At 61.7% G+C, this 225,905-nt stretch carries 212 protein-coding genes, 1 tRNA gene, 3 pseudogenes and 1 riboswitch (2 of these 217 cut by a window edge); of the genes and pseudogenes, 97 read left to right on the top strand and 119 right to left on the bottom strand.

Features of this window, described 5'->3' with window-relative positions; all coding sequences use genetic code 11:
• The 5 genes from PVV74_RS08355 to pdxR form a co-directional block, all read right to left on the bottom strand.
• A protein-coding gene (locus PVV74_RS08355; protein WP_274592870.1) for a molybdopterin oxidoreductase family protein crosses the window boundary here: on the bottom strand, window positions 1–851 show its 5' end (the start). Its footprint begins 1,975 nt before the window's first position; only the first 851 of its 2,826 coding nucleotides appear in the window; its start codon is at window positions 849–851; the stop codon falls past the left edge of the window.
• Between the two features lie 120 nt (window positions 852–971).
• A complete protein-coding gene (locus PVV74_RS08350; RefSeq protein ID WP_274592869.1) occupies window positions 972–2,030 on the bottom strand; it encodes an acetate/propionate family kinase in 1,059 nt (352 codons plus the stop codon).
• The gene (locus PVV74_RS08345) at window positions 2,027–2,959 is read right to left on the bottom strand and encodes a phosphate acyltransferase (RefSeq protein ID WP_274592868.1); all 933 of its coding nucleotides are present in this window, start codon (window positions 2,957–2,959) and stop codon (window positions 2,027–2,029) included. The genes PVV74_RS08350 and PVV74_RS08345 overlap by 4 nt, the downstream gene beginning before the upstream one ends.
• Before the next feature lie 82 nt (window positions 2,960–3,041).
• The gene (gene xsc / locus PVV74_RS08340) at window positions 3,042–4,820 is read right to left on the bottom strand and encodes a sulfoacetaldehyde acetyltransferase (protein WP_103762767.1); all 1,779 of its coding nucleotides are present in this window, start codon (window positions 4,818–4,820) and stop codon (window positions 3,042–3,044) included.
• 245 nt (window positions 4,821–5,065) lie between these two features.
• Window positions 5,066–6,523, bottom strand: coding sequence for a MocR-like pyridoxine biosynthesis transcription factor PdxR (pdxR, locus tag PVV74_RS08335; RefSeq protein ID WP_103762766.1), 1,458 nt, complete (start codon window positions 6,521–6,523; stop codon window positions 5,066–5,068).
• Window positions 6,524–6,685: 162 nt separating this feature from the next.
• On the opposite strand from pdxR, the gene panB reads away from it, so the two are divergent.
• Complete coding sequence (gene panB, locus PVV74_RS08330) at window positions 6,686–7,549, top strand: 3-methyl-2-oxobutanoate hydroxymethyltransferase (protein ID WP_274592867.1); 864 nt, start codon at window positions 6,686–6,688, stop codon at window positions 7,547–7,549.
• Between the two features lie 84 nt (window positions 7,550–7,633).
• Here the strand turns inward: panB and PVV74_RS08325 are convergent, their stop codons facing one another.
• On the bottom strand, window positions 7,634–8,329 hold the full coding sequence (locus PVV74_RS08325; protein ID WP_274592866.1) for an ArsR/SmtB family transcription factor: 696 nt from the start codon (window positions 8,327–8,329) through the stop codon (window positions 7,634–7,636).
• 72 nt (window positions 8,330–8,401) lie between these two features.
• Between PVV74_RS08325 and PVV74_RS08320 the strand changes: the two genes are divergently transcribed.
• Together PVV74_RS08320 and PVV74_RS08315 are read left to right on the top strand one after the other, a co-directional pair.
• The gene (locus PVV74_RS08320; RefSeq protein ID WP_274592865.1) at window positions 8,402–8,728 is read left to right on the top strand and encodes an NIPSNAP family protein; all 327 of its coding nucleotides are present in this window, start codon (window positions 8,402–8,404) and stop codon (window positions 8,726–8,728) included.
• Window positions 8,725–9,072, top strand: coding sequence for an antibiotic biosynthesis monooxygenase family protein (locus tag PVV74_RS08315; RefSeq protein ID WP_274592864.1), 348 nt, complete (start codon window positions 8,725–8,727; stop codon window positions 9,070–9,072). Before PVV74_RS08320 ends, PVV74_RS08315 begins: the two co-directional genes overlap by 4 nt.
• Before the next feature lie 103 nt (window positions 9,073–9,175).
• Here PVV74_RS08315 and PVV74_RS08310 read toward each other — a convergent pair whose 3' ends face one another.
• From PVV74_RS08310 to thiD, 6 genes are all read right to left on the bottom strand, one after another.
• Window positions 9,176–10,267 (bottom strand): CaiB/BaiF CoA transferase family protein, encoded by a 1,092-nt coding sequence (locus tag PVV74_RS08310; protein WP_274592863.1) that lies wholly within the window; start codon window positions 10,265–10,267, stop codon window positions 9,176–9,178.
• The gene (locus PVV74_RS08305; protein WP_274592862.1) at window positions 10,246–10,989 is read right to left on the bottom strand and encodes a polysaccharide deacetylase family protein; all 744 of its coding nucleotides are present in this window, start codon (window positions 10,987–10,989) and stop codon (window positions 10,246–10,248) included. The genes PVV74_RS08310 and PVV74_RS08305 overlap by 22 nt, the downstream gene beginning before the upstream one ends.
• Window positions 10,986–12,278 carry a nicotinate phosphoribosyltransferase gene (gene pncB / locus PVV74_RS08300; protein WP_103762759.1) on the bottom strand — a complete coding sequence of 431 codons (1,293 nt, stop codon included), beginning with the start codon at window positions 12,276–12,278 and terminating at the stop codon, window positions 10,986–10,988. Before pncB ends, PVV74_RS08305 begins: the two co-directional genes overlap by 4 nt.
• Before the next feature lie 45 nt (window positions 12,279–12,323).
• Window positions 12,324–13,523, bottom strand: a complete 1,200-nt coding sequence (locus tag PVV74_RS08295) for an aminotransferase-like domain-containing protein (protein ID WP_274592861.1) — start codon at window positions 13,521–13,523, stop codon at window positions 12,324–12,326.
• Window positions 13,524–13,604: 81 nt separating this feature from the next.
• Window positions 13,605–14,768 carry a WD40/YVTN/BNR-like repeat-containing protein gene (locus PVV74_RS08290; RefSeq protein WP_274592860.1) on the bottom strand — a complete coding sequence of 388 codons (1,164 nt, stop codon included), beginning with the start codon at window positions 14,766–14,768 and terminating at the stop codon, window positions 13,605–13,607.
• A gap of 157 nt (window positions 14,769–14,925) precedes the next feature.
• Window positions 14,926–15,750, bottom strand: coding sequence for a bifunctional hydroxymethylpyrimidine kinase/phosphomethylpyrimidine kinase (gene thiD, locus PVV74_RS08285; protein ID WP_274592859.1), 825 nt, complete (start codon window positions 15,748–15,750; stop codon window positions 14,926–14,928).
• Window positions 15,751–15,786: 36 nt separating this feature from the next.
• Window positions 15,787–15,875, bottom strand: a riboswitch (TPP riboswitch).
• Window positions 15,876–16,117: 242 nt separating this feature from the next.
• On the opposite strand from thiD, the gene smpB reads away from it, so the two are divergent.
• From smpB to PVV74_RS08265, 4 genes are all read left to right on the top strand, one after another.
• Window positions 16,118–16,594 carry an SsrA-binding protein SmpB gene (gene smpB, locus PVV74_RS08280; RefSeq protein ID WP_057791393.1) on the top strand — a complete coding sequence of 159 codons (477 nt, stop codon included), beginning with the start codon at window positions 16,118–16,120 and terminating at the stop codon, window positions 16,592–16,594.
• 96 nt (window positions 16,595–16,690) lie between these two features.
• On the top strand, window positions 16,691–16,981 hold the full coding sequence (locus tag PVV74_RS08275; protein ID WP_274592858.1) for a hypothetical protein: 291 nt from the start codon (window positions 16,691–16,693) through the stop codon (window positions 16,979–16,981).
• Between the two features lie 81 nt (window positions 16,982–17,062).
• Window positions 17,063–17,920, top strand: a complete 858-nt coding sequence (gene sseA, locus PVV74_RS08270) for a 3-mercaptopyruvate sulfurtransferase (protein WP_103762754.1) — start codon at window positions 17,063–17,065, stop codon at window positions 17,918–17,920.
• Window positions 17,920–19,104: an amino acid aminotransferase gene (locus PVV74_RS08265; protein WP_103762753.1), complete on the top strand. Its 1,185-nt coding sequence runs from the start codon at window positions 17,920–17,922 to the stop codon at window positions 19,102–19,104. Before sseA ends, PVV74_RS08265 begins: the two co-directional genes overlap by 1 nt.
• 82 nt (window positions 19,105–19,186) lie before the next feature.
• Here the strand turns inward: PVV74_RS08265 and PVV74_RS08260 are convergent, their stop codons facing one another.
• Both PVV74_RS08260 and PVV74_RS08255 read right to left on the bottom strand, forming a co-directional pair.
• A complete protein-coding gene (locus PVV74_RS08260; RefSeq protein WP_103762752.1) occupies window positions 19,187–19,804 on the bottom strand; it encodes a TetR/AcrR family transcriptional regulator in 618 nt (205 codons plus the stop codon).
• A gap of 123 nt (window positions 19,805–19,927) precedes the next feature.
• Complete coding sequence (locus PVV74_RS08255) at window positions 19,928–20,089, bottom strand: hypothetical protein (RefSeq protein WP_274592857.1); 162 nt, start codon at window positions 20,087–20,089, stop codon at window positions 19,928–19,930.
• Window positions 20,090–20,286: 197 nt separating this feature from the next.
• Here PVV74_RS08255 and mbfA point away from each other — a divergent pair, with 197 nt between their 5' ends.
• From mbfA to PVV74_RS08215, 8 genes are all read left to right on the top strand, one after another.
• The gene (gene mbfA, locus PVV74_RS08250; RefSeq protein WP_103762751.1) at window positions 20,287–21,264 is read left to right on the top strand and encodes an iron exporter MbfA; all 978 of its coding nucleotides are present in this window, start codon (window positions 20,287–20,289) and stop codon (window positions 21,262–21,264) included.
• A gap of 45 nt (window positions 21,265–21,309) precedes the next feature.
• Window positions 21,310–22,245 (top strand): AEC family transporter, encoded by a 936-nt coding sequence (locus PVV74_RS08245; RefSeq protein WP_274592856.1) that lies wholly within the window; start codon window positions 21,310–21,312, stop codon window positions 22,243–22,245.
• 171 nt (window positions 22,246–22,416) lie between these two features.
• On the top strand, window positions 22,417–23,250 hold the full coding sequence (fghA, locus tag PVV74_RS08240; RefSeq protein WP_103762749.1) for an S-formylglutathione hydrolase: 834 nt from the start codon (window positions 22,417–22,419) through the stop codon (window positions 23,248–23,250).
• 3 nt (window positions 23,251–23,253) lie between these two features.
• Window positions 23,254–24,684, top strand: coding sequence for a Si-specific NAD(P)(+) transhydrogenase (gene sthA, locus PVV74_RS08235; RefSeq protein ID WP_274592855.1), 1,431 nt, complete (start codon window positions 23,254–23,256; stop codon window positions 24,682–24,684).
• Window positions 24,685–24,688: 4 nt separating this feature from the next.
• Window positions 24,689–25,138, top strand: a complete 450-nt coding sequence (locus PVV74_RS08230) for a YaiI/YqxD family protein (protein WP_274592854.1) — start codon at window positions 24,689–24,691, stop codon at window positions 25,136–25,138.
• Window positions 25,135–26,088: a DMT family transporter gene (locus PVV74_RS08225; protein ID WP_274592853.1), complete on the top strand. Its 954-nt coding sequence runs from the start codon at window positions 25,135–25,137 to the stop codon at window positions 26,086–26,088. Before PVV74_RS08230 ends, PVV74_RS08225 begins: the two co-directional genes overlap by 4 nt.
• Before the next feature lie 70 nt (window positions 26,089–26,158).
• Complete coding sequence (locus PVV74_RS08220; RefSeq protein ID WP_274592852.1) at window positions 26,159–27,076, top strand: ornithine cyclodeaminase family protein; 918 nt, start codon at window positions 26,159–26,161, stop codon at window positions 27,074–27,076.
• Window positions 27,073–28,011: an alpha/beta fold hydrolase gene (locus tag PVV74_RS08215; RefSeq protein ID WP_274592851.1), complete on the top strand. Its 939-nt coding sequence runs from the start codon at window positions 27,073–27,075 to the stop codon at window positions 28,009–28,011. Before PVV74_RS08220 ends, PVV74_RS08215 begins: the two co-directional genes overlap by 4 nt.
• Here PVV74_RS08215 and PVV74_RS08210 read toward each other — a convergent pair.
• Together PVV74_RS08210 and PVV74_RS08205 are read right to left on the bottom strand one after the other, a co-directional pair.
• Window positions 28,008–28,406, bottom strand: coding sequence for a hypothetical protein (locus PVV74_RS08210; RefSeq protein WP_274592850.1), 399 nt, complete (start codon window positions 28,404–28,406; stop codon window positions 28,008–28,010). The two genes, PVV74_RS08215 and PVV74_RS08210, sit on opposite strands and share 4 nt — an antisense overlap.
• 221 nt (window positions 28,407–28,627) lie before the next feature.
• A complete protein-coding gene (locus PVV74_RS08205; RefSeq protein WP_274592849.1) occupies window positions 28,628–29,869 on the bottom strand; it encodes an MFS transporter in 1,242 nt (413 codons plus the stop codon).
• 135 nt (window positions 29,870–30,004) lie between these two features.
• On the opposite strand from PVV74_RS08205, the gene zapE reads away from it, so the two are divergent.
• Window positions 30,005–31,066: a cell division protein ZapE gene (gene zapE, locus PVV74_RS08200; protein ID WP_103762742.1), complete on the top strand. Its 1,062-nt coding sequence runs from the start codon at window positions 30,005–30,007 to the stop codon at window positions 31,064–31,066.
• Window positions 31,067–31,118: 52 nt separating this feature from the next.
• Window positions 31,119–31,541 carry a GMC oxidoreductase gene (locus tag PVV74_RS08195; protein ID WP_274592848.1) on the top strand — a complete coding sequence of 141 codons (423 nt, stop codon included), beginning with the start codon at window positions 31,119–31,121 and terminating at the stop codon, window positions 31,539–31,541.
• Here PVV74_RS08195 and PVV74_RS08190 read toward each other — a convergent pair.
• Window positions 31,538–32,146, bottom strand: coding sequence for a type 1 glutamine amidotransferase (locus PVV74_RS08190; RefSeq protein ID WP_274592847.1), 609 nt, complete (start codon window positions 32,144–32,146; stop codon window positions 31,538–31,540). The genes PVV74_RS08195 and PVV74_RS08190 overlap by 4 nt on opposite strands.
• Window positions 32,147–32,353: 207 nt before the next feature.
• Window positions 32,354–33,244: a GlxA family transcriptional regulator gene (locus tag PVV74_RS08185; protein WP_274592846.1), complete on the bottom strand. Its 891-nt coding sequence runs from the start codon at window positions 33,242–33,244 to the stop codon at window positions 32,354–32,356.
• Between the two features lie 153 nt (window positions 33,245–33,397).
• Here PVV74_RS08185 and PVV74_RS08180 point away from each other — a divergent pair, with 153 nt between their 5' ends.
• From PVV74_RS08180 to PVV74_RS08160, 5 genes are all read left to right on the top strand, one after another.
• Window positions 33,398–34,648 carry a sarcosine oxidase subunit beta family protein gene (locus PVV74_RS08180; protein ID WP_103762738.1) on the top strand — a complete coding sequence of 417 codons (1,251 nt, stop codon included), beginning with the start codon at window positions 33,398–33,400 and terminating at the stop codon, window positions 34,646–34,648.
• A gap of 13 nt (window positions 34,649–34,661) precedes the next feature.
• Window positions 34,662–34,949: a sarcosine oxidase subunit delta gene (locus PVV74_RS08175; RefSeq protein ID WP_103762737.1), complete on the top strand. Its 288-nt coding sequence runs from the start codon at window positions 34,662–34,664 to the stop codon at window positions 34,947–34,949.
• Entirely contained in the window at window positions 34,946–37,894 is a 2,949-nt protein-coding gene (locus PVV74_RS08170) for a sarcosine oxidase subunit alpha family protein (protein WP_274592845.1), read from the top strand. The genes PVV74_RS08175 and PVV74_RS08170 overlap by 4 nt, the downstream gene beginning before the upstream one ends.
• The gene (locus tag PVV74_RS08165) at window positions 37,887–38,453 is read left to right on the top strand and encodes a sarcosine oxidase subunit gamma (protein WP_274592844.1); all 567 of its coding nucleotides are present in this window, start codon (window positions 37,887–37,889) and stop codon (window positions 38,451–38,453) included. Before PVV74_RS08170 ends, PVV74_RS08165 begins: the two co-directional genes overlap by 8 nt.
• A 61-nt stretch (window positions 38,454–38,514) precedes the next feature.
• A complete protein-coding gene (locus PVV74_RS08160) occupies window positions 38,515–39,507 on the top strand; it encodes a helix-turn-helix domain-containing protein (protein WP_103762734.1) in 993 nt (330 codons plus the stop codon).
• Between the two features lie 55 nt (window positions 39,508–39,562).
• On the opposite strand, the gene PVV74_RS08155 is transcribed toward PVV74_RS08160, so the two are convergent.
• Window positions 39,563–42,532 (bottom strand): hypothetical protein, encoded by a 2,970-nt coding sequence (locus tag PVV74_RS08155; RefSeq protein WP_274592843.1) that lies wholly within the window; start codon window positions 42,530–42,532, stop codon window positions 39,563–39,565.
• A gap of 148 nt (window positions 42,533–42,680) precedes the next feature.
• Between PVV74_RS08155 and PVV74_RS08150 the strand changes: the two genes are divergently transcribed.
• The gene (locus PVV74_RS08150) at window positions 42,681–43,358 is read left to right on the top strand and encodes a thiamine diphosphokinase (RefSeq protein ID WP_103762732.1); all 678 of its coding nucleotides are present in this window, start codon (window positions 42,681–42,683) and stop codon (window positions 43,356–43,358) included.
• Window positions 43,359–43,490: 132 nt separating this feature from the next.
• On the opposite strand, the gene PVV74_RS08145 is transcribed toward PVV74_RS08150, so the two are convergent.
• Window positions 43,491–44,864, bottom strand: coding sequence for an L-serine ammonia-lyase (locus tag PVV74_RS08145; protein WP_274592842.1), 1,374 nt, complete (start codon window positions 44,862–44,864; stop codon window positions 43,491–43,493).
• 199 nt (window positions 44,865–45,063) lie between these two features.
• Here PVV74_RS08145 and PVV74_RS08140 point away from each other — a divergent pair, with 199 nt between their 5' ends.
• From PVV74_RS08140 to PVV74_RS08110, 7 genes are all read left to right on the top strand, one after another.
• Window positions 45,064–45,192: a hypothetical protein gene (locus PVV74_RS08140; RefSeq protein WP_274592841.1), complete on the top strand. Its 129-nt coding sequence runs from the start codon at window positions 45,064–45,066 to the stop codon at window positions 45,190–45,192.
• 96 nt (window positions 45,193–45,288) lie between these two features.
• Window positions 45,289–46,077 carry a ribose-5-phosphate isomerase RpiA gene (rpiA, locus tag PVV74_RS08135; RefSeq protein ID WP_274592840.1) on the top strand — a complete coding sequence of 263 codons (789 nt, stop codon included), beginning with the start codon at window positions 45,289–45,291 and terminating at the stop codon, window positions 46,075–46,077.
• A 13-nt stretch (window positions 46,078–46,090) separates the two neighbouring features.
• Window positions 46,091–47,545, top strand: a complete 1,455-nt coding sequence (locus PVV74_RS08130; protein ID WP_274592839.1) for an FAD-dependent oxidoreductase — start codon at window positions 46,091–46,093, stop codon at window positions 47,543–47,545.
• 72 nt (window positions 47,546–47,617) lie between these two features.
• A complete protein-coding gene (hflK, locus tag PVV74_RS08125) occupies window positions 47,618–48,796 on the top strand; it encodes an FtsH protease activity modulator HflK (protein ID WP_274592838.1) in 1,179 nt (392 codons plus the stop codon).
• A complete protein-coding gene (hflC, locus tag PVV74_RS08120; RefSeq protein ID WP_103762727.1) occupies window positions 48,796–49,896 on the top strand; it encodes a protease modulator HflC in 1,101 nt (366 codons plus the stop codon). Before hflK ends, hflC begins: the two co-directional genes overlap by 1 nt.
• Complete coding sequence (locus PVV74_RS08115; RefSeq protein ID WP_274592965.1) at window positions 49,896–50,090, top strand: DUF2065 domain-containing protein; 195 nt, start codon at window positions 49,896–49,898, stop codon at window positions 50,088–50,090. Before hflC ends, PVV74_RS08115 begins: the two co-directional genes overlap by 1 nt.
• Window positions 50,091–50,282: 192 nt before the next feature.
• The gene (locus tag PVV74_RS08110) at window positions 50,283–51,737 is read left to right on the top strand and encodes a DegQ family serine endoprotease (RefSeq protein WP_274592964.1); all 1,455 of its coding nucleotides are present in this window, start codon (window positions 50,283–50,285) and stop codon (window positions 51,735–51,737) included.
• 73 nt (window positions 51,738–51,810) lie between these two features.
• Here the strand turns inward: PVV74_RS08110 and PVV74_RS08105 are convergent, their stop codons facing one another.
• From PVV74_RS08105 to rbfA, 4 genes are all read right to left on the bottom strand, one after another.
• Window positions 51,811–52,368: a DUF1643 domain-containing protein gene (locus PVV74_RS08105; protein WP_103762725.1), complete on the bottom strand. Its 558-nt coding sequence runs from the start codon at window positions 52,366–52,368 to the stop codon at window positions 51,811–51,813.
• Window positions 52,365–53,285: a tRNA pseudouridine(55) synthase TruB gene (gene truB, locus PVV74_RS08100; protein ID WP_274592837.1), complete on the bottom strand. Its 921-nt coding sequence runs from the start codon at window positions 53,283–53,285 to the stop codon at window positions 52,365–52,367. The genes PVV74_RS08105 and truB overlap by 4 nt, the downstream gene beginning before the upstream one ends.
• A gap of 76 nt (window positions 53,286–53,361) precedes the next feature.
• Window positions 53,362–54,093, bottom strand: a complete 732-nt coding sequence (locus tag PVV74_RS08095; RefSeq protein ID WP_274592963.1) for a phosphodiester glycosidase family protein — start codon at window positions 54,091–54,093, stop codon at window positions 53,362–53,364.
• Between the two features lie 4 nt (window positions 54,094–54,097).
• Complete coding sequence (gene rbfA / locus PVV74_RS08090) at window positions 54,098–54,493, bottom strand: 30S ribosome-binding factor RbfA (RefSeq protein ID WP_103762722.1); 396 nt, start codon at window positions 54,491–54,493, stop codon at window positions 54,098–54,100.
• Between the two features lie 84 nt (window positions 54,494–54,577).
• Here rbfA and dapB point away from each other — a divergent pair, with 84 nt between their 5' ends.
• The gene (gene dapB / locus PVV74_RS08085; protein WP_274592836.1) at window positions 54,578–55,396 is read left to right on the top strand and encodes a 4-hydroxy-tetrahydrodipicolinate reductase; all 819 of its coding nucleotides are present in this window, start codon (window positions 54,578–54,580) and stop codon (window positions 55,394–55,396) included.
• 53 nt (window positions 55,397–55,449) lie between these two features.
• A complete protein-coding gene (locus tag PVV74_RS08080) occupies window positions 55,450–55,803 on the top strand; it encodes a dihydrodipicolinate reductase (RefSeq protein ID WP_103762720.1) in 354 nt (117 codons plus the stop codon).
• Window positions 55,804–55,823: 20 nt separating this feature from the next.
• Here the strand turns inward: PVV74_RS08080 and PVV74_RS08075 are convergent, their stop codons facing one another.
• A complete protein-coding gene (locus PVV74_RS08075) occupies window positions 55,824–56,000 on the bottom strand; it encodes a DUF1674 domain-containing protein (RefSeq protein WP_103762719.1) in 177 nt (58 codons plus the stop codon).
• Window positions 56,001–56,067: 67 nt separating this feature from the next.
• Between PVV74_RS08075 and PVV74_RS08070 the strand changes: the two genes are divergently transcribed.
• The 7 genes from PVV74_RS08070 to PVV74_RS08040 all read left to right on the top strand — a co-directional run bounded on the left by PVV74_RS08070 (window position 56,068) and on the right by PVV74_RS08040 (window position 64,648).
• Window positions 56,068–57,333 carry an RsmB/NOP family class I SAM-dependent RNA methyltransferase gene (locus tag PVV74_RS08070; RefSeq protein ID WP_274592835.1) on the top strand — a complete coding sequence of 422 codons (1,266 nt, stop codon included), beginning with the start codon at window positions 56,068–56,070 and terminating at the stop codon, window positions 57,331–57,333.
• A 92-nt stretch (window positions 57,334–57,425) separates the two neighbouring features.
• On the top strand, window positions 57,426–59,168 hold the full coding sequence (locus PVV74_RS08065) for a heparinase II/III family protein (RefSeq protein ID WP_274592834.1): 1,743 nt from the start codon (window positions 57,426–57,428) through the stop codon (window positions 59,166–59,168).
• A 37-nt stretch (window positions 59,169–59,205) separates the two neighbouring features.
• Entirely contained in the window at window positions 59,206–60,795 is a 1,590-nt protein-coding gene (purH, locus tag PVV74_RS08060; protein WP_274592833.1) for a bifunctional phosphoribosylaminoimidazolecarboxamide formyltransferase/IMP cyclohydrolase, read from the top strand.
• Window positions 60,796–60,849: 54 nt separating this feature from the next.
• Window positions 60,850–61,314: a signal peptidase II gene (gene lspA / locus PVV74_RS08055; protein ID WP_274592832.1), complete on the top strand. Its 465-nt coding sequence runs from the start codon at window positions 60,850–60,852 to the stop codon at window positions 61,312–61,314.
• A 50-nt stretch (window positions 61,315–61,364) separates the two neighbouring features.
• Window positions 61,365–61,895 carry a DUF3035 domain-containing protein gene (locus tag PVV74_RS08050; protein WP_103762714.1) on the top strand — a complete coding sequence of 177 codons (531 nt, stop codon included), beginning with the start codon at window positions 61,365–61,367 and terminating at the stop codon, window positions 61,893–61,895.
• A gap of 99 nt (window positions 61,896–61,994) precedes the next feature.
• Window positions 61,995–63,329, top strand: a complete 1,335-nt coding sequence (locus PVV74_RS08045) for a M16 family metallopeptidase (protein ID WP_103762713.1) — start codon at window positions 61,995–61,997, stop codon at window positions 63,327–63,329.
• A complete protein-coding gene (locus PVV74_RS08040; RefSeq protein WP_274592831.1) occupies window positions 63,326–64,648 on the top strand; it encodes a M16 family metallopeptidase in 1,323 nt (440 codons plus the stop codon). Before PVV74_RS08045 ends, PVV74_RS08040 begins: the two co-directional genes overlap by 4 nt.
• 350 nt (window positions 64,649–64,998) lie before the next feature.
• Here PVV74_RS08040 and PVV74_RS08035 read toward each other — a convergent pair whose 3' ends face one another.
• The 12 genes from PVV74_RS08035 to PVV74_RS07980 all read right to left on the bottom strand — a co-directional run bounded on the left by PVV74_RS08035 (window position 64,999) and on the right by PVV74_RS07980 (window position 79,891).
• Entirely contained in the window at window positions 64,999–66,429 is a 1,431-nt protein-coding gene (locus PVV74_RS08035) for an MmgE/PrpD family protein (protein ID WP_274592830.1), read from the bottom strand.
• A gap of 226 nt (window positions 66,430–66,655) precedes the next feature.
• Window positions 66,656–68,965 carry a hypothetical protein gene (locus PVV74_RS08030; protein ID WP_274592829.1) on the bottom strand — a complete coding sequence of 770 codons (2,310 nt, stop codon included), beginning with the start codon at window positions 68,963–68,965 and terminating at the stop codon, window positions 66,656–66,658.
• 48 nt (window positions 68,966–69,013) lie between these two features.
• Window positions 69,014–70,288 carry a TRAP transporter large permease gene (locus tag PVV74_RS08025; RefSeq protein WP_274592828.1) on the bottom strand — a complete coding sequence of 425 codons (1,275 nt, stop codon included), beginning with the start codon at window positions 70,286–70,288 and terminating at the stop codon, window positions 69,014–69,016.
• Between the two features lie 37 nt (window positions 70,289–70,325).
• Complete coding sequence (locus PVV74_RS08020; protein WP_103762708.1) at window positions 70,326–70,826, bottom strand: TRAP transporter small permease; 501 nt, start codon at window positions 70,824–70,826, stop codon at window positions 70,326–70,328.
• 39 nt (window positions 70,827–70,865) lie between these two features.
• The gene (locus PVV74_RS08015) at window positions 70,866–71,933 is read right to left on the bottom strand and encodes a TRAP transporter substrate-binding protein (RefSeq protein ID WP_274592827.1); all 1,068 of its coding nucleotides are present in this window, start codon (window positions 71,931–71,933) and stop codon (window positions 70,866–70,868) included.
• A gap of 37 nt (window positions 71,934–71,970) precedes the next feature.
• The gene (locus PVV74_RS08010) at window positions 71,971–72,732 is read right to left on the bottom strand and encodes a GntR family transcriptional regulator (RefSeq protein WP_274592826.1); all 762 of its coding nucleotides are present in this window, start codon (window positions 72,730–72,732) and stop codon (window positions 71,971–71,973) included.
• Window positions 72,733–73,394: 662 nt separating this feature from the next.
• On the bottom strand, window positions 73,395–75,143 hold the full coding sequence (locus PVV74_RS08005) for a SulP family inorganic anion transporter (protein WP_103762705.1): 1,749 nt from the start codon (window positions 75,141–75,143) through the stop codon (window positions 73,395–73,397).
• 209 nt (window positions 75,144–75,352) lie between these two features.
• Window positions 75,353–75,766 carry an aconitase X swivel domain-containing protein gene (locus PVV74_RS08000; protein WP_103762704.1) on the bottom strand — a complete coding sequence of 138 codons (414 nt, stop codon included), beginning with the start codon at window positions 75,764–75,766 and terminating at the stop codon, window positions 75,353–75,355.
• A complete protein-coding gene (locus PVV74_RS07995; protein WP_103762703.1) occupies window positions 75,766–76,992 on the bottom strand; it encodes an aconitase X in 1,227 nt (408 codons plus the stop codon). The genes PVV74_RS08000 and PVV74_RS07995 overlap by 1 nt, the downstream gene beginning before the upstream one ends.
• Window positions 76,993–77,017: 25 nt before the next feature.
• Window positions 77,018–78,313, bottom strand: a complete 1,296-nt coding sequence (locus tag PVV74_RS07990) for a TRAP transporter large permease (protein WP_103762702.1) — start codon at window positions 78,311–78,313, stop codon at window positions 77,018–77,020.
• Between the two features lie 3 nt (window positions 78,314–78,316).
• On the bottom strand, window positions 78,317–78,805 hold the full coding sequence (locus PVV74_RS07985; protein WP_103762701.1) for a TRAP transporter small permease: 489 nt from the start codon (window positions 78,803–78,805) through the stop codon (window positions 78,317–78,319).
• 84 nt (window positions 78,806–78,889) lie between these two features.
• Window positions 78,890–79,891, bottom strand: a complete 1,002-nt coding sequence (locus PVV74_RS07980; protein ID WP_274592825.1) for a TRAP transporter substrate-binding protein — start codon at window positions 79,889–79,891, stop codon at window positions 78,890–78,892.
• A gap of 145 nt (window positions 79,892–80,036) precedes the next feature.
• Here PVV74_RS07980 and PVV74_RS07975 point away from each other — a divergent pair, with 145 nt between their 5' ends.
• A complete protein-coding gene (locus PVV74_RS07975) occupies window positions 80,037–80,825 on the top strand; it encodes a GntR family transcriptional regulator (RefSeq protein ID WP_274592824.1) in 789 nt (262 codons plus the stop codon).
• Between the two features lie 278 nt (window positions 80,826–81,103).
• Window positions 81,104–81,241 (top strand): annotated as a pseudogene (locus PVV74_RS07970) (IS6 family transposase); the annotation flags it as partial.
• Between the two features lie 177 nt (window positions 81,242–81,418).
• Here PVV74_RS07970 and PVV74_RS07965 read toward each other — a convergent pair.
• From PVV74_RS07965 to PVV74_RS07955, 3 genes are all read right to left on the bottom strand, one after another.
• Complete coding sequence (locus PVV74_RS07965; RefSeq protein ID WP_274592823.1) at window positions 81,419–82,594, bottom strand: patatin-like phospholipase family protein; 1,176 nt, start codon at window positions 82,592–82,594, stop codon at window positions 81,419–81,421.
• A gap of 78 nt (window positions 82,595–82,672) precedes the next feature.
• Entirely contained in the window at window positions 82,673–84,190 is a 1,518-nt protein-coding gene (locus PVV74_RS07960; RefSeq protein ID WP_274592822.1) for a hypothetical protein, read from the bottom strand.
• Window positions 84,191–84,224: 34 nt separating this feature from the next.
• Window positions 84,225–84,911 carry a hypothetical protein gene (locus PVV74_RS07955; protein ID WP_274592821.1) on the bottom strand — a complete coding sequence of 229 codons (687 nt, stop codon included), beginning with the start codon at window positions 84,909–84,911 and terminating at the stop codon, window positions 84,225–84,227.
• Between the two features lie 81 nt (window positions 84,912–84,992).
• Between PVV74_RS07955 and PVV74_RS07950 the strand changes: the two genes are divergently transcribed.
• On the top strand, window positions 84,993–86,690 hold the full coding sequence (locus PVV74_RS07950) for an RHS repeat domain-containing protein (protein ID WP_274592820.1): 1,698 nt from the start codon (window positions 84,993–84,995) through the stop codon (window positions 86,688–86,690).
• Between the two features lie 16 nt (window positions 86,691–86,706).
• Complete coding sequence (locus PVV74_RS07945; RefSeq protein WP_274592819.1) at window positions 86,707–92,952, top strand: nSTAND1 domain-containing NTPase; 6,246 nt, start codon at window positions 86,707–86,709, stop codon at window positions 92,950–92,952.
• Between the two features lie 191 nt (window positions 92,953–93,143).
• On the opposite strand, the gene PVV74_RS07940 is transcribed toward PVV74_RS07945, so the two are convergent.
• Complete coding sequence (locus tag PVV74_RS07940; RefSeq protein ID WP_103762693.1) at window positions 93,144–93,458, bottom strand: helix-turn-helix domain-containing protein; 315 nt, start codon at window positions 93,456–93,458, stop codon at window positions 93,144–93,146.
• A 282-nt stretch (window positions 93,459–93,740) separates the two neighbouring features.
• Window positions 93,741–94,430, bottom strand: coding sequence for a winged helix-turn-helix transcriptional regulator (locus tag PVV74_RS07935; protein ID WP_274592818.1), 690 nt, complete (start codon window positions 94,428–94,430; stop codon window positions 93,741–93,743).
• A gap of 67 nt (window positions 94,431–94,497) precedes the next feature.
• On the opposite strand from PVV74_RS07935, the gene PVV74_RS07930 reads away from it, so the two are divergent.
• The 5 genes from PVV74_RS07930 to PVV74_RS07910 all read left to right on the top strand — a co-directional run bounded on the left by PVV74_RS07930 (window position 94,498) and on the right by PVV74_RS07910 (window position 96,979).
• Window positions 94,498–94,932 carry a VOC family protein gene (locus PVV74_RS07930; protein ID WP_103762691.1) on the top strand — a complete coding sequence of 145 codons (435 nt, stop codon included), beginning with the start codon at window positions 94,498–94,500 and terminating at the stop codon, window positions 94,930–94,932.
• Complete coding sequence (locus PVV74_RS07925) at window positions 94,922–95,641, top strand: glutathione S-transferase family protein (RefSeq protein WP_274592817.1); 720 nt, start codon at window positions 94,922–94,924, stop codon at window positions 95,639–95,641. Before PVV74_RS07930 ends, PVV74_RS07925 begins: the two co-directional genes overlap by 11 nt.
• The gene (locus tag PVV74_RS07920) at window positions 95,638–95,991 is read left to right on the top strand and encodes a DUF1428 domain-containing protein (protein ID WP_103762689.1); all 354 of its coding nucleotides are present in this window, start codon (window positions 95,638–95,640) and stop codon (window positions 95,989–95,991) included. The genes PVV74_RS07925 and PVV74_RS07920 overlap by 4 nt, the downstream gene beginning before the upstream one ends.
• Before the next feature lie 128 nt (window positions 95,992–96,119).
• Window positions 96,120–96,608 (top strand): VOC family protein, encoded by a 489-nt coding sequence (locus tag PVV74_RS07915; RefSeq protein WP_274592816.1) that lies wholly within the window; start codon window positions 96,120–96,122, stop codon window positions 96,606–96,608.
• Between the two features lie 14 nt (window positions 96,609–96,622).
• Window positions 96,623–96,979 carry a hypothetical protein gene (locus PVV74_RS07910; protein WP_103762687.1) on the top strand — a complete coding sequence of 119 codons (357 nt, stop codon included), beginning with the start codon at window positions 96,623–96,625 and terminating at the stop codon, window positions 96,977–96,979.
• A gap of 263 nt (window positions 96,980–97,242) precedes the next feature.
• On the opposite strand, the gene hisN is transcribed toward PVV74_RS07910, so the two are convergent.
• Entirely contained in the window at window positions 97,243–98,049 is an 807-nt protein-coding gene (gene hisN, locus PVV74_RS07905) for a histidinol-phosphatase (protein WP_274592815.1), read from the bottom strand.
• 206 nt (window positions 98,050–98,255) lie between these two features.
• Between hisN and PVV74_RS07900 the strand changes: the two genes are divergently transcribed.
• From PVV74_RS07900 to PVV74_RS07885, 4 genes are all read left to right on the top strand, one after another.
• Window positions 98,256–99,263, top strand: a complete 1,008-nt coding sequence (locus tag PVV74_RS07900) for an ABC transporter substrate-binding protein (protein WP_274592814.1) — start codon at window positions 98,256–98,258, stop codon at window positions 99,261–99,263.
• An 85-nt stretch (window positions 99,264–99,348) separates the two neighbouring features.
• Window positions 99,349–100,383, top strand: a complete 1,035-nt coding sequence (locus PVV74_RS07895) for an ABC transporter ATP-binding protein (protein WP_274592813.1) — start codon at window positions 99,349–99,351, stop codon at window positions 100,381–100,383.
• Window positions 100,380–102,065, top strand: a complete 1,686-nt coding sequence (locus PVV74_RS07890; protein WP_103762683.1) for an ABC transporter permease subunit — start codon at window positions 100,380–100,382, stop codon at window positions 102,063–102,065. Before PVV74_RS07895 ends, PVV74_RS07890 begins: the two co-directional genes overlap by 4 nt.
• A complete protein-coding gene (locus PVV74_RS07885; RefSeq protein WP_103762682.1) occupies window positions 102,065–102,814 on the top strand; it encodes a DeoR/GlpR family DNA-binding transcription regulator in 750 nt (249 codons plus the stop codon). Before PVV74_RS07890 ends, PVV74_RS07885 begins: the two co-directional genes overlap by 1 nt.
• Window positions 102,815–102,878: 64 nt before the next feature.
• On the opposite strand, the pseudogene PVV74_RS07880 reads toward PVV74_RS07885, so the two are convergent.
• Window positions 102,879–103,004: pseudogene (locus tag PVV74_RS07880) on the bottom strand (IS6 family transposase); the annotation flags it as partial.
• Window positions 103,005–103,140: 136 nt separating this feature from the next.
• Between PVV74_RS07880 and PVV74_RS07875 the strand changes: the two are divergent.
• Together PVV74_RS07875 and PVV74_RS07870 are read left to right on the top strand one after the other, a co-directional pair.
• A complete protein-coding gene (locus PVV74_RS07875) occupies window positions 103,141–103,743 on the top strand; it encodes a hypothetical protein (protein WP_274592812.1) in 603 nt (200 codons plus the stop codon).
• A gap of 304 nt (window positions 103,744–104,047) precedes the next feature.
• The gene (locus PVV74_RS07870) at window positions 104,048–104,314 is read left to right on the top strand and encodes a hypothetical protein (RefSeq protein WP_274592811.1); all 267 of its coding nucleotides are present in this window, start codon (window positions 104,048–104,050) and stop codon (window positions 104,312–104,314) included.
• On the opposite strand, the gene gyrB is transcribed toward PVV74_RS07870, so the two are convergent.
• The 6 genes from gyrB to PVV74_RS07840 form a co-directional block, all read right to left on the bottom strand.
• A complete protein-coding gene (gene gyrB, locus PVV74_RS07865; protein ID WP_103762680.1) occupies window positions 104,303–106,720 on the bottom strand; it encodes a DNA topoisomerase (ATP-hydrolyzing) subunit B in 2,418 nt (805 codons plus the stop codon). The two genes, PVV74_RS07870 and gyrB, sit on opposite strands and share 12 nt — an antisense overlap.
• 154 nt (window positions 106,721–106,874) lie before the next feature.
• Window positions 106,875–107,978 carry a DNA replication/repair protein RecF gene (recF, locus tag PVV74_RS07860; protein ID WP_103762679.1) on the bottom strand — a complete coding sequence of 368 codons (1,104 nt, stop codon included), beginning with the start codon at window positions 107,976–107,978 and terminating at the stop codon, window positions 106,875–106,877.
• A 53-nt stretch (window positions 107,979–108,031) separates the two neighbouring features.
• Window positions 108,032–109,150: a DNA polymerase III subunit beta gene (gene dnaN / locus PVV74_RS07855; protein WP_103762678.1), complete on the bottom strand. Its 1,119-nt coding sequence runs from the start codon at window positions 109,148–109,150 to the stop codon at window positions 108,032–108,034.
• Between the two features lie 89 nt (window positions 109,151–109,239).
• The gene (dnaA, locus tag PVV74_RS07850) at window positions 109,240–110,619 is read right to left on the bottom strand and encodes a chromosomal replication initiator protein DnaA (RefSeq protein WP_274592810.1); all 1,380 of its coding nucleotides are present in this window, start codon (window positions 110,617–110,619) and stop codon (window positions 109,240–109,242) included.
• A gap of 487 nt (window positions 110,620–111,106) precedes the next feature.
• On the bottom strand, window positions 111,107–111,370 hold the full coding sequence (rpsT, locus tag PVV74_RS07845) for a 30S ribosomal protein S20 (protein ID WP_103762677.1): 264 nt from the start codon (window positions 111,368–111,370) through the stop codon (window positions 111,107–111,109).
• Window positions 111,371–111,565: 195 nt separating this feature from the next.
• Window positions 111,566–112,432: a LysR family transcriptional regulator gene (locus PVV74_RS07840; RefSeq protein ID WP_274592809.1), complete on the bottom strand. Its 867-nt coding sequence runs from the start codon at window positions 112,430–112,432 to the stop codon at window positions 111,566–111,568.
• A gap of 103 nt (window positions 112,433–112,535) precedes the next feature.
• Between PVV74_RS07840 and glyA the strand changes: the two genes are divergently transcribed.
• Window positions 112,536–113,849, top strand: a complete 1,314-nt coding sequence (gene glyA, locus PVV74_RS07835) for a serine hydroxymethyltransferase (RefSeq protein ID WP_274592808.1) — start codon at window positions 112,536–112,538, stop codon at window positions 113,847–113,849.
• A gap of 31 nt (window positions 113,850–113,880) precedes the next feature.
• Here glyA and PVV74_RS07830 read toward each other — a convergent pair whose 3' ends face one another.
• Window positions 113,881–114,657 carry an enoyl-CoA hydratase gene (locus PVV74_RS07830; RefSeq protein ID WP_103762674.1) on the bottom strand — a complete coding sequence of 259 codons (777 nt, stop codon included), beginning with the start codon at window positions 114,655–114,657 and terminating at the stop codon, window positions 113,881–113,883.
• Window positions 114,658–114,722: 65 nt separating this feature from the next.
• On the bottom strand, window positions 114,723–115,574 hold the full coding sequence (gene mutM, locus PVV74_RS07825; RefSeq protein WP_274592807.1) for a bifunctional DNA-formamidopyrimidine glycosylase/DNA-(apurinic or apyrimidinic site) lyase: 852 nt from the start codon (window positions 115,572–115,574) through the stop codon (window positions 114,723–114,725).
• Between the two features lie 95 nt (window positions 115,575–115,669).
• Between mutM and ubiE the strand changes: the two genes are divergently transcribed.
• On the top strand, window positions 115,670–116,413 hold the full coding sequence (gene ubiE / locus PVV74_RS07820) for a bifunctional demethylmenaquinone methyltransferase/2-methoxy-6-polyprenyl-1,4-benzoquinol methylase UbiE (protein ID WP_274592806.1): 744 nt from the start codon (window positions 115,670–115,672) through the stop codon (window positions 116,411–116,413).
• 3 nt (window positions 116,414–116,416) lie between these two features.
• Entirely contained in the window at window positions 116,417–117,949 is a 1,533-nt protein-coding gene (gene ubiB / locus PVV74_RS07815; protein WP_274592805.1) for a 2-polyprenylphenol 6-hydroxylase, read from the top strand.
• A gap of 96 nt (window positions 117,950–118,045) precedes the next feature.
• Here the strand turns inward: ubiB and PVV74_RS07810 are convergent, their stop codons facing one another.
• Both PVV74_RS07810 and PVV74_RS07805 read right to left on the bottom strand, forming a co-directional pair.
• The gene (locus PVV74_RS07810) at window positions 118,046–118,717 is read right to left on the bottom strand and encodes a flagellar hook capping FlgD N-terminal domain-containing protein (protein WP_274592804.1); all 672 of its coding nucleotides are present in this window, start codon (window positions 118,715–118,717) and stop codon (window positions 118,046–118,048) included.
• Window positions 118,718–118,738: 21 nt separating this feature from the next.
• Window positions 118,739–120,559 (bottom strand): flagellar hook-length control protein FliK, encoded by a 1,821-nt coding sequence (locus PVV74_RS07805; RefSeq protein ID WP_274592803.1) that lies wholly within the window; start codon window positions 120,557–120,559, stop codon window positions 118,739–118,741.
• 114 nt (window positions 120,560–120,673) lie between these two features.
• Here PVV74_RS07805 and PVV74_RS07800 point away from each other — a divergent pair, with 114 nt between their 5' ends.
• The gene (locus tag PVV74_RS07800; protein WP_245890455.1) at window positions 120,674–120,973 is read left to right on the top strand and encodes a rod-binding protein; all 300 of its coding nucleotides are present in this window, start codon (window positions 120,674–120,676) and stop codon (window positions 120,971–120,973) included.
• Window positions 120,966–121,325: a flagellar protein FlgN gene (locus PVV74_RS07795; RefSeq protein WP_274592802.1), complete on the top strand. Its 360-nt coding sequence runs from the start codon at window positions 120,966–120,968 to the stop codon at window positions 121,323–121,325. Before PVV74_RS07800 ends, PVV74_RS07795 begins: the two co-directional genes overlap by 8 nt.
• A gap of 231 nt (window positions 121,326–121,556) precedes the next feature.
• On the opposite strand, the pseudogene PVV74_RS07790 reads toward PVV74_RS07795, so the two are convergent.
• The 5 genes and pseudogenes from PVV74_RS07790 to tsaD form a co-directional block, all read right to left on the bottom strand.
• Window positions 121,557–121,652 (bottom strand): annotated as a pseudogene (locus PVV74_RS07790) (chemotaxis protein MotB); the annotation flags it as partial.
• A gap of 323 nt (window positions 121,653–121,975) precedes the next feature.
• On the bottom strand, window positions 121,976–122,395 hold the full coding sequence (locus PVV74_RS07785) for an EVE domain-containing protein (protein WP_103762664.1): 420 nt from the start codon (window positions 122,393–122,395) through the stop codon (window positions 121,976–121,978).
• A gap of 3 nt (window positions 122,396–122,398) precedes the next feature.
• Window positions 122,399–122,668, bottom strand: coding sequence for a YciI family protein (locus tag PVV74_RS07780; protein ID WP_274592801.1), 270 nt, complete (start codon window positions 122,666–122,668; stop codon window positions 122,399–122,401).
• Window positions 122,668–123,627: an NAD(P)H-dependent glycerol-3-phosphate dehydrogenase gene (locus PVV74_RS07775; protein WP_103762663.1), complete on the bottom strand. Its 960-nt coding sequence runs from the start codon at window positions 123,625–123,627 to the stop codon at window positions 122,668–122,670. The genes PVV74_RS07780 and PVV74_RS07775 overlap by 1 nt, the downstream gene beginning before the upstream one ends.
• Window positions 123,624–124,718: a tRNA (adenosine(37)-N6)-threonylcarbamoyltransferase complex transferase subunit TsaD gene (gene tsaD, locus PVV74_RS07770; protein ID WP_274592800.1), complete on the bottom strand. Its 1,095-nt coding sequence runs from the start codon at window positions 124,716–124,718 to the stop codon at window positions 123,624–123,626. Before tsaD ends, PVV74_RS07775 begins: the two co-directional genes overlap by 4 nt.
• Window positions 124,719–124,789: 71 nt before the next feature.
• Here tsaD and PVV74_RS07765 point away from each other — a divergent pair, with 71 nt between their 5' ends.
• From PVV74_RS07765 to PVV74_RS07750, 4 genes are all read left to right on the top strand, one after another.
• Window positions 124,790–125,521 carry a uroporphyrinogen-III synthase gene (locus tag PVV74_RS07765; RefSeq protein ID WP_274592799.1) on the top strand — a complete coding sequence of 244 codons (732 nt, stop codon included), beginning with the start codon at window positions 124,790–124,792 and terminating at the stop codon, window positions 125,519–125,521.
• Window positions 125,522–125,568: 47 nt separating this feature from the next.
• A complete protein-coding gene (locus PVV74_RS07760; RefSeq protein WP_274592798.1) occupies window positions 125,569–126,879 on the top strand; it encodes a hypothetical protein in 1,311 nt (436 codons plus the stop codon).
• A 19-nt stretch (window positions 126,880–126,898) separates the two neighbouring features.
• On the top strand, window positions 126,899–128,392 hold the full coding sequence (locus tag PVV74_RS07755) for a heme biosynthesis protein HemY (protein WP_103762659.1): 1,494 nt from the start codon (window positions 126,899–126,901) through the stop codon (window positions 128,390–128,392).
• A 45-nt stretch (window positions 128,393–128,437) separates the two neighbouring features.
• Window positions 128,438–128,513, top strand: a tRNA-Thr gene (locus PVV74_RS07750).
• 278 nt (window positions 128,514–128,791) lie between these two features.
• Here the strand turns inward: PVV74_RS07750 and PVV74_RS07745 are convergent.
• The 4 genes from PVV74_RS07745 to PVV74_RS07730 form a co-directional block, all read right to left on the bottom strand.
• On the bottom strand, window positions 128,792–129,232 hold the full coding sequence (locus PVV74_RS07745) for a universal stress protein (RefSeq protein ID WP_103762658.1): 441 nt from the start codon (window positions 129,230–129,232) through the stop codon (window positions 128,792–128,794).
• Between the two features lie 13 nt (window positions 129,233–129,245).
• Window positions 129,246–130,532 (bottom strand): TRAP transporter large permease, encoded by a 1,287-nt coding sequence (locus tag PVV74_RS07740; protein ID WP_103762657.1) that lies wholly within the window; start codon window positions 130,530–130,532, stop codon window positions 129,246–129,248.
• A 3-nt stretch (window positions 130,533–130,535) separates the two neighbouring features.
• Window positions 130,536–131,111 (bottom strand): TRAP transporter small permease, encoded by a 576-nt coding sequence (locus tag PVV74_RS07735; protein WP_421998540.1) that lies wholly within the window; start codon window positions 131,109–131,111, stop codon window positions 130,536–130,538.
• A 123-nt stretch (window positions 131,112–131,234) separates the two neighbouring features.
• A complete protein-coding gene (locus PVV74_RS07730) occupies window positions 131,235–132,248 on the bottom strand; it encodes a TRAP transporter substrate-binding protein (protein WP_274592797.1) in 1,014 nt (337 codons plus the stop codon).
• A gap of 416 nt (window positions 132,249–132,664) precedes the next feature.
• Between PVV74_RS07730 and PVV74_RS07725 the strand changes: the two genes are divergently transcribed.
• From PVV74_RS07725 to PVV74_RS07700, 6 genes are all read left to right on the top strand, one after another.
• Window positions 132,665–133,276: a ribonuclease D gene (locus tag PVV74_RS07725; protein ID WP_103762654.1), complete on the top strand. Its 612-nt coding sequence runs from the start codon at window positions 132,665–132,667 to the stop codon at window positions 133,274–133,276.
• 2 nt (window positions 133,277–133,278) lie between these two features.
• Window positions 133,279–133,902 carry an LPS export ABC transporter periplasmic protein LptC gene (gene lptC, locus PVV74_RS07720; RefSeq protein WP_103762653.1) on the top strand — a complete coding sequence of 208 codons (624 nt, stop codon included), beginning with the start codon at window positions 133,279–133,281 and terminating at the stop codon, window positions 133,900–133,902.
• Entirely contained in the window at window positions 133,899–134,396 is a 498-nt protein-coding gene (lptA, locus tag PVV74_RS07715; protein WP_103762652.1) for a lipopolysaccharide transport periplasmic protein LptA, read from the top strand. The genes lptC and lptA overlap by 4 nt, the downstream gene beginning before the upstream one ends.
• Complete coding sequence (lptB, locus tag PVV74_RS07710) at window positions 134,397–135,155, top strand: LPS export ABC transporter ATP-binding protein (protein ID WP_103762651.1); 759 nt, start codon at window positions 134,397–134,399, stop codon at window positions 135,153–135,155.
• Window positions 135,156–135,383: 228 nt separating this feature from the next.
• Entirely contained in the window at window positions 135,384–135,947 is a 564-nt protein-coding gene (gene hpf, locus PVV74_RS07705) for a ribosome hibernation-promoting factor, HPF/YfiA family (protein WP_103762650.1), read from the top strand.
• 48 nt (window positions 135,948–135,995) lie between these two features.
• Window positions 135,996–136,460, top strand: coding sequence for a PTS sugar transporter subunit IIA (locus PVV74_RS07700; protein ID WP_103762649.1), 465 nt, complete (start codon window positions 135,996–135,998; stop codon window positions 136,458–136,460).
• Here PVV74_RS07700 and PVV74_RS07695 read toward each other — a convergent pair.
• The 8 genes from PVV74_RS07695 to cysQ all read right to left on the bottom strand — a co-directional run bounded on the left by PVV74_RS07695 (window position 136,448) and on the right by cysQ (window position 145,442).
• Window positions 136,448–137,878: a sulfotransferase family 2 domain-containing protein gene (locus PVV74_RS07695; RefSeq protein WP_103762648.1), complete on the bottom strand. Its 1,431-nt coding sequence runs from the start codon at window positions 137,876–137,878 to the stop codon at window positions 136,448–136,450. The two genes, PVV74_RS07700 and PVV74_RS07695, sit on opposite strands and share 13 nt — an antisense overlap.
• Window positions 137,879–139,579, bottom strand: a complete 1,701-nt coding sequence (locus PVV74_RS07690) for a DUF5927 domain-containing protein (RefSeq protein ID WP_103762647.1) — start codon at window positions 139,577–139,579, stop codon at window positions 137,879–137,881.
• Window positions 139,580–139,592: 13 nt separating this feature from the next.
• A complete protein-coding gene (locus tag PVV74_RS07685) occupies window positions 139,593–140,579 on the bottom strand; it encodes a glycosyltransferase family 2 protein (RefSeq protein ID WP_274592962.1) in 987 nt (328 codons plus the stop codon).
• A 182-nt stretch (window positions 140,580–140,761) separates the two neighbouring features.
• Window positions 140,762–141,784: a glycosyltransferase family 2 protein gene (locus PVV74_RS07680; protein WP_103762645.1), complete on the bottom strand. Its 1,023-nt coding sequence runs from the start codon at window positions 141,782–141,784 to the stop codon at window positions 140,762–140,764.
• 39 nt (window positions 141,785–141,823) lie between these two features.
• Window positions 141,824–142,807, bottom strand: coding sequence for a UDP-glucose 4-epimerase GalE (gene galE / locus PVV74_RS07675; protein ID WP_103762644.1), 984 nt, complete (start codon window positions 142,805–142,807; stop codon window positions 141,824–141,826).
• 19 nt (window positions 142,808–142,826) lie between these two features.
• Window positions 142,827–143,726 (bottom strand): UTP--glucose-1-phosphate uridylyltransferase, encoded by a 900-nt coding sequence (locus PVV74_RS07670; protein WP_274592796.1) that lies wholly within the window; start codon window positions 143,724–143,726, stop codon window positions 142,827–142,829.
• 118 nt (window positions 143,727–143,844) lie between these two features.
• The gene (locus PVV74_RS07665) at window positions 143,845–144,645 is read right to left on the bottom strand and encodes a 3-deoxy-manno-octulosonate cytidylyltransferase (protein WP_103762642.1); all 801 of its coding nucleotides are present in this window, start codon (window positions 144,643–144,645) and stop codon (window positions 143,845–143,847) included.
• Window positions 144,645–145,442 (bottom strand): 3'(2'),5'-bisphosphate nucleotidase CysQ, encoded by a 798-nt coding sequence (cysQ, locus tag PVV74_RS07660; protein WP_274592795.1) that lies wholly within the window; start codon window positions 145,440–145,442, stop codon window positions 144,645–144,647. The genes PVV74_RS07665 and cysQ overlap by 1 nt, the downstream gene beginning before the upstream one ends.
• Before the next feature lie 139 nt (window positions 145,443–145,581).
• Here cysQ and PVV74_RS07655 point away from each other — a divergent pair, with 139 nt between their 5' ends.
• Together PVV74_RS07655 and PVV74_RS07650 are read left to right on the top strand one after the other, a co-directional pair.
• Window positions 145,582–146,403 (top strand): ABC transporter permease, encoded by an 822-nt coding sequence (locus PVV74_RS07655; RefSeq protein ID WP_103762641.1) that lies wholly within the window; start codon window positions 145,582–145,584, stop codon window positions 146,401–146,403.
• Window positions 146,400–147,011 (top strand): SH3 domain-containing protein, encoded by a 612-nt coding sequence (locus PVV74_RS07650; RefSeq protein WP_274592794.1) that lies wholly within the window; start codon window positions 146,400–146,402, stop codon window positions 147,009–147,011. The genes PVV74_RS07655 and PVV74_RS07650 overlap by 4 nt, the downstream gene beginning before the upstream one ends.
• A 13-nt stretch (window positions 147,012–147,024) precedes the next feature.
• Here the strand turns inward: PVV74_RS07650 and PVV74_RS07645 are convergent, their stop codons facing one another.
• A complete protein-coding gene (locus PVV74_RS07645) occupies window positions 147,025–147,633 on the bottom strand; it encodes an alpha-ketoglutarate-dependent dioxygenase AlkB family protein (protein WP_103762639.1) in 609 nt (202 codons plus the stop codon).
• Between the two features lie 210 nt (window positions 147,634–147,843).
• On the opposite strand from PVV74_RS07645, the gene dnaK reads away from it, so the two are divergent.
• The 3 genes from dnaK to radC all read left to right on the top strand — a co-directional run bounded on the left by dnaK (window position 147,844) and on the right by radC (window position 151,927).
• Window positions 147,844–149,760, top strand: a complete 1,917-nt coding sequence (gene dnaK, locus PVV74_RS07640; protein ID WP_103762638.1) for a molecular chaperone DnaK — start codon at window positions 147,844–147,846, stop codon at window positions 149,758–149,760.
• 65 nt (window positions 149,761–149,825) lie between these two features.
• Entirely contained in the window at window positions 149,826–150,998 is a 1,173-nt protein-coding gene (gene dnaJ, locus PVV74_RS07635; protein ID WP_103762637.1) for a molecular chaperone DnaJ, read from the top strand.
• A 167-nt stretch (window positions 150,999–151,165) separates the two neighbouring features.
• A complete protein-coding gene (gene radC, locus PVV74_RS07630) occupies window positions 151,166–151,927 on the top strand; it encodes a RadC family protein (RefSeq protein WP_274592793.1) in 762 nt (253 codons plus the stop codon).
• Between the two features lie 4 nt (window positions 151,928–151,931).
• Here radC and PVV74_RS07625 read toward each other — a convergent pair whose 3' ends face one another.
• From PVV74_RS07625 to secA, 3 genes are all read right to left on the bottom strand, one after another.
• A complete protein-coding gene (locus PVV74_RS07625) occupies window positions 151,932–153,491 on the bottom strand; it encodes a phosphate ABC transporter substrate-binding/OmpA family protein (protein ID WP_274592792.1) in 1,560 nt (519 codons plus the stop codon).
• Window positions 153,492–153,512: 21 nt separating this feature from the next.
• Window positions 153,513–154,715 carry a hypothetical protein gene (locus PVV74_RS07620; RefSeq protein WP_274592791.1) on the bottom strand — a complete coding sequence of 401 codons (1,203 nt, stop codon included), beginning with the start codon at window positions 154,713–154,715 and terminating at the stop codon, window positions 153,513–153,515.
• A 105-nt stretch (window positions 154,716–154,820) separates the two neighbouring features.
• Complete coding sequence (secA, locus tag PVV74_RS07615; RefSeq protein ID WP_274592790.1) at window positions 154,821–157,541, bottom strand: preprotein translocase subunit SecA; 2,721 nt, start codon at window positions 157,539–157,541, stop codon at window positions 154,821–154,823.
• 186 nt (window positions 157,542–157,727) lie between these two features.
• Between secA and PVV74_RS07610 the strand changes: the two genes are divergently transcribed.
• Genes PVV74_RS07610 through PVV74_RS07600 form a run of 3 tightly spaced genes read left to right on the top strand, consistent with a single transcriptional unit; the run spans window position 157,728 to window position 160,298 of the window.
• Window positions 157,728–158,612, top strand: a complete 885-nt coding sequence (locus PVV74_RS07610; protein ID WP_274592789.1) for a peptidylprolyl isomerase — start codon at window positions 157,728–157,730, stop codon at window positions 158,610–158,612.
• Window positions 158,613–158,614: 2 nt separating this feature from the next.
• Window positions 158,615–159,844 carry a bifunctional glutamate N-acetyltransferase/amino-acid acetyltransferase ArgJ gene (argJ, locus tag PVV74_RS07605; RefSeq protein WP_274592788.1) on the top strand — a complete coding sequence of 410 codons (1,230 nt, stop codon included), beginning with the start codon at window positions 158,615–158,617 and terminating at the stop codon, window positions 159,842–159,844.
• 55 nt (window positions 159,845–159,899) lie between these two features.
• Complete coding sequence (locus tag PVV74_RS07600) at window positions 159,900–160,298, top strand: (deoxy)nucleoside triphosphate pyrophosphohydrolase (RefSeq protein ID WP_103762630.1); 399 nt, start codon at window positions 159,900–159,902, stop codon at window positions 160,296–160,298.
• 117 nt (window positions 160,299–160,415) lie between these two features.
• On the opposite strand, the gene infB is transcribed toward PVV74_RS07600, so the two are convergent.
• The 5 genes from infB to pip all read right to left on the bottom strand — a co-directional run bounded on the left by infB (window position 160,416) and on the right by pip (window position 167,009).
• Entirely contained in the window at window positions 160,416–162,920 is a 2,505-nt protein-coding gene (gene infB / locus PVV74_RS07595; RefSeq protein ID WP_103762629.1) for a translation initiation factor IF-2, read from the bottom strand.
• Window positions 162,921–162,925: 5 nt separating this feature from the next.
• On the bottom strand, window positions 162,926–163,549 hold the full coding sequence (locus PVV74_RS07590) for an RNA-binding protein (RefSeq protein ID WP_274592787.1): 624 nt from the start codon (window positions 163,547–163,549) through the stop codon (window positions 162,926–162,928).
• Between the two features lie 25 nt (window positions 163,550–163,574).
• Window positions 163,575–165,206: a transcription termination factor NusA gene (nusA, locus tag PVV74_RS07585; protein ID WP_103762627.1), complete on the bottom strand. Its 1,632-nt coding sequence runs from the start codon at window positions 165,204–165,206 to the stop codon at window positions 163,575–163,577.
• 4 nt (window positions 165,207–165,210) lie between these two features.
• On the bottom strand, window positions 165,211–165,783 hold the full coding sequence (gene rimP, locus PVV74_RS07580) for a ribosome maturation factor RimP (protein WP_274592786.1): 573 nt from the start codon (window positions 165,781–165,783) through the stop codon (window positions 165,211–165,213).
• Between the two features lie 251 nt (window positions 165,784–166,034).
• Window positions 166,035–167,009 carry a prolyl aminopeptidase gene (gene pip / locus PVV74_RS07575; protein ID WP_274592785.1) on the bottom strand — a complete coding sequence of 325 codons (975 nt, stop codon included), beginning with the start codon at window positions 167,007–167,009 and terminating at the stop codon, window positions 166,035–166,037.
• Window positions 167,010–167,057: 48 nt separating this feature from the next.
• Between pip and ubiG the strand changes: the two genes are divergently transcribed.
• A complete protein-coding gene (gene ubiG / locus PVV74_RS07570) occupies window positions 167,058–167,801 on the top strand; it encodes a bifunctional 2-polyprenyl-6-hydroxyphenol methylase/3-demethylubiquinol 3-O-methyltransferase UbiG (protein ID WP_274592784.1) in 744 nt (247 codons plus the stop codon).
• An 8-nt stretch (window positions 167,802–167,809) separates the two neighbouring features.
• Here the strand turns inward: ubiG and PVV74_RS07565 are convergent, their stop codons facing one another.
• The 4 genes from PVV74_RS07565 to PVV74_RS07550 are packed head-to-tail and all read right to left on the bottom strand — an operon-like array spanning window position 167,810 to window position 170,074.
• Entirely contained in the window at window positions 167,810–168,265 is a 456-nt protein-coding gene (locus PVV74_RS07565) for a MarR family winged helix-turn-helix transcriptional regulator (RefSeq protein WP_245890454.1), read from the bottom strand.
• Window positions 168,256–169,086 (bottom strand): carbon-nitrogen hydrolase family protein, encoded by an 831-nt coding sequence (locus PVV74_RS07560; RefSeq protein ID WP_274592783.1) that lies wholly within the window; start codon window positions 169,084–169,086, stop codon window positions 168,256–168,258. Before PVV74_RS07560 ends, PVV74_RS07565 begins: the two co-directional genes overlap by 10 nt.
• Window positions 169,083–169,340 (bottom strand): glutaredoxin 3, encoded by a 258-nt coding sequence (gene grxC / locus PVV74_RS07555; protein ID WP_103762624.1) that lies wholly within the window; start codon window positions 169,338–169,340, stop codon window positions 169,083–169,085. Before grxC ends, PVV74_RS07560 begins: the two co-directional genes overlap by 4 nt.
• 35 nt (window positions 169,341–169,375) lie before the next feature.
• Window positions 169,376–170,074, bottom strand: a complete 699-nt coding sequence (locus PVV74_RS07550; RefSeq protein ID WP_103762989.1) for a double zinc ribbon domain-containing protein — start codon at window positions 170,072–170,074, stop codon at window positions 169,376–169,378.
• 47 nt (window positions 170,075–170,121) lie between these two features.
• Between PVV74_RS07550 and PVV74_RS07545 the strand changes: the two genes are divergently transcribed.
• Both PVV74_RS07545 and hemH read left to right on the top strand, forming a co-directional pair.
• Window positions 170,122–170,937 carry a methyltransferase domain-containing protein gene (locus PVV74_RS07545; RefSeq protein ID WP_274592782.1) on the top strand — a complete coding sequence of 272 codons (816 nt, stop codon included), beginning with the start codon at window positions 170,122–170,124 and terminating at the stop codon, window positions 170,935–170,937.
• A 60-nt stretch (window positions 170,938–170,997) separates the two neighbouring features.
• On the top strand, window positions 170,998–172,059 hold the full coding sequence (gene hemH, locus PVV74_RS07540; protein ID WP_274592781.1) for a ferrochelatase: 1,062 nt from the start codon (window positions 170,998–171,000) through the stop codon (window positions 172,057–172,059).
• A 248-nt stretch (window positions 172,060–172,307) separates the two neighbouring features.
• Here the strand turns inward: hemH and PVV74_RS07535 are convergent, their stop codons facing one another.
• The gene (locus PVV74_RS07535; protein WP_103762621.1) at window positions 172,308–172,898 is read right to left on the bottom strand and encodes a L,D-transpeptidase; all 591 of its coding nucleotides are present in this window, start codon (window positions 172,896–172,898) and stop codon (window positions 172,308–172,310) included.
• A 169-nt stretch (window positions 172,899–173,067) separates the two neighbouring features.
• On the opposite strand from PVV74_RS07535, the gene PVV74_RS07530 reads away from it, so the two are divergent.
• Window positions 173,068–173,583, top strand: coding sequence for a CAP domain-containing protein (locus tag PVV74_RS07530; RefSeq protein ID WP_103762620.1), 516 nt, complete (start codon window positions 173,068–173,070; stop codon window positions 173,581–173,583).
• A gap of 10 nt (window positions 173,584–173,593) precedes the next feature.
• Here PVV74_RS07530 and PVV74_RS07525 read toward each other — a convergent pair whose 3' ends face one another.
• The 6 genes from PVV74_RS07525 to hslO form a co-directional block, all read right to left on the bottom strand.
• Window positions 173,594–174,103 (bottom strand): L,D-transpeptidase family protein, encoded by a 510-nt coding sequence (locus PVV74_RS07525; RefSeq protein ID WP_274592780.1) that lies wholly within the window; start codon window positions 174,101–174,103, stop codon window positions 173,594–173,596.
• A 63-nt stretch (window positions 174,104–174,166) separates the two neighbouring features.
• On the bottom strand, window positions 174,167–175,405 hold the full coding sequence (locus tag PVV74_RS07520; RefSeq protein WP_274592779.1) for a class I SAM-dependent RNA methyltransferase: 1,239 nt from the start codon (window positions 175,403–175,405) through the stop codon (window positions 174,167–174,169).
• 3 nt (window positions 175,406–175,408) lie between these two features.
• Window positions 175,409–177,250 (bottom strand): ABC transporter ATP-binding protein, encoded by a 1,842-nt coding sequence (locus PVV74_RS07515; RefSeq protein ID WP_274592778.1) that lies wholly within the window; start codon window positions 177,248–177,250, stop codon window positions 175,409–175,411.
• Window positions 177,251–177,420: 170 nt separating this feature from the next.
• Entirely contained in the window at window positions 177,421–178,578 is a 1,158-nt protein-coding gene (locus PVV74_RS07510; protein ID WP_274592777.1) for a CCA tRNA nucleotidyltransferase, read from the bottom strand.
• The gene (locus PVV74_RS07505) at window positions 178,562–179,179 is read right to left on the bottom strand and encodes a CoA pyrophosphatase (protein ID WP_274592776.1); all 618 of its coding nucleotides are present in this window, start codon (window positions 179,177–179,179) and stop codon (window positions 178,562–178,564) included. The genes PVV74_RS07510 and PVV74_RS07505 overlap by 17 nt, the downstream gene beginning before the upstream one ends.
• Window positions 179,169–180,164: an Hsp33 family molecular chaperone HslO gene (hslO, locus tag PVV74_RS07500; RefSeq protein WP_103762614.1), complete on the bottom strand. Its 996-nt coding sequence runs from the start codon at window positions 180,162–180,164 to the stop codon at window positions 179,169–179,171. Before hslO ends, PVV74_RS07505 begins: the two co-directional genes overlap by 11 nt.
• A gap of 92 nt (window positions 180,165–180,256) precedes the next feature.
• Between hslO and PVV74_RS07495 the strand changes: the two genes are divergently transcribed.
• Window positions 180,257–180,697, top strand: coding sequence for an NUDIX hydrolase (locus tag PVV74_RS07495; protein ID WP_103762613.1), 441 nt, complete (start codon window positions 180,257–180,259; stop codon window positions 180,695–180,697).
• Here PVV74_RS07495 and PVV74_RS07490 read toward each other — a convergent pair.
• On the bottom strand, window positions 180,672–181,901 hold the full coding sequence (locus PVV74_RS07490; protein ID WP_274592961.1) for a PP2C family protein-serine/threonine phosphatase: 1,230 nt from the start codon (window positions 181,899–181,901) through the stop codon (window positions 180,672–180,674). The genes PVV74_RS07495 and PVV74_RS07490 overlap by 26 nt on opposite strands.
• A 186-nt stretch (window positions 181,902–182,087) precedes the next feature.
• Between PVV74_RS07490 and PVV74_RS07485 the strand changes: the two genes are divergently transcribed.
• Window positions 182,088–182,420, top strand: coding sequence for an Hpt domain-containing protein (locus tag PVV74_RS07485; RefSeq protein WP_274592775.1), 333 nt, complete (start codon window positions 182,088–182,090; stop codon window positions 182,418–182,420).
• On the opposite strand, the gene ilvA is transcribed toward PVV74_RS07485, so the two are convergent.
• Window positions 182,412–183,647 carry a threonine ammonia-lyase IlvA gene (gene ilvA, locus PVV74_RS07480; RefSeq protein WP_274592774.1) on the bottom strand — a complete coding sequence of 412 codons (1,236 nt, stop codon included), beginning with the start codon at window positions 183,645–183,647 and terminating at the stop codon, window positions 182,412–182,414. The two genes, PVV74_RS07485 and ilvA, sit on opposite strands and share 9 nt — an antisense overlap.
• A 107-nt stretch (window positions 183,648–183,754) precedes the next feature.
• Here ilvA and PVV74_RS07475 point away from each other — a divergent pair, with 107 nt between their 5' ends.
• Window positions 183,755–184,981: an argininosuccinate synthase gene (locus PVV74_RS07475; RefSeq protein ID WP_103762611.1), complete on the top strand. Its 1,227-nt coding sequence runs from the start codon at window positions 183,755–183,757 to the stop codon at window positions 184,979–184,981.
• A gap of 131 nt (window positions 184,982–185,112) precedes the next feature.
• On the opposite strand, the gene PVV74_RS07470 is transcribed toward PVV74_RS07475, so the two are convergent.
• Window positions 185,113–185,844, bottom strand: a complete 732-nt coding sequence (locus PVV74_RS07470; protein WP_274592773.1) for an HAD family hydrolase — start codon at window positions 185,842–185,844, stop codon at window positions 185,113–185,115.
• Window positions 185,844–186,752, bottom strand: coding sequence for a D-amino acid aminotransferase (locus PVV74_RS07465; RefSeq protein WP_274592772.1), 909 nt, complete (start codon window positions 186,750–186,752; stop codon window positions 185,844–185,846). Before PVV74_RS07465 ends, PVV74_RS07470 begins: the two co-directional genes overlap by 1 nt.
• A 181-nt stretch (window positions 186,753–186,933) precedes the next feature.
• On the opposite strand from PVV74_RS07465, the gene msrA reads away from it, so the two are divergent.
• Window positions 186,934–187,596 carry a peptide-methionine (S)-S-oxide reductase MsrA gene (msrA, locus tag PVV74_RS07460; RefSeq protein WP_274592771.1) on the top strand — a complete coding sequence of 221 codons (663 nt, stop codon included), beginning with the start codon at window positions 186,934–186,936 and terminating at the stop codon, window positions 187,594–187,596.
• Here msrA and PVV74_RS07455 read toward each other — a convergent pair.
• Window positions 187,593–188,465, bottom strand: coding sequence for a ribokinase (locus PVV74_RS07455; RefSeq protein ID WP_274592770.1), 873 nt, complete (start codon window positions 188,463–188,465; stop codon window positions 187,593–187,595). The two genes, msrA and PVV74_RS07455, sit on opposite strands and share 4 nt — an antisense overlap.
• 154 nt (window positions 188,466–188,619) lie before the next feature.
• On the opposite strand from PVV74_RS07455, the gene mutS reads away from it, so the two are divergent.
• Window positions 188,620–191,238, top strand: a complete 2,619-nt coding sequence (mutS, locus tag PVV74_RS07450) for a DNA mismatch repair protein MutS (protein ID WP_274592960.1) — start codon at window positions 188,620–188,622, stop codon at window positions 191,236–191,238.
• Window positions 191,239–191,243: 5 nt separating this feature from the next.
• On the opposite strand, the gene PVV74_RS07445 is transcribed toward mutS, so the two are convergent.
• The gene (locus PVV74_RS07445; RefSeq protein ID WP_103762985.1) at window positions 191,244–191,810 is read right to left on the bottom strand and encodes a nucleotide exchange factor GrpE; all 567 of its coding nucleotides are present in this window, start codon (window positions 191,808–191,810) and stop codon (window positions 191,244–191,246) included.
• Window positions 191,811–191,819: 9 nt separating this feature from the next.
• Window positions 191,820–192,884 carry a heat-inducible transcriptional repressor HrcA gene (gene hrcA / locus PVV74_RS07440; RefSeq protein ID WP_274592959.1) on the bottom strand — a complete coding sequence of 355 codons (1,065 nt, stop codon included), beginning with the start codon at window positions 192,882–192,884 and terminating at the stop codon, window positions 191,820–191,822.
• Between the two features lie 117 nt (window positions 192,885–193,001).
• On the opposite strand from hrcA, the gene rph reads away from it, so the two are divergent.
• The 3 genes from rph to hemW are packed head-to-tail and all read left to right on the top strand — an operon-like array spanning window position 193,002 to window position 195,469.
• Window positions 193,002–193,718, top strand: coding sequence for a ribonuclease PH (gene rph / locus PVV74_RS07435; protein ID WP_274592769.1), 717 nt, complete (start codon window positions 193,002–193,004; stop codon window positions 193,716–193,718).
• Entirely contained in the window at window positions 193,711–194,319 is a 609-nt protein-coding gene (gene rdgB, locus PVV74_RS07430) for an RdgB/HAM1 family non-canonical purine NTP pyrophosphatase (protein WP_274592768.1), read from the top strand. The genes rph and rdgB overlap by 8 nt, the downstream gene beginning before the upstream one ends.
• A complete protein-coding gene (gene hemW, locus PVV74_RS07425; RefSeq protein WP_103762604.1) occupies window positions 194,312–195,469 on the top strand; it encodes a radical SAM family heme chaperone HemW in 1,158 nt (385 codons plus the stop codon). The genes rdgB and hemW overlap by 8 nt, the downstream gene beginning before the upstream one ends.
• On the opposite strand, the gene PVV74_RS07420 is transcribed toward hemW, so the two are convergent.
• From PVV74_RS07420 to hemJ, 7 genes are all read right to left on the bottom strand, one after another.
• The gene (locus PVV74_RS07420) at window positions 195,466–196,365 is read right to left on the bottom strand and encodes a ParB/RepB/Spo0J family partition protein (protein ID WP_103762603.1); all 900 of its coding nucleotides are present in this window, start codon (window positions 196,363–196,365) and stop codon (window positions 195,466–195,468) included. The two genes, hemW and PVV74_RS07420, sit on opposite strands and share 4 nt — an antisense overlap.
• Window positions 196,366–196,375: 10 nt before the next feature.
• Complete coding sequence (locus PVV74_RS07415) at window positions 196,376–197,185, bottom strand: ParA family protein (RefSeq protein WP_274592767.1); 810 nt, start codon at window positions 197,183–197,185, stop codon at window positions 196,376–196,378.
• Window positions 197,178–197,789 (bottom strand): 16S rRNA (guanine(527)-N(7))-methyltransferase RsmG, encoded by a 612-nt coding sequence (rsmG, locus tag PVV74_RS07410; RefSeq protein ID WP_274592766.1) that lies wholly within the window; start codon window positions 197,787–197,789, stop codon window positions 197,178–197,180. Before rsmG ends, PVV74_RS07415 begins: the two co-directional genes overlap by 8 nt.
• A complete protein-coding gene (gene mnmG, locus PVV74_RS07405; RefSeq protein ID WP_274592765.1) occupies window positions 197,786–199,648 on the bottom strand; it encodes a tRNA uridine-5-carboxymethylaminomethyl(34) synthesis enzyme MnmG in 1,863 nt (620 codons plus the stop codon). The genes rsmG and mnmG overlap by 4 nt, the downstream gene beginning before the upstream one ends.
• Window positions 199,649–199,661: 13 nt before the next feature.
• Window positions 199,662–200,948 carry a tRNA uridine-5-carboxymethylaminomethyl(34) synthesis GTPase MnmE gene (mnmE, locus tag PVV74_RS07400; protein ID WP_274592764.1) on the bottom strand — a complete coding sequence of 429 codons (1,287 nt, stop codon included), beginning with the start codon at window positions 200,946–200,948 and terminating at the stop codon, window positions 199,662–199,664.
• 23 nt (window positions 200,949–200,971) lie between these two features.
• Window positions 200,972–202,243, bottom strand: a complete 1,272-nt coding sequence (rho, locus tag PVV74_RS07395; protein WP_103762599.1) for a transcription termination factor Rho — start codon at window positions 202,241–202,243, stop codon at window positions 200,972–200,974.
• A 124-nt stretch (window positions 202,244–202,367) separates the two neighbouring features.
• Window positions 202,368–202,817, bottom strand: a complete 450-nt coding sequence (gene hemJ / locus PVV74_RS07390) for a protoporphyrinogen oxidase HemJ (protein ID WP_274592763.1) — start codon at window positions 202,815–202,817, stop codon at window positions 202,368–202,370.
• Window positions 202,818–203,233: 416 nt separating this feature from the next.
• Between hemJ and PVV74_RS07385 the strand changes: the two genes are divergently transcribed.
• The 4 genes from PVV74_RS07385 to dnaQ are packed head-to-tail and all read left to right on the top strand — an operon-like array spanning window position 203,234 to window position 205,941.
• Window positions 203,234–203,833: a Maf family protein gene (locus tag PVV74_RS07385; protein WP_274592958.1), complete on the top strand. Its 600-nt coding sequence runs from the start codon at window positions 203,234–203,236 to the stop codon at window positions 203,831–203,833.
• Window positions 203,830–204,663, top strand: a complete 834-nt coding sequence (locus PVV74_RS07380; RefSeq protein ID WP_103762597.1) for a shikimate dehydrogenase — start codon at window positions 203,830–203,832, stop codon at window positions 204,661–204,663. The genes PVV74_RS07385 and PVV74_RS07380 overlap by 4 nt, the downstream gene beginning before the upstream one ends.
• Complete coding sequence (gene coaE, locus PVV74_RS07375) at window positions 204,660–205,253, top strand: dephospho-CoA kinase (RefSeq protein ID WP_274592762.1); 594 nt, start codon at window positions 204,660–204,662, stop codon at window positions 205,251–205,253. Before PVV74_RS07380 ends, coaE begins: the two co-directional genes overlap by 4 nt.
• Entirely contained in the window at window positions 205,246–205,941 is a 696-nt protein-coding gene (gene dnaQ / locus PVV74_RS07370; RefSeq protein ID WP_103762595.1) for a DNA polymerase III subunit epsilon, read from the top strand. Before coaE ends, dnaQ begins: the two co-directional genes overlap by 8 nt.
• On the opposite strand, the gene secB is transcribed toward dnaQ, so the two are convergent.
• Entirely contained in the window at window positions 205,938–206,453 is a 516-nt protein-coding gene (gene secB, locus PVV74_RS07365; RefSeq protein WP_103762981.1) for a protein-export chaperone SecB, read from the bottom strand. The two genes, dnaQ and secB, sit on opposite strands and share 4 nt — an antisense overlap.
• A 75-nt stretch (window positions 206,454–206,528) precedes the next feature.
• Window positions 206,529–207,026, bottom strand: coding sequence for an FxsA family protein (locus PVV74_RS07360; RefSeq protein WP_103762594.1), 498 nt, complete (start codon window positions 207,024–207,026; stop codon window positions 206,529–206,531).
• A 113-nt stretch (window positions 207,027–207,139) separates the two neighbouring features.
• On the opposite strand from PVV74_RS07360, the gene PVV74_RS07355 reads away from it, so the two are divergent.
• From PVV74_RS07355 to PVV74_RS07345, 3 genes are read left to right on the top strand one after another with little or no spacing between them, the layout of a single operon-like run.
• Window positions 207,140–207,802 carry a Tim44/TimA family putative adaptor protein gene (locus PVV74_RS07355; RefSeq protein WP_103762593.1) on the top strand — a complete coding sequence of 221 codons (663 nt, stop codon included), beginning with the start codon at window positions 207,140–207,142 and terminating at the stop codon, window positions 207,800–207,802.
• 29 nt (window positions 207,803–207,831) lie between these two features.
• Window positions 207,832–208,836 carry a murein transglycosylase A gene (gene mltA / locus PVV74_RS07350; protein WP_245890453.1) on the top strand — a complete coding sequence of 335 codons (1,005 nt, stop codon included), beginning with the start codon at window positions 207,832–207,834 and terminating at the stop codon, window positions 208,834–208,836.
• The gene (locus PVV74_RS07345) at window positions 208,833–209,423 is read left to right on the top strand and encodes a Smr/MutS family protein (RefSeq protein WP_103762591.1); all 591 of its coding nucleotides are present in this window, start codon (window positions 208,833–208,835) and stop codon (window positions 209,421–209,423) included. The genes mltA and PVV74_RS07345 overlap by 4 nt, the downstream gene beginning before the upstream one ends.
• Here PVV74_RS07345 and PVV74_RS07340 read toward each other — a convergent pair.
• The gene (locus PVV74_RS07340; RefSeq protein ID WP_274592761.1) at window positions 209,406–210,629 is read right to left on the bottom strand and encodes an MFS transporter; all 1,224 of its coding nucleotides are present in this window, start codon (window positions 210,627–210,629) and stop codon (window positions 209,406–209,408) included. The genes PVV74_RS07345 and PVV74_RS07340 overlap by 18 nt on opposite strands.
• A 314-nt stretch (window positions 210,630–210,943) precedes the next feature.
• On the opposite strand from PVV74_RS07340, the gene PVV74_RS07335 reads away from it, so the two are divergent.
• On the top strand, window positions 210,944–212,500 hold the full coding sequence (locus PVV74_RS07335; RefSeq protein WP_274592760.1) for an RNA-directed DNA polymerase: 1,557 nt from the start codon (window positions 210,944–210,946) through the stop codon (window positions 212,498–212,500).
• Between the two features lie 52 nt (window positions 212,501–212,552).
• Here the strand turns inward: PVV74_RS07335 and hslU are convergent, their stop codons facing one another.
• The 11 genes from hslU to PVV74_RS07280 form a co-directional block, all read right to left on the bottom strand.
• On the bottom strand, window positions 212,553–213,863 hold the full coding sequence (hslU, locus tag PVV74_RS07330; protein WP_152476488.1) for an ATP-dependent protease ATPase subunit HslU: 1,311 nt from the start codon (window positions 213,861–213,863) through the stop codon (window positions 212,553–212,555).
• Between the two features lie 63 nt (window positions 213,864–213,926).
• Window positions 213,927–215,006 carry a hypothetical protein gene (locus tag PVV74_RS07325; RefSeq protein ID WP_274592759.1) on the bottom strand — a complete coding sequence of 360 codons (1,080 nt, stop codon included), beginning with the start codon at window positions 215,004–215,006 and terminating at the stop codon, window positions 213,927–213,929.
• Between the two features lie 94 nt (window positions 215,007–215,100).
• Entirely contained in the window at window positions 215,101–215,901 is an 801-nt protein-coding gene (locus PVV74_RS07320) for an alpha/beta fold hydrolase (protein WP_274592758.1), read from the bottom strand.
• A gap of 70 nt (window positions 215,902–215,971) precedes the next feature.
• Window positions 215,972–216,523, bottom strand: coding sequence for an ATP-dependent protease subunit HslV (hslV, locus tag PVV74_RS07315; protein ID WP_057795335.1), 552 nt, complete (start codon window positions 216,521–216,523; stop codon window positions 215,972–215,974).
• Between the two features lie 335 nt (window positions 216,524–216,858).
• A complete protein-coding gene (gene trxA, locus PVV74_RS07310) occupies window positions 216,859–217,179 on the bottom strand; it encodes a thioredoxin (RefSeq protein WP_057795333.1) in 321 nt (106 codons plus the stop codon).
• A 58-nt stretch (window positions 217,180–217,237) separates the two neighbouring features.
• Window positions 217,238–220,597 carry a double-strand break repair helicase AddA gene (gene addA, locus PVV74_RS07305; RefSeq protein WP_274592757.1) on the bottom strand — a complete coding sequence of 1,120 codons (3,360 nt, stop codon included), beginning with the start codon at window positions 220,595–220,597 and terminating at the stop codon, window positions 217,238–217,240.
• Window positions 220,591–223,539, bottom strand: a complete 2,949-nt coding sequence (addB, locus tag PVV74_RS07300) for a double-strand break repair protein AddB (protein WP_274592957.1) — start codon at window positions 223,537–223,539, stop codon at window positions 220,591–220,593. The genes addA and addB overlap by 7 nt, the downstream gene beginning before the upstream one ends.
• The gene (locus tag PVV74_RS07295; RefSeq protein WP_274592756.1) at window positions 223,532–224,224 is read right to left on the bottom strand and encodes a nucleotidyltransferase family protein; all 693 of its coding nucleotides are present in this window, start codon (window positions 224,222–224,224) and stop codon (window positions 223,532–223,534) included. The genes addB and PVV74_RS07295 overlap by 8 nt, the downstream gene beginning before the upstream one ends.
• Window positions 224,200–225,228 (bottom strand): aminoglycoside phosphotransferase family protein, encoded by a 1,029-nt coding sequence (locus PVV74_RS07290; protein WP_274592755.1) that lies wholly within the window; start codon window positions 225,226–225,228, stop codon window positions 224,200–224,202. Before PVV74_RS07290 ends, PVV74_RS07295 begins: the two co-directional genes overlap by 25 nt.
• Complete coding sequence (gene tsaE, locus PVV74_RS07285) at window positions 225,225–225,698, bottom strand: tRNA (adenosine(37)-N6)-threonylcarbamoyltransferase complex ATPase subunit type 1 TsaE (RefSeq protein WP_274592754.1); 474 nt, start codon at window positions 225,696–225,698, stop codon at window positions 225,225–225,227. The genes PVV74_RS07290 and tsaE overlap by 4 nt, the downstream gene beginning before the upstream one ends.
• A 47-nt stretch (window positions 225,699–225,745) precedes the next feature.
• Window positions 225,746–225,905, bottom strand: partial view of a PAS-domain containing protein gene (locus tag PVV74_RS07280; RefSeq protein WP_274592753.1) — the 3' end only. Its footprint extends 1,301 nt past the window's final position; only the last 160 of its 1,461 coding nucleotides appear in the window; its start codon lies off the right edge, out of view; the stop codon is at window positions 225,746–225,748.

Here is a 225,905-nt window from a genome sequence, read left to right as displayed (position 1 = left end):
ACCAGCAGCTTGCCATCCGCATCCCGCATCAGCAGCCCGTGGTCCGGCGAACTGGTATCGCAATTCACCAACACCGGCGCGTTGGTATACTCTGCCAGGTACCGCAGATCGATCTTCCCGGCCCGCAGCAGTTCATGCACCAGCGCCAGGACAAAAAGCCCATCGGTCCCCGGCGTGATCCCGACCCACTCGTCGGCCACGGCGTTGTATCCCGACCGGATCGGATTCACCCCGATCACCTTGGCGCCGCGCTCCTTCAGCCGTCCGATGCCCATCTTGATCGGGTTGCTGTCATGGTCCTCGGCCACGCCGAAGATCATGAACAGCTTCGTGTTCTCCCAGTCCGGTTGCCCAAATTCCCAGAACGCGCCGCCCATCGTGTAGATGCCCGCCGCCGCCATGTTGACGCTGCAAAAACCGCCATGCGCGGCATAGTTCGGTGTCCCGAAATTCTGCGCCCAGAAACTGGTGAAGCTCTGGCTCTGGTCGCGCCCGGTGAAAAAGGCCAGCTTTTCCGGCGCCTCCTGCCGCAGCGGCTCCAGCCAGCCGGTGGCGATTTCCAGCGCCTCGTCCCAGCTGATCTCCTCGAACTCGCCCGACCCGCGCGGCCCGACCCGTTTCAACGGTGCGCACAGCCGCGACGGCGCGTTATGCTGCATGATCCCCGCGCTGCCCTTGGCGCACAGAACGCCCTTGTTGACCGGATGGTCCCGGTTGCCCTCGATATAGGCAACCTTGCCCTCCTTCATATGCACGTTGATCCCGCAACGGCAGGCGCACATATAGCAGGTGGTCTTGCGCACCTCGTCTGATACCTTGGGCGAGGTATCCAGTTTGGGCTGATCCAGCATGTCGTCGCCTCCCTTGTCTCTTCCCGGTCACGCCAGGCCAGTTCACACCGCCCCGCGGCCGCTTGTCTTGGTTCGTTCGCTTTCCCAAAGCACTCTGCCGGGAAAGCGGAAATTCTTCGCTCAGCCGGGCAACAGCCCGACGACATCCCGCGCGATCTGCCGCTCCTCGTCGGCTGGCACCACGTGCACCGGGATATCCCCCAGCCAGGTCAGATGCTCCATGATACGGTCGCGTATGGTCTCGGCATTCTCGCCGATCCCCCCTGTAAAGGCCACGGCATCCACGCCATGCATGGCGGCAATCGCCGATCCGGCCTGCCGCGCCGCCCAGTAACAGAAATGCTCCACCGCGAACCGCGCGTCCTCGTCGTCGCGGCTCAGAAGCGTGGCCATGTCGTTCGTCCCCGCCAGCCCCTTCAGCCCGCTTTCCTTGTTCAGAATCGTGCCCGCCTTGTCGATCCCGTGATCCTCGGCCAGCCGCAACACCGCCATCCCGTCGATGCATCCCGTCCGGGTGCCCATCACAAGGCCATCCAGCGGCGAATATCCCATCGAGTTCGCCACTGACTTGCCCTCGACCATCGCGCACAGGCTCGCGCCATTCCCAAGATGCAGTCCCAGCAGACGCCGGGGCAGGTCATCACCGAACTGCGCCACCATCCCGGCATAGGACAGCCCGTGAAACCCATAGCGTCGGATGCCCTTGTCGCGCTCCGCCTGCGGCAATGCATAGGTCACGGCGACCGGCGCGTTGGTCGCGTGAAACGCCGTGTCGAAACTGGCGAATTGCGGCAGGTCCGGCGCCAGCGCCGCCAGCGCCCGCACGCCGGAAAGGTTATGCGGATTGTGCAGCGGCGCCAGCGGCACCACTGCCTCGATCTTGGCGATCACTTCGTCGGTCAGCCGCTCCGGCGCTGTCAAATGCGCCCCGCCATGCACCACACGGTGCCCCGCCGCAATCAGCGACGACACTGGATGCCCCGCGGCCTCCAACTTCTCGAAGACAAGACCCAATGCCGCCGTATGGTCGGCAACCGAAACATCCTGCTTCTCACCCCCAAGGCTCAGCCGCCCCTGCCCGCCGATCTCGGTCACCGATCCCGACAGAACCGACTCCAGCGCAGGCGTGAACAGCTCCACCTTGATCGAGGACGACCCGGCATTCACGACCAGTATCATGCCGCCCCCCCAATCACACCCAACGCCGCCGAAGCGATACGCTCTTCCGCGCCCTGGGCCCGGCTGGTCAGCAGTATCGGCACCTTCGCCCCAAGCACCACGCCGGCACAGCAACAGCCCATGCCGAACGACATCAGCTTGAACAGCGCGTTGCCCGTGGTGATGTTCGGCGTCAGCATGATATCGGCATCGCCCGACACCTCGGATTCGTAGTTCTTCGCCTCTGCCGCCGCTTTCGACAGGATCAGGTCCATCGCCATCGGCCCCTGCACCACCGCACCCGGCAGCGCGCCCTTGGCCCACTCGGCGATCTCGACCGCCTCCATCGTGTTCGGCACTGTCGGGATCGGGTCCTCTGTCGGGGCGAGGATGCCCGCCTTGGGCCGCTCGATCCCCAGTTTGTAGGCCAGCATCACCGCATGGCTCAGGCAGGCCTGCCGCGTCTCCACGTCCGGGTCCACGTTCAGCGCCGCATCGGTCAGCAAGAGTGGCCGCTCCGACTCCGGCATCGTGATGTGAAACACGTGCCCGCAGCGCGTGCCCTTCTCCCGCAGCCCCGCCGCCGACGGCAGCAAGCCTTTCAGGAAGGTCGACGTATGAATCTGCCCCTTCATGATCGCGCCAACCTCGCCGGTCCGCGCCATCTCGGCGGCCACCGGCGCGGCGGTCTCCTTCGGTGCGTGGATGAGCGGCAAGCCCGCGATATCCCACCCGATCTCCGCCGCCGTGGCCTTGATCTTGTCGCTGTCCCCGATCAGCACCGGATCGGCCAGACCGGCCTCAGCTGCCTCCCGGATCCCCTGCAACGGGTTCGGCGCCCCGGCATTCACCAGCGCCACGCGCGGCCGTGGCAAACCTTGCGCCCGCTTCAACAACGAAGGCGGGCACTTGGGCTCACTCGCCGCAAGAAAGGGATATCGGTCTGTCATGTCTTGTCCTGTCACTCTGTCCAGGGCCCTGTTCGGCCCCGCGTGGCACACTATGCCCGCGGGGCCACAGGATTGCGACGTCTCAGACCCGTTGCTCGACCATATCGTCGGCGCTGATCCCGGCCACTTCCACCGGCTTCTTCATGGCGTCCCGGCGGAACGGCTCGCCCAGTTCCTGGTTGATCATCGCCTCGATCAGCGTGGTCGTGCCGTTCTCCATCTGCTCCTTGATCGCGGTGTTCAGCGCATCGGTCAGCTCGTCCATCGTCCGCGCCACGACACCTTTCAATCCACAGGCATTGGCGATCCCGGCATAGCTGACATCGTCATCCAGCTCGGTGCCCACGAAGTTGTCGTCGAACCACAACGTCGAGTTCCGCTTTTCCGCGCCCCACTGGTAGTTGCGGAACACGATCTGCGTGATCCCCGGCCACTCACTCCGGCCAATGGCCGTCAGCTCGTTGACCGCGATGCCGAACGCGCCGTCACCGGCAAAGCCCACCACGGGCACATCCGGACAGCCGATCTTGGCGCCGACAATTGCGGGCAGGCCGTACCCACACGGGCCAAACAGCCCCGGCGCCAGATATTTCCGACCCTCGTCGAAGTCGGGATAGGCGTTGCCAATGGCACAGTTGTTGCCGATATCGCTAGAAATGATCGCATTCCGCGGCAGCGCACCCTGAATGGCCCGCCACGCCATGCGGGGGCTCATCCAGTCCGGCTTGTCCTTGCGCGCGCGCTCGTTCCAGGTGGTGCCGGGATCGTCATCTTCGTGGTCCATGCTGGCCAGTTGCTGCGCCCATTTGCTCTTGGTCTCGGCGATCTTCGCCTTGCGCTCCTCGCGGCCTTCATCGCCCGCGGTCTCGCCCAGGTTCTTCAGGATGCCCTGCGCCACCTTGGCCGCATCACCGACGATCCCCACGCTGACCTTCTTGGTCAGGCCGATCCGGTTGGGGTTGATATCCACCTGGATGATCTTGGCGTTGGCAGGCCAGTATTCCATGCCATAGCCCGGCAGGGTCGAGAACGGGTTCAGCCGCGTCCCAAGGCAAAGCACCACGTCTGCGTCCTTGATCAGCTCCATCCCCGCCTTGCTGCCGTTATAGCCCAGCGGCCCGGCGAACAGCGGGTGCGAGCCGGGGAAGGCGTCGTTGTGCTGATAGCCCACGCAGACCGGCGCGGTCAGCCGCTCGGCCAGTTCCATCGACGCCGCGATCCCGCCCTTCGACAGCACCACGCCCGCACCGTTCAGGATCACCGGGTTCTTGGCCTCGCTCAGCAGCGCGGCCGCTTCAGCCACCGAATTGCTGCCGCCCGGGCTCACCTCGAACTCGATCGCGCTGGGAATCTCGATATCCACCACCTGCGTCCAGAAATCGCGCGGGATGTTGATCTGCGCCGGCCCGCACAGGCGCTTGGCCTGGCTGATCACCCGTGCCAGCACCTCGGCCACACGCGTGGGGTCGCGCACTTCTTCCTGGTAGGCCACCATGTCCTCGAACAGCTTCATCTGCTCGACTTCCTGGAACCCGCCTTGACCGATCGTCTTGTTCGCCGCCTGCGGCGTCACCAGCAGCAGCGGCGTGTGGTTCCAATAGGCGGTCTTCACGGCGGTCACGAAGTTGGTGATGCCCGGCCCGTTCTGCGCGATCATCATGCTCATCTTGCCCGTCGCGCGAGTATAGCCATCGGCCATCATCCCCGCGCTGCCCTCGTGCGCACAGTCCCAGAACGTGATCCCGGCCTTCGGGAACAAGTCCGAGATCGGCATCATCGCCGACCCGATGATCCCGAACGCGTGCTGGATCCCGTGACGTTGCAGCGTTTTTACAAAGGCTTCTTCGGTGGTCATCTTCATGACAGTGCTCCTGAACATTGAAAAAGGGCCGGTCCTCCCCCGGCGCGGTTTGGGGGAAAGCTACCCTTGCAGCCACCCCCATTCTAGGGCCAGTTTCCCGCGCAGACTATAGCCAGAGAATATTTTTATTGAGACTTTTGGTCTCAAAAATGAGAAATCCGGAAACGTGACGCACCCGGAAGAACGTTATTTTCGCCTTTTGAACAAGGCGTTCGATCGATTCCGCACCATGGCCCCAACTGGCCTTACGAGCCCAGCTCATTTGCCAGTATCTCGATACCGTCCGCGATCCGTTCCGAGGGAATCGAGGAATAAGCCAATCGATAGAAGTTGCGCGGTGCCCGCGCGGTCTCGAAGAACGGCCGCCCCGGCTCGATCAGAACGCCCCGGGCCTGCAACCGGCGCGCAAGATCCTCGGTATCCACCCCCTCCGGCGCCCGCATCCAGATCGAGCTTCCGCCGAATACGCCGCGACCTTCCACGCCGAGGCCCTGATCTTCCAGCGCGGTCTCCATCACCTGCCGCCGCTGTGCATAGGCTTTGCCGATCCGCCGGATCAGGCTGTCGTAGTGCCCCAGGCTCAGGAAATAGGCCGTGGTCCGCTGCACATGCCCCGGCGGATGCCGCAGCACGCTCGCCCGCAACGCCCGCGCCTCCCGGATGAACGCCTGCGGGCCGACAAGATACCCCAGCCGCAGACCCGGAAAGATCGACTTGGAAAAGCTCCCCACGTAAATCACCCGCCCATCCGTATCGAGCGATTTCAGCGACGGCAGCGGCGCGCGCAGAAAGCTGATCTCGAATTCGTAATCATCCTCGACGATCAGCGCCTCCATCTCCCGCGCGCGGGCCAACAACGCCTGCCGCCGGTCCAGCGGCATGGTCGCGTTGGTCGGCGCCTGGTGACTGGGCGTGGTGAAAATCACGTCCGCCCGCTCCGGCAAATCCTGTGGCCGCAGCCCGTCGCGGTCCACCGGCACCGGCGCCATGTGACAGCGCGACTGGGTCAGGATATCGCGCAGCGCGTGGTAACACGGCTCCTCCACCGCCGCCGTCCGCCGCTGTGTCAACAGTACCTGTGCCGTCAGCCACAGCGCGTTCTGCGCTCCCATCGTCAGCAGGATCTCCCCCGGCTCCGCCAAAATCCCCCGCCGCGGCAGGGTGTGCCGCGCGATGAACTCGATCAGCTTGGGGTCATCCTGGTCATAGGCATCCGCCGCCAGCGCCTGGAACTCCTTCTGCCCCAGCGCCCGCAGCGCGCAATGGCGCCAGCTTGCGTGATCGAACAGGCTCGGATCGGTCTGCCCGAAGATGAACGGATAAGGATAGCTCGACCAGTCCCGCGGCTTTTCCGGCGTCGCTCCGCCGGTATATCGCCGCCCGATCGCCCGCCCCCAGTCGATCATGTCACCCTTCGCCGCACTGGGCGTAAACGCGGGCGGCTCCGGCGCGTTCTGCGACACGAAATACCCCGAACGGTCCCGGCTCTCCAGATAGTCGTTGGCCTGCAACTCGGTATAGGCCAGCGTCACCGTGATCCGGCTCACGCCCAGGTGCTCGGCCATCTTGCGCGAACTCGGCAGCTTCTCGCCCTTCCGGAATCGCCCCGACAGGATGCCCTGCGCGATCATCTGCTGGATCTGCGCCTGCAACGTCCCTTCCGCCTCGGGCGACAGGAAAAAGCTTTCCACCGATATGGCCATGCGCGTCAGCCTACACTGGCTCCATTGCCGCGGCAATCTGGACCGATCACGATCTCGACAAATTCAACCGTTGCCATTAAATATCCTAATGATATATCAATTGACGACAATTCAGCGCCGCCTGCGACGTGGCGCGTCGATGGCTCAAGGGAGGACGGCCACATGACCGAACGGAAGAAACGGACAATCACCCAGATCAGGGCCTCGAAACATGATGGAACGCGCATGGTCTACACCTCCGTGCCCGATTACACCTCGGCACAATGGGCCGAGGCGGCGGGCGTCGACGTGGTCGTGGTCGGCGACAGCCTTGCCATGATCGCCCACGGCCACGCTTCGACCGTTCCGGCGACGATGGACATGATGGTGATGCACGCCCAGGCCATCCGCCGCGGCGCGCCCAACACCTTCTCGCTCGGCTGCATGCCCTACCAAAGCTATCACACCGTGGACCGCGCCCTGACCAACGCGACCCGCTTCATGCAGGACGGCGGCTGCGACGCCGTGAAACCCCAGGGCGGCCGCAGCCAGGCCGACATTCTCAAGGCACTGGTGGCCGCGGGCATCCCCACGGCCAGCCACATCGGGATGGCCCCACACCGCGTCGCGATGTATGGCGGTTTCCGCGTACAGGGCAAGACACCCAAGGACGCGATGGACATCCTGCAGGACGCGCTGGCCATTCAGGACGCTGGCTGTTTCATGCTCGAATTCGAGGCGGTGCCAGCCGCGATCGCCCGCATCATCTCCGCCGAGCTCGAGATTCCCACAATCGGCATCGGTGCCGGCGCGGGCACCGACGGGCAGATCCTGCTCAGCTATGATCTTCTGGGTGTCTTCACCGACTTCAAACCGAAGTTCACCAAGCGCTACGCGAACCTGACCGAGGTCGCGGTAAAGGGCCTGTCCGACTATGCCGCCGATGTGCGCTCCGGCGCCTTTCCCGATGACGACCACAGCTATCACGTGGATGACAGCGTCACCGACGCGTTCCGTGACATGGTCGAAAAGCGCCGCCAGATCTGACCGGCACATGCCGCGCCCGCACTCCGCCACCGAGGGCGCGGCACCACACAAACCGCGTAGGGTGGGTGAAAACCCACGCGCCCCTCACCCCTGGCGCAGGCCCCCGCCGAACGCCTCCGCAAACGCCGCCGCCCCGTCCGTCGAGAATCGCACCACCCGCGTCCCCTTGACCCGGGTCGCCCAGCCCAACGCCTCCATCCGGCTGAACATCGCCCGCCCAAGTTGCCCCGCCAGGTGCGACCGCCGCTCCGACCAGTCCAGGCACTCACGGCAAAGCGGCGCCCGCGACTTCGGCAAACCGTCCAGGTCAATCCCGAACCCTGTCACGAAACTTCGTCCCGCGTCCGTCAGTTCAAGCGCCTCGCCTTTCTGCCGCAAAGCACCCCGCGCCAGCAACGCGTCATACATCTGCGTGCCCATGTCCCCGGCCAGATGATTGTAACAGACCCGCGCATGCCGCATCTCCGGGTCTCGCGGCCCGGGCCGCGTCCGCAACGCGCCGGTCCCCGCGGCCAGCCCCATCAGCGCCTCCAGCACATGCGCCACCTCGTCACTGGCCAATCGGAAATACTTGTGCCGCCCTTCGCGCCGCAGCGTGATCAGCCCGCCCGCCTCCAGCTTCGACAGGTGCGCCGAGGCTGTCTGCAACGTCACCCCCGCCTCAGCCGCCAGCTCGCTCGCGGTCAACGCCATCCCGCTGATCAGCGCGGTCAGCATATTGGCCCGCGCCGGATCTCCGATCAGCGCGGCCACGCGGGATATGTCCGGGCCATCCTTCATAGTTCGACGCTAACCGAACCATTGCGCCCCGTCCATCCGCTACAAGAGGGGCGACCCCGAAGGAGACCCGTCATGCTCACCTGCATCATCCGCTACCACGTCGACCCCACGAAACACGCCCAGTTCGCGCACTACGCCCGCAACTGGGGCACCGCCATCCCGCGCTGCGGCGCCGACCTCATCGGCTATTTCGCCCCGCACGAAGGCTCCTCGACCCTGTCCTACGGAATCTACAACATCCCCAGCCTGGCCGAATACGAAGCCTATCGCGCCCGCCTCGCCGCCGATCCGCTGGGGCGCGAAAATTACGCCTTCGCGCAATCCGAAAACTTCCTCTTGCGCGAGGACCGCACCTTCCTGAAATGTGTCTCCACACCGCAGCAAGGAGAAACCAAATGATCGCCGTCATCTTCGAGGTCATGCCGCACCCTGACCAGAAAGACGCCTATCTCGACATGGCCGCCAAGATGAAACCGCTTGCGGAAGGCATAGACGGCTTCATCTCGGTCGAACGCTTTCAAAGTCTGGTGAACCCGGAAAAGCTGCTCTCCCTCAGCTTCTGGCGCGACAAGGCCGCTCTGGACGAATGGCGCCGGCTTGAGGCCCACCGCGGCGCCCAGCGCGCAGGCCGCGAGATCATGTTCGACGATTACCGCCTGCGCGTCGTGTCGGTCATACGCGACTACGGCATGTTCGAGCGCGACGAGGCGCCAGACGACAGCAAGCAAGTCCACGGCGGCTGAAACCGCGCTCCCCGTCCCGGGCCTGACCCGGGACCTCCCGCGGCAGGAAATCCCGGATCAAGTTCGGAACATCGCACCATACGAAAACGTATGTCCAACGCCGTCAGATCAGCCCGCGCGCCTTCAGATCCTTCAGCAGCGCCTCGGTATCCTGCCCCCGCGCGGGCACCGGGTTCGGCGCTTGCGCCTTCCCGTCGAACCGGGGCGCCGGGGCCGGTTGGAACCCGCCTTCTGTATTGTGCCAGATCGCGCGCGCGGCGATATGCGGATCCTCCGCCGCCTCCCACGGGCTCAGCACAGGCGCGACACAGGCGTCCGACCCCTCGAACAGGTCGGCCCAATGACCAACCGGCTGCGTCGCGAAAACCGCCGTCAACCGCGCCGTCTGCTCGCGCCACTGCGCCCGATCATACTGCGCCACAAATAGCGGGTCGTCATCCAGCCCGAGAAGGTCCAGAAACATCGCATAGAACTGCGGCTCAAGGCATTGCACCGACAGGTACCGCCCGTCGGCACAAACATATGTCCGCCCCCAGGGCGGCGCGTCCAGCAGGCTCTGCCCCCGCTCCTGCGACAAGTTCCCAGCCCCCGCCATCGCCATGAAAAGCGCCATCATATGCGCCGACCCGTCGGTAATGGCTGCATCCACCACCGTGCCCCGGCCCGTCCGCTGCGCGTTCAACAGACCGCTCAGCACACCGGCCACAAGGTACAGCGCCCCGCCCCCGATATCCCCCACGATCGTCGGCGGCGTCAGCGGCGCATCGCCCGGGGTCGAAGCATAGTAGAGCGCCCCCGCCGTGGCGATATAGTTATAGTCATGCCCCGCCAGATGCGCCCGCGGCCCGCCTTGCCCCCAGCCCGTCATCCGTCCATAAACCAGCGTCGGATTGCTCTCCGCAAACACCTCCGGCCCCAGCCCAAGCCGCTCCATCACCCCCGGCCGCAGCCCTTCGATCAGCGCATCGGCCTCGTTCACCATCGCCTTCGCAACAGCCATGTCGCCGGGATCCTTGAGATCCAGCACCACGGCCCGCTTGCCGCGGTCGAGCATGTTGCGCTCGCCCATCGTCGGATTGGCAGGTCCCGGCCTCTGAACAACCGTCACCTCCGCGCCCAGATCCGCCAGCATCATGGCGGCGAAGGGTGCGGGGCCTAGGCCCTCGAACTCTACTACCTTGATGCCGGCAAGCATTGCGGCGCCTCCTGATCGGCCTGGGCGGCACGGGCGAACCCGCTGAGCGTATGAAAGGCCAGTCCACGGTCGGTGATTGCGTGCAGCAGACGGTCGATTTGCCGGTGCGCGCTGTAGCGGCCCGGACCCGCCTTGCGCGGGCGGATGTCATGACCGTTGAAGATGCCGACGCCGCGATGCGCGACCAGCATGTCGAGCGCGGCGCCGATCTCCCGCCAGCTCCGGCTGCCGGGATTCTGAAAGTCGATCAAGCCGATGCTGCTCACCGCCCCGTCGGGATCGGGCCGCTGGTAGATCCGCTTCGGCACATCTTCGACCGACAGATCGCGCCCGCTGCCGGCGCGGGTGATCTGAAAATAGGGCGCTGTGGCCGCGCGGGTTTGCCGGTTGGAGCCATAGAAAGGGCTGGCATAGCTGGTGGTCGGGAAGCCGAGCGCGCGATGCTCTGCCACGCCACGGGCGATCTCGTTTTCCAGCCAGTGGTCGAGGCCATGCTGGCGCAGGTAGGGCTGCAATTTCTCGTGGTTGCGGCCGTGATAGGCGATTTCGTGACCGTCCTCCTGCAACTGGTGCAGGCCATCGATCTGCGCAGGCGTGGCGGCATGCATCCAGCAGACGCAGAAGGTGGCTCGGGCGTCATGCGCCTGAAAGATCGGTCCCGCGGCGAGCCAATTCTCGACATAGAGGTCGTCGAAAGTGAGGCAGACACCGGGCGTGATCACACCACCACCTCGATCTCCTCCTGGTCCCCCACCCCGAACACCCGCTTGTAGCGGTCGATCTGGCCCTCCGGCCCCATGGCCTTGCGGGGGTTGTCCGACAGCTTGACGGTCGGGCGGCCGTTGGCGGCCACCGCCTTGCAGACGAGCGAGAAGGGGGCGAGGGCGTCGCCGGGGGTAAGGCCGCGAAAGTCGTTGGTCAGCAGCGTGCCCCAGCCGAAGGAGACGCGGGCGCGGCCCGCAAATTGCTTGTGCAGCGACAGGATCTTCTCCTCGTCCAGCCCGTCGGAAAAGATGATCAGCTTCTGCGTCGGGTCCTCGCCACGGTCCTTCCACCACTGGATGGCGGTCTCTGCGCCGCGGGCGGGGTCGCCGCTGTCAACGCGGATGCCCGTCCACCCCGCCAGCCAGTCGGGCGCCTTGGCCAGAAACCCTTCGGTACCGTATGTATCGGGCAGGATAATCCGCAGGTTGCCGTCGTGTTCGTCGTGCCAGTCGGACAGGACCTCGTAGGGGGCGCGGGCCAATTCCTCGTCATTCTCGGCCAGCGCGGCATAAACCATCGGCATTTCGTGCGCGTTGGTGCCGATCGCCTCGAGGTCGCGGTTCTTGGCGATCAGGCAGTTGGAGGTGCCGACGAAATTGTCCCCCAGCCGTTCGGTCATCGCCTGCACGCACCAATCCTGCCATAGGAAAGAATGCCGCCGCCGCGTGCCGAAATCGGCGATACGCAGGCCGGGCGTGTCGCGCAGCACTTCGGTCTTTTCCCACAGGCGGGTCATGGCGCGGGCGTAAAGCACCTGAAGCTCGAACCGGGCCATGTCGTGCAGCACCGCGCGCGACCGCAGTTCCATCAGCACCGCCAGCGCCGGGATTTCCCACAGCATGACCTGCGGCCAGGTACCCTCGAACGTAAGTTCGTACTGCCCATCGCGTTTTTCCAGGTGATAGGGCGGCAGACGCAGCTTCTCGAACCAGTCCATGAATTCGGGCGTGAACATCTGCCGCTTGCCATAGAACGTGTTGCCGCGCATCCACGTCGACTCCCCCCGCGACAGCGACAGCGAGCGGATGTGGTCCAGTTGCTCGCGCAGCTCGCCCTCGTCCACCAGTTCAGCCAGCCGGATATCCTTGCTGCGGTTGATCAACGAGAAGGTAACGGAGGTGTGCGGACGGTTGCGGAACACCGACTGGCACATCAGCAGCTTGTAGAAATCGGTGTCGATCAGCGAACGGACGATCGGATCGATCTTCCATTTATGGTTCCAGACACGGGTTGCAATGTCGACCATGGCGGCCTCCGGGTAGTCAATTTGCCGCCCGTTAGAGCAAAAGGGTCAGGTTTCCGCAAGCGCGGCGCGGGTCGCCGTGGCCAGCCGCTCGATCCCGGTCACCAGCTTGTCCTCGGTATTGTAGGTAAAGTTGATGCGGATCGAACTGTGGTCACGTCCTTCGGGATCGAACACCGACGAGGGCGAGATGCACACCCCATGGTCCAGCCCCATCTCCATCAGCCGGTTGGTATCCAGCGCGGGGTCTTTCGCCGTGGCCCACACGAACATGCCCCCCGTGGGCTGTTCCCACGTGAACAGCTCGGGCAGGTGTTCGTCCATCGCAGCACACAGCGCATCACGCCGCTTGCGGTAAAGGTCGAGGATATTGGGCAGCATGTCATCGGCCAGCCCGGTGGCGAAGGCGTCATGGGTGATCTGCTGGCACAGGCCGCTTGTGCACATGTCGGCGCTCTGTTTGGCGGCCTTCAGCACCTCGATCATCTCGGGCGCCGCGATGATCCAGCCGATCCGCAGCCCCGGCGCCAGCTCCTTGGATACCGTGCCAAGATAAATCACCGGCCCGTCATAAGGCGCCCCGGCCCGCTCGGCAGACAGCGTCAGCATCCGCGGCATCGGCGCGTCGTCATAATAAAGCGTGCCGTAAGGGTCGTCCTCGATCAGCCAGGTGCCGGTCTCGTGCGCGGCATCCACCAGCCGCCGGCGCGTCGCCGCATTCACCAGCTTGCCCGTAGGGTTCGAGAAATTCGGCACGGTATAGGCAAACTGCGCACCGGTCATGGCCGCCACCGGGTCAAGGTCATTCGCCTCCAGCCGCATCGGGCGATAGACCGGCTGGCGCGGCCGCCAGTTGTCCAGCGCCCCGAGGTAGGCGGGCGTCTGCGAGGCGACGGTGCTGCCCTCCTCCAGCAACACCGTACCCAGCAGGTTCAGGGCCTGCGCCCCGCCCGCGGTGATCAGCACGTTGTCGCGCGTCAGCGTCAGGTCCCCTTCCGAATACCGCGCCGCAATCAGGTCGCGCAGCTTGGGCAGTCCCGCGACCGGGGCATAGGCCAGCGTTTCGTCCGCATGATCGGCCACGGCGGACGTCGCCAGCTTCGTCATGTCCTCGACCGGCCAGATCTCGGTGCCCGGCAGACCACCGCCAAGGTTGACCAGCCCCGGGATGCGCCCGGCGGCCAGGAAAGTGGCGGTCACGTCGTTGGTGTCGTCAAGCCATTTGGCAAAGGCGGGGCGCTGGGGCATCGGCTGTCTCCCGAAGTCGTGCAAGGGGTCGGGGCGTGCATAAAGGAAAATGAACGTCTGTTCAATTCCCGTCCTGCGCGCTCAGTCGGCAGGCGCAAACGCCTCGACCGACAGGATGGTGGGCATGTGCCGCGCAATCTCGCGCCAGCTGTCGCCCTCGTCAAGGCTGGCAAAGACAGACCCCGAATTGGTCCCGAAATACAGCCCCGGGGCATCCAGCGTGTCCCCCGCCATGGCCTGCCGCAGCACGGTGAAGAAACAGTTCTCCTGCGGCAACCCCTCGCGCAGCGCCGCCCACGTCTCGCCCCCGTCGCGCGACCGCCAGACCGCGCAGGCCGCATCGGGCGGATACCGTCCCGCCATGTCGCCATTCAGCGGCAGCGTCCAGATCGTGCGCGGGTCGCGCGGATGCACCCGGATCGGAAAGCCGAAGGTCGAGGGCAGGCCCGGCGTGATATCGTCCCACGACCGCCCGCCATCAGACGACCGCCAGACGCCGTGATGGTTCTGCTGATAGAGCAGGTCCGCATCGCCCGGCGCGCGCATGATGTTATGCACGCAATGCCCGGTCTCTCCGCCGCTCGGGGCGGCGGGATGGTCATGCGCGCCGCAGGCCTCGGCATTGGACAGCCGGTTGCGCCGCTCCCAACTCGCCCCGCCATCCTCGCTGGCAAAGACCCCGGCGGCGGAAATCCCGATCCACTGCTTTTGAGGCGCGCCGGGGTCGAACACGATCGTGTGCAGGACAAGCCCCGCGGCCCCGGGGTTCCAGTCCTTCGCCGATGGATGCTCGGTCAGTGCATCGACCCGGCACCATGTCCGACCGTGATCCGCGCTCTTCAGCAGGGTCGCGGGCTTCGTCCCGGCATAGAGCACCCCGTGCGCGAACCCCAGCGACCAGACCTGTTCAAAGGCGTCATCGAACGGCAGCGGCGCGTCGGTCCAGCCGATCATCTCGGCAAAGCCCGGATCGTTCGCCGCCCAGTCGTCCATCTGCCCCCGCGTCAGACGCTCCAGCGTCCAGGACCGGCCCCGATCCTCGGACCGCCACACGCCCGCCCCGTAAAACGCACCGCCACCCCCGGCCCAGATCGTGCCGGTGTCGGCATCGCCCGCCATGTGGTTGATGCACCAGCCGTCGCAATGCGGGCCGGTGACGTCCCAACTGTCGCGGCCCGCGTCTGCGGACAGGATAAAGGCACCCTTTGTGGTGCCGACAAGAAGGCTGACACTGGGGGAAGACATGGCACGGGGCTCCGCTTGGTTTGGCAGAGCCTACCACGTCCCGCCGCGATTCCCGAGAGCGGGAACCGGCCGATCCCGATCCGTCAAAGACGGTCTTGTTCCCATCGGGCAAGAGGCCCCGGATCAGGTCCGGGGCAGGAAGCGGCCGATACGAAGGTCACGCCCATAACCCGGCGAAATGATGCGTCGGTCCATGCCCGGACCCGACATCCAGCGCCCCGGCCCCGGCAATCGCCCGCGCGACATAGGCCTTGGCCTCGGCCACCGCCTCGGGCAGAGGTTCTGCCCTCCCGATCCGGGCCGCCAGCGCAGCCGACAGGGTGCATCCCGTACCGTGGGTGTTCCGCGTCGCCACCCGCGCGCCCTCGAACCAATGCACACCGTCCGCATCGGCCAACACGTCCGGGCTGTCCTCGCCCACCAGGTGCCCACCCTTCAGCAGCACCGCGCCACAGCCCAGCGCCCGCAGCGCCTGCACCTGTTCTGCCATCGCTTCCCGCGTCGCCGCCTCGGCGCAGCCCAGCAACGCCGCCGCCTCCGGCAGGTTCGGCGTGATCACCGCCGCCTTCGGCACCAGCGCCTCGCGCAGCGCCACCACCGCGTCCTCGGCCAGGAGCGATGCGCCTCCCTTCGCCACCATCACCGGGTCCAGCACCACCGGCACGTCCGGCAAGGCGTCCGCCACCGCCCGGGCGATCTCTGCCGTGGCGATCATCCCGATCTTCACCGCGTCGATCCGCACGTCCTCGGCTACCACCCGGATCTGGTCGGCCACGAAGTCCGGCGGCACCAGATGCACGCCCTGCACGCCTTGGGTGTTCTGCGCCGTCAACGCCGTCAGCGCGGCCATGCCATAGGCCCCGTTCGCCGAGATCGCCTTGAGATCGGCCTGCACGCCCGCACCGCCCGACGGGTCCGAGCCCGCGACCGACAGGATGTTGGCGATCCGGCCCTTGGCTGTGTTCCTTGTGTCGGGGGTCATCCGGCTCCTTTCGCGGCGTCGAAAGGCTGGGTCCGACCGGCTCCGGTCGCGCCTTCCTCCGCCAGCATGATCTGGGTCAGGTTCAAAGGGTGCATCTCAGCCCGAAGGCGCCCCTGGCTTGTGCCGAACGATAGGCGCAGTGGCCCGCCTGTCAACCGCAACCGCGCCGGCGCAACGCACGCTCCGTTGATCCGGCCACCTGCAAAAAACCGCACCGTCGCAATACCACTTGAATACCGACGTGATACCGACGTTCGGATTCGCCTTCTCGGGTCCCGTTAACCTTTCGATTCGCTTCAGGGGGTTGGAAGCCTTCGCCACAGGGGCTATCTTGCTCTCTTGCACCGCCCGGAAGGCAGAACTCGACATGGTCAAGCCCAAGATCAATCCAAACTACAAGGTCGTCGCCGAGAACCGCAAGGCGCGGCACGACTATGCCATCGAGGACGATCTGGAATGCGGCATGGTGCTCGCAGGATCCGAGGTCAAATCCCTGCGCCAGAAGACCTCCAACATCGCTGAAAGCTATGCCGCGGTCGAGGATGGCGAGCTGTGGCTGGTCAACAGCTACATCGCCCCCTACGAACAGGCCGTGCCTTTCGGTCACGAGGACCGTCGCCGCCGCAAACTCTTGGTTTCGCGCAAGGAAATGGCGCGTTTGTGGAACGAGACCCAGCGCAAGGGCATGACCCTCGTGCCGTTGGTGATGTACTTCAACGACCGCGGCATCGCCAAGATCAAGATCGGCATCGCCAAGGGCAAGAAGAACACCGACAAGCGCCAGACCGAGGCCAAGCGCGACTGGAACCGCCAGAAGCAGCGGCTTTTGCGCCACGGTATGTAAGCGCGTCGGATTGCACCCTCTGCGGGTGCTGCGGCTTTTGCTATCCTCCCCCAGTTCCAAACGCGACACGCGGGATAGCACGGGGAACCGGGAAGCATGGACTTACTGATCAGCCTCATTGCCGGCGCCATCGGCGGCAACATTGCCGGCGGCCTTTCTCCCCGCCTGAACCTGGGCGTTCTGATCAATTCTGGTGCCGGTGTTCTCGGCGGAGCCCTGGGCGGCCATGCCCTTGGCTTGCTGGGCTTTGGCGGCCTTGCGCAGACCGCGCCCGACAGCGCGACGCTCGACCCCACGGCACTGACGACGCAACTGGCCGCGGGCGGTCTGGGCGGCGGCGCCTGCCTTCTGGCAGCTGGTCTGCTGCGCAATCTGCTGGGCCGCTAAAACGGGAAACAGCACACCCCGTCCGCTTGCACTGTCCGGCGTCCCGCGCTACGTCATTGGCAACGGTTTCAGGGGGCTGTCATGGCAAACGACGATCCGAAAACACTGGTATCCACCGATTGGCTGGCGGCGCATCTCAATGATCCTGACCTGCGAGTCCTTGACGCCACCTACTTCCTGCCGGGCATCGACCGCGATGCAAAGGCGGAATACGATCAGGCGCACATCCCCGGCGCCCGGTTCTTCGATATCGACGATATTTCCGACCATCGTTCCGACCTGCCGCACATGGCGCCTCCAGTGGAAAAGTTCATGTCGCGCATGCGCCAGATGGGCGTGGGCGACGGTCACCAGGTGGTGGTCTACGACACCCATGGCCTCTTCTCGGCGGCCCGCGTGTGGTGGCTATTCCGCCTGATGGGACAATACGACGTGGCCGTCCTGGATGGTGGCCTGCCCAAGTGGCTGGCCGAGGGCCGCCCGACCGAGGACCTGCCCCCGATGATCCGGGACCGGCACATGACCGTCCGGCGCGAAGCGCACCGGGTCAAGGATGTCACACAGGTCGCTTCCGCCTCCAAGCTGGGCGACTACACCATCCTCGACGCCCGTGCGCCCGGCCGGTTCCGGGGTGACGAGCCTGAGCCGCGCGAAGGGCTGCGGGCCGGGCACATCCCCAACTCCCGCAACGTCCCCTACAGCACTTTGCTCAACGACGACGGCACGATGAAATCCCCCGACGACCTGCGCACCATCTTCGATGCCGCCGGCGCGGATCTCACGAAACCCGTCATCACAAGCTGCGGCTCCGGCGTGACCGCCGCGGTGATCAATCTTGCGCTGGAACGGATCGGCAAGACCGACCACGCGCTCTACGACGGATCATGGACCGAATGGGGCGCCTTTCCTACCGTCTCCGTCGCAACCGGAGAAGCCTGATGTTTGAACACCTAAAAGAGCAACCTGCCGACAAGATCCTAGCCCTCATGCAGGCCTACAAGGACGATCCGCGCGACACCAAGATCGACCTCGGCGTCGGTGTCTACAAGGATGCCGAAGGCCGCACGCCGATCATGCGCGCCGTCAAGGCCGCCGAGAAGGAATGGTGGAAAGAGGAAGAGACCAAGGCCTATGTCGGCCTCGCGGGCGACCCGGCCTTTTCCGATGCGATGATCAAGCTGATCCTCGACGATGCCGCCCCGCGCGACGCGGTGGCGGCGGTGGCCACGCCCGGCGGCACCGGCGCGGTGAGGCAGGCGTTCGACCTGGTGAAAATGGCCAACCCGGATGCGCGCGTCTTCGTGTCGGACCCGACCTGGCCAAACCACCTCAGCATCCTGAAACACATGGGGATCGAACACGTCCCCTACCGCTATTTCGACAATGAAACCGGCGGCGTCGATTTCGACGGCATGATGCAGGATCTGGATGGGGTTCAGGCAGGCGACGTGATCCTGCTGCACGGCTGCTGCCACAACCCGACCGGCGCCAACCTGACGATGCAGCAATGGGGCGAAGTGACCGATCTCGCGAACGCCAAGGGCGCTATCCCGATGATCGACATCGCCTACCAAGGCTTCGGCGACGGCCTCGATGCTGATGCGGCCGGCACGCGCCACGTTGTGTCCTCCTGCCCCGAAGTCCTGATCGCAGCAAGCTGCTCCAAGAACTTCGGGATTTATCGCGAGCGGACAGGTCTTCTGATGGCCGTCTGCCAGGACAGCGCCCGCCGCCCGACAACGCAGGCGAACCTGGCCTATCTCAACCGCCAGAACTATTCCTTCCCGCCCGACCATGGCGCACGGCTGGTTTCGCTGGTGCTGAACGACGACGCCCTGCGCGCCGACTGGCAAGCAGAACTCGAAGAGGTCCGCCGCGGCATGCTCGGCCTGCGCGAGCAACTCGCCCAGGAACTGCGCACGCTCTCGGGCTCGGACCGCTTCGGCTTCATCGCGCAGCATCGTGGCATGTTCTCGCGTCTCGGCCTCGCGCCCGACAAGGTCGAGGCGCTGCGCAAGGACCACGCGATCTACATGGTGGGCGACAGCCGGATCAACATCGCCGGGCTCAACTCAAGGACGGTGCCGCTGCTGGCGCAGGCGATCATTGACGTGGGCGCCTGAGCGCACCGTTAACGATTGTTGAAATTTTCGGGGTAATCTTCGGGCGGTGATATCTTGCACCGCCCGCTCTCTTTTGCCCGCCTCAGGTCCCGTAACGCGCCAAGAAGGTTTCGACCGCGCCCTGAACCACGCGCTCGATCCCCGCCTCGGACGTGTCACAGTCCACACCGCACAGGCAGCGGACGAACAGATCGCACTTGCACAACTCCCCGAACTGCTTCGTCGCAAGGTCCATGTCGTCGATCTTCAGCTCCCCGCGATCCACATAGGGGGTCAGCAGCCGTCCCATGCGTTCGCTGAACAAGCCGGGACCGGACGCATAGAACCTCTGGCCCAGTTCGGGAAAGCGATAGGATTCGGCGACGCAGATGCGGAACATCTGCAGCCCGAAATCCGACAGGAAAAAACGCACCGCGCGATTGGCCGCCTCCAGCAGAACCTCTCGCGCCGTGGCGCCCGGGTTGATTTGCTGCAACGCCTCTTCGGCCTGCCGATTGCATTCGACCCGCGCGACCTCGGAAAACAGCAAGCGCTTGTCCGGGAAGTAACTGTAAAGCGTCGCCTTGGACACGCTCGCGGCGCGCGCGATGTCATCCACGCTGGCACCTTCGAACCCGTCTCGCATGAAAATCTGCCGTGCACCCTCAAGCACTTGGTCGAATTTTCGACCTTTCTTGATCTCGGCGTCCATGGCCGTCATGCAAGTCCTCCTGCCTGTTCCTGTCAGCTTACAGGTCGTGGGCGTCGAACTGCAAGCCTGTCTGCGGGCGGGCGCGGAAGGAGAGGACGAAGGAACACCCACCCACAGACAGTGCGCGCCGGGTTACTGTGCATCGATGCCGACGTCACCCTGCGTCACGGGCTCGGGCGCGGGCTGGGGAAATGTCAGAACCGGCGTCAGGCTCGACATGTCAACATTCATTGCCATGGAGGGGGATGCCAGCGCCGAGGCGGCAAGGGTCAGTGTCAAAAGAAGAGGTTTCATATCGCGTTTCCTTATCTGAACCATTCAGTTCACAATCGCCAATCTAAACAGATCAGTTCAGCTTGCAAGGGCTAAAGTAAACTATTCGGTTCAGATTTTTGCATACCTGCTATTCAAGAATGATCGGACGCCCCGGGCTTGACCTATTCAGCCTCTCAGGTACATTAGAATTATTCTAAACTACTGGAGGTCACCCGATGATTCCCGGTGTCACGTCCCGCCGTCGTTTCTCGGACCTGTCCGAGCAGGAAATCCTCGCACTCGCCATCTCCTCTGAAGAGGACGACGCCCGCATCTACCGCAGCTACGCCGAGATGCTGCGGGCTGAATATCCCGATACCGCGAAGATCTTCGATGGCATGGCAACCGAGGAAAACGAGCACCGCCGCCGCCTGATCGACCTCCACCAAGAGCGTTTCGGCGACGTGATCCCGCTTATTCGGCGCGAGCACGTGGCCGGCTATTACGCCCGCCGGCCCGTCTGGCTGATGGAAAACCTCGGGATCGAGCGCATCCGCGCCGAGGCCGAGGCAATGGAAAGCGATGCCGAACGCTTTTACCTCAACGCGGCCAAGGCCACGACGGATGCCGCCACCCGCGCCCTGCTGGGAGATCTGGCCGCCGCCGAGGCCGGACACCAGGGCCGCGCCGGAGAGCTCGAGGAGCAACATCTCGACGCCGACGCCCGAGACAGCGAGGAGCGCACCGCCAAGCGTCAGTTTCTTCTGACCTGGGTGCAGCCGGGTTTGGCCGGACTCATGGACGGGTCGGTCTCGACCCTCGCCCCGATCTTCGCCACCGCCTTCGCCACGCAGGATACCTGGACGACGTTCCTCGTCGGCCTCGCCGCCTCCGTCGGCGCCGGCATCTCCATGGGCTTCACCGAAGCGGCCAGCGATGACGGCGAACTGTCTGGCCGTGGCAGTCCCATCAAACGCGGCTTCGCCTCGGGCATCATGACCACCGTCGGCGGGCTGGGCCACGCCCTACCGTATCTCATCCCCGATTTCTGGACCGCCACGATCATCGCCGTCATCGTGGTCTTCGTCGAGCTTTGGGCCATCGCGTGGATCCAGAACCGCTACATGGAAACCCCGTTCTTTCGCGCCGCCTTCCAGGTGGTGCTGGGCGGGGCACTGGTCTTCGCCGCGGGGGTACTGATCGGCAGCGGCTGACATCATCGCGATTGACGCCCCCCGCCAGCATGCTACCACCGCGTCATGCTGGATATCTTCATGCAAACCCTGCCCTTCTTCCTGCTGATCGGGCTTGGCTACTGGGCAGGGCGCACCGGGTTCTTCAGCGAAGAGGCCACGGCCTACCTCACGAAATTCGTCTTTTACTTCGCCCTGTCGGCGATGCTGTTCCGGTTCTCCGCGAACCTGACGATGAGCGAGATCTTCGACTGGCGGTTCGTGATGGCCTACCTCTGGGGCACGGCCTTCGTTTACGGGCTGGTGACGCTGGTCGCCTTCTTCCGCAAGCTCAAGGCCGAAGAAGCGGCGTTCGAGGCTCAATGCGGCGTGATCGGCAACGTGGGCTTTCTCGGCGTGCCGATGCTGACCCTGCTGCTGGGGCCGGATGCCATCGGACCCGTGATGCTGGTGCTGGCCGTCGACCTCATAGTGTTCGGTTCGCTCATCGTGATCGTCGTCACCGGCACCCGTGACGGACGCATGAGCTTGGGGATCTTTCGCACCGTCGGCATCGGCCTCGTGAAAAACCCGATGATCGTGTCCATCACGCTCGGGCTCGCGTGGTCCGCCTTCGACCTCCCGATCCACCCGGTCATGAACGATTTCCTGTCTCTGCTGGGCGGCGCGGCGACCCCGGGCGCGCTCTTTGCCATCGGCGCGTCGCTTGCCACCAAATCCGCCGAACGCCCCTTCGTCGCGGGCTGGCTCAGCTTCAACAAGCTGATCCTGCATCCGCTCTTCGTCGCCTTTTCCGCGCTCTACCTTTTCCCGGTCGATCCCTACCCGGCCGCCGTGATGATCACCGCCGCCGCCCTGCCCGTCGCCGGCAACGTCTACATCCTGGCCGAGCACTACCGCGTCGCGCCGCAGCGGGTCTCGGCCTCGATCCTGGTCTCTACCGCCGTTGCCGTCTTTACCGTGTCGATCGTCATTGGCTGGGTCACCGGCCTATACCAGTAATCGGCCTGCCCCGCTGCCCGGCATTTGCAAAACTGAAACCTGTTGGCGCTATGCCGATGCCGACAAAATTCGCGGTTGGCCGCAGGGCTGGGCATGATACGGTCCGCGCGACAGCCGCCGGGTGACGACAATCCGGTGTCTCACCGCTCAAAGGACAGAAGGAAGATCGTGATGGAAACCGTTTCGGAAAATGCCTGCTTCGGCGGCACGCAAGGTGTCTACACCCACACATCCAAGGCGTGCGACTGTGACATGACATTCGGCCTGTTCATGCCGCAGGAGGCGAAATGGGGCACCGTGCCCGTGCTGTGGTATCTCTCAGGCCTCACCTGCACCCATGAAAACGCCATGACCAAGGCCGGCGCACAACAATGGGCCGCCGAACAGGGCATCGCGCTGGTCTTCCCCGACACCTCGCCGCGGGGCGAGGGCGTGGCAAATGACGACGCTTTCGACCTCGGGCAGGGCGCGGGCTTTTATGTCAACGCCACCCAGGACCCCTGGGCGCCGCATTTCCGCATGTGGGACTACGTGACCGAGGAGCTGCCCGTTCTGATCGCCTCGAACTTCGCCATCGACAGCGCCCGTCAGGCCATCACCGGCCACTCCATGGGCGGGCACGGCGCGCTGACCATCGCGATGAACATGCCCGACCGCTTCGCCTCGGTCTCGGCCTTCTCGCCCATCGTGAACCCCACGCAAAGCAGCTGGGGCCGCAAGCAGTTCGGCGCTTACCTGGGCTCTGACGAAAGCCAGTGGGCCAAGCATGACGCCACGCTTCTGATGAACGAGAAGGGCTTCGATGGTCCGATTTTGTGCGATACCGGAACCTCGGACCAGTTTCTGGACCTTCTGATGCCCGAAAGCTTTGCCAAGGCTTGCGCCACCCGCCGCCAGCAATCCATCCTGCGCATGCAGCCCGGTTACGACCACAGCTATTTCTTCGTCTCCTCCTTCATGGAGGAACACGTCGCCTTCCACGCCGAAGCGCTCTACGCAGGGTAAGACATGAGCCATTACGACCTCATCATCATCGGCTCCGGCCCCGCCGGACGCTCTGCCGCGATCCAGGCGGGCAAGCTGAAACGCCGGGTGCTGGTCGTGGACCGCAAGGAGCGCCTGGGCGGCGTGTCGGTGCATACCGGCACGATCCCGTCCAAGACCTTGCGGGAAACCGTGCTCAACCTCTCGGGCTACCGCGAGCGCAGCTTTTATGGCCGCTCTTACCGGGTAAAGGACGATATCGGCGCGCAGGATCTCAAGATGCGCCTGCACAAAACCCTCGATTACGAGGTCGACGTGCTGGAACACCAGTTCAACCGCAACCACGTCGATACCCTGCACGGGCTGGCCAGTTTCACCGGGCCCAATGCCCTCGACGTGGCGACCGAGGCGGGCGAGACCATGTCGCTCACCGCCGATCGGTTCCTGATCTCCACGGGCACCAAGACGTACCGTCCCGATTACGTGCCTTTCAACGGCAAGACGGTCGTGGATAGTGACGAGTTTCTCGAACTGGGCCAGATCCCGCGCAGCCTTGTCGTTGTGGGCGCGGGCGTGATCGGCGTCGAATACGCCACCATGTTCTCGGCCCTCGACGTGCGCGTCACCCTGATCGAGCCCCGCGACAGCTTCCTAGACTTCATCGACAAGACCCTGATCGACGATTTCACCCACCAGATCCGCGAGAATGGCGTCGACCTGCGCCTCGGCTCGGCCATCGAGACGATCGAGGACGCGGGTGAGCATATCGAGACCACGCTCGCCAACGGGCGGCACGTCCGCTCCGAGATGCTGCTCTTCGCCGCCGGGCGCATGGGCGCCACGGATCGGCTGGGCCTCGACAAGGCGGGGCTGAAGACCGACCACCGCGGCCGGTTGGAGGTGGATCGCAAAACCTACCAGACGAGCGTGCCGCATATCTATGCTGCGGGCGACGTGATCGGGCATCCCTCGCTCGCCTCGACCTCCCTGCAACAGGGCCGCATCGCCGCCTGTCACGCGCTCGACACGCCCACCCTGCCCGAAAGCCCCTGGTTCCCTTACGGCATTTATTCCGTCCCAGAGATTTCCACCTGCGGCATGTCAGAGGAGGAAATGCAGGAGCGTGGCATCGCTTACGAGGTCGGCATCGCCCGCTTCCGCGAGACATCGCGCGGAAACATCATGGGGCTGGAACACGGGATGCTGAAAATGCTCGTTTCCCTTAAAACCCGCCGGGTGCTGGGCGTCCAGATCGTCGGCGAAGGCGCGACCGAGCTCATTCACATCGCGCAGGCCGTGCTGAACCTGAAGGGCACCGTAGACTATTTCGTGCAGAACACATTCAACTATCCAACGCTGGCCGAGGCCTACAAGATCGCCGGTCTGGACGCCTTCAACCGCATGCCCATCCCGGAGGAATACAAGGTCGCGCGCGGCGCCAAGGCGGCGGAATAGGCCCATGTCCCTTTACGTCGACGCCGATGCCTGTCCGGTCAAGGACGAGGTCGAGCGGGTGGGCACCCGTCACAAGCAGAAGATCTTCATCGTTTCCAACGGCGGCCTCCGCCCGTCGCGCAATCCGCTGGTGGAAACCATCATCGTGCCCGACGGCCCCGATGTGGCCGACATTTGGATCGCCGAGCGTGCCGGGCCGGGCGATGTCGTCATAACCGGCGACATCCCCCTCGCCGCCAAATGCGTCGAGGCAGGCGCGCTGGTGTTGAAACACAATGGCGAGGCGATGACCCAAGCCAATATCGGCAACGCGCTCGCCACCCGCGACCTGATGAGCGACCTGCGCGCCGCCGACCCGTTTAGGCAAGGCGGCGGCAAGGGGTTTACCAAGGCCGACCGCTCGCGCTTTCTCGATGCGCTGGAACGCATGGTCCGCAAGGCAGCGCAAGGATGAGCGTGTCGCGCACAAACCTTGCCGGCGCGGGCTGCGCCCTGCTGGCTGTCATGTGCTTTTCGCTGAACGACGTGGGCATCAAATTCCTGTCTAACGACTATGCCCTGCACCAGATCGTGTTTTTCCGGTCGGCCATCGGCTTGCTGACCTTCGCGGTGATTTTCCTGCCTTTCTACGGCCTGCGGGTGCTGCGCACGCGGCGCCCCGGCGCGCACCTGTTGCGCGGGATCTGCGTGGTCGGCGCCAACTCTTGCCTCTTCCTCGGACTGGCGGCGATGCCCATCGCCGACGCGGTGGCGGTGTTCTTCATTTCGCCGCTGGTCATCACCGTCTTCTCGGTGATCTTCCTGCGCGAAACCGTGGGCGCCCGGCGCTGGGCGGCCATCGCCGTGGGCTTCGTGGGCGTTCTGGTGATCGTCAAGCCCGGCACCTCAGCCTTTCAGGCTGCCGCCCTCCTGCCCATGGCCGCGGCGGTGCTTTACGCCGTGATTCACATGGTCGCCCGCAAGGTCGGCGGCACGGAGTCGGCGGCGACCATGGCGGTCTATATCCAAATCACCTTCATCCTCTCCTGCTGCATCATCGGTCTTTCGATCGGCGATGGAAAGTTCGCCCAGCAGGATCACGCCTCGCTGGCCTTCCTGTTCCGTGCGTGGGGTACGATCGCGGCGCATGACTGGTGGATTCTGGTCATGCTGGGCGTCAGCAGCGTGCTGGGCGGGTTCTTCATCAGCCAAGCCTACCGCATTTCCGAGGCCGCGTTCGCCGCGCCCTTCGAATACGTCGCCATGCCCATGGCCATTATGTGGGGCGTCACCGTGTTTGGCACGTGGCCCGACCGCACAGCGTGGATCGGGATCGCCCTGATCCTGGGTTCCGGCCTCTACCTGATCTGGCGCGAGTCCCGGAAGGATCAGATCGTAGCCAGTGACGAACCCCGCCACCTGTGACGCGCGCGGCGTTTGACGCCAACCGCGCCAGCACGCATACCTTCCGATACCAAAAGCAAGGAGCGCGCCCATGAGCATATCCATCATCCCCTTCGACGAAGGCGAGACGCTGCTCGACTGGCTGGCGCTCTGCGACACGTTCGAGGCCGGTCATAAGCGCCCCAAGGCCGAGATCGGCGATACCTTCCTCTACCGCGACCCTGACACGCTGCTCAGCCGGTCGGCTTGGATCGACGGGATGGGGCTGGCGGTCAAATCCGCCACGATCTTCCCCGGCAACCCCTACAAGGGCGAACCGATGATCAACGGTTCGGTCAGCGTCTTTTCCGACAGCAATGGCAGCTTGGAGGCCGTCATCGACTTCCACCTCGTGACCAAGTGGAAGACCGCCGGAGACAGCCTTTTCGCCGCTCGCCGGCTCGCAAGGCCCGACAGCCGCAACATCCTGATCGTCGGCGCGGGCACCGTGGGCCGGTCGCTCTTCCAGGCCTACAGCGCGGGCTTTCCCGACGCACAATTCACCGTCTGGAACCGCACTCGCGCCAATGCCGTGGCGATGGTGGATGATTGCGCCGGCCTGACCGTGGCCGACGATCTGGAAAACGCCGTGCGCGCCGCCGACATCGTCACCTCTGCCACCATGTCCAACGAACCCGTGCTCAAGGGCGACTGGTTCCAGCCCGGCCAGCATATCGACCTTGTCGGCGCCTACCGCCCCGACATGCGAGAGGCCGACGACACCGCCCTGCAACGCGCCCGCGTCTTTGTCGACAGCTACGACACGACGGTGGGTCATATCGGCGAGATCAAGATCCCGCTCGAGTCCGGCACGATCACCCGCGATCACCTCGTGGCCGACTATTACGAGCCGGAACACTTCACCCGCGGCAGCGACGAAGACATCACCCTATTCAAGAACGGCGGCGGCGCGCATCTGGACCTGATGACCAGCCGTTACATCCTCGACGCTTGGCAGGCGTCGCGGTGATCGGCTGGGCGTTTCTCTCCGCCGGCACTGCCCTTGTCGCCGCCCCCTTAATCGCCGAGGCCTTCCGCCCCCGCGTCACAAACAAGCAACGCGCAGCGGCCACGGGCCAGGTGGCCGATCTGCCGAACGGCCCGACATGGTTCCAGTGGCGCGGGCCCGAAGGTGGCCCTGTCGCGGTCTGCGTCCACGGCCTGACCACGCCCAGCTTTGTCTGGGGTCCGCTCGCCGACCACCTCTCCGGGATGGGCTTTCGCGTCCTGACCTATGACCTTTATGGTCGCGGCCTCTCGGCCCGCCCCAAAGGCGAACAGGTCAGCACATTCTTCACAGCCCAGCTTGCCGCGCTGCTGGATCACCAGGGGATCGAGGGCGACTTCACCCTGCTCGGCTATTCCATGGGCGGTGCCATCGCGACGGGATTTGCCGCTGCACATCCCGACCGGGTGTGCCAGCTTTGCCTGATCGCGCCCGCCGGTCTGGGTCACGACCTCGGGCCGGTGGCCCAGATGGCCATCAACCACCCCAATATCGGCAAGTGGATGATGCTGGGCTTTTATCCCCGGAGCCTGCGCCGTGGCCTGAACTCCGAACGTAGCCTGCCGTCGGCCATCCCCGACATGGTCGATCTGCAAATTGCCGAAAGCCGCAAACACGGGTTCGCACCTGCCGTCTTGTCTTCGCTCAGGGGCATCATGGACGAAGACCTCGCCCCCGCCCACCGCGCCATCTGCGACGCCGGTATTCCGACCTTGGCGATCTGGGGCGAGACCGACGACGTGATCCCCCTTGCGGGCCGCGACCGGCTGGCAGCACTGAACCCAGCTGCGCGCAACGTTGTCATCCCCGGCGCAGGGCACACGCTGGCCTACACCCATGTGGCCGAGGTCTCCGAAGTCATGGACACGCTTCACGTCGCAAAGGGCGTGGCGCCCTAATCCAGTTGGGACCGCGCTGCTTCGCAGGCGCTGCCATCGGCGTCGACATCGCAAACGCGCTGCCACGCGTCCCGCGCCTTGGCAGTGTCACCCGCCTGCGCCCATTCCGCGCCCAACATGTAACAGCCCCAAGGTGCCTGCGCCGTGCAGGCCGTCTCGTAGGTGCGAACTTGGCACTCCCGCGCCTCGGCGACGGCGGGTCGCGTTCCCGCGATCCAGCTGCCGCGCGTCGCCGTGGCGCCGGCATTCGTGCACGCATTGGCGTCCCCAGCCGCGCATGCGGCCATGAAGAAAGGAAACTTCACCGTGGCCTGGCCCTCGACGTCCAGCTCGATTTCCACCGCGCGCGCCAGTCCGAAACAGGCCCGCGCCTGCCCCGTCCGGCACAACGCCAAGCACCATCCCGGTCGATCCGTACAATCCCGCGAACCGCCCGGCTTGCGGCCGAGGTCGCGAAAAACATCCGCCGGGCACATCTCGCGAAAGGCCGAAAATGTCGGATCTTCCTGTCCCGCGCGCAACGTCTGATGATACCGTTCGGGCGTGGCGGCGATCCAATCGTCGACGTCCTCCGCAACGGCCGGGCCCAGCGCCAGAAGAAACAGCGACGCGAGCGTCAGGCCAAGGCACCGCGCGGCAGCGCCCGTTCTTTTACCGGAAGATGCACGATTGCTGAAAATGCGCCCACTCCCACGCCGATCCACCAGACCATCGAATAGTTTCCGTAGATATCATACAACTGCCCCCCCAGCCAAACACCCAGGAAACTACCCAGCTGGTGACTGAAGAAAACGATCCCGTAAAGCGTACCCATGTATCTCAGCCCATAGATATGCGCGATCAGCCCGCTGGTCAGTGGCACGGTCGCCAGCCACAGTGACCCCATCGCCGCCGAGAACAGCAGCACACTGGTCGGCGTGATCGGAAACAGGATGAAAGCGGCCGCGACAAGGGTCCGCCCGGTATAGATCCCGGCCAGCAACAGCTTCTTGGAGTGGCGTTTTCCCAACCATCCAGCCGTCAGCGTCCCCGCGATATTGGCCAGCCCGATCAGCGCGATGGCCACCGCCCCCAGCGCCGAGGTCGTGGTCACCCCCATGTTGTGCAACACGCTGCCCGCCACGATCGGCCCGCAATACTCCGTCACGAAGGCCGGGAAATGTGCGGTGATAAAGCCTAGCTGGTAGCCGCAGGAGAAAAAGCCGAGAAAGATCAGCGTATAGCTCGGGTCGCGGAACGCCTTGACCAGGATCTGGCCCATGGTCTCTTCCAACTCCGTCGTGCTGACAGGCTCCGGCGCGCGCATCAGCGGCAGGCAGGCCAGCACAGCCAGGATCGCCGCCGCGAAGATCAGGAAAACCGACTGCCAGCCCATCATCGACAGCAGGTACTCTGCAATAGGTGGACCGAATACCTGCCCCGCCGATCCTGCGGCGGTCGCGATGGCCAGGCTCATCGAGCGGTTCTCGTCGCTGCTGGCGCGCCCCACCACGGCGAGGATCACTCCAAACCCTGTGCCCGCAATCCCGAATCCCACAAGCACTTCGTACAGCTGATGCGCCAGCGGCGTCGTGGCAAAGGAAGATAGCACCAGTCCGGCGGCATACATCAACGCACCAAGGATGATGGCCTTGCGGTCGCCCACTTTCTCGGCAATCGCGCCGAATATCGGTTGGCCGATCCCCCAGGCCAGGTTCTGCACCGCGATGGCCAGGCTGAACTCCACCCGCAGCCAGTTGAATTCCTCGGCAATCGGGATCTGGAACACACCGAACGCCGCCCGGATAGAGAACGACACCAGCATGATCAAGCAGCCCGCCACCAGCACAGGTGTGAAGATCGACGCGGATTTCTGCATGGGACCCTCCGAAGAATGCCGCGACAGTACCCGCCCCCGCCGAAGCGTCAATTCAGCGATTGTGATGCATACAATTCGGTTTCGCGAACCGCTTCCTGCTTTCCACGCCGTCGCAGCTTCGGTATCCACAAGGGCATGGAGACGGTCCCCGACAAATACGAACGCCTGGTCGACGAGGGCGTTCTGAAACGCGACGATGCGCAGGTCGCGGTCGTCGAGGAGCTGGAGCGTCTGCGCGCCGATCTGGCTCAACCCCAGAAAAAGGGGTTCTTTCGCAGGCAGGTCGAGGCGCCCAAAGGTCTTTACCTCTGGGGCGGTGTCGGGCGCGGCAAGTCGATGCTGATGGATATGTTCGTGGAAACGCTGTCGGTGCCCAAGCGCCGCGTGCATTTCCATGCCTTCATGCAGGAGATCCATGCCGGGATGCACAAGGCCCGCGCCGCCGGAAAAGAAGACGCGCTGGCCCCCGTCGCCAAGGAGGTGTCGGATTCGGTGCGGTGCCTGGCCTTCGACGAGATGCAGATCACCGACATCACTGACGCCATGATCGTGGGCCGGCTCTTCGAGTCGCTATTCGCTTCGGGTGTTGCGGTGGTGACAACCTCCAACCGCGAGCCCGACGAACTTTACAAGGACGGTCTCAACCGCCAGCTGTTCCTGCCCTTCATCGAGCTTCTGAAAGAACGGATGGTCATCCACGAGATGGTCAGCCCCACCGACCATCGTCAGGGTCGGCTGGCAGGCAGTCCAACGTATTTCACACCAAATACCCCAGAGGCCCGCGCCAAGATCAAGGAAGTGTGGCGCGACCTGACCGAGGGCAAGGGCGCGCCACTAACCCTTGTCGTCAATAAACGCGAGGTTGAGATTCCCGCTTTTCACAACGGCGTGGCGCGGGCCAGTTTCTATGACCTCTGCGGGCGCTCGCTTGGTCCCGCTGATTATCTTGCCCTCGCTCAGGCAGCCCGGGTTCTGGTGCTGGAAAACATACCACAACTCAGCCGGTCGAACTTCAATGAGGCCAAGCGATTTGTGACCCTGATCGACGCGCTTTACGAGGCAAAGGTCCGACTCGTCTGCTCTGCTGCCGCAGAACCCGAGTATCTATACGTCGAAGGTGAGGGCAGCTTTGAATTCGAACGCACCGCGAGCCGCCTTCGAGAGATGCAATCCGAAGGCTGGGGCCAAGACGCGTGAGCCATCCGTCCCGCGAATTTGACTATATCATCATCGGCGCAGGAACTGCCGGATGTACGCTCGCCAACGGTTTGGGACGCGACAGGTCGAAGAAAATCCTGGTTCTCGAGGCCGGGCCGATGTGCAAAAGCCGCGTGAGCTTTCCGATACATTTCGCGACGTCGAGGTCGACCCAGGACCGGACGTAAAGACCGATGCAGAAATCCGCGCATGGATCCGTGCGAACGTGACAACGGATTTCCATCCATGCGGGACATGCCGGATGCGGCTGGGACAGAACTCCGTGGTAGATGAAAGATTTCGCGTTCACGGTATAGAGGGGCTGCGCGTTGTGGATGCCGCGGTGATGCCCCGCGTGATCAGCGCGAATCTCAACGCGCCGGCCCAGATGCTAGCGGCCCGTGCGGCGGATTTCATCGCCGGGCATGCGCAGCTTGCACCGCAGAACCCGCCCTTCGCTTCCGAAAGCGCCTAGGTCCGCGCCGTCGCCTGAAGCCAGTTGATGTAGATACGCTCGGCCATCTCGTTGAACCTGTCCATGCGTTTGGCGCAATCTTCCTGAAAAGAGCCAAGGGCTCCTTTGCCCAGCGCCTTTTCCAGGGCGTCAGCATATTCCGGGATCTCTCCCCACGCCTCGACCGTGTCATGTTCAATCTCGATGTGAAACTGCATGGAGTAAGCGCGCGTTCCCCATTTCATCGCCTGCACGGGACAGGCAGGAGACGTCGCGAGGACCTGCGCCCCTTCCGGCAGCTCGGTCACCTCGGCAGAATGCCACTGAAGGCATTGGAATACTTCCGGCAAGCCATCGAAAAACACCCCGCTTGCCCCGGCTTCGGTCAACTGTACGTCCAACACGCCGATTTCGGGAGTCTTCGATGGGCCGACCGCACCGCCCAATGCCTCTGCAAGCAACTGATGTCCCAGGCAAAGCCCGAGAAACGGAATACCCTGCCCCTCGACCGCATCGCGGATGAACACCTTTTCGTCCTTCAGCCACGGATGCAGATCCTCCTGCCAGGTGTCCATCGGACCGCCCAGTACCCAAAGTGCATCGTAACCATCCATGCTTTCGGGCAACGCCTCTCCTTCGTCCAGCTCGATCGCGTCCCACGTATGTCCGTCCTCGCGAAGGAACTTGCGAAAAACTGCAGGATGCTCGACGCGTTCGTGTTGCAGTACCAAGATGTGCATAAGTAACCTCGCCGTAGATGTTTTCCGAACCCTAACGCGCCCAATGGCCGTGGCAAGCCGCGCGGCGCAAACCGCAGCCCGATTGACGCAAACCTATCTGTAGGCCGAGGGCGGCTGACCGAAACGTTTGCTGTAGGTACGCGAGAAGTGGGCGGAACTTGCAAAGCCGGTGGCGAGCGCGATTTCGGTCAGGCTGAGCGGGGAATTTCGCAAAAGACTCTGCGCCTTTTCAAGTCGTAACTCACGATAGTAACGCATTACCGGCCGACCCAGCTTGTCGCGGAACACGCGGTTGAGTTGGCGCGACGAAAGGCCTGCAACCGAAGACAGGCGCGACAGGTCCAACGGTTCGGCGACATTCGCCTCCATAGCCTCCACCGCATCGAGAATGGCGGGAACGGTCGTACCCACCCGCTCCACCAGACCGGAGCGTTGCGGACCGGCCGAAGGGCGAATTTCCGTATGCATGAACCAGTCGCTGACCAACCGCGCGAAATGCGCCCCGTGATGCTGCGTGATCAGCGCGTGCATCAGGTCCATCGGCGCGGTGCCGCCCGCACAGGTCACCCGGTCCCTGTCGATCACGTAAAGCGAGCGTTCCAGAACCAGGCTCGGGGAAATCTCGGCCAGCGCCCCGGCGTGTTCCCAGTGGACTGTCATGCGCCGCCCTTGCATCAGCCCCGCCCGGGCCAGGATGATCGGCCCGCCCGACACCCCGCCCAGCGGCACGCCCGCCCGGGCCACCCGCGCCAGCCAGTTCAGCACCGCACGGTCGTTGTAAAGCGTGGGGTCCCCGCCCGCCACGACAAAGAGGTAATCGAACGCGTCCGTCTCACCCACTTCGATCTCGGGCACCACCATGCCCGCCCCGGAACTCGGCACTGGATCCATGTCAGATCCGACGGTCACCACCTCGTAAAGCTGCCGCCGCGCCAGCAGGTTCGCAGCCCGCATCGGTTCAGTCAGCGCGGCAAAGGACATCATTGCGAAGCCCGGGACCGGTAAGATCCCGATTCTGCGCGAGGCATCCAGATTTGAACCAATATTGTCCATAATCAGAAATTATCCGTCCGTTTTGGAAAAGTCCATTCGCCAAGAATGCCGCACACTGATGTCAGCAATCGTGGGAATCATCTTATGCGCTACAGTGGATTCAAGGTCCTCTGGGAAGGCCTGACCGGCAACAAGGGTTGGACACGCGCCTGGCGCGAACCCGAGCCCAAGGCGGAATATGACATCGTCATCATTGGCGGCGGTGGGCATGGCCTGTCGACCGCCTACTACCTCGCCAAGGAATTCGGCCTGACCAACGTCGCCGTTCTTGAAAAAGGCTGGCTCGGCTCGGGCAATATCGGTCGCAACACCACCATCATCCGCTCCAACTACCTGCTGCCCGGCAACGAGCCGTTCTACGAATTCTCGATGAAGCTGTGGGAAAACCTCGAGCAGGACACGAATTACAACTCGATGGTCTCGCAGCGCTCGATCCTCAACCTCATCCACACCGACGGCCAGCGCGATGCCTTCGTGCGGCGCGCGAACTCGATGTTCCTCGCTGGCGCCGATGCCGAACTGGTCGATGCCGCCCAGCTGAAAAAGGAACTGCCGTTCCTCGATTACGACAACGCCCGCTTTCCCATCAAGGGCGGCCTCTTTCAACGCCGCGGCGGTACCGCGCGGCACGACGCCGTCGCCTGGGGCTATGCCCGCGGCGCCGACAGCCGCGGCGTTGATATCATCCAGAATTGCGAGGTCACTGGCTTTCAGATCGAGAATGGCAGCTGCCTCGGGGTCGAAACCTCGCGCGGCCCCATCCGCGCCAAGAAAGTGGCAATGTGCGTTGCCGGGTCCTCCGGCCGCGTCGCCGCGATGGCTGGCATGCGCTTACCCATTGAATCGCACGTGTTGCAAGCGTTCGTCTCTGAAGGTCTCAAACCGACTCTTCCCGGCGTGATCACCTTCGGCGCCGGCCATTTCTACGTCAGCCAGTCCGACAAGGGCGGGCTGGTCTTCGGCGGCGACATCGACGGCTACAACACTTACGCCCAGCGCGGCAACCTTCCGGTCGTCGAGGACGTCTGCGAGGGCGGCATGGCGATCATGCCGATGATCGGCCGCGCCCGCCTGCTGCGGTCCTGGGGTGGCGTCATGGACATGTCGATGGACGGCTCGCCCTTCATCGACAAGACACATATCGACGGGCTCTATTTCAACGGCGGCTGGTGCTATGGCGGGTTCAAGGCCACGCCCGCCTCCGGCTTCTGCTATGCCCACCTGCTGGCCAAGGACGAGCCGCACCCCACCGCGACGGAAATGCGGCTGGACCGGTTCATGACCGGCAACCTGATCGACGAAAAAGGCATGGGCAACCAGCCCAACCTGCACTGAGGGGCGCACAGACATGATTATCGACCATCCCCTTCTGGGCCCGCGAGACGCCGCCGAATTCGTCTATCTCGGCGATGCCGCCCTCATCGACCGGCCCGACTGGCAGGCCGCCGACGCGATGGAACAGTTCCACAGCTACGGCTATCTGCGCGACAACCCCGCAGGCCAGCACCAGGAGCTTTGGTACCACGAACAAGGCGACCGCTCCTGGCTGGTGGTCACGCGCAACACCCTGACCCACGAGATCACGGCGGTCGAACTGGCCCGTGACGTGGCACGCAAACGGGGGCGCGGCAAATGACCCAGAAAAACCGTATCAAGGGCGGCCTGATCGACCGCTCGAAAGAGATCAAGTTCCGCTTTAACGACAAGTGGTTCCGCGGCCATCCCGGCGACACGCTCGCCTCGGCGCTTCTCGCCAATGGCCAGCTTCTGATGGGCCGCTCCTTCAAGTATCACCGCCCGCGCGGCGTGTTTACCGACGGCTCCGAGGAACCCAACGCGCTGGTCCACCTGCGCGAAGGCGCCTATCAGGAGCCGAACACACGCGCCACAATGGTCGAGCTCTTCGACGGGCTGAACGCCACCTCGCAGAACCATCGCGGCACGCTGGAATACGACCTGCTAGCGGTCAACGATTTCTTCTCGCCCTTCCTGTCGGCGGGTTTTTACTACAAGACCTTTATGTGGCCCAAGGCGTTCTGGGAAAAGCTCTACGAGCCAGTGATCCGCTCCGCCGCCGGACTTGGGCGCCTGTCGATGAAGGACGATCCCGACACGTACGACAAGGGCTTCCTGCATTGCGACCTGCTGGTCATCGGCGCGGGTCCCTCGGGCCTGATGGCGGCACTGACCGCCGCGCGCTCAGGTGCCAGAGTGATCCTCGCGGATGAGGATTCCCGCCCCGGCGGTCGCCTCAACTGCGAGACGCTGGAGCTGGGCGGCATGTCCGGCACCGACTGGGCGGCGCAAACCGCGGACGAATTGGCGTCGATGGATAACGTCCGTCTTATGCCCCGCACCACCGTCTACGGCGCTTACGATCACGGCATCTACGGCGCGCTCGAACGCTGCACCGATCACCTTGCGGATGGCGGCGACAAGCCGCGCCAGATCCTGTGGCGCATCTATTCCAGGCGGGCCGTTCTGGCGGCAGGCGCCACCGAGCGCCCCATCGCCTTCGGCAACAACGACCGCCCCGGCATCATGCTGGCCGGCGCCGTGCGCAGCTATGCCAACCGCTATGCCGCCACCCCGGGCAAGCACGTCGCCGTCTTCACCAACAACGACGACGGCTGGCGCACCGCCGCCGATCTTGTGGCCAAGGGCATCGAGGTTCCCGTCGTGGTCGACAGCCGTGACACGCCCGCCCCCATTGACCTGCCAGGCGTTCGGCATGTCGCGGGCGAGGCGGTTATGAACACCATCGGTCGCAAGGGCGTAAAGTCGATCACCCTGACCAATGGCAAGGTCATTCCCGTCGACGCGCTGGCCGTGTCAGGCGGCTGGAACCCAAACGTGCACCTCACCTGCCACCAGCGCGGCCGTCCTAAATGGCGCGACGACTTGTGCGCATTCGTACCGGGCGGCGACCTGCCGGTGGGCATGGCCGTCGCCGGGGCCGCGAACGGGTCCATGACCCTCGCTGCCGCACTGGCGGAAGGCCAGGCCCAAGCCACCGCGCAACTCGACGCGCTCGGCATCGAGGCCAAGGCCACCGACCTGCCGCAGGCCGAGGATGAACCGCGCGGGGCCGCCGCCTTCTGGCACGTCAAGCAAAGCAAGCATCGGGCCTGGGTCGACCTGCAGAACGACGTCACCGTCAAGGATATCAAGCTGGCCAACACCGAGGGTTTCCGCTCGGTCGAACTGCTCAAGCGGTACACGACGATGGGCATGGCAACCGACCAGGGCAAGACCTCGAACATCGCGGGGCTCGCTATCCTGGCCGAGGAACGCGGCAAGACCATTCCCGAGGTCGGCACAACCATCTTCCGCCCGCCTTATACACCCGTGCCCATCGGCGCGCTGGCCGGTCGCGCGCGCGGCAAGGATTTCCGCCCCTACCGCCTGACCCCCAGCCACAAATGGGCCGAGCAGAACGGCGCCAGCTTCGTCACCGTGGGTAACTGGCTGCGGGCTGAATGGTACACGCGTCCGGGCGAGCAAGGCTGGCGCGATTCCGTCGACCGCGAGGCCCTGACAGCACGCACTAGCGTCGGCATCTGCGACGTCACAACGCTGGGCAAGATCGACATCCAGGGCAAGGATGCCGGCGCCTTCCTCGACAAGGTCTATGCCAACACCTTCTCGACCCTTAAGGTCGGCCGGGTCCGCTATGGCCTAATGCTGCGCGAGGATGGCATATGCTACGACGATGGCACCACCGCAAGGCTGGATGAAAACCACTTCGTGATGACCACGACTACCGCCAACGCCGTCACGGTTTTTCGCCGGCTGGAATTCGCACGCCAGTGCCTTTGGCCCGACATGGACGTTCACCTGATTTCCACCACCGACGGCTGGGCGCAGTTCGCCGTCGCTGGACCAAAATCGCGCGACCTGCTGCGCAAGGTGATCGACGCGGAACACGACCTGTCGAACGAGGCGTTTCCCTTCATGGCCTGCGGTCACGTAACCGTCTGCGGCGGCACGCCCGCGCGATTGTTCCGGATCTCGTTCTCGGGCGAGATGGCCTATGAAATTGCCGTGCCCGCGCGGTTCGGCAACTCGATGATGGCGGTGCTGAACGAGGCGGGCGCAGAATTCGATGCGGCACCGTATGGAACCGAGGCGCTTGGCGTCATGCGGATCGAAAAAGGCCACTGCACCGGCAACGAGCTGAACGGCCAAACCACCGCCCACAATATCCAGCTGGGAAAGATGGTCAGCCAGAAAAAGGAATGCATCGGCCAGGTCCTGGCGCAACGCCCCGAGATGGTGCGCGAGGACGCCGTTCGGCTAGTCGGCTTCCGCCCCGTCGACCGCGACAAGAAGCTGATCGCCGGCTCGCATTTCCTGAACAAACAGGCCCTCGCCGACATGGAGCATGACCAGGGATGGATGACCTCGGTCGCCTATTCGCCCAACCTCGGCCACCATATCGGCCTGGGCTTCATCAAGAGCGGGCACGAGCGCATGGGCGAGATCGTCCGCGCGGTCAGCCCCGTGCACGGCACCGAAATGGAGGTCGAGATCGTCTCGGCCCATTTCGTCGACCCGGAAGGAGAGCGTCTGCGTGGCTGATTTCACCCTCATTGCCGCCCCCCCCCTCAAGGGCGTCGACCACAACTTCGGCGACACGCGGCTTTACGCGCCCGACGACCTGGCGATCGTGTCCATCGCTTTACCGCTCGGTGCCGAGGATGCGACGCTTCAAGCGGTCAAATCGGGCTTTGGCGCCGACTTGCCCGCGCCGGGACAGTCGGTCATGGGCAAGGACGATACCCGCCTTGTGCGCCTTGGCCCCGACCAGGCCTTCGCGATTTTCACGCGCGCAACGCCGGATGCAGAACCACATGTGCAGAGCCTGCTGAAAGGCGCGGCTTATACCACCGACCAGACCGATGTCTGGACAGGTCTGATGCTCGACGGACCGCTGGTCCGAACCGCGCTGGAACGCATATGCCCGATCGATCTGCATCCCGACGCCTTTGACGAAGGTGCCGCCGCGCGCACGGTCATGGAGCATCTTGGGGTGCTGATTATCTGCACTGGCCCCGACGCCTATCTTCTGCTCTCCGCATCCTCCTCTGCAGGGTCCTTCCTGCATGCGGTCGAGACCTCTCTCGTCAACGTAACCTAAAGGCAATTCATCAAGCACGGAATTCAGGGATCCGTTCACAACAGGGAAAGTCACAAAGGACATGTACCTCTCAAACCTAGATCCCGTCGGCACGCCCGACCCGCGCCCGCTGCGAGACCAGCGCAGCCTTTCGAATAAGTTCGTTTTCTTCGTTCAAAACAGAGACAGTGCATTTGTCGCAGAAACTTGTATTCATGTGCTGCGACGCGCCAACAAGATTTTGGCCCACGATATCTACGACTGGACCTGCGTTGAAGCAGCGAACTCTTGCAGCGAAACACTAAGCTGTGCACCGGATCAGATACTGGTGCTGATTGGCGGCGTCGAAACGCCTTGGCGACCGACTGGGTCAGAGGTATCTCCGCTGCGGTCCGCAATACGCAACGCCGCGCGGGTGTGCGTCGTCGGGGGAGCAGTATTCGTGCCATTGGCGACAGGCGTGCTCGGGGCAAAGCGCTTGTCCGTGCACTCGGCATTCCATGCCGGTGTGCGGGAAACCTGCTCGACCGTGGAAATGCAAGACGAGGCCACTTGTCACTATAAAGCCTTCAGCAGCGCCACCGGTCCGGCCGCCGCAATGCAGATGATAGTCGAACTCATCGGTGCCCGCGAAGGCAATTTTACCGAAGCCGCACTGGCGCGTGATCTCGGTCTGGAAGGACCCGAGTCTCGGAGCGGCAACGGGGCTGGCGAGCGCTGGCGTTTGCACCGGCGGGCGCAGGGTTGCGAAATGATTTCAGATGCGCTCCAGATCATGGAAGACCATATTGAGGACACTTTGAGCGTATCTCAAGTTTCTGAAATCATAGGAATTTCGGCGCGAAAGCTTGAGCGTGGTTTTGCCGAAAAGTTGGGGAGCTCCCCCCTGAAAGTTTATCGCGACCTGCGCCTCGACCGCGCCCATGACCTGATGACACAGACTTCTCTACCGGTCGGCGAAGTCGCCATTGCCTGCGGATTTTCAAACGTCACGCTTATGAAGCGCTGGTTTCAGAAAAAATACGGCGAGACTCCCTGTAGTGTACGACGACAGGCCTTCAACGGCATTCACTGAAACCAGAAACCCCCGGCAGGTGGACCGGGGGTTTTCATGACGAACCTGGCCCAGATCAGCCGGCGTTTCGCGCCTCGGCCCGGAACTCGGTTTCGTCGGTAGCCGAGAAACGTCCGCCTTGGACTTTGCGCAATTTTCCTTGCCGCAGAAGCTGCCCGAAAGAGCGAAGGCCGTCTTCGCGGCTGTAGTTTCCACTGTTTACTTCTTTCAGCTTACCCATAAGCATCGGACGTGTGAATTCCGAGTGACCCTCGACATCCGACATGTAGGCAGCTGCGGCCTCAAGCAGGTCTGAGAGGTCGGTCGCCCCCATCTCTTCGGCAAAGGCCGTGAAGCCACCGTCGTTTGATTTCGGCACCGGCGCCGGCACCGAAGTGACGCGGCGCGGGCGCACCGGTGCACGCTCAGTATCAACCCGTTGCTCGGCCACTAATTTGAGCGGCGCTGGACGTTGTTCGTTCGGCCGTACCGAACGGCTTGTCGAGGCCGGGGCGCTGGGGCGCCGCGGGCGCACCACTTCGGCTAAGTCAGAGCGATAAGGGGTTTCATCAACCCCCTGGTTCACGTCAACGCCGGCACTCTTCTCGGCTTTTGTTGCGGCAACGGCGGCACGCAGATGCTGAATTGCCGTGCGCCGCATACTGGCGTCCTTGTCGTCCATCTGGCTGTCAGCTTCCTCGAAAATACGTTTTTCATCTTCGGGAGCGCGTTTTCCCATACCGAGCAGTCGCGAGAGGCCGCTGCGAGGTTTGGCCACCTCACCTGCTGTGTGCTCGCCTTCGGTCCGGGCAGCGTCATTGGCGGAAGCGGCTTCGTCAATCGAGGCCTTTAACTCACGATCCCGGGCTTCGGACTGAGACTCGTCTTCATCCTCGTCCTCAAACTCTGTTGTGGCGTGCTGACGATTGTCTTGCACAAGCGCACTATTCTGAGAGCTTGCCTCGGCAATGGCCGCATCCTCGAAGTCAGCCTCTTCTTCCCAGTTATCGTCTTCGGTGTCGAATTGGGCCCTATCCGCTTCGCTAGCCATGCTCTTTTCAAAGCCACTATCGGCCAGTTCCGCCTCGACTTCGGCTAGCTCGCGCTGCAGATCGGCTTCTTCTTCGGGGCTGAGGATCGCCTCATCGCCAAGGTACGCGCCGTCGCCCATATACGCGTTCGCCTCGGCTTCCTCCTTGATCATGCCCTGCGCGAACGCGGTCTCGAATTCGGAACGTTTCATCTTGAGTACACGAGCGTTCAGAGGACGCGAAGTAGCGCTCTCGTGGTGCTCTGATATGCGCGCTTCCTCGCCCAGTACGAATGGCGACTGACCTTCGTCATCCAAGTCTTCTTCGCCTGCGTCGAGAGCGTCGTCGAGATCGGCAAAAAGCGACTCGGGGGCCTCGTCTTCACCCAGATCGTCCTCTGCCAAATCATCCAGGTTATCAGCAATCGCCGGCACATCTGCACCGGCGCCCTGAACAGGCTCCGCATCCGCGAGAAGTTGCGACAGCGTGTCTTGGTCTATTCTTGCGGCCGTGTCATGGTCCAGTGACGGTGCGGATTGGGCATTGTTGTCACGTTCTAACGTTTCAGCATCGAGATCCGCATCGGTAGTGTCTTCAGCAGCGCTCTGGGACTGTTCTTCTGCATCCGCGTCCAAGTCGGCCATGAGCGCATCAAGCGTATCCTCGTCGGACGGAATGCTTTGAGTCTGTTCTGCATCGTCGTCTTCTGCTGCGGTGGTGACTTTCGGCTCCGGTTCGCCCTCAAGCTCAGACAGCTCTTCGGTAAAGATGTCTTCCGACGAAGCTTCATCCGTATGTGCGGCATGGTGTGCCGTTTCATAGTTATCAGCATAAGATTCGTTAAGCAGTGCGTGCAACTCTTCCGAGGCGTTGCTCATCGTGCCGTAGGCATGCTCATCTTCGCTGTAATCTGACACTTCGTAGTCAAGATGACTTTGCGAAACGACCGACCTTATGCGACGAAGTTTTTCCGCGACGCTATCGGCGTCATCGTCGCGTGCCGTAGGCTCGTCTCGCGGACCGGTAACAAATTCAACAGTCGCCTCAGTTTCTTCGGCTCTTGGGGAGAGTGCTCCATACCCCGTGACCACGGCCTCTGCGGGTTCGGCGTCATAATCACCCGCAGCGCTGGTTCCGGCTTCACGTTGGTCCGGCGCAGAAGAACTGGCCTCGTCCGCCGCCGCGTCGGCGATGAACGCCTCGACGTCCGCGTCGTATGCATCGCCTTTGGTCTCAGACTCCGGCGAAGCTTCACTCCCGACCACACTTTCCAAAGACGGATCTACGTCTCGCGTAACGTCGGGGGCGGAACAGGTGGTCCCGGCATTCGCAATCTCCTCATCGGCGATTGCTTCGTCTTTGATCTCGATTCCGGCCATTACGTCTTCGGCTTCAGGAACTGGTTCGTTTCCGGCCGTTTCGGCCTCGCCTGATGTTTTTGATTCGGACTCTACCTGCTCTGGAGATTCAGCGGCCAATTCGAACGCGTCGGGTTCTGCGGGAGCCACCTTGGCATCATCTTCAGGCTGTCGCGCTGGCAGCGTTTCGAACTCCGACGCTTCCACCGGGGATTTGGGCGCGGATTCGGCCACAGTGTCAGCTGTCGCCTCGGATGCTTCGGTTGGCTGCTGAGCTTCAAGCTCAGTTTCGGAGCCGACATTTTCCTTCGCCGACTCAGGCTTGGTTTCGGGCGCTTCGTCGGCGGCGGCAGGTGCCGCGACCGGCGCGGCATGTGTAAGAGCCTCGGCAACGCCATGTCCCTCATCGGCCCGGAGGTGGATTTTTCCTTGCTCTTCGCGTGCTTCGACGCGGCGGGAAATCTCGCGCTCGGCAATGCGGGCAAGCATCTCGGCGTCCGGGCTCGGTGGTTCCGCACCGAAATACCTATCGTCGGCAGCCAAGTCGCGAAAATACTCTGCAATGGCCTTCATTGTTTCGAACGAATCGTCGAAACCTTCCAAAGTGCACGAAAACGTGCCGTAGGATACGGTCAGAATTTTGCTTGTGCTTACCATTTTTTCGCTCGCTCTACTTTGCCTGCAATCATATTTTTTACCATGATGGCAGCGTCGAAAGCGGCCCGATTCTTAGAATTTTACCGTATCATTTCGAGGCGAGAATGTGTCCTGTTTCCAAAATAGTGGTTAATGATGGAAATTCACCTTGATTGTTGAGCATTCTCACCCAGTCACACTGGTCGGTGGCGGCCAGCTTGGTGAAACAGACTTTATCCGGGCTTTGGCCATCGGTGACCACATCGTCGCCGCAGATGGCGGCGCGGATGCCGTACGTTCCGCTGGGCTGGTTTCTTCTGCCGTGATCGGTGATTTCGATTCACTAGGTGATGACACGCGCGCGGCGTTGCCACATGACCGCCTGCATCACATCTCTGAGCAAGATAGCACCGACTTCGAAAAATGCCTCCGTAATGTCGATGCACCGTTGATCCTGGGAGTGGGATTCACTGGGCAGCGGATCGATCACCACTTGGCCAATCTCAATACGCTGGTTCGATATCCCCATCGCCGCTGCATACTTCTGGGTAGCAACAATATCATCTTCGTCGCCCCGCCTTCTTTTGCATTGGATCTTGCGCCGGAAACACCAGTTTCGCTTTTTCCCTTGGGTATTGTCGAGGGCTTGTCGGATGGGCTTGAGTGGCCGATCGCCGGTCTGACCTTCACTCCGGACGGCCGGATCGGAACCTCGAACAAGGCGACCGGCCCCATTTCGCTCCAGTTTACAGCGCCGAAGATGCTCTTGATCCTGCCCGCGTCAGCTTTTGAAGCGACGGCGGAGGTTCTGATGCGGAGCGCCGCCACATGGCCGCCGTCGGCCTAACAGATTGCGGCGCGGGCAAGGACACCTTTTAGTATTTGACCTGTCTCCGTCATGCGGATCACGCTAACTCTGCGTCAGAAACGAAGCTGCTTCTAGTTTCTAGAAGTTCGCTACTTCGCTCGCCGTTTCCGATCAGCAGTTCGGTACGTTGACGGCAAGCCCCCCCAATGAGGTTTCTTTGTAGCGTTCGCTCATGTCCGCACCTGTCTGGCGCATTGTTTCAATACAGGCATCCAGAGGCACGAGATGCACCCCGTCGCCGCGCAGTGCGAGACTCGCGGCACTCACCGCCTTGATCGCACCCAGCCCGTTTCGTTCAATGCAGGGCACTTGGACGAGCCCCTTCACCGGGTCGCATGTCATGCCAAGGTGATGTTCAAGCGCGATCTCTGCGGCGTTCTCTATCTGCGCGGGCGTCCCACCCAGAACCGCGGCCAGCCCAGCAGCCCCCATGGCAGACGCGCTACCAACTTCGGCCTGGCATCCTGCCTCCGCGCCGCTGATCGACGCGTTGAACTTGACGAGTCCGCCAATCGCTGCGGCTGTCAGAAGAAATGTCTCGATTTCGCGCTCGTTGGCGCCCGGCACATGTTCCAGCCAATACTTGATGACCGCAGGAACCACACCCGCTGCCCCGTTGGTGGGCGCAGTGACGACCTGACCGCCGGCGGCATTTTCCTCATTGACGGACATCGCGTAGATGCTGATCCAATCGTTGATTTTGTGCGGAGCGTTCAGGTTCGTGCCGCGCTCTGCCAGCAGAGCCTGATAGATCGCCTTGGACCGGCGACGCACCTGCAAACCGCCCGGCAGGATACCGTCATTCGCAAGCCCGCGCTCGATGCAATCGTTCATGACCTGCCAGACGCGCGACACGCCGCTGCGCAGGTTTTCAGAGCCCCCGCGCGAGATCTCGTTTGCCTTTTTCATTTCGGCAATGGACTTGCCGCTGGTCTCGGCCATCTCCAGCATTTCGGCCGCACTTTTGAACGGATAGGGCACAGGTGGGCCATCGTCGGTGTCCTGCCCGGCGGCCAGTTCATCCGCGGTAAGAACAAAACCGCCGCCAACCGAATAGTACGTCTCTTGCAAAATCACGTCGCCCTGTTTGTCGGTCGCCATCAGGATCATCCCGTTGGCATGGCCCGGCAAATTGGGTCCGAAGTCGAATTTCAGGTCTTCCTTGGGGTAGAAATGAAGCGCAGGCAGCTCGGGCGGTGTCACCCTGTGGGTCTCGCGGATATCCGCCAGAACCGCCTCTGCCTTGTCATTATCGTAATTCTCGGGACGAAACCCGGCAAGGCCGAGGATCGTCGCGCGGTCCGTCGCGTGCCCGACGCCGGTGAAGGCCAGAGATCCGTGCAAACTGGCGCGCAGACCTTGAAATTCGAACGGTGACGCACGCATCAGATCAAGAAATCTGGCGGCAGCCACCATCGGCCCCATCGTGTGTGAAGAGGACGGACCGATGCCGATCTTGAACATATCGAAGACAGACAGAAACATGAGCTCAATACCTAGCGCATTCGGGGCTGTTACCCAAGCCATCACTATGCTGCGCCGTGCTCTTGGTGTCGCACAAAACCGACGTCGACGCGCAGATATTCGCCAAAGGTTTACGGGCGTTCATCTAAGGTTAACCGACTCACGTCAATATGGAACCGGAAACGGCCTCAAACGTTCTCTTTAAACATGGAGAATTGAAATGCAGACAACAGGGTTCATCCTCCTCCTCGCTGCCGGTGTCATTGTATTCTTCGGCGGTGAATCTACCGGCACGAAGACCTTGCCCTCCACCATCTCGCCCGATCTGGCCGCAATACGCGCGCAGTAAAAAGCGAACTTCCTGGGTCTTGAAATGACCCCTCGCCCCTGACGCGCAAACTCCCTATAACGCGGGCAATGATGCACGCCTGTAGGAGAATTGCGCATGACCGGAGAGTTGTCACCGATCGACAAGGCCAAGTTTGTAGCTGCAAAGCGCTCCGTCGACTATGTGGAAGACGGCATGCGCGTTGGTCTTGGAACCGGCTCTACAGCCGCTTGGATGGTGCGCTGCCTCGGAGAGCTCGTGCGTGAAGACGGGCTCAAGATCCGGGGCGTGCCTACGTCCACACGAACCGCGGAGCTTGCGCGCGAAGTCGGCATCGAGGTTATCAGCCTTGACGAGGCAAGGTGGATAGACGTGACCATCGATGGCGCAGACGAATTCGACGGAAACCTCAATCTTATAAAGGGTGGCGGCGGCGCTCTTCTACAGGAAAAAATCGTCGCCACAGCCTCCGACCAGATGATCGTGATCGCCGATGTCGGCAAGGAAGTCGAGAAACTCGGTGCCTTTCCGTTGCCGGTCGAGGTCATCCCGTTTGGTTGGCAGACCACGAAGTCGCTGATCGAGGAATTGCTTGTCTCGATGGACGTTTTGGGCCGAGACGCCACCCTGCGTATGAACGGCGACAGCCCCTTCGTCACCGACGAGGGCAATTACATCCTCGACCTGCATCTGGGCCGCATCGGCAATGCGCATCAGCTTTCAATGGTTCTCAACCAAATGCCCGGCGTGGTGGAGAACGGTCTTTTCATAGACATCTGCGATGTCGTCATCCTCGGCTACGGCGATGGCCGGGTCGAGACGCGAGACATCAACGAAGGCACGGTCGCCGAGGATCGACTCGATTTCGTCGAAACGGACAACCTCTTCACCGACCTGCAGGACTGAAAGGGCGACCGACATGCCGTATGACTACGACCTTTTCGTGATTGGCGGCGGGTCCGGCGGTGTCCGCGCGGCCCGGGTGACCAGCGCCACCGGCGCCAAAGTCGCCCTGGCCGAGGACGACCGCTATGGCGGCACCTGCGTCATCCGGGGCTGCGTACCAAAGAAGCTGATGGTCTTCGCGTCGGAATTTTCCAACCTGCCCGACGAAGCACGCGCCTATGGCTGGGACATGTCGCTGGGCGACTTCGACTGGTGCGGCTTCCGCGACCGTTTGCACGGGGAACTGGACCGCCTCGAAGGTGTCTACCGTAGCTTGCTCAGCAATTCCGGCGTCACCACCTATGATGCCCGCGCCCGCCTCAAGGACGCCAACACCGTCACCCTGTCCACGGGGGAGAACGTCACCGCGAAACACATCCTCATCGCCACGGGCGGCCACCCCGTCCGGCCCGAAGTGCCGAATGCCAAACTCGGCATCGTGTCGGATGACCTTTTCCACATGGATACCCTGCCCAAATCCATCCTGATCGTCGGCGGCGGCTATATCGCGTGTGAATTCGCCTGCGTTCTGGCGGGCCTTGGCGTTGACGTGACGCTTTACTATCGCGGCGCCCAGATCCTGCGCGGCTTCGACGAAGAGGCACGCGGCATCATCGCTGAAGGCATGAGCGAAAAAGGCATCGACCTGCATTTCGGCACCAATATCGTCGATATGGCCCCCGCCTCCGAAGATCACAGCGTCAGCGGCGCGCTCACCTCGTCCGACGCGTCCATGGGTGCCCCCGCGAACGAGCCCGAGGCCCACAACATTGCCGAGGACCACGACGGCCCGATCTGGGTCAAGGCGACCAACGGCAAGGAAGCGGTCTTCGACAAGGTTCTCTTCGCCACCGGCCGGGCCCCCAACACGAAAGACATGGGGCTTGAGGAGATCGGCGTCGAACTCGGCCGCGGCGGCGAGATCGTCGTCGATGAATACAGCCAGACTGCCGTGCCCTCGGTCTATGCCATTGGCGATGTGACCAACCGCGTCAACCTGACCCCCGTCGCCATCCGCGAGGGAATGGCTTTCGTCGAGACCGTGTTCAACAACAACCCCACGCCGGTCGATCACAAGCTGATCCCGTCGGCGGTGTTCACCCAGCCCGAATTCGGCACCGTCGGCATGACCGAGGACGAAGCCCGCGAGCAGGAGCCGGTGCATGTCTACTGCACCTCGTTTCGCCCCATGCGCACGGCCTTCGCGGATCAACCCTACCGCGTTCTGATGAAACTCGTCGTATCCAGGGAGACCGACACGGTATTGGGCTGCCACATCGTCGCACCGGGCGCGGGCGAAATGATCCAGTTGGCCGGCGTCGCGATCAAGATGGGCGCGACAAAAGCGGATTTCGACCGCACTGTCGCCGTGCACCCGACCATGTCGGAAGAGATCGTGACGATGCGCGACCCGATGCGCACTGGTTGAATTTTTGACTGTTGTGCACAGTTATGACACAGGGATGGCGCTCTGCGCGTTAGGATAGAGGGAAGAGATTATATGGCTGGACATTCTGGCGGTCCTTGGGGCGGCGGCGGCAATGGTGGCAACCGCGGCGGGAGCGACGACGACGATCGCGGCAACCGCGGCAATGACAACCGGCACCCCCCCGAAGGCGGGTCGCAGATTCCCGAGATCGACGAACTGGTCCGTCGCGGACAGGATCAGCTGCGCGTGCTGATGGGCGGGCGCGGCGGCAAGGGCCGTGGCAACGGTGCCGGCGGCGGCGATGGCGGCGGCCCGGGCTTCGGGCGCGGCACCATAGTGATCGGCGCCCTGATCGCGGTGGCGCTCTGGGGTGCGGCCAGCTTCTACACCGTAAAGCCCGAGGAACAGTCGGTCGAACTCTTTCTGGGCAAGTACTACTCCACCGGCGATCCCGGTCTGAACTTTGCGCCGTGGCCGCTGGTCACCGCGGAAGTGGTCAATGTCACCTCCGAGCGGACCGAGAATATCGGCAGCAGACGCGGCAGCTCCGCAGGCGGTGACGGCCTTATGCTGACCACCGACGCCAATATTGTCGACATCGACTTCCAAGTCGTTTGGAACATCAATGAGCCAGCCAAGCTGCTGTTCAACATCCGCGATCCGCAATTGACCGTACAGGCCGTGTCCGAGGCCGTCATGCGCGAGATCATCGCGGCCACCAACCTCGCACCGATCCTCAACCGTGACCGGGGTCTCATCGCCGACACCGCGCGGGAGAATATCCAAGCGACGCTCGACGAGTACGAAAGCGGTATCAACATCGTCCGGGTCAACCTCGACACCGCCGATCCGCCGAGTGACGTGATCGACGCCTTCCGCGAGGTTCAGGCCGCCGAACAGGAACGTGACCGCCTACAACGTCTGGCAGACGCCTACGCCAACCGCGTTCTGGCCGAGGCTCGCGGTGAGGCCGCGCAGATCCTCGAACAGGCCGAGGGCTACCGCGCCCGCGTGGTGAACGAAGCGATCGGTGAGGCCAGCCGCTTCATCGCCGTGGCGCAGGAATTCAACGAGGCACCCGAAGTGACGCAGCGCCGCCTCTACCTCGAAACCGTTGAACGCACGCTGGGCAGGATGGACAAGATCCTGCTCGACGAATCCACCGGGGCCTCGGGCGAGGGCGTATTGCCCTACCTGCCCCTTGACCAGTTGCGCCGCTCCAACCAGACCGGCAACGGAGGATCGAACTGATGCGTAAATCCGCTCTGCTACTTCCCGTCCTCGCCGTTGCGATCATCGGTATCCTGTCCTCGCTCTACATCGTGGACGAACGTGAAAAAGCACTCGTGCTGCAATTCGGCCAGATCAAGAAGGTCGTCGAAGAGCCGGGCATCGGTATAAAGATCCCGGTGATCCAAGAGGTCGTGCGCTATGACCGCCGCATCCTGTCGCTGGATACCGACGCGATCGAGGTCACGCCATCTGATGATCGCCGCCTCGTGGTCGACGCCTTCACCCGCTACCGGATCGCAGACGTGGTTCAGTTCCGGCAAGCCGTCGGCATCGGCGGTACCCGCGTTGCCGAAGATCGGCTCGCTTCTGTTCTGAACGCCCAAATCCGCGAGGTTCTCGGCGCTGATCAGGTGACATCCGACACCATCTTGTCGCCGCAACGGCGCGAACTTGCCGTGCGTATTCTTGAACAGGCCCGCGCCAGCGCGGCCGGGTTGGGGCTCGAAATCGTCGACGTCCGACTGAAGCAGACCAATCTGCCGCAGCAAAACCTCGAAGCCACCTTCGCCCGAATGCGTGCCGAACGTGAACGCGAGGCTGCTGACGAGATCGCCCGCGGTAACGAGGCCGCCCAGCGCGTCCGCGCCGCCGCCGACCGGACGGTGGTGGAAACCGTGTCGAACGCCGAACGCGAGGCCGAGATCACCCGCGGTGAAGCCGACGCCGAGCGGAACCGGATCTATGCCGAAGCCTTCGGCAACAATCCCGACTTCTTCGCTTTCTACCGCTCGCTCGCCGCGCTTGAACGCTCAATGAACGAGGAAAACTCCACGCTGGTCTTTTCGCCGAACAGCGAGTTCTTGGGCCAGATGTTCGACGCTGTGCGCGCCGATGGCTTGGGCCAGGTTGCGCTCGAGGATATCGACATCGACCGTCTCCGCGATATGGCACCGGAGACAGAGATTTCACCCGACCTGCCTGAAAGCGAACGCCAGCGCCTTGAAGAGGACGCCGCCCAACAAGAGGCGGAAGAGGCCGAGGAGGCGGAAGCCGAAAGGGAAGGCGCCGCCGAGGAGGCCGCGGAAGACAACGCGGGCGACGAGGACGTCACAAATTGATCGGAACGATCTTTCTGGCCTTCGGGCTCGTGCTGATTGTCGAGGGGCTGGTGTACGCACTGGCCCCTTCGCTTGTGGAACAGATGCTGGCGGCCCTGCGCACCCTGCCGGACGAACACCGGCGGCTGGTCGGCCTCGCGGCACTTGCCTTCGGCGTAATCCTGGTCTGGTGCGCCAAAATGGTAGGCGCGTGACGCAAGGTGATTGCACCACCGTTGACAAAGCGTTCACATGGGCGTGACATCGTGTTGTGAATTTTGCGTTCTCGTTGAGCGTGCCTAAATAAGGCCCAGAGCGGTCTGCGCGCGCGCACGCGGTAGGCCCCGGAATTCCAAATACTGATCAAGGAGTGGTCCCGCGTGAAAGCACAAACTCTCTCTCAACCCATGACGCCGCCTGGAGCGATCCGCGCGATCTGGCTCACGGCGCTGGCAACGGCCCTGATCATCGCACAGGCGATCAGCGCCAATGCCCGTCCCGAAAGTTTTGCCGACCTCGCGCAGGAGGTTAGCCCCGCAGTCGTGAACATCACGACCTCGACCGTCGTAGCCCAGGGCACCGGCCCGTCACCAATTGTTCCCGAAGGCTCGCCCTTCGAGGACTTCTTCCGCGATTTCCAAGACCGGAACAACGGCGAGGGCAACCGCCCCCGGCGCACGTCCGCGCTCGGCTCGGGCTTCGTCATCTCCGAAGACGGCTACATCGTCACCAACAACCACGTGATCGAAACCGCGGACGAGATCATCATCGAGTTCTTCTCGGGTCGCGAGCTCGAAGCCGAGGTGATCGGAACCGACCCCAAGACCGACATCGCCCTGCTCAAGGTCGATGCGGACGAACCGCTGCCCTTCGTCAGCTTTGCCGACAGCGACACCGCCCGCGTGGGCGATTGGGTGATCGCCATGGGCAACCCCCTCGGTCAGGGCTTCTCGGTTTCCGCCGGGATCGTGTCGGCCCGCAACCGCGAACTTTCGGGCACCTACGACGACTACATCCAGACCGACGCCGCCATCAACCGCGGCAACTCGGGTGGACCGCTTTTCAACCTCGACGGCCAGGTCGTCGGCGTCAATACCGCGATCCTGTCACCCAACGGTGGCTCGATCGGCATCGGCTTCTCGATGGCCTCCAACGTCGTGACCCGCGTGGTCGACCAACTGCAGGAATTCGGTGAAACCCGCCGCGGCTGGCTCGGCGTCCGCATTCAGGACGTCACCGACGACGTCGCCGAGGCGATGGGCCTCGAAGAGGTCGCCGGTGCGTTGGTGACGGACGTTCCCGAAGGCCCTGCCGAAGAAGCCGGTATGAAAGCGGGCGACGTGATCATGCAGTTCGACGGCTACGAGGTCGAGGATACCCGCGGGCTGGTCCGCCGGGTCGGGAACACCGCCGTGGGCAAGACTGTGCGCGTCGTGGTCTTCCGCGAAGGCAAGACCCAGACCCTGCGCGTCACGCTTGGCCGCCGCGAAGCGGCTGAAGGCGTCGTTCCCGCGGCCCAGCCGGGCGAGACCGAAGCGCCGTCCGAAGCCCAAATTCTTGGCCTCACACTGTCGCAGCTCGACGACGAACTGCGCAGCCAACTGGAGCTGGACGACAACGCCAACGGCCTCGTCGTGTCGGACATCGACAACCTGTCGGAAGCCTACGAGAAAGGCATGCGCGCCGGTGACGTCATCACCGAGGCCGGCCAACAAAAGCTGTCCAGCATATCCGACCTGGAAGCCCGAATCGAGGATGCACGCGAAGCGGGCCGCAAGTCGATCCTCCTTCTGGTACGTCGCGCTGGCGAACCCCGCTTTGTAGCGCTGTCGCTGGATGCACCGGAAGATGAGCCTCAGTAAAGACGCTATTTAGTCAGAACGGGAAACGGGCGCTTTTACAAAGCGCCCGTTTTCGTTTCGAAGCGACCACCATTCAAAACGGCGTCGGGAACTCTTGCAGAGCCGTATCCTTCCGCAGGTAAAGCGGATGCTTGGCTGAGCCATCCTTGTTCAATCCTAAGCATTTCAACGGCTGTCCCGTTGCTGCAACAGCAGACAGCGCTTCGTGCACCAACGGCGCAAACCGATTGTGCAGCTTGCCGTAGGCCAGAACAATCATCTCTGCATCCATAGCCATTTCGACCAGCGCGGGAATGTTGTCCGTGCTGCACGCGAGACCGGGATCGTGCGGAATATCCTTTGGTGAGGTTGCCCGCCAGTCAAGCACGTTCCCTTTGAGGTAGCGGGTGAACCCCCAATCGCGTGCGAACATCAGTTCCCGATGACATGTAGGATCCGAGGTAGACTCATCTGCAACCGATGGATTCATACCGATAAACAGCACCGCGCGAGGGTCTGCGTCTTTCGGCGTCCAGTCTCGCGTCAGGGACTGCCGGTATCGCCCGCAATCCGAAAACTGCGCCTCACCGACAACACCGTCTGGCAAGCGAAGGCGCACCTTGCCACCAGGATCGTGAGCAGCTTGCTTCATTGCGCCACCGGGGCGACGTTGAACACCCGGCTGGGATACAGGTCACCGCCCTTGAAGTGCCCCACCGCCACGGCTTGGCCCTTCAGCGCGGCCCAGCATTCACCACCATATTCGACATCGCCACCAATCACCGGAGCAGGATTGCCATGCCTTAGCCGGGCTGCGCTCATCTCATTGCAACTGACTCGCGGCAGCTCGCTCAGGCCTTCTTCCAAAGGCCGCAAATAGGCGTCCAGCGCAGGATCGTGTGCCATCGCTTCAACCTGTTCCATCGTCACGCCATCCGCAGTACAGAAAGGGCCGGACCAAATTCGCCGCAGGCTAGCGACATGCCCGTAGCACCCCAGCGCCTCGCCAAGGTCGCGCGCAATGGACCGCACGTAGCCGCCTTTGCCACAGATCATTTCCAGCTCGACCGTATCGGCATCCGGCCGGTCGGTAAGCAGTAATTCCTCCACCCAAAGCGGTCGCGCCGAGACTTCGAACTCTTCACCTTCCCGGGCGCGCTTGTAGGCCCTTTCACCATCGATCTTCACCGCCGAGAATTTTGGCGGCACCTGCTGGATGTCACCAACGAACCGGGAAAGCGCGCTCTTGATATCTTCATCGCTCGGCCGTTCGCTGCTTTCGGCAACAACCTCACCCTCCGCGTCATCGGTGTTGGTCGCCTGCCCCAAACGCACGAGAAATCGATAAGCTTTCAACGCATCGGTGATGAACGGCACGGTTTTTGTCGCCTCGCCCAGCGCCACCGCAAGCACACCTGTCGCATCGGGATCCAGTGTTCCTGCATGGCCAGCCTTCTTGGCCTGAAGCGCCCATCGTACCTTGTTGACCACTGCGGTCGAAGTCACACCTGACGGCTTGTCCACGATCAACCAGCCCGAAATATCGCGTCCCTTGCGTTTGCGCCCCATGACCTTCCTGCCTTAGCCTGTGTAAAGATCGCCGCGTATCGCAGCACCCCGTGCAAGTCAATTCGTCAAGCGGCGCTCAATCAGCGACAACGCCTACGATCGGACCCATCGGGAAACCGCCGTCATGCCGCCCCAGTTGAGGCGCATAAAGCCGCGAGATGTTGCCATCAAAATACAGCGCCTGCGGCGTTTTCAGAAGATCGCGAAAAACCTTGGCAAAGGTATGAAAGTTCACCCTGTCCTCGGAAATGACGAACCATACCGTGCGTCCGTCGGCAGAAGAGCCCACGCCATTGCGCACATATAGGCTGTCGCTGTTTTTGAGAAAACGTGGATGCAGCTTGCCATCGATCACCAGCATCGGCCCCGACTGGCTTGCGAAACTACAGTCGGGCTTGTCCCGGTCGAAGCGTCGCGTTTCGAACACGTCCGTGCGATTTGGCCGGATGCAGAAGACCCCGTTCGGCAACAGACCAAAGTTCCCTGGTCCGTCCCGCATCACCAATGGCTTCGTTTCTTTTCCGTTCTCGACATAATACCCGACCGGGCTTCGGTCCTGATGGTACATTCCCGCGTTCATCGCGAACAAAAGCTCGCCGCCCTCTCCGCGCACATTGCGCTCCACGCTGGAAAAGCTGCCCAACGGGTCGCCGGACATCGGGTCATTCAGAAAAAGGCGCAAATTGTCTTTGCCCACGTCGACCTTGCAGGTGGTAAAACGCGCACCGTCATAGCTGATCTGCTGGCACTCGACGGCCGAAGCCGGCCCGGCTATCAGCGTCATCCCCAAAAGCACCACGCGCCACATTGGCTCAGTTCTCGACGTCGCGCCGTACGGCGTCCTGCGCGAACAGTCGCCGCGTCTCATCAAGCTGGTCAAACGTTTCATCCAGCCGGAACCGCAATTCCGGTGCGAATTTCAGACCAACCTTTTTGCCGATGATTCGGCGCAACTCGCCCTTGTTGCGACCCAAAAGCTCCAGCACGTCGGACTTGCCATGACCGCCAAGAGGCAGAACATATGCCGTCGCCACCTTCAGATCGGGCGATGTGCGCACCTCGCCCACCGTAACCGAGAGACGGTTCAGATCGGGGTCATGGATATCACCGCGCGCAAGCACATCGGCCAGCGTCCGGCGTATCAACTCTCCAACCCGCAATTGCCGCTGCGACGGTCCGGGCCCATCATGGAACTTGTTCTTTGCCATATGAATGCATCTAAGCCTTGTGCATGCCTTTGCCAAGCGATGATCACCGAGTTATGGAATGCAAACAGTAAGACGGAGAATGATATGACCGACCTGCCAGGTATCGTAGTGACGGGCGCCTCCGGCCGCATGGGCCAAATGCTGATTGAGACGGTGCAAGCCTCGGAACGCGCGCGACTTATCGGCGTGCTGGAACGAAGCGGTCACGCCTGGATTGGTAAAGACATAGGCGAAGCGATGGGCGGTGCGCCTTTGGGCATTTTTGTGTCAGACGATCCACTGGAAACAATTTCGAAAGCACATGCCGTGTTGGATTTCACGGCGCCTACAGCCACGGTCGAGTTCGCAGCATTGGCAGCGCAGGCCCGATGCGTTCACGTCATTGGCACCACCGGCCTTGCCAATGACGATCTTTCAAAGATTTCCGCGGCCGGCCGGCACGCGACCATCATTTGTGCTGGCAACATGAGCCTTGGCGTCAACCTGCTCGTTCAACTGACAAAGAAAGTCGCCGCCGCCCTGGACGAGGATTACGATATCGAAGTGATCGAGGCACATCACAACAAGAAGGTCGATGCGCCTTCTGGCACCGCACTCATGCTCGGACAGGCGGCCGCCGACGGGCGCGGAATATTGCTGGAACAGAATGCCGACCGGGGCCGCGACGGCATTACGGGCGCTCGCAAGCCCGGTCATATCGGCTTCACCGCCATTCGGGGCGGCGATATCGTGGGTGAGCATGACGTGATGTTCGCGACAGAGGGCGAACGCATCATTCTGCGTCACGTTGCTTCTGACCGCGCTGTCTTCGCCCGAGGTGCCTTGAAGGCCGCTTTGTGGGGTCAGGGACGCAAACCAGGCGAATACGACATGTTGGACGTACTGGGGTTGAACGAAAACTAATCCAGACCCGCCAGTGCCCCGTATTAGATATTGTTTGTTACGGGAGCCAGAAAATGCGCCTGACTGTTATTGCGTTAATCGCTGCGTTTGCCAGCGGACCAGCCATCGCGGAGGAGTTCGACCAGATCGACAATAAGTCTGAATTCTTGTCGGTCGTTGCTGATCGGAACCTCACCCGGCTTGGTATCAACCTTACTGTGACGCCTTCCGGCCAAATCAAGGGAAAGGCTTTTGGTCGCCCGGTTACAGGTGCTTGGCAATGGAAATCGGGCTATTTCTGTCGCGATCTATACTGGGGTCAGAGAAATCTTGGTCCAAACTGCCAGGCGGTAAAGGTTCAGGGTTCCACGGTCCGTTTCATCTCTGACCAAGGCGCCGGAGAGTATGCAGATCTAAACCTGCGTTAGTGTGTTAGGCGGGGCATTGCTCAGAAGTCGATGGCAATGCCCTTCTTCTCCCAGTCCCCGAAGCGCACTGGTTCGGGGCCTTTCCGCCCGCCCAACTCGGTCGGCATATTGATTTCTTCAGCCGCCTTGCGACGTTCCTCGGCCTCTGCCAAGGCGCGTTTTGCTTCGGGGGGCAGGTCCTTGCTTTCGTCTGTCATGGCCGGGCTTCCTTCCTCTGGGTACGCCTGATATAGGCCCGTTCTGTTCAAAGGCCAAGGAACTGACATGCCCTCGCCCACCCCCCGCAGTACCGCCGTGGCCCTGCTTGACAAGGTCATGGGGGAAGGCCGCCTTCTGGCTGAGCTCAACGCTCCGCTCTCGCGCCTTTCACCTGCGGATCGCGCGCGCGCATTACGTCTGGCCAGCGACACGCTGCGCGGTATCGACCGGGCCGACCGTCTGTTGGCCCGCCAGTTGCGCAAGACACCGCAACTGCACGTAATGAATATCCTCCGCCTCGGCACGGTCGAACTTTGCATGGGCGGGGACGCACACGGCGTGGTGGACGAACTGGTGTCGCTCGTTGGAACGAATCCACGCTACAAGCGCTTGCGCGGGCTGGTAAATGCAATTCTGCGACAGATGGCGGGCGACGCCGGCAAGCCTTGGAAAGACCTGCGCATCCCTCGCATGCCCGGTTGGCTGCGCGAGCCACTCGTCCAAGCGTGGGGCAACGGTGCGGTCGCGGCGATGGAAAATGCGCAGTTTGCAGGTGCCCCCGTAGACCTGACACTGAAACCAGACGAAGACCCTCACGAATGGGCCGAGCGACTGGGCGCGGCGGTTTTGCCGAGCGGTTCACTGCGACTGACGGACCCGGGTCAGGTCTCGGCCCTTCCCGGTTTTTCGGATGGCGCCTGGTGGGTGCAGGACGTTGCAGCCGCCATGCCCGCGCGTATTCTCACGCCAAAGGCGGGTGAGCGCGTTCTCGATCTCTGTGCCGCACCTGGCGGCAAGACGCTGCAACTCGCTGCGGCAGGCGCGCAAGTCACTGCGCTGGATATTTCGGAAAAGCGGATGGAACGCGTGTCTGAAAACCTCAGCAGAACCCAGCTTGTCGCCGATCTTGTCGTTGGCGATGCACTTGAGTACCAACAGGCTCCTTTTGACGCCATCCTTGTCGATGCGCCGTGTTCCGCTACAGGCACGATCCGCCGCCATCCCGATCTGCCCTACGCCAAGGACGGCTCGGAGTTCGGCGCGCTGATCGAATTGCAGGCGAAAATGATCGATCACGCGCTTACCCTTCTGAAGCCCGGTGGCCGGCTGGTCTTCTGCACCTGCTCGCTTCTGCCGGACGAAGGTGAGGTCCAGATCGAGGACGCGCTTGCCCGTCATTCCGGCCTGCAGACAGACCGCTCGGCGCTCGACTTGCCCGGCATCGAGACTGACTGGCGTACCGAGGAAGGCGGCCTTCGCCTACGACCGGACTACTGGCCCGATCTTGGCGGAATGGACGGGTTTTATGTCGCGGTACTGCACCGGGACTAGGCAAGCCTGTCGCGTTCCTCCGTGACTTGAGCTGCTGGGCAGAGTATACTTGCCAAACAGCGCCAAAAAGAGCGTGCCGAGGCTGGGAACCGATGTCGACACCCGATCAAGATATACCGCGCGTAACGCGGCTGCTCAATCGTCTGGCGGCTCGCCGGGCAACGTTCGGCGGCCGAATAACTGCATTCCTGTCACAGCCCGACCCACGTACCATCGGCAGCTTCGCCCGGGGCCGGCAGCTTTGCGCCGGGAACTTCCTGTTTGCGGGCACCCTTGTGCGGGACTCCGAAAAGTCGCCGTGGGATATCCACCCTCCGGACACTGCTTTTTCCCGAGAAGTACATGGATTTACATGGCTGGACGACCTTGCGGCGGCCGGGGATGCCAAGGCACGTTCCTGTGCGCAAGACTGGCTCTGGCGCTGGATCGAACTTTATGGGCGCGGGCGTGGCCCCGGCTGGACACCTGATCTTGCAGGGCGGCGCGTCATCCGCTGGATCAATCATGCGATCTTTTTGCTGTCGGGCCGAACACAGGCGCAATCCGATCTATTTTTGCGATCGCTCTCGCAGCAAACGCAGTTCCTTGCGCGGCGTTGGCGTGCAACCGCACCCGGGCTTCCCCGGTTCGAGGCTCTGACCGGCCTTGTCTACGCCGGCCTTTCCCTTGAGGGGTTATCGGCGAATGTAGTCCCGGCGTCGGTCGCCTTGGCCCGTGAGTGCGCGCGTCAGATTGATGAACAGGGTGGTCTGCCTACCCGAAACCCTGAAGAACTGCTAGAAGTCTTCACGCTGCTGACCTGGGCCGCCGAAACCTTGACCGAGGCCGGGCAAAACCCCTTGCCCGCGCACTGGACGGCCATCGAACGCATCAGCCCCACGCTGCGCACCCTTCGCCATGCCGACGGCGGGCTTGCCTGCTTTCACGGCGGAGGGCGGGGAATTGACGGTCGGCTCGATGCCGCGCTTGCGGCAAGCCAGATAAAAGGGCGCCATGCAAACGGCCTGTCCATGGGGTTTGCTCGGCTCAGCGCGGGGCGCAGCTCCCTGATCATCGACGCCGCCGTTCCACCCCAAGCGAAGGCGTCTGCCAGCGCGCATGCCTCCACGCTCGCGTTTGAATTGACGGCAGGGCGGCGGCCGTTGATCGTGAATTGCGGTAGCGGTGCCACTTTCGGTGCTGCCTGGCGTCGCGCCGGACGGGCCACGCCGTCACATTCGACCCTTGTGCTTAACGGCCAATCCAGCAGCCGCCTCGGGAAGGGACCGCAAAAGCAGGACTATCTGGTCGAAGGCCCCCGGGACGTTCCGATCAGGGTGAACCACGCGCCGGATGGCCTGACATTCGAAGGCGGTCACGACGGTTATGTCCGGGGGTACGGACTTACACACGTGCGCAAGCTGGAAATGACATTTGACGGACGCGGCATCGCGGGCGAGGATATGCTTCTTGCCTTGGAGGACTCAGACAAAAAGCTTTTTGATCGTGCCATCGATGCGATGAAGCTAAGGGGCGTTCCGTTTGACATCCGGTTTCACCTGCATCCCGATGTCGATGTCTCTGTCGATATGGGTGGAACTGCCGTCTCGATGGCGTTGAAAAGCGGTGAAATATGGATCTTCCGAGGTGATGGCAGCACCAGCCTGTCCGTAGAATCAAGCGTTTATCTGGAATCCGGCAGGCTGAAGCCACGTGCGACCAAACAAATCGTTCTATCCGGCCGCGCAATGGAGTATGCGACGCGCACAAGGTGGTCACTGGCCAAACCGCAGGACTCTCCGATCGGCGTGCGCGATCTGGCAGAAGACGGACGAAAACCAGTGGCGCTCAGTTGAACGATACCCATAGACTGCCACAAGGACAGGTTGCCCAATGACCGATCTCGCCCCCCTGCGCCGCGCGCTGCTTTCCGTTTCCGACAAGACCGGTCTGGTCGATTTGGGCCATGCGCTAGTCAAACGCGATGTGGAGTTGCTGTCCACCGGCGGCAGCGCCAAAACGCTGCGCGACGCGGGACTCGACGTAAAAGATGTGGCCGAAGTGACGGGCTTTCCAGAAATGATGGACGGACGCGTCAAGACGCTCCACCCGATGGTGCATGGCGGGCTTCTGGCGCTGCGCGACAATGACGACCACCGGGCATCGATGGACGAGCACGGTATCGGCCTCATCGACCTGCTGGTGGTGAACCTCTACCCGTTCGAGGAAACCGTCGCCAAGGGCGCCGACTATGACACCTGCATCGAGAATATCGACATCGGTGGCCCGGCCATGATCCGCGCGGCGGCCAAGAACCACGCCTTCGTCAACGTCGTCGTGGATGTTCAGGATTACAAGGCCCTGCTGGCCGAGCTGGACACCCATGATGGTCAGACAACCTATGCTTTCCGCCAAAAACTGGCGCTCAACGCCTATGCGCGCACCGGCGCGTATGATGCCGCCGTCTCGGGCTGGATGGCCGGAGCCCTGAACGAGACCGCTCCGCGCCGCCGCGCCGTGGCCGGACAGCTGGCGCAAACCCTGCGCTATGGCGAGAACCCGCATCAAAGTGCGGCGTTCTACACCGACGGCTCCGCCCGTCCCGGCGTCGCGACGGCACAACAGGTGCAGGGCAAGGAACTCAGCTACAACAACATCAACGACACCGACGCAGCGTTTGAGCTGGTCAGCGAGTTCGCCCCCGTCGACGGCCCCGCCTGCGCCATCATCAAACACGCCAACCCCTGCGGCGTGGCCCGCGCCAGCACGCTGAAAGAGGCTTACATGCGCGCCTTTGACTGCGACCGCACTTCAGCCTTCGGCGGCATCATCGCGCTGAACCAGCCGCTTGATGGCGCCACCGCTGAAGAGATTGCCGGCATCTTCACCGAAGTGGTGATCGCGCCTGGCGCCGACGACGACGCCAGGGCTGTTTTCGCCACGAAGAAAAACCTACGCCTGCTCACCACCGATGGCCTTGCCGACCCGGCCCAGGCCGCGTTGATGCTCAAGCAGGTCTCGGGCGGCTACCTCATGCAGGACAAGGACAGCGGGCAGGTGTCGGCGGACGACCTCAAGGTTGTGACCAAGCGCGCGCCGTCGGACCAGGAAATGGCTGACATGCTGTTCGCCTGGAAGGTCGCCAAGCACGTGAAATCCAACGCCATCGTCTACGTCAAGGATGGCGCGACCGTGGGCGTCGGCGCGGGCCAGATGAGCCGCGTCGACAGTTGCCGCATCGCCGCCCGCAAATCGCAGGATATGGCTGCGGAGCTGGGTCTCTCCGCGCCGCTCACCCAGGGCAGCGTGGTGGCGTCCGACGCGTTCTTTCCCTTTCCCGACGGCTTGCTGACAGCCGCCGAGGCCGGCGCGACCGCAGTAATCCAACCGGGCGGTTCTATGCGTGACGACGAGGTGATCGCCGCCGCCGACGAGGCCGGGCTCGCCATGGTCTTGACCGGCATGCGCCATTTCCGGCACTAAGAACCGAAACGATAAGCGGCCGGCACATGCAAGCGGGCCTTGAAGGAGAGCAGTATGCGCACGCTTGCGTGGGTCGCGGGTATCATTTTCGTACTCGATCAGATCACTAAATACTGGATCGTCCAGATCCTGGACCTCAAGACAGTGCGCTCGATCGAGGTCCTGCCGCCCTATCTGAACCTCGAAATGGCCTGGAACACCGGCATCAACTTCGGCGCCTTCGCCGGGGCCAGCCCCTGGATCTGGATTGTGGTCGCTCTGGTGATTGTAGGGGCGGTTTTGTGGTGGGTCTGGACCGACCCGCATGGCCGCTGGCAGCAGATTTCGGCAGGTCTTTTGGTGGGGGGGGCTCTCGGCAACGTCATCGACCGCCTTATCTACGGCGCCGTTGCGGACTTCCTGAACATGTCATGTTGCGGCTTCACTAACCCGACCTCGTTCAACGTAGCCGATATCGCGGTTTTCATTGGTGCCTTTGGCATGGTAATCTTCAGCTCGGACGGTAAAAAGGCGGCGTGACGTTCCGGAGCGAATAGGGTAAGTCTGACGGAACGGAGCAGGAGTGGGCAATGAAACTTCCGGCGATTTTGGTCTTGACCCTCGCGATGGCGGTCTCCGCCTGTGGTGGTCGTGACAGGGACATCACGCTTTCGCGGATCAAGAACACGGGCAACGGACCCGAAGAGTTCAACATCGTCCCCGGAAAGCCCCTCCAGGCTCCTGATAGCTATCGCGCCTTGCCCGCACCCACGCCTGGCGGCACCAACATCACCGACCCCACACCGCGCGGTGACAGCGTGGCCGCGCTTGGCGGCAATCCCGCTGCGCTGGCCAACACCGGGATCGGACGCGCCGACGGTGGCCTCGTGAACTATGCCAACCGCTTCGGCGTCGTGCCGGGCATCCGCCAGACCCTCGCGCGCGAGGATGTCGAGATCCGCCGCCAGCGCGGTCGTGTCAACATCCTGAATATCGGCAGGAATGATGACTATAACCTCGCGTATAAGCGCCAGTGGCTGGATTCGAGCGCCGAGGCGACTCGCTTGCGCCGGATCGGGGTTCCCACACCCTCATATCCGCCGGCTGGTACAAGGCGCTGACACCAGCCGACCGCTCACAACAAGGTCAGAACTGTTGAATCGTCTCGTGGGCGGCGTATCTACCCTGCAATGTGTTCGCATTCTTTAAGGGAGTCCCCCATGCGCAATTGGCTATCCGGCGTGTGCCTTTTCGTTATGTCTGCCGCATCGGCCGCAGCTGATGACATGGTCACCACGTTTTCACTGAAAAACGGCATGGATGTCGTCGTCATCGAGGACCACCGCGCACCTGTCGTGATGCACATGGTTTGGTACCGCGCAGGCTCCGCTGATGAGAACCCGGGGGTCTCGGGCGTGGCGCATTTTCTCGAGCATCTCCTGTTCAAGGGAACCAAGAACATGGCACCGGGAGAGTTCTCTTCCACCGTTGCCCGCAACGGGGGTTCCGACAACGCGTTTACGAGCTATGACTATACCGCCTATTTTCAGCGCGTGGCCGCCGACCGGCTTGAGCTTATGATGAAGATGGAAAGTGACCGCATGGTCAACCTCCAGCTCGACGAGGAAGACATCCTGACAGAGCGCGATGTCATCATCGAAGAGCGCAACCAACGGATCGAAAACAATCCATCCGCCCTGTTCCGTGAGCAGCAAGGCGCAGCACAGTACCTCAACCACCGCTATGGCGTTCCGATTATCGGCTGGCAGCACGAGATGGTTGATCTGTCGCTTGCCGACGCGCTGGACTATTACAAGACCTACTACGCCCCCAACAACGCCATCCTTGTTGTTGCAGGAGACGTAACGCCCGACGAAGTGCGCGACCTTGCCCAGGAATACTATGAACCCATCCCGGCCAATCCGACGCTGCCCGAACGAAACCGCCCGCAGGAGCCGCGCCAATTGGCCGAGCGACGGATACTCTTTCAGGACGCTCGCGTTGCGCAACCATACCTTCAACGGTCCTACTTGGCTCCCGAGCGGGATTCTGGCGACCAAAAGACCGCGGCGGCCCTGACCATCCTGGCCGACGTATTGGGCGACGGCACCACCTCGATCCTTAACGAGAAGCTCCAATTCGACACACGCACGGCTGTCTATACCGGAGCGTACTACGGCGGCACGGCGCTGGATGACACGACGTTCAATCTTACGGTCGTACCCGCACCCGGCTTCACCCTCGAACAAGCCGAGCAGGCAATGGATGATGTGATCACCACCTTTCTTGAAGACGGCTTCAACGCGGAACGCCTCGAGCGGATCAAGACCAGCATCCGCGCAGCGCAAATCTATGCGCGCGACGATGTCGGCTCCTTGGCCAACCTCTATGGTCGCGGCCTGACTCAGGGGCTGACGGTCGAAGATATTCAGTCTTGGCCCGATATCCTTCAGGCCGTAACGGAAGAGGACGTGATGAAAGCCGCACGTGACCTGTTCGCTCAGGACAACAATTCCGTCACCGGCTACATTTCTGCAGAGGAGGTGACCCAATGAACCGCCTTGCCGCAATCATCTTGTCTGCTGTCGTTCTGCTGGCCGGGCTCCCGGCCAGCGCCGAAGTAGATATCAAGGAGATTACCACACCGGGCGGTATCGACGCGTGGTTGGTCGAAGATCATTCGATTCCCTTCGTCGCTCTCGAATTGCGCTTTCGCGGGGGTACGTCGCTGGATGCGCCGGGTAAACGTGGCGCCGTCAACCTGATGACCGGTCTTCTCGAGGAAGGTGCCGGAGACCTGGACGCTCGGGCGTTCTCCCGTGCAACCGAAACGTTGGCCACCTCGTTTTCCTATGACGCGGGACCCGACTCGCTAGGGGTGTCAGTCCGGTTTCTGACCGAAAATCGCGAAGCCTCGATGGCGCTTTTGCGCGATACCCTCATCAATCCGCGCTTCGACGAGGAAGCGATAGAGCGGGTTCGCGCGCAGATCATCTCGATTATCCAGTCGGATGCGAAGGACCCTCAGGAAATTGCTGGCAACAGTTTTTCCTCACTCGTCTACGGCGACCATCCTTATGGCAGCGATGAAAATGGAACTGTTGAAACCGTATCTGCACTGACCCGTAGCGACATTGTTGAAGCACACGCGTCAACCATGGCACGCGATCGGCTCTATGTCAGTGCCGTGGGCGACATCACCAGCGAGGAACTGTCGGCGCTGCTCGATAAGCTCTTGTCGGATCTGCCCGAAACCGGCGCGCCGCTGCCCGACGACGCCACGCTCAACCTGCCAGGTGGCATAAAGGTGGTGGATTACGATACCCCGCAGTCTATCGCTCTCTTTGGCCAACCCGGCCTGGAACGGGAAGACCCCGATTTCTTTGCGGCTTTCATCCTGAATCACATTCTTGGTGGCGGCGGTTTTGAAAGCCGGCTGATGACCGAAGTCCGGGAAAAAAGGGGGCTGACCTATGGCGTCTATTCCTATCTCGCAGATCGGGATGATGCCCAGGTCTGGATGGGCAGCGTCGCGTCCGCCAATGACCGTGTGGCCGAGGCGGTTGAAGTCATCACCGCCGAATGGAAGCGCTTGCGCGAGAACGGCGTCACTGAAGAGGAACTTGAAGACGCCAAGACCTATCTCACGGGCGCCTATCCCCTTCGGTTTGATGGGAATGGAACAATCGCCAACATAGCCGTTGGAATGCAGATGGACGGCCTTGGCACGGAATACATCGCCAACCGCAATGACAAGGTGAACGCTGTCACGTTGGAGGAGATCAATCGGGTCGCCCGTGAACGCCTTAATCCCAACAGGTTAACGTTCGTTGTTACAGGTCAACCAGAAGGATTGACCGGCACGATTAACTAAGACCCTGGCGAGGAAACTGAGATCCGGATTTTGACAAGCCGACCAGTTATGGGAAGTGATGCATAAAAAAACGGTTTTACCAAGCTCAGACTTTTGAGGTTGAGCATGCGGCATCACAGTTGATCGATCGAAAGTGTATCGCTGGGTTCAGAAGTTCGGGCCTGAGCTGACAAAGCGACGCTAAGCGGAATAGCAACAATCCGGACCATCAAACTTGGCTAAATCCATCACAAGCAAACAGGCGGTATTGGCGAAGTTGCCTTCATCGGCGGCTTCTTCAACGCCGCCGCATAACTTCTGGTGACACGAGGGCCTGCACTTACACTCTTCGGGTGAATGCAAAAGTCCCGTCAAAACAACTCGATTACATCAGTGATGTCGTCGAATTCGAGGATTTTGTTGAGACAGCTCAGAATCCTATCGCAATCCGCACTGGAAAAACTTTTTTCAGACTGAAATAGACAGTCGCGAAACTTGAAGTTCAGCTCTTCTTCCGTGAGAGGGTTGCCCGGACTGCCTTTTGTCTCTGCAATCCGCGTTTGGAAACTACTTCCGCTTTTAAGCACAATTTCCATTTCAACGGGAACAACGCTGGCGGCGTCCATTTCAAACTCTTCCACCGAAAACCTTTTGGCCAGACCGGTAATATCTTTTCTTTCCAGCACCTTAATCCTTTCGAAATCATCAATTTTCGGCCAACCCTTCGTGAAAGCCAGTGCAGCCGTGTATTGCGCACTGAACTGAGCATCTACTGTGGGGTTATCTCGAATGACGAAGGTGTGACCGATCTGGCCCATCGATTGAGGCGGTAAGAAAATCGTCCCACTTTCGATATCTTGCCATTTGAAGCCATGCTTGGCGCTCAGATGGAGGGCCGCATCGATAACTGGATGGGAGCAACGGCAGCAGGGGTATGGCTTCACACTGACATTCGCGGTCTCAAAATCGAGGCCTATGCGGTCGAGCAAGTGCGTCGGGTCACATTGGCCGTTCGCATACAATTCTCGCAATCCAAACTGACCGTCTACGATATTCTTCGCTCCTGTGATGCCACCGGCAGCAAGGAATGCTGATTGAACACCGGCCGAAGAGCTGAAGCCGGGTTGGATTCTCTTGGCCAGAACTCCGTCAACCAAACCCTGTCTGTTTGCATGAATTTGAGAGTACGCCAAGCCGAACGCGTTCGACATTGAATCTCGGTCAAGTTTCAACAATCGTCCACATGCACCGGCGCAGGCGAATGGCCCCCATAGGGTTGTCGGAAGCCAGCCCACATGAAGGTGGCGGATAAAGGCCATGCCTAGCCGATTGGAGATGTCCAAGCCTATGGCCAGCGCTGCAATAAACTCTCGGCCGCTGATTTTTCTGGAACGAACCCAGCTCGGCTTGCCGAAGCTTTCTGGAGATTTCAAAACTTCACACGTAGCCAGAAGTGCGGGAACCAGGGTGACACAGCCGTGGTTCACAGCACCATCGTGTGTATCATCGAAATCGTTGGCGTGACCCATTGCCGAGTTGATCAGCGCTGCAGAGAGAGGGCTGGTTTTTTCCCCGAACGAAAAAACGGTGGCGTGGCCACTTCCTCCCCAGAAGGCCAATGTTTCCCGTAATTCATTGATCCCTCTGGCGCTACTGCCTGCAAGAATGCACCCCATGGTGTCGGTAAAGAGGTCCGCCGTATGTTTCAAAACGGCTTCGGGTACATTTCTGCTTTCAAACGTTGCTGCATACTCGATGAGAGGAAGGATAGAGTCTTTATCGCGCGCCGATGTCGATTTCATGATTGCGCCCCGTGGAGTTTGCCATTGGCCAAAACAATAAGCTTTGCGTTGTAGTCTCAGCACCTTTCAGGCTGTTTGCGTTTACTTTTGGTATGCGATGTCCATGCACAGATCTTCGCAGGCGGGATGAGAACGCTGGACAAGATTTTCCGCCGCCAAACTTGGCTGATTTCTTGCTTCCGGTCTGCTGCGCCTTGTGGCATCGATCTCACCTGCAATCCGCCAACTACCTGTAAACATAGATTGGACTGGTCCAGGCACGGGTGCCGTCTTCCTGCGTGAGACGGATATAGATTGGATTGTCCCCATCGTCTTTCAGCATGATCTTGCGGGCGAAGCTCAGCGCGCGGTGGGAATTTTCATCCGGCAGGCGGAACACTTTCACGAAGCGCGGAAGTTCGCCCGATACGTCATATATCGTGTCTTCCAATCCGATCTCGGCAATCTTCTGTTCGAAGGACACCAGCGGCGTCTGCAACTTCAGGCTGCCCGAATCCTCGTCGGCGAGCGATATGTCAAATCCGCCGTAGTTCCCCGTGGTCAGAGCCTTCCAGGACAAGCTATTTCCATCGACTCCCAATGACTTGTCCCGGTTCAGGAAATTTAGTGGCGTTGCATCGGTGACCGCGTTGCCGGAGACATCGGCTGAACCATCCCAGATAACCTCGCGGAAACGCCCGCGATACTCTGCCCCTTCCCAATGAACCCGGATACGACGGCCTAGGTCGTCTTTGCCATAAGGCCGGACCGTCTCAGCGAGTTCCAGACCGTTGAAGATGTCGACCCGTTCAATTGGCGCCGTTGTTTCGATTGAAACGAACAGTTCCATCTCGCCCGAAGGCAGGTGCACGATATCACCCATCATCGCGCGATCCGCTACGGTCCCTTCAGCATTCTCAAACAGCGATGGATCATCGTGATAGAGCAGACCATTTTCCGTGAATCGGCCTTCAAGATCCACAATCATTCGCCCGTTTGCGCCACCTGTAGTTCCGTAGTGATGACGCTTGCGCTGGCAGTCCAACAAAGTCTCGCGGTCCAGTTTGTCCATCAGAAAACAGGACAACCCGCCAATCGCTCCAAACTTGCCGGCACCGGGATAAGAGGCGCCCGGCCTTCCTTTGTGTCCGTCAGAATTGGTGACGACCCCCACGCGATATCCCAGCCGGAAGGCGTCATGCAGAATCCACTCGAACGTACCCCACGACGAATGCACCTCGACCGACCGCTCGAAACGCCCGTCATGCGCAACAGAGATGTCCGCGTAACGGCCGCCACAATGGGCATACATCACCACGTCCCACTCACCGGCGTCGGCAAGGTCCGCGAACAGTGCTTCGCAGGTAAGTGCGTCCGAACCGTTTACGTCGCCGCCCTCGATCAGGGCGTGGGACGAGCGTCGGATCGTCCGGTTGTCAGTCGGAAAATAGACGTTGCGGTCCCCTCCGAGCGACGTGTTCCCCGACCACTCGTATCCCGGCAGCGCCACGTAGGTGCCGGGCTGATCATAGGTAGCGGTTAGGCGATTAAGCTCAGACCAGAACGCATCCGTGATCTGGAAGTCGTTGCCCTGATGCCCGCAGGCATCGACAAAGGCCAAGTCGCGGGCAAAGCTGAAATACTGGTCGGCCGAACCCGTGCCGATGGTTTCCTCGGATTGGCCGTGCATGTCGCCCCAGAAATGGATCAGGTCGGTGTCCTCGATCAGCAGAGGGTTCGTCTCGGCCACCACCGAGCCTTCCGCGTCTTTCAGGCGGACCGAAACGCGGCCCGGATTGGTTACCGACAGCCCGTCGATCACTGTCGCCCGCTGGCCACGTTCCATTTTGACCGTTTCGGGCAGGCCTTCTATCTGGCCGTCCGCCTCGATGGTCAGCGTCGTATCGCACTTGTCGGACGGGTTGCCCCATGCATCCTCGCCCTTCATTTTCAACGCAAATGCCTGCCCCACGCGCCGCCGGGTCGGAAGCACGGCGACATACCGTTCCGGCGCACCAGGCACGATCGCGATCATCGGCTGCACCGGTAGAGGCTGGAAATTGAACGTCGCGATCGGGTCGGCCAACACGCGAAACTCGAACGTGTCCTCGCAGAAGGTCTGCAACCGCATCCCCGGGCCACCGTGATCGGTCACACCAAACCGCACGGTAATGGTTTCGCCTTCGGTCAGGTACCCCTTGACCACCTTGATCCAGAGCGTGCGGTCCCACGGACGCACATTGGCCTTGGGGTCCCATCTGACCTGCAGCACAGCGCCATTTGACGCCTCCACCACAGTGTAGTTCGCCCCCTTCGGGTCGTCGAACTGCGGATTGCTCTGGTCCGATGCAAACCGGAAACAGATTCGCAGACTGCCGGAGTCGTCGATACCGTAGAGCCCGGCCGTGTAAGTCAGGGTAAAGGACGCGTAGGAGCCTGCTTCGAAATCTCCGTCAGGTGTGATTGACGCGGCTCCGAGCTGATCGAGGGGAATCGCGTCGCGCACGACCCCGCTGTTCATGTCGGTCCAGGGTGTGGCAGAGTCAGTCGCAGACATGGATTACGTCCTTTGCTTTTCGTTCTGTTGAGCTTGGGAGGCGTCGATCTAGCCAAAGGTCTCGACAAGGAAGGTCGAGAGGGGGGGGTAATAACTGATCAACATCAAGTCGAAGATCAGCACCAAAATGAATGGCCAGACATTGCGGACGATATCCTCGATCTTCACGTCGGTTATCGCCGAGGCTATGAAAAGGTCGACACCCAACGGCGGCGTGACGGTCCCGATGGACAGGTTCACCACCATGATGATGCCGAACACCAGCGGATCAATCCCGAAGGTCATCGCAGCCGGGTAAAGAATTGAGGTAAATATCACGATCGCCGCGGCGGCGTTCATCATGCAACCCACCACCAGCAGGAAGATATTGACGAAAAGGATATAGATGACTTGCGTGCTCGCGGTCTCCGCAAGGTACTGCGAGATCCCCTGCGGGATCTGGTTAATGGTCAGCAACCATGCAAAGACATGCGCGCTGTTCATGATGAACATCACGACCGACGACGACAGCACCGCCTTGAAGAACGCGTTGTAAAGCGCCTTCACCTTCAACTCGCGAAAGGCCAGGCCAACGACAAGCCCATAGGCCACTGCCACGATGGCGGCTTCGGTCGGGGTAAAAACGCCGCCGTAGATCCCGGTCAAGATGATGACCGGCATCATCAATGGCCAGAAGGCGGATTTGAACGACGCCAGCACTGCCCCGCCGCCCTCGAAAGAAACCTTCTCGATCTGCGTTTCGCGCTTGGTCATCAGGTAGTTCAGGATCAGCATGCTGATACAGATCAGCACCCCCGGCAGGAATCCGGCCAGGAACAGGTCGGAAATCGATACGCCCGTGACCACACCGTAAAGGATCAGCAGGATCGACGGTGGAATAATCATCCCCGTCACGCCCGCTGCGGCAATCGTTGCCGCGATGAAGGCAGGGCGATAGCCTTTCTCCGTCATCGGGTCGTTCATTACGCCCCCGATGGCCGCGACCGTAGCCGCGTTCGAGCCCGACAGCGCAGCAAAGAAGCTCGATGCCAAGATCGCTACCGCGCCCAGCCCGCCGCTCATGTGACCGACCAGCGACTGCGCAAAATTCACCAGCCTCCGCGACATGCCCCCGGTGGACATGACCTCGCCGGCAAGGATGAAGAAGGGAATCGCCAGCAAGGGGAAAGAGTCGTTCGATCCCACGATCTTGAGCGCGACGATCTCTAGGTTGATGCCGCTGACCAGAAGGCCCGCCACGGTCGCCAGACCGAGTGCCACCGCGATCGGCACCCGCAGCGCCATCAACACGACCAGCGTTACGAATATGGATGCGATAATCATGATCTGGTCCTTTACCTGGATCGTCCGCGGGACGGCGTCAGTGATCGTCGGCCGACAGGTCGGCCAAGGGCAGGGTTGCCTGTTTTACAAGCTGTTCGAGCGTGAACAGGATGCCGAAGGCCGCTCCTGCCGGGGCCGCGGCGAAAAGCCAGATCAGCGGGATCTGCATCGCCGGTGATATCTGGCTCGCGGCGCTCTCTGCCGCATGCCAGCCGGTGTAAAAAACAACCGCAAGGAAACCGATCACACATAGCGACGAGAACACAAGTGCACCGCGCATCAAGGGCGCCGGAAGGCGCTGCACAAACACCCCGATGGCCGCGTGTATATTGCGTCGCAACCCGATGGCCGTGCCCAACGCGACCAGCCAGACGAACAGATACCGGATCAGCTCGTCAGGAAAAGAAAGCGAGTCCTGAATGACGAACCGGTACCACACAGTCAGCACCCCCAGCCCCAGCATTACCGCAAAAGCCAGGACGCAGGCCGCCGCCAGAAGTTTTTCAGTCGAGTCCATGAGAGTTTTCAGACCGCTCATCTCAATCAATCCTTCCTGTGTTTCCAGCGGCGGACCGGCTTACTCTGCGTTCACCACAGCGTCGATCAGGTCTTGGCCCAGGCGATCGCTGTACTCTTCCCAGACAGCCGACATCTTGTCCTGAAAGGCTTGGGACTGCTCTTGGGTCAGACGGGTCACGACCATACCGTCCGCTTCCATTTCTGAAAGCAACTCGCCCTCGACACGATTGATCTCTTCGCGCTCCCAGGCCTCGGTCTCCTTGGCGACGCTGGCGATCAGCTCCTGCGTCGCTTCGTCGAAGCCCGCAAACTTGCCGTCATTGATCAGGAACATGATCCCGGCCCACTGGTGGTTCGAAAGGGTGATGTTGCCCTGCACCTTGTCAAAGCCGAAAGCGCGGACATTGCCGACGGGATTGTCCTGACCATCCACGGTGCCCTGTTGAAGGCCGGTGAAAACCTCCGATATCGGCATCGGGGTTGAATTCGCGCCCAGTGCATCGAACGTCGCGACGTTTAGCGGGTTGTTGATCACACGAAACTTGATGCCCTGCATATCTTCAGGTGCTTCGACCTTGGTGTCGCGCGTGGTGATTGTACGAAACCCGCTTTCGTACATGGCAAGGGTTCGAATGCCGATCTTCTCTCTCATGTCCTCGAACATAGATTGGCCGACCTCGCCGTCCGACACAGCATAGGCATGCTCGCGATCGCGGAACACAAAGGGCAGATAAAACACGTCGAGTTTGGGGTAGAAGCTGGCGACGTTGGTCGTCGGCACCAGCGCGATGTCTACCACGTTGACGCGCATCGCCTCGACCAACTCCTTGGACGACCCGATGGTCGAATTCGGGAACACCTGAACGGTAATGTTGCCATTGCTACGCTCTTGTACCGTATCGGCAAAACGCTGAGCGCCCTGCGCCAGAGGATGCGACTCGTTGTAGGGATGGCCGAACTTAAGTGTCATTTCCGGGAAGTCGGCAGCTATGGCCGGACCGTTCAGCGCAAGGCTCGTCGCGGCCACCGCCACGGCAGATCGGATCATCCGGCGGAAAGTGCGCAATGCTGCGGGATGGCGTTCTTGAGGAGGATAGTACATTGGAAAGCTCCCTGTTGTGTACATTCGTTTCTTTTATTCAATCCCGCCTTGTCCACGGCGGTTACTTCCACCGCGCCGGGTTGGGCGCGGTGTCTAGAAATTCCATCTCTCGGTCGCTCGGGGGAACAAAGGCGCGCTGCCAGATAACTGGCGTCTGACGAAACGTTTCGCTGCGGATCGTCAGAGTCAGACCGGTCACACCGAAAGGCATGTTGATCCGTCGTGTGACCCTTGGGGGAAATGTGCCGCAAAGCATCGTTTGCTCAGTATGCACCGTGGGCGTATTCAGCTTGTCGGCAAGCAAGTCGCGCACTGAGACCCCATCGAGATCTGACGGCTCCATCGCCAGAAGATCAGGAAACCGCGAGGCAGGCAGGTAAAGCTCACTGAAAATTTCAAACTCACGGTTGACGCTTATCAGCCTCTGGATTTTGACGTATCCTTTTGACTCGCTCTGCAGAAAACGGGACCACGGGCCTTGAGCCTCTGTGTGCTCGATGCTCTCGGTTTCGAAGAAAACCGGCAACAGGTCGCCATTTTCTTCCGACCTGAATCGGAAGTGACGCAGATGTTCATCTGGAGGACGGACGCCAGACACGAAGGTTCCGGACCCATGCACGCGCACTACGGCACCCATTGCCGACAAATGCCTCAACGCGTGCTGTATAGTACCGAGACTGTATCCAAGCTGCGCCACCAGCTGACCTTCGGACGGAAGCTGATCGCCCGGCCGCAGATCTCCTTTTTCGATCTGATCAAGAAGGATTTCACTTGCCAGTTTATACTTGGCCTTGCGACGCCCCCGCACTTCAGCTTCCTGCATATGATCGTCTCCTTTTCCCTCTTCTATATAGTATTACGCGATTCCCACAAAACTCTTATAGATTTCGACCACCTTCCAACTCAAAGCCTGGCAAAATTTGTGCAGAATTTAAGTCATATGCAATTTTTTAAAGCGATACTCGTGCGTGAAAACTGACAGACTCCGGCCACGCCCCGTCGAAAAAGCTCCTTGATGTAGCTCAAATAAACGAAAATTCGTAATTTCAGAGAATATACCAGAGCGAATCGGCCAGCCTCCCTTTATACCTATATATAACTTTACGATCTGACTCGGATCTTGCCTTTGGTGCGCTCCGCCTACCTTCGGCATCGCGCGCGCAGGACTGATGAAGGCACGTCCGGCCTGCGTGCACTGGAACGTACGTGAAGAATTCCGCGATCAGCTTCCAGGTATCAAGACAGCACTGTCGCGCGACAAAGGGCAGTTGCGCCATAATAAGAGCGGCCTCCCGAAACGAGTGACGCGCTCCAAGTTCGGCCTATAGCTTTTGCATTTCCGGCGTCGCACGATCCGGCAGAAGGTGATTTAGCGGCGACGGTGGAGAGCTTTGGGGTTCAGCACAGCGTGAACTTGGCATGGCTTGATCCGGGGAGATTTCACCTTCATGCGCCCCCCAAGTTCTTTCACTCCCCAGTGACAGTTCACTCTGCGCCCGGGAGGTAGTCACATTCCGAAAACACCCGCTTGGTGCAGACAGCACAGATTGACGGAGATATCTCTACTATAACCGATGACAGGGCATCCCCCTTGGAAATATGTAGATGGTCCTCGCCGATCTCCTCGATAACGTGAAAGCGACGCAGGCATTCCAATAAGGGCGGAAACATTGCAACTATATGGAACGTACCGCCCTGGCCGCGGGTATCACGGATCGCGTGTATCAGAAAATCCGCCCCTGCTAGGTCTATCTTGCCGACCCCCTTCAAGTAAAAAATGACGTGCTTCTGCTCCGGGCGTTGTGTGCGAATGGCTTTCCACTCAGCCTTAACATGCTCGACCGATCCGAAATAAAGAGGACCGTCCAGCCGGACGGTCACGACCTGAGGGCATTCAGGCAACCCCAGCAAAACCGCATTTCGAAACTTCCTGCGCCCGTTGGCCGCCTCAACCGGCGCGCTGACCAGAAGCGAAGGATGCGCGCTCTCGTAAATAAACACCGAAAGCGAAGCGATGACTCCGACATAGATCGCATAATCCAGTTCCAGGAACAGCCCCGAAGCCAGCGTCAACACCAGGATTACCGCTTCGGGCCGTGATTTCGTTACGATATGGCGGACCTCCTTGCGATCTATCAACCGCCACGCGACATACAGGATCAAACCTGACATCGCCGGTTTCGGAATGACCGTCATGTAGCCTCCGAAAGCTACGAGGATTGCTGCCAAAAACAGGCTCGCTGATATCGCCGACAGCGGCGTTTTCGCTCCGGCCTCCGCATTCACACCCGAACGCGTGAAGGAACCCGACCCCGCATAGCACTGGAATAGGCTTCCAACAGTGTTTGACAGTCCCTGCGCCACGATCTCCTGGTTCGGAGCGAAGCTCTCTCTCCGCCGTAGTGCAAAGGTGCGTCCTATCGAGATGGCCTCAAGCAAGCCTACCAGCGCCACGGCCGCGGCACCGGGCGCCAGCAGCACCACGTCTGCCCAAGTGATATGCGGCGCCGAAAAACTCGGCAGCGCAGCGGGGATTGCCGACAGCATCTCGACCCCCTTTTCCTCGGCACCTATCGTCGCAGCCAGACCGGCACCCACAAACAGCGCGATCAGGAACCCTGGCGCGCGCGGCAGAAAAGTCTGGAAAACGGCGACCGTCACGAAGGTCGCGCCGGAAATCAACAACGCCACAATGTTCATCTCGTGCGTCGACTCGGCCAAGCGCACCAGCCGCTCGACGACGTTGCCACCACTCTGGATCGACACGCCCAAAGCACCCGCAAGCTGACTCACGCCGATCAAAAGCGCAGCGGCGGCAGTGAAAGCAACGATCACGGAATGAGACACGAAGGACACTAGCCCGCCGAGCCTCGCCAGACCGGCCATGATTTGGAAGATTCCGACGAGCAGGGTCAGCAGCAGGGCGAGTTCTACAAACCGCGCACTGCCTGGTTCTGCCATTCCGTCCAGCGTCGCGAACAACAGCGCGGAAATCGCGGTCGTCGGGCCCGAGACCATCACCATTGAAGACCCGAATAGAGCCGCGACAACTGCGGTCACCATCGCAGTATAAAGTCCGTATTCCGGCGGCAGCCCGGCAATCGTGGCAAAGGCCACGCCCTGCGGCAGAACAATCGCCGCATTGGTGAGCCCGGCCAGAATGTCGGACTTTACAGTAGACCGAGTGCTGGCACGCAGCCACTCCACAGCGGGTAGAACGGAAAGTCTCTTCATAGGGTCAATCGTCGGACCTCAAAGGTCTGTCGGCCACGGTTCGAGCGTGGCGTTTCGAGATGTCTGAACGACTCGGAATACAACCGAGGCATATCCGCCCCATCTCACCGCGACGGATGCTATTCGCCGGCCAGAAACAATCCCGTGGCGAGGACCGAAACGTAACGTGATGTCACTTCGGATTCCCCAGCCACGGGTGTCGGGAGAATTCAATCCCTGTTGGTAATCGTCACCGTTCCGGCCTCGGGATCAATTTCCAGCACATCACCGTTCTGAATCAAATCCGTGACGTCGCCTCTCTCGAACCGGTCACACATGGTCAACCCGGCCAGCGCCGCGCCCTGAGCGAGAATCGTGTTGGCGGTGTTGAACAGGATCGCCTTGGGCGTGACCCCTCGGGCCTTCATCTCGTGCAGCATCCAGGCCGAGGCGACGCCGCCCTTCGACGTGTTCATGACAAGGATTTTGCCGTCATAGCTCTGCCCGGCAAGCGCGTGGTCCGGCCGCGAGAAAACACCCTTGATCCTATCCAGATCATAGCGCGCCGAGAAATTATCCTTTGCAACAAGCGCCTCGCCCTGCACGCTCTCTCCGATACCCTTATGGCAATTCAGCACGATCATTAGACGATCTCCCCTGCGATTGCGGAAGATACGCAATCTTCCATGCTTGCGAGCGCCGGCTCGTAGCCGTAGCCGCCCAGAATGTTCACGATCTTGGCCGAGTTACTCAACAGCCGCTTCCAGCCATTGGCCTCGCCCACTTCGCGCGCGAAACCGTTGTAGAAACATGTGCCGACAAGAACCTTGCCGCCCGCGTTCTCAATCTTTTCCACGAAGCCCATGCGCTGTGCGTCAGGATAGACCTGCGGAGCGGCGCAAGCGAACAGCGGAACCTTCATCTTCTTGCCGTTGCAAAGCGAGGCCACCTGCTCCATCTCGACGAGCGACAGCTGCGGTGCCGCGAATACCACCACGTCCAGCTTGTCACCCTTGCCTCCAAAGCGCGAGCGCATCGCGTTCATGGCATCGGCGTCCAGAACCTCGGTTGTAAGTTTTTCTCCGCCGACCGCTTCAAGGGTCGGTGCCTCCGGCGTTATCCCAGCCAAGTGGAATAGTGGAGTTGAACCATAGCTGGCCATCGCCGCGCCAAGGTGCTTCATCTCGTCCGAGGTCGGCACGACTTCCAATCCCTCGATCACCGGCACTTCCCAGTAGGAACCGACGGTTTTGCCTGCGACCGCGCCAAGGATACCCCAATCGGTCAGCCCCTTTGGCTGTTCGCTGACGCGCAGACGGCGCGTCGCTTGGCGCTTTTCATCGAGGTGTAGACCGTAGCGCGGTGTGCGACCCGTAAGGCCGGCGGCCAGCGCCGAAGGACCGCCCTCGAAGTTTGACCGGGCTCCGCAGGCAGAATTGGCATAGATCACCACTCCAGTATCGCCAAAGGCGACGTGATCGCCACGGATCGGCGGCATGATCGTCTGGTAGTTGATGCACGTGTTGGTCATCATCACGCCCATCTTTTCCAGCGCACCGATGATCCGGCGCTCAAGGCTGGCCATCTCTTCGGTCTGACCCATTGGCTCGTAATAGCTCAGGTCGACGCCGCGCGGATCCGTGATCGTCGGAATTTTCGCTTTGGCACCGTCTCGGGCCAGCCCCTCGAGGAAATCCGCCCCGGCCTCACCGACCGCTTCGGGGTCGCCCATCATATGGGCTTGGCTGACGGGAACCAGATCTTTGGCATCGAACATCCCGCCTACCTTGATCTGATGGTCAATAGCCCACTGCTGGGCCTTTCCCATCTCCCCGGCCAACATGGCCTGTTCTTCGTCTGTTAGGCGCATCACTGCACTCCTTTAGTTCTGTTTGTTATTTCATCTGCCCCGGCAACCAGGTGACAACCTCCGGGAAAAAATAGACGAGGTAGAGCATCGCGACCTGGATCAGGAGAAACGGAAATGCACCGCGTGCCAGCTTCCACAGGTTGATCTTCGAAATGCCGTGGATCGTGAAAAGATTGACGCCGATCGGTGGCGATATCTGCGCGATCTCCATCGCAATGGCAGCAAAGATACCGAAAGCTACCGGGTCCATGCCCAGCTCCATCGCGACCGGAAAAAAGATCGGGATGGAGATAAGCAGCATCGCCGCACTCTCTAGGAACATGCCCAGAACGATGTAGGCCAGGATGATCAGAGTAATCGCCCATACACCACTTGCATTGTCGATGATGGCCGACGCTATCGATTGCGGTACCTGTTCGAATGTCAGAAAGTGCGCAAAGTATTGGCCGAAGACGATCAGCATGAACAACATCGAGGTCGTCGCGGTAGCTGCCAAGGCCGCGTCCTTGAGCTTTCTCAGGTTCAGACGTCCCTGAAATAGTCCCAGAACGGTCACGTAGATCACGCTAAGTGCGCCCACCTCGGTCGGGGTGAAGAGGCCGGTGTAGATCGCCACGATGATGACCACGGGCAGAATGACCACGCCCAGCGAACTGAAGGTCGTCTTCACTCGTTCCTCGAACGGAATGTCGTGCACAATACGAACCGAGGGACGCGACAGGAACACGTAGGCCATGAACAGCGTCATCATGATCATGCCGGGGATCACGCCGCCGATGAACAGCTGACCGATCGAGGTCTCGGTGATGACACCGTAAAGGATCAGCGGGATCGACGGCGGGATAATGATCCCCAATGTGCCGCCTCCGGCAACGAAACCGCCGGCGCGGGCCTCACCATATTTCTCCTCGATCAAGAGCGGTATGGCGACCAGTCCGACGGTGGCTGCAGTTGCCACGGAAGAGCCGGAGATTGCAGCGAAGATACCGCAGGCGATGATCGTCGCCACGCCCAGCGAGTTCGGGATCGACCCGGCCCAGGCCTTCGTCACCTCGAACAAGTCGCGCCCTGCGTCAGTTCTCTGCATGATCGTCCCGGTAAAGATGAACAGCGGCAGAGCAATGAGTTCGAAGATCGACGCCCCCTGCCACGCCGTGTTGATCAGCGTTTTGAAAGCCAGGAACGGGTCTTCAATCAGCAAGGCCGCGCCAAATGCCGCCAACCCCATAGACACAAAGACCGGGATGGTCAGCAGCATGCAAGAGAACAGCAGGAAGATCGCTATATAGCCTGCATAATCGTAAAAGAAGTCTTGAAGCATTGTTCAGTCCCCCGACAGATGCAGGTCGAGATCGCCGTCGCCTTGCATGACCTTCACCAAAGTTTGCAGGAAGAGACCGAAGCCTCCGAGCGGGATCGCAAGCGCGGGAATCCACAGCGGAACCTCCAAAAGCGAGGCCGAGACGACTTCGTTTTTGACTAGGTCGGCGACGAAGTAGGCTCCAGCGGCGATAATCAGCAGCGCAAAGGCCAAAGTCGAAAGATCCGCGATCAGATTAAAGAGCCATGCACGATGCGGCATTGCGTCTTTAAGCAGAGTGACGCGAAAATGCGCACCGGACTTCACTGCCAGCGCATTTCCCATGAAACCAAGGAAAATGAATGCGTAGAGCGTGGTTTCGAAGACCCAAATCGTGGGAGCGCCAAAGGCGCGCGCGATTGCTTCATAGGCAATTGGAACGCTGAGCAAAATCATCAGGGCCAGCGAGACATAGGTCATGCCTAAGCCGATCATCTGGGCGAGTCTTATCATGGGCCTTACCTCCGCAAGGTCGCAAAAAGGGTCAAATTCTTGGGTGATGGGTTGGCGGGTCGCCCTGCGGCCCGCCTTGCGTATTCAGTTTGTCGCGCCGGAAACGACTGCCTGCACTTCGGGAGAATAGGTCTCTTTCGCCTTGTCCGTCAGTGATTCAAGCTGTGCCGCGAAAGCGTTCCACATCTCGCTATCCGGCTCGACGACCGTGACTTCGTTGCCGTTCTCACGCACCTCGTCCAGCAGATCCGCCAGCGCGTCGATCGCGTATTGCTGCATGTGGTCGCGCGCCTCAGTCGCCGCTTCCATCACGATTTCCTGGTTCTCGGGCGACATGGACTCAAACTTATCGCGGTTCATGACGTAGGCGTGGATCAGAGTGCCCATGACGCCATTCGGTACAAACATGTTCGACGTCACTTCGTAGTGCTTCAGTCCAACGGCACCGCCAAGGCCGCCCATTGCACCCTCGACCGTACCGCGCTGCAGAGCTGAATAAATCTCGCCTACCCCCAAGATAGTTGGCACAGCACCCAGGGACTGCAGAAGTTCCGCAGACCCCTTCGAATAGGCCCGGATCGAGCGACCCTCTAGAGCTTCCGGCCCATCGATGGCGAAATTGGTGCTGACCACCGGCGCGCCGATATCGAACATAGCCAGAAGAACAGCACCCTCTTCCTTCAGTTGATCGTTGAAGTACTCGAAGACCGGCATGCCCGGCTTCAGGTTCCCCAACGTCCACTCCATCGAGTGATCCCACAGCGGTGTCGTCAGGATGCCCACGTCCGAGATCCGGCCCGACCAGTTGTCGAGAGTGGTCAGGGAGATATCCATTGTCCCCTGCGGGATTGCCGTGGCGACAAATTGCTGTTTGAGCATCTCGCCGGCCTCGAATGTCTTAAGACGAAATTCACCGCCGGATTTTTCGTCAAGCAGTTCCTCGAACTTGGGAACGAATTGTTCGACCTGATAGTGCTTCGGACTGCCCCAAGTGGACAGTGAAAGTCGTTCCGACGCCGACACGGCACTGCCGCACGCCGCAATTGCGGCAGCTGTAGCCGCTGCAGTGATCCAGTTATTAAACATGATTTCTCCTCCCAGAAATTAATGCAGCCATCCAGTTTTCAGGAAAGCGCTATATAGTAAAAACATCATAGTAATCTTGCCTGGTCAATGTTTCTCTGTCATAATTTGATGAGATTCATCCAACCCACTGAAGAAAGGGACATTTTTGCGATCGAAGCCAAATGATACTGAAGACTTCATTGACCGATACTGGAACGATGACAGCAATCAGCCCAAGCATGAGCGGTTGAAACAAGCCTTTACTCTGGCCATTGCAGAAGGCTTTTGGCTTACCGGCATGAGGTTACCTACCGAGGCCGAACTGGCGCGTTATACCCCGTGCAGTCTCGGCACCGTTCAGCGAGCTTTGCGCGGTTTATCAAGCGACGGTCTTATCGACCGCCGTCGAGGTAGCGGTTCGGTCGTCGTCGATCTCGATGGCCGACTCTCAGATCCATGGCACATACGCTACGTCGCCCCTCAGGACAGCCCGGACAAATATCTTGAACTGCACACTCGGATCGTATCGCGCAAAGAAGTTTTCGAGCAGGGGCCTTGGAATGAAGAGCTAGGCGAGACCGGCGGTAGCGTGACAAAAATAGACCGCATTTTCGCTCTAAGCGGCGGGATCAATGTTTATTCGGAATTCTACGCGTTGACTTCTAGATTCCCCGAGTTTCTCGAATTGCCGCAGGACAAGTTGAATGGGCTCAACTTCAAAAAACTGATAGCGGCGAAATACAAATCGCCGACCCAAAAGGTCCGCCAACGACTCAGCTTTGTGCCGACGCCGGATCACGTAGCACAGAGCTGTGGCATTCCAGCCGGAGGTATCTCTCCGGTGCTGAACGTGCTGTCATTCCCACTGATTGGCGAGGCGATATATTACCAGGATTTCTATTTGCCTATGGGTGAAGGCGTTCTGGATTTGGGCTTTGCAATTAGAACCGCATGAACTCGACAAGTATAGAGGCACCCTTTAGCGGGAGAGCTAGAGTGGCTGGGCAGCGTTAGATTTTCACCTCATAAACATATGATATAAAAGTACTTTAATGGTAAAGCCAACGTGTTAATTCTTCGGCAGTATTGCCGAAATTCCCGGCACGCTTAGCGATTTTCAAACATTGGGCAATCAAGGCCGTGATTTATTCACGTTCGCTTCGTATGAGGCGGGGCCGTTGCATCAACCGTTGGGACATCAGAGAACCCTCTACCCTAGCTAAGGAGGGAGCGATGATCCGGCGTAACCCGTTCGAGCGGCACAGGTTTCTGCGCGAGGTCGTCCTGCGGGCGGTGCGCTGGTACTGCCGCTACCCGTTTTCGTACCGGGACATATGGGATATGCTTGCGGAGCGAGGTATCACGGTCAATGCAAAGGGCCCATCACAAGCAACCAGGCGTCATGAGCGAAATTGCCTTCATCGACGGCCTCTTCAACGCCGCGGCATAACTTCTGGTGACACCGGATCTTTTACTTACACTCTCCGGATGAATGCAAAAGTCCCTTATGAAGAGACAACTTTGGGCAGACTTTGACTTCCAATCGCTTTATGTGCGCGCCGTGTTTGTCTCGACGTTTGCCCTGCCTGTGAGCAGACGAAAATGCTCCGAACTGACCATCTTTTCAGCCGCAGCCTCACCAATCTCGCGACACAGGGAAATTCCGCTTGGATCTTCCATCTTGCGCACGGTCTCAAGCGCCCGGTCACTAAGCTTGATGCCCAGTTCGCGCTCCAGCCAGTCATGCTCCAGCAGGGCGTCGTAACGCTGGAAAGTGAACAGCGGTTCGGGCAGCAGCGACGTGTCCTGCAGGTCGCCGATTTCCGAGTTGATCTTCCATGGTGTGTCGGTGCGGCCGAGCATCTGCATCTGGGTCATGACGTGCGTGCCCGCGTCCGAGATCATGCCGGCCAGCGCCTTGATCGCCAGCCCCGCCGCGGCCATACGCCGAGCCCGCACCGCATCGAGCGTGGGGCGGAACGTGCCGGTGCCCACCGACACGATCAGAAGGTTGTCGGTCCCCGGCGCCCAGTTCAGGCCATAGCCCTTGACGAAGGCCATCTGCATCAGCGCCAGCGCCGGATTGTTGTGCGGCGTCACCCCGCCATCGACGAAAAGCCCGGGCGGCTCCGCGTCGATGATCGAGATCGCCTCGGGGGCGAAGTAATGCGGTGCTGCTGTCGAGGCGCGGACAAGATCGCCCAGCCGATAATGCTTGTTGCCGATGAAACTGCCATCGGCGGGGGTTTCCCAGAACGCGCTTTCGGGGTTGTTCATCAACATCCACGCGCTGCCGGTATCCATGCGTTTCATCACGATGGCGACCAGCGTTTTCAGGTCCTCGGTGCCCAGCGTGCGGTCACCGCAGACCGTGGCGATCTCGCGTTTCAGATTGCGCTCGTTGAACACCGCCTGCAGCCCGATCAGGCGGAAGCGCGACTTCTGGAAAACGCGCGGGGCGAGCTCGTGATAGAAGATCTCGATGTCGCGCACTTCGTAGCCGAGGCTGAGCGTCGTGGCGATGATCGCGCCGGTCGAGGTGCCGCCGACAAGATCGAAATAGTCGCACAGCCGGGCATCGGGCGTGCCGTCGCGCTCGCGCAGCAACGCTTCGATGCGCTTGAGAAACGCCACGGATATGGTGCCGCGCACGCCGCCACCGTCCAGCGATAGGATCGCGCGGGCGCGGCCCGGGGCCGCCTCTGTCTGGCTCGTGGTCTGCATGCCTGCTCCTCGGACTGCTCCGGTTGATTTCGACCGCACCGCGCCGCCCGTGTCAACGCAAAGGCGCGCCGCGAGCGGTCAGGGAAGGTCCATGGCCCGCGCGGTCTGGGCGCCTTTCCAAGCCTGCAGGTCACCGCTCAGAATATCGACCAAGCGCCAGGACAGGCCGAGTGCCGCGACCGGCGCGATGTCGGTGGTCTCTTTCATATCGTCCTCAAGCGTGCCCAGCCGCTGCAATGCCTGTTTCGCGCGGATTGTCTCGAACTTGAAGTTCAGCTGCACGCGGATGCCGAAAAGTGCCGCACCGGCGGCGGGGAAGAACGCCAGCGCGGCGGCGATATGAACGCGGAATTGCTCTAGCAGTTCGGGCGCGGTGAAGTTGAGCGTCAGCGCCGTGGCCGCGAGGCTCATCGACATCACGAAGAACACGATCCCAACGGCACCCAGCCGCGTGTCCATCCGCGACAGTTGGTGGGCGACGGCCCGGTTATAGTCGATCTGCGAGCGGGTCAGCGTCTTCAGCCGCTCCAGGAATTCCGCCTGCCAGCCCGGTGCCCATAGTGCTTCCACATCCAGCCATTGCCGGGCGATCCGGTCGATCAGCAGCTCGGGCCAGCCCGTCTGCTCGTCGATCCGGTCGCGCCGGCCGGCCAGCAGAACGCCCGACACCTGCGGTAGGCCGTCCACCAGTCGCAGGCGCTCTGCGATAAAGCGCAGTTGTAGCCAGTTGCCCTGCCAGTCCTGCTTGCGGGCGATGACGAAACTGACGACGATGGAAATCGTCGCGGCGATCTCGATCACGTACGCCAGGCTTTGGGCAACTGGATAGAGCAGCGCGATCAGCGCGGCGCCGATGGCGGCAAAGGCCGACAAAAGGAAGCGGCCCACCGAGGACGAGCGGTATTTCTGGGCATAGACATTCGCCATGAGGTCGGTCTTGGCCGCCGCTCCGGCCACGTCGAACACGCCAAGTTCGCTGTCCGATTGCAGCGCGAGGTTCCTAGCACCCGCCCGCGGGAACAGCTCGGACCGGCGCGGAATTCGGCCGACAGTCAGCCACATCAGCAACTGGTATTCGAGGCGCAGCATCAAAGCCGGCACGCGCGAGGTCTGGAAAGCGGCATAGCCGGTCTCGGCCTCTTTCTCGTCGGTAACGACGGTCAGGCTGTCGAGCAGCGCGCCGATGCCGGTGGCGGCGTTGGTGCGGTACTGGCGCGGATCGGATTGCGGCAGGCGGCTCTGGGCGATCATGCCGCGCCAGAAACAGGGCATCTGCGCCGGGTCCTCGTCGCCCGCGCGGGCGAACATCATGATCCCGGCATGAAGGGCCGCGTGAAACAGCGTCGGCACGGCATCCATCAACCCGCCCTCGCTTGGCATCCAGCCCTTTGGCGCCACGATGCAGTCCGCCCGCGCGATCATCTCTGCCGGGTCGTTCCCTGCCTCGGCAGCGGAGGCGGACCGCACCACGGCAACGAACCCGCGCCCTTCGACGGCCTGGCGCAGAAAGGCCAGAATGGGATCGTCATCGGACGTGTCGACGGCCCAGATGACGAGGTTTCTGGCGGACAGGGAAACAGCGTTGGCGTTGGTCATCGGCGGCTCTGGTCGGTGCAATGAGGTGAAGCGTTCAGGTCCCGGCGGAGGCGGACAGCAGCGCCTGGAAATCGGCGGGCGACAGGCTGGCGACTGGCCGCTCGGTGACATGCGGCGGGGTCTGCCCGGGCGCAAGGTGTAGCAGCGTGGCCTCCGAGGCCGGCGCGCCGGGGCGCAGATGCAGGACCGGACGGCCGGCCTTGAGCATGTGGTCGATCACGTCCGCAGTGCCGCCGGGGCCCCGGCCCGCCTGCCCGTCCCAGACCGCCAGCAGCAGATCGGCATGGCGAACCAGGTACGCACCGAGCGCCGCATAAGCCGCCTGCGCGCGGTCACGTGTGCCGGGCAGTTCGGTCACCCGGTCGGCCTCTGCCAGCAGCGCGTCGAACGTGTCGCGTTCCGCGCTTTGCGCGAAATCCTCGGCATAGACGGCAGCCGGAAACGGCAGCACCGCATGCACGCGCCCGATCCGGTCCCGTGCGGCGCGGGCGGCCGCGCTGTCGGTCCCGGCCGCAAGCCCGGTCAGCAGTTCGAATCCGCCCTGCGGCCGCACCTGGTCCAGCAATGCGCCGAGTGCGGGCGCCAACGCGGCCTCCCATCCCGCGGGCAGCCGGTTCGGCCTGTGTCCGGTCACCCCGATCGTGATCCCTGCGGCTTGGCCCGTCATCGTTCCTGCATCGGTGCGCGCCGCACCGTTTTCGTTAAAATCCGAGGCGGACATTGACACGATCCGCAATTCCCATGCAAGTTCCGGGCGGGGTCCCCGAGGTGCAAATCGTTTTCTCGCCGGGGGAAAGTTAGTATGAAGTTAAAACTATTATCGTTTGCCACCTCCTTTCTGATCGCCCTTGGCGCCACGCTGGCGCAAGCCGGAGTGAACCTGAAAAACGGCAATTTCTACATCAGCTACACCGATATTTACCTCGGGGACGGGGCCTACAGTTTGACGCGAACCTACAATTCACGCGCCTCGGGCAGCGGATGGTTCGGCTCCGGCTGGGGCTCCGAACTGGAGACCCGGTTGCAGATTCTCGGAGATGGCAGCGTGGAGTTGACCTATATCGGGTCTGGCTCAACCAAGATCTTCTCGTCGCCATACCGCTCCAATACCGACCTCGACGCGATGCTTGACACGATGCTCGCCGCCTACGAGCGGACCGGACGTTTTGCCTCGGACAATGCCGCCCGCGCCGCCCGCAGCATGCTGGCCCGCGATTCCGAAACGCGCCGGACGCGCTACCGAGACCTGCTGCAGCGTGGGCTGGTTCCCGCAGCCGACATCCCCGTCGGCACCGAGCTGCGCTCGCGCGACATGGGCGAGGCTGGCGCGGTCATCACCCGCGAAACCGCCGGCTATTACTATCGGTCGAACCGAAAGATGATGCGCTTCGACCTGCAAGGAAACCTGATCGAGGAACGGGCCAGCACGAATGACGGCGTGCCCTATCATTTCCGCCTGCGCTATGACGCCAAGGGACACCTGCGCGAGATCATTCCCGTTGGCTTCGACCCGTTCCGGGCGGAAACCGATTCCAAAGGCCGGATTCTTTCCCTGCGCCAGGGCAAAGGCGACGAGGCAGCTTACACCGAATACAACTATGATACCGATGGCCGGCTGATCCGCAGCCGGGACATGGCAGGCAACGTCTATCGCTTCGACTACGATGAGCGCGACAACATGACGGCCATTCTCTACACCGACGATAGTAGCTATCGCATCGGCTACACGGACGACAGCCACGTCGCCCGCACCGTGGAGCGTAACGGCACGATGACGCGCTACGACTACGGCGACCTGCCCATCCGCGATTCCGATGTCGTGGAAAGCTACTACACCGAAACACGGACCTACGCCTCCGGCGATGCCGAGACCCCATCCCGCACCCGCCGCGAGGAATGGGAGATCAGCGCCGACGCCTTTGGCAAACAATACACCTCCCGCCAGCTGATCGCGCAGAACGGGGTAGAGTCCGAATGGCGCTATCACGCCTGCGGCCAGCCCACGCTGAAGCGGCGCGGCGACCGGATGGCCGAGTTCGACTATAACGACCGCTGCCAGATGACGATGAAGCGGCAGGATGGCGTCGAGACCCGGCTGACCTACGATCCGCGCAGCGACAAGATCGCCTCCGTCGAAACCTTTGACGAGCGCACCGAGCGCACAACCCGCTCGGAATACAGCTATGACTACCGCGGCAACCTCGTCAAAGCTTCGGACGACAAAGGGCGAACCGTCGAACTGGAATATTCCCGCGAGGACCGGATCGACCGGATCATCGACCAGGATGGCCAAGTCATGCGCTTTACCTACAACGCGGCGGGCAAGCCCATCCGGATCGAGATCCTGGGGACTGGTGCCATCGACGTGGAATACGACGCGTCGGGCGAGATCGAGAACGTCGAAAGCGACGCGGGCCACGCCATGGCCCTGCGCGTGACGCAATCCTTCCAGGCGCTGCTGTCGCTCGTTCAGCCCGCCGGCATCGACTTCAGCCTCTGACCCCGGGAAACGGACCATGCAAGACACGACCAGCGCCGAGGCGCGGCCCGAACTGAAAATTTTCCTGTCTTCGCCCGGTGACGTCAACGAGGAACGCGTGCTGGCCAACAGGGTGCTGGCGCGCCTGACAGACCGCTACGCGCCGGTGGCCCGGATCACGCCGGTGATCTGGGAACACGAGCCGCTACTGGCCTCCAGCACCTTTCAGGACCAGATCGAAAAGCCGTCGGCCACCGATATCGTGGTCTGTGTGCTGTGGTCCCGGCTTGGCACCCGCCTGCCCGCCCACATCACCCGCGACGACGGCACCCGGTACGACAGCGGCACCGAGTTCGAGTTCGAGGACGCCTTCGAGGCCCTCAAGCGCACGGGCCGGCCCGACCTGCTGGTCTATCGCAAGATGTCCGAACCGCTGATCAGCCTGGCCAACGATGTCGAGGCCGAGGAACGCCTGCGCCAGAAGCGCGCACTCGACGGGTTCATCCAGAAGTGGTTCCACGATCAGGATGGCTCGCTGATGGCCGCGTTCCATTCCTTCGGCGACAGTGCCGAGTTCGAGGACGCGTTCGAGATGCATCTCGACAAGCTGATCCAGCGCCGCCTGCGCGACATGGGGCTCGACCCCGACGCCGCCGCGGCGATGGCGGCCGACCCGGGTACCGGCGACGCGCCGGATTGGGAAGGCTCGCCTTTCCGGGGCCTGGAAACCTTCGAGTTCGAACATGCGCCGGTCTTTTATGGCCGTACCCAAGCGATTTCGCAGGTGCTGGCCAACCTACGCCGGCAATCGGCCAGCGGCCAGGCCTTCGCGCTGGTGCTGGGGCGCAGCGGCGGCGGCAAGTCCAGCCTGGTGCGCGCGGGCGTGCTGCCCCTGCTGGTCGAGCCGGGCGTGATCGAGGGCGTGGGCCTCTGGCGCCGCGCGATCTTTCGGCCCAGTGCGGCCAGCGGCGACCTCTTCGACGCCTTCGCAACAGCCCTTGTCGCCCCCCATGCGCTGCCAGAACTGACCAGCGACGGCACAACGGTCAAGGAACTGGGCCAGATGCTGCGCGATGCACCGTCCGCGACCGCGCCGCTGATCAAGGGGGCGTTGTCACAGGCGGCGCAGGCGGCGGCCTATGACGACGCGCAGACAGTGCTGGACGGGATGCAGGGTGCCCCGCAAGAGGAACGCGACACCGCGCGTCAGGCCATCGTCTCGGCTCCACCCCAGGCCCGCCTCGTCCTTCTTGCCGACCAGCTGGAAGAGCTCTTTTCGGACAGCGCCATCAGCGATGCCGAGCGCACAGCATTCCTGGTTTCCATGGCGGCGCTGGCGCGGACCGGTCGGGTCTTCGTGCTGGCCACGCTGCGCAGCGATTTCTATCACCACGCCATGTCCTATCCCGCGCTGGCCGAGCTGAAGGGCGAGGCCGGCCAATACGATCTCGCGGCGCCCACGGCGGCCGAGATCGGCCAGATCATCCGCATGCCCGCCCGCCGCGCCGGGCTGCATTTCGAGGAACATCCCGACACCGGCGCCCGGCTGGACGACACGCTGCGCGACGTGGCCACGGAAGAGCCCGACAGCCTGCCACTGCTGGAATTTACGCTGGAAGAGCTCTACCGCGAACGCGCCCCGAACGGCGCCCTGACATGGGAGGCCTATGACCGCCTCGGCGGCGTGGCCGGGGCGCTGGGACGCCGGGCCGAGGATATCTTTCAGTCGCTTAGCCCGGCGGCACAGGACGCCCTGCCCCGCGTGATGCGCCTGTTGGTCGATGCCGGCCTTCAGGATGGCCGCGCCGCCACCAAGCGCCCGGCGGCGCTGGACCGCTTTGCAGAGGGCACGCCAGCGCGGGAATTCGTCGATGCCTTCACCGCCGCCCGGCTCTTCGTGGCGGGCACCAATGACGCGGGCACGCCTGTTGTCGCCATGTCGCACGAGGCGCTGTTGCGCTCCTGGCCACGGCTGGTCGAGTGGCTGGAACGGGACCGCGAGCTCTTGCGGATGCGCGCGCGCCTCGCCTATGCCGCGCGCCGCTGGGAAGAGGCGTCGCGGGACACGCAGCTTCTGCTGCCGCCCGGCCGGGCCCTGGACGAGGCACAGTCGCTCCAAACCGAGGGCGGCTTCGACCTGACAGAGGATGAGCGCGACTTCATCACCCGTTCGGGACGCCGCCAGAAACGCGCCCGCCGGGTCAAGCAACTTGCCATGGCCAGCCTCGCGGTGCTGACCTGTCTTGCCATGGGCGCCGCCTGGGTGGCCAACGACCAGCGCGCGCTGGCCATGCGCAACGCCGATATCGCCGAGGCCGAACGCAACACGGCGGAACTCGAACGCGCCCGCGCCACCGAAAACGAGGCCACCGCGAACAGCCGCCTGAACGAGCTTTTCCTTGAACGGGGCCGCCAGGCGATCCTGGGCGGCGCGCCGCAGGACGCAATGTTGATCCTCGGTTCGGCCTATGCCCGCTCGGGCGACGCCCGCAGTGGCGCGCTCTTTTCGCAGGCGCGGAATCTGGCTTCGATGCGAGCGGGCTCGGTGCCCGCCCATACCGATGCGGTCAGCGTGATCGTAACCGGCCCCGACGGGCTGACGGCCTCGGCCGCGCCGGACGGCACAATCGCGCTGCGCGACCAGGCCACCGGCGCCCCGGTCGCCACCACCGCCATGCCCGGCACCGCGGTGCGCGCACTGGCGTTGTCGCCCAATGGAACCGGGTTGGCCGCCGCGGGCGACAGCGGCGAGATCCTGCTGCACGATATCGAAACCGGCCAGGAACGCACGCTGACGGGCCATTACCAGGCCGTGACGCAGCTGCTCCATTCACCCGACGGCACCCGGCTGGCTTCGACCTCCGACGACAACACCACGCGGATCTGGAACCTTGCAAGCGAGAGCTCGGTGCTGGAACTGGTCGAGCCCACCGCGCCGCCCGTTTTCGCGCGGTTCCTGCCGGACCGGGGCCAGGTGGTGACGGTCTCGCGCGACGGCTATCTGACGCTGTGGGATGACAGCACCGGCGCCCGCGCCGCCCGACTGCAAATGGGTGACGCGGGCCGTGTTACCGGCGCGACGCTTCTGGGCGCGACTGGGGCGCTGGCGGTTATCACGGACGCCGCCGAGGTGATCGTGGCGCGCCTGGACGACGACCCCGAGATCGCCTGGCGGGCCGAGCGGTCGGCACGTTCGGTGTCGTCGGATGACAGCGGCCAGGCGCTGCTTCTGGGCACCGATCACGGCATGGTCGTGCTGTCCCCGCAGGACGGGCAGGTTCTGCAAGCCGCACCCGAAATGCCCCGCCGGCGGTTGACCGGCACCGCGCTGTCGCCGGATGGCGCCCTGATTGCCGCGCTCGACGATGCCGGGGACGTGTCGATCTCCGATGCCGCCAGCGGACGGATAATCGCCACGATCAGTGGGCACGACACCGCCGGCACCACGCTGGCCTTCGGTCCCGACTCGCTGCGCCTGGTCACCGGCGCCCGCGACGGCACGGTGACCTTCTGGGACCTCGCCACCGTCCAGCCCTGCACCCTGACCGACGGGCCAGGCCACGCGGTCGCATTCTCGGGCGACGGCGCGTTGGTTGCAGCGGGCGATGCGGACGGCACGCTCCATCTTGTGGACCCAGAAAGCTGCACGCCGCACCAGTCGCACGACGTCATCCCGCGCGGCGAGCGCGTGCAAGCCATCGCCTTTTCTCCCGACAGCCGCAGCGTCGCGGTGGCCGGGGGCTCGGATGTCGTGCTGCTCGATATTCAAAGCGGCGAAACGCTCTGGTCGCACAGCGTCCGGCAAGGCATGTTCGCCACCAGCGTCGGGTTCTCGCCCGACGGCGCCGAACTGGTAGCGGGGATGCGCTCGCGCGAGCTGAACCAGTCCTTTGACGGCGCCTGGGTGATCCTTGATCCGGCGGACGGCGCAACCCTTCAGAAAAGCGCCCACAGCGACAAAACCTCGGTGGCCCGCTCGTATTTCAGCACCAACCCCGAATATCTTCTCAGCGAGAACGAGGCCGGGTTGAGCCTGTGGTATCGCAGGAACGGCGAGCGCCGCCACCGGATCGTCACAGACGAGGATCCCGCCATCGCCTACCTTGCCTCGGGGGACCGCTTCTTCGTCGGTCTTTCCACGGGCGAGGTCGAAGTCCTGCGTCACACCGGCAGTGACCTGCTGATCTTTCAGGCGCATGACACGCCGGTCACCGCCATCGCCACGAACGAGACCGGCACGTTGCTGGCCACCGGCGCCCGCAATGGCGCGGCGTCGGTCTGGAACGCGCAGACCGGCCAGCTTGTGGCCCGGCTCGACGCCCATGCCGCGCCGGTCGAGGCGGTGACGTTCCTACCCGGCTCGGGTCATGTCGCGGCCCTGTCGCGGGACGGGCGGATCAACCTGTCGGAACCCGCCACCGGCGCCACCATCGCGGCCTTCGACGGCCCGGCCGGGCTGCGTGTCCGCATGGCCGCGGGGCCGGACGGGCAATGGTTCGCCACCGCCTCGGGACGCGGCCCGGCCCGCCTTTGGCAGGTGCCCCAGCCCGACGTGCCCCAAGACGCCGTCATCGCCGCGATCGAAGCGGAGACGCCCTGGGGCCCCGGCGCCGAAAGCGACCTACCGAAAGGACAGTGGCAAACCCTCGCCTTCCAGGCGCTGCTGGACCAGTCCGGGGCCGGTCAGGACAGCCCGGAGGCATTGTCCATCGAAGAGCGGCAGCGAATCGAACTGGGCCGCATCGCCGGTGCGCGCGGCGACGCCCTGGCCGCCGACCGCGCGTGGCGCGACCTGACCGACGTGCTGCCGCCCGCCTACCAGTTGGCCGCACGCTGGAACGCGGCCGCCCTCGAAGGCTTGCACACCACCATCGACACCCATGCCGACCGGGTCGAGACGATACGCTTTGCGCCCGATGCCAGTTACCTCGTGTCGGTCGACTGGACGGGAATGCTGTTGGTCACCGACACCGACGGCTGGGCCGAACGCTTCCGTCTGGAAGATGGATTCAAGGGCCACCTGGCGATCCGGCCCGACGGCTCGGAAATCCTGGCCACCCGGGAAGGTGGCGGCGCGGTCGTACTGGATGCCGAAACAGGGACCGCGCGGCTCGAAAATGAGGGCGACGTCGCGAACGTGCAATGGTCTGCCGATGGCTCCCGCTTCGCGCTCTTTCCCGAGCTTGGCCCGCCCACCCTGCTGGATGCCGACAGTGGCCAGGTGCTGGCCTCCTTTCCCGATGCTGACCTGCGTTCCGACGCCTACGCCATCGCACCGGATTTCTCAGCGGTTGCCCAGCCCGTCCCGGGCGCGGTCAGCCTGATCGACCCGATAACGCGCAGCCCGATCACCCGGCTGGAGGGTCCGACGGGCACCGCGCGCGCAGAGCTTGTCGTGTTCTCGCCCGATGGCACGCAGGTGGCGGTTGCCTGGTCAGAGCACGGCGCCGGCATTTACGCGGCAACGGACGGAACCCTGCTGCACAAGGTCGAGGACAGGGTCTTGCGGATGGTCTTTTCTCCCGATGGCCAAGATCTCGCGATCGAACTTTGGGGCTCTTCCGCGCCCACGCTCCTCGTCAGCACCGAAGATTGGCGCAGCCGTGCCGAGCTGAAGGGCCGCATCGCTGTGGACGAGACCTTTCTGAAAGACAGCGACCTTGTCGCGACCGCTGTCGGGGACACCACTCAAGGCGTCTTGCTTCACGCCCGCGACAGCGGCGCGCTGGCCGGCGCCTATTACGGCCACGCCACGGGCTGGAGCCGACTGGCCACTGCGCGCGACAGTCGCTGGCGTGTCACCACCTCGGGCGACGGGGTCCTGCGGGTGTGGGACAATACGATCACGTCCGGGCTCGGCTTGAAAGATATGCTTGATTTCACGCCCTCGGAGGACCCCACGCTGTTGGCCCAAAGCAGTGACGGGATGATCCGGGTAGAGCGGGACCCCACCGGACACGCGAAATTGGTGCAGAGCGGCGGCGAAGGCGAAGTGCCCCGCACCCGTGCCATCAATACGAGCAAGGGCATCGTGACAGCGGCGGCCTTCGCTGACGACGGCAGCTGGTTTCTGACCGGTGAGGACACCGGCACAGTACAGGGCCGGAACACCGAGAACGGGTCGCTGATTTTTAGCCTTGCCGAGGCTTGCGATGGCTCCGTAGGCGACGTTCAACTCATGCAACGCGAGCGGGCCGTGGTGGTGCGGTGTGCGGAGGATGGCACCAAGTTGTTCGCTCAAAAAACGGGACAGCTTCTTCTTCGGATGCCGACGCTTGACTAGAGATAGGTTGGCAGGACCCTGGGGCACGCTTACACTTTGTCGAGCTATTTGACAGATACCTTTCTTGTGCCCGCGGGTCAGGTAAGAAAACGGATCAGGCGATTTCGTAGGCGACAGAGCCAACCCCAGCGATGGCTTTGAAATAGGTAACATCGGTCAGGCCTTTGCCCGACAGGCCATTACGTAGCAATTTACCGAGAGTAGAGCTCCTTCGGGCGGTTGGCCTTGTCGTGGAACTCGTCAGCCGCCTTGATCACCACATGGGCTGGTGCCGTGATCAGACCTTCGGCTTTGAGGATACGATATGCTGATGACCCGGAGGCAAAATTCCGCTTTTCGTCGGTGTATTTGACCGCCAGTTCGCACGGCGTCAGATCTTCGTGGTCGAGCGCGAACTCTAAAATGGCTTCACGGACATCATTTGGTATGCGACTCCGGATTGACCCGGGCCGAGGAGAACGGTCGGCAAGCGCATCAGTCCCGCCCTCGACCCGCCCCGCATACATTCAGACTTCGCCGGAAAAATCAGCGGGTTTTTTGACACCTTCCACGTCATGCAGGAAAACGATAGCCCGGATATCGGTTAGGTCGTAGCGCACATCGACCATCAAGTGTGATGCCCAAGCCCAGTGTGGCCCCCGACGCGGCATCGAGGGCGACACTTATCGTGGGACGCCCAATCCAGTTTACAAAAAGCACACCCAAGACGCCTTACGAAGCGCTCAGAGAGAAGCTATAATCAACGAACGGGATGTCCCGCGAGCAACCGCACCTTACACATTTGGCATTTATGGGGGGTCGTGCTTGGGGGGTAGATTGAAGCATGAAATGAACGTGCGAACCATGTCCGGGGCGCCCGTGATCTGCACACTAACCGGTTCGGGGGCCGCTCCACCATAGAAGACCGCCGCAAGGGAGGGAGCGGCGGGGGCTTCGAACCGCAAGTCGGGTTCTCTCGCATCACCACGCGTTACGGGCATCGCACCGTTGGCAAGCCGGGCGGTGAATTGCGCGGTCCCGATGGTAAAGAGCACTTCCGCTTCCAAGTTTCGCGCCACCTCGGCATCGAGCATCGTTCGCAGCGACAGCATGAAGGAAGCCGGTGACAGGGGAAGCGTTGGATCGTGCAACGGTGAGGCGGCGGCCCACCGGCCCAGTTCCTGAATGATCGGTTCCGCGGCGTAGCCCCATTCGGTCAGGCCGTAGAGCTGTGCAGGTGCAGGTTCGGGCGCGGTCGAGCGCAGGACCACGCCGTTTGCTTCGAGCCCAGCGAGCCGTTCGGTCAGAACCTTGGCACTGATCCCTGGCAAGTTTGTGCGAATGTCGCTGAAGCGCCGCGGCCCGAACATCAATTCGCGCACGATCAGAAGCGACCAGCGTTCTCCCAGAAGCTCAAGGCCGAAAGCCGTTCCGCAGGCATCGCCGTACCAGCGGCCATGGGGGTTTTTTGCCGATTTGGTTTCTTTTTGTAACTTCATGGTTGCTTTTTATAATCTCATTCTCGTACCCTGTCCATATCGACGACGCGACTCAGGAGGTAACGCGATGTCACAGATGATCTTCATAAACCTGCCCGTGGCAGACCTCGAGCGTTCCATGGCGTTCTACGAGGCAATCGGTTTCACCAAGGATACCAGATTTACCAATCACCTAGCTGCGAGCATGGTCTTATCGGACGAGATCCGGGTGATGTTGCTGACCCATGAATTCTGGTCGAGCTTCACCGACCGGCGCCGGGTCGACCCCGCGACCGAAGCACAGGTGCTGCTGTGTATCAGCCGTGCGGACCGTGAGGCGGTGGATGCCATCACCGACGCGGCTGTGGCTGCGGGCGGCGCGGGCGATCCTTGTCCGGTGCAGGAGCACGGGTTCATGTACGGCCGCAGCTTTGCCGATCCTGACGGACATATCTGGGAGCCCATGTGGATGAGCGCCGAGGCGGTCGAGAAGGGGCCGGCGGAGATGTCCCATGCCGATTAAGGCGGACGCCCCGATCACGATCACCGCCTTCGATTGGGTACCGGATTTCGCCAAGGGGCAGGTCCGTGACCTGCGTGTTCGCTGGGCGCTGGAAGAGGTCGGTCAGAATTATTCCGTTCGCTGCCTTCCGCAGGGGCAGCAGAAGGAGGCCGCGCACCGTGCTCTGCAACCGTTCGGGCAGGTGCCAACCTACGAAGAGGGCGACCTGACGCTGTTTGAAAGCGGCGCCATCGTCTGGCATATAGCCGAACGGTTTCCCGGCCTCATGCCCAAGGACCCCGCCGGGCGCGCGCGCGCGCTTGAATGGCTTTTCGCCGCGCTAAACACACTGGAGCCGCCAATCATGGATCGCTCCATGGCGACGATCTTCGAGGCCACCGAAACCTGGTCGGCGCCGCGTTTGCCGGGGATTGACACGAGGATCGCGGAACGGTTGCAGGGGGCGTCGGATCGGCTCGGGGCGGCAGAGTGGTTCACGGGCCGTTTCAGCGCGGGTGACCTGATGATGGTCAGCGTTCTTCGGATCATCGAAGGCGAAGGCTTGATCGAAACCTTCCCCAATCTCGCCGACTATGTTGCGCGGGGCACGGAACGGCCCGCCTTTCAGAGAGCACTGGCCGCGCAAATGGCCGATTTCACGGGTAATCCGCCGCCCGGTTTCGACGCATGGATGGCGGAGCTTCAAGCCATACAAGGAGAGTCGACATGACCTATATTGCTGGATTCCTCACCCCCGTCCCAAACGGGAACAAGGAGGCTTATATCGCAAGCGCCCGCAAGGCCTGGCCGCTTTTCAGGGAGTACGGAGCCTTGCAGATCATGGAAACTTGGGGCGATCAGATCCCCGAAGGCAAACACACCGATTTCAATCGCGCGGTGGCACTGGAGGACGGTGAGTCCGTCTGCTTTTCGTGGATGATCTGGCCGGACAAGGAAACGCATGACAAATGCGGCGCCAGCATGCAGACCGACCCGCGCTGGCAGGACATGGACATGCCCTTCGATGGCAAGCGCATGATGTGGGGCGGCTTTACCCCGATATTCGAGGACAGTGCCTGAACTGTGATCAATGCAAGGTCTGGCTAATTGACGGGCAGCAGTTCTGACCGGGTGTCGGACGGCTCCCGCAGATACCGGCGTGACGCTCCGATGCACTGTCAAAACTGCCCTTTGAAAGGAGAAAGACGATGACGAAACGAAAGGCGGCTGTGTTCCTCTGGTTTGATACCGAGGCTGAAGCGGCGGCGGAGTTCTATGCCGCCACCTTCCCGGACAGCCATGTGGACAACGTGATCCGCGTGCCCGAAGGAGCGCCGAGCGCGCCAGCCGGGACCGTTCAGGTGGTCGAGATGACGCTTCTCGGCCTGCCTTATGCGCTGCTTAATGCCGGTCCGCATGTGCAACCCAACGATGCCTATTCGCTGCAGGTCTATACCGAGGACCAGGCCGAGACGGACCGGCTCTGGGATGCCATCGTGGGCAATGGCGGAGAGCCCATCATGTGCGGCTGGTGCAAGGATCGCTGGGGCTATCGCTGGCAGATTACTCCGAGAGTCCTGATGGAGGCGCTGTCGCATCAGGACCGGGACGCTTCGGCGCGGGCGCAGGCCGCGATGATGGAGATGCAAAAGATTGATATCGCGGGCATCGAAGCGGCCTTGCAGGGCGCGAACTGAGAAAAGAGGTCACGATGCCCCGAATTATCCGCAGCCCGGACTGCGGGAACTCTCCGAAGAATCGCTTCGTTGAAGATATCGCGATCGCCTTGGAAACCGGCATATTCGACCCAGAAGCCTTCGATCCCGCGGTAACATGGGAAACCTCATCCACCCGGCGGATCGTCGGGAGAACAGCCGTTTTGGAAGCCCTGCCAACTGAACGAGCTCCGGCGAAGGTTATCGTCGAACACGCAATCTCCCACGGTAGAGTTGGCGCTGCGAGCGGAGAGGTGATCCGAGCGAATGGCGAGACGTCCCGCTTCTGTCACGTACTCGAGTTCACGAGCCTCCGAGCCAATCATGTCGAGAGAGTAAAAAGCTATGATTGATTGTCCAGATCTTTGCTGTTTCCCACACTGCGAACCTTGGCCTTCCAGTGCATCCTGCACGAGGTCACGGACGACCGCTTCAGGGAAGCCACATCGCAGCGTTGACCATCCCGGCTAAGGTCAGCTGTGGGCCGTCCTTGTCGATGCGGACCTCGCTGCGCGCGCGACGTGGACAAGACACGCCCGGGTCAGTTTGGGCTTGGACCAGCCTTTTGCCGCAAGCGGCTTCTGCGGCCAATAACATTCCAACTTGCTTGCGCAGGTCATGGGGAGGATGGTGTTGTCCTCAGAGCGGCCAGGGCCTCTGCGTGTAGGGGAGCGCTGGCGGCGGCGATAACCTTGCCGTCCGATGCCAATGTGAGAGGCTCGCCTTGCCAGTCGGTGATCACACCACCCGCCCCTTCGATCACCGGGATGAGCGCCATGTAGTCATAGGGGTGCAAGTCCATCTCGAACAGCAGGTCGACATGGCCCGCGGCCAAAAGGCCGTAGCCGTAGCAATCGCCGCCGAACCGTCGCATGGCAGCCTTTTCCGATAGCTTCTCGAACTGCGCCAGTCCGGCCGTGTCGAAACTGTCCGGGCTGGTCGTGTAGAGGATCGCTTCGCCCAAGGCCGTTCGCCCGCTGGTCTGGCAGGGCGTGCCGTTGAGTGTTGTGCGCTGGCCGCGCTGGCCGATCCAGCGTTCGCCGGTGGGCGGAATCGAGATCACCCCGAGTTCTGGCGTGCCATCGGAGAGGCAGGCGATCAGCGTGCCGAAGGTGGGCATACCGGACAGGAAGCTCTTGGTGCCATCAATCGGGTCGATGACCCAGATGTGCGGGGACTCCAGTCGCGCGCTCGCCTGTTCCTCTCCCAGAATGCCGTGAGTCGGGAACGCTTGCGTGATCTGCCGGCGCATCTCGGCCTCGATGGCGCGGTCGGCTTGTGTGACAGGCGAGTCGTCGTCCTTTGCCTCGATTTCCAGCGGTTTGCGGAAGTAGGTCATGGCCATGGCGTCCGTAACGTCGGCCAAACCTTCAGCGAACTGTGCGAGCCGGTCCGTTTCCGGAAAGGTCGAAAGAGACTGCATGATTTTTCCTCAAATGCGGAGAACGGGGGGCCGCGAAGGTGCGCTTTGAAAATTTATCGTAGACAAATGCCACAAAAACGCAAGACTACACAAATAACCCCAGACTCGAATTCCGTGTCGGGCAACCAGAACGGACCATCGCAAGGGTCCGCAGTCTTCCGGATACAGGCCCGGACCAACAGAACTGAACCAACAAGGAGATCACCATGAACACCTGGACACAGACCACCGCGCTGTCGATCGCGGCGCTTTGCCTTGCCGCACCAACGCTGGCCGATGAACTGACCGTCTACACTGCCCTCGAGGAAGAAGAAATCGCGGCCTACGTGGAAGCGGCACAGGCCGCCATGCCGGACACCGAGATCAATGTCCTGCGCTTGTCCACTGGCAAGCTTGGTGCGCGGCTGCTGGCCGAAGCCGAGAATCCGCAGGCTGACGTGATCTGGGGTTGGGCTGTCAGTGCGATGATGGACCCGCAGATCCTTGAAATGCTGGAACCCTACGAGGCTGCCGGCTCCGACGTGCTGCCCGAGAAATTCCGCAGTGGCGACGGCAAGTGGTTCGCCCCAATCGGCTATATGGGCGCCTTCTGCGTGAACACCGCACGGCTCGAGGAAAAGGGCCTGCCGATGCCGTCAAGCTGGGCCGACCTGGAAGACCCTGCATTCAAAGACGAGATCCTGATGCCCGATCCAAACTCCTCGGGCACCGGCTACCTGCACGTCAACGCCGTGCTGCAAAGCATGGGCGAAGAGGCCGGCTGGGCACAGCTGGACGCGGTCGATCCCAACATGGCGCAATACACCTCTTCGGGTTCAAAACCATGCAAATCTGCCCGCGTGGGTGAATATACAGTCGGCATTTCGCTGGCATTCACCGCGATGCAGTCGATCGAGGAAGGCTACCCGCTGGCGATGGTCTTTCCCGAGGGCGGTGTGGGCTACGAGTTGGAAGCGTCGGGACTGATGGCAAGCTCGGACAACAAGGAAGCGGCGAAAGCCTTCCTTGATTGGACCATGTCCGACGAGGCGATCGGCCTTTACCAGACCTACAAGGCGCTGATCACTGTGCCGGGTGTCGATGCATCGGAGGCGGCCGAGAAAGCCGGCCTTCCGGCTGAAATCTCGACGATCCTGGCGGATATTGACTTCGTCAAGGCGGCGGAGGATCAGACGGCCGTAAAAGATAAGTGGAAAGAAAAATTCGGGCGCTGAGCCCGAGACTGGGGCGGCCTTGGCCGCCCCGACACTTGACGGGCCGTTCGCGAACCTGCCCAACGAATGAGAAAGCACGCCCCACATGTACCTGACCGTACGCGACGCCACAAAGACCTACGGCAATTTCACCGCGCTCGACCACGTGTCGATCGAGATCGAGAAAGGCGAGTTCGTCTGCTTGCTCGGCCCGTCGGGATGCGGCAAGACGACTTTGCTGCGGCTGATCGCAGGGCTGACCGACTTGGACGGAGGAACGATCACGCTGGAGGGCGCGACCCTTTCGGATCTTCCGGCGCGCAAGCGGGGGTTCGGGATCGTGTTCCAGTCATACTCGCTGTTTCCGAACATGACGGTGGCCGAGAACATCGGTTACGGCCTGAAGATCCGGGGCGTTCGAAAAGACGACATCGCCGCACGGGTGCAGGAGTTGCTGGCGCTGGTTAAACTGCCTCAGGTGGCCGATAACCTGCCGGGGCAACTGTCGGGCGGCCAACAACAGCGCATCGCGCTGGCGCGGGCCATTGCCGTGGATCCGCGCGTCCTGTTGCTCGACGAGCCGCTATCGGCGCTCGATGCCAAGGTCCGCGCCGTGCTGCGCGACGAGATCAGACAGGTGCAGCGCTCGTTGGGCATACCAACGCTGATGGTAACACATGATCAGGAAGAAGCGCTGGCGCTGGCCGACAAGATTATCTGCATGAACCACGGGGTCGTGGTGCAGGCGGGCACGCCGGAGGATCTGTACCACCGACCCGCTACGCGCTTTGTCGCGGAGTTCATGGGGATCAGTAACCTGCTCTCTGCCGACACGGTCGCGCGGAATTTTCCCGACTTGGTGCCGACTCGTCCCGCCTCTGAAGACAGCTATCTTGCCTGTATCAGACCCGAGCAGATCGAGGTGACCCCTTCCGAAACCGGTGGGGCCGTCGTCCGCAGCATCAGTTTCCTGGGCAACCTGCGGCGCCTGGAAGTGGAAAGCCCCGCCGGGCCGCTTTTGGTCGAAACGCATGGCGGTAGTCCATATCACCCGGGCGACCGCGTTGAGCTGAGCATCGCACCCAAAGCCTGCACATGGGTTGTTGACGACACTGTTGGAACCGAGGCGGTGTCGGCATGAGCCTCGCCGAGACGTCATCCCGTGCCCGTATGCGCCGCCGATTTGACGCCGACCGCCTGCTGACGCTGGCTTGCATCGGGTTGCCGCTGCTGGGCCTGATCTTGTTCTTCGCTTACCCGATGGTGATCGTATTCCTGCGCTCGATCACGGTTGGCGACAGTTACGGGTTGGGCAACTACACCGAAGTGCTGGGCTCATCCGGGTTCTGGCGGGCCACGCGGCATTCGCTGGCGATGGGGGGCGCGACCACGGTGCTGAGTGTGTTGCTGGGGTTCATCATCGCGCATGGCCTTTACCGCTGTGCATTTCGCGGCAAGTGGCTGATACGCAGCGTCATTGTTCTGCCTCTGCTGGCCCCCTCGCTGGTACAGGCGCTCGGGCTGATCTTCCTGCTGGGCCGCAACGGCGTTATCAGTCGTATGCTTGGGGTCGAAATCGAGATTTACGGTTTCTGGGGCCTGTTGATCGCGAACACCCTCTACGCGCTGCCACAGGCCGTAATGATCATCGGCGCAGCGTTGGTGCTTCTGGACGCCCGCACCTACGAGGCCGCCGAGGTCATGGGAGCGCCGCCGTGGAGACAGTTCCGCGACCTGACCCTGCCCGCCGCGCGGTTCGGTATCCTGAACGCAGCGTTCGTCTGCTTTACCATCACCATAACCGATTTCGGCAATGCGGCGGTAATCGGCGGCGATTACTCGGTGTTGGCGACCGAGATCTACAGCCAGGTCGTGGGGCAGAGAAACTTCAATATGGGCGCCGTTGTTGGCATCATGCTGCTTTTGCCCACGGTGATCTCCTACAGTATCGAGCGGCAGGCGATGAAACGGCAGCAGGCCGGACAAATCACCGGGCAAGAGCCCTATCGGCCCAGCTTTGCTCCGCTGCGAGACATCAGCATGGCGGCGCTGTCATTGCTTATCTGCGCCGGGATCCTTTCGGTGATCGGGATCGTGGTCTATGCCAGTTTCGTCACACTGTGGCCCTACAACATGGCGCTGTCGCCCAAGCATTACGATATCACGCTGGCGGGCGGGTATTCATCGCTTTGGATGACGATCTTCATCTCGCTGGCTGCCGCTTCGGGCGGGACCGTTGCGGTTTTCCTTCTGGGTCTTGGCCTGCGACGCCTGCCCAAGGCAGTGGCGCAACCGATCCAGATCTTGGCCGCGATGCCGGCCGCTGTACCAGGGATGGTCCTGGGTCTGGCCTATATTCTGACGTTCAATTCCACGGCGACGCCGCTTTACCTGCTCTACGGTACCGCCGCGCTGATCGCGATCGTCAATTTTTACCACTACCACACACAAGGCTTCCTGACGCTGATGACTGGTTTCCGACAGCTGCCTCTGGCGCTGGAGGAAGCGGCCAATAGTCTTGGTGCCGGGCTGAGCAGGACGGCACGGGACATCGTGGCGCCATTCATCGCGCCGATGCTGGTGTCGGTTTTCTTCTTTCTCTTCATGCGCTCCATGGTGACACTGTCGGCGGTCGTCTTTCTGACAACACCGGACCTGAGCGTGGCCGCCGTGACGATCATGCGGCTGGACGATGCCGGGCTGACGTCGCAGGCAGCGGCCTTCTCGACTTGTGTAATGGCGGTTGTTTGCTTGGCCGTCCTGTCTATGAAGGTGATACTGGCGCTTTTGCGACGGCGTGGCGGGAACAAGGGGACGGCCTGATGTGGGCGAAGGAGCGTCATCAGCGGATCGTGTCGATGCTGGCGGCCAACCAGCAGGTCAGCGCAAACGATTTGGCCGAGATGATGGGAGTGTCGCGCGAGACCGTGCGGCGCGACCTGCTCGACCTTGAAGAGGCGGGAAAGGTGGCGCGGGTACATGGCGGTGCCGTTCTGCCTGAGGCGCGGACAGAGGATCCGTTTCAAAACCGCATGACGAGCCAGATCCGAGCCAAGTCCGAGATCGCGAAGAAAGCGGTCGGCCTGATCCAGCCGGGGCAAACGATCATGGTGGATGCCGGGTCGACCACTGCCGTGTTCGCCCGAGAGCTTGCGAAGGTGCCCGGCGTGTCGGTGATCACAAATTCGCTGGATATCGCCGCGACGTTACAGGCCGCAAACATGGATGTACTCCTTCTGGGCGGTCGGATCGCAGCTGACGTGCCTGCCACGGTGGGCGAGCTTACCCTTTCGGAAATACGGCGTTTCGAGGTGGATCTGTGCTTTTCCGCGCCGGTGGCTCTGCATCCCGAGAAGGGGACATATTTCTACGACCTGCAAGAGGCCGAAATCTCTGCCGCAATGGCAGCGCAGGCAGGTCGGGCGGTCTTGCTGGCGGATCATTCCAAGCTGGGAGGCACAAGCCGAGTGCGTTCCTGGGAAGTGGAGACGATCGGAGCGCTTGTGACAAACCGGGCCGCGTCCGACGTACAGCTCGACGGTTTGCGAACAGCGGGGGTCGAGATCATCTAACCACATCATTCGCCGAAGGTTTGATCGCAACCGCGCGCGCCGCTGGCTCCGTTCAGGAAATGAGGGCGGAGAAGCTGCGCTCCGCGTTAAACAGATTGTGGATTGAAGAATGGACGGCGGTGAATTTCTGCCAACTTCGCATACGCCGGAAGCGTGACATGGCGCGCTCTCTTCGTCGGAATGGCAGGTGAGGGAGCACGTGTTGGTTCTGGGTTCGCGGGATGGCGGTTTCGGATTTTCAACCTCGGACTTGCCGCACGTGTCCATTTCAAACGGGGCGCAGATATCGGCTTGGGGACGTTATTCCGCAAGTATGGGAGAACCATATGAAGCGTTTAGTATCGTTGTTGACTGCCGTTCTGCTGGCTCCACCAATTAATGCAGCAGAGCTTGATAACCGCTACGAGCAGGCGGGCACTTTTAGCATCACGGTTGACGGTGAAACGCAGAACCTCGTCATCCCTTATGATACCGAACGCGATCGCGCATATGCTGAACAAAAGTTTATAATGGGCAGCTACCTGACCATGAACGTGCTTGGCCGCAGCGTCGGCGAAGACGCCAAACCGGGTGCACCCAGGGTGCAGGAAACCCTTCAGCGCCGCTCTGGCGACATGAAGCTTTTGTCCGTCGAGATGTTTGACGAAGAGGGGTTCGAAGCACCGCTATCAATTGGCCTCGACGGTGGAGAGGGAACGCTTGCCGCATTTGAAATGACTGAAGACAACCAGGTGACCGCCACAATCGAGGGTGAGGTGCTACGCTTGGCCGACTACATGGGTGATCCCAAGGTCGCCAAAGGCGCCACGCCGCAGCCCCACCACGATCTCTTTTTCTGTGACCCTACCGCCTCTCGAAGAGTAAGGTTCGCGCTGGGCTCGAAGCCTCCATTGGCCGGGGTGTCGATGAAGGTCCGGAATGGGCCGTGAATGGCCAGAATCGCGAAGTGAGCAGTTTCGCTTCCCTTCGGACTTGACCAACCCGTGGATAAGGAATTGACCGGTAGTGCAAACTACCTGATCCGGCACAAACTCCAGGAAGTGAGAGTTAGCGGTTACTCATGGGCAATGGCAGAATTGAGCAATCGACAAGTGACAACTGAAACGAAGACGCCCGATCAGATCCGGCCAAGAGCAGCCGAACCCCAAATAACTGCCGAAAAGGAAATATCACCCTCGCCACTTATAATTCAATGAAACCTGGGATGCATGACCTTCCGCGACACGAAAAAATATGCGCATCGCGAAAAAATATCTGCGCGCCTACAATCCCGCTCAACCTCCTAAGGTCCGCTTGGCGTCGGTCGCCGCATCAGCCCGGCGCTCGCAACTTCTAACTCCTGGCTACTTCCTTCCACGGCGAAGACATCAGAACTATAAGCTGTTTTGCGTCGATCTCGGGATCTCCATTTTCGGCTCGCGCAAGATTATGGGTGAATTGCGCAAACTTATGGGGATCGCGCATGAATATGCGCGATCCTACAAGGTCTCAGAAATCTAGGTTTTCAACGCTCAGCGCGTTCTGCTGGATGAACTCGCGCCGCGGCTCCACGACGTCGCCCATCAATTTGGTGAACAAGTCGTCGGCTTCCGCCACATCATCTACTTTCACCTTGAGAAGTGTGCGGGCCTCCGGGTCCAACGTTGTTTCCCACAATTGATCGGGGTTCATTTCGCCCAAGCCTTTGTAGCGCTGCAGGGCAAGACCTTTCTCGCCCTCTTTCAAGATCGCATCCAACAGGTCGAGCGGACCATAAATGGCTTGTGACCGGTCCTTGCGATGCAATGTTGCTGGCTCGAAATAGATCTCGCGCAATCCTTTTGTCAGTTGGCCCAGACGCTTTGCCTCGCCACCACGCAATATCGGCCCATCCAGGGTGCGTACCTCTTCAACGCCCCGCAGTATACGGGTCAGGCGAATGCCATGATCCTGAGTTTGACGACCCTGCCAACCCCGCTCGTACTCAAGTGCGATCAGGTCTAGGCGTTTCGCCACGCTGTCCGCGACCGATTGGATATCTGCGTCCACGCGCCCTGGTTCGAACGCTTCGGCGATCGCTGCCTGCTCAAGGATGTGGCGGGGGTAATGCGTCGGAAAGGCCTCAAGGATGCGGGTTGCCTGCCGCGCCTCCTCGACCACGCGCACGAGGTCCTGCCCGATGATATCCTCGCCTGTTCCAAGCCGCAAAACCGCGTCTTCGGTTCCCTGCGCGATCAGGTAGTCCTCAAGCGCAGGCGTATCCTTGAGGTAGACCTCGGACTTTCCACGGCTCACTTTGAACAACGGCGGCTGCGCGATGTAGAGATAGCCGCCTTCGATCAACTCCGGCATTTGGCGGTAGAAGAATGTAAGCAGCAAAGTCCTGATATGCGCACCGTCCACATCGGCATCAGTCATGATGACAATCTTGTGGTAACGCAGTTTCGATATGTCGAACTCGTCGCGGCCGATGCCGGTGCCAAGTGCCATCACGAGGTTGCCGATCTCCTGGCTTGAAAGCATCCGGTCGAACCGAGCCCTTTCCACGTTAAGGATCTTGCCACGCAAGGGCAAAACCGCCTGCGTGGACCTATCCCGACCGGTCTGAGCCGATCCTCCAGCGCTGTCCCCCTCGACGAGAAAAACCTCTGTTTTGGAAGGGTCTTTCTCGGAACAATCCTTCAGCTTTCCGGCAAGATAGTTGACGTCGAGCGCGGTCTTTCGGCGCGTCAATTCCCGCGCCTTGCGCGCCGCCTCTCGGGCCATGGCTGCCTCCATGATCTTTCCAACGATCATCTTGGCTTCGTTCGGGTTCTCTTCAAACCACTCCGCCAGCTTTTCGTTCACCAAGCTTTCGACGGCCGGACGCACCTCGGAACTCACCAGCTTGTCCTTGGTCTGGCTCGAGAATTTCGGGTCAGGCACCTTGACCGACAGCACGCAGGTCAGACCCTCGCGCGCGTCATCCCCGGTGAAGGTGACCTTCTCTTTCTTCGCGATCCCTTTTTCGGCAGCGTACTTCTGCAAAACCCGTGTCAGTGCCCCGCGAAACCCGGCAATGTGCGTACCCCCGTCGCGCTGCGGAATATTGTTCGTGAACGGCAAGACAGTCTCATGGTAGCTATCATTCCACCACATCGCGACCTCGACACCGATTTCGTCACGCTCTCCTGTGACAAATATCGGGTCAGTCATAAGCGGAGATTTGCTGCGATCGAGGTAGCGCACGAATTCCTGCACGCCGCCATCGTAATGCAACTCCGTTTCCAGCGGTTCAGCCGGACGCTCATCACGCAGGATGATGCGCACGCCGGAGTTCAAAAACGCCAGTTCTCGCAGACGCTTTTCCAAAGTGTCGAAGCTGTAATCAAGGTTCGAAAATGTATCGAGTGACGCCAGAAACCTCACTTCGGTCCCGCGTTTTCCTGCGGCGTCACCGACCACTTCCAGATGCTTGGCCGTCTCGCCCTTCTCGAACCGCGCGACATGTTCTTTTCCGCTTCGCCAGACGCGCAGTTCCAGCCAGTCCGACAATGCGTTGACAACCGATACGCCCACTCCATGCAAGCCCCCGGAAACCTTGTAGGAATTGCTGTCGAATTTGCCCCCGGCGTGCAGTTGAGTCATGATGACCTCGGCGGCGGAAACGCCCTCTTCCTCGTGCATCTCCACGGGAATGCCACGGCCATTGTCGCTGACCGATACAGAACTATCCTTGTGAATGCAGACAGTTACGTGGTCCGCATGCCCGGCGAGGGCCTCGTCGATACCATTGTCGACAACCTCGTAGACCATGTGATGCAAGCCCGACCCGTCGTCGGTGTCGCCGATATACATGCCAGGGCGCTTGCGAACAGCTTCCAACCCCTTGAGAACCTTGATAGATTCGGCACCATATTCTTCGGGGGACGCGGCGGCTTCTGCCATGCAGATTATCCTTCGTTCAGTTTCATATTTTATACGATTCTCAGCGGGGAATGTCACGCGATAGACACAAGATTTTGTGTTTAACGATCAGGATCTTAATATCGGTATCGTGTCGGTATCCGGGTCGCATCGCGTCGGTGTCATTTTCCCGATTTCAGCGGGCATTCACGATCGACGCCGCATCATCCTCCGTCACCTCGAAAACCTGCGCACGCTCGCCCAGTTCCGAGAACAGCTCTGGCCCCGTTCCCGTCATCCACGCCTGCGCCCCCAAGGCACAGACCTCATCGTAAAGCGACGCCCGCCGCGCCGCGTCCAGGTGCGCCGCGACCTCGTCCAAGAGCAGGATCGGCGGTGCGCCAAAGTCCCGGGCCAGCGCCCGCGCGTTCGCGAGAATCAGCGACACAAGCAAAGCCTTCTGTTCGCCTGTCGAGCAGTCCGCGGCCGGAACCCCCTTGGCCGCGTAGACGCCATAGAGGTCCGCCCGGTGCGGCCCGACAAGCGTTCGCCCGGCCGCTATGTCGCGAAAGCGGCTTTCGGACAGGGCATCGCGGAAATCGGACTCGGTGCCGGGCATCTCCCCTTCGGTCATAGTCAGTTCCAACTCCGCGACCGGGAAAGCGGTCTCGGCTTGCGCCTGCGCCTCTGCCAATTGCTCCAGCGCGGCGACGCGGTTCGCATGGATCGCCGTCCCCGCCTCGGCCATCTGCCGCTCCAGCGCCACGTACCAATGCCCGTCCCGCACCTGGTCCTTCAGCAGGCGGTTGCGTTCGCGCATGGCCTTCTCATACGCCAGCGTCGCGTCGGCATGAGAGGGCGTGAAGCTGAGCGTCATGCGGTCGAGGAAGCGCCGACGCCCTTCGGCACCCTCGATCCACAGCCGGTCCATGGACGGGATCAGCCACAATACCCGGGCAATCCGCCCCAGTGCCACCTGCGACGCGGTCTTGCCGTCGATCCTGAGCTGCCGCGCGCCGCCTTCTTCGGACCAGGTCTCGACTTCGTGAACCTGGTGCATCGACCGCAGAACGCCGGTCAGCTTCCATCCGATCGCATCGGGCCGCCGCGCCATGTCCTGTGCCGCGGCGCGACGCAAGCCGCGTCCGGGTGAAAAGAGCGAGACCGCTTCGAGAATATTGGTCTTGCCCGCCCCGTTCGGACCGTAGAGCGCGACAGGTCGTGCGTCCGCATCGATCCGCACGCCCTTGTGCGACCGGAAATGCGACAGGCTGAGCGAAGACAGGTACAATCCGGGCATTCACGCCCTTTTCCTCTGGCCAAAAATATCCCCGCCGGAGGCACCGACGGGCGTCACACGCGCATCGGCATGACGACATAGACCGCCGAGGTGTCATTGCCTTCGCGCATCAGCGTGGGATCACCCGAGGAGTTGAACATGAAGACGGCGTTTTCACGATCGACCTGGCTGGCGATTTCCAGCAGGTACTTGGCGTTGAACCCGATTTCCAGTCGCTCGTCGCCATAGGCCACAGCCAGTTCTTCTTCGGCGGCGCCACTGTCGGGCGCGTTGACAGACAGGATCAGGCGGTCTTCGTCCAGCGCCAGCTTCACCGCGCGGGAGCGTTCGGAACTGACGGTGGCGACACGGTCGACGGCTTGGGCAAACTCGCTGGCGTCGACCTCCATCTTGCGGGTGTTGCCCTGCGGGATGACGCGCGTGTAATCGGGGAACGTGCCGTCGATTACCTTGGAAGTGAGCGTGATATTGGGCGTGGCAAAGCGCACCTTGGTTTCGCTGACCGACACCGCGATGGCCATGTCATCATCGTCCAGAAGCTTGCGCAGCTCGCCCACGGTCTTGCGCGGAACAATCACGCCCGGCATGTCCTCGGCGCCGTCGGGCAGGTCGGCGTCGATCCGGGCCAGCCGGTGACCGTCGGTCGCGACGCAGCGCAGCACCTTGCCGCCCTCGGCGTCCGATACGTGCATGTAGACGCCGTTGAGGTAATAGCGTGTCTCTTCCGTCGAGATCGCGAATTTCGACTTGTCGAAGAGCCGGCGCAGCACCGGAGCCTTGGCCGAGAAATTGCAGGAATATTCCGACGAGGCCATCACCGGGAAATCTTCCTTGGGCAGGGTCGCCAGAGAGAAGTTCGAGCGTCCCGCCTCGACCGTCAGGCGCCCCGAGGCACCATCGTCGGTCAGCGTCACCAGTGCCCCGTCGGGCAGCTTGCGCACGATCTCGTGCAGGGTCACGGCGGAAACGGTCGTGGCGCCCGCGCGCTCGACCTGGGCCGGGGCCTTGTCGACGACCTCGATATCCAGATCCGTGGCGCGGAAATGTACCGCATCGCCCTCGGCCTCGATCAGCACGTTGGCGAGGATCGGAATCGTGTTGCGCCGTTCGACGACGGACTGGGCCTGCGAGACCGCCTTGAGCAGCGTTCCGCGTTCGATGCTGAGTTTCATGCCCTCGCTCCCTGCGTGCGTGCCTCTGCCGGGCACCGGGACCGGCACGTTAGCAAGTTTCGCCTTATGCTCAAGCCTTTTATTGCCCCTCAGCCCTCGAGCGCGCGGCGCAGAATCCTGAGGTCTTCGGCGAGTTGCCCGTCCTGCGCGCTGAGTTCTTCGATCCGGCGCACGCCATGCATCACCGTGGTGTGATCCCGGCCGCCAAACCGCCGGCCAATTTCAGGAAGAGACCGCGAGGTCAGTTGCTTGCACAGGAACATCGCGATCTGTCTGGGGCGGGCAAAAGTGCGGACTCTTTTCGGCCCGACCATATCGCTCAAACGAATGTTGAAATGCTCCGAGACGTGGCGCTGTATCTCTTCGATCGAAACCTTCCGCTCGGACGCGCGCAGGATATCCGCAAGGCAGTCTTGGGCCAGTTCCATCGTGATCTGGTGACCGACCAGCGAGGCAAAGGCGTAAAGCCGCGTCAGCGCGCCTTCGAGGACACGCACGTTGGTCGAGATGCGATGCGCGAGGAATTCCAGCACCCCATCGGCCATTTCGAGGCTCGGATACTGCTCGGCAAAGCGGTCCGCCTTGGACTGAAGGATTCCAAGCCGCAACTCGTAGTCGGTGGGATGTAGGTCCACCACCAGGCCACATTGCAGGCGCGACTTGATGCGCTCTTCCAGGTTTTGGATCTCCCCCGGGGCGCGGTCGGCTGAAATGACGATCTGCTTGTTCTGATCCACGAGCGCGTTGAACGTGTGAAAGAATTCTTCCTGCGTGCTGTCCTTGCCGGCGATGAACTGAACGTCGTCGACCATCAGCACGTCGACCGAGCGGAAAAGCTCCTTGAAATCCATCATGCGGCGGTCCCGCAATGCTTGCACAAAGCGGTACATGAACTGCTCTGCGGACAGATAGAGCACGTTCAGCTCTGGCTGCGCTGCCTGAAGCTCCCAGGCGATGGCATGCATGAGGTGTGTCTTGCCAAGGCCGACGCCGCCATAGAGGAAAAGCGGGTTGAAGGTGACCGGGCCGCCCTCGGCCACACGCTTGGCCGCGGCATGAGCAAGCTCGTTGGGCTTGCCCACCACGAAACGATCAAAGGTGAAGCGCTCATCCAGCGGCGCGGAAGACAGGACGTCGTCGGTCAAACGGCGCGCCGGAGCCGCGGGGGGCGTATCTTTCGTTGTTTCCGATGCGTTGGTTACGGTCGCTTGCGGCTTCTGGGAGGAATTCGCCGCGACCTGGAAATCGATCCGGCGGATAGAGGGGGCGTAGCCGTTCACCTTGAACAGGATCAGCTCGCCGAAATTGCGGGATACATAATTGCCCTGGAAGGTCGTCGGAACCTTGAAGGTCACAACGTCATCGTTGATCGCCGTCAGCTCCAGCGGCTCGATCCAGTTGGTGAAGTTGTTCTTGCCGATTGTCTTGAGCAGGTCTTGCTTGATCTGGCCCCATTGATCACTTGTCATTTTTATCCCGTTCCGCGGTCTTATCGTTTCCATCCAGCACGCCCCCGATTGGCATACCCCTTACAATTGCGTTCGCGGTTCGGTCGGCAATAGGCAAACGACAACCCATCACCCGACACGGAGTACCGGGAGAAAAGCCGTTTGGCCTGTATCTGAGCGCCACCCAGCGCTGGCCCTGTCTCGTCCCCACAAGCGTGGACCAAGCCGCATGGATCGCGCCAATCCGTTGGACAATATGGCTCCCGACATCGGTCGGATACACCGGCATGATCAGAGCAGTTGATCCGTGTCCGGTGCGAGCGCCTGTCCCCCCAAGCGTGAATCGCTCTGGCAAATTAGCAATTGAGTCAGCGAGACGGCAACTGATCTTAGCGCTTGACTCGGTCTTTGCCGCGAAAAAGTCACACGAACCCGAGTCGTTCATAGCCATAAAAAAAAGGTGCCGCGCGATTCGGCACCTTTTCCTTCAATAGCTTAGGGCCGTGTCTCAGCCGAGCGATTTCACCCGCGAAGACAGGCGCGCCATTTTCCGTGAAGCGGTGTTTTTATGAAACACTCCCTTCGATACGCCCCGCATCAGTTCGGGCTGAGCGGCACGGAGCGCATTTTGTGCAGCTTCCTTGTCGCCGGAGGCGATGGCTTCCTCGACTTTGCGCAGGAAGGTGCGAATCCGCGAGCGGCGCGCTTTGTTGACACTGAGGCGGCGGGCGTTCTGGCGCGCGCGCTTCTTGGACTGGAGAGTATTGGCCATGTTGTGAACCTTTTCGGGTCTGTCATTTCGTTTCAGATGTGCACGAGGACGAGCCCGTTCCGGCAGGCCAAGGGCCGGAATGATTCTGGCCAGAGCGGGCCGCACGCGCATGTATGGCGCAGGCGTATAGCCGCAAATGCCGCGAAAGCAAACAGCAAAGTTCCACATATCCGGCCCTGTGCCCGCCACGCGCCTTCAGCCGGCCTCCAGCAGCGCGGCCGCCAGATCCTCGGCCCCCGGTGCGGCGGTCAGGACAAGGGCCTTGCCCGTAGGGACCGCGATGTCGAACGGACAGACAAGTTGGCCTGCATCCAGCGCGGTTTGTACCAGCACACGGTGCGCCATCAACACGCCTGCACCCGCACGCGCCTCTTCCAATGCCATTGCGTAAAGAGAAAAGGACGCGCTGCCGAAATCGCCGGGAAGCGTCACCCCAGCCTGCGTGGCCCAGAGCGACCAATCCTCGGGCCAGGCCGCGTCGACAAGCAGGGTCTGCGCCGCAAGGTCATCCGGCGTTCGGATCTTGCGCGCCAGTGCCGGGGCGCAGACCGGGAAAATTTCGTCGCGGGCGAGCACGTGCTGCGCCTCGAGTTTGCCTGGCACTGCGATGAACAGGCTGAGATCGAACATGTCCCGCGACAGGTTGGGCGGCGTTTCGAGTGCCGTCACGGACATGCGCGCCTCTGGCCGAACCGCGCGCAGCGACGGCAACCGCGGCGCCAGCCAAAGCTGGGCGACGGAGGGCAGCGCCGCGATCTGAACCGTCTTGGCCGGCGCGACACCGCGCAAGGCCCGCGTGGCGTGCCCAAGCTGGTCGAAAGCAGCGGTGAATTTCGGCAACAGGCTGGACCCGGCCTTGGTCAGGCGCACACCGTGAGAACGGCGCTCGAACAGCGGTGTTCCGGCCCAGTCTTCCAGCGTCTTGATGTGCTGCGACACCGCGCCCGGCGTCACGCACAGTTCTTCAGCCGCCAGCGCGAAGCCGCCCAGTCGGGCGGCGGCCTCGAACGCGCGCAGCGCATTGAGCGGCGGACCCTTGGGGCGGGGAGGCGACACGGGCACTTAAACTAGCCTTAGTTTTTCTAACCTCATTATTCCTTATTCTGCTTTGCGCCCCGCGTCGAGCCTCGGCATGATCCCGGGCAGATCAATCGGAGTACCGACCATGACCCTTGCCCATCGCGACTGGGTGCCCGCCCCCAGCGAAACGCTTGTTCAGACCATCGCCACGCGCACGGCATCGCAGGACAGCGAAACCATCGCGGCGCGGATCGCGACCCTTGCCGCGGAAAATCGCAAGATCCACGAACGCGACTGTTTCAACCTTAACCCGGCCACGAATGTGATGAATCCACGGGCCGAAGTCCTGTTATCGTCCGGCATTGGCTCGCGCCCGTCGCTGGGCTATCCCGGCGACAAGTACGAGATGGGGCTGGAGGCGATCGAAGAGATCGAGGTTGTCGCCGCCGAGCTGGTTGCCGAGATCTTTCAGGCGCGGTTTTCCGAGATCCGCGTGGCCTCGGGCGCGATGGCGAATCTCTATGCCTTCATGGCGACCTGCAAACCGGGCGACACGATCATCGCGCCCCCGGCCACGATCGGCGGGCATGTGACGCATCACATTGACGGCTGCGCCGGGCTGTTCGGGTTGCGCACCGTGCCGGCGCCGATCAACCCCGATGGCTACACGCTGGACATAGACGCGCTGCGCACGATGGCAGAACAGGAAAAGCCCGCGCTGATCACCGTGGGCGGCTCGCTGAACCTGTTCGAACATCCAGTCGCGGAGGTGCGCGCCATTGCCGACGGCGTGGGCGCGAAGGTCATGTTCGACGCGGCCCACCAATGCGGGATCATCGCCGGGCGTGCATGGAAGAACCCGCTGGCCGAAGGCGCGCACCTGATGACGATGAGCACCTACAAGAGCCTGGGCGGACCGGCGGGCGGCGTGATCGTCACCAACGAGGCAGAGTTGGCCGAACGTCTGGACGCCATCGCCTTTCCGGGCATGACCGCGAACTTCGATGCTGCCAAGTCGGCGGCTCTCGCCGTCTCGATGCTGGACTGGCGCGAGCATGGACCAGCCTATGCGCAGGCGATGATCGACCTGTCCAAGGCGTTGGCAGAATCCTTGGCCGCCAATGGCGTTCCGGTTTTCAACACGCCCAACGGATACACCAATTCGCACCAGTTCGCGGTTGAGGCGGAAAGTTTCGGCGGTGGTCAGGCCGCGTCAAAGACCTTGCGCAAAGCCGGCTTCCTGGCTTGTGGGATCGGCCTGCCCATCGCGGAGGTTCCGGGCGACATGAACGGGTTGCGCATCGGCACGCCAGAATTGGTGCGATGGGGTGTCACGGCCCAAGACGCTCCGGCGCTTGCCGCGTTGATCCACGAAGGCCTGACCAAAGATCCAGAGGCGGTCGCGCCGGGTACTCAGTCAATGCGCAAGCGGTTCGACACGCTGCATTTCGTGATCTGAAATCGAGCGGGGGCAGACAGGCCCCTGCCCCTCACTTGTCGCGGAACTGCGCTTCGCGTTTCTCGGCAAAGGCGGCCATGCCTTCCTTCTGGTCCTCGGTCGCGAAGAGCGAGTGGAACACGCGGCGCTCGAACAACAGACCCTCGGCCAAAGGCACCTCGTAAGAACGATTGACCGCTTCCTTGACCGCCATGACGGTGATCATGGACTTCTCGGCGATCTTGCCTGCGGCGGCCATGGCCTCTTCCACAAGCTTCTTGGCCGGAACGACGCGGCTGACAAGGCCCGAACGGTCAGCTTCTTCGGCATCCATGAAGCGGCCCGTCAGGTTCATGTCCATGGATTTCGACTTGCCGATGAAACGGGTAAGGCGCTGGCTGCCGCCCATCCCGGCCATCACGCCGAGGTTGATCTCGGGCTGGCCGAACTTGGCGTTGTCTGCGGCGATGATGAAGTCGCACATCATGGCAAGCTCGCACCCGCCGCCCAACGCATAGCCCGACACGGCGGCGATGATCGGTTTGCGGATGCGCACGATGGCGTCCGCCTCGGGGCCAAAGAGGTTGCCGGCGAAGACGTCCACGAAGGACTTTTCCGACATCATCTTGATGTCCGCGCCGGCGGCGAAAGCCTTTTCCGAGCCGGTGATGACGATGCAGCGCACCTTGTCGTTGCCTTCGGCATCCTGCAACGCATCGACAAGTTCGCCCAGCAACTGATCGTTGAGGGCATTCAGGGCATCGGGGCGGTTGAGGGTGATTTTGGCGACGTGGTCTTCTACTTCGACGATGATCGTCTCATAGGCCATGAAATCTGCTTTCGCTTGTTTCTGTCAGATTTGAGTCATTACCATTTGGGTCAGTCGGATCAAGGTTATCTTTGGCAGGTCGCGCAATAGAAGCTCGACCGGCCCGATTGAACGACGCGGCGCACATTTCCCGGGCAGCCGGGGCGGCGGCAGGGGGCGCCTACGCGGTCGTAGACGTCGAAGCTGTGCTGAAAATATCCAAGTTCGCCATCGGCTTGGCGGAAATCGCGCAACGAAGACCCACCAGCGAGAATCGCGTCGTTCAGCACGGCGCGGATGATCGGCACCAGTGCCGCGACCCGCTTGGCCGAGATTCGTCCGGCGCGGCGCAGGGGCGAGATGCCGGCCCGGAAGAGCGCCTCGCAGACGTAGATATTGCCCAGCCCCGCCACGATTCGTTGATCCAGCAGGGCCGATTTGATCGGCGTGTTCTTATCCTGCAGCGCTGCGACGAGATAAGGCTCGTCGAACTGGTTGCCCAAGGGCTCGGGGCCCAGTTTGGCCAGCAGGGGATGCGCCTCGGCGTTGTCGGTGGCCATCAGGTCCATCGCGCCGAAGCGGCGCGGGTCGTTGAAAGTGATGCGGGCGCCGTTGGCCATGTCGAGCACCACGTGGTCATGTTTCTCCGCCGCGGGATGATCGTGCACGAACTGCCCCAGCGGATCTCCCGAGATCAGGATGCGGCCGGACATGCCAAGGTGGATCAACAGCGTCTCGCCCGAGGACAGGTCGGCAAGGATGTATTTCGACCGCCGCCGCAGACCCAGGACACGCTGTCCGGTCAGCCGCGTGGCCATGCCCGGCGGAAAGGGCCAGCGCAGGTCGGGGCGGTTGACCTGTGCCGACGCGATCACGGCACCGGTCATCGCGGGCTCCAGCCCGCGGCGCACTGTCTCGACCTCTGGCAATTCCGGCATTCTGCCCCCTCTGCGACCAAACGGGCGCATTGTAACCCGCCCCCGGCGACCTATAAGAAGGACTTGAGGATCAAACGGCAAGGCCGCGGGGATAAATGACCGGGAAAACAACGCATTTCGGATACGAGGACATCCCCGAGGAGGAAAAGGCGGGCCGCGTGCGCGGCGTGTTCGGCTCGGTCGCGTCGAAATACGACGTGATGAACGACGCGATGTCCTTCGGCATCCACCGCGTCTGGAAAGACGCGATGATGGACTGGCTGGCGCCGCGCGCGGGCCAGCGCCTGCTGGACGTGGCGGGTGGCACCGGGGACATTGCCTTTCGGTTCCTCGAACGCGCCGGATCGGGCCACGCCACGGTTCTGGACCTGACCGAACCAATGCTGGTCGAAGGCCGCAAGCGGGCCGAGGCGGAACAGATGGCCGAAAGCCTTGACTGGGTGGTGGGCGACGCGATGGCGCTGCCCTTTGCCGACAACAGTTTCGATGTCTACACGATCAGTTTCGGTATCCGGAACGTCACCCGACCGCAGGAGGCCCTGAACGAAGCTTTTCGCGTGCTGAAACCCGGCGGGCGGCTGATGGTGCTGGAATTCAGCCAGATCCCGAACGACCTGATGCAGAAGGTCTATGACCTGTATTCCTTCAACATCATTCCGCAGATGGGCAAGGCCATCGCCGGGGATCGCGACAGCTATCAGTACCTTGTTGAGTCGATCCGCAAGTTCCCCGACCAGGAAACGTTCTTGGGCATGGTGCGGCAAGCCGGGTTCGACCAGGCCAAGTACCGCAACCTGAGCATGGGAATAGCCTGCCTGCATTCCGGCTGGAAGATCTGAGCCATGCGCGGACCGCACAACATCCTGCGCCTGATCCGCACGGGCGCCACGCTGGAACGCACCGGCGCCATGGGCCTGATCATGGATGCGATGGACGCGCCGCCGCTGGTGCGCGGCACCATGCGATTCCTCGCCTGGCCGTTTCAATGGCTGGGCTACAAGGGCGACACCAATATGCCGCCCGCGCTGCGCGCGCTGACCGCGCTGGGCCCGGCCTATATCAAGTTCGGGCAGGTATTCTCGACCCGGCCCGACATCGTCGGTGATGCGCTGGCCCAGGAGTTGCGGGTGTTGCAGGACAAGCTGCCGCCTTTCGATGCGGAGGTGGCCAAGGCCAGTGTCGCCAGCTCGATGGGTCAGCCGGTCGATGCCGTTTTCTCGGAGTTCAGCGACCCGATTGCCGCCGCGTCGATCGCGCAGGTGCACAAGGCGCGGCTGCGAGACACTGGACAGGACGTGGCGGTCAAGGTGCTGCGCCCGGGAATCGAGCGGGCCTTTCGCCGGGACATCGACGCGTTCTATTTCGCGGCGCGCATGATCGAGGTGCTGTCTCCGTCCGCGCGCCGCCTGAAACCGCGCGACGTGATCGCCCATTTCGAGGGCGTGGTTAACGGAGAACTCGACCTGCGTCTCGAAGCGGCCTCTGCCAGCGAGTTCACCGCCAATACCGCCGAGGATGAAGGCTTCAGCCTGCCGGCCGTCAACTGGGATATGTCCGGGCGGCGCGTGATGGTGATGGAATGGGCCGACGGGGCGCCGATGGGCGACAACGCCGCCATAGACGCCGCCGGCCACGACCGGGCGGAGCTTGGCGAACGGGTGCTGCAACTGTTCCTGAAACACGCCCTGCGAGACGGTTTTTTTCACGCCGACATGCACCAGGGCAACCTGAAGGTCGCGCCGAACGGCGATATCATCGCCTATGATTTCGGGATCATGGGGCATATCGACGAATACACCCGCCGGGTCTATGCCGAGATCCTCTATGGCTTTATCAAGCGCGATTACCAGCGTGTCGCCGAAGTGCATTTCGAGGCCGGCTACGTCCCCCCCGACCGCGACGTGGACGACTTTGCCCGTGCGCTGAGAGCCGTCGGCGAGCCGATTTTCGGCATGGATGCCTCTAAGATCTCGATGGGCGGGCTGTTAAGCTATCTATTTGAAGTGACAGAAAGATTCGGGATGGAGACCCGCACCGAGCTTATCCTTCTGCAACGCACGATGGTCGTTGTCGAGGGTGTCGCGCGAAGCCTGAACCCGCAGACCAACATCTGGCAGGTCGCCAAGCCCGTGGTCGAGGATTACATCCGCAAGAACATCGGCCCCGGCGCCGCGGTGCGCGACCTGCGCCGCACGCTGATGGTGCTGTCGCGGTATGGGCCGCGCCTGCCCAAGATAGTCGAAAGCGCGTTGATCCGCCAATCGTCGCCCGAACCGGAGCCAACGCGCGGCCTGCGCTGGAAATCCGTGCTATGGCTGGGTATGGGCATCACGCTTGGTGCCATGGCAACTTTGCTGGCAACGATGTTTTTCTGAAGACGTGGTTTTGATGTGACTCCTGCCAATCCGTAGAGATCGAAAAGAATCCGGTTATTAGCGCCCGAATGTGGCCAATTCGCCAATATTTTCATCTTACCTCGGCAAACGAAGCCCCAGAATGTCGGAGGCTCCCACTTCCTGACCGTTCTCCATCACCAGTACGGTTTGATCTGCCTCCCTCCTCGCCTCGACAATTCTGCCATGGACCTGCACCGGTGTCGTCTCGACGATCTCTTCCCCGGTAAAAGACTCGACGCTCAGGTCATATGTTCCGGGCGGCAGTTGGTTACCTTCAGGATCGCTGCCCAGCCAGGCAATCTCTTGCCGCTCGCCAGAGACGGCAAGGCGCTGAACTTCGTTGCCTGAGCCATCACGAACCACCAGGTCGTGCCGATCAGCGAGGTTGTCGCCCGAAATTGTCAAATTCACCTGAGTTCCATCAAACCTGACCGGGGCGATCGCGCGGCCCTCCATACCAATCCAGCCCGACATTTGCGACACGCCCAGAAGGCTCATTTGCGCTCCGAGGGCCGACAGCAGGTCGTTGGACTTTACCTGTTGTTCCACGCCAGAGAAGGTCGCAAGCTGTGTCGCGAACTCCGTCGACTCCATCGGGTTCAGCGGGTCCTGGTTCTCCATCTGCACTGTCAGCATGCGGATGAACGTCTCGAAATCCGAACTCAGTGTGGATGAGCCGCTTGCAGTGGTTGCGGTCCCGCTTGCGGACGCACCAGCGGTGTTTACGGAAAGAGTAGAGATATCCATGATATTGTCCTTTGAAATAGATCAGAGCCGAATATCGACGCGGTCCAGCGCTATCCGGGTAGATACATCCAGTGGCGCGACGTCAGGCGTCGCATCACCATCCGGTTCGGCCACGTCATGCCGATACGAGCCGCGATCCGCGGCACTCTTCTGACCGGTTTGCGGATCGCCGCCTTGTCCGAACGAGAATTCTGCCGCGCCATAGCCGATCTCACGGAACTCCTGCGCCAGGATGTCGGAGTTTCGCCGCAGCAGGTCCAGCGTTTCCGGCCTGTCAGCCAATACGCTCACGACGACGCCGGTATCGCTGGTCTGCAGGTTGATCCGGACCCGCCCAAGCTCGGCCGGGTTCAAGCGAATTTCGGCGGATTGTTCCGTCGCCCGGCGCAAGCCCGCTGCCAGTTGTTCCGAAACATGGCGCGGCATTCGCGCCAAGCCAACAAGACTTGTGCGCAACGGCGCGCTGGTCTCGACCTGGCTTGTCAAGGCGCCGACGGTATTCATGCGGCTACTGTCCGGTTCGAATGTCCTAGCCCAATCCTCGCCTTTGCTGTGCGCATCCAAGTTCTCGGGAACGACTGCGGATGTGACAATCGGGGGGCTGGAAACCGGCTTGCTGCCGTAGGCTGGCGCGAGGTCCGGCTGCAGAGTGCCCTGGTTGGCCGTTCGCGCCTCCGCCGCGGACAGCCTGCGATAGTCGGCCGGTTCCGAGTTCGGGACCTGCTGCACTTCGGCCGCGGGCTTCGACATCGCGATCTGACGCGCGAATGTATCGGATGCCGGAACGGCCGATGACCATCCACGACCCATGCCGACCGAAGGTTCGGACTTCACGATGCTTTGCGTTGGCGGCGCGGCGACCCCGCCGTCTAGCACCACGAACTGGGATAGCGTGCCAGCGCCGACGCGATTCTGGACATTCGGAACCGAGCGAATATCCCGCTCTTGCCTGGAGACGGTATTGTCGGCCTCGCCCGCTTGATCCGATGAAATCACAACAGCCTGATTGGGTCTTTTGTCGCCAGATTGGGGTACCAGCATGTAATTCTCTGGCCTGGAATTGACTGTCGGACTTCGTGTCAGCGCTTCGTCCGCACGAAACTCGCCGTCTGCCGAAGGAGCGAAATACCCGACCTGAGGTCTCACGCCCGCTGTGGCAAGAAACTCTGCAGACTTCGCGGCCCCCGGCGAAGGCGCAGCAGAACTTGTCCGGCCCGCCGGATCCGATGGGCCATTGCCCTGAGCGAGGTCACGCTCGGCACCGAAACCATCAGGGCTGCGCACCGGGTTCTGCGATGGCTCAGCCGGAGCCTGGTGCCTCGCTTGCGGCGCAGCGTTCCGGCCCTCAACCTTGTGGTCCCGGGCGTTGCCCGCCCAAGAGACCTCACCTTTCCCGTCCGACGCTATGACAGGCTTCGAAGGCAAGGACGCTGTCAGTGCCGTTCTATCCTTGCGAAGCGCGTCATGTTTCGGCGTGGCATTCTGCTCTTCGATTTCCGCCTCGCTCACCCCGGCGACAAGGCGAGACTCTTCTGCGGCCTCCGTGGCGATCGGGTGCTCATCCTCAACCGGCGCATCGGTTTCACCACTGTCGGATTCGATGGCCTCGCCCGATGCCTCTGTGTGCGCGTCGGGATCCTCCACTTGAAGATCGATTTTCGCTTTCTGCTTGGGAGTGTCGGTCTCAGAGGGACGCGGTACTGCCTCGACAAACACGGAAGCAAAGCTGGGGCGGTGCGTATTGCCCTCGGCTTTGCCGTCCTCCGCGGCAGGCACATTCCTTACCGCATTCCCGCTGTTTGTCTGTGCGGCAGACGTCTCGCTTGTGACCGTGTAAAACATTCTTGAGCTCCGGGATTTCTTCCTCAGCCCGTCGAACTTCGCAGATCGTGATTACCAGTTCTTTACCGCTTTGGTGTCCTATCCCGAAAAGTTCACAGCATTCGAGGGATTCTGGTGACCGATCATTTACCGATGAAACCTAAGCTGGGCGTGAGCCCTTTGCCGCCCCCTGTTGCACGCACGTCACTGCATGCTGCGCAGCAGGCCGCACAGAAATTGGAAGCGACATTTCTCGCCGAGATGCTGAAGGCCGCCGGTTTCGGCGAACAGGTGAACTCGTTTTCCGGCGGGACCGGCGAAGATCAGTTCGCCTCGTTCCACCGTCAGGCGGTCGCGGACAAGATCGCGGAGGCCGGGGGCATCGGCCTTTCCGAACATTTCCTGAACGCGATGCTGGAGACAAGCAATGACTAAACATTCCGCACAAGACCTGGTCGACGAACTGGACAATCTGCTGGACGCCGAGCGCGAGGCCGTCCTCGGCGGCAACCTCGACGACATGTCACGACTGCTGGCGCGCAAGGAGAGCCTGATCGACGCGCTGAGCGAACTCGACGCGGCAGATGCCGCCGCGATATCGGAAGTTCAGGACAAACTTGCCCGGAACCAGGTGCTGCTCGATGGCGCGCTGCAGGGAATAAGACGGGCCTCCGCACGGCTTGCCGCCGTGAGAAAGGTGCGCCGTTCGCTGGAGACCTACGGCGAGGACGGACAGAAGAAGACGATCGACGCCCAGGTCACGCGGCAGTTGGAAAAGCGAGCATAATTCCCGGGACTTTTTTCAAGAGAATTTGTCTCAAATGCCAGTCACAGACCCACAGCCGTTTTAGGACTCTCTTAGTACTTTCAAGGCATTTCTCGGCCTGCGTCCCAAGGTGGATGGCGCGATGCCGACAACGTGCATCGCAAACGTCAGAACGACTTTCGAAACCACCGCCCCGGGGCGGTGGACATGTATCGGCGCAAAAGCGTCGCAGCAAAAGGACTATGCTATTATCGCGACCTTCCAGGCACCGCCATGATGCCCGTCACCGCCCGTGACCTTTTTCCGTTTGATGATGACTGGCGCGGCATTGTCACCAGACGCACTCATCTCACCACCTATTCACTCACCCGAAACGATCGTTAGCAGACCAGGTCTTACTCGGCTGTTAACAGATCAATTTGTCCGCTTTATCGGGTCGCGCATCGCCGCGGGGCAACCACTGCATTTTAGTGAAATGCCGGGCATTCGGTTTTTGTGAATCGGGCGAGAAAGTGATATCCAACTCATGATCGCGCCAGTATGGCCGAAACCATTTCCAGAGACACGTGTGGTGCGTAGGGAGCACGTGGGGCAACGGAGGGTATCGGCCGATACGCGCGATACCCTCCGTACGAACTCACGGGATTATCGCCGCCGAAATGCTGAAGCGGCTACGCCGTCAGACCCGCAATTTCACAGACAATCTTCCATTCTTCAGCGGTTACAGGCTGCACCGACAGACGTGAGTTGCGCACCAGCACCATCTCCGAAAGGCGGGGATCCTGCTTGATCATATCGAGCGTCACCGGCGTTTTCGCTGTTTCCACCGCCTTGATATCCACGCAGTCCCAGCGATCGTCGTCGGTCGTGCTGTCGGGATGCGCCTCGGCAATCACCTCGACGGTACCGACCACCGCCTTTTCCGTCTGGCTATGGTAGAAAAAGCCCCGATCGCCCACCGCCATCTCGCGCATGAAGTTCCGCGCCTGGTAGTTCCGCACGCCGTCCCATTCCTCGCCGGCCTCCGCCCGTGCGACCTGCTGATCCCAGCTCCATGTCGACGGCTCGGACTTGAACAGCCAATACCGCATCGGTCAGATTACCTTGTTCCAGGGGATCAGCTCGACACTTTCGAACAGATCCGCCGCCTTGTACGGGTCCTTCGCGGCCCAGGCCTCGGCTTGCGCCATATCCTCGACCTCCAGCACCACCAGCGAGCCGATCATGCCACCATCCGCATCCAGCAGAGGACCCGCCTGGCTCACGACGCCCGTCTCCTTCAGGTAGGCCACGTGCGCGTCACGGTTGTCGAGACGGGTTTGCAAGGCGCCGGGCTTGTCCCGGGCAATCAAAGCGATCAGCATCATTCTTCCTTCAATGGCCGTTGAAGCAGCATATCCATCGAGTCGCGAACGTTCAATTCACCGCGCACCAATCCGGTCACCACGCGCGTGATCGGCAGGTCCAGCCCCGCCTCCCGCGCCATCTTTTCCAGCGCCTGCGCCGTCGCGGCCCCTTCGACTGTCACGCCAGTATCGAATGTCTCTCCGCGTCCCAGGCTCTGGCCGTAGCGGTAGTTGCGCGATTGCTCGGAGGTGCAGGTCAGCACCAGGTCACCAAATCCCGAAAGCCCTGCCAGCGTCTCTGCCCTGGCGCCGTGCATTTCCGCCACCTTGACCAGTTCGGCAAAACCACGAGTCATCAGCGCCGCACGTGCACTTTCGCCCAACCCGGCGCCAATCGCCACGCCGCACGCAATCGCAATCACGTTCTTGAGCGCACCGCCCAGCTCTGCACCTGTTACATCCATAGTGCGATAGAGCCTGATATTGGGCGTCGTCAGCCGCTGTTGCAGGCTCTCGCCCACGCGTTCGTCGGCACAGGCCAAAGTCAGCGCCGTCGGCAGACCCCGCGCAATGTCATGGGCAAAGGACGGACCTGTCAGCATGGCCGGGACGGCGTCGGGGACGTGCTCCGCGATGATCTGTGTCGGTCTCAGCCCGGTGCCGCGCTCCATCCCCTTGCAACAGGCGACCAAGGGCTTTCCCGCCAGCGACCGACCGTGCGTTTCCAGAAACGTGCGAAGTTTCTGTGTCGGGACCGACAAGAGAACGATTTCCGCCTCTGAAACAGTCTCCAACTCTGCTGAAACGCTTACATTCTCCGGCAAAGCGACCCCCGGCAATCGTCGCGCATTCTCCCGGGTCGCGTTCATCTCCCGCACGTGCTCTTCGTCCCGCGCCCAAAGTGCCACCGGACCATTGCGCGCCAGCGATACTGCAAGGGCCGTGCCGAATGCACCGGCGCCGATCACCAAGATCATGCCTTTGCCCCTTTCTTTCCACCGCCCAGCAAGGCCGGACTGCGCTTGTCCAACGGCCAGCGCGGACGCGCGGCCAACGTCATGTCGTCAATGCGCCCCGCACGAAAGAGTTCCCCACCAGCGTAAGCGATCATCGCGGCATTGTCAGTGCAAAGCGCCAGGGGCGGCGCCACGAACCGCACGCCGAATTCGCCTGAAACAGTCTCTAGTCCAGTCCTTATTTCGGTGTTCGCCGCAACGCCGCCCGCCACGGTCAGTGCGGGCGGTTCGGCCAGTTGCCTGCGCGCCTCGGTGAGGGCACGTCGCGTCTTTTCCTGCAGCACATCTGCGACCGCCCTTTGGAACCCTGCACAGAGATCGGCCCGATCCTGCCGCGTCAGGCCACCCTTTTCTGCGATCACCGTGTCCCTGGCCCGCAACAGCGCGGTCTTGAGACCGGAAAAAGACATATCGCATCCCGACCTGTCCAGAAGCGGGCGAGGAAATCGAAAACGCCCCGGGTCACCGTCGCGCGCAGCGCACTCGATCGCCGGCCCTCCCGGCTGGCCCAGGCCAAGCAGCCGGGCCGATTTGTCGAACGCCTCGCCCGGTGCATCGTCAATCGTGCCGCCCAGACGCGTGAACTGGTCACAGCCCTCGACCACAAGGAACTGACAATGCCCGCCAGAAACAAGCAGCATCACGTAAGGATACGCCAGACCATCGGTCAGCCGCGGCGTCAGCGCGTGTCCCGCAAGGTGGTTCACTCCGACCAAAGGAATGCCCCGCGCGGCGGCGATGGCCTTGCCTGTCGTCACCCCGCACAGCACACCGCCGATCAGCCCCGGTCCTGCGGTCGCCGCCACCAAGGTGACATCCCCAAGACCCACTTTCGCCTGAGACAGAGCCTGTTTCACCGAGATATCCAGTTTCTCGGCATGGGCGCGGGCCGCAATTTCCGGCACGATGCCGCCAAACGCATCGTGCAGCGCATCCTGCCCCAGTACGACCGAAGACAGGATCTCGGCGCTGTCCCCCGACAGGGATACCACTGCCGCAGCCGTATCATCGCAGCTGCTTTCCAATCCAAGGATCACCAGATTGTCCGTCATGTCACGCCCGTTGCGCCAAGCCCTCGTCGCAGGTAACACCGCGGAGACACTCAGACAACTCCGGAGCATTCATGCCGCCGCTGATCCTGATCACCAGACCCATCGAGGCGGCCAATAGCTTTGCCGCCCGTCTGGCAGCGGAGCTGGGACCCCAAGCCGAAATCCTTCTCGCGCCCCTTATGGAAATCCGGCAATTGCCGGACCTGCCCGCGCTGTCGGTCTACCGCACGCTGATTTTTACCTCCTCCCACGCGGTTGACGCTTTCGCTCAGGCCACAACGTGCCGTGACTTTACCTGCTACGCTGTGGGCAAGGCGACGGGCGAAAAAGCCAGCGCATGCGGCTTGTCCCCCATTGTCGGCCCGGGCACCGGCCGAGAGTTGGCCATACGCATCCGGAACGATGCGCCGGCAACGCCCTGCCTTCATCTTCGGGGCGATCACGTGGCCTTTGATATCGCAGGTTACCTGAATTCCGCGGGAACAGAGACGCATGATGCCATCATCTACGAACAGGTTCCTCTCCCCTTGCCGGACGACGTCATTGCCCGTGTCCTCCAGGCGCACACCATTGTCGTTCCGGTTTTTTCACCGCGCAGCGCGCAGCTTTTGCTAGATGCGCTGCCAAATGGCACTAACTTGCACATCGCGGCGATCAGCAACGCCGTGGCGGAGGTCATCCCTTCGGCCAAGGCGCATAGGATAGAGGTCGCGGAAACGCCCGACGGGCCGGCAATGCTCGCGTGCGTTGCAAGACTATGGTCCCATGCCAACCGGCTTGAGGGCAGAGACAGGCCACAGTAAGCTTGGCACGCCAGGCACTAGCGGCAAGATTCGAAAGAGGTTTTCAAGTGGCAAAGAAACCACCGTCCAAGGCGAATATCTCGCTAAACAAGAATGTATCGCAGACGGACGAAACCGCCGACGGGGCGGGCAAAGCCACCGAGAGCTCTGAGGACGCGCCGCAGGACGATAGCGGGACCGTCACGCCCGGCGAGACGCCTGACGACACGAAGGCGGACGAAGAGTCTTCCGACGACACGCCAGCGTCTCATGACGACGCGGCAGAACATTCGCAAACCGAAACGTCTGCCGACGCGGCAGCGGACGAGCCGCAGGACGCGCAGCCCGACGAAAATACAACGAGCGACTCCGCGCCCAACGCGCCGATGTCCGCCTCTGTCCCCGCGACAACGCCGCAACCGGCGAAAGGTCCCGGCGCAGGCGCGCTTATTCTGGGTGGCATCGTCGCAGGCGCAATCGGTTTCGCCGCAGCCTACTTCGGCCTGACGCAAAATCCACCCCCACGTGACGAAGCGCTCGTCGGTGAAGTCAGCGAAGCCGCGCGCCGTCTCGACGAACAGGCCGATACAATCGACGCGCTCACTGAAAAGGTCGGCGGCATCGCCAACACCGACGACTCCGCGCTCGAGGCGCAGATCGAGGCGCTTGGCACCCTGTCAGAACGCGTCACCGAGGCCGAGGACACCCTGGAAGCGATCGATGCGCGGCTGCGCGACGTCGAACAGCGCCCGGTCACCGAAAGTGCCGACGCCGCAACCATCGCCGCCTACGAGGACGAACTGAACGCCGCCCGCGAGGAACTTGCCGCGCAGCGCGAAGACCTGCAGGCCCTCATCGACGAGGCGATGAACACCGAAACGGCAGCCGACGAAGCAGCGGTCGCCGCAATGCAACGGGCCGCGATCAGCCGTATCCTGGCCGCTCTGGACAACGGCGCAGGCTTCGCCGGTTCCGTGGCCGAACTTCAGGATACCGGCGTCGACGTGCCCGAAGTCCTGGTGTCCTCCGCCGACGCCGGTGTGCCGACACTCTCCAGCTTGCAGGAAAGCTTTCCCGAGGCTGCCCGCGCCGCGCTCGACACGTCTCGCGACGCCACCGGCGAAGGCGCCGGGCTGACAGGTTTCCTGCGCAGTCAATTTGGGGCACGGTCGCTCGAGCCGCGCGAAGGCAGCGATCCGGACGCAGTGTTGTCCCGCGCCGAAGCGGCGATCCGCGATGGTCGGCTTCAGGACGCTCTGGCGGAAATCGAGGCGCTCCCCGAAGAGGGCCGCGCCGAACTCTCCGATTGGGCCGGTCAAGCGGCACAACGGCGCGAGGCGGTGGGCGCGGCCCAGTCGCTGAGCGAGACATTGAATTAACGCCGGGGGAACTCAGAGAATGCTGTGGTCCGTAATCAAGATTATCCTCTTCATCGGCCTCGTCGCCGCGGCCAGTTGGGGGGCGATCTACCTGCTGGAACTTGACGGCGGGGTGCGCATCGTCATGGCCGGGCAGGAATTCAACCTGACTCCGCTTATGGCTGTCATCGTACTGGTCCTCCTGGTCGTCGCGGTCTGGCTCTTGCTCAAGCTCGTGTCTTTGCTCGTGGCCGTACTGCACTTTATCAACGGCGACGACACCGCGCTGTCACGCTATTTCCAGCGCAATCGTCAGGAAAAGGGGTATCAGGCGCTGTCCGAGGGCCTGATGGCTCTCGCATCGGGCGAAGGAGAGCTTGCAATGGCCAAGGCCGGCAAGGCCGAACGGTATCTCAACAAGCCCGCGCTGACCAACCTGATCACCGCGCAGGCGGCCGAGATCTCCGGCAATCGTCGCAAGGCCGAGGAGACTTACAAGCGGCTGCTGACCAACGAGAAGACCCGCTTCGTCGGCGTGCGCGGCATCATGCGCCAGAAACTGGCGAACGGCGAAACCGAGACAGCCTTGAAGCTGGCAAAGACCGCCTTCGCGCTGAAACCCAAGCACGAAGAGGTGCAGGACACGCTGCTGAAACTTCAGGCTCAGACCGGCGACTGGAAAGGCGCACGCGAAACGCTGAGCGCCAAGCTGAAATCCGGCAACCTGCCGCGTGCCGTCCACCGCCGCCGCGACGCCGTTCTGGCCCTGTCCGAGGCGCGCGATGTTCTGGAGGAAGGCAAAAGCATCGAAGCGCGCGAATCCGCGATCGAAGCGAACCGCCTCTCGCCCGACCTCGTGCCCGCCGCCGTCCTGACAGCGCGCGGCTACATCGAGCAGGGCAACAAGCGCAACGCCACCCGCGTGATCAAAAAGGCATGGGATGCCCAACCCCATCCCGACCTCGCGGCCGCCTTCGCCGAGATCGAACCCGAAGAGACGCCGCAGGCCCGCATCAAGCGCTTCGCCAAGCTTCTCAAGATCCATCCCGATCACCGCGAAACCCGCCTGATCGACGCCGAACTGCATCTTGCCGCCGAGGATTTCCCGGCAGCCCGCCGTGCGCTGGGAGATCTGGCAGAGGTAGATCCCGACGCCCGCGCGCTGACCATCATGGCCGCCATCGAGCGCGGCGAAGGCGCGTCCGACAGCGTGGTCAAGGGCTGGCTCGCCCGTGCGCTTTCGGCACCCCGCGGACCGCAGTGGGTCTGCGAGAACTGCCAGCACATTCACGCGCAATGGGCCCCGTCCTGCGACAATTGCGACGCGTTCGACACCCTGAGCTGGCGCGCGCCTCCGGCGTCGTCGGTATCCTCTTCGACAGGGATCGAGATGCTGCCCCTGATCATCGGCTCCATCGAGGATCATGGTGCGGATACCCCGGACGAGTCAGATGACAGCGACAAGATCACCGACGCCGAGGTCGCCGACGCGGAGATCGTCGAGGACACCGGTCCCGAAAAGACCGAAAAATAGCTCTTTTCGGATACGAATTGGAGTGCTATAGCCGCGCTCCACGGGGCCGCTGTAGCTCAGCTGGTAGAGCACGTCATTCGTAATGATGGGGTCGGGGGTTCGAGTCCCTTCAGCGGCACCACGAAACTTATGCAAACGACTGAAGATCAGTTTCTGTTTGCAGGCTGCCTAATTCTATCCACCTGAACATCCACCCTTGCGTTGTCGCTCCTGCGGCTTCTTAAATTCGTAAGGTGCCGAAATTCTTGTGCGATCGCTTCCTTCGTCGCTGACAGCAACCTTTAGCTAGCTTGAGCGGCCTTTGCTCAAAATCACTCAAGACCGGCTATGCCACCCGGCTCCGCGCGCCGAGTCTCAGCCAGCGCCCGCAGGTGAGCGTCGAAACCGTACCCGATCTGGTCAGACGATCAGCACGGGAACCGGGGACAGGTATGTGACCTTCTGCGAAACGCTGCCCAGAAGATAGCCTTCCATTGATCCCATGCCGCGGCGGCCAATCACGACGAGGTCGATGCCGTGCTCCTCGACGAACTTCACGATATTGCGCGACGTGGGACCGGCCTTGACGAAGGCGCGGACGTCGGTCTTGCCCGCGGACTTTGCGCGTTCCTTGGCGGTTCCGACAACCTCTTCGGCGTGGGTGCGCATGGCGTCGTCCATGTTGCCCGGATCGTCCGGCCGGACCATGGACAGCGATGCCTCCAGCATCGAATGGTGGCGATAGACTGTCAGGATCGTCAGCGCGGCCCCGCCGCAAAGCGCGGCCATCTCCACGGCCTTGTCGACGGCCAACTCTGAATTGGGCGACCCGTCAAAGGGCACCAGTATGGATTTGTACATGTCTCTCCTCCGGTTACTTGTCGAAGGCCAGGTCCCGCAGGAACAGGGCAATCTGTGGGAAGAAGATCAGCAGTACGGCGACCGACAGCAGGATGAAGATGAAGGGCGGCGTGCCGCGGATCACTTCCATGTAGGGCCGCTTGAACACCGCGATCGCCGTGAAGATGTCACAGCCGAAGGGCGGCGTGGCCGAGCCGATGGCGACCTGAAGCGTGATGATCGTGCCGACCAGCACCGGATCGAGGCCGACGGATTCGACCACCGGCGCAAAGATCGGAACCAGAACGAGGATCACCACGATCGGATCCACGAACATGCAGCCGACGAAGAAGGCAACGGAAATCACGAAGAGCACCCCGATCTGACCCATCTCGTCAATGCCGATGGAGCCCAGGATTTCCTGTGGGATCTGGGCGAAGGAAATGACCCACGAGAAGGCCGCGCCGACGCCGACGAGGATGAACACGACGGCGGTGATGAGGCCGGTGGACTTGGCCGTCTCATAGACGCCCTTGAGGTCCATCTCGCGAAAGATGATGACCTCGAGCACAAGCGCGTAGAGCACGCAGGCCGCCGCCGCCTCGGTCGGGCTGAAGATGCCGCCGTAGATACCGCCGATGATGATCACCGGGAAACCCAGCGGCCAGAGCGCCTTGCGCCCGGCGTTGAAACGTTCGCCCCAGCTGTACTTGGGCTCTGTCGGCACGTTGTTGCGGACCGCGTAGATCCAGGCGTAGATCGAGAACAGGAAAAGGATCAGCAGGCCCGGCCCGATGCCGGCGATGAAAAGCTCGGCGATGGAGGTGTTGGACACGACGCCATAGATGATCATGCCGATCGAGGGCGGGATCAGGAAGGCGATGTCCGAGGCGTTGACGATGAGCGCAAGAATGAAGCTGTCATTGTAGCCCGCCTTTTGCATCCGGGGGCGCAGTGGCGAGCCGACGGCGACCACGGTCGCCTGGGTGGAGCCGGATACCGCGCCGAACATGGTGCAGGCGGCCGCGGTGGACACCGCAAGCCCGCCCTTGAGATGCCCCACGAACGCCATCACCAGGTCGATCAGGCGATTGGCGGACTGGCCGCGTGTCATGATGTCGGCCGCGAAGATGAACATCGGCACCGCGATCAGCGAGGCCGGCCGGATACCCGCCATGATCTGCTGGATCATGGTTTCAAGCTGACCGAAGCCGCCGAACATGGTGTAGAAGCCGATGAAGGCGGCGACGATCAGCGGGATCATCATCGGGAAGCCCAACAGAAGAAGGACGACCATGACGGAAAAGATGGTAAGGGCCATCTGTCAGACCTCCTTCTCGGTGTCGTCATACCCTTCGAGCACCGCGGTCGAGAGGTAGATATCCTTGTCGATGATGTTCTTGATCGCGGTCAGCAGGTACTGCACCCCGGTCATGAAGAAGCCGACGGGCACCCATACGAGCGTGATCCAGACCGGGATCTGAAGCGACGGCAGGACGCGGCCGCGGCCCGACTGGGTAAGGATGTAGGTATAGGCGTAGTAGGCCAGGCCGAACATGAAGACCGCGGTGACCAGCGTGATGACGATCATCATCAGCTTGCGGGCCTTGGGCGGCATGGTGTCATAGATTGCGGACATGCGGATATGCCGACCGTGGCGGGCGGCATAGCTGATCCCGGCAAAGGTGATCAGGATGATGAGGATGCGGTTGAGTTCTTCGGAAAAGAAGATGCTGTTCTGAAAGACGAAGCGCCCGACCACGTTGGCGATGGTGTTGGCCGCCATCAGCAGGACACCAACGGCGAGCATCACCGCCTCGATCTTGCTTATCAGGATGTCGATGGTGCCGAGAAATCCGGGTAACGTGGAGACGTATTCGCCCGTGGGTTCGTCATCCATCCCCGTCGTGTCGGTCTGCGACTGTAGCTGAGAGCCGTGTTCGTCTGACATAACCTGTCCCCACGTCCGTTGCGTGCAACGGCGGCCATGCCCAACTGGCACAGCCGCCGAAGAGCCATTTCGTTATTGTACGGCTTCCAGGTCGGCCTTGAGCTGGTCGAGGATTTTCTTGCCGCCGTCGCCGGTCATTTCAAGGAACGTGTCCTCGACCGAGGCGCCCGCCTCGACGAAGGGCTGACGCTCTTCCTCGCTGAGCGTGTTGACCTGCATGTCAGGCTTGGCTTCCTTGATCTTCTCGATGCTCTCTTCGTGAAGACCTTTCTGGTAGTCGATGATGTGGTCGAAGGCGACGTCGATCGCGTTCTGGATCACTGTCTGGTCCTCTTCCGACAGGCCTTCATAGAATTCCTGGTTGGCCATGACCGCAGTGGTGAAGTTGTTGTGGCCGGCACAGGTGATGACTTCGGTCACCTCGTACATCTTGGTCGACTCGATGAAGAACATCGGGTTTTCCTGGCCCTGGATGATCCCGGTCTGAAGCGCGCCGTAGACCTCGCCCCAAGGCAGCGGCGTGGGCGTCGCGCCAAAGGCCTTGTAGCTTTCCACCAGAAGCGGGTTGGTCATGACGCGGAACTTGACCTGGTCGAGGTCAGGCGGCCCGGTCACGGGTTCCTGCGTGGTCATGCAGACCTCGCCCTCGGGGAACATGGTCAGCAGTTCCAGCCCCTGTTCGGCGTAAAGTTCGGGGAACATCTCGTTGATGGCCTTGGAGGTGCGGAAGAACTCGCCAAGCTTCTCGGTGTCCTGCGGCAAGAGGTAGGGCACGAAGAAGACCTGTGCCTCGGGGATCAGCAAACCGGTGAAGCCCGGGCTTTGATCGACGAATTGCAGGATGCCGGTCTGCGCCTGTTCCATCGTGTCGGCAGATTCGCCCAGCGTGCCATAGGGGAAAAGTTGGACAGTGTGGTCGGAATTGGCCTCGACCTCTTCCTTGAACTTCTGAGCATAGACGCCCTGCACCTCGTCAAGCGCCTCCTCAAAGGCGTAGCGCCAAGTGTCTGCCTGAGCAACGCTCGCGCTCAACATCATGCTGCCTGCAACGGCCATCGCCATGGAAGTGTGCGAGTATCTAGCCATATTCAATCTCCTTAATATCTCGTGATTTCGTCTAGGCTGCGTTCAACCTTTTGGCCTGTCAATGATGCATTACAAAGCGCGCCAAGGCGACCCCGAGCGTCCAGCTTTGGCACCGTCGACTAAATATTCGTTTTTTGACAGCAGGTTAGCCACTATCATGCAATCCTGTATCACGGCTTAAAACGGGCCGGAAAATAAATTCTCGCCGGAGCATCAAACAGGAACTTGCCCCAGGACGAGATAAAAATGGGCATTCTGACATGGAGACACGAACGCTGGATCTCCCGGCACGGCAGCCCAGCTTTCCTGACGGCAGTATTGTCCGGCTTTTCGTTGAGCGTTCGCATCTTTTCGCTTAAGCAGGCTCAAATTGCGCGGCAGCGCACTATATAGATCTGAAACAACTGCGGCGGACCATGGCCAACCATCTCTACAAATCCGATCTTCCAGACGGCCTCGACCTCGGTCCTGTCGTCGCCATCGACTGTGAAACGATGGGGCTGAATCCGCACCGGGACAGGCTCTGCGTGGTGCAGCTCTCGGGTGGTGACGGAGACGCGCATATCGTCCAGGTGATGCAGGGTCAGACAAGCGCACCCAACCTCGAACGTCTTCTTACGGACGCCAGCGTTTTGAAGCTGTTTCATTTTGGCCGCTTCGATATCGCCGCGATGTTCAACGCTTTCGGTGCCCTGGCCGCGCCGGTCTACTGCACCAAGATCGCCAGCAAGCTGATCCGCACCTATACCGACCGGCATGGCCTGAAATTCCTGCTTCAGGAACTGCTCGGCATCGATATCTCGAAACAGCAGCAATCGTCGGACTGGGGCGCGTCCGATCTGACCGAGGCACAGCTGGACTATGCAGCGTCCGACGTACTTTACCTGCATCAGCTGCGAACCGAACTCGACGCCCGCCTGGCGCGCGAAGGCCGTACGGAGCTTGCCGAAAGCTGCTTTGATTTTCTGCCGACGCGCGCGCGTCTGGACCTTGCCGGCTGGCCCGAAACGGACATCTTCGCGCATTGATCATGGCAGCAACGGACAATTTCTATTCACGGCTGGTGGCATGGATGAAGATCATCCTGCCTCTGACCGCGCTTGGCATCTTGTCCACCCTGTTCCTGATATCGCGCCACATCGACCCCACGAAATCCATACCCATCGCCGAGATCGACCTGGAACAGCGCGCGCAGGAGCAGGGCGCCACCAACGCGGCCTTCGCCGGCGTCACCCGCGGCGGGGACGAGGTGAAGATCGCCGCTGACACCGCCCGCCCTGCGCCGGATGATCCCCGCCTGATCAATGCCGAAGACGTCACCGCTGAAATGCACCTCGTATCAGGCAGCGTCGTGACGGTGACCTCGGACCGTGGCGACGTGCACCAATCCGATCTGAACGCCTCTTTGATCGGCAATGTTAACGTCGACACCTCCACCGGCTACAAGATGACGACCGAACGCCTCGATGCCAGGCTGGATGTGCTGTACGCCGAAACGCCGGGCCAGGTCTCTGGCAAGGGTCCGCCCGGTGACCTTACGGCTGGACGCATGGTGCTGACCGGGGACGAGGAAACCGGTGAAGCACATTTGGTTTTCACCGACGGTGTGAAGCTGATATATACGCCTCAGCCCGCCGAGGACATTGAACAGTGACCCATTCGTTTCGCATTTTGATCGCGCTCATCCTGTTGTGCCATCCGATTGCCGCTCTGGCCCAAGGAGCGCAGATCGCCTTCGGCAACACCGCGCAGGACAGCACGCTTCCCGTCGAGGTTACCGCCGACAACCTCGACGTGAACCAGCAAGACGGCTCCGCTGTTTTCACTGGCAATGTGTTGATCGGACAAGGTGAAATGCGTCTGTCCGCGCCGCGCGTCCTTGTGGTGTACAAGGATGATCAAAGCGGGATCGAGCAGCTTCAGGCAACCGGAGGTGTCACCCTCGTCAGCGGTGAGGATGCCGCCGAGGCGTCGCAGGCCGATTACAACGTCGACACTGGCCTGATCGAAATGCAGGGCGACGTGCTTCTCGTGCAGGGCCCCAACGCACTGACCGGCGACAAGATGTTCGTCGACACGCGCGCGGGCACCGCCCGCGTCACCGGCCGGGTCAAGACCATCCTGCAACCCGAGAATGGCGATCAGTAAATGGCACGTCCCGACCTGCATATTGCCCACGAAAGCACCGGTCTGTCGGTCGAGAACCTGCGCAAAAGCTACAAGAAGCGCGTCGTGATCCGCGATGTCAGCCTGTCCTTGCGGCAGGGTGAGGTTGTGGCCCTGCTTGGCCCCAACGGCTCGGGCAAGACAACGACCTTCTATGCCATCGCCGGCCTGATCTATCCCGAAGGCGGCCACGTCAAGATAGACGGACGCGATGTCACGGCCCTGCCCATGTACCGCCGCGCCAAGCTTGGCGTGGGCTACCTCCCGCAGGAGATGTCGATCTTTCGCGGCATGTCGGTCGAGGACAACATCATGTCCATCCTCGATATATCCACGGACGACCGGCACAAACGCCGCAAACGGCTCGAAGAGCTTTTGTCGGAATTCTCCATTGAACACCTGCGCCGCGCCCCTGCCCTGGCGCTGTCTGGCGGGGAGCGCCGCCGGGTGGAAATCGCCCGCTGCCTTGCCGCTCGGCCCAAGTATCTTTTGCTCGACGAACCCTTTGCCGGGGTCGACCCGATCTCGGTCGGTGACATCCGCCACCTGGTCGCGGATCTCAAGAAACGCGGCATCGGCGTGCTGATCACCGATCACAACGTCCGCGAAACGCTCGAAATCGTGGACCGCGCCTATATCCTGCATGACGGCCAAGTCCTGATGTCTGGCACCCCGGACGAGGTCGTGTCGAACGAAAACGTCCGCCGCGTCTACCTCGGCGAAAATTTTCGTATATCCTGAGCGATGTTACGCCACACGTTAACGCAATCTCCATTGACAAGACGCCCATATCGCGGATCAAATGAGGTATGACGCTTTCGGTTTTTGCACTGTTCGAACCGTGCGACCCATCACTTGGGCCGAGGCCGAGCACACAGAAAACGTCATTTTATCCCTCACAGAATTGACCCAGATCAGGGCGAAACACCGCCCCGAAGGTCACTTCTGTCCGCATCTTGGAGGTTCTGAATGCGCTATCAAATCAGTGGAAAACAAATCGATGTCGGCCAGGCTTTGCAGACTCATGTCGAGAACGAGTTGACCTCCATTGTGGAAAAATACGCCGAACGCCCCACGGACGCGCATGTCTTCTTTTCAAAAAGCGCGAGCGAATTCGTCTGCGAAGCGACGATTCACCTGTCCACGGGCATGACGGCCACGGCCAAGGCCCATGCGCATGAAATCTACGCCGCCTTCGACGATTGCAGCGAGAAACTGGAAAAGCAGTTGCGCCGGTACAAGCGCCGATTGAAGGACCATCACCGAGAGCGGGCGGAACCTATTGAACTTTCTCAGGCATCCGCCTATATCCTCGCCTCCGAAAGCGAAGGGGAAGAATCGGAACCAGAAAGCCTCCAGCCCGTTATCGTTGCAGAGATGGAACATCATATTCCCTCTTTGTCGGTCGGCGAAGCAGTCATGCAGATGGAGCTTGCCGGCGCACCGGTGCTCGTGTTCCGAAATGAAGGGAAAGAAGGGTTGAACGTCGTGTATCGCCGCGATGATGGCAATATCGGATGGATCGACCCTTAAATTATCGAGCAAGCAAGGCGGCGCCGGCCGCCGATGGAGCATAGCTGAATGCAGTTCACTCAGATTTTGCGGCCTGACGCGGTCCGGGTCTACTCCTCCGTGTCCAGCAAGAAGCGGCTGTTGCACGAACTCGGCAGCATTGCCGAGTCCGTCTATGGCCTCGATCCGCAAAAGGTGGTGGATGCCCTGATCGAACGGGAAAACCTTGGGCCCACCGGCGTGGGGCATGGCGTCGCCCTGCCGCATGCGCGGCTGGAGGGCATCGACATGGTCGTCGGTGCGCTCGTGCTTCTGGACACGCCCATCGATTTCAACTCGGTCGACCGCCAGCCGGTCGACCTCGCCTTCGCCCTCTTCGCGCCCGAGAATGCGGGTGTGGAACATCTGAAGGCATTGGCGCTTGTCTCGCGAACCCTGCGCGATCCTTCGATCTGCGCCAAGCTGCGCGCCAATGACGACCCGGCGACGTTGCACACGATCATAACGGAATCGCAGTCGGTTCAGGCGGCGTAGGCCCGGAACCCGAACATCATGTAGTCCCGCTGGTAGATGTCGCTGACCAGCGACTCGATCTCTTCATCATAGATCTCGTCGATCGAGAATGGCTGATCTGGCGCCGGTCTCGCAGGCGCCGCGGCCGCGTCATATCCCACCGACGCCGCAAGGCGCGGCAGCGCCTCGGCCAGCTCGTCCTCGCGCAGCACGATGTCCGGCAGGCTGAACTGTGCCATACCCTGCATGATGGACGACTGTGTGGCCCAATGCGCATCCACCCGGATATTCGTCTGCCCGGCAAGGTTCGCCTTTAGAAACTGCAGAAACGCGGCAAAGGCCAGCTTGTGCGTCTCGCGATCATACCCCTCGTCCGGCATCTTCCCCGGCAGCGGCAGCTTGTGAAAATTGCGCAGCGTCTTGCGGATGTCCAAGAAGCATCCCGGCCCGGTTTGCAGGATCTTGTCGCAGAATGCCGCATGGGCACGTGCCACCGGATGCCGCAACACGGTAAAGCCGCGATGCCCCGGCTTGCGCCGTTTCCACTGGCGCAACTCCTTCTGGTTCAGCTTGGTTGGCAGGTCGTCCACCGCCACGCCATCCAGCCCGGCCAGCCAGTCGCATACCGCCGCCTCCGGCCCCGACCGTATCGGCATATACAGGAGTGCCGCATGCGCCCCGGCCACGAAAGCGGGCACCGCCGGCCCCCGGCGCGGCTCGAAATTCGGCGTCCGGGTCAGGTTGAACGGATCCAGACCGGCAAAGGCCTGTTCCATATCCCTGAAGTTGGACACCTTGTCTTCAAGCCCGCTGGGATTCTGCTTTTTCAGCGACGCGTCCAGCGCCTCCAGCCGTTCGTCGCTGCCCAGAAACTTCGCCAGACCGTTCAGCACATCAAGGTTCTGCAGGTCCTCGTAGGCGATGTAGAACGCCGCCTGACCCGACGCTTGCAGCCGGTTCAGCAGGAACACCTGGAACTCCTGCAGCTTGGTCACGTGCGTCTCGAACTCGGCCTTGTCGAACCGCACCTGGCTGTCCTTACGCTGCTTGACGTTGGTCAGCTTCCACTGGCCCGTCGCCTGCGCGATCTTCCAGCTGACATAACTGTCCAGGGGATTGCGCGTCAGGATGATCTTGGCACAGCGCGGATCATCCAGCATCACGTCAAGGATGCGCGGATCGTGGTCATGGAAATACCGGAACCCGCCCATCTTGTCCGGCACGTCCCGCACCGCCTTGATCAGCTGCATCGGATCGGCATCGCGCGTGTGCCGCGCCACCCCCGCGATCTCGTCGCGGTTGGGATAGCCGATGAAATGCGGGTTGAACGCCTCGCCGAAGCACTCGAAGTTTTCGAATGCGTTCAGGTTCGCCTCGAGAAAGTTGGACCCGGTGCGCATCTCTGCAAACACGACGAAATAGTCGAATTGGCCTGCCATCTATCGCACCAGGTAGGGTTTGCGCGTCTGCCCCTGCGGCTCATGCAGGCGATGCTCCACCGGGAAATCGCCCATCAGGTAGGGATGCATCCCCTGATTCTTGAGGTTCTGCAGGAACTGCCCGAACCCGGTCAGGTCGGCCATCTTGGGCACCTCGGCCAGGCCATGCACGCTTTGCTTGCCGATCTCGTCGATTATCGTCTGCAAGGGTTCCATCGGGGCCTCGATGAATTCCGCCATGGTCCAGATGCGCACCCGCGCCTTGCCCCACTGCGACCGCAGAACGTCCAGGTGCTTGCTTTCGACCTGCTGCAACAGCGCGGCCTCCTGCCGGATATCGGCGAAGTTCATGTTCGACTTGAACAACGGCACCGCCCACGCGCCCGAAATCACCGAGATCTGCGCGTTCTGGTCCTTGGCCAGCGACCACTCGATCTTCTCGATGTGGTCGCGCGGTCCGACCTGGAAACACTGCCGCTCGCCGCGCGTGTTCCAGATCAGGCTCGCGAGGAACGCCTGAGGGTTGTAATCGCGCAACTTCGCACTGTCGCTCAGCGCGCCGTTCATCACGGTCTGGCCGTCGGAAAACTCGGCGCGCTCCGGTGCGAACAAGTGGCCGTGCACCCGCGTCCCGGTGACTTTGGCCAGCCACGGCTCGAAATTCTCGAACAGGTCGCTGAACCCCTCGAACACCGAGTATTGCGCACAGGTCAGCCCGTTCTCGCGCCCCTCCACTGGGAACCGGCTCTGCATCAGCAGGCCGGGCCGCCCGCGGGTACGCCGTTCCACGGCCTTGGCAAAGATCCGGTCGATCTTGCCGGGGTTAGGCTCGGTCCGCTTCATCGCGCCTGCCGCGTCGGTCAGGAACGCATTGTAGAGCCGATTGGCAAAGGGCCAGATCTTGCGCGCCACGAAGCAATCGGACCGCCGCAGCAGTTGCAGGTGATCGTCGTAGAAAATATGCGGCTTGCCCTGGTAATCGAACTTCGACAGGGTCAGTGACCGGCTTTCGATCTGCCGGGAATAGAGCCTTGCCAGCGTCTGGAAATAGCTTTCGTCCGGGATCCACACGCGCTTGAAATAGCTGTCATAGGTCGCCCGCTCCGGGTCCGTCAGGATCGCCGACAGGGTCTGCCGCGTCAGGCACCACCACTGGCTGCCCATATGCGGCACGATCCCGTTTGGAATGCGCCGTTTGTAACCGATCTTGCGTTGCAGGCGGACATATCGGTCGAACAGCTTGCGATTTCGCCGCCACGAAAACGGAAAGCGCAGGGTGAACCGCTCGTGGTCCAGCCCCCCGATCGTCCAAGGCACATCCGCCGTCGTCGCGCTTTCGATGAAATCCGTCTGAGGCCGCTCTGCCAGATAGTCGATCAGCTCCTGCACCGGGCGCAGCGGCAAGCAGGAGCCGGAGGCAAGGTAGACGTGCCGCACATCCGGAAAACTCTGTAGCATGATTTCCGACGCTTCCTGCGTCGCCGCCACCAGCCCCCACGTCCCCCACTCGCAGCGGTGGCGCCTGGCGAATTCCACCTGATCAAGGTCCGACAGGGCGTTGACGAATTTCCGGTAGGTCGCGTTGGGCACGTTGCGGTCGGCATGAATGACCAGAGGACAGCCCGAGGCGGCCCAATGGCGCGCCACCTGCTCGGCCCGGTCAAAGGCCGTGTGGACCAGCATTATGATGCCGACGCTCACCCTCTGCCCATCCTCATGCCCAGTTCCCCTTGGACATCAGCCCAAGAATTTCTAATTGCCGCCAGTTTATATATTTTTCCGACCATTTGCACCAAAGGTCAGGACTGTCCTGAAATTTCTCGGCGTATGATTTGTATTCGACACTTCCGGCATAGTGCTGACCGCGCCGCAACTCTTCCTCGGCCTTGGCGGTAAACGTGTTCAGGAACTTCGCGTGCAGCAGGATCCCGCTGGCCTTTTCCCCGCCCCATTCATCATAGGTCAGGTTCAGCCCCCGCGGCAAAAGCGTGTGGGTCGAGCTGATATAGGTGTACCGCTTGTCCCACCGCACCAGCGGCGTCTTGTTAAGCGCCGGCGCCTTCTTGGGCCGGTCGGCAAAGAACACCCGGCTGCGCGGCCCGCCCTGGATCCACAGGTTGCCGTATTGCCGATTCTTCTGGATCACGTAATTGCCGGGGTCGAACCATCCCGCAATCTCCAAGGGGTCCTGTCCGGGCAAATATCGCACGTCGTCGATGCGCCCCTTGGGATACATATCCAACAGCATCGCGCCAAAGGATTTGACCTGACTGGTGTCCAGCCAGTCGGTCAGCGCCCGAATGGGGCGCGTGTCGCAGAACGGATAGATGAAAAGCTCGTCGGGATCGACCACCAGCGTCCAGTGCCCGTGGCCATACTTGCGCTGCAACCAGTTCAGCCAGTCGACCCCGAACTTTGACCCCTTGTAGCTGGCCTTGGTGGTCCAGATTGATACATCCTCCTGGTCGGCCATGAACTCGCGCCCGCCATCGGTGCTGTCGTTGTCCACGATCAGGAAATGCGAAACGCCAAGGTTGCGGTAATACTGCAAAAAGAACGGCAGGCGCACGAACTCGTCGCGCATCGTACTGAACAGAAGGATGTCGCCAGGCCGGATCTTTCGCGTGCGATCCACCACGGGCTTGAGCGAGAAATGTTTGCGAAAAGCGCGCACCCTGTGCCGCTTCCGGCGCAGCCGCATGGCATATGACTGCAACAAACTCACTACTCACATCCTCTGGGCCACCGGACTGACCAGCCGCCACCATACACGCATCGTGTTAATACATTCTTTTCCAAAATGGTACACCGCCGCAAAGGCCGGTTCCGTTCCCCTTCAATCGGTATAAGAGATTGTTTCCAAAACGCAATCAATTCTGGCCCTCAGATCCAATTGCCCTTTGACATCAGGCCCATCGCCTCCAGCTGCCGCCATCCGATCAGCCGCGTCGAAGCTGGGCACCAAAGATCGGGGTTCCCGGTCAGCGCGTCATAGTAGCTGTCGTACAGGTCGCTGTTGGCAAAATGCTCCTGCCGCTGCTTTTCCTCGGCGGACCGGTCCACCACCGTGTTCAGAAACTTCGTATGCAGCAAGACCCCCGACAGACGCTCGCCACCGTCCTCGTCGTAAACCCGGTTCAGCCGACGGGGCAACAGCGAGTGCGCGCTGCTGACATAGGCATAGCGCCGGTTCCATTTCACCAAGGGCATCTTGCCCATCGTCGGCGCTCGCTCGGGCCGGTCGGCAAAGAACTTCCGCGCCCGCACACCCCCCTGGATCCAGAGGTTATGCAGGTCAGGCTTTTTCTGGATCATGTAATTCCCGCCGTCGAACCAGCACAGCCGCTCGAACGGATCTGCCCCGGCAGCATAGTCATGCTGCGCCAGCGGCCCCTTGGGATACATGTCCAGCATCAGCACCCCGAACGAGTCACGCTCCGATTGCTCCAGCCTTTCGACCAGCGCAGGCAAAGGGCGCGTTTCGTGATGCGGATAGATCAGGATCTCGTCTGCATCCAGCGTCAGGCACCAATGCCCGTGCCCGTGCCGCATCTGCAGCCATGTCAGCCAATCGACGCCAAAGCGCGACAGCTTGTAGCTGGCCTGCGTCCACCAAAGGGAAACATCCTCCTGCGCCTTCAGATAGTCGCGCGTGCCGTCGTCGCTGTCATTGTCGACGAACAGGAAATGTCGCACGCCCAGCGCGCGGTGATGCTGCAGGAAGAACGGCAGGCGCACCGCCTCGTTCCGCACGGTGGAAAAGCACAGGATGTCTCCCGGCGCGATCCGGTCGGTGCGATCCACAACCGGGCGCAACTGCCGCCGCTTGCGCAGCGCGCGAAACAACAGGCGCCGGCGCTTCCACCGAAGCCTGTACGCCTCCCATGCTTGCAACAGCACGCTCATTCGTCCTGCCTGACCCTTCCTTCGACCGCAGGGTCGGCGTTATTTTTCGTAATGTCCAGTTTGATGCCACCGCCACGCATCGCGGATCATCTCGTCCAGTGTCGAGCGGCCCGGAGTCCAGCCCAGCTCCGACACCGCCCGCTCCGAGCCCGACACCAGCTTGGTACAGTCCCCCGGCCGCCGCAGACCTTCGACAACGGGCACCTCCTTGTTCGTGATGCTGCGCGCATGCTCCACCACTTCGCGCACCGAGAAACCGCTTCCGGTCCCAAGGTTGAACACCCGGCTGCCCTTGTCGTCCTCCAGCCATTTCAAGCCCAGCACATGCGCATCCACCAGGTCACAGACATGCACGTAATCGCGTATGCACGTACCGTCGGGCGTGTCGTAATCCGTGCCGAATATCGTCAGCGCGTCGCGCTTGCCGTCGATCGCGTCCAGGATCAGCGGCACAAGGTGCGTTTCCGGCTGGTGGAACTCGCCCACCTCGGCCTCGGGGTCCGCCCCGGCCACGTTGAAATACCGAAAGATTACGTGCCGCAACCCGTGTGCCGCCTCGAAATCACGCAGCATGTTCTCGATCGCCCGCTTCGACCCGCCATAGGCGTTGATCGGGGCCTGCGGGCTGTCCTCGTTCAGCACGACGTTATCCTGATCGCCATAGGTGGCACAGGTCGAGGAAAATACGAACCGTTCGCAGCCCGCCGCCACCGCCGCCTCCAGCAAAACCAACGAGCCCGTGACGTTGTTATCCCAATAGAGGCCCGGCTCGCGCATGCTCTCGCCCACCTGGCTCAGCGCCCCGAAATGCAGCACCGCGATGGGCTGGTAGGCCGCAAACACCGCGTCCAGCCGCGCCCGATCACGCAGGTCGCCCTGCTCGAACGGGCCGAACTTCACGGCGTCCGCCCAACCAGTGCTCAGGTTGTCATAGGTAACCGGGGTATAGCCGGCACCTGCCAGCGCCTTGCAGGCATGCGAACCGATATAGCCCGCGCCGCCGGTGACAAGAACATTGGGCAAGGGGCGCCGCACTCCTTCGTTATTGCGCGGCCTTCGCGGGCTGCACCACATCCGTGATATAGTTCAGCAGGTCGTCGCGCAACTCGGGCCGGTTCAACGCAAAGGCCACTGTCGCCTGAAGGAACCCGGACTTCGAGCCGCAGTCGAACCGTTCACCCTCGAACCGATACCCCAGGACCTCTTCGCCTTCGCCCCGGGCCGCGTCAATGGCATCCGTCAGCTGGATCTCTCCGCCGGCGCCGGTCTGTTTCTTGTTCAGTTTCTGCAAAACCGTCGGCGTCAGGATATAGCGCCCGATCACGGCCAGGTTCGATGGCTGCTCGCCGGGGGCGGGTTTCTCCACCATGCCCTTGGTCGAAACGATCCGGCCCATATCCTCCTTCACGTCCAGCACGCCATAGGCCGACGCCTTGTCCTCGGGCACCTCCATGGCGGCGACCATGTTGTTCTCGCCTTCGGTTTCCTTGAACGCCTCGGCCATCTGCGCCAGGCAGGACTTTTCCGCCGCGATCACATCGTCGGGCAGGATCACCGCGAAAGGCTCGTTGCCGATAAGGCGCCGCGCGCACCATACGGCGTGGCCCAGGCCCAGCGCCTTGTTCTGCCGGGTATAGGCGATCTCGCCGCTGTCCATGTTGGTCGACTTCAGAATTTCCAGAAGCTCGTCTTTGCCCTTCTTGCGCAACTCCTGCTCAAGCTGCGGCGCATTGTCGAAATAATCCTCCAGCGCGCCCTTGCCGCGGGACGTGACAAAGATGAATTCCTTGATACCTGCTTCGCGCGCCTCGTCGATGGCGTATTGCACCAGCGGGCGGTCGACCAGCGTCATGATCTCTTTCGGAACCGATTTGGTTGCCGGCAAGAATCGCGTTCCCAGCCCCGCGACGGGAAAAATCGCCTTTGTCAGTTTCTTGCGCATCTAGAACTCCTTTGCCGCTTTCCTGGCAACACAATCGAAAAGGCCCACGTCTCAGACCGGAACACAAGCGGTCCGAAGCGGCAAACCGACACAATGCGGCGCCTTTTCTTCGATCTGCTCATGACATGTGCATATCCCGCATCATGCCTTCTATCCTTTCAATATCTTCCGGGTTGTTAAGTTCCCAGAATTGTCGGCCGCGCGCCTCGACCTCGACACACAGGATCGACCGCCGGTTCTCGAGGAAGCGTAGTTGTTCAAGCCCTTCCAGCGTCTCCAGAGGGCCAGCCGGCCAAGTGCCGTAAGCATATAATGCATCGGGCCTGTAGGCATAGACCCCCACATGGTGAAACACCGGCGTCTCTTCCCCGTCGCCGTACACGCGCGACGTATAGGGCACCACTTCCTTCGAAAAATAGAGCGCGTGGCGCGATTGGCCAAAAACCGCCGTCGTGCCGCCGACCCGGCCATTCGCGCGATCTTCCAGGAAACCATTCAGCGCCCGGCCGTCGCAGCGCAGCACCGGTGTGGCCACATCGGTTTCCGGGTTTTCGCGCATTCCCGCGATCAGGTTCTCGACGAACCAGTGCGGGGTCAGCGGCGCGTCACCCTGCAAGTTCACCACGATCTCGTAATCGCCACCAAGATTTCGCAGCGCATCGGCACAGCGTTCCGTCCCGTTGGCGCAGTCCGGCGAGGTCATCACGACCTCGGCACCAAAACCGCGTGCCGCCTGCTCGATCCGCGTGTCATCCGTGGCCACGACCACCCGGTCGACACCCGAGACACTCGTGGCCGCAAGCCAACTGCGTTCGATCAGGCTCTTTTCCGTGCCATCCGCACCACGCAGAACGGCCAACGGTTTGCCCGGATAGCGGCTCGAGGCATAGCGTGCCGGGATGACCACCAACACACTCATCAGGCGGGCTTCAGCTCCACCTTGGGCGCATAGGCAATGAAGAACGGGTTGGCGTAAGCCTCCTTGCCATAGCGAAGCGGTGTCTGGTCATCGAATCGCACCACCTGGCCCCCGGCGCCCAACAGCACCGCGTGCCCGGCGGCGGTATCCCATTCCATGGTCCGGCCAAGGCGCGGATAGATGTCTGCCTCTCCCGTCGCGATCAGGCAGAACTTCAGCGAGGATCCGGCGCTTTTCATGTCTCTCACGGCATATTTGTTGATGTAATCATCCGTCGCCTGGTCGCGGTGCGACTTGCTGGCCACGACCATCAGCGCCGCGTTGTCCGGATCGGACACCCTGATCTTTTTCAGCGCGCCCGACCTGTGCCGTGCGAAGGGTCCGGTTTCCTCCACCGAAACCCCGTCGGCGCGGGTAAAGAACATCCGTCCCTTGGCCGGCGCATAGACCACGCCGCGCGTCGGCACGCCGTTCTCGACATAGGCGATGTTGACGGTGAAATCGCCGCGCCGATGGATGAATTCCTTGGTTCCGTCCAGCGGATCGACGATCAGGAACGTGTCGGCATGCTCGCCATGGGTCGCGACCTGTTCCTCGGTGATCAGGGCCACATCGGGAAACGTCGCCCGCAGGCCGTCCGAGATGATCTTGTCCGCCGCCTCGTCCGCCGCGGTGACAGGGCTGTCATCCGATTTCACCTTCACGTCGAAATCGTCCATGTCGTAGATCTCCATGATCCGGTCGCCGGCTTCCAGCGCCAGCCTCCGCATGACCGTGACAAGATTGTCGTAATCCAATGCCTGCTCCAATTCTTTTGTCCAACGCACAAAGGCGTTTGTTGCGGGACTGATGCGCGCCCCTTATGATATGTCACTAACGGGACAGCAAGAATTCCGTGCGAGAATTTCACAACAAGGCGGTTGCTTCAGACAGGTCATGTTCCAGAATACGCGCAAGAAATCGGTTCTTTCGTCCATCATGACGATTTGCGAGCTGATCTATCATACTACGGTCCGCGACGTGCGCAGCGCGCATGGCAACGCGTTCATGGCGCTTTTCCTCAACATCAGCACCGCGATCATCTTCGTTCTTGCCTTCTACTTCATGTTCTCGGTCCTTGGCCTGCGCGGGGCCAAGCTGCGCGGCGACTTCCTGCTCTACATGATGTCCGGCGTGTTTCTCTATCTTACCCACGTCAAGGCGCTGGGCGCCGTGGCGGGTGCGGCGGGCCCGTCCTCGCCGATGATGCAGCACGCGCCGATGAACACGATCATATCGATCACCTCCGCCGCGCTGGGCTCCCTTTACATACAGGTCCTGTCGGCCCTGGTGATCCTGTTCATCTATCACACCGCCTTTCAACGGATCGAGATTGCCGATCCCATCGGCGCCTTCGGAATGCTGTTGCTGGCCTGGTTCACCGGCTGCGGCGTGGGTCTTCTGGTCATGGCGGCCAAGCCGTGGTTCCCGACCGCCGTGAACCTGATCCAGATCGTCTATACCCGGGCCAACATGATCGCCTCGGGCAAGCTTTTCGTCGCCAACACGCTGCCCGGCTACATGCTGGCGATGTTCGATTGGAACCCGCTCTTTCACGCCATCGATCAGTGCCGCGGGTACGTCTTCGCCAACTACTTCCCGCGCAACACCAGTGTCGAATACGCGGTTATCGTAGGCTGCGTTCTTCTCGTCATCGGGCTTCTGGCGGAATTCTACACCCGGCAATTCGCCTCCAGCAGTTGGTACGCCCGCAGATGAGAACACTTCTCTCGACCTGTGCCCTTCTACTGTGCACCACCTTCGCCCATGCTCAGGCGCTACCTGCCTTCTACGATGTCTCGGGCGTCGCACCTGACGACGTCCTGAATGTCCGCGCAGGTCCCGGCGTCGGAAACTCCATCGTCGCAAAGCTGACCGCCGACGCCCGCTTCATCGAAGTCCTCGCATTCGACGAAAGCCGAGAATGGGCACGCGTCAATGTGGAAGAGACGTCGGGCTGGGTCGCCCTGCGCTTCCTGGACCGACGCCCGGATCAGCCGGACGATCAGCTGCCCCGCCCGCTGATGTGCGCCGGAACCGAGCCGTTCTGGTCGCTCGATGTTGCCAGCACCGCCACGGCCACGCTCGACCGCATGGACGACGATCCCATCTCTGTCGCGACCCTCGATCCCGTCACCTCTGAAAACCGCACCGACCGCTATGCGATTTTCGGCCAGGCGCAAACCCAGGTCTTTACCTTCATGTTCCAGCGTGACGCCTGCACCGACGGCATGTCCGACCGTTTTTACGGAATGAGCGTCGATCTCTTCGTCACCGAAGAGTCCGGTGTCACCTACCTCACAGGCTGCTGCAACCTTGCACGCTGACCAACTTCCGGCGTCAATCCACGACCCGGCATGTCAGGTTGATCCGCCCCGGCTTTTCCAGCAGCATCGAGGTACCCGGCTTGATCCGGTCGATCCCGTGATAGGTCAGCCGCGCGTCACCGCCCATCACCACCACGTCCCCCGATTGCAGCCAGTGCGATTCCGTCTTGCCGCCCCGCGTCGCGTTCCCGATCCGGAACAGCCCCTCGTCCCCCAAGGATACCGACAGCACCGGCCAGCTGAAATCGGCCTCGTCCCGATCCTGGTGCATCCCCATCCGCGCATCTGCATCGTAGAAGTTTACGAGGCAGCAATCCGGCATGCGCTCACTGCTCACCAGATCGCGCCAAATCTGCAGCACCTCTTCGGGGATCGGCGGCCACGCCATACCGTCCGGATGCCGCGGCTCGTACCGGTATCCCCGCCTGTCGGACACCCAGCCATAGCGTCCGGCCGAGGTCAACTTGACCCGCATCGGCTTGCCATAGGGCGTCATCGGCGAAAACAGCGGCGCGGCGCGCACCACGCCCCGCAGCGCCTCCACCAGCGCAGCCTGCTCCGCCGCTTCAAGGAATCCCTTGAAAATGCGGAAACCGCGTATCTCCAGCGTCTCCTGTGCCATGTACCCCGAATTCCATCGAATCCGTCAAATTAAAACCCGAATCCTGCGATTCACCGCTTTTCAACCGCTTGCAGGGTCATAGTCCCCTGCCTATATACCGTCCGAAGCGCAGAGACCGCTTTCGGTATCTGTAACTCACATGGTGGCCAGATGCCTTTGACGGGTCCGGTCGCCCCTCAATCGCCTTAAGAACAGAAGGGATCGAAAAACATGTCCAAAGTCATTGGTATTGACCTCGGAACCACCAACAGCTGCGTCGCCATCATGGATGGCTCGCAAGCGCGCGTCATCGAGAACTCCGAAGGTGCACGCACCACGCCCTCGATCGTCGCCTTCACCGACGACGAGCGCCTTGTCGGCCAGCCGGCGAAACGCCAGGCGGTCACCAACCCCGAAAACACCATCTTCGGCGTCAAGCGCCTGATCGGTCGTCGTGCGGACGACAGCGATCTGGCCAAGGACAAGAAGAACATGCCGTTCGAAGTGATCGACGGTGGCAATGGCGACGCCTGGGTGCGCGCCAAGGGCGACAAGTATTCGCCCAGCCAGATCTCGGCCTTCATCCTCGGCAAGATGAAAGAAACCGCCGAAAGCTACCTCGGCGAGGAAGTGACGCAGGCCGTCATCACCGTGCCCGCTTACTTCAACGACGCCCAGCGTCAGGCCACGAAAGACGCCGGCAAGATCGCCGGTCTCGAAGTGCTGCGCATCATCAACGAGCCGACCGCGGCCGCGCTGGCCTATGGCCTCGACAAGGAAGACACGCACACCATCGCGGTCTATGACCTTGGCGGCGGTACGTTCGACGTGACCATCCTCGAAATCGACGAGGGCCTTTTCGAAGTGAAATCCACCAACGGCGACACGTTCCTGGGCGGTGAAGACTTCGACATGCGCATCGTCAACTACCTTGCCGACGAGTTCAAAAAGGAACACGGCGTCGACCTGACCAAGGACAAGATGGCGCTGCAACGTCTGAAAGAGGCGGCCGAGAAAGCCAAGATCGAGCTTTCCAGCTCGTCCCAGACCGAGATCAACCAGCCGTTCATCTCGATGGGCTCCGACGGCTCGCCGCTGCACATGGTCATGAAACTGACCCGCGCCAAGCTGGAAAGCCTGGTGGGCGACCTCATCACCAACTCGCTGAAGCCCTGCAAGGCCGCGCTCAAGGATGCGGGTCTCTCGGCTGGCGACATCGACGAGATCGTTCTCGTCGGCGGCATGACCCGTATGCCCAAGGTCGTCGAGGAAGTGACCAAGTTCTTCGGCAAGGAGCCGCACAAGGGCGTGAACCCCGACGAGGTGGTCGCGATGGGCGCCGCCATTCAGGCCGGCGTTCTGCAAGGTGACGTCAAGGATGTTGTCCTGCTCGACGTGACGCCGCTCTCGCTCGGCATCGAAACGCTGGGTGGCGTGTTTACCCGCCTGATCGACCGCAACACCACGATCCCGACCAACAAGTCGCAGATCTTCTCCACCGCCGAAGACAACCAGTCGGCCGTGACGATCCGCGTCTTCCAGGGCGAACGTGAAATGGCCGCGGACAACAAGATCCTGGGTCAGTTCAACCTCGAGGACATTCCGCCGGCCCCGCGCGGCATGCCCCAGATCGAGGTGACCTTCGACATCGACGCCAACGGCATCGTCTCTGTTTCTGCCAAGGATAAAGGCACGAACAAGGAGCAGAAGATCACCATCCAGGCATCGGGTGGTCTGTCCGAGGAGGACATCGACAAGATGGTCAAGGACGCCGAGGCCAATGCCGACGCCGACAAGGAACGTCGCGCCCTGGTCGAGGCCCGCAACCAGGCCGAAAGCCTCATCCACTCGACCGAGAAGTCGATGGAAGAGCATTCGGACAAGGTCGATCCGTCCACTATCGAGGCCATCGAACTGGCCATCTCGGCTCTCAAGGACGACCTCGAGAAAGAGGATGCCACCGCCGACAAGATCAAGGCCGGCATCCAGAACGTGACCGAGGCCGCCATGAAACTGGGCGAGGCGATCTACAAGGCCAGCCAGGACGACGGCGATGACGAGCCTGCGGGCGCCGACGAAATGGGCAAAGACGACGAAGACATCGTCGACGCCGATTTCGAGGACCTCGACAACGATAAACGCGCTTAAGCGTCAAACGGACAGGCAGGGGGCGCATCCGCGCCCCCTGCTCTCCGATATAAAGGAGACATCCGATGGCCAAACGCGATTATTACGAGGTTCTTGGCGTGTCCAAGGGCGCCAGTGCCGACGAGATCAAGAAAGCCTACCGCACCAAGGCCAAAGAGCTTCACCCCGACCGCAACAAGGACAACCCCGATTCCGAGAAGAAGTTCAAGGAAGCGGGCGAGGCCTACGACATCCTGAAGGACGCCGAGAAGAAGGCGGCCTATGACCGTTTCGGTCACGCGGCCTTCGAGGGCGGCACGGGTGCCGGTGCGCGACCCGGTGGCGGGTTCGGCGGCGCAGGCGGTCCCGGTCAGGGCGATTTTGCCAGCGCGTTTTCCGACGTGTTCGACGACTTGTTCGGCGATTTCATGGGCGGCGGTGCCCGTGGTGGTCCCGGCGGACGCCAGCGTGCGGCGCGTGGCGCCGATCTGCGCTACAACCTGCGCGTCGATCTGGACGACGCGTATCGTGGCCTGCAAAAGACCATCAATGTGCCCACCTCGGTCAAATGCGATTCCTGTGACGGGTCCGGGGCCGAAGGCGGCGCCGAACCGACGACTTGTCCGACCTGCTCGGGCATGGGCAAGGTTCGTGCGCAACAGGGCTTCTTCACGGTCGAACGCACCTGCCCAACATGCTCGGGCCTCGGCCAGATCATCAAGAACCCCTGCAACACCTGCGGCGGCCAGGGCCGCACGCAACAGGACCGCTCGCTTTCGGTGAACATTCCCGCAGGCGTCGAAACTGGCACCCGCATCCGCCTCGCCGGCGAGGGCGAGGCCGGAATGCGCGGCGGTCCGGCAGGCGATCTTTACATCTTCCTCGAGGTCGCGCCGCACAAGATATTCGAGCGTGAGGACACCAACCTTTTCTGCCGCGTCCCCGTTTCGGTCGCCAAGGCCGCGCTCGGCGGCGATATCGAGGTGCCGACGATCGACGGCGGCCGCAGCCGGGTCAAGATCCCCGAGGGTTCGCAATCGGGGCGCCAGATGCGCTTGCGCGGCAAGGGCATGCCCGCCCTGCGTGGCGGCGGTCACGGCGACATGTTCATCGAACTGGCGGTGGAAACACCCGTCAACCTGACCTCGCGGCAAAAGGAAATCCTCAAGGAGTTCGACACGCTGTCAGAGGACAACAACCCGGAAACCAAGAGCTTCTTCAAATCGGTGAAGGGCTTCTGGGACTCGATGAAAAGCTAAAGCGCAAACCTCATCCTCGGGTCTGACCTGCGGATCTCTGACTGCATGAGATCCCGGATCAGGTCCGGGATGGCGTCACGCCAAGGCAAAGCCCCGCCCCGGGCCTGACCCGGGGCCTCTCTTCCGGCATTAACCATTCACTAACCTTCCCGCGTCACCTTCGGGCCATGCCCGACTCGCGCGCCTTCAAGGAAATGTCCCTGCCGCTCTTCGACAGCGACGAGGTTCCCGTTTCCGCGAACGTGCCCGGCAAACAACCTTCCTACATCCGCGACCACCGCAAGCGCCTGCGCGACCGCTTCATGTCCGGCGGCGCCGAAGCGCTGCCGGATTACGAGATGCTCGAACTCGTGCTCTTCCGCGCAATCCCCCGGCGCGATGTCAAACCGCTGGCGCATGCCCTGCTTGAACAGTTCTGCAGCTTCAACGCCGTGATCTCCGCCCCCTTCGATCAGCTTTGCACCGTTCCGGGTGTGGGCGAGGCCGTGATCTGCGAACTCAAGGTGGTCGAGGCCGCCGCCCACCGCCTCGCGCGGTCCCGCGTCGCCCAGCGCCCCATCGTTTCCAGCTGGGATGCCCTGCTGGACTATTGCCACACGGCCATGGCGCACCGGGATATCGAACAGTTCCGCGTCTTCTACCTGGATCGCCGCAACACGCTCATCGCCGACGAGGAACAGGCGCGCGGCACCGTCGATCACGTGCCGGTCTATCCGCGCGAAGTGGTCAAACGTGCCCTGCATCTCAACGCCAGCGCGCTGATCCTCGTGCACAATCACCCATCGGGCGATCCCACGCCCTCCCAGTCCGATATCGACATGACCATACAGATCGAGACGACGGCAAGTGCGCTTGGTATCACGCTGCACGATCACATCATCATCGGCAAATCCTGCGAAACCAGTTTCCGCAGCAAAGGCCTGATCTAGGGCGCTACCGCACCCAAACCTCGACCCGCCGGTTGATCCGCCGGCCCCAGCCGGTACCGTCACAGGCCATCGGCATCGCCTCGCCAAAGGCTTCCAGCTCTGTCGTGATCCGATCCATGTTCGCCGTCTCCGCCGCCGCGACAACAGCACTGCGTACCGCCTCGGCCCGGCGCAGCGCGATCCGCCGATTGTTGTCGGCTGGACCCGCCCCGTCGCTGAACCCCACGAAGACCAGCCGCCGCGCATCGTACTTGCCAACTTCCATCGCCCGCGCAAGCTGTGCCACGTTCGAGCGTGACTGTGCATCCAGCCGCGCCGACCCGGCCTCGAACCGGAACGTGGTTGTCAGCCGCTTGAGCGACGTCAGGGCCGACACCATGCGCTGCAGCTCCTCCAGACCCAGCTCCTCGCCCGCCTGCGCAATCGCATTGGCAAAGCGGTCGCCCTGTTCGTTGATCCCGATCTCCTCCGGCGCCTGATCCACGAAACCTGCCCTCCGGATCACCAGCTGCGCCGACGGGTCCTTCAGATATGCCAGGAACTCCCGCCCCAGCTTTGGCAGGCGCCGCGCCGGCAGGTACAGGAACATCGGTGCGGTCAAAGGATAATCCTCGGTCTTGACCGCCCGCCGCGTGGCGCGCAACGCGAACCCGCATTCTCCGCTCAGCGCCAGCGTCAGCGTGTTCCCCGTCTCGGCCCGCGACGTCAGGCCCATTGCAAACGGGTCCTCCGCCACCGCCTCGGCCAGCGACACGCCGTCGGCATGGCGGGTGACGGTCTCGGCAAAACTCACGCCCGCCGGGCGCACCACAAGATCCTCGCTGGCCTGTCCCAGCCCGGACCGCGCATCGAAAAGATGTACCGCGATCGGCGCGTCCGGCCCACCCAGCGCGTTCCAATTGTCGATCTTGCCCGCCAGAACCTCGGCCAATTGCGTCAGCGTCACCTGCTGCACCGGGTTCGACGGCGCCACCACCGGCACCAGCGCCTCCAGCGCCATGACCCGCCCGCGCCCATTGGCCGACATGTCGCCCAGCGCCGCATCCTTGCCCAGCCGCACCTCTCGGGGGCGGATCTCGCGCATCGACATGGCAATGTCCGCCACATCCGCGATCAGGTCGGCAAAACCTTCGTCGGAATTGGTCAACCGGAACTGGAACTCGCCCACGACGCGCGCCTCGGCCGGGTCGTGGATCGACAACAGCAAGCTGCCGTCCTCCAGCGTCTCGCGGCTCATTTCATAACCTTCGCGGATGGCGAAGGCCTCGACCAGCGCCGGCATCAACAGCCGTCCGATCGTCGGCGCCCCGGAAAACACCACCTGCGCCACGTAGGTATCCAGATTGGGGCAGCCCGGCCCTGCGCAATCCACGCCCGAGCCGTCTACCGTCAGCTCGCCATAGACCGTATCGACCCGGTAAAACTCGCCATCAAATCCCAGAAGGTTACCGGTAATCTCGACATTTCCGTCACGCGACGTCAGCGTCACATCCTGCGCGCTGACCGGGAACGCGCCCGCAAAAAGGAAAAGTGCGGCGTAAGCCGCCGCACGTAGCATTTTCATGGATGCCCTCGGATCGCAGCGTCAGTTGCGCGCGATCTTCAAGTCTTCGTACAGGTTTTTCAACACCAGAAAGTCACCCACCGCATCGCAATCCGGGATCGCCATCGCCAGGTCGCGCGCCGAGATTTCCCCAGCCCCGGGCTTGATCAATGCCTGCGCCGCGATATCCCGGCCGCAATTGGCCGCGTTGATCTCGGTTTCGAGGCTCACCTGTATACCGCCCTCGCGCAGCGCGTTCTGCGTCGGGAAGGTGTAAACCTCTGCCATGAGGGTCGTCTCCTCGATCACGCCGTTGCCAAGGCGCAGAAGGAAACCGCCCTCGCCTGTCGCTGCGCTGGATACATCCCGAGCCGCATCGCGCCAGACGTGGCCCTGCTCGCCATAGTTCGCGCCGTATTCCATCGCGTGAATCTGCAGCCCGCTGCGGCCCTGCCATTGCACGACGTAACGGTCGTAATAATCCAGCATATCGACATCGGCCTGCGCCACCGCACCTTCGCCATTGTCGAAGGCCGCGATGAACACCGCGCTCTGCGTCAGGGCTGGCACCTGCATCGACCATGTGCCATCGAGATCGGTGATCGCACTGAACATCATGCCATTGTGGTGCAGAGTGAACTGCGTGTCCGCATGGCAAGGCGCGGTCAGCTCCAGCTGAACCATCGCTGCTGCGTCGGGGCGCGCGACCATCTCGATCTCGCCTTCACACGCCGCCAGAGCCGGGGCCTTTTCTTCCTTCGGGAAGGTCCGGATCGGCGCGTCCTGCAACGCGGCCAATTGCAGCGGCGCATCGGGCAGCGCCTTGGGCTGCGGAGCCGCGGCCGGTGGAACCGGCTCGGCCGACGTCAGCGTGACGCTTTGAACTTCAAGGCCATCCGCCTCAAAGCTCTGCCCGGTCACCATAACAGCCTTTTGCAAAAGCTCATCTTTCCCGGCGTCGGCGGCAAGGACCGGCGCCTCGCGCTCTTCCGCGCGCGCGGTCACTCCAATCTTTTCTTCGACAGGAACCGTGACAGGCGACTGCGCCGTATCTGCCGGTTTGGGTGTCGCTCCCACGAACGCCTGCGCGAACGCATCGGCAGACGCGGGATCAATCGCGGATGCCTGCGCCGAAGGCACGTTGCGATCGCCACTCGACAACTGCATGAAATAGCCAATCCCAAGGGCACAGCCCAAGGTCACGCCGGCCATGGCGATACGTTTCGAATTCCCCAACTTGATCATAACGATCTCCCAAACCTTCATAGGTCAAAAGATCGCTAGTCGATGAACATGGCTGCTTGAAGGCAACCAGAGGGTGTCATTTGGGCCGTGTTGTGGCGTCCGGCGTCAGCCCAGCCGCCCGTGGCAATGCTTGAATTTCTTGCCCGAACCGCAGGGACAGGCCTCGTTCCGCCCCGGGTTGCCCCAGGTAGACCGGTCGTTTTCGTCGAACCCGGGCAGGGCGGCGCCCGTGGGGTCTTCGAGCGTCACCGCACCGGGCTCGCGCTCTTCCGTCTCGGACGGATTCGGCGCCATCGCGGCCTGTTTCGCCTGCAGGTCACGCAACATCTGCTGCTGTTCCGCGTCCGTCATCGGGCGGATCCGGGCCAGCTGCTGGGTCACGTCCTGCCGCAGGCTGTCCAGCATGGTCTCGAACAGCTGGAACGCCTCGTTCTTGTACTCGTTCAGCGGGTCGCGCTGCGCATAGCCACGGAAACCCACGACGCTGCGCAGGTGTTCCAGCGTCAACAGGTGCTCGCGCCATTTGCTGTCGATGGTCTGAAGCAGGACCTGCTTTTCGATCATCCGCATCTGTTCCGGCCCAAACGCCTCGGTCTTTTCGGCCATCATCTCGTCGGCGGCTTCTTCCAGCCGGTCGGCGACCACGTCGTCGTCCACGCCTTCCTCGTCGCCCCAGGCCATCACCGGCACGTCCAGGTTCAGCCGCTCGATCACCGCGGCATAGAGCCCTTCCATGTCCCACTGGTCGGCATAGGTCTTGGGCGGCATGTACTGGTCGATCAGGTCGTCGATCACCTCGCCACGCATGTCCTTGACGGTCTCCGACAGGTCGGTCGCCTCCATAATGTCCAGACGCTGCCGGAAAATCACCTTGCGCTGCTCGTTCATCACGTCGTCGAACTTCAGAAGCTGCTTGCGGATGTCAAAGTTGCGCCCCTCGACCTTCGCCTGCGCGCGTTCCAGGCTCTTGTTCACCCACGGGTGAATGATCGCCTCGCCTTCCTTCATGCCCAGCGTCGACAGGACCTTTTCCAGCCGTTCAGACCCGAAAATGCGCATCAGGTCATCATCCAGGCTCAGGAAGAACGCCGACCGCCCCGGGTCGCCCTGGCGGCCCGACCGGCCGCGCAGCTGGTTGTCGATCCGGCGGCTTTCGTGCCGTTCCGTGGCAAGAACAAACAGACCACCGGCATCGATCACCGCCTGCTCGTCATCCTTGTGCCCGGCTTCCAGCCGCTTGCGCAGCTCCTCGGTGTCGGCTTCAGGATCGGCGGCAATCGCTTCCATGATCTGGAAATCCAGGTTGCCGCCCAGCTTGATGTCGGTGCCGCGCCCGGCCATGTTGGTGGCAATCGTCACCGCGCCCAGCTTGCCGGCATCCGCGACGATCTGCGCTTCCTTCTCGTGCTGGCGCGCGTTCAGCACATTGTGCTTCACCCCCGCCTTCTTCAGCAACTCGCTCAGCATCTCCGACTTGTCAATCGACGTCGTGCCCACAAGAATCGGCTGGCCTTTCTCGTGCGCCTCCTTGATCGACGTGACGATGGCGTCGAATTTCTCTTGCGCGGTGCGGTAGACGGCATCGTCCTCGTCCACGCGAGCAATCGGTTTGTTCGTCGGCACCTCGACCACGCCCAACCCGTAGATCTGGCCAAACTCCTCGGCCTCGGTCGTCGCCGTCCCGGTCATGCCCGAAAGCTTGTCATACAGGCGGAAATAGTTCTGGAACGTCACCTGCGCCAGCGTCACGTTCTCGGGCTTGATCTCGCAGCCTTCCTTGGCCTCGATCGCCTGGTGCAGACCATCCGACAGCCGGCGTCCGGCCATCATCCGCCCGGTGAACTCGTCGATCAGCACGACCTCGTTGTCGCGGACGATATAGTCTCTGTCCTTGAGGAAAAGCTTATGCGCCCGCAGGCCCTGGTTCATGTGGTGCACGATGGTCGTGCTTTCGGGATCGTAAAGCGATTGACCCTCTTCCAGCAGACCCTTCTGGTGCAGCAGCTCTTCGATATATTCGTTGCCTTCGTCGGTGAAGGTGACGTTCTTGGTCTTTTCGTCGATCTTGTAGTGGTCTTCTTCCAGGCTCGGGATCAGCCCGTCGATGGTCACGTACAGCTCGCTGCGGTCCTGCGCCGGGCCCGAGATGATCAGCGGCGTCCGGGCCTCGTCGATCAGGATGCTGTCCACCTCGTCGACGATGGCGAAATTATGCCCGCGCTGCGCCATTTCCTCGAGGCTCGATTTCATGTTGTCGCGCAGGTAATCGAAGCCAAGCTCGTTGTTGGTGGCATAGGTTATGTCGGCGGCATAGGCGCCTTTCTTCTCGTCATCCGGCTGCTGCGGATAGACGACGCCCGTGGTCATCCCCAGCGCGGAAAAGACATTGCCCATCCACTCGGCATCCCGCTTGGCGAGGTAATCGTTCACCGTGACGATATGCACGCCCTTGCCGGTCAGCGCGTTCAGATAGGCCGGAAAGGTCGCCACAAGGGTCTTGCCCTCACCCGTCTTCATCTCCGAGATGTTGCCCTGATGCAGGAAGATCCCGCCCATCAACTGCACATCGAAGGCCCGCAGGCCCAGCGCCCGTCGGGCGGCTTCACGACAGTTGGCGAAGGCTTCGGGCAGGATCGCGTCCAGTTTCTCACCGTCCGCGATACGCGTCTTGAACTCCTGGGTCTTTGCGATCAGCTCGGCGTCGTCCAGAGCCTCGTACTCGGGCTCCAGGGCGTTGATCTTTTCCACCAGCGGGCGGGTCGTCTTGACCTTTCGGTCGTTCGGAGTGCCAAAAACCTTTCTGGCAACCGTTCCAATACCCAGCATATCCTATCCGTTCCGGTCTTTGACTATCTCGTGAAAGGCAATCGCTTGCCCCGTCCGCCGCACCGCCCTAGAACGGGCCCAAGGGGACGGCCCTGCCTTTGATCATAAGGCGATGTAAGGGGCCGCTCATGGACTGTCAACGTCACAACGCGCCACGTCTTGGCGCGAGAAAGCAAAGGGTTTTCCATGTCACATCCGATCAAGTCGCTTCTGACCGCCGCTTGCGCCACCGCCATGCTCGCTCATGGCGCCCTGGCCCAAGATACAGCCGAGACAGAGACTGACGCGGCACCGGACGCCGATGTCGGCCAGGTCGTCGCCACGGTCAACGGCACCGAGATCACGCTGGCCCACGTCATAGCGCTCCGCGCCACCTTGCCGCAGCAATACAACCAGTTCCCTCCGAACTTGCTGTTGCAGGGCATCGTCGACCAACTGATCCAGCATACCCTGCTGAACCAGTCGCTGGAGGGCGAGCCTTCCCTGCGCAGCCAGGTCTCGATCGAGAACGAGGAACGCGCCATCATCGCCGGCGAGGTCATGGCCGGCGTGATGCAGCAGGCCCCCTCTGACGAGGACCTGCAAGCGGCCTACGAAGAGCAATACCCCGCTGATGTGCAGGAAACCGAATACCGCGCTTCGCACATCCTGGTGGAAACCGAAGAAGAGGCGCAGGAACTGGTGACCGCGCTCGAAGGCGATGCCGATTTCGCCGCTTTGGCTCGCGAAAAATCCACCGGGCCCTCGGGTGCCTCCGGCGGCGATCTCGGCTGGTTCGGCGCCAGCGATATGGTCGCACCGTTCTTCGATGCCGTCGCCGCGCTCGAACCCGGCGAAGTGTCCGACCCGGTCGAAACCCAGTTCGGCTGGCACGTGATCACGCTGGCCGAGACCCGCAACAAGGAACGTCCTGCGCTTGAGACCGTGCGCGAGGAACTGACAGCCCAGCTTCAGCAGGGCGCGCTCGAAGCCCATATCGAAAGCCTGGAGTCCAACGCCGAGATCGACCGGATCGACCTCGAGGAAATAGACCCCACCGTGATCGACGCGCTCGAACTCCTGGAGAACTGACAATGGCCAAGACCCTCGCCGTGTCGCCACTGGCGCCTGCCACATTTCCCGAGCTTCCCGCCATCGGCGGCGTGGAATTCGCCAGCGTCGAGGCCGGCGTGCGCTATGCCGGTCGCACGGACGTGATGCTGGCGCGGCTGGCGCCGGGCACGGCCATGGCGGGGGTCTTCACCCGGTCCGCGACGCGCTCCGCCGCGGTGCTCGACTGCCAGGAAAAGATCGCCTTCCAGTCCGCGGAGGGCGCGGCGATCATCGTCAATTCCGGCAACTCCAACGCCTTCACCGGGCGCAACGGGGTGGAATCGGTCAAGGCGGTGACGAATGCCGTCGCACAGACCCTATCCCTGCCGGAATCGCGTATTTTCAGTTCTTCTACCGGCGTCATCGGGGAGCCTCTGCAACACGACCGCATCACCGCGAAACTGTCCGAACTTAATGACAAGCTTTCCCCCGACGGCATCGAGGACGCCGCCCGCGCGATCATGACCACCGACACTTTCGCCAAGGGGGCCAGTGCGACCCTCATGTTCGAGGGGCAGGAGGTGCGCATCGCCGGCATCGCAAAGGGCTCCGGCATGATCGCGCCCGACATGGCGACAATGCTGGTCTACATCTTCACGGACGCCGCCATCGACCGCGAGCACCTGCAACAGATGGTCTCGGCGCTGAATGAAAAGACTTTCAATTGCATCACCGTCGATAGCGACACCTCCACCTCCGACACGCTTCTGGTCGCCGCCACCGGCGCCTCGGGCGTGCGCGTCACCGATCACAGCGTCGGCTTCATGGAGGCGCTGCGCGGCGTCATGCTCGACCTCGCCCACCAGGTTGTCCGCGACGGCGAAGGGGCAACCAAGTTCGTCACCATCTCCGTCACCGGCGCCTCCAGTGACAATGACGCCAAGACCCACGGCCTCGCCATCGCGAACTCACCGCTGGTGAAAACCGCCATCGCCGGCGAAGACCCCAACTGGGGCCGGATCGTGATGGCCATCGGCAAATCCGGCGCGCCAGCCGATCGCGACACGCTGTCGATCTGGTTCGGCGACACGCTCGTGGCCGAAAAAGGCTGGGTTAGTCCCTCATACCGCGAAGAAGACGGCGCCGCCCACATGAAGAACCAGGAGATCACGATCCATGTCGATCTTGGTCTGGGCGGCGGCACCGCCCACGTCTGGACCTGCGATCTGACCCACGGCTACATCTCGATCAACGCGGATTATCGGTCTTGAAACCGAAGCAATCACAGGAAAAGTGGGCTCCGGTTTTCCGTCCGGGATTGCGGCAATGAAGACCGTTCTGGTTTCCGCCGTCGCCCTGATCGACGTCGATGGCCGCATCCTTCTGGCGCAACGCCCCGAGGGCAAATCCATGGCCGGCCTCTGGGAATTCCCCGGCGGCAAGGTCGAGCCGGGTGAAACGCCCGAGGTCGCGCTTATCCGCGAACTGGAAGAAGAGCTTGGCATCAACACCTGGGAAAGCTGCCTCGCGCCGCTGACCTTCGCCAGCCACAGCTACGACGATTTTCACCTGCTGATGCCGCTCTTTGCCTGCCGCAAGTGGGAGGGCATGCCCCAATCGCGTGAGGAACAGGCTTTGAAATGGGTCCGTCCCAACGCGTTGCGCGACTACCCAATGCCACCCGCGGACATCCCCCTCATTCCGATCCTCCGCGACTGGCTCTGACGACGGCAAAAGCTTTCACAAAGCTTTTGCCAAATCTTTTCATAAAAGATTTGGCGCGCCGCACGAAAAAGGGCGACCAAACAGGCCGCCCCTTTCCAAAACAGTCTCTGACAAGGCTTAATCGAGTTTGCGCTCGAATTCCTCGCGCTCGAAAATTTCGATTACATCGCCTTCGCGGATGTCCTCGTACTTCTCGAACGCCATGCCGCATTCCTGTCCGGATTGCACCTCGGACACTTCGTCCTTGAAGCGCTTCAGCGTCTTCAGCGTGCCTTCGTGGATCACCACGTCGTCGCGCAGCAGGCGCACACCGGCCGACCGGCGGGCGATGCCTTCGGTCACCAGACAGCCCGCAACCTTGCCGACGCCCGTGACCTTGAAGACCTCCCGGATCTCGGCGTAACCGATGAAGTTCTCGCGGATTTCCGCTCCCAGCAGACCGCTGGCGGCCGCCTTCACGTCATCCACGAGGTCATAGATCACGCTGTAATAGCGGATCTCGACGCCCTTCTGGTTCGCTGAATTCCGTGCCGGCGCATTGGCCCGCACGTTGAAGCCGATCACAGGCGCACCCGATGCCTCGGCCAGGCCGATATCGGATTCGGTGATCGCGCCAACGCCCGAGTGCAGCACGCGCACGCGCACCTCGTCATTGCCGATCTTGTCCATCGCCTGAACGATCGCCTCGGCAGAGCCTTGCACGTCGGCCTTGACCAGGATCGGAAGTTCCTTGACGTTCTCGTTCTCCTTGGCCTGCGCCAGAAGCTGTTCAAGCGTCGTACCCGCACCGGCAGCCGCGCGTTTTTCCTTCGCGGCCTTCTCGCGGTACTCGGCAATCTCACGCGCCTGGCCTTCAGATTTCACCACGTTCAGAACGTCACCCGCCTCCGGCGTGCCGTTGAGGCCAAGAACCTCGACAGGCACCGAGGGCCCGGCTTCCTTCACGCGCTCACCGCGGTCGTTGATCAGCGCACGGACCTTGCCGTACTGCTCGCCCACGACGAAGATATCGCCCTGTTTCAGCGTCCCGCGCTGCACCAGAACCGTCGCCACGGGGCCACGGCCCACGTCCAGCTGCGCCTCGATCACCGCACCTTCGGCGGCGCGGTCCGGGTTCGCTTTCAGCTCCAGGATCTCGGATTGCAGCGCGATGGCTTCCAGTAGCTCGTCCAGGCCCTGACCCGTCTGGGCAGACACTTCGACATCCTGCACGTCGCCCGACATCGCCTCGACGATCACCTCGTGCTGCAGCAGTTCGGTGCGCACCTTGTCGGGGTTCGCCTCGGGTTTGTCGCACTTGTTGATCGCCACGATCATCGGCACTTCGGCGGCCTTGGCGTGGTTGATGGCCTCGATCGTCTGCGGCATCACCGAATCGTCGGCAGCCACCACCAGAACCACGATGTCCGTCACGTGCGCACCGCGGGCGCGCATGCTGGTGAAGGCGGCGTGACCCGGTGTGTCGAGGAAGCTCAGAACAGCCCCGCCATCGGTCGTCACCTGGTAGGCGCCGATATGCTGGGTGATGCCACCGGCCTCGCCCGCCACGACCTTGGCGTCGCGAATCGCGTCCAGGAGCGATGTCTTGCCGTGGTCCACGTGACCCATGATCGTGATCACCGGCGGACGCGGCTGAAGATCAGATTCCTTGTCATCGACCGAATCGATCACGTCTTCCACGTCCGAATCGCTGACCCGGACGATACGGTGACCGAATTCCTCGACGATCAGCTCGGCGGTATCGGCGTCGATCGACTGGTTCTGCGTGACCATCATGCCGTTGTTCATCAGCGCCTTGACCACATCGCCCACGCGTTCGGCCATCCGGTTGGCCAACTCGCTGACCACGATCGCCTCGGGCACCTGCACATCGCGCACGACCTTTTCACGATCCTGCGTGCCGCCCATGGCCTTTTGCCGGGCGCGTTCCTGCTTGCGCTTCATGGCGGCCATGGATTTCTGCCGGCCGCCTTCGCCACCCGACAGCGCCTGGTTCAGCGTCAGCTTGCCGGACCGGCGGCCACCATCGTCGCCACCACGGCCCTTGCCCTTGCCACGGCCATCGTCACCGCGCTGGTCGCGCTCGGGCGGTTTGCTGCGTGGCGCCTGCTTGGAGGCACGCGCCTGCGTCTCTTCTGCCGGCGGTGCCGCGGCAGCGGCAGCAGCCTGCTTGGCAGCGTCCGCTTCCTCGCGCTTCTTGCGCTCTTCCTCGTCGGCCTTCGCCTTGGCGCGTTCCTCGGCCTCGCGCTGTTCGCGCTCCTTGGCCTCGGCTTCCTCGCGGCGGCGCTGTTTCTCTTCCTCGCGGTCTTTCGCCTCGGCCTCGCGTTGGGCGGCCTCTTCCGCCTCGCGTTCCTTGGCGGCGGCAAGCGCCTTCATCCGGCGTTCCATCTCCTCGTCAGAGATCCCCGCCGGCCGTTTCGATGCAGATCCGGGCGCACCCGCCTTGGCGCCACCCGGCGCAGGCGCCGCAGCACCCGGTTTGGGCTTCACGACGCGCTTGCGCTTGGTTTCCACCACGACGTTCTTGGTGCGGCCATGGCTAAAGCTCTGCTTGACGTTCCCCGACCGAGGACCGCCACCACCACGCACACCCAGAGTTTTCTTTCCGTCGTTGTCGCTCATCTATCTCAACTTCCTTTCCGGCGGGGTCGGTCCCCGTCCGTGACGCGCAAGCCCTTGAGTCTTGCCGCCTCCTCTACAACACGCTCGCACAAACCGCCAGCAGCGAGTGCTGCGTGGATGCTTGTTTCACGCCCAAAGGCCTGGCCCAGCTCATCGGCAGTGATCCAGCCGATCCAGCTACCGCCATAGGGCGTGCTCAGTTTCGTCTTCCCGCGCGCGGACCCGTCGCTGGCCTGGATCAGAACCTCGGCCTCTTCCTTGGCCAGCCAGTCCTTGACCTTCTCGTATCCGGCCACCGCCTGGCCACCTTTCCGCGCCAGGCTCAGCAACTCCACGACCCGCCGCGCCAGCATCGCCTCGACCTGCTCGACCAGCCCGTCGGGCACCGTGACGCTCTGCTTCGCACTGCGCGAGAACAGGCCTTTCTTCACCGCCGTTTCCAGCGCCTGCCGCGAGGCGCTCACCCAGATGCCCCGCCCCGGCAGTTTCTCCAGGATATCCGGCACCACCTGACCCTCGGGACCGATGGCGAACCGGATCAACCCGTGCTTCGGACGCACCTCACCCGTGGCAATACACTTGCGCTCGGGACCATTCGTCCGGTCCTTGGGCTGTCCACCGCGCCCCATATCAACGCCTACGAGACCTGACGCATCAGGCCTCGGCCTCCTCTGCGGTGTCGCCTTCAGCGCCGTCTTCGTCCTCGGCTTCCTCGTCAGCCTGCAAATCATCCGGGTCGACCCAGCCCAGCATGACCCGCGCGGTCATCACAAGGTCCTGCGCCTCGTCCAGCGATACTTCGAAGGGTTCAAGCACACCGTCGTCCTTGACGCGCTCGCCATCCACGGTGGTCCAGCCGCCTGCCAATTCCCAGTCGGCGCAGGTGGCGAAATCTTCCAGCGTTTTCACGTCATCTTCGGCCAGCGCCAGTACCATCTGGGGTGTCAGGCCTTCGAATTCAATAAGGCTGTCCTCGGCTCCCAGCGCGCGGGCTTTTTCCAGCGCTTCCTTCGCCTGTGCCTCCAGTACGTCACGCGCACGCGCCTGCAGTTCGTTGGCCGTGTCCTCGTCGACGCCGTCGATCACCAACAGTTCGTCGATCTCGACATAGGCAACCTCGTCGAGGTTGGTAAAGCCTTCCGACACCAGAAGCTGGGCAAAGAACTCGTCCAGGTCCAGCGTGTCCATGAACAGCTTCGTGCGCACTTCGAATTCCTTCTGACGGCGCTCGCTGTCCTCGGCCTCGGTCATGATGTCGATGTCGAGGTTGGTCAGCTGGCTCGCCAGCCGCACGTTCTGACCCCGGCGACCGATGGCCAGGCTCAGCTGGTCCTCGGGCACCACGACCTCGATCCGCTCGGCTTCCTCGTCCAGAACCACCTTGCTCACCTCGGCGGGCTGCAGCGCGTTCACCAGGAAGGTCGGCTGGTCCTCGTTCCACGGAATGATGTCGATCTTCTCTCCCTGAAGCTCGTTCACCACGGCCTGCACGCGGCTGCCGCGCATACCGACGCAGGCGCCGACAGGGTCGATCGAGTTGTCATAGGAAATCACCGCGATCTTGGCGCGGCTACCCGGGTCGCGCGCCACGGCCTTGATGTCGATGATGCCGTCATAGATTTCCGGCACTTCCATCTTGAACAGTTCCGCCATGAATTCCGGCGCGGTACGGCTCAGGAAGATCTGCGGCCCCCGGGCCTCGCGGCGCACATCCTTGATGTAACAGCGGATCCGGTCATTCGGGCGATAGCTTTCACGGCCGATCTTCTCGTTCCGGCGCAGGATCGCTTCGCCCGCACCCACGTCGACGATGACATTGCCGTATTCCTCGCGCTTGACCACACCGTTGATGATCGTGCCGGCACGATCCTTGAATTCCTCGTATTGGCGATCACGCTCGGCTTCGCGCACCTTCTGCAGGATCACCTGCTTAGCGCTCTGCGCGGCGATCCGGCCCATGTCCACGGGGGGCACTTCCTCGACGAAGGTGTCACCGACCTTGGGATCGTCCAGGTATTGCTTGGCCTGCTCGACGGTGAACTCCGCCTGGTAATTCTCCAGCTCCTCGTCCTCGACCACGGTGCGCACGCGGGTGAACGTCGCCTTGCCGGTCTTGCGGTCGATGCTGACGCGGATGTCCATCTCGGCGCCGTACCGGCTCTTGGCCGCGCGCGAGAGGCTTTCTTCCATCGCCTCGATCACGAGGCTCGGGTCGATCATCTTCTCCCGCGCCACCGCCTCGGCGGTCTGCAAAAGCTCAAGCTGGTTGGCAGAGGTAATAGCCATTGTCTCAGGTCTCCTCGGACGAGTCAGTCTCTATGTCGTCAAAATTGTCTTCGTTCAGAACGCCCGCTTCCTTGCGCGCCTTCAGCATGTCCTTGATCAGCTCATCGGTCAGAACCAGCTTGGCATCCGCCAGCCAGTCGAAATGCAGCCCGATCGTGCCTTCCTCGACGTTTATCAGCACTTCGCCGCCCTCGGTCCCGGCCAGAACGCCCTTGAACCGCTTGCGCCCGTCGATCAGCTCGTGGGTCTCCAGCTTCGCCTCGTAGCCCTCGAACTCGTCGAAATCCTTCAGCCGTGTCAGGGGCCGGTCGATGCCGGGGCTGGACACTTCCAGCGTGTACTCATCGACGATCGGGTCTTCCACATCCAGCACGGCGCTGACGGCGGTGGAAATCTCGGCACACTCGTCCACCTCGATGCCGCCCTCGGGCCGCTCGGCCATGATCTGAAGCGTGGCGGTCTTGCCGCCCATCAGACGCACGCGCACCAGCTCGAACCCCATGTCCTCTATGACGGGGGTGACGATCTCGGCCAGCCGCCGATCCATCGAGGATTTTGCAATCAGGTCGTTGCTCATGGGTCTTTCAAACACAAAAAAACGGGCGCGCGGCCCGTCGGTATTTCCCGGTGGAGCGTCGGGTGTGGACCCCAGCGCGCCGCTGTTGAAAGGGGATATACGACTCGATGGCTGAGTCTGCAAGGGGGAAAGCAGGTTGCGCACATGTCAGCCCTTCCCGCGCACGTCATCACCAACTTGATCGGTGATCTCGCGCGGTCAGAGATCCTCTGGTCAAGCCAGAGGGTAACGGCACTCCAAGACCCCGCCTATTACCGCCCGGTTACCATCCGGTCCATGATCTTCACCAGCTCGGCACTGATCCCCGGCTCCGACAAGGCGTGCCCCGCCACCGGAATAACTCGCAGATCACCCTTGGGCCACAGCCCCGCCAGCCGGTGCGCCGCCTCCGGCGGGCAGATCATGTCGTACCGCCCCTGCACGATCACGCCGGGCGTATCCGCCAGCTTGTCCATGTTGGCATAGATATAGCCGTCCTGCCCCAGGAACCCGCCATGCCGGAAATAATGGTTCTCCAGCCGTGCAAAAGCGCGCGCGTAATCCGCCGGGCTGTCACCGCTCTGGCCGTTGGAATTGACCGTCGCCAGCGCGTTTTCCCACGCGCTCCACGCCTTGGCGAACCGCACCTCCTCGGCCCGGTCGCCGGAAAACAGGCGCTTGTTATAGGCCCCGATCATGTCGCCCTGTTCATCCTCGGGGATCAGCGACCGGAATTTCGCCCATGTCTCGGGCCAGAATCGCCCGGCGCCGCCGCCATAGAACCAGTCCAGCTCCCGCTGGGTCATGGTAAAGACGCCGCGCAACACAAGATGCGCCACCGCTTCGGGATGGCTCTGGCCGTAAATCAGCGCCAGCGTCGCACCCCAGCTTCCGCCAAAGACGATCCACGTCTCGATGCCCAGCGCGTCACGGATCCGCTCGATATCCGCCACAAGGTGCCAGGTCGTGTTGTCCTCGACACTCGCATGCGGCTTCGACCGGCCACAGCCGCGCTGGTCGAACAGCACGATCCGGTAATGGTTCGGGTCGAAATACCGCCGCATCGCCGGGCTGCACCCGCCGCCGGGTCCGCCATGCAGCACCACGACGGGCGTGCCGTCGGGATTGCCCGACTGCTCGACATAGATCGTGTGCCCGTCGCCCACGTCCATCATTCGCCGGTCGAACGGCTCGATCGACGGATACAGGAATTGCGCTGCGCTCTTTTGGCTCGAAAACTTGTCCATGAATGTCCTATATAGACCGTCTGAGACATTGAGCACATGGAACGCGGAATGCAACCCAACTCGACCACGATTGACACCGAAGAAGTCGCCAAGTTCGAGGCGATGGCCGCCGAATGGTGGGACCCGAACGGCAAGTTCAAGCCGCTGCACATGCTCAATCCATGCCGGCTGGATTATATCACCTCCCAGATCGCGGCGGAATTCGATCGCGACCTGAAAACGTCGAAACCGTTCACCGGCCTGCGCCTTCTGGATATCGGCTGCGGCGGCGGCTTGCTGGCCGAACCGATGGCCCGCCTTGGCGCGACGGTGGTCGGCGCCGACGCCGCGGCAGGCAACATTCCCGTGGCACAGGTCCACGCCGCGCAATCCGGCCTCGACATCGACTACCGCAACACCACCGCCGAGGACCTGGCAGCGGCGGACGAGCAGTTCGACGTCGTTCTGAACATGGAAGTGGTCGAGCATGTGGCCGACCCCGCCACCTATCTCACTGCCTGCCAGCGCCTGCTGAAACCGGGCGGCCTGCACATCTGCTCTACCCTCAACCGCACCGCCAAAAGCTTTGCCGCCGCCATCGTCGGCGCGGAATTCATCATGCGCTGGCTGCCCAAGGGTACCCACGACTGGAACAAGTTCATCACCCCGGAAGAGCTTTATGACCTTCTGCGCGACGCAGGCCTCGACCCGGTCGACCGCAAGGGCTTCGTCTTCAGTCCCATCAGCTGGTCCTGGTCCCTGTCGGATCGCGACCTTGCCGTGAATTACGTCACGACCAGCATAAAACCCTGAATTAGAGTCTAGCTTTCGTCCGACAGCTTCGCCCGCATCTCGCGCAGAACGGGCAGGGTGGCGCGCACATTGGTCTCGCCCAACTCTGCGACCACCTCGGTGATCAGCGGCATGATCGCGGAAATCGCGGCATCCCGGGCGCGTGTACCGGCCGGGCTGATCGACACCATCTTGCGCCGCGCATCGTCCCAGTCGGGCCGGATATGAACATACCCCGCCCATTCCAGCTTGCTCAGCGTGTTGGTCATCGCCCCGCGCGTGACGTGAAAACTCTTGGCCAGCTGCGCCGGGCTCCGCTCGCCATTGGCCCGCGCCAGGTGATTCAGCACCGAGAAATGCGAGATCTCCATGCCTTTCGGCAGAACCCGGCTCAACCGGCTCCGGATCAACTGCTCGTTCGCCAGAACCTCGCTGAACAGCGAAACGGCAATCGAATGCAGCGTGTTATCCGTGGTTACGACCAAGTGATATCGACCTCACTGTTTACTGCCGGTATCCGTGCCCTCGCTTGGGTCACCTCGTCCCGGTTCACGTCCACGAATACCACACCCGGCTCGGTTCCGGCATCTGCCAATACGTCACCCCATGGCCCCACGGCCAGCGAATGCCCATAAGTCCGGCGTTCCTTGCCCCGCGTGGCCGAATGTTGCCCGGTTTGCGCCGGGGCAAGCACATAACATCCCGTTTCGATTGCCCGTGCTCTTAGCAACGTCTCCCAGTGCGCCTCGCCCGTGGGCACCGCAAAGGCCGACGGAACGGTCAAAATCTCCGCCCCAGCCTGCGCCAACCGCCGATAAAGCCTTGGAAACCGCAGGTCATAGCATACGGTCAGGCCGACAGTGCCAAACGGCGTCGCCGCCGTCACACCCCGGTCGCCCGGACGATAGCCGGCCGATTCCCGGTACTGTTCGGTCTCGGACACTTTCACGTCGAACATGTGAATCTTGTCATACCACGCCGCGATCCCTCCCTTGGGGTCGATCAGGAAAGACCGGTTGGCGAACCGCCCATCCGCGTCTTGCGTCTTGACCGCGATCGACCCGATCAAAACCCAGATCCCCAACCGTTCGGCCTGCTGTCGCAGTCCGGCCAGCGTCGGATCGTCCTCCTGGTGGCGTAAAACTTCGTTCTGCCGCGTGCGGCTGGCCGACAGGCAATTCGTCACTTCCGGCGTCAGCACGAACCCCGCGCCACCCGCCGCCGCCTCGTCGATAAAACCCTGCGTGACCGGCAGGTTGTCGTCGGGGCTATCGGACGTATTAAGCTGTATCAGAGCCGTTTTCATGCCTTCAGCAACGCATCCAGCTTGCCCGCCCGGTCCATCGCATAAAGCTCGTCACAGCCACCGACATGCACATCGCCGACGAAGATCTGCGGCACCGTCCGCCCGCCCTTCGCACGCTGCGTCATCTCCGCCCGCTTCTCGGGCTCCCGGCCCACATCGATCTCGGTGTAGTCCACACCCTTCTGCGACAACAACCGCTTGGCCGCGTGACAAAATCCGCAAAGCTGCGAGGTGTAGATTTCAACGGGTCTCATGACAGGGTCCAATCCTTTCCGTGGTTGGACCCTACTTAAGCATACTTGACCACACGCGCCAGTGTCAGTGTCCTGACCTCCGCCGCGCCCCCCGCCAACAAGGCGCTTGCGCAAGCCGCCAGCGTCGCGCCCGAGGTCATCACGTCATCCACCAATATCACCACACGCCCCTGGATCCTCACGCGACGCCCCTGCCGCACACCTATGGCCGCGTCCAGCGTGGCGAACCGCGCCTCCATGCCCATCCCGTCCAGCGATGGCGTGCGCCGCACCCGCTCCATCACATCGGGGCACCACGCCGCGTTCACTTCCTTCGCCACCGCCTGCGCCAGCAGCGCCGACTGGTTGAACCGCCGTTTCAACAGCCGTGTCCAGTGCAACGGCACCGGCACGAAAAGGCAATTCGGCACCATCAGCGGTCCCGCCGCCTGCTTCATCCACGTCGCCGCCAGCGGCACCACGTCATGCCGGTCACCGTGTTTCAAAGCCAGCACCAGCTTGCGCGCGTTGTCCTTGTAGATAAGCGCCGCCCGCCCTTTCTGCCAGGGCCGCGCCACGCGCAGGCAATCGTCGCACCGCGCGTCCCCGCTCGACTCCTCGCCGGGCAGGGGACAGCCGCACAGGTCACAGACCAGCCCGGCCAGCACCGGCGTATCGCGCCAGCACGGCCCGCACAGGCCGAATTCGCTGTCCACCAACCCGCCGCATAGCGTGCAGCGCGGGGGATAGACCACGCGAAGCGCCGTTTGAATTGCCTCGAAAGCCACTCTATTTAGCCACCATGACCAGAACCCTCACCGATCGCCGCGCGCTTCAGCGCAACCGCCAACGAGCCAGCCGCGACCCCGCGCTGTTCTTGCACGAGACCGCGATCGACGAGGTACAGGATCGGCTGAGTTTCGTTAACAAATCCTTTACGGATGCGAGCATCGTCACAGGCCTGCCCGACCCATGGAAGGCCGCGTTCCCCGACGCGCAGATCGTAGAGGATACCGAAACCCTCGCGTTAGAGACTGAATCACGCGACTTGATCCTGCACGCCATGTCCCTGCACTGGGCCGACGACCCGGTGGGCCAGCTGATCCAGTCCCGCCGCGCCCTGCGCCCCGATGGCCTCTTCATTGCGGTGTTCTTCGGCGGCCAGACCTTGCACCAGCTGCGTGCCGTACTGGCCCAGGCCGAATCCGACCTGCGCGGCGGTCTCTCACCCCGGGTCGTGCCCATGGGCGACATCCGCGACCTTGGCGCGCTTCTGCAGCGCGCCGGTTTCGCCCTGCCGGTCGCCGACACCCTGCCGCTCGATGTCAGCTACGAAAGCCTCATCGGCCTGATGCACGACCTGCGCGCCATGGGCGAGGCCAACGCGCTCGACGCCCGGCCCCGCAATTTCACCCGCCGCGACGTGCTCCTGCGCGCCGCCGACCTCTACGCCAGCTCTTTCAGCACGCCCGACGGCCGCATCCCCGCCACGTTCGAGCTTATCACCCTCACCGGCTGGGCCCCGTCCGAAGACCAACCCCAGCCCCTCCGCCCCGGAAGCGCGACAACACGTCTCGCCGATGCGCTCGGCACGTCCGAGACCAAGCTCAAAGATTGACGACCGACTGCAATCCTTTATGTGTCCGTGATCCAATCCGACAAGAAAAGACGCCCGCCCATGTTTGACGCCGCCAAGAACAAGACCTGTCCTGTCCATGCTCCGTCCGACCATCCGGCCATTCCGGAACCGAAAACGGGGGTTCTGATCGCCAATCTCGGCACGCCCGACGATTATGGCTACTGGTCGATGCGGCGCTACCTGAACGAGTTTCTGTCGGACCGCCGCGTCATCGACTATTCGCCCTGGCTTTGGCAGCCGCTGCTGCAACTGGTGATCCTGTCGAAACGACCCTTTACCAGCGGCGAGGCCTACAAATCCATCTGGAACGAGGACAAGGGCGAAAGCCCTCTGATGACCATCACCCGGGACCAGACGACGAAACTGTCCGAGGCGCTGCAGGCCCGCTACTGCGACAACGTCATGGTCGATTTCTGCATGCGCTACGGCAACCCCTCGACCAAGTCCAAGGTCCGCGCACTGGTCGAGGCCGGCTGCACCCGGATCCTCTTTTTTCCGCTCTACCCGCATTATGCCGGCGCCACATCCGCCACCGCGAACGACCAGTTCTTCCGCGCCCTGATGGACGAAACCTGGCAGCCCATCGCCCGCGTGGTCGAACCCTATTTCGAGCATCCGCTTTATATCGAGGCTTTGGCCCAATCGGTCGAAAAGGCCTATGCAGAGACTGAAACGAAGCCTGAGATCCTCGTCGTCTCCTATCACGGGATGCCGCAGCGTTACCTCAAACAGGGCGACCCCTACCACTGCCAGTGCCAGAAAACGACGCGCCTGCTGAAAGAACGGCTTGGCTGGGACGACACCCAGATCACTACCACCTTCCAGTCGGTCTTCGGCCCCGAGGAATGGCTGCGCCCCTACACGGTCGAACATGTCGCCAAGCTGGCCGAGGACGGCAAAAAGAACATCGCCGTCATCGCCCCCGCATTTTCCGCCGACTGCATCGAGACGCTCGAAGAGATCAACGAAGAGATCAAGGAAAGCTTCGAGGAAGCCGGCGGCGAGGAGTTCCTCTATATCCCCTGCCTCAACGACAGCGACGCCCACATCAAGGCGCTGAGCACGGTGATCGAGGACAACCTGAAGGGCTGGCTGGACTAGAGCCGCGCGATTGCCAGACCGCGGGATGGCGACCCAACATTGGTTTGACGCAGTTTATTTCGGCCACTTCCGCAGAACTTTTGATCGACGCGCCTGTGTCAACCAATCGCCAGCCCGGGGGGCGGTCTGGCGATCGCGCGGCGGCCTTCGGCCTCGATTCCGCGCAAAGCAGCTTGACCCTCCAAACAAAAAGAAAAGGCAGCGCCGGAACGCTGCCTATATTCGTCTCTAATCCAGTGGAATCCGCCTCAGATCACCAGAACCTGCGTACCAACCTTGGCCCGCGCGAACAGCTGCGCGATGTGCTCGTTGTAAAGCCCGATACACCCGTTCGACGACCGCCGCCCGATCTTGCGCGTGTCATGGGTGCCGTGGATCCGGTAATAGGTCCAGCCAAGGTACAGCGCGTGCGTGCCCAGCGGGTTGTCCGGCCCCGGCGGCACGTAGGACGGCCAGTCCGGGTTCCGCTTCAGCATCGACGGCGTCGGACGCCAGTCGGGGCCCTCGACCTTGCGCACCACCCGCGTCCGGCCACGGCGGGTCAATTCCTCGGACATCGGGATGCTCGACGGGAACAAGAACTTCGTCTGCCCGTCCTCGTCCCAGAAATGCAACGCGCGCGACGAAATATCGACCAGGATCGCGCCATTCCTCAAGCTGCTGAAATGCGGCCGCCAGTCCGCAGCGCGAAAGCTCGAGATGTTGCGCTGTACCGTCTGGGTAATCGCGCTTTCCATCTCGGTCGTGCCGGTCTGCGCCAAGGCAGGCGCGCCCAGGCTTGCGGCGGTTCCGACCAGGAAAGCGCGCCGACTGAAAGTATTTTTAAGATCAATGGACATGTCTGTTTTCCAACTGTCTGCTTTGGAACTGACCGAATCATATGGCGCGAATGTCTCAGTCGCAAATCAAACCGGCAACATTCGCCCACCTGACGCGGTTGTGGGTTTGAAACACCACGCAAGCCGCGCTAAGGAGCGAGTCGAACGAACTTCTGGGTGGTAGACACTGATGACGCGTATTTTCGGCCTGCTGGTTTCCGCACTTGTGTTCTTGTCGGCCTGCGCCCCGCCGCCGCCGCAAACCACTGTCGGCCCCAATGGCGAACCGGTGCCCCAGGTTTATCGCATCCGCTCGGGCCAGACCGCCGAAATCCAGTACCGGATGCTCGACGCGGTCAACGCCCTGCGCCAGGCGGCCGGGCGGCCTGCCGTTCAACTGAACGCTCAACTCAACGCCGCCGCCGCCACGCATTCACGCGACATGTCGGTCCAGAACCGCCCCTGGCATTTCGGCTCCGACGGCTCTTCTCCCATCGACCGCGTGCGCCGCGTCGGCTATGGCGGCGAGCTTGTCGGCGAAAACATCTCGGAAACCTACGAGACCGAGCTGGAAACCCTGACTGCCTGGATGGACGAGCCGTCGACCAAGCAGGTCATCATGGCGCCGGACGCCCGGCAAATGGGCTTTTCCTGGGAGCAGGAGCGCAACGGCAAGATCTGGTGGACGATGGTGATGGGCAAGTAAGCCCAGCCCATCACGGCGTAATGCGGATCGGGGTGCCGTTCCGCACCATCGCATAGATCCTTTCAATTTCCTTGTTTCGCACGGAAATGCACCCGGCGGTCCAGTCTCGGCCCAAACGCCGCTTGCGGACCCAGCCCAGATCATTGGGCTCTCCGTGGATAAAGATATCTCCACCAGGTTTCTTCCCCTGCGCCTCGGCAAAGGCGCGGTCGGCCTCGTTGGGATACGAAATACCCAGCGACAGGTGGAACGAACTGTTCGGATTGCGCCGATCGATCGTGTAATCGCCCTCCGGCGTCTTGCCGTCACCCTCGAACTGCTTGTGCCCCGCAGCGGTAAAACCAAGGTCCACGTCATACGCCTTCAGCACCTCGTTGTGGTGGAAAAGATACATCCGCCGCCGGCTCTTGCTGATCAGAACCTGAGTCACCTCGGGCCCATTGTAAGATTTGAACTTGGATCCACAGGCCGCCAGAAACGCGCTGGCGACCGACAGAAGTACGAAATTCCTGCGATTCATTGCTCGATAAACCTGTTGCCTGTCCCTGACAGCCTTTTACCGCGTCAGACCCGCCACGTCATTTCAAATTTGCCCCGAGCAGCTTATTTTGTGGCGGATTGCGGCCACAAGCTCAACATGGACCGACCACCGGAACTGGTCGACCGGCCGCACCCACTCCACCTCATAGCCCGCCTGCGCCAATACCTTTGCATCGCGCGCGAAGGTCACAGGGTTGCAGGAGACATAGGCGATCACCGGCACCTGCGCTTCGGCCAGCTCGCGGCACTGCGCCTCGGCCCCGGCGCGTGGCGGGTCGATCACGGCACCACCGAAACGTTTCAGATCTTCGGCCATGATCGGCTGACGGAACAGGTCCCGCGCCTCGACCGTGACCTTCTTCAACCGCTCACTGTGCCGCCATCCTTCATCCAGCGCACGGGTCATCGCCGCGCTGCCTTCGACGGCGTGGACCGCTCGCGCGCGCGCCAGCGGCAGGGCAAAGGTGCCACAGCCGGCAAACAGGTCGATAACAGGCTCTGTTCCGGCCAAAATTGCCGAAACCTCCTCCTGTAACAGACGCTCCGAGTCCTTCGTTGCTTGCAAGAACGCCCCTGGTGGCGGCGTCACGGCGATCCCGTCAAATTGCTGTATCGGCGGTCGCCGGGTGACCACGGTTTCATCGTCCCAGGCCAGCCGCGCCAGGTCTTCACTCTCGGCCAGTTGCGCCAGCGAAATGCGCAGCGGACCATCCAGCGGTTTGCCCCCCTCCACACGCACGTCCAACCCCGCCTCCGACAGCGTAACCGACACGCTCAATTCGCCTTTGCGGCTGGTGCCGATCCGGGCCAGCTCCTGCGCCACCCTTGCGCCCTCCAGCAATTCGGGCACCACCACGTGGCATTCGCTCAATTCGACGATCAGGTCCGATCCCTTGGCGTGAAACCCCGCCGTCGCACCCTTCTTGGTACGCCGCGCCGAAAACCCGGCCCTGCGTCGCGCATTCGCAGGGGATACCGCGATCTCGCGCAACTCGGTTTCGATCCCCTGCGCCGCCAGCGCTTCGCGCACGATCCCCGTCTTCCACTCGGCAAGGAAAGCATCATCCACATGCTGCAACTGGCACCCGCCACAGGACTTGTAATGTCGGCACGGCGCCTTCACCCGAGTCCCCGAAGGCTCCACGATCTTGACCTCGCGCAGCACGTTGCCCTCAAGCGTCCCGGCCACACGCTCGCCGGGCAGGGCGCCGGGCACATAGACCGGCCCCTCGGCAATCCCGTCACCCAGATGGCCCAACCGCTCGATCACAAACTCGGACATGCCTTACTCCGCCGCTTCGTCCGCATTGATGAACCCGCCCGACTGACGGCTCCAGAACCGGGCATAAAGCCCGCCCTGCGCCAGCAGTTCGGCATGGCCGCCTTCCTCGACAATTCGACCCTGATCCAGCACGATAATGCGATCCATCTGCGCAATCGTCGACAGGCGGTGGGCAATCGCGATCACGGTCTTGCCCTCCATCATGCCATAGAGCGTCTCCTGTACCGCTGCCTCGACCTCGCTGTCCAGCGCACTGGTCGCTTCGTCCAGCAACAGGATCGGCGCATCCTTCAGGATCACCCGCGCCAGCGTGATCCGCTGCCGTTGCCCGCCCGACAGCTTCACACCCCGTTCCCCCACATGCGCGTCATAGCCCATGCGCCCCTGCGGATCCGCCAGGTCTAAGATGAACTCATGCGCCTCGGCCTTCTTCGCGGCCTCCAGCATCTGCGCCTCGCTTGCCTCGGGCTTGCCATAGAGGATGTTGTCCCGCACCGAGCGGTGCAGCAACGAACTGTCCTGCTGCACCATTCCGATCCGGTCGCGCAAACTGTCCTGAGTCACTTGGGAAATATCCTGCCCGTCGATAAGGATCTGACCCTTCTCGGCGTCGTAAAACCGCAAAAGCAGCTTGACCAGGGTCGATTTCCCGGCCCCGGACCGGCCGACCAGCCCGATCTTCTCGCCCGGACGAATGCTCAGCGAAATCCGGTCCAACCCGCCGCTGTCACGCCCGAAATGATGCGACAGCTCGCGCAGCTCGATCCGGCCTTCCTGCATATCCAACGGCTTTGCTTCTTTTGAATCCACCAGCGTAATTGGTTGGGCAATCGTCTCCATCCCCTCGGCCACGACACCCAGTTGCCGAAAGAAAGAAGTCAGCGCCCACATGATCCACCCGGTCATCGCGTTCAGTCGCAGGGTCAGCGCCGTCGCCGCGGCCACCACGCCGACACTCGCCTGCCCCTGCATCCACAACCACATGGCCCAACCCACCACCGCCACGATCAACAGGCCGTTCAGCAGCGTCAGGACCACGTCCATCACCGTGTAGATCCGCATCTCGTTCTGGAACGTCTGCCGCGCGTGTTCGATGGCGTCCTTGGCGTATTCCACCTCGCGCGTGTTGTGCGCAAAGAGCTTCACCGAATGAATGTTGGTATAGGCATCCACCACCCGACCCGTCACAAGGCTCCGCGCATCCGACGCCGCCTTGGACGCCGGCTGCACCCGCTTCACCGTCCAGCGCACCAAAAAGCCGTACAGCACCAGCCACCCGATCAGGGGCAGCATCAGCCGCGGATCGGAATCGCTCAGCAATATGCCCGCCCCGATGATGTAAGCGATGGAAAAGGCGATGGCGTCGAACGCCTGGAACACCGCCTCGCCCGCCGCGGGCGGGGTCTGCATGATCCGGTTGGCGATCCGTCCGGCAAAGTCGTTCTCGAACCATCCCACCGACTGCCGCAGCACATGCTTGTGCGCCCGCCAGCGGATCAGCGTGCCGAAATTCGGCAGGATCGTGTTGTTCAGCAACATCACGTCGAACGCCTGTATCGCGGGTCGGATCAGAAGGATGAAGACCGCCACCACGATGATCTCGGTGCCGTATTGCTCCCACACCTCCATCGGGTCGCCCGCCAGGATATCGACGATCCGTCCCATGTAATAGATCAGCCAGATCTCGATGGCAGCCACCACCACCGACATGATCCCGGCCATCCAGAACACCCGGCGAAACGGCGCCATGTATAGCCGCATGAACGGCCACAGGCGCGTCGGCGGCCTGTCCGTCTCTTCGTACGGCACATAGGGATCAACCAGATTTTCGAAAAGCTTGAACATGGAGGGAACTCCGCGAAGGGAAAGACATGGCAAAGGGGCGCGACGCCGCGCACGGGATCACTCCTGCGATCCGGCGCTTATGAGCGTTCAAAATCCCCGATAAACATGTCTCAACCTCCATGTGGTGCGGGCAAGATGCCGCCAAACCCCGGCGAAGTCAAATGACCCTTTCATGTCGCGAGGCTCAGCAGCGCCTGCCGGTCAAGCGTGAAGCCCGACGCGATCCACGCGTCCTCCAGCGTTTTCAACGCCTTGCCCAATGCCGGGCCTTCCAGCGTCGGCATCAAGTCCTGCGCGCTGACAGGAAAGACCGCGTTCGCCCCCAAGTCCACGGTAGCGAAAGCATCACGCGGAACCGGCATCTCGAACAGGGCGGCGCGCAACAGCACGATATCCCGCGCCGTCTGCGACCCGTGGAAATAGCCCAGCGCCTCGGGTGTTTGCGTGCCCGCGGCCTCGTCGCGCAAAACCTCCAGCCGCCGCGCGTCCTTGCGGCTCAGCCGCAGCGCCTCGACGGGGTTTTCCCCACCCAATGCTGCCAGTCGCCGCGCGGCTTCGGCTGAGACCTCATGCATCTCTTCCAGGTGCACCAGCGGCGCCAGGGCCCGGTCATCGGCACCGGGCAGAACATGCGCCAGCACCCCCGCCTGCCGCATCGCCGCCACCGACGGCGCAGGGTCCTGCGCGGCCAAAAGCTTGCCCATCTCCGCCCCGATCCGTTCTTTCGATAGCCCGTCGATCCCGTCCGCCAGCGCCGCGCAGGCCGCCAGCCCGTCGGGGTCCAACCCCCCGGCGGGGTCCCCATAGGCCGCGTGAAACCGGAAAAACCGCAGGATACGCAGGTAATCCTCTCGTATCCGCGTCTCGGCGTCGTCGATGAACCGGATGCGCCGCGCTTCAATATCGGGCAGCCCGTCCAGCGGGTCGATCACCTTGCCCTCGCGCGTCGCATAAAGCGCGTTCACCGTGAAATCCCGCCGCCGCGCATCGCTTTCCACGTCGTCGGCAAAGGCCACCACGGCGCGCCGCCCGTCCGTTTCCACATCCTTGCGAAAGGTGGTTACCTCAAAGGGTACGCCCCGGCACACCACCGTCACCGTGCCATGCTCGATGCCCGTCGGCACCGGCTTCATTTCCGCCGCCTCGGCCAGCGAGACCACGGTTTCCGGCCGCGCATCGGTGCTGATGTCGATGTCGTTCACCGCCACGCCCATCAGCGCGTTCCGCACACAGCCACCGACCATCAAGGCGCGATGCCCGGCTGCCTCCAGCATCCGGCACACATCCTGCGTCTCGCCCGCGTCAATCCACTCACCCGTCAGCGTCATGCTGCAAACGTACAGCCTCCGCCATCGCGCGCAACATCCGCGCGGTCGCGCCCCAGATATAATAGGGCCCGTAAGGCGCCGCGAAATAGTACCGCCGCGTCCCGCGCCAGCGCCGGGATTCGACCCTGAACCGGCCCAATTCCAACACGTGATCCAAGGGAACCGAGAACACTTCCTCCACTTCGCCCGCCTCGGGCACAGGCGAAAACGGCTCCGAGATCACCCCGATCACCGGCGTCACGTGGAAACTCGTCACCGTCTCGTGCGGCGGCAACGTGCCCATGACCTCCACCATGCCCGGTGCCAGCCCGATTTCCTCGTGCGCCTCGCGCAGCGCGGCAGCAACAATATCGGCGTCACCCTCTTCCTGCTTGCCGCCGGGAAAGGCCACTTGCCCGGGGTGATGCTGCAAGGCCGAGGACCGCTTGGTCAGCCACAGCCTTGCGCCCGTCTCCGTCACCTCGATCGGCACCAGAACGCCGGCGGGCCGCAGCTTGCGCCCCTCCGGCAAAACCACGTCCGGGTTCAGGTCGTAATCCGACGACGGCGCCATTTCGCCCTGCAACGCTGCGCGCAGGGTCGCGACAAGGTCACTCTTCATCGCCGTCCTGCGCTTCGGCCTCGAACCCCAGCGTCTTGGGATCCATCGCATAATGTGCGCCGCAGAACTGGCAATCGGCGGTCACGATGCCCTCTTCGGTCGTCATCGTCGCAATATCCTTGGCCGAATAGATCGACAGGCTGCTACGCACCTTCTCTTCCGAGCAGGTACATCCAAACCGCACCGCCTGAACGTCGAACACCCGCGGCACCTCCTCGTGGAACAGCCGTACAAGCAGGTCCGAGGACGACACCGAAGGACCGATCAACTCGAGGTCTTCCACGGTGTCCAGCAGCGTGTTCACCCGGTTCCAGTTCTCTTCGCTGTCCTCGTCCAGGATATCCGAGGCCTGCAACAACCCATCCTCGCCGCTGCCACCCCCGGTGGCAAAAGGTGACGCCTTGGGCATCAGTTGCAGCAACACGCCACCGGCGCGCCAATGTTCGCGCCCATCGCGCTCGGTCGACCGTCCATAGCTCAGCGCGAACCGCGTCGGCAGTTGTTCCGACTGCGCGAAATACGCCTCGGCACAGTCACTCAGCCGCTCGCCCGCAATCGGCGTGATCCCCTGGTAAGGCGCGGTATCCTGGCCCTGGTCCAGAATCACCGCGAAATACCCGTCGCCCAACTGCTCGAACGCGGGCGCGTCGGTAATCCCATCAGGATCGAAACTGGCATAGGCGCGGATCCATGCGGCCTCGCCCTCGTTCTCCGGCGCAAAGTAATCGGTGGCGATCATCCGCACCGGGCCTTGCGACTGTACCTGCAACGACAGCTTCCAGCGCAGCTTGATCGTCTGGCCGATCAGCGCCGTCATCAGCGCCATTTCGGCGATCAGCGCCTCGACCGGCGCGGGATAATCATGCTGCTTCAGCACACCATCCAGCACACCGTCCAGCCGCACCACGCGGCCGCGCACGTCCGATTGGTCCAATTGAAATGGCAGGACGGTATCGTCCCAGGCGATCTTCTGGCCGAGTGTCATCGCGTATCCTTAAGGGGGTTTTCTTGGGCGCCCGTTCTTGGCATATCGCGACTATATATGCGCAACAAGGCATACTCCAAGGGGGGCCCGCCATGCGACGCTTCGGCAAGCCGCCAAGGCCAGATATCCGCTACACCGCGCGTCCCGGCGCCTACGCCATCCTGCCGCGCAACGGAAAATTGCTCCTGACCTGGCAGGAAGAGCCCAAGCCCGAGATGCAACTGCCCGGCGGCGGCATCGACCCCGGCGAATCGCCCCTGCAAGCGCTGCATCGCGAAGTGTTCGAGGAAACCGGCTGGCGCATCGCTTCGCCCCAGCGGCTGGGCTCCTTCCGGCGCTTCGTCTACATGCCGGAATACGATCTCTGGGCCGACAAGATCTGCATCATCTACCACGCCCGTCCGGTCCGGCCGCTCTCCGCGCCGTCCGAGCCGGGCCATACCGCCTTTTTCGCGGATCCGGAAACCGCCGCACGTCACGTCGGCAATCCGGGCGACAGGCATTTCGTCAGGGCACTTTTCCGACTGGCTTGAACTCCAGCAACGCCGCCGACACGTCATCGTCGAAATCGTCCCGCCCGGCATACTCTGCCAGTTTCCAGATCACCGATTCCAGAAACGCCATGCCTTCGGTCTGCCGCAACTCCTGCAGGATGCGCCGCACCCCGTCCTCGCCCAACAGCCTGCCCGTGCCATCCACGCATTCGTCCACCCCGTCGGAATGCAGGAGCAACCGATCACCGGGATAAAGCTGCACGTCGAACCGCTCATAGGTTGCGCCGTCGATCAGCCCCACGGGCAATCCCCCGGGGCCTTCGATCTCGACCCGCCCATCGGCGCGCTGGATGGCCGGGCACGGATGCCCTGCCTGTGCCATGGTCACGCGCCCGGTCGCCAGGTCCGCATCGGCCAGCAACATCGTAAAGTACAACTCAGTCTCTATTTCACCCAGAAACATCTGGTTCAGGTCCGCCAGCACCTCGTCGGGCGGCCGTGGCAGAAACCCGTCCGGCCCTTGCGCCAGCGCCACGTTCTGCTCGGGCGACGTGGACGAAAGGTACCCCGCCAGCCTTGCGGTCATCAGTGCCGAACTCACACCATGCCCCGACACGTCGATCGCATACAGGCCGATCCGCGTCTCGCTGACCGGAAAGACCCCCACAAGGTCGCCCCCCACATGCGCCGCCGAGCGCAACAGCAACGACACCTGGGCCGGCCCAAGGTCCCTGAACCGCTCTGAAATCAGGGACTGTTGCAGCTTTTTCGCCTCGATCAGGTCATTGTCGAGCGAATCGTAAAGGCCCTGCAGCACTTCCAGCGTTTCGCGCACCAGCCGGTTTGTCTCGCTCAATTCCCGCTGCATCCGCACGATCCGGTCCCCCGCCGCGATCCTTGCGCGCAGCTCACCGGGGTTGATCGGCTTGGTCAGAAAATCGTCCGCCCCCGCATCGAGGCCCAGCGCCACCTCTTCCTTCTCGCTTTTCGAGGTGACGAGGATGAAATACCCGTAATCCTCCCGCGGCAGCGCCCGGAACGCACGGCACAGCTCCAGCCCGTTCATCCCGGGCATCATCCAGTCACTGATCACAAGGTCCGGCGGCGCCGCTTCGCAAATGGCAAGCGCCTCGGTTCCCGATCCGGCCTCGATCACGTCCAGCCCCAGCCGCGACAGGGCCGCGGTGATGATGCGCCGCTGCAACCGGCTGTCATCCACAACCAGCACACGGCGGATGCTCATCTGATCGGGCGGCGGGTCTATCGCCTTGCTGGGGTGGGCCGACACGGTCTTGCCTATGCGTTTTCGCCCATATGCAACCACGCGCCTCTTAATGCCATGTGAAGCCTAAAATGCCGTCTAATTCACCCACATTCTTCACCCGCCCTTAATTCGCCGCGCCTAGCGTTCAGGTCCAAGGAGGATGCCATGATCGATTGGAACCGCGTCACCCAGCTGCGCGACGAAATCGGGGCCGAGGATTTCGACGAGGTGGTCGAGATCTTCCTCGAGGAGGTCGAGGAAGAGATTGCCGAGCTTCGCACCAACCCAGCCCCCGAAACGCTCGAGGCCAAGCTGCATTTCCTCAAGGGCAGCGCGCTCAACCTCGGCTTCGATGACTTTTCCAGGCTCTGCAAGGATGGCGAGCTCACGGCTGCCCGCGGCGACGCCTCCGATATCGACCTCGCCCATATCGTCGAGACCTACACCTCATCCAAGACCAAGTTCATGGGCGCGCTGCCGCACCTCGCCTCAGATTAGGAATTCCGCCAGGATCTGGTCATTGGTGATGTCGCGATGCTCGAACCCGCCCGCGGTCATTTCCGCCTCGATCCGCTCGAAATTCGCGGCATCGCTGGTCTCGATCCCGATCAGGACCGAACCAAAGTTGCGCGCAGACTTCTTCAAGTACTCGAACCGCGCGATATCGTCGTCGGGTCCAAGAATGGTCAGGAAATCCTTCAGCGCCCCGGGCCGTTGCGGCATCCGCAGCACGAAATATTTCTTCAGCCCCGCGAACCGCTGCGCCCGTTCCTTCACCTCCGGCAGACGCTCGAAATCGAAATTCCCGCCCGAGGTCACGCAGACGATCGTCTCGCCGGGGCTGATGTCGAGATCCTTCAACGCATCCACCGCCAGCGCGCCTGCCGGTTCAAGCACCATGCCCTCGATGTTCAGCATTTCCAGCATCGTGGTGCAGACCCGATCCTCGGCCACGGCGACCACATTGGCCGGATCGACATCGCGCAATCGCGCGAACGTCCGCGCCCCGATCTGCGCCACAGCCGCCCCGTCGGCAAAGGTGTTCACGGACTTCAACCGCACCGGCGCACCGGCCTGCAAAGCCGCCGCAAGGCAGGCCCCGCCCACCGGCTCCACGAACACCATGTTCACCTCCGGCCCGAAGTAACTGCGCACACCCGACGACAGACCGCCACCGCCCACCGGCAGCACGATCCGGTCGGGCACCGCGCCCAGCTGCGCCTCGATCTCCACCGCGACCGAGGCTTGCCCTTCGATCACATCCTCATCATCGAACGGCGACAGGAAATGCCCGCCCACATCGCTGCAATAGGCCTGCGCCTGCGCCAGCGTATCGTCGAAATAGTCTCCAACCATGCGGATCGTCACTGCATCGCCGCCAAACTTGCGCGTCTGCCCGATCTTCTGCTGCGGCGTCGTCACCGGCATGAAGATCACGCCCTTCACCCCGAAATGCCGACACATGAACGCCACGCCCTGCGCATGGTTGCCCGCGCTGGCACAAACGAACACCGGCGCATCCTCACCCGCAGCCATCACCTTGCGCATCGCGTTGAACGCACCTCGCAGCTTGTATGACCGAACCGGGCTCAGATCCTCCCGCTTCAGATACACCTCCGCGCCGTATTTGTCGGACAGGTGCGCATTGCGCTGCAACGGCGTCGGCTCGAAGACGGCGCGCATTTCGGCCTCGGCGGCCCGGGCTTGGGTTCTGAAATCGCTCATGCCTCGTCCTTCGCCCATCACGGCCCGCATGACAAGCCTCCGCCGCCTTGCCCCGCCTGTGAAAACCCGGTAATCGCCCCTGCAACATCATGCAAAGGGGTACCAAGATGTCCGCGCCCAAGAAAGTCGTGCTGGCCTATTCCGGCGGCCTCGATACGTCGATCATCCTCAAGTGGCTGCAAACCGAATATGGCTGCGAGGTCGTGACCTTCACCGCCGATCTCGGCCAGGGCGAGGAGCTTGACCCGGCCCGCAAGAAGGCCGAACTCCTCGGTATCAACCCCGACAATATCTACATCGAGGATATCCGCGAGGAATTCGTCCGCGACTTCGTCTTCCCGATGTTCCGCGCCAACGCTTTGTACGAGGGCCAGTACCTGCTCGGCACCTCCATCGCGCGCCCGCTGATCTCCAAGCGCCTTGTCGAGATCGCGGCAGAGACCGGCGCCGATGCCGTCGCCCACGGCGCCACCGGCAAGGGCAATGACCAGGTCCGGTTCGAACTGGCTGCCTACGCGCTCAACCCCGATATCAAGGTCATCGCCCCCTGGCGCGAATGGGACCTGACCTCGCGCACCCGCCTGATCGAGTTCGCCGAGAAGAACCAGATCCCCATCGCCAAGGACAAGCGCGGCGAGGCGCCGTTCAGCGTCGACGCCAACCTTTTGCACACCTCGTCCGAGGGCAAGGTGCTGGAAGACCCCGCCGAGCCGGCGCCCGACTATGTCTACCAGCGCACCACCAACCCCGAGGATGCGCCCGACATGCCCGAACTCGTCGAGATCGGGTTCGAGAAAGGTGACGCCGTCTCGATCAATGGCGAGGCGATGTCGCCGGCCACGATCCTGACCAAGCTGAACGAGCTTGGCGGAAAGCACGGCATCGGCCGGCTCGACTTCGTGGAAAACCGCTTTGTCGGCATGAAGTCCCGCGGCATCTACGAGACGCCCGGCGGCACGGTCCTGCTCGAGGCGCATCGCGGCATCGAACAGATCACCCTCGACAGCGGCGCAGGCCACCTCAAGGACAGCCTGATGCCGCGCTATGCCGAGCTCATCTACAACGGCTTCTGGTACAGCCCCGAGCGCGAGATGCTGCAAGCCGCCATCGACAAAAGCCAGGAACACGTCACCGGCACCGTCCGACTGAAGCTCTATAAAGGGTCGGCCACCTGCGTCGGCCGCTGGTCCGATCACTCGCTCTATTCCGAGGCGCACGTGACCTTCGAGGAAGACGCCGGCGCTTACGATCAGAAAGACGCCGCTGGCTTCATCCAGTTGAACGCGCTTCGTCTGAAACTTCTGGCTGCCCGCAACCGCCGACTGAAAGGTTAAGCAACGCAGCCCAAGCGGGCCGACGAACGTTCGGCCCGTTTACCACGGGGTACCGCGAAAATGGCACCGTCGCAATACCACTCAAATACCGCCGCGTTACCGACGTGCCATTTCAGACCCTGATTCGGCCATTAACCCTGTAACGGCGCCTTAACCGCTTCCCCGCGCAATGCCTCGTAATAGGGCATTGCGGCGGCGGATAAATCCGCCTTCCACCCGGTCAACTCCGGCACCTCTCCCTCGGCCGATGCGAACCCGGTCGAGCCATGTACCGCCCCATACCAGTGACTGGCCCAGACCCCATCATCCGCGTGCCCGTCCTTGGGCCAGCGCAGCATGTCCGGCGTCCAGTCCAGCCCGATCCGGTCGCACAAGGCCCGCAAGTGCCCCTCCGGATCGCGCCGTATATCCGCACTGTCGATAACCACCGGATCTCCGCCCAGCGCCTTGACCTGGTCGAACAGCTCCGCCTGCTGGCGAAACCCGATATCGTCCAGCGTGGGTTTTTCGTACTTGGCCGAGAAACTCGCCACCACCCGCGCCGGATGCCGGATCAGGAACACGTTCACCACGTCCCGAATCCAGTCGCGCGGCACGCCGTCTATCATGTGCTGCGCCATATGCTTGTGGTAATAATGCTGCTTTCCCCGTGGGATAGGCCCCATCAGCCCCGCGACCACATCCGCCGGGTCGCTCGGCTGCGAGGCAATGATCTGGTCCCGCATCGGGTGCTCCAGCCCCGTCATCGTCAGGTAGGCGGCATAGAACGGCTCATCGATCACGGCGCAATCGCCCCGCGCCGCGAACGAATACATCATCGCCGTCGACAGGTTTCGCGGCCCCGACCACATCGCGATCCGCATCAGGCGCATTCCTTCGCGATCAGGTCCTTGTACAGCCCCTGGATCTTTCGCGTCACCGGCCCGGCCTCGCCGTCGCCAATGGGCCGCCCATCGATCTCGCTCACCGGTGTCTGCGCGCCGAACGTGCCGGTCAGAAACGCCTCGTCTGCACCATAGGTGTCCACCAGAGAGTAATTCCGCTCGTAGATCGGGATGTCACTTTCCCGGCACAGGTCGATCACCTTCTGCCGCGTGATCCCGTTCATGCAGTAGTCCCCGGTCGAGGTCCAAACGGCCCCTTTACGAACGATAAAGAAATTGCAGGCATTAGTCGTGTTCACGAACCCATGCACATCCAGCATCAGGGCTTCGTCCGCACCCGCTTTTTCCGCGGCGATGCATGCCAGGATGCAGTTGAGCTTGGAATGGGAATTCAGCTTCGGGTCCTGCGTCATCGGCAAGCCCCGGATATGCGGCACCGTGGCCAAACGTATGGGCCGCGCGATCTTGGGGCGCGAATGCTCAATGATGATCGTGATCGTCGGTCCTTGCCGCGACAGGCTGGGGTGTTGAAACGGCCGGGTCTTGATGCCCCGCGTCACCATCAGGCGGGCGTGCGCGTCCGTCGTCATCTCGTTGGCGGTCTGCGTGTCCAGAAGCGCCTGCAAGACCTCTTGCCGCGTCAGGCCAATATCGAGGTCAATCGCCTTTGCCGCTTCGAACAACCGGTCAAGATGCTCGTCTACGAAAGCCCACGTCCCGTTATACAGTCGCAAACCCTCCCACACTCCGTCGCCCAGCATGAACCCGCTGTCATAGACACTGACGACCGCCTCGGCCTTGGGCACAATCCGCCCGTTCAGCCAGATCAGGATGTCCTCGTTTCGCGCATCCTCTTCTGCTTGGTGTGTCGTCTGATGCTCTGCCATGCCTGTCGCCTTTCACTTTGTTACAAACCACCCCCGCGATTTGTTTCAGCCCACGCTAGGAACAGGCCATTTCGGTGCCAAGAGATAAATTCGCTTCACCGCCCCGTGACCTCACAAGCAGGTGAGTTGGAACAGTTGCACAAACGCGGCAGTTTGACCTCAGGCAAAGGGAGGCTGTGCCATGAACCATCTGCGAAACATCAAGGCGACCGTGCTCGCCATATCCATCGTCATCGGCTTTGGCGTCCAGACCAACGCCGCCAAGGCCGCAGAAACCGAAACGCTTACGGTGGCGGGCGGCTGTTTCTGGTGCGTCGAGGCGGATTTCGAATCCGTGGACGGCGTCAGCGAAGTCGTATCGGGATACACCGGCGGCACCGTGGAAAACCCCACATACAAGCAGGTCGTGCGCGGCGGAACGGGCCATTACGAGGCGGTGCAGATCGAATACGATCCGGCACAAGTCAGCCGCGAGGAGCTCTTGTCGCTGTTTTTCCGCTCGGTCGATCCGACCGATGCGGGCGGCCAGTTCTGCGACCGTGGCGACAGCTATCGCACCGCGATCTTTGCCGACGGTGCCGCCGAAGAACAAGCGGCGAAGACTGCCAAGGCCAAGGCCGCCGCTACCCTCGGCCAAGATATCGTCACCCCGATCCTGTCCGCGTCGAACTTCTACGAGGCGGAAGACTATCATCAGGATTACTACAAGGGCGACCGCCTGATCATCACGCGGTTCGGCCCGAAGACCCAGGCCAAAGCCTACAAGGCATATCGCGAGGCCTGTGGCCGCGACGAACGCATCCGCCAGCTTTGGGGCGACAACGCGCCGTTCGTCGGCTCTTAACCCACGAAGGCCTGAACCTCGGCCAAGGACGGAATAGCCTCCGCCGTCCCGCGCCGCGTGACCTTCAACGCCGCCGCGAAAACGGCGCGCTCCACCGCCCGTTCGGCCGAATAGCCGGAGTCCAGCCCGGCGGCCAGATATCCAGCGAACGTGTCTCCCGCGCCTGTCGTATCAACCGCGTCAACCTTCGGTGCCGGGAAATTCCGTTCCGACCAGCCAGAGCTTTCCTCCAGCAGAAGGGCCCCTTGCGCCCCGCGTGTCACGACGATGGTCGGTACTCCAAGCGTTGCTACATCCCGCCCCGTGGCCTGCACCATCTGGCCGAATTCGACTTCGTTCAGCACCAGGATATGCGCGTGCGGAAGTAACCCGATTACCGCCTTCTCATCATAGGGCGCAGGTACATACATCACCCTCGATCCCCGTTCCCGCGCTTGCGCCACGGCAAACGCCCTGCCCTTGGTTTCGTTCTGAAGCACCAGAAGGTCAGCCGCACCCGCCTCCGCCAAGGCCGCGGCAATCCCTTGATGCGATTGCTCGTGATTGGCGCCGGGAAAGATCACGATCGCATTCTCGCCCTGCGGGTCGACGCTAATGATTGCATGCCCCGTCGGCACATCGACCTTTTTAATATGTTCCACGTCTATGCCGTACTCGGCCAACCGCGATTTGGCCCAGGCGCCATCCGGTCCCACCGCACCTATGTGGCGCACGCGTCCCCCCGCCTTTGCAATCGCTACCGACATGTTGGCGCCTTTGCCGCCCAGTTCGACCGACATCGACGCCGCCGCCAGCGTCTCGCCCGGCTGCGGCAGGTGCGGCACCAGATAGACGTAGTCGGTATTCACAGAGCCCAGGTTGAAGATCATTCGCCCCTCCATCGCTTTTCACAGCTTCCGCGCATGGGCGCAGTTTTCAAGCCTTGCTTCGCTTTTGCCTTTCACCCCCTGCCCGCGATTTGTAAGCTGCCGGCCAAAGCCTATAGGGGGCAATGTGGCATCCACGACAACAACCGTGACGCCGATGATGGCGCAATATCTGGAACTGAAAGCACAGTACCAGAACGCACTTCTGTTCTACCGCATGGGTGATTTCTACGAGCTTTTTTTTGAAGACGCCGTTGCCGCCGCCGAGGCGCTGGATATCGCCCTTACCAAGCGCGGCAAGCATCTGGGCGAAGATATCGCCATGTGCGGCGTGCCCGTACATTCCGCCGAGGGCTACCTTCTTACCCTTATACGCAAGGGCTTTCGCGTTGCCGTCTGCGAGCAGATGGAAGACCCCGCCGAGGCCAAGAAGCGCGGCTCGAAATCCGTGGTCAAACGTGACGTGGTGCGCCTGGTGACCCCCGGAACGCTGACCGAGGAAAGTCTGCTCGAGGCGCGCCGCCACAACTTTCTGACCGCATTCGCGAAGATACGTGAAAGCTCTGCTTTGGCCTGGGTCGATATCTCGACCGGCGCGTTTCATGTCATGCCGCTGGCCGGCCCGCGCCTGTCGCCTGAGCTCGCCCGCCTTGCGCCCAGTGAACTGATCGTGGCCGATAGTGACGAAGCCGACATTCGTGACATCACCGAGGAACATGGCATCTCGATCACCCCGCTCGGCCGCTCGGCATTTGACAGCGCAGGCGCCGAAAGGCGGCTCTGTTCTTTGTTCGACGTCAACACGCTCGAGGCCTTCGGTCAGTTCGAACGCGCAGAAATCGCCGCAATGGGCGCGATCGCCGAGTACCTGGAAATCACGCAGAAGGGAAAGCTGCCGCTCCTGCAAAAACCCGTGCGCGAGAACGAGGCGCGTGTCATTCAGATCGACGCCGCCACGCGTCGAAATCTGGAACTGACCCAGTCACTGACCGGCGGGCGGGCGGGCTCGCTTCTGTCCTGCATCGACCGTACGGTAACCGCCGGGGGCGGTCGCTTGCTCGAGCGGCGCATCTCCAGCCCCAGCCGCGTTCTGCATGTGGTTCAGGATCGCCTCGATTGCGTGGAGTTCATGGTTCAGAATGCACGGTTCTCTCAGGATCTGCGCGAAGCGCTGCGCAAGGTTCCCGACCTTGACCGGGCCTTGTCGCGTCTCGGGCTCGACCGGGGCGGCCCCCGCGACCTCGCTGCCGTTCGTAACGGCCTCGCGCAAAGCGCCGAGGTTGCGCGGATGCTTGAAGGACAGGACCTGCCAAAACCGCTTCAGGAAGTGTCTTTGGCGCTGACCGGCCACGATGAGCTGCTCGACCTGCTCGATGAAGCCCTGATCGCCGAGCCGCCTTTGCTCGCCCGCGACGGAGGCTTTATCGCCGACGGCTATGACATCGAGTTGGACGAGGCGCGCAAGCTGCGCGACGAGGGGCGTAGCGTCATCGCCGGAATGCAGGCGGATTATGCTAAGACGACCGGCATTCAAAGCCTGAAGGTCAAACATAACAACGTTCTGGGTTATTTCGTCGAAGTCACCGCCACCCACGCCGACAAAATGTTGTCGGAGCCGCTCAACGAAACCTTCAAGCATCGCCAGACAACCGCGAACCAGGTCCGGTTCACCACCGTTCCGCTCAGCGAGATGGAAACTCGCATTCTCAACGCCGGCGGTCGGGCGTTGGAGATTGAAAAACGGCTCTATGACACCCTGAAGCGCGCAATTCTTGAGCGGTCAGGAGACGTATCGCTAGCGGCACGCTCACTGGCCGAGTTCGACCTCGCCGCCGGCCTTGCCGATCTCGCCCGGGCCGAAAACTGGTGCCGCCCCAAGGTCGATGAAAGCCGCGCGCTCGACATCGAAGCAGGCCGTCACCCTGTTGTCGAGGCAGCCCTCCGATCGCAAGGCGGGGCACCTTTCATCGCGAATGACTGCGCTCTCGGCGAGATCAGCGATATCTGGCTGCTGACCGGGCCGAACATGGCCGGTAAATCGACCTTCCTGCGCCAGAATGCTCTTGTCGCAGTTCTCGCCCAGATGGGCAGTTACGTTCCGGCAACAAGGGCGCATATCGGGCTTGTCAGCCAACTGTTCAGCCGCGTCGGCGCCTCTGACGATCTGGCCCGTGGCCGCTCCACTTTCATGGTCGAAATGGTGGAAACCGCGGCCATTCTGAACCAGGCCGACGACAAGGCGCTGGTGATCCTGGACGAGATTGGCCGTGGCACGGCCACGTACGATGGGCTCAGCATTGCGTGGGCAACGTTGGAGCATCTTCATGAAACCAACCGCTGCCGCGCCCTTTTCGCCACGCATTACCACGAACTGACACGGCTGAGCGACAAGCTGGAGCGCGTGGATAATGCCACCGTCGCGGTTAAAGAGCATGAGGGCGACGTGATCTTCATGCACGAGGTCCGGCGTGGCGCAGCGGATCGCAGCTATGGCGTGCAGGTAGCGAAGCTGGCCGGTTTGCCCGCCGCTGTAGTTGAGCGCGCCCGCGTCGTTCTGGATGCTTTGGAAAAGGGCGAGCGCGAAGGCGGCGGCAAGCGTGCCGCCTTGATCGACGATCTGCCTCTTTTTGCCGCGTCCCCGCCGCCCGCACCCCAACCTGTGTCAAAAGAGTCAGTGGTCGACGCGCGGCTAAAAGAAATTCAACCGGATCACCTTAGCCCCAAAGAGGCTTTGGATCTGCTCTACGAGCTGAAAGGTTTGTCTCGCGATCTCTGAGAGCGTCAGCCTGAAAAAGAAGAAACGCCAACCTGCGCCGGGCGCAGAATACGATCGTACAACATGAAGCCCTGTGCCGAAACCTGGATGATCTCACCCGCCTTGGTGCCGGGCACAGGCGCCTCGAACATTGCCTCGTGCTGTTTCGGGTCGAACTTGTCGCCCACTTGGGGATCGATCACCTGAATACCGTGCTTGGAAAACACGTTGACCAGTTCGCGCATTGTCAGCTCGACACCTTCGATCAGAGCCGCCGCTTCTTTGCGCTGTTCGTCGGTCACGGTCTCGACCGCACGCTTCAGGTTGTCGTAGACCGGCAAAATATCCCGGGCCAGCTTCGACCCGCCATAATTCTCGGCTTCCGTGCGCTCCCGCTGAGCCCGTTTCCGGGCGTTTTCGGCATCGGCAAGGGCCCGCATGAACTTGTCTTGGAACGCGTCACGCTCAGCCCGCAGCGCCTCGATTTGATGCTCCGGGCTTTCCGGAGCGTCTTCTTCGGTCATTGCAGCGTGCTCTTCTTCTTCCGCTTGCTCCACGTCGTCCAGAAACGGGTCTTCTTTCGACTGTGCCATGCTCATCCTCTACTTTCGGTCCGCGATCAGCTTTCCGACAAGCTGCGCGGTGTAATCCACGATTGGAACAATTCGACCGTAGTTCAAGCGCGTCGGACCAATCACACCGACCGCGCCCACGATCTTACGATCAGCGTTCATATATGGAGAGACCACCAAAGAGGAACCCGAAAGTGAGAAAAGTTTGTTCTCTGACCCGATAAAAATGCGCACACCCTCGCCTTGATCGGTCAATTCGAGAAATTCTGCGATGTCTCGTTTCCGTTCAAGGTCGTCGAACAGGGTTTTCATCCGGTCAAGGTCCTCCTGTTCAACTTCTGAGTTGATCAGATTCGCACGCCCCCGCACGATCAACCTCTCGTAACTGTCAGCCTCGCCCTCCCATACGGCCAGCCCACTTTCGACCAATTGATGCGCAAGTCCGTCGATTTCCTGGCGACGATTGTCGATCTCTTTGGCGATGACCGTCTGCACATCGGAAAGTGTTTTTCCCTCGATCAGGGCATTCAGAAAATTCGCTGCCTCTCGCATCGAGCTTGGCGTCTGTCCCGGCGGCGGATGGAAGATACGGTTCTCGACATGCCCGTCGCCGAAAACCAGAACAACCAGCGCTCTATCGTGGCCCAGCGCGACGAACTCGATATGCTTGATCGGCGCTTCGCGCTTCGGCGCCAAAACCAGCGAGGCGCCCTGTGTCACACCAGAAAGAGCAGAGCCGATCCGATCCAGCGCAAGACTGACGTCATCCGAGTTGGAGCCCAAGGTCGCGTCGATCTTCTCCCGATCATTCAGTTCAAGGTCGCTGACCTCCAGCAGTCCGTCGACGAACATCCTGAGGCCCTGCTGCGTCGGGACGCGCCCGGCCGAGACATGAGGGCTGTCCAGCAGCCCAAGGTACTCCAGGTCCTGCATCACATTGCGAATAGTCGCCGCGGACACTTTCTCGCTCATGTCGCGGGTCAGCGTACGCGACCCCACAGGATCGCCTGTGGCGAGATACCCTTCGACAACCCGCCGAAACACTTCCCGCGAGCGGTCGTTCATCTCTTCGAGTATCTGTCGCGCGTTATCCATCTTCATTTCAGTCGCCCCGTGAAATGCCATTAAAAACGGCTTGCCGAAAAGGTCAATCGGGGTTGCTATCAGGTTTCGGTCGCCTGTATCCCGAACAGGCAAACAAGGAGATCTGGCATGCGTCCTTCGGGAAGAGACTTAAGTGAAATGCGCGCGGTTTCAATCGATACCGGCGTGACCAAACATGCCGAAGGATCCTGCATGATCCGCATCGGCGACACCCACGTCCTGTGTACCGCAACGATCGAGGATCGTGTTCCGCCGTTCATCAAGGGCTCGGGTCTTGGCTGGGTCACGGCAGAGTACGGAATGCTGCCGCGTTCGACCACGTCGCGTATGCGGCGCGAGGCATCTGCAGGCAAACAGGGTGGACGTACCGTTGAGATTCAGCGCCTCATCGGGCGCAGTCTGCGCGCCGGTGTCGATCGTGTCGCCTTGGGCGAACGTCAGATCACCGTCGATTGCGATGTAATTCAGGCTGATGGTGGAACACGTTGCGCCTCCATTACCGGGGGCTGGGTCGCGCTGCGCCTTGCGGTCAACAAACTGCTCAAAATCGGCGACATAATCAGTGACCCGCTCGTCGATCCCGTGGCCGCCGTCAGCTGCGGCATTTATGCGGGCCAGCCCGTCCTTGATCTGGACTACCCGGAGGACAGCGACGCCGGTGTCGACGGCAATTTCATCATGACCGGCACCGGTCGCCTCATTGAGGTCCAGATGAGCGCTGAGGGTGCAACCTTCAGCCGGACCGAGATGGAGAGCCTCATGGACCTCGCGGAAAAAGGCGTCGGCGAGCTTGTCGCGATACAGAAAGCGGCTGCGGATGCGTAAGTTCTCGGGCGATACACTTCTGGTTGCCACCCACAACGCGGGCAAACTTGAAGAGATCGTAACGTTGCTTGAACCCTACGGTATCAAGGTCGTCGGCGCCGCAGAAATGCAACTGGGCGAGCCCGATGAAACCGAAACCACCTTTGTTGGCAATGCCCGGATCAAGGCCCATGCCGCCGCGCAGGCGACGGGGCTGCCTTCCTTGTCCGACGACAGTGGTATCGAGATTGACGCGCTTGGGGGCGCTCCGGGCGTTTATACAGCGGATTGGGCTGAAACAGAGACTGGTCGCGATTTTGTCATGGCGATGGTCAAGGCACATGACCGCATCCTGGGGGTTGGTGCAGCACAGCCCTGGACAGCACGGTTCTGCTGCACTTTGGTTTTGGCATGGCCCGATGGGCATGACGAAGTTTTTCCCGGCACCATTGACGGGAAAATTGTTTGGCCGATGCGCGGAACGCACGGCCACGGCTACGACCCGATTTTTCAACCGAACGGATACGACGTTACCTTCGGTGAGATGGACGGGTCGGAGAAGAACAAGGTCAGTCATCGCGCCGATGCGTTTGCCAAACTTGTGAAGGGCTGCTTTGACTGAGGATTGGCAGGCTGGCGGCTTTGGCCTCTACATTCATTGGCCCTTCTGCGAGGCGAAATGCCCTTATTGCGATTTCAACAGCCACGTTCGGAGCGAGATCGATCAATCGCGGTGGCTTAGAGCCTATTTGCGAGAACTTGACCGATTTGCCGAACGCCTCCCGGGCCGGGTTTTGAACTCCATTTTTTTCGGAGGTGGCACGCCAAGCCTTATGAAGCCGGAGTTGGTGGCGACCATCATCGAACATGCCTGTCGGATCTGGACGCCTGCCAACGATATCGAAATCACGCTTGAGGCGAATCCCGGTTCGGTCGAGGCGGATCGTTTCGCCGGGTTTTCCCAAGCTGGTGTAAACCGGGTGTCCCTTGGCGTTCAATCCTTGCGCGACGACGACCTGCGCCGTCTCGGGCGCATTCACAGCGCGGCAGAGGCCATCAGCGCCTATGAAATCGCCCGCGCCCATTTCAACCGGGTCAGTTTCGATCTCATTTATGCCCGGCAGGATCAAACCCTGACGGATTGGCGCCAGGAGCTTTCCGAGGCCCTTGCGCTCGCTGTCGATCACCTCTCTCTTTACCAACTCACCATCGAACCCGGCACGATCTTCTCTCAAAGGCGCGCTCGGGGCGGTCTGCGTGGCCTTCCATCGGACGATCTTGCCGCCGATATGTACGAACTGACGCAGGAACTGTGCGAAGCAGCCGGATTCAGCGCCTACGAGGTTTCAAATCACGCCAAGCCGGGCGCCGAATCCCGGCACAATCTCGTCTACTGGCGTTATGGCGACTACGTGGGCATCGGCCCCGGCGCCCATGGCCGGATCACGCTGAACGGCGCGCGACACGAGACGGAAGCCTGGTCCAACCCGGAGCAATGGCTGACGCGCTCAGAAGAAAGTAAGTCACTGAAATTATTCAGTAAAATAGATAGCGTAGATCAGAAGGCCGAGCATCTTCTGATGGGCCTGAGGATCGTCGAAGGCATTGATCTGTACAGGCACCATGCTTTGTCTGGCGCGCCAATTTCGCCGTCTAAAATAACCGAGCTAACAGAACTTGGCCTACTGGAGGTTCAGCGAGAGCGGTTATCGGTCACGCCTGCTGGCCGGCTGCTCCTTAACCGCGTCATTGCGGAACTGCTCAACGACTAACTGCCGGTTAGCTTTCGGCACAGATCGTCCAGTTCATCGAGGCTAGTATAGGAAATGGTCATGCTCCCATTCTCCGCCCCCGGCTTGTGGTTCAGCGCAACTTTCATCCCGAGGTTCGCCGCCAGATCGCCTTCCAGTGCCTTTGTATCGGCGTCCTTCTGCGCCGAGCCCTTCTTCTTCGGCTTGCCTTCATCCGAAAAAATGTTGCCCTCGCTTTTCTTGGCCAACTTCTCGGTCTCGCGCACTGACAGCCCTTTCTTCAGCACTTGGCTGGCAAGTCCGGACGGATCGTCAGATGTTATCAGGGCGCGCGCATGGCCTGCGCTCAACCTCCCGTCGCGCAAATATGTCAGGACGTCATCTGGCAAACCAAGCAAACGAACAAGGTTCGCAATGTAACTGCGACTCTTACCCAAGGCCTGGGCCAGCTTTTCCTGGGTGTGACCGAACCGCTCCATTAGCTGGCTGTATCCAGCCGCTTCTTCGACTGGATTCAGGTCGGCGCGCTGGATATTCTCAATAATGGCGACTTCCAGAACCTCGGTATCGTCAAACTCCCGAACGATCACCGGAACATCGTGAAGCTTGGCGAGTTGCGCGGCCCGCCAACGCCGTTCGCCTGCAACAATCTCGTAGGCGCCACTCTTTCTGGGGTTCGGCCGTACGATCAAAGGTTGGATGATGCCCTTTGCCCCGATCGACGACGCAAGGTCTTGCATCGCTGCTTCGTCGAAGTCCCGCCGCGGCTGGTCGGGATTCGGCTCGATCTTTTCAATCGGTACCGCCTTGTCCGCAGCCTTTGCCGCGTTCTCGGGCGCATCTTGCGACTCTGCCACATCTGACATCAACGCCGACAACCCCCGTCCCAAGCCTCGTTTCGATCTGTTTTCGGACATCCCGCTCTCCTTACGCCGCCTGGCGCTTGTTGTTTTGTACCAGTTCCCGTGCAAGCGCACGGTACGCCTCCGCACCTTTGGATGCCGGGTCGTAGGAAAGCACCGGAACGGCATAAGATGGCGCTTCGCTCACCCTTACATTACGCGGAATTTTCGTCTGAAACACCAGTGACCCAAGGTTGTCGCGGGCATCTTGCTCAACTTGTGATGACAGATTGTTCCTGCCGTCATACATGGTCAAGACAACACCTTCGATCCGCAAATCCTTGTTCGCGGACTGACGTACCTCGCGCACCGTCAACATCAGCTGAGACAACCCCTCGAGTGCGAAGAATTCCGATTGCAATGGCACAAGAACGGAGTGCGCCGCCACCATCGCGTTCACGGTCAGCAGATTAAGCGAAGGCGGGCAGTCGATCAGAATGAAATCGAACGCAAAACCGTCCATTGCGGGCTGACGCAGCGCGTCATGCAAAAGAAAGCTTCGCTTTTCGTTCGAAATAAGCTCCATGTCCGCAGAACTCAGATCGACCGTGGCAGGCACGATACTCAAGTTGTCCTGAGCCGTTTTTTGGATTACCCGGCCAAGCTCGATTTCCTCAAGCAAAAGCTCGTATGTGGTGTATTCCCGCTCGCCAGGCTCAACTCCCAAGCCGGTCGATGCGTTGCCCTGTGGATCAAGATCGACAATCAAAACCTTGAACCCGTCCTCTGACAAGGCGGCTGCCAGATTTATTGTTGTTGTGGTTTTTCCGACGCCGCCTTTCTGATTTGCGATCGCGATGATTTTCGGTCCGGCAGTGCGCGTGAGATCAAGCACGGCATACTCCTGAAATGCGTAGAATGACGGATTTTGTGTTCGTCTTGCTTTTAGCAACTTGGTGGTCGAAACGCCACTTCGATTGCGCCTCAGTCACTTCTGTTCGCCAGTTTTCGCCCTTTGGAAACAGCATTACACCGCCTTTTGCTGAATGCCCGTGCGACAACGAAAGAAGCTTTGGCAATTCCGCCAAAGCACGTGCCGATATAACGCAAGCCTGCAACGGCGGGATCTCTTCGATACGACGAGAGATTACGTTTGCCTTGATCGAGGTTTCCCTTAATACGCTACGGAGAAATGTGCATTTTCGATGGTCCGATTCCACAAGTGTCATAGAAAGTTTTGGCTGAATTTCTGCGGCAATAATAGCGACAACCAAGCCTGGAAAACCACCACCGGCGCCAAGATCTGCCCATGTTTTCGCATCCGAAGGCGCAAGCTCCAAGATCTGCGCAGAATCGACAAAGTGTCGGCGCCAAAGATCATCAATAGTCGACTTGGAGACGAGGTTGATCTTGGGGTTCCATTTTCTGAGCGCGTCTGCGTAATGCTCCAGCTTTTGGATTGTTTCACGTGAAACACGCAAGTCGCCAATGACGCTCATGCCGACCTAGATCTTTTTTGCTGGCGGAGCTTGGCCAATATGATTGTCAAAGCAGCCGGCGTCATTCCGTCGATTCTACTCGCTTGGGAAAGGTTTTCCGGTCGTGCAGCAGTCAGCTTACTTTTCAGCTCACTCGATAATCCTTCGACACAACTGAAGTCGAAGCCATTCGGTATCGCGTGCTTTTCGTCGTTCTTCATAAGCTCGACATCACGGTTCTGACGCTCGATATAGTTCGCGTAAAGCGCATCCCTCTCAAGCTGGCGACGCGATTCCACATCAATCTCGGAAAGAGATGGGTCAAGAGCGAGCAGATCTTCGAACTGTACGTCAGGATACGCAAGCAGCGCAAACCCATCACGCTTCGAGCCATCCTCGTTTACTTTGATGCCCGCTGTATTCAACTGTTTGGGTGTGTAGCTTTGTGCGCTGATCTTGTCCTTACCGGCCTCGAGCCGCTCCATCTTTTCGCCAAAGGCGGCACGACGGTTTTCCCCGACACACCCCAAGCTCAAACCGATAGGTGTCAGGCGTTGGTCCGCATTGTCTGCTCTCAGCGACAACCGGAACTCTGCGCGGGACGTGAACATTCTGTACGGCTCCGTCACGCCACGCATGGTCAGATCATCGATCATGACCCCGATATAGCTTTCAGAGCGTTTGAAAATGACCGGCTCACGCCGCAAAGCCGAGAGCGCAGCGTTCAATCCTGCCACCACCCCTTGCGCGGCGGCCTCTTCATAACCGGTAGTCCCATTGATTTGACCAGCCAAATAAAGTCCGGGCACCGATCGCACCGCGAGCGTCGTATCTAGCGCCCGCGGGTCCACGTAATCGTATTCTATCGCGTAACCAGGCTGAAGAATCTCAGCATTCTCAAGGCCGTTAATCGAGTGAACGTACTCTTGCTGGATGTCTTCTGGCAACGATGTCGAAATACCGTTTGGATAAATCACATCATCAGACAGGCTTTCCGGCTCAAGGAAGATCTGGTGAGACTGTTTGTCCGCAAACCGCACGATCTTATCCTCGATGGAGGGGCAGTAGCGTGGTCCGACCCCATCTATATGCCCACCGTACATGGCTGAGCGCTTAAGATTGGCTCGAATGATGTCGTGTGTAGTCTCGTTGGTATGCGTAATCCCGCATGAAATCTGCCGGGCCGTTGGCGCCTTGGACATGAAGGAAAACATCACCGGATCTTCATCTGCCGGCTGCACGTCCAGCCCATCCCAATTGATCGTCTTTCCGTTCAGCCTGGGCGGTGTGCCCGTCTTGAGCCGACCCAAGGGAAGTCCGAATTCATCAATTCGCTCGGCAAGCTTTACAGATGGCTTGTCTCCCATACGACCGCCGGGGCGCGAGACGTCGCCAATGTGAATGACACCGCGCAAGAATGTACCGGTCGTTAGCACCACTGAATGCGCAGAAATGCTGCTGCCATCCGCAAGCAGTACGCCTGCGACCGCTTCGCCCTCAAACAGAAAATCTGCCGCCTCACCCTCAATGACCGAGAGATTTGGCTGAGCAGCAATCTCGCTTTGTATCGCCTCGCGGTAAATCTTGCGGTCAGCCTGGGTTCTAGGGCCCTGTACCGCTGGACCTTTCCGACGGTTCAAAAGACGAAACTGAATACCCGCCGCATCCGCGACGCGCCCCATGATACCGTCCAAAGCGTCAATCTCTCGTACGAGGTGCCCTTTTCCCAACCCCCCAATCGCTGGGTTGCACGACATCACACCGATAGACGCGTGTGTCAGCGTAACAAGCGCCGTGCGCGCGCCCATTCGCGCCGCCGCGTGCGCCGCGTCAGCGCCAGCGTGACCGCCGCCAATAACGATGACATCAAAATGTTTCACGTGAAACACTCCGCTATTTACCCAGGCAGAAGCTCGAGAATATTTCGTCCAAAACGTTCTCGATATCAACTCGTCCTACCAGAGAATCAAGGGCGCGCACAGCACTTCGCAACTCTTCTGCGACAAGATCCGGGGCGCCCTCCCGCGAGCTCAGCATAACCGTCGCAGCTTCAAGATAAGCGCTTCCGGCTTCCAAAGCCCGCTTGTGCCGCAAACGCGTGGCCACCCTAGCGTTCGACGCCCTGTCTTTAAAAACATCAGTTATCCGCTGGACAAGACCGGACACCCCATGTCCCGTTGCACCGGATACGCCGTCATGCGGATTACCATAGAGATCCGCTTTTCCTACGAGCACCAAGTCGTTCTCCTCAGGTAAAATCTCGGGCGCGCCACCTGGCTGTACGAGAAATACCCGAAGATCTGCGTTCTCTGCCCGTGCCCGCGCGCGCTCGACACCAATCGATTCGACCACGTCCTCGGTTTCCCTCAATCCCGCAGTATCGAGAAGCGTTACTGGAAGTCCGTGCAAATCCATCCGCACTTCGATGACGTCACGTGTTGTGCCCGCAACCTCAGACGTGATCGCGGCGTCACGACCGGCCAACGCATTCAAAAGCGTTGATTTGCCAATGTTCGGCGCACCTACGATCGCAACCTCAAAACCCTGGCGGATGCGTTCTGCAGTACGGACGCCAGAAATCTCGAGGTCCAGTTCGCTACGAACTTCGGACAGAAGCGCGTTCACCTCTGGCGACACGTCCTCAGGCACTTCTTCATCCGCGAAGTCTATCGTCGCTTCCAGCAAGGCCGCTGCCCGGATCAGCTTGCTCCGCCAAAGCTCGCCCCGCGCGCCAAGTTCGCCGGAGAAGACCCGCTGCGCCTGCCTTCGTTGTGCTTCGGTTTCGGCGTCAATAAGATCGGCCAACCCTTCGACCTGGGCAAGGTCCAGCCGCTCGTTCTCCAGAGCACGCCGCGTGAACTCACCAGGGTCGGCCGGCCGCAATCCATTTTGCTGACCAAGCGCCTCCAGGATCGCCGAAATGACAGCGGAGGAGCCGTGGCATTGAAGCTCAACCGTTGGCTCGCCCGTAAAGCTTCGATCTTCTTCGAACACGAGCACCAGTGCTTTATCGATGACCTCTCTGTTTTGCGACCGGACCGTGCGCAAAGCCGCTTGCCTTTCGCACGGCAGGTCACCCACCAACGCCCTGACCCCGGCAAATGCACCAGCGCCAGAAACACGGATGATGGCGACACCTGCCTTTCCGGGTGCCGTCGAAAGGGCAAAAATCGTGTCCATCAGTCTTCCGACAGGGTGTTACATCAAGTGTTCATCGAATCGAAGAAATCCGAGTTCGTCTTGGTCTGCTTGAGTTTTCCAAGCAGGAACTCGATAGCATCCGTCGTCCCCATCGGATTCAAGATACGACGCAGGACGTAGGTCTTTTGCAGGTCTACCTTGTCGATCAACAAGTCTTCTTTCCGCGTACCCGATTTCAAGATGTCGATGGCCGGGAACACGCGCTTATCTGCAATCTTGCGATCCAGGATCAGTTCCGAGTTACCCGTACCCTTGAATTCCTCGAAGATCACCTCGTCCATCCGGCTGCCGGTGTCGATCAGCGCGGTGGATATGATCGTCAGCGAACCACCTTCCTCGATGTTCCGGGCCGCACCAAAGAACCGTTTTGGACGTTGCAGCGCATTGGCGTCCACACCACCTGTCAGAACCTTGCCCGACGACGGCACAACAGTGTTATAAGCCCTACCAAGTCTTGTTATTGAATCGAGAAGAATAACAACATCTCGTTTATGTTCGACCAAACGCTTGGCCTTCTCGATCACCATCTCCGCCACCGCGACGTGCCGCGCGGCCGGCTCGTCAAAGGTCGAGCTGATGACTTCTCCCTTCACCGATCTCTGCATGTCCGTCACCTCTTCGGGACGTTCGTCGATCAGTAGAACGATCAGATAGCATTCGGGATGGTTCCGTTCGATGCTGGTTGCGATGTTCTGAAGGATGACGGTCTTACCCGTCCGCGGCGGCGCCACGATCAACGACCGTTGACCTTTACCGATTGGCGCGACCAGGTCGATCACCCGGGCGGACTTGTCCTTGATCGTCGGATCGTCAATTTCCATCTGAAACCGCTCGTCAGGGTAAAGCGGCGTCAGGTTGTCGAATGCGATCTTGTGCTTCGCGTTTTCCGGATCTGCAAAGTTGATCTGCGTCACCGAGGTCAGCACGAAGTACCGCTCGTTCTCCTCGGGAGCCTTGATCTCGCCTTCGATCGTGTCGCCGGTCCTCAGAGAATGTTTGCGGATCGTCTCTGGCGAGACATAGATATCATCCGGGCCCGGCAGATAATTCGCTTCCGACGAGCGCAGAAATCCGAAACCATCCTGCAAGACCTCAAGCGTTCCGTCGCCATAAACGGTCCAGCCCTCGTCAGCGCGCTCACGGAGGATCTGGAACATCATCTCGCCCTTGCGCATGGTCGAGGCATTCTCGATCTCCAGCTCTTCAGCCATCGAAAGCAGGTCCTTGGCGGTCTGCTTCTTGAGATCGGACAGATTCAAACGTTCGTCAGACATGGATTGGTCCTTGCGACATCGACGCGTGGATCGCGCACGTGTTCAGATTTTTTATACGGAAGACGGGTAACCCGGACGGGCGCCGTTTGACGCTACCTAAGATCAGCTACGGCACGAGTCAATCTCAGAACTTCACGACCACCGCAAGAACGATGAGGACCATCAGGATCGTCGGCACTTCGTTCATCATCCGGTACTGTCGGCCCGACAATGTCGCGGTACCACCGGCAAAGGCTTTTCGCTGCTGTCCAAGCCAATGGTGGAACCACGTCATGCCGAGCACGCCGGCCAGCTTGAGATATGGCCACACAGCGCTCCAGTCCACGATACCCGGCGTGGCGACCAGTATGATCCCCGCACCCCAGGTCACAATCATCGCCGGAGTCATGATGACGCGTAAAAGCTTTAGCTCCATCGTCTGGAACACTTCGTCACGACTGTCACCCGGCTTGGACTGTTCTGCGTGATAAACGAAAAGACGGGGAAGGTAGAATAGCCCTGCCATCCAGGAAATCACCGCCATGATATGCAGCGCCTTCGTCCATGGATAAAGCGAGGCAAGAAGGTCTGTCATGTTTTCCCTATCTACGTTCTCTCGTCCTAATAAATAAATATAAAAAGAAAAAGGATGATGATTTTGTAGGGGACAGGTCAAGCTGGGGATTATGTAATTATACCCGATTTGTCCCGAGTGCCGGGATTGTGTGGATAAACTTGTTAATACCTTTTCCGAATTTCTATAATTTTCCGATAAAATGCTGAATTCAAATCGTTTTTCAGTTATCAGAGATTGAAGCTCACAGTGGATTAACTACTGCCCGAGGTCGCCTGATCGCGCTTATCCAGTAGAACAGGTTTTCCTTTTCCCCACGTGTAAAAGGTAGGCGGAAGATGACGATCTGGTGGGGTTTTCAGGTCGCCGCCGGAAGTGTTGGAAATTTCGTCGTTCTATCCCTAAAAACCCGAAGAGATATGCAACGGGATATCCACATGTCACGCAGGATAATTCTGGCCTCGGGGTCGGATATCAGGAAGACGCTGCTCCGGAACGCCGCGGTGGAATTCGAGGTGTCGCCGGCCCGCGTGGATGAGGACTCGATCCGAGATTCCATGGTGGCCGATGATGCGCCACCACGCGATATTGCCGATGCGCTGGCGGAAATGAAGGCCGTCAAGCAAAGCACGAAGCACTCCGGTGCGCTGGTCATCGGTTGCGATCAGGTTCTCAGCTTCGAGCGCCGCATCCTGTCCAAACCCGAAACGCCGGAACAGGCGCTCGATCAGCTTCGGGCGATGCGTGGCAAACGGCACGAACTGCTTTCAGCCGCAGTGATCTGCGAAGACGGCAAGCCGGTTTGGAGACATGTTGGTGTGGTACGGATGACGATGCGAGATTTTTCGGATGACTATCTCGAAGGGTATGTCACCCGTAACTGGGATAGCATCCGGCACGCCGTCGGTGCATACAAGCTGGAAGAGGAAGGCATCCGGCTGTTCAGCCAGGTTCACGGGGATTATTTCAACGTTCTTGGCCTGCCACTTCTGGAATTGCTTTCGTACCTGGCATTGCGCGGAGAGATCGAGACATGACCGAGAAAAGGATTCCTCTGGCGGCCGTGATCGGATCTCCGGTTGCGCATTCGAAATCTCCGCAAATCCACAGCCATTGGCTCAAGACACACGGGATTCCCGGCTATTACGTTCCAATGGACGTCGCTGCGGATGATCTGGAAAATGTCCTGCGCACTCTTCCGAAGATGGGGTTCGTCGGCGTCAATATCACCGTTCCACACAAGGAAAAGGTGCTTGAAATCGCTGATCTGATCACCGATCGCGCCACGCTGATTGGCGCGGCCAATACGCTTATTTTCCGCAAGGATGGCAAAATCCATGCCGACAATACAGATGGCGTCGGCTTTATACAGAATCTTCGCCAGAATGCGCCTGACTGGAATCCCAAGGCTGGCCCCGCCGCTTTGCTGGGCGCTGGTGGAGCGGCACGGGCGGTTATCTCGGCGTTGCTCGAAGTCGGCGTGCCGGAAATCATGATCGCCAACCGCACGCGGGTCCGTGCAGACGCGCTGAAAACCGAGTTCGGCAAGCGGATCGTGGTGGTCGACTGGGTGCAGGCCGGGAACATGATGGAAGATGCCGCAACAGTCGTGAACACCACCGCACTTGGCATGATGGGCAAACCGCCGTTGCGCGTTCCGCTCGACGGTTTGCACAAGGGCACGCTGGTCACGGACCTCGTCTATGCCCCGCTCAAGACCCGTCTTCTGGCTGAGGCAGAGGCGCTGGGCTGCCAGACGGTTGATGGCCTGGGAATGTTGCTGCACCAGGCCGTGCCCGCGTTCGAGCGCTGGTTCGGCGTGCGTCCCGAGGTTGACAGCGCGACCCGAGCGGCAGCGCTCCGATGACCTTCAAGCTGGGCCTGACAGGTTCCATCGGAATGGGTAAATCGACCACGGCAAAACTCTTTGCCGAAAACGGCTGCGCGGTTTGGGATGCCGACGCGGCGGTTCATCGTCTTTACGCTCGGGGCGGTGCGGCAGTCGCCCCCATCGGCCGCGCCTTCCCTACAGCGGTCAAAGACGGCTCGGTGTCGCGCGACCGACTCAAGGCACTTATCGCCGAAGACCCACATGACCTCGAAACGATCGAAAGCATCGTGCATCCCCTCGTTGCTCGAGACCGTGCAGCTTTCGTGGCCGGTACAGACGCGGATATTACCGTGCTGGATATTCCCCTACTGTTCGAAACCGGCGGCGACGCGCAGATGGACGCCACCGTCTGCGTCACTGTGCCCGCCGAAACTCAGAAGGACCGCGTTTTGGCCCGTGGCACCATGACCGAAGACCAGTTCAACGCGATCCTGTCCAAGCAGATGCTGGACGAGGAAAAACGCGCGCGCGCCGACTTTGTCATCGTGACCGATACGCTTGAACATGCCCGCGTGCAGGTTCAGAATATCCTGAAGGACATTCGGGGAAGGCAGAACCATGCGTGAAATCGTGCTCGATACCGAAACCACGGGCTTCGATCCCGAACAGGGCGACCGTATCGTCGAGATCGGCGCGGTGGAACTTTACAACCACATGCCGACGGGCCGCACCTTTCACGAATACATCAATCCGCTTCGCTCCATGCCGCAGGAAGCGTTTGAGGTTCACGGTCTTGGCGATGATTTTCTGCGCGACAAACCCGTATTCGAGAAGATCGCCCAAAGCTTCGTCGATTTCATTTCAGACGCCAAGCTGGTGATCCATAATGCGGCCTTTGACATGAAGTTCCTGAACGCCGAGCTTGGCTGGCTCAACATGCCCAAAATTCCCTGGGAACAGGCAATCGACACCCTCGACATAGCAAGGCGCAAGTTTCCGGGCTCACCTGCATCGCTTGATGCACTGTGCCGCCGGTTCAGTATCGACAATTCATCGCGGACTCTGCACGGGGCTCTACTCGACTCCGAGATCTTGGCCGAGGTTTACCTGGAACTGATTGGTGGCCGACAGCCGGATTTCGGACTGGCTGGCGCTTATTCTCCGGAAACCACGGAAGACAGCGCTGAAACCGACTGGCATCCCGGACCACGGTCGAAACCGCTGCCGTCTCGCCTGAATGAAGAAGAACGCGCCGCACACCAGGCATTCGTGGAACACATGGGCGACGGCGCGCTCTGGAAACAACTGACTTAGGCGTCGGGCGTCGGTTTTTCCTCTGCCGCGGCGGCTTGGCGGCGTTTGATCTCGTTGCGGTAAAGCTGCACGAAATCGATCGTCTCAAGGTTCAGCGGTGGGAAGCCCCCGTCCCGCGTCACATCGCTGACGATGCGGCGAACAAACGGGAAGATCATCCGCGGACATTCGATCAGAAGGAAAGGATGCATCTGGTCGTCCGGCACATCCTCGATCTGAAATACGCCGACGTATTCCAGCTCTAACAGAAACAGGGTTTCTTCGGTGCCCTTGTTCTTGGACGTGATCACAAGCTTGATCATGACTTCGAACTGATGCTCAGCAGACCGCTTCTTTGCGTCGAGGTTTACCGCGACCTGAACATCGGGGTTCACCTCGCCACCCGATCCACGCTGGGCCAATGCGTTCTCGAACGACATGTCTCGAATGAACTGCGTCAGCACGTTCATTTTCGGTCCGGTTTGTGTAGCTTGGGCGTCCGTCTTGGCGGCACCGTTATTCTGTTCGGCCATGTACTGTCTCCAGGCGGAAAAATTCATCGTGCGAAGCATTAGCAGGATGCCGAACGCGCCTCAATGCTTTGCATATCAGTGGCGGGTCCAGCCCGAACTGCCATGCGTCGGCGTCTTCGGCGGATCCACTTCTTCGTATTGGCCTTCGATAACGTCATCCCGCTGGCGCGGTCCCGGCTTTCGCTTCATGTCGCGCGGGCCTTCGGGGCCCATTTCGAAACGCCGTACCTTGATCCGCTTGCGAAGAAATTGGAACAACGATTTGCGAATGGGCGGTGCAAGTAGCGAGAACCCCACCGCGTCTGTAAAGAACCCCGGTGTTAGCAGAAGCGCACCGGCAATCAGGATCATGGCGCCGTGGGCCAGCGGCTCGGTCGGATCATCCAATTTCTGAAACGACGACCGAAGCTGCCCGATGGCCATTGCCCCCTGCGTGCGCACCAGCCAAGTGCCGATGATCGCGGTCAGTACCACAATCCCTAGCGTCGGCCACAAACCGATGAACCCGCCAACTTGAATAAACAAAGCGATTTCGACAAGCGGCACCAACAGAAAGGCTACAAATAGCCACATGAGCATGATCCTCCTTGGTTTCTAAAGGCGGGTACGGTGGACTCGCCCGGATCAACACCCTACATAAGAACAACACCGGGAGGTTTCCATCCTGGGCACGTTGAGAGGTATGAATGAATTCGCCCCTGCTTCAGTTGCTTGTCCTCGCGGGCATAGCGATTTTCCTGATACTCCGCCTGAAAAGTGTTCTTGGCACCCGCGACGGGTACGAGCCTTCGCAACAGTCGCGCCCTTCGACGCAGACGCCTTCGCGCCGGCAGGAATTCGAAGTAATCGAGGGGGGCCCCGATCACGACATCACCGATCATGTGCCCGAAGGGTCCGAGGATGCCAAGGCGCTTGCAGACATGAAACGCATTGAAAGCAGTTTCTCTGTCGGCGAGTTTCTGCAGGGCGCGAAGCAGGCTTACGAATGGATTCTTATGTCCTTTGAGCGCGGCCAGATGGACGAGATGCGACCGTTCCTTGGTGATGACGTCTTCGAGGCATTCAACGGCGTGGTCGAGTCCCGTGCCCAACAGGGCCTGACCATCGAGGCTGAATTCGTCGGTGTCCGCGAAACCACGCTGGCCGGCGCTCGGTTCGACGACGCGACCAATACTGCCGAGATAACCGTGCGCTTCATCGGTGAATTGATCTCGGTCGTGCGCGACCAGAATGGCGAGATCGTCGAGGGTGAGCCTGGCAAATCCAAAAAGCAGAAGGATATCTGGACCTTCGAACGTGTGATGGGCTCCGACGATCCCAACTGGCGGCTTGTTGCCACGGACGAATGATCGGACGGGCGACAGCGGCTTTATTCCTTATGCTGATGGCCACAATCGCCGTCAGAGCAGAGGAAGTGACGCATACTGTTCTCGACTTCGACGACCTGAAGGGTTGGGAGGCCGATGATCACGAGAAGGCGCTCGAAGCCTTTCTTCTGACCTGTCCCGACCTCAATGATCCCGATTGGCGCGCCCTGTGTGCACTCGCACAGCAAAAGCCCAACGCCAAGGATTTCTTTCAGCTCTTCTTCCGCCCTGTTCTCATCGAGGACGGTAAAAAAGCGCTCTTTACCGGCTATTTCGAGCCGGAACTCAGCGGGTCTTTGTCACCGGGGAGCCGATTTCGCTACCCGCTCTACCGCAAACCACCCGAGGTTCAGGGTGCCGTACCTTGGTTGTCTCGTCGAGAAATCGAAGCAGGCGTTGCCATGCAGGGCCGCGGGCTCGAGATTGTCTGGGTCGATGATCCGGTCGAGAAGTTCTTTTTGCAGATCCAGGGGTCTGGTCGTGTGACCCTTCCCGATGGCCGAAAGATCCGCGTGGGCTATGGTGGGGCGAATGGCCACGAATATCGCTCCATCGGGGCCGAGCTTGTTCGCCGCGGTATCTACCAGGCCCACCAGGTTTCGGCTCAGGTCATCAAGAACTGGGTCCGCCGCAATCCTGTCGCCGGTCAGGAACTTCTATGGCACAACCCTTCCTACGTGTTCTTCCGGCGGATCGATTCCGTGCCCGCCCACATGGGCCCGCTCGGTGCGATGAACCGGTCCGTCACCGCGGGCCGCACCGTCGCTGTGGACCCGGCCTATGTCCCGCTCGGCGCTCCGGTCTGGATCGAGAAAGAGGGGGCCGGCCCGATCCGCAGGCTTATGATTGCGCAGGACACTGGCTCTGCCATCAAGGGGGCGCAGCGCGCGGATATCTTCATCGGCACCGGCGATGATGCTGGTCGCAAAGCCGGGCGCCTGCGTGATCCCGGTCGCATGGTCGTCCTTCTGCCGATCCAGCGCGCCTATGCCACTGCGACGGAGCCGAACCTTTGAGCCGTCGGCGCATCACGCCGGAGGAACTGAAACTTTGGCAACAGGTGGCGCGGACCGCGGACAGGCTCGACCCCGAGAAAAGCCGCGACAGACCTCGCTCGCTGCAGCCATCCACCCGAAAATCGCCTGAGCGAACGAAGCCCGAGTTGCCGCAATTCGAAATCGGCCAAAAGGCCGGTACACCGTCCAATCGCCACGATACCTTGCCTGGCCTGCCCGAACGCCTTGCCCGGCAACCGCTGCAGATGGACAAGCGCACCAACACGCGTCTGAAACGCGGCAAGGTCGAGCCGGAAGCCCGGATCGACCTGCACGGCATGACCCTCGCCCAGGCGCAGCCTGCCCTGACCGGCTTTATCTTGCGGGCGCAGGCTCAGGGGAAAAGGCTGGTTTTGGTGATCACCGGCAAGGGCAGGAACAACGATACCGGTGGCCCGATACCTACCAGGCATGGTGTATTGCGCCATGCGGTACCGCAATGGCTGGGCGCGGCACCGTTGTCGGGGTTGGTATTGCAGATCACCCAGGCGCATGTGCGGCATGGGGGTGGCGGGGCGTATTACGTGTATCTACGCCGCAACCGGTAGCAGGGGTTTGGCCCGTGTGATGCCGATGGTCATCATGATCGAGGTGAAGACGAAATAGCCTGCGACAATGAGGTACTGGCTCTCCAATCCCAGCCCCAAATCGATGCCCATGCCGGTCAGGCCGGGGCCGATGGCGGAGCCGAAGACCATGACAGCGGCGGCCATGGCCTTGATCGAACCGAGGCGGGCGGTGCCGTAGAATTCGGCCCAAAAGGCGTTGGGGAGTGTGGTGTTCGCGCCCGTCGTGAGGCCGAGGAAAAACAGGCCTGCGAGCAGGGTCAAGGTATTGTCGGATATCGCAAAAATCCCGAAGGCGGCGACCATGGGAAGCTGGAAAAACGGGATCAGTCTGGCGGTTCCCCAGCGGTCCAAAGCCCAGCCGGAAAGGACCATCGCGACGATGCCGACGGCGGTGTAGAACGGGTAGAGGGCGACCAGCTCGACGTGGGGGATGCCTTTCAAATCGGCGAAGTGGACCTGGTGGAAAAAGAAGGCCGTGTTGAAGGCTGCGGGGCCCAACAATGCCGGGACCATGAACCAGAAAAGCCAATGAAATAAGGCCTGATTGCGGGTCCAGTGGCGGGACTCCATGCCCAGCGACTGGTCGGTTTCGGCCAGCATTTGCGGGGTGCGTTCGAGGCGGAGGAGGCGGTGGATGACGGGGACGCCGACAAGGGCGATGAGGGCGGCGGCGACCCACAGCATGTGCCAGTCGTAGACCGCCAGAAGTGCAACGAAAACAAGGGGTAAGAGCGCCTCGCCCAGGGCGAAGCCGAGGGTGGCGATGGACAGGGCCTTGCCCCTTGTGGCTATGAACCAGCGGGACATGGCGACGACGGCGAGGTGGCTGGTCATGCCCTGGCCGGTAAAACGCAGGGCAAAAATAACCGCGATCAACCCCCACCAGACCGGGTTGAAGGCCATGGAGAGGCATGCAAAGGCGAGCAATATCAGGATGATAGGGGCGAGGGTGCGGACGCGAAAAAAATCCGTGAGGCCGCCGGCCCAGACCATGACCAGGGCGGAGGCGGTGGTGCCGAGCGTGTAGATGCCGCCCCATTGCCCGTGGCTGAGGTCGAACGCGGCCCGAATCTCGCCCGCGAAGAGCGAGATAAAAAACGTTTGTCCAAAAGAACTTAGGAAGGTCAGCAGCATACCCGCCGACAGGAAGGGGAGGTTGTCACGGAGAAAATCGAGGAGCCGCATGACCCCCTTCGTGGCCCGAAACCGGGGGGAAGGAAAGGGGTTTCAAAGGGGTGCCGATTTGATTCGTTAATTTTCCGGATCGGCCCAAAAGGACGTCGGTATCACGTCGGTATTTGGGTGGTATGCCGACGGTGCGGTTTTCTGAGCTGGCAGGTTAAGAGGGAGGGCGGTGCTATAGAGTGGAGATTGCTTTTTTCGATAGAAGCCTTCGCCGTGCGATGGAGTCTGCCTCCAATCCTGATCATTGTATTTGAGATTGTTTCGCCTAGAGTAATACCGCTTTCAGTTGCATATTTGATCAAAGGATAAGCGGTATGTTCAAACTGACAGAAGATGAGCTAGATCGAGCTTTCTCCTGCATTTCCCATCACGGCTTTAGCACTCTTTTTCCTGACCCTCCGGAATGGGAAGACCTTGTAATTCACTGGTCGGATATAAAAGCCCTTCTAATCAACGAAGACCTAGATACTTATATTCCGAAAGTACCCCTTCGCGTATTCGCGCCAAAAAACCGATTCAACATACGGGTCGTGACCCATCTGCATCCAATAGATTTGGTTATCTATACTGCACTGGTTCTGATCGTCAGAGACGACATAGAAAAGGCTCGCTTGCCAAAAGCAAGAAGGCGCGTGTTTTCTTTTCGCGCTGACGCCCGCATTGCAGATCAACTATACCAATCGAACAATGCATTTGCGACTTATAAAAACGAGCTAAGACGCAAAGCCGAGAAAGCTTCTGTTCGCTACGTGGCACTAGCTGACATCGCGGATTTCTTTCCGCGTCTTTATCAACATCGACTTGAGAATATCATCCAGACGGTTGCAACGACAACAAGATCGGAAGAAGTGGCGAGGGTGCTAATAAAGAAGTTCGTTCCGAAAGTTTGTGACGGCACCAGTTACGGCATACCAGTCGGTCCTTACGCATCTAGAAACCTTGCAGAGGCACTGCTCATTGATGTCGACGATGCACTAACAGGTAAAAAGTTTGACTTCGTAAGGTGGGTTGATGATTTCGCATTCTTCTGCAAATCCGACGAAGAAGCCCAACACTGCCTCTTTTTTCTTGGTCAATGGCTTTTTGAGAAGCACGGTTTGACCTTGCAGGGCGCAAAAACAAAGATTGTTCCGGTTGAAACCTTTGTGGATCATCATCTCCAAACACACGAAGGCAGGCTCGAAGAACGGGCGGAAATTCTGAGAGATTTATGGGGACGCATTTCTCCATATGAAGATGATGAGGAAGAGGAGCTAAATGAGGAAGAATTAGAAGAGTTGCAGGCGGTTAATTTCCAGCAAATGCTCGCTGAATCACTCCAAGACATCGACAACGTCGACTATGAGATGATCTCTTTTCTATTGGGCCGTCTCACACGGATCGATGAATTCCAAGATGAATGGCGAGCAACGCTAGTTGATCTGGTTTTGGATAATCTAGAGCATCTGTATCCTATCTCAGATAGCCTCGCTCGTTTCTTCAAAAGTTTCGAGAATATCGAAGCTGTCGAACGCAGGCGAATTGCTAGGTCACTGCTTAGACCAATCTTGAAAGGTAAGGTTCCACCACCTGATTATTATGTGATGTGGGTGATGAGCATTTTTATGAGCAGTGAGCATTGGAACAACGCTGACAAAATACTAAAAATCTTCTCGGAGACGCATAGCGAGGTCGTACGTCGATATGCCGCTCTAGCTTTAGAAAAAAATGGTACTCGCGCGCAAGTGTTGCCACTCAAAGACCACTTTGACCATGCCTCACCAATGCTGCAGCTTGCTATACTGCGAGCGACAAGACTTCTGGGAGCGGATGAAAGAAAGTTTTGGAAACGCAGCAAAGGTATCTCGGACCACTTAGACAAGCGTGTATAGCCAATGGCCAGCTAATCACCCTAAGTCTTATTTGGCGTTGAATAACTTCGCTTCACAAAACATACCTGCTCAAATCCGTCGACTTCATCAGCTCGCCCAGGTTGGCGTCCACGAAGGCTTCGTCCACGACCACCTTCTCGCCCGCACGGTCGGGTGCGGTGAAGCTGAGTTCCTCGAACACACGTTCCATCACGGTATAAAGCCTGCGCGCGCCGATATTCTCGATGGTCTGGTTGACCTCCGCCGCGATGCGGGCGAGGGCCTTGATGCCGTCCTCGGTGAATTCGACGTTCACCTCCTCGGTCCCCATGAGGGCGGAGTACTGGCGGGTCAGGGCGTTGTCCGTCTCGGTCAGGATGCGCACGAAATCTTCCTCGGTCAGCGCGCGCAGTTCGACCCGGATGGGCAGGCGGCCCTGAAGTTCGGGCAAGAGGTCTGACGGCTTGGCGATGTGGAAGGCGCCGCTTGCGATGAAGAGGATGTGGTCGGTCTTGACCGGGCCATGCTTGGTCGAGACGGTCGTGCCCTCGATCAGGGGCAGCAGGTCACGCTGCACCCCCTCGCGCGAGACGTCGCCGCCGCGGGCCTCCTGCCGGGCGCAGACCTTGTCGATCTCATCGAGGAAGACGATGCCGTTCTGCTCGACCGCCTCTAAAGCTGTGCGGTTGACGGTTTCGTCGTCCAGCAGTTTGTCGGCCTCCTCGGAAATCAGGATGTCGTAGCTTTCGCGGACGGTCATCTTCTTGCGGGTGGTGCGGCCGCCGAAGGCCTTGCCGAAGATGTCGCCGAGATTCATCATGCCCATCTGGCCGCCGCCGGGCTGGCCGGGGATGTCCATCATGCCAAGGGGGTTGGAGGTGTCGGCGACGTCAAGCTCGATCTCGGTGTCGTCGAGCAGGCCATCCTTGAGCTTCTTGCGGAACATCTCGCGCGTCGACTCGCGGGCATCCTCGCCGGCGATGGCGGCGATGACGCGGTCCTCGGCCTGTTGGTGGGCGCGGGATTTGACGTCTTCGCGCATGAAGTCGCGGGTCTGGGCGATGGAGCTGTCGACGAGGTCGCGGATGATCTGTTCGACATCGCGGCCGACATAGCCGACCTCGGTGAACTTGGTCGCCTCGACCTTGATGAAGGGGGCGCGGGCGAGTTTCGCCAGGCGGCGGGAGATTTCGGTTTTGCCGACGCCGGTGGGGCCGATCATCAGGATGTTCTTGGGGTAGACCTCCTCGCGCAGGTCGTCGGAGAGCTGCTTGCGGCGCCAGCGGTTGCGCAGGGCGACGGCGGTGGCGCGCTTGGCGTCCTTCTGGCCGATGATGTAGCGGTCGAGTTCCGAGACGATTTCGCGCGGGGTGAGGTCGGTCATGGGGCGTCCTGTGGTTGCGTTACGGGGGAACGTAAGCATGGGGGGCCGAAACGCAAGGTGCGGTTATTCGGAGGTTGCGGTGAGGTCGTCCCAGGGCGGCAGGCGGGATTTGCCGGGGAAGTTCGGCAGGGCGCGCATGAGGGCGACGCGCAGGTGGGTCCAGAAGGTGCCGAGGCCGGTGATGAAGGCGCCGATGACCAGCATCAGGAGCGGAAGCTGCGTGCCGCCGCCATCCATGCTGAAGAGCCAGTAGATCACGGCGGCGAGATAGCCCATGCCGGCGGTCAGGAACGAGCGGCGGTCGATCACGAGGGCAAGGCAGGTGACCAGCAGGAAGCCGACGATGGTGAGGATCGTGCCAAGCGCGCCGTCGAGGTTGTAGACGGTCATCATCACGGTGTTCACCAGCGCGGGCGCGGCCAGCAGGTGCAGCCAAAAGGCCGAGCGGGCGCGGCGGCCGATGCGGTGCGGGTCCTGCATGTCGAACCAGAGGCCGGAGATGAAGGCGAGGATGCCGAAGATCAGCGTGCCGAGGGCCAGTGAGCCGCCTTGGCGCAGGTCGAAGAGGCTCCAGAAACTGCCGGACATCAATGTGTTGACAGGGCTGGTTTCGGTGGTGATCGCGTAGATCGTCATGAAGCCGTAAAGCCCCACCAGCAGCATCGAGAACGGCACGCGGAAGCGGCGATAGTGCAGCAGGATCGACGCCATGCCACCGAGGCCCAGCAGGATGGCGGCCAACGCGCCGGAGGTGAGGCCGATCATGTCGAGGACATAGCCGATCAGCCCGCCCGCGCCGGTGGCATAGGTGCAGACCAGCACGATCGACGGCAGGCTCATCCGGCGTTTGAGCGTGAAGTAATGCGCGGCGAACCAGCCGACGGCGATGAGCGCCGCCATGACAAAGAGAATACCGCCCGCGGCGGCTGCGAAAGCTACGGCACCCGAGGTCAGCAGGATCAGCCCCAGCGAGATGAAGATCTCGGCAAAGCCGGAAAACAGCTCAAACGGTTCATCCTCGTTCGCGCGCCGTGCGATACGGCCGGCGCGTTCGTGCGACAGGGCGCTGAGGCGCGCGGCCTGTGCCTCGTCGATGATGCCGGCGGCAGTGGCCGCGCGCAGGTCGTCCTGGGTCAGGGTCATGGGCGGTCCTCGGGTCGTCTTCGCGCCAGCCCTAAAGGACCTGTTGGCCGAAAGAAAGGCAGCATTCTGACGTGGAAAGGCTCTGCTCGGCAGGTCAGTGCTTGCCGAGGAAATCCAGAAGCCCGGCGTTGAAGTCCTGCACGTGGCTCGTGTTGCAGCCATGCGGCGCGCCCTCGATCTCGCACAGGCTGCTGTGGGCAACCATCTTGTGGGTGCGGTGGCCGGAGCCTTCGATCGGCACGATGCCGTCGGCGGTGCCGTGCAGGACCAGCGTGGGCACGGTGATCTTCTCCAGATCATCGCGAAAATCGGTCGTGGCCCAAGCCTTCATGCAGCCAAGCGCGGCCTCCGGCGTGGACTGCTTGCACAGGTCAAGTGCCTGTTGCCGCTGTTCCTCCGTCACCTTCAGGTCGCCATCAGCCGAAAAGAAATCCTTGGTGAATCCCTCAAAGAACGCGTCGCGATCTGCCTTCAGGTTGTCTTCGAACTCCTGCGCGGCGTCCTTGGTCAGGGGGCCGTCGGGGTTATCGTCCGATTGCATCAGACAGGGCGGAACGGCAGCGGCGAAGACCACCCTTTTGAGCCGTGCCTCGCCGTGGTTGCCGATGAAGCGGGCCACCTCGCCGCCGCCCATGGAAAAGCCGACGAGCGTGACGTCGTTCAGGTTCTTTTCCTTTATTATCTCTTCGAGATCGGCGGCGAGCGTGTCGTAATCGTAATTGTCGTCGGGCGCGGTCGAGCGCCCAAAGCCGCGACGGTCATAGGCAATGACACGGTGGCCGGCCTGGTTGAGCGCCGGAACCTGGTATTCCCATGCCTCTGCCGACAGGGGCCAGCCGTGGATCAGGATGACCGGCTGACCGTTGCCGCCGGTGTCTTCGATATGCAAGCTCATGGAGTCCTCCTCGTGCGATGCACTTCAGTCAGGAGAACGAGGTGGGCGGCAGTGATGTTCCGCCTTGTCCTCAGGCGCTAATGGATTCCACGGTCAGGTTGCCGTTGGTGTAGACGCAGATGTCCGACGCGATGGCCATGGCATCCCGCGCAATCTGTTCGGCGGACCTGTCGCTGTCGATCATGCCGCGCGCGGCGGCCAGCGCGTAGTTCCCGCCCGAGCCGATGGCGGCCACGTCATGTTCGGGTTCCAGCACGTCGCCCGCGCCGGTGATCACGTAAAGCTGTGAGCCGTCGGTGACGATCAGCATCGCCTCGAGCTTTTGCAGGTACTTGTCGGTGCGCCAGTCCTTGGCCAGTTCGACGGAGGCACGTTGCAGTTGGCCGGGGGTCGCTTCGAGTTTTGATTCCAGCCGTTCCAGCAGGGTGAAGGCGTCGGCGGTGGAGCCGGCGAAACCGGCGACCACGTCATAGCCACCAGGGCTGATGCGGCGGACCTTGCGGGCGGTGCCCTTGATGACGGTATCGCCAAGGCTGACCTGCCCGTCGCCCGCGACGACGACCTGCCCGCCCTTGCGGACGCCGATGATGGTTGTGCCGTGCCAGCCGGGGAAATCGCTCATGGTCGGGGCTCCTTTGATCTTTGGACCTATATGGAAGGCGCGGGGCGGAGTGGCAACCCGGGTGGGCAAATGGAGCCGCGCATTGGCGGGCCGCGGTGCGGCGATCTACCGTTGTTCCTGGGTGTTTTATTTCAGCCAAGTCCGTGAAAGTTTAGGTCGGAGCGCCATGCCCAGCCCAATCGCCGTGCCGTGGGGGCGGCGTCATGCCGAAGGCATGCTACTCGCATGACGATACGCGGCGGCGCGGCAGGGCCGCGCCTTGGTTCCGCGCATGGTGCTTAAACGAAAAAAGGCCGCCCAGTGGGCGACCCTTTGACTGTTTTATCCGATTAGCTTCAGATCGACTCTTCGATCCAGCCTTGCAGCGCGGCCTTGGGCGCGGCGCCGGTCTTGGTCGACACCACTTCGCCGTTCTTGAAGATGAACAGCGCCGGAATGCCGCGCACGCCCAGCTGCGAGGGCGAGTTGGGGTTTTCGTCCACGTTCACCTTGGCGATCTTGACCTTGCCGTCCATCTCGGAGGACAGCTCTTCCAGCGCCGGGCCGATCTGTTTGCAGGGGCCGCACCATTCGGCCCAGAAATCCACCACGACGGGAATGTCGGAGTTCTTCACTTCGCTATCGAACGTGTCGTCGGTTACGGCAACGGTGGCCATCTCGGTTTCTCCTTGAGCTCAGGTTCGACAGCGAACCTATGTAGAGCGATAGGGAGCGTCAAGCTATATGGGTGTCGGCCAGGGCCTGCGTCACAAGATCGTGTGGCAGGGGCATGAGGGTCGCCGTGCGGGTCCAGAGCAGCGCGGTCTCGATGCTGCGGCCGGGATAAATCTGTTGCAGGGCATGAGCATAGGCGCCCATCTGCCGCAGAAGTCCCGAGGGCACGTCAGCGGGCGCGTTGGGGACCACGGCGTTGGTCTTGAAATCCACGGCAAGGATTTTTTCGGGGGTGACGATCAGGCGATCGATCGCGCCGTGAATCCGGCGGCCACCCAGCGCATCGAGATTGGCGGAAACTGGCACCTCTGCCAGCGCCTGCGGTGAAAAAAGAAAGCGCAGGGGCTCTTGCGCAAGGACGTGTTCGGCCTCGGCAAGGAGCAAGGCAAGCTCCTGCCCCGTTGCGGCGTCCGGTCCGTGGGCGAGCAGAGACTCGGCGGTTCCGGCCCAGTCGGTCTGGTCGCGCTGAGGCAGCATTTCCAAAAGGCGGTGCACTTGCCGGCCGCGGCGCTTGGCGGCGTCCTCGTCCAGCCCTGCCTCGCCCGGCAAGGCCTTGTCGCCGCCAAGATCAGACGGCGCAAGCGTCTCAGTAGCGCGCATCGCGGGCTTGGCGTGATCCTGAAAGAACGCGGGAAGGGACGGCGTGATCGTGGGATCGACCGGGGCCGATACAGGCTCTGTTCCGGCCCAATTCCCGGATTCCAGCCGCAAGCCCTGCCCGCCGTCGAACACGTGCTCGACGGCGTCGGATCGCAGCATTCCGCCCCGCACCTTGCTGTACCAGTCGCGCCCTTCCTTATCGAGATCACCCGCCGCGGCGACGATCAGCCATTGCTCGGCCCGGGTCATGGCGACATAAAGCAGGCGGTCGCGCTCGGCCCATTGGGCATCGCGCTCGGCGGTGTCGATGGCCTGAAGGGCCGTGGGCAGATCATCGCTGCGCGGCCGCCACAGTGCGGTGTCCCCTGCCCCGATCAGCTTGGCGTCGACGCGCAGATCGCGCTTGGCACTGTCAGGCAGGATCACGATGGCCGATTCCAGCCCCTTGGCCGCGTGCGCGGTCATGACGCGAATGCGGTTGCCCGCATTGTCCAGTTGGCGCTTGATTTCCAGGTCGTCGGTTTCCATCCAGACCAGGAAACCCGTCAGGCTGTCGATCGCATTGCGTTCATAGGCCATCGCCTGCGACAAAAGCGCGTCGATGCCGTCCTCGGCCTCGGGCCCCAACCGTGACAAAAGGCGGGCGCGCCCCTGGTGCCGCGTCAGGATTCGCTCGATCATGTCATAGGGGCGCAGGTAATCGGCGGCGCGGCGCAAGTCGTTCACCACGGCAAGCGTTTCGGGATACTCCGCCGCGCGCTCGCGCAGGGTTTGCCAGAGATATCGGTGCGGGCGGTCATGGGCGAGGTCGAAAAGCTGTGCCTCGCTCCACCCGAATAGCGGCGAGCGCAGGGCAGTGGCGAGCGACAGGCTGTCCTCGGGCGTCGCAAGAAACGACAAGAGCGCCGCGACATCGCGCACCGCCAGTTCCGCGCCGACGCGCAGGCGGTCGGCCCCGGCGACGTTCAGCCCCTCGGATTTGCAGGCGCGGATGATCTCGTGAAAGAGGCCGGAGCGGCGCTGCACGAGGATCAGGATATCGCCCTCGGTGATGGCCCGCGCGGCGTTTCCTTCCTTGGATGGCAAGGGCGTGCCCAGCATCTCCTTGATATTGCGTGCGATCTGCGCGGCAAGCCGGGTGGCCGGGTCGCCCGGGGCCTTGATATCGACGGGGTCGTACCACTCCGGCGGCTCTTCGGCGTCTTCCTTCTCGATCGGCGGCCAGAGGTCGACACGACCCGGCATCGCATCATGGAACGCCTTGTGCTTTTCGCGCTGGGTAAAGCCGCTGGTATCGAGCCCGCGAAAAGTTTCGTCGACCAGTGACAGGATGGTCTGCGCGGAACGGAAGGAAAACTCCATCTCCATGTCCTGCAGCGGCGCGTCGGTCACCTCCAGCTTGGTGCGGAAATCCTCCTTCATGCGGTCGAACCCTTCGGGATCGGCGCCCTGGAACGAATAGATCGACTGTTTCTTGTCGCCCACGACAAAGATCGTCCGCTGCCGGTCGGCGCGGGCGCCGGTGCCGCTGGTGAATTCCTGCGACAGGCGTTCGATCAGGGTCCATTGCACCGGGCTGGTATCCTGCGCCTCGTCGACCAGGATATGGTCAATGCCACCGTCCAGCTTGAACAGGACCCAGTCGGCGACCTTGGGATCGTCCAGAAGGTCACGGCTGCGCAGGATCAGGTCGTCGAAATCCAGCATGCCGCGGGCCTCCTTGGCGGCGGCATAGGCGGGCAGGAAAATGCCCGTGAAACGGTGCAGAATCCGCGCTGTCTCCCGCGCCTGAAGGGCAAGGCGCGTGTCGCGGGCTTCTTCGACCCGGACCATCAGGGCATTCAGCGCATCGGTCAGGCCTGGGTTTGCCTCGCGCAGGGCCTTGGTTGGAAAAGACCCTATCTTGGCCGAGAATGGCGATTTTGCACTACTGCCGGTCAGAAAGACATCCTCGAGGATCGGCAGCGCCTGAAGCGAGGGAATGTCGGCCATCGTCAGCTTGACCGCCGCCTTCGCATCATTGGTGCTGCCTGCGGTCAGGATCGGCAGGAGGTCGGCCATCAACTGGGCTTCGCCCCCGAGGAAGACAGAGGTAACGAGCGACTGCGCAGACTCCTCCGGCCTCAGCCCGAAGAGCGCCGAGAGATCGGCCTCACTGACCGGGTTGGACAGACGATCCCGCTTGCCGACGATCTCCTGCGTCAGGCTTTCGAGGTCCTCGCCGGTGTAGTGCTCGGCAAGGTCATAAAGCGCCTGCGCATCAGGGCCGTTGGCGATTTTCTCGACCACTTCGGCGCGCAGGAGGGCGGCGGCGCGGTCTTCCATCTCGGTGAATTGCGGGCTGACCCCGGCCTCGAGCGGGAAACGCCGCAGGAGAGCGGAGCAGAACGAGTGGATCGTCTGGATCTTCAGCCCGCCGGGCGTTTCGATCGCCACCGCGAACAGGCGGCGCGCCTCGCGCAGGCGCTCGGGAGTGATCGGGCCGTCGATGCCCAGGTCGGTCAGGCGTGTTTCCAGAATGTCATCGGGTAGCATCGCCCATTCGCCCAAACGGTCGAACAAGCGGTTCTGCATCTCTGACGCCGCGGCCTTGGTGTAGGTCAGGCAAAGGATATTCTGCGGGTCTGTTCCAGCCAAAAGAAGCCGTGCAACCCGATCCGTCAGGACCTTGGTCTTGCCCGATCCGGCATTGGCTGACAGCCATGTCGAGCGGTCGGGGCGGGCGGCGTCGATCTGGCGCTGGGTGGCGTCGTCTACCATTTGCCCACCTTTTCCGGATCGGCCTCGTCGGTGATGTCCCATTCGCCGAAGCGGGCCAGCTGATCGTAGTCACCCGGCATGTCCTTGGTCTTCATCGCTCGGCGCGACAGGTATCCCTGACCCGGGTCCATGTAGCGGGTGATCAGGTCCTTGAGTTCCGCCCATGTCTGGCCGGTCGGGGCCTCTTCCAGCGGGGCGGGCACCTGTTTGGGCTCTCCGGTGAGGCCGATGAACACCGCCCTTTCGACAGGGCTGGGCGACAGCTCCCCGAACCCGGCGCGTTCGGCCAGCGCGGCCTCGAGCAAAAGCTGCTTTTCGAACGCCTTCTGCGACTTGGGCGAGGGGGGCGCGCCGGTCTTGTAATCGTAGATGTGCAGCCGCCCGCCCGTGTCGATGTCGATCCGGTCTGCCTTGGCCGTCAGGGTGAAATCGAGCGGCTCGACCTGCGCGCGCGCCATCTGCTCGAACGCGGTGGGCCGGGCCAGTGCGCGGCGGTCCGCCTCGGTCTCGATGAACCAGTCGGCGATACGCGCGATGCGGGCAAGCCAAAGTGCCCGCGCCTCGCCCCAAGGCACGCTTTTGGCGAGAACAGAGACGGTTTCCTGTGTCAGGTAGGCAGGTGTCAGGCTGTCGGGATCGTCCAGCGTGGCCTTGATGACATGCTCCAGCACATCGTGCAGCACCTCGCCGCGCAAGCGGGCATCGGGCAGTTTCATCAGCGGATCGAGCGGGCGCAGGCGCAGGATCTTGTCGGCATAGATCGCGTAGGGATCACGGATCAACTTTTCGATCCGTGTCACCGAAAGCTCTTTGGGCCGCGTGTGGACCGGCGGAATCGGCGCAGGGCGGCGGGCCGAGGGGGTGGGCGTCACGGCCTCGAGCGCTTCGGCGCGGGCCAGCGCGTCGTTGCCCCGCGAGGTCATGGCCGCCAATGCGTCGGTTCCGCCCTCTTCCGGCAATCCTTTCAGCAGGTTGGTCAGGCGATTCAGCCAGCGCGACGGCACGGTCTGGGCGTCGTCCGACCGGACCGAGCGCGTGATCCAGACCTCGGGCGTGGCGGTCGCGGCCTGCTGGAAATCATGGGCCGACAGGCCGATATTCCGCTCGGGCAGCAACAGGCCGGCCTGGCACCGCATGTCGCGGTTCAGCCACGGGTCGCGCGGCGGGATCTCGGGCCATGTTCCCTCGTTCAGCCCGGCAAGGATCATCAGGTCGGCACCCTGCACCCGCGCTTCCAGCGTACCCCAGATCAGGACGCGCGGATCGGTGCCGGTCTGGTTGCGGACCACCTCTCGCGAGAGGACGGCGTGAAACAGGTTGATATAGTCGATCGCCTGCATCGCCTGTGCATACTGCGCGTTTTCCGCAAGGTTAGAGACGCATTTCTCGGCCTCGATGCCGGCGTCCTCGTCCCACAGATGCAACGGCGCGTTCGCATCGGGCCCGCGAGAAATCGCCTCGGCCAGGGTGATATGACTGTCCACGATGGCGGTCAGCGGTCGCGCCTCTGGCGCGGCGTTGCCGAAAAAGCAGGCGCGCAGCCAACTAAGCCAGGTGTCAAGATAGGGATCGTCGGACCCGGCTGCAAAGGCGTCGAGCGTTTCCAGATCCGGCTCTGGCGGTCCATCGCGGCGCAGGTACAGTTCCAGCTCTCGCGTCAGCCGCAGGTGCATGCCGCGCGCGTCGCCCGCGTTGGTCAGCGGGTGTTTCAACAGCGTCAGCAGTTGCGCGGCATCCAGCGGCGCGTTCAGCATCTCGGCCACGTGGCGCAGGAACCGGCCCGGCGCGGAATGGTGCAGCGGCACGCCCGCGCTGTCATCGGGCCGTATGCCCCAACGGTCCAGCGCCGACGCGACACGGCGCGTCAGGGTCCGGTCGGGGGTGATCAGCGCCGCGGTCTGTCCGTGTTCGACCGCTTCGCGCAGGCGCATGGCGATGCAGAGCGCCTCCATCCGGGCCGAGGGGGCCGACAGCAGGGTGATCCCTTCGGTGGCGGGACCGATATCGCCTGCAAGCGAGGGCCCGTGCGACAGCCATTCGTCGGTCACCGGCGCGGGCCGCAAGGCAAGAGACATCAGGCGGTTGCGCTCGGGTGAAACAGGCGCTGTTCCGGGCCAGGGACGGATAATAGACGGCGTGGTGTCCAGATCGGACAGAAGCTGTGCGAACCGGAACTGCGGGTGATCCTCGCTGTTGCGGGGATCGTCCAGTCGTGCCCAGACATGATCGGGCTGGTCGACATCGAACCCCGGCAGCACGACGGCACCTTGGGGCAGTTGCGCGACCGTCTTCATCAACAGCCGGGTCGCGCCGCGGGACCCGGTGGAGCCCGCCAGGATGATCGGGTGATCGGGCGGTTGGTCCTGCCAGAGCCGCGCATAGGTCTCGATGACGAGGCGCTGGCGCGTTTCGACATCGGGCGAGTCGCCGCTGGCCTCGAAATAGGGACTGAGTATGCCCAGAAACGTCTTGATCCGCGCCCAGTGACCGGATTGATCGCCGGTATCTATGGCGGTGATGTCCTCCGGCACGACGCCTTCGCCATGCATTTCGTCCATCAGCCGGGCCAGGCTGTCCGACAGATCGTACAGCGCGGCGCGTGGCGCAAGATCGGGCTCCTGTTCCAGCAGGGCGGACACCACGGTGATCAGTTCCAGCCGCCGACGCAGGGGCGGCATCGGCTCGGGGATATGGGCAAGTCCCAGGGTTTCGCCGAAATCGGTGACAAGGCTGATCCGCGGTAGAAGCAGCGCCGGACCCTGATCGAACAGCGCCCGGATGCGCCGGGCCATGCGGCGGGTGTTGACGATCAGATGCACCCGCGCCAGCGCCTCGGGCGGCTGGCCGTCATAGGCGGCCAGAAGGCCGCGCACCAGCTCCCGGGGAAAGTCCGCGCCAAGCGGCATGCCGAAGACGCGCGGGGTGTCGAGCGGCTCAAACATGGGCATTGTGCAGCATGGCCTCGGCCAGCTTGATACCTTCGGGCGTACCGACGTCGCACCATTTGCCGGGATAGGTCACGGCATGAAGGCGGCCCTCCCGCAGCATCCGGTTCCAAAGGACATTGAGGGAAAAGGCAGGTTCGGCAATCGTGGAAAGACCGTCGGTCTTGAGGATCTGCAGGCCAGTGTAGACGACGCCCGGGCCACGGCTGGCGCGGCCATCGGTTTCGATCACGAAGTCGCCCGGGCCTGCATGGCCAATGGCGTCTTCGCGCGGGATACACAGCAAAAGCGCGTCCATCTGTGCCGGGTTCCACGTGGCGGCAAGCTGCGCCAGCGGGTTGGGGCCGGACCAGACGGAATCGGTGTTCATGGTAAAGACCGGGGTGTCACCAAGCAGCGGCAGCGCCTTTCGCAGGCCGCCGCCGGTTTCAAGGATGTCGGGCTGTTCGTCCGAGATCCGGATATTCCTCCCGGCAAGGTGGGCCGCGATCTGGCCCGGCAGGTAGTGCGTGTTCACCACGGTGCGCGCAGGCCCGTATGCTCCCACGAGATCGAGTGCGTGGTCGATGAGCGGCTTGCCCGCCACCTCGACAAGCGGTTTGGGCCGGGACGCGGTCAGCGCGCCCATCCTCGTGCCGAATCCGGCGGCAAAAAGCATCACTGCGTCAGGGGCGTCGCGCATTTTGATTTCAGCTTTTCAAGGAGAGAAGGATCAGGCGCCGGCAGTCGGTCGGCCAGCATGGCCTGTAGCGGGGCAAGCGCGGGATGCGCAAGGTCGCGCTTCAAAAGGCCCCAGACCCGGGGGATCAGGTCGATGTAATGCGCCTTGCCGTCGCGGATGCAAAGCCGGGCAAAGACGCCGAGGATGCGCAGGTTGCGCTGGGCGCCAAGCACGGCATAGGCGGTCGCGAACGCGTCCGGGTTCTGGCCGGTCTGCAGCGCGTAGCGGTCGCGCATCCGCTGCTCCAATTCGGGCGGAACGTCGCGGCGGGCATCCTGCAACAGCGAGACGAGGTCATAGGCGCGGTGGCCCAGCATCGCATCCTGAAAGTCGAGCAGCCCGACGCGGGCGATGCTTTTGCGGTCGGGCAGCCACAGCAGGTTTTGGGCGTGGTAGTCGCGTTGAATCAGGACGTCGCAAGTGCCGGCATGTTCGGCCAGCAGGTCGTGCAGGCAACGCTCGACGTCGGATCGTGCGGAGGTGTCGGCATCGTCCGTTGCGCCGGGGATGTACCAGTCGAAGATAAGGGACGATAGGGCGCTGGCGGTCGTCGCGTCATAGGTGGCGAGACCGGCGGGTGGGGTCTGGGCGTGCAGATGCACAAGCACGTCCGTCGCGGTGGAATAGAGACTGTTTTCAAGGTCCGGATTCCGCGGGATGATGCTGGCGAACAGCGCATCGCCAAGGTCCTCGAGCAAAAGGAACCCGGCGTCTTCGTCGCGGTCGAGAATGCGCGGCGCGCTCAGGCTGATGCTTGCCAGGTAGTCAGCGATGCGGACAAAGGGGCGCACATCCTCGCCCTTTTCCGGGGGGGCATCCATCAGCACGGCACGTTCCGCGTTCGACGGGCGGATCAGGCGCAGGTAGCGCCGGTTCGAGGCGTCGCCCGCGAGAAACGAGACCACCGCATCGCCCCAGCCTGCCCGCTCGATGAAGGCGCCGATCTGTGTGTCGCGGTCGCTCATGTGGAAAACTCCCCTGCCCGGTCATCCCATCGCGGATCGCGCCAGGTGATGTCAAGAACCCGCTGATCGGGGTCGTCATGCGGCGCGAAATCGAGCGAGAGCGCGTGGTCCGGTGCAAGATCGCCAAGCCGGTCGGGCCATTCGATCAGCGTGACGCTGTCCTCGAAGGCCTCCAGCAGTCCAAGCTCGATCACTTCGCCGGGTGAGGACAGACGGTAAAGATCGGTATGCCAGATTTCGAACACGCCCCCGTCATAAGTCTGCACGAGGGTGAAGGTGGGCGATGGCACATCCTCGGGTTCGGGCAGAAGAGACTGGATCAGGCTGCGCGCGAAATGCGTCTTTCCGGCGCCGACCGGACCGTCGAGCAACAGCACGTCGCCGGGCCGAAGGACGGCCCCGATGCGCCGGGCCAGAGTGGAGGTGGCGTCGGGGCCGGGAAGGGTGAGGTGCAGGCTGCGGGCGGGCATGGCACGACACTACACCGCCGGGTCTGACCTGCAATACAAAGCGCGCGTCAACGTCCAGCTTTTGCCACCGGGCCGGGCACATTGCCCTTGGCCATCAGGGTGATGATCGATGAATTCCCCGGCAGGTGCCCGACTTGACAGGACACAGGCGTTCCATCCGGCGCGGTGACGGAGTCCGAGAGCGTGGCGCGATCCAGCACCGCCTGT

This window comes from Roseovarius sp. SK2 (assembly GCF_028807495.1).
Taxonomy (GTDB): Bacteria; Pseudomonadota; Alphaproteobacteria; order Rhodobacterales; family Rhodobacteraceae; genus Roseovarius; species Roseovarius confluentis.
This window is presented reverse-complemented; position numbering and strand designations above follow the sequence as displayed.

What these genes read in the sequence shown, in the direction of transcription:
- PVV74_RS07920 (WP_103762689.1), top strand. Translation starts at nt 95,638, where the DNA reads ATGACCTATATTGCTGGATTCCTCACCCCCGTCCCAAACGGGAACAAG.
- PVV74_RS08050 (WP_103762714.1), top strand. Translation starts at nt 61,365, where the DNA reads ATGAAACTTCCGGCGATTTTGGTCTTGACCCTCGCGATGGCGGTCTCC.
- PVV74_RS08275 (WP_274592858.1), top strand. Translation starts at nt 16,691, where the DNA reads ATGGACTTACTGATCAGCCTCATTGCCGGCGCCATCGGCGGCAACATT.
- PVV74_RS07325 (WP_274592759.1), bottom strand. Translation starts at nt 215,006, where the DNA reads ATGACCCTGACCCAGGACGACCTGCGCGCGGCCACTGCCGCCGGCATC.
- PVV74_RS08170 (WP_274592845.1), top strand. Translation starts at nt 34,946, where the DNA reads ATGACCCAGAAAAACCGTATCAAGGGCGGCCTGATCGACCGCTCGAAA.
- sthA (WP_274592855.1), top strand. Translation starts at nt 23,254, where the DNA reads ATGAGCCATTACGACCTCATCATCATCGGCTCCGGCCCCGCCGGACGC.
- PVV74_RS07940 (WP_103762693.1), bottom strand. Translation starts at nt 93,458, where the DNA reads ATGTATGCGGGGCGGGTCGAGGGCGGGACTGATGCGCTTGCCGACCGT.
- PVV74_RS07295 (WP_274592756.1), bottom strand. Translation starts at nt 224,224, where the DNA reads ATGCGCGACGCCCCTGACGCAGTGATGCTTTTTGCCGCCGGATTCGGC.
- PVV74_RS07960 (WP_274592822.1), bottom strand. Translation starts at nt 84,190, where the DNA reads ATGACCAACGCCAACGCTGTTTCCCTGTCCGCCAGAAACCTCGTCATC.
- PVV74_RS07775 (WP_103762663.1), bottom strand. Translation starts at nt 123,627, where the DNA reads ATGATCTTGGTGATCGGCGCCGGTGCATTCGGCACGGCCCTTGCAGTA.
- PVV74_RS07495 (WP_103762613.1), top strand. Translation starts at nt 180,257, where the DNA reads ATGCGACGCTTCGGCAAGCCGCCAAGGCCAGATATCCGCTACACCGCG.
- PVV74_RS08350 (WP_274592869.1), bottom strand. Translation starts at nt 2,030, where the DNA reads ATGATACTGGTCGTGAATGCCGGGTCGTCCTCGATCAAGGTGGAGCTG.
- purH (WP_274592833.1), top strand. Translation starts at nt 59,206, where the DNA reads ATGACCGATCTCGCCCCCCTGCGCCGCGCGCTGCTTTCCGTTTCCGAC.
- PVV74_RS07810 (WP_274592804.1), bottom strand. Translation starts at nt 118,717, where the DNA reads ATGGATATCTCTACTCTTTCCGTAAACACCGCTGGTGCGTCCGCAAGC.
- PVV74_RS08080 (WP_103762720.1), top strand. Translation starts at nt 55,450, where the DNA reads ATGCGCCTGACTGTTATTGCGTTAATCGCTGCGTTTGCCAGCGGACCA.
- PVV74_RS07925 (WP_274592817.1), top strand. Translation starts at nt 94,922, where the DNA reads ATGCCGATTAAGGCGGACGCCCCGATCACGATCACCGCCTTCGATTGG.
- PVV74_RS07515 (WP_274592778.1), bottom strand. Translation starts at nt 177,250, where the DNA reads ATGTTCAAGCTTTTCGAAAATCTGGTTGATCCCTATGTGCCGTACGAA.
- dnaJ (WP_103762637.1), top strand. Translation starts at nt 149,826, where the DNA reads ATGGCCAAACGCGATTATTACGAGGTTCTTGGCGTGTCCAAGGGCGCC.
- PVV74_RS07360 (WP_103762594.1), bottom strand. Translation starts at nt 207,026, where the DNA reads ATGTGGCTATTTGTAGCCTTTCTGTTGGTGCCGCTTGTCGAAATCGCT.
- mbfA (WP_103762751.1), top strand. Translation starts at nt 20,287, where the DNA reads ATGATTCCCGGTGTCACGTCCCGCCGTCGTTTCTCGGACCTGTCCGAG.
- PVV74_RS07380 (WP_103762597.1), top strand. Translation starts at nt 203,830, where the DNA reads ATGACCGAGAAAAGGATTCCTCTGGCGGCCGTGATCGGATCTCCGGTT.
- PVV74_RS08140 (WP_274592841.1), top strand. Translation starts at nt 45,064, where the DNA reads ATGCAGACAACAGGGTTCATCCTCCTCCTCGCTGCCGGTGTCATTGTA.
- PVV74_RS07510 (WP_274592777.1), bottom strand. Translation starts at nt 178,578, where the DNA reads ATGACGCTGACGGGTGAGTGGATTGACGCGGGCGAGACGCAGGATGTG.
- tsaE (WP_274592754.1), bottom strand. Translation starts at nt 225,698, where the DNA reads ATGCCCGCCCGCAGCCTGCACCTCACCCTTCCCGGCCCCGACGCCACC.
- PVV74_RS07875 (WP_274592812.1), top strand. Translation starts at nt 103,141, where the DNA reads ATGAAGCGTTTAGTATCGTTGTTGACTGCCGTTCTGCTGGCTCCACCA.
- zapE (WP_103762742.1), top strand. Translation starts at nt 30,005, where the DNA reads ATGGAGACGGTCCCCGACAAATACGAACGCCTGGTCGACGAGGGCGTT.
- PVV74_RS07695 (WP_103762648.1), bottom strand. Translation starts at nt 137,878, where the DNA reads ATGGCAGGCCAATTCGACTATTTCGTCGTGTTTGCAGAGATGCGCACC.
- PVV74_RS08225 (WP_274592853.1), top strand. Translation starts at nt 25,135, where the DNA reads ATGAGCGTGTCGCGCACAAACCTTGCCGGCGCGGGCTGCGCCCTGCTG.
- PVV74_RS07700 (WP_103762649.1), top strand. Translation starts at nt 135,996, where the DNA reads ATGCAGTTCACTCAGATTTTGCGGCCTGACGCGGTCCGGGTCTACTCC.
- mutS (WP_274592960.1), top strand. Translation starts at nt 188,620, where the DNA reads ATGATGGCGCAATATCTGGAACTGAAAGCACAGTACCAGAACGCACTT.
- ubiB (WP_274592805.1), top strand. Translation starts at nt 116,417, where the DNA reads ATGCGCGGACCGCACAACATCCTGCGCCTGATCCGCACGGGCGCCACG.
- glyA (WP_274592808.1), top strand. Translation starts at nt 112,536, where the DNA reads ATGACCCTTGCCCATCGCGACTGGGTGCCCGCCCCCAGCGAAACGCTT.
- rpsT (WP_103762677.1), bottom strand. Translation starts at nt 111,370, where the DNA reads ATGGCCAATACTCTCCAGTCCAAGAAGCGCGCGCGCCAGAACGCCCGC.
- sseA (WP_103762754.1), top strand. Translation starts at nt 17,063, where the DNA reads ATGGCAAACGACGATCCGAAAACACTGGTATCCACCGATTGGCTGGCG.
- PVV74_RS08195 (WP_274592848.1), top strand. Translation starts at nt 31,119, where the DNA reads ATGTACGCTCGCCAACGGTTTGGGACGCGACAGGTCGAAGAAAATCCT.
- argJ (WP_274592788.1), top strand. Translation starts at nt 158,615, where the DNA reads ATGGCCAAGACCCTCGCCGTGTCGCCACTGGCGCCTGCCACATTTCCC.
- PVV74_RS08025 (WP_274592828.1), bottom strand. Translation starts at nt 70,288, where the DNA reads ATGATTATCGCATCCATATTCGTAACGCTGGTCGTGTTGATGGCGCTG.
- gyrB (WP_103762680.1), bottom strand. Translation starts at nt 106,720, where the DNA reads ATGGCAGAAGCCGCCGCGTCCCCCGAAGAATATGGTGCCGAATCTATC.
- PVV74_RS08310 (WP_274592863.1), bottom strand. Translation starts at nt 10,267, where the DNA reads ATGCTTGCCGGCATCAAGGTAGTAGAGTTCGAGGGCCTAGGCCCCGCA.
- PVV74_RS08040 (WP_274592831.1), top strand. Translation starts at nt 63,326, where the DNA reads ATGAACCGCCTTGCCGCAATCATCTTGTCTGCTGTCGTTCTGCTGGCC.
- hflK (WP_274592838.1), top strand. Translation starts at nt 47,618, where the DNA reads ATGGCTGGACATTCTGGCGGTCCTTGGGGCGGCGGCGGCAATGGTGGC.
- PVV74_RS07590 (WP_274592787.1), bottom strand. Translation starts at nt 163,549, where the DNA reads ATGGGGCGCGGTGGACAGCCCAAGGACCGGACGAATGGTCCCGAGCGC.
- PVV74_RS07685 (WP_274592962.1), bottom strand. Translation starts at nt 140,579, where the DNA reads ATGCGGCTGCGCCGGAAGCGGCACAGGGTGCGCGCTTTTCGCAAACAT.
- hslO (WP_103762614.1), bottom strand. Translation starts at nt 180,164, where the DNA reads ATGACACTCGGCCAGAAGATCGCCTGGGACGATACCGTCCTGCCATTT.
- ilvA (WP_274592774.1), bottom strand. Translation starts at nt 183,647, where the DNA reads ATGAGCGATTTCAGAACCCAAGCCCGGGCCGCCGAGGCCGAAATGCGC.
- PVV74_RS08345 (WP_274592868.1), bottom strand. Translation starts at nt 2,959, where the DNA reads ATGACAGACCGATATCCCTTTCTTGCGGCGAGTGAGCCCAAGTGCCCG.
- lptB (WP_103762651.1), top strand. Translation starts at nt 134,397, where the DNA reads ATGGCACGTCCCGACCTGCATATTGCCCACGAAAGCACCGGTCTGTCG.
- PVV74_RS07945 (WP_274592819.1), top strand. Translation starts at nt 86,707, where the DNA reads ATGCAAGACACGACCAGCGCCGAGGCGCGGCCCGAACTGAAAATTTTC.
- PVV74_RS08130 (WP_274592839.1), top strand. Translation starts at nt 46,091, where the DNA reads ATGCCGTATGACTACGACCTTTTCGTGATTGGCGGCGGGTCCGGCGGT.
- PVV74_RS07485 (WP_274592775.1), top strand. Translation starts at nt 182,088, where the DNA reads ATGATCGATTGGAACCGCGTCACCCAGCTGCGCGACGAAATCGGGGCC.
- addA (WP_274592757.1), bottom strand. Translation starts at nt 220,597, where the DNA reads ATGGTAGACGACGCCACCCAGCGCCAGATCGACGCCGCCCGCCCCGAC.
- PVV74_RS08075 (WP_103762719.1), bottom strand. Translation starts at nt 56,000, where the DNA reads ATGACAGACGAAAGCAAGGACCTGCCCCCCGAAGCAAAACGCGCCTTG.
- trxA (WP_057795333.1), bottom strand. Translation starts at nt 217,179, where the DNA reads ATGGCCACCGTTGCCGTAACCGACGACACGTTCGATAGCGAAGTGAAG.
- PVV74_RS08030 (WP_274592829.1), bottom strand. Translation starts at nt 68,965, where the DNA reads ATGTCTGCGACTGACTCTGCCACACCCTGGACCGACATGAACAGCGGG.
- radC (WP_274592793.1), top strand. Translation starts at nt 151,166, where the DNA reads ATGCCCGACTCGCGCGCCTTCAAGGAAATGTCCCTGCCGCTCTTCGAC.
- PVV74_RS07655 (WP_103762641.1), top strand. Translation starts at nt 145,582, where the DNA reads ATGTTCCAGAATACGCGCAAGAAATCGGTTCTTTCGTCCATCATGACG.
- PVV74_RS07795 (WP_274592802.1), top strand. Translation starts at nt 120,966, where the DNA reads ATGACTAAACATTCCGCACAAGACCTGGTCGACGAACTGGACAATCTG.
- PVV74_RS08105 (WP_103762725.1), bottom strand. Translation starts at nt 52,368, where the DNA reads ATGAAGCAAGCTGCTCACGATCCTGGTGGCAAGGTGCGCCTTCGCTTG.
- PVV74_RS07830 (WP_103762674.1), bottom strand. Translation starts at nt 114,657, where the DNA reads ATGGCCTATGAGACGATCATCGTCGAAGTAGAAGACCACGTCGCCAAA.
- PVV74_RS08035 (WP_274592830.1), bottom strand. Translation starts at nt 66,429, where the DNA reads ATGAAATCGACATCGGCGCGCGATAAAGACTCTATCCTTCCTCTCATC.
- PVV74_RS07520 (WP_274592779.1), bottom strand. Translation starts at nt 175,405, where the DNA reads ATGTCCGAGTTTGTGATCGAGCGGTTGGGCCATCTGGGTGACGGGATT.
- PVV74_RS08220 (WP_274592852.1), top strand. Translation starts at nt 26,159, where the DNA reads ATGAGCATATCCATCATCCCCTTCGACGAAGGCGAGACGCTGCTCGAC.
- PVV74_RS07965 (WP_274592823.1), bottom strand. Translation starts at nt 82,594, where the DNA reads ATGCAGACCACGAGCCAGACAGAGGCGGCCCCGGGCCGCGCCCGCGCG.
- PVV74_RS07745 (WP_103762658.1), bottom strand. Translation starts at nt 129,232, where the DNA reads ATGTACAAATCCATACTGGTGCCCTTTGACGGGTCGCCCAATTCAGAG.
- thiD (WP_274592859.1), bottom strand. Translation starts at nt 15,750, where the DNA reads ATGACCCCCGACACAAGGAACACAGCCAAGGGCCGGATCGCCAACATC.
- ubiE (WP_274592806.1), top strand. Translation starts at nt 115,670, where the DNA reads ATGACCGGGAAAACAACGCATTTCGGATACGAGGACATCCCCGAGGAG.
- mltA (WP_245890453.1), top strand. Translation starts at nt 207,832, where the DNA reads ATGCTGATGGCCACAATCGCCGTCAGAGCAGAGGAAGTGACGCATACT.
- PVV74_RS07765 (WP_274592799.1), top strand. Translation starts at nt 124,790, where the DNA reads ATGCCGCCGCTGATCCTGATCACCAGACCCATCGAGGCGGCCAATAGC.
- rsmG (WP_274592766.1), bottom strand. Translation starts at nt 197,789, where the DNA reads ATGAGCGTCATTGGCGACTTGCGTGTTTCACGTGAAACAATCCAAAAG.
- PVV74_RS07935 (WP_274592818.1), bottom strand. Translation starts at nt 94,430, where the DNA reads ATGAAGTTACAAAAAGAAACCAAATCGGCAAAAAACCCCCATGGCCGC.
- PVV74_RS08175 (WP_103762737.1), top strand. Translation starts at nt 34,662, where the DNA reads ATGATTATCGACCATCCCCTTCTGGGCCCGCGAGACGCCGCCGAATTC.
- PVV74_RS08020 (WP_103762708.1), bottom strand. Translation starts at nt 70,826, where the DNA reads ATGAGCGGTCTGAAAACTCTCATGGACTCGACTGAAAAACTTCTGGCG.
- PVV74_RS07910 (WP_103762687.1), top strand. Translation starts at nt 96,623, where the DNA reads ATGCCCCGAATTATCCGCAGCCCGGACTGCGGGAACTCTCCGAAGAAT.
- dnaA (WP_274592810.1), bottom strand. Translation starts at nt 110,619, where the DNA reads ATGACAAGTGATCAATGGGGCCAGATCAAGCAAGACCTGCTCAAGACA.
- PVV74_RS07900 (WP_274592814.1), top strand. Translation starts at nt 98,256, where the DNA reads ATGAACACCTGGACACAGACCACCGCGCTGTCGATCGCGGCGCTTTGC.
- PVV74_RS07915 (WP_274592816.1), top strand. Translation starts at nt 96,120, where the DNA reads ATGACGAAACGAAAGGCGGCTGTGTTCCTCTGGTTTGATACCGAGGCT.
- PVV74_RS07420 (WP_103762603.1), bottom strand. Translation starts at nt 196,365, where the DNA reads ATGTCCGAAAACAGATCGAAACGAGGCTTGGGACGGGGGTTGTCGGCG.
- PVV74_RS08065 (WP_274592834.1), top strand. Translation starts at nt 57,426, where the DNA reads ATGTCGACACCCGATCAAGATATACCGCGCGTAACGCGGCTGCTCAAT.
- PVV74_RS08315 (WP_274592864.1), top strand. Translation starts at nt 8,725, where the DNA reads ATGATCGCCGTCATCTTCGAGGTCATGCCGCACCCTGACCAGAAAGAC.
- infB (WP_103762629.1), bottom strand. Translation starts at nt 162,920, where the DNA reads ATGAGCGACAACGACGGAAAGAAAACTCTGGGTGTGCGTGGTGGTGGC.
- lspA (WP_274592832.1), top strand. Translation starts at nt 60,850, where the DNA reads ATGCGCACGCTTGCGTGGGTCGCGGGTATCATTTTCGTACTCGATCAG.
- hflC (WP_103762727.1), top strand. Translation starts at nt 48,796, where the DNA reads ATGCGTAAATCCGCTCTGCTACTTCCCGTCCTCGCCGTTGCGATCATC.
- PVV74_RS07530 (WP_103762620.1), top strand. Translation starts at nt 173,068, where the DNA reads ATGACGCGTATTTTCGGCCTGCTGGTTTCCGCACTTGTGTTCTTGTCG.
- PVV74_RS07465 (WP_274592772.1), bottom strand. Translation starts at nt 186,752, where the DNA reads ATGGCAGAGCATCAGACGACACACCAAGCAGAAGAGGATGCGCGAAAC.
- PVV74_RS08260 (WP_103762752.1), bottom strand. Translation starts at nt 19,804, where the DNA reads ATGACGGCCATGGACGCCGAGATCAAGAAAGGTCGAAAATTCGACCAA.
- PVV74_RS07995 (WP_103762703.1), bottom strand. Translation starts at nt 76,992, where the DNA reads ATGCGCCTAACAGACGAAGAACAGGCCATGTTGGCCGGGGAGATGGGA.
- PVV74_RS08070 (WP_274592835.1), top strand. Translation starts at nt 56,068, where the DNA reads ATGCCCTCGCCCACCCCCCGCAGTACCGCCGTGGCCCTGCTTGACAAG.
- PVV74_RS08265 (WP_103762753.1), top strand. Translation starts at nt 17,920, where the DNA reads ATGTTTGAACACCTAAAAGAGCAACCTGCCGACAAGATCCTAGCCCTC.
- PVV74_RS07680 (WP_103762645.1), bottom strand. Translation starts at nt 141,784, where the DNA reads ATGAGCGTGCTGTTGCAAGCATGGGAGGCGTACAGGCTTCGGTGGAAG.
- PVV74_RS07610 (WP_274592789.1), top strand. Translation starts at nt 157,728, where the DNA reads ATGTCACATCCGATCAAGTCGCTTCTGACCGCCGCTTGCGCCACCGCC.
- hrcA (WP_274592959.1), bottom strand. Translation starts at nt 192,884, where the DNA reads ATGGATAACGCGCGACAGATACTCGAAGAGATGAACGACCGCTCGCGG.
- PVV74_RS07740 (WP_103762657.1), bottom strand. Translation starts at nt 130,532, where the DNA reads ATGGCCCTTACCATCTTTTCCGTCATGGTCGTCCTTCTTCTGTTGGGC.
- msrA (WP_274592771.1), top strand. Translation starts at nt 186,934, where the DNA reads ATGAACCATCTGCGAAACATCAAGGCGACCGTGCTCGCCATATCCATC.
- PVV74_RS07385 (WP_274592958.1), top strand. Translation starts at nt 203,234, where the DNA reads ATGTCACGCAGGATAATTCTGGCCTCGGGGTCGGATATCAGGAAGACG.
- PVV74_RS08290 (WP_274592860.1), bottom strand. Translation starts at nt 14,768, where the DNA reads ATGTCTTCCCCCAGTGTCAGCCTTCTTGTCGGCACCACAAAGGGTGCC.
- hemJ (WP_274592763.1), bottom strand. Translation starts at nt 202,817, where the DNA reads ATGACAGACCTTCTTGCCTCGCTTTATCCATGGACGAAGGCGCTGCAT.
- PVV74_RS07895 (WP_274592813.1), top strand. Translation starts at nt 99,349, where the DNA reads ATGTACCTGACCGTACGCGACGCCACAAAGACCTACGGCAATTTCACC.
- dnaN (WP_103762678.1), bottom strand. Translation starts at nt 109,150, where the DNA reads ATGAAACTCAGCATCGAACGCGGAACGCTGCTCAAGGCGGTCTCGCAG.
- PVV74_RS08255 (WP_274592857.1), bottom strand. Translation starts at nt 20,089, where the DNA reads ATGAAACCTCTTCTTTTGACACTGACCCTTGCCGCCTCGGCGCTGGCA.
- PVV74_RS08205 (WP_274592849.1), bottom strand. Translation starts at nt 29,869, where the DNA reads ATGCAGAAATCCGCGTCGATCTTCACACCTGTGCTGGTGGCGGGCTGC.
- PVV74_RS08230 (WP_274592854.1), top strand. Translation starts at nt 24,689, where the DNA reads ATGTCCCTTTACGTCGACGCCGATGCCTGTCCGGTCAAGGACGAGGTC.
- PVV74_RS07505 (WP_274592776.1), bottom strand. Translation starts at nt 179,179, where the DNA reads ATGAAGAGTGACCTTGTCGCGACCCTGCGCGCAGCGTTGCAGGGCGAA.
- PVV74_RS08245 (WP_274592856.1), top strand. Translation starts at nt 21,310, where the DNA reads ATGCTGGATATCTTCATGCAAACCCTGCCCTTCTTCCTGCTGATCGGG.
- PVV74_RS07990 (WP_103762702.1), bottom strand. Translation starts at nt 78,313, where the DNA reads ATGCTTCAAGACTTCTTTTACGATTATGCAGGCTATATAGCGATCTTC.
- PVV74_RS07290 (WP_274592755.1), bottom strand. Translation starts at nt 225,228, where the DNA reads ATGAGCGACCGCGACACACAGATCGGCGCCTTCATCGAGCGGGCAGGC.
- PVV74_RS07730 (WP_274592797.1), bottom strand. Translation starts at nt 132,248, where the DNA reads ATGGCTAGATACTCGCACACTTCCATGGCGATGGCCGTTGCAGGCAGC.
- recF (WP_103762679.1), bottom strand. Translation starts at nt 107,978, where the DNA reads ATGCCCGGATTGTACCTGTCTTCGCTCAGCCTGTCGCATTTCCGGTCG.
- PVV74_RS07455 (WP_274592770.1), bottom strand. Translation starts at nt 188,465, where the DNA reads ATGATCTTCAACCTGGGCTCTGTGAATACCGACTACGTCTATCTGGTG.
- PVV74_RS08145 (WP_274592842.1), bottom strand. Translation starts at nt 44,864, where the DNA reads ATGTTTCTGTCTGTCTTCGATATGTTCAAGATCGGCATCGGTCCGTCC.
- PVV74_RS07650 (WP_274592794.1), top strand. Translation starts at nt 146,400, where the DNA reads ATGAGAACACTTCTCTCGACCTGTGCCCTTCTACTGTGCACCACCTTC.
- PVV74_RS07475 (WP_103762611.1), top strand. Translation starts at nt 183,755, where the DNA reads ATGTCCGCGCCCAAGAAAGTCGTGCTGGCCTATTCCGGCGGCCTCGAT.
- mnmE (WP_274592764.1), bottom strand. Translation starts at nt 200,948, where the DNA reads ATGGACACGATTTTTGCCCTTTCGACGGCACCCGGAAAGGCAGGTGTC.
- PVV74_RS08010 (WP_274592826.1), bottom strand. Translation starts at nt 72,732, where the DNA reads ATGCAGGAAGCTGAAGTGCGGGGGCGTCGCAAGGCCAAGTATAAACTG.
- PVV74_RS07780 (WP_274592801.1), bottom strand. Translation starts at nt 122,668, where the DNA reads ATGCTGATCGCTTTGATTGCCCGGGACAAGCCCGGCGCCTTGCAAACC.
- PVV74_RS07335 (WP_274592760.1), top strand. Translation starts at nt 210,944, where the DNA reads ATGTTCAAACTGACAGAAGATGAGCTAGATCGAGCTTTCTCCTGCATT.
- xsc (WP_103762767.1), bottom strand. Translation starts at nt 4,820, where the DNA reads ATGAAGATGACCACCGAAGAAGCCTTTGTAAAAACGCTGCAACGTCAC.
- panB (WP_274592867.1), top strand. Translation starts at nt 6,686, where the DNA reads ATGACCGAACGGAAGAAACGGACAATCACCCAGATCAGGGCCTCGAAA.
- PVV74_RS07725 (WP_103762654.1), top strand. Translation starts at nt 132,665, where the DNA reads ATGGCCAACCATCTCTACAAATCCGATCTTCCAGACGGCCTCGACCTC.
- PVV74_RS08095 (WP_274592963.1), bottom strand. Translation starts at nt 54,093, where the DNA reads ATGTGGCGCGTGGTGCTTTTGGGGATGACGCTGATAGCCGGGCCGGCT.
- PVV74_RS08325 (WP_274592866.1), bottom strand. Translation starts at nt 8,329, where the DNA reads ATGAAGGATGGCCCGGACATATCCCGCGTGGCCGCGCTGATCGGAGAT.
- rdgB (WP_274592768.1), top strand. Translation starts at nt 193,711, where the DNA reads ATGCGTAAGTTCTCGGGCGATACACTTCTGGTTGCCACCCACAACGCG.
- PVV74_RS07985 (WP_103762701.1), bottom strand. Translation starts at nt 78,805, where the DNA reads ATGATAAGACTCGCCCAGATGATCGGCTTAGGCATGACCTATGTCTCG.
- PVV74_RS08000 (WP_103762704.1), bottom strand. Translation starts at nt 75,766, where the DNA reads ATGATCGTGCTGAATTGCCATAAGGGTATCGGAGAGAGCGTGCAGGGC.
- PVV74_RS07890 (WP_103762683.1), top strand. Translation starts at nt 100,380, where the DNA reads ATGAGCCTCGCCGAGACGTCATCCCGTGCCCGTATGCGCCGCCGATTT.
- PVV74_RS07340 (WP_274592761.1), bottom strand. Translation starts at nt 210,629, where the DNA reads ATGCGGCTCCTCGATTTTCTCCGTGACAACCTCCCCTTCCTGTCGGCG.
- pncB (WP_103762759.1), bottom strand. Translation starts at nt 12,278, where the DNA reads ATGGTCGACATTGCAACCCGTGTCTGGAACCATAAATGGAAGATCGAT.
- PVV74_RS08005 (WP_103762705.1), bottom strand. Translation starts at nt 75,143, where the DNA reads ATGAAGAGACTTTCCGTTCTACCCGCTGTGGAGTGGCTGCGTGCCAGC.
- PVV74_RS07870 (WP_274592811.1), top strand. Translation starts at nt 104,048, where the DNA reads ATGCGCATCGCGAAAAAATATCTGCGCGCCTACAATCCCGCTCAACCT.
- PVV74_RS07785 (WP_103762664.1), bottom strand. Translation starts at nt 122,395, where the DNA reads ATGCGGTATTGGCTGTTCAAGTCCGAGCCGTCGACATGGAGCTGGGAT.
- hpf (WP_103762650.1), top strand. Translation starts at nt 135,384, where the DNA reads ATGCGCTATCAAATCAGTGGAAAACAAATCGATGTCGGCCAGGCTTTG.
- hisN (WP_274592815.1), bottom strand. Translation starts at nt 98,049, where the DNA reads ATGCAGTCTCTTTCGACCTTTCCGGAAACGGACCGGCTCGCACAGTTC.
- rho (WP_103762599.1), bottom strand. Translation starts at nt 202,243, where the DNA reads ATGTCTGACGAACGTTTGAATCTGTCCGATCTCAAGAAGCAGACCGCC.
- lptC (WP_103762653.1), top strand. Translation starts at nt 133,279, where the DNA reads ATGGCAGCAACGGACAATTTCTATTCACGGCTGGTGGCATGGATGAAG.
- PVV74_RS08160 (WP_103762734.1), top strand. Translation starts at nt 38,515, where the DNA reads ATGTACCTCTCAAACCTAGATCCCGTCGGCACGCCCGACCCGCGCCCG.
- PVV74_RS07930 (WP_103762691.1), top strand. Translation starts at nt 94,498, where the DNA reads ATGTCACAGATGATCTTCATAAACCTGCCCGTGGCAGACCTCGAGCGT.
- PVV74_RS07955 (WP_274592821.1), bottom strand. Translation starts at nt 84,911, where the DNA reads ATGTCCGCCTCGGATTTTAACGAAAACGGTGCGGCGCGCACCGATGCA.
- hslU (WP_152476488.1), bottom strand. Translation starts at nt 213,863, where the DNA reads ATGACCGACCTCACCCCGCGCGAAATCGTCTCGGAACTCGACCGCTAC.
- fghA (WP_103762749.1), top strand. Translation starts at nt 22,417, where the DNA reads ATGGAAACCGTTTCGGAAAATGCCTGCTTCGGCGGCACGCAAGGTGTC.
- PVV74_RS07445 (WP_103762985.1), bottom strand. Translation starts at nt 191,810, where the DNA reads ATGGCACAGTCGAAAGAAGACCCGTTTCTGGACGACGTGGAGCAAGCG.
- PVV74_RS08015 (WP_274592827.1), bottom strand. Translation starts at nt 71,933, where the DNA reads ATGTACACAACAGGGAGCTTTCCAATGTACTATCCTCCTCAAGAACGC.
- PVV74_RS08295 (WP_274592861.1), bottom strand. Translation starts at nt 13,523, where the DNA reads ATGCCCCAGCGCCCCGCCTTTGCCAAATGGCTTGACGACACCAACGAC.
- rph (WP_274592769.1), top strand. Translation starts at nt 193,002, where the DNA reads ATGCGTCCTTCGGGAAGAGACTTAAGTGAAATGCGCGCGGTTTCAATC.
- PVV74_RS08155 (WP_274592843.1), bottom strand. Translation starts at nt 42,532, where the DNA reads ATGGTAAGCACAAGCAAAATTCTGACCGTATCCTACGGCACGTTTTCG.
- PVV74_RS07885 (WP_103762682.1), top strand. Translation starts at nt 102,065, where the DNA reads ATGTGGGCGAAGGAGCGTCATCAGCGGATCGTGTCGATGCTGGCGGCC.
- dnaQ (WP_103762595.1), top strand. Translation starts at nt 205,246, where the DNA reads ATGCGTGAAATCGTGCTCGATACCGAAACCACGGGCTTCGATCCCGAA.
- mutM (WP_274592807.1), bottom strand. Translation starts at nt 115,574, where the DNA reads ATGCCGGAATTGCCAGAGGTCGAGACAGTGCGCCGCGGGCTGGAGCCC.
- tsaD (WP_274592800.1), bottom strand. Translation starts at nt 124,718, where the DNA reads ATGACGGACAATCTGGTGATCCTTGGATTGGAAAGCAGCTGCGATGAT.
- rbfA (WP_103762722.1), bottom strand. Translation starts at nt 54,493, where the DNA reads ATGGCAAAGAACAAGTTCCATGATGGGCCCGGACCGTCGCAGCGGCAA.
- PVV74_RS07490 (WP_274592961.1), bottom strand. Translation starts at nt 181,901, where the DNA reads ATGAGCATCCGCCGTGTGCTGGTTGTGGATGACAGCCGGTTGCAGCGG.
- secA (WP_274592790.1), bottom strand. Translation starts at nt 157,541, where the DNA reads ATGCTGGGTATTGGAACGGTTGCCAGAAAGGTTTTTGGCACTCCGAAC.
- pdxR (WP_103762766.1), bottom strand. Translation starts at nt 6,523, where the DNA reads ATGGCCATATCGGTGGAAAGCTTTTTCCTGTCGCCCGAGGCGGAAGGG.
- PVV74_RS07535 (WP_103762621.1), bottom strand. Translation starts at nt 172,898, where the DNA reads ATGTCCATTGATCTTAAAAATACTTTCAGTCGGCGCGCTTTCCTGGTC.
- ubiG (WP_274592784.1), top strand. Translation starts at nt 167,058, where the DNA reads ATGCAACCCAACTCGACCACGATTGACACCGAAGAAGTCGCCAAGTTC.
- secB (WP_103762981.1), bottom strand. Translation starts at nt 206,453, where the DNA reads ATGGCCGAACAGAATAACGGTGCCGCCAAGACGGACGCCCAAGCTACA.
- PVV74_RS08320 (WP_274592865.1), top strand. Translation starts at nt 8,402, where the DNA reads ATGCTCACCTGCATCATCCGCTACCACGTCGACCCCACGAAACACGCC.
- PVV74_RS07670 (WP_274592796.1), bottom strand. Translation starts at nt 143,726, where the DNA reads ATGCGCAAGAAACTGACAAAGGCGATTTTTCCCGTCGCGGGGCTGGGA.
- PVV74_RS07805 (WP_274592803.1), bottom strand. Translation starts at nt 120,559, where the DNA reads ATGTTTTACACGGTCACAAGCGAGACGTCTGCCGCACAGACAAACAGC.
- PVV74_RS07980 (WP_274592825.1), bottom strand. Translation starts at nt 79,891, where the DNA reads ATGTTTAATAACTGGATCACTGCAGCGGCTACAGCTGCCGCAATTGCG.
- grxC (WP_103762624.1), bottom strand. Translation starts at nt 169,340, where the DNA reads ATGAGACCCGTTGAAATCTACACCTCGCAGCTTTGCGGATTTTGTCAC.
- hemH (WP_274592781.1), top strand. Translation starts at nt 170,998, where the DNA reads ATGTTTGACGCCGCCAAGAACAAGACCTGTCCTGTCCATGCTCCGTCC.
- nusA (WP_103762627.1), bottom strand. Translation starts at nt 165,206, where the DNA reads ATGGCTATTACCTCTGCCAACCAGCTTGAGCTTTTGCAGACCGCCGAG.
- PVV74_RS07625 (WP_274592792.1), bottom strand. Translation starts at nt 153,491, where the DNA reads ATGAAAATGCTACGTGCGGCGGCTTACGCCGCACTTTTCCTTTTTGCG.
- PVV74_RS08180 (WP_103762738.1), top strand. Translation starts at nt 33,398, where the DNA reads ATGCGCTACAGTGGATTCAAGGTCCTCTGGGAAGGCCTGACCGGCAAC.
- dapB (WP_274592836.1), top strand. Translation starts at nt 54,578, where the DNA reads ATGACCGACCTGCCAGGTATCGTAGTGACGGGCGCCTCCGGCCGCATG.
- PVV74_RS07320 (WP_274592758.1), bottom strand. Translation starts at nt 215,901, where the DNA reads ATGAGCTTGCATATCGAAGACACCGGCGGCAACGGTCAGCCGGTCATC.
- PVV74_RS07620 (WP_274592791.1), bottom strand. Translation starts at nt 154,715, where the DNA reads ATGATCAAGTTGGGGAATTCGAAACGTATCGCCATGGCCGGCGTGACC.
- PVV74_RS07600 (WP_103762630.1), top strand. Translation starts at nt 159,900, where the DNA reads ATGAAGACCGTTCTGGTTTCCGCCGTCGCCCTGATCGACGTCGATGGC.
- PVV74_RS08110 (WP_274592964.1), top strand. Translation starts at nt 50,283, where the DNA reads ATGACGCCGCCTGGAGCGATCCGCGCGATCTGGCTCACGGCGCTGGCA.
- PVV74_RS07755 (WP_103762659.1), top strand. Translation starts at nt 126,899, where the DNA reads ATGCTGTGGTCCGTAATCAAGATTATCCTCTTCATCGGCCTCGTCGCC.
- PVV74_RS07665 (WP_103762642.1), bottom strand. Translation starts at nt 144,645, where the DNA reads ATGAGTGTGTTGGTGGTCATCCCGGCACGCTATGCCTCGAGCCGCTAT.
- smpB (WP_057791393.1), top strand. Translation starts at nt 16,118, where the DNA reads ATGGTCAAGCCCAAGATCAATCCAAACTACAAGGTCGTCGCCGAGAAC.
- pip (WP_274592785.1), bottom strand. Translation starts at nt 167,009, where the DNA reads ATGGACAAGTTTTCGAGCCAAAAGAGCGCAGCGCAATTCCTGTATCCG.
- PVV74_RS07470 (WP_274592773.1), bottom strand. Translation starts at nt 185,844, where the DNA reads ATGCGGATCGCGATGTGGTCGGGGCCGCGAAACCTGTCGACGGCGATG.
- addB (WP_274592957.1), bottom strand. Translation starts at nt 223,539, where the DNA reads ATGTTTGAGCCGCTCGACACCCCGCGCGTCTTCGGCATGCCGCTTGGC.
- PVV74_RS07525 (WP_274592780.1), bottom strand. Translation starts at nt 174,103, where the DNA reads ATGAATCGCAGGAATTTCGTACTTCTGTCGGTCGCCAGCGCGTTTCTG.
- PVV74_RS08185 (WP_274592846.1), bottom strand. Translation starts at nt 33,244, where the DNA reads ATGATGTCCTTTGCCGCGCTGACTGAACCGATGCGGGCTGCGAACCTG.
- dnaK (WP_103762638.1), top strand. Translation starts at nt 147,844, where the DNA reads ATGTCCAAAGTCATTGGTATTGACCTCGGAACCACCAACAGCTGCGTC.
- hslV (WP_057795335.1), bottom strand. Translation starts at nt 216,523, where the DNA reads ATGAGCGATTTCCCCGGCTGGCACGGCACAACCATCATCGGCGTCCGC.
- PVV74_RS07645 (WP_103762639.1), bottom strand. Translation starts at nt 147,633, where the DNA reads ATGGCACAGGAGACGCTGGAGATACGCGGTTTCCGCATTTTCAAGGGA.
- truB (WP_274592837.1), bottom strand. Translation starts at nt 53,285, where the DNA reads ATGGGGCGCAAACGCAAGGGACGCGATATTTCGGGCTGGTTGATCGTG.
- PVV74_RS07355 (WP_103762593.1), top strand. Translation starts at nt 207,140, where the DNA reads ATGAATTCGCCCCTGCTTCAGTTGCTTGTCCTCGCGGGCATAGCGATT.
- PVV74_RS07950 (WP_274592820.1), top strand. Translation starts at nt 84,993, where the DNA reads ATGAAGTTAAAACTATTATCGTTTGCCACCTCCTTTCTGATCGCCCTT.
- PVV74_RS07560 (WP_274592783.1), bottom strand. Translation starts at nt 169,086, where the DNA reads ATGAAAACGGCTCTGATACAGCTTAATACGTCCGATAGCCCCGACGAC.
- PVV74_RS07735 (WP_421998540.1), bottom strand. Translation starts at nt 131,111, where the DNA reads ATGGATGACGAACCCACGGGCGAATACGTCTCCACGTTACCCGGATTT.
- rpiA (WP_274592840.1), top strand. Translation starts at nt 45,289, where the DNA reads ATGACCGGAGAGTTGTCACCGATCGACAAGGCCAAGTTTGTAGCTGCA.
- PVV74_RS08045 (WP_103762713.1), top strand. Translation starts at nt 61,995, where the DNA reads ATGCGCAATTGGCTATCCGGCGTGTGCCTTTTCGTTATGTCTGCCGCA.
- PVV74_RS07545 (WP_274592782.1), top strand. Translation starts at nt 170,122, where the DNA reads ATGACCAGAACCCTCACCGATCGCCGCGCGCTTCAGCGCAACCGCCAA.
- rimP (WP_274592786.1), bottom strand. Translation starts at nt 165,783, where the DNA reads ATGAGCAACGACCTGATTGCAAAATCCTCGATGGATCGGCGGCTGGCC.
- coaE (WP_274592762.1), top strand. Translation starts at nt 204,660, where the DNA reads ATGACCTTCAAGCTGGGCCTGACAGGTTCCATCGGAATGGGTAAATCG.